193 protein-coding genes, 8 tRNA genes, 3 rRNA genes and 6 pseudogenes (1 of these 210 running past the window's edge) are annotated in these 230,686 nt (G+C 57.4%); 100 read left to right on the plus strand and 110 right to left on the minus strand.

Going from position 1 to position 230,686, the window contains the following annotated elements:
* Both ychF and PXT33_RS00270 read left to right on the plus strand, forming a co-directional pair.
* On the plus strand, positions 1-110 hold the end of the coding sequence (ychF, locus tag PXT33_RS00265) for a redox-regulated ATPase YchF (protein WP_097774170.1). 1,024 nt of this gene lie to the left of the window's left edge; 110 of the gene's 1,134 nt are visible here — the last part of the coding sequence; its start codon lies beyond the left edge, outside the window; the stop codon is at positions 108-110.
* 280 nt (positions 111-390) lie between these two features.
* The gene (locus PXT33_RS00270) at positions 391-1,074 is read left to right on the plus strand and encodes a 5'-methylthioadenosine/adenosylhomocysteine nucleosidase (RefSeq protein ID WP_154260938.1); all 684 of its coding nucleotides are present in this window, start codon (positions 391-393) and stop codon (positions 1,072-1,074) included.
* A gap of 143 nt (positions 1,075-1,217) precedes the next feature.
* Here PXT33_RS00270 and PXT33_RS00275 read toward each other — a convergent pair whose 3' ends face one another.
* From PXT33_RS00275 to PXT33_RS00290, 4 genes are all read right to left on the minus strand, one after another.
* Entirely contained in the window at positions 1,218-1,658 is a 441-nt protein-coding gene (locus PXT33_RS00275; protein WP_120081327.1) for a hypothetical protein, read from the minus strand.
* Between the two features lie 59 nt (positions 1,659-1,717).
* Positions 1,718-2,506: a diguanylate cyclase domain-containing protein gene (locus tag PXT33_RS00280; RefSeq protein ID WP_120081326.1), complete on the minus strand. Its 789-nt coding sequence runs from the start codon at positions 2,504-2,506 to the stop codon at positions 1,718-1,720.
* A gap of 279 nt (positions 2,507-2,785) precedes the next feature.
* Positions 2,786-4,327 carry a 4-alpha-glucanotransferase gene (gene malQ / locus PXT33_RS00285; protein WP_332375725.1) on the minus strand — a complete coding sequence of 514 codons (1,542 nt, stop codon included), beginning with the start codon at positions 4,325-4,327 and terminating at the stop codon, positions 2,786-2,788.
* A gap of 186 nt (positions 4,328-4,513) precedes the next feature.
* Entirely contained in the window at positions 4,514-4,834 is a 321-nt protein-coding gene (locus PXT33_RS00290; protein ID WP_101956509.1) for a hypothetical protein, read from the minus strand.
* Positions 4,835-4,857: 23 nt separating this feature from the next.
* Here PXT33_RS00290 and PXT33_RS00295 point away from each other — a divergent pair, with 23 nt between their 5' ends.
* The 5 genes from PXT33_RS00295 to PXT33_RS00315 all read left to right on the plus strand — a co-directional run bounded on the left by PXT33_RS00295 (position 4,858) and on the right by PXT33_RS00315 (position 10,817).
* A complete protein-coding gene (locus PXT33_RS00295) occupies positions 4,858-6,174 on the plus strand; it encodes an alanyl-tRNA editing protein (protein WP_347070419.1) in 1,317 nt (438 codons plus the stop codon).
* 39 nt (positions 6,175-6,213) lie between these two features.
* The gene (gene trmB, locus PXT33_RS00300; RefSeq protein WP_097774175.1) at positions 6,214-6,990 is read left to right on the plus strand and encodes a tRNA (guanosine(46)-N7)-methyltransferase TrmB; all 777 of its coding nucleotides are present in this window, start codon (positions 6,214-6,216) and stop codon (positions 6,988-6,990) included.
* On the plus strand, positions 6,983-7,162 hold the full coding sequence (locus PXT33_RS00305) for a DUF6472 family protein (protein ID WP_097777082.1): 180 nt from the start codon (positions 6,983-6,985) through the stop codon (positions 7,160-7,162). The genes trmB and PXT33_RS00305 overlap by 8 nt, the downstream gene beginning before the upstream one ends.
* A gap of 36 nt (positions 7,163-7,198) precedes the next feature.
* On the plus strand, positions 7,199-8,302 hold the full coding sequence (locus tag PXT33_RS00310; RefSeq protein ID WP_207699079.1) for a putative ABC transporter permease: 1,104 nt from the start codon (positions 7,199-7,201) through the stop codon (positions 8,300-8,302).
* Positions 8,303-8,501: 199 nt separating this feature from the next.
* Entirely contained in the window at positions 8,502-10,817 is a 2,316-nt protein-coding gene (locus PXT33_RS00315) for a GGDEF domain-containing protein (RefSeq protein ID WP_332375727.1), read from the plus strand.
* 54 nt (positions 10,818-10,871) lie between these two features.
* On the opposite strand, the gene PXT33_RS00320 is transcribed toward PXT33_RS00315, so the two are convergent.
* Positions 10,872-11,792, minus strand: a complete 921-nt coding sequence (locus PXT33_RS00320) for a sugar phosphate nucleotidyltransferase (RefSeq protein ID WP_097774179.1) — start codon at positions 11,790-11,792, stop codon at positions 10,872-10,874.
* Positions 11,793-12,088: 296 nt separating this feature from the next.
* Between PXT33_RS00320 and PXT33_RS00325 the strand changes: the two genes are divergently transcribed.
* Positions 12,089-12,610, plus strand: coding sequence for a hypothetical protein (locus tag PXT33_RS00325; RefSeq protein WP_120081319.1), 522 nt, complete (start codon positions 12,089-12,091; stop codon positions 12,608-12,610).
* 507 nt (positions 12,611-13,117) lie between these two features.
* Here PXT33_RS00325 and thrS read toward each other — a convergent pair.
* The 12 genes from thrS to PXT33_RS00385 all read right to left on the minus strand — a co-directional run bounded on the left by thrS (position 13,118) and on the right by PXT33_RS00385 (position 24,688).
* The gene (thrS, locus tag PXT33_RS00330; protein ID WP_005938348.1) at positions 13,118-14,902 is read right to left on the minus strand and encodes a threonine--tRNA ligase; all 1,785 of its coding nucleotides are present in this window, start codon (positions 14,900-14,902) and stop codon (positions 13,118-13,120) included.
* A 365-nt stretch (positions 14,903-15,267) separates the two neighbouring features.
* Entirely contained in the window at positions 15,268-16,536 is a 1,269-nt protein-coding gene (locus PXT33_RS00335) for a chloride channel protein (RefSeq protein ID WP_207699081.1), read from the minus strand.
* Between the two features lie 207 nt (positions 16,537-16,743).
* Positions 16,744-18,489 carry an ammonium transporter gene (locus PXT33_RS00340; RefSeq protein ID WP_097774182.1) on the minus strand — a complete coding sequence of 582 codons (1,746 nt, stop codon included), beginning with the start codon at positions 18,487-18,489 and terminating at the stop codon, positions 16,744-16,746.
* 321 nt (positions 18,490-18,810) lie between these two features.
* Positions 18,811-19,218, minus strand: coding sequence for a DUF1622 domain-containing protein (locus tag PXT33_RS00345; protein ID WP_332375728.1), 408 nt, complete (start codon positions 19,216-19,218; stop codon positions 18,811-18,813).
* A gap of 12 nt (positions 19,219-19,230) precedes the next feature.
* Positions 19,231-19,866, minus strand: a complete 636-nt coding sequence (locus PXT33_RS00350) for an RpiB/LacA/LacB family sugar-phosphate isomerase (RefSeq protein ID WP_097781014.1) — start codon at positions 19,864-19,866, stop codon at positions 19,231-19,233.
* Positions 19,867-19,911: 45 nt separating this feature from the next.
* The gene (locus tag PXT33_RS00355; RefSeq protein WP_097781015.1) at positions 19,912-20,256 is read right to left on the minus strand and encodes a cupin domain-containing protein; all 345 of its coding nucleotides are present in this window, start codon (positions 20,254-20,256) and stop codon (positions 19,912-19,914) included.
* A 103-nt stretch (positions 20,257-20,359) separates the two neighbouring features.
* Complete coding sequence (locus tag PXT33_RS00360; RefSeq protein WP_097777087.1) at positions 20,360-21,169, minus strand: gluconate 5-dehydrogenase; 810 nt, start codon at positions 21,167-21,169, stop codon at positions 20,360-20,362.
* A 319-nt stretch (positions 21,170-21,488) separates the two neighbouring features.
* Positions 21,489-22,250, minus strand: a complete 762-nt coding sequence (locus PXT33_RS00365; protein WP_097774184.1) for an SDR family oxidoreductase — start codon at positions 22,248-22,250, stop codon at positions 21,489-21,491.
* A 156-nt stretch (positions 22,251-22,406) separates the two neighbouring features.
* Entirely contained in the window at positions 22,407-23,468 is a 1,062-nt protein-coding gene (gene trpS / locus PXT33_RS00370) for a tryptophan--tRNA ligase (protein WP_120121009.1), read from the minus strand.
* Between the two features lie 306 nt (positions 23,469-23,774).
* A tRNA-Asn gene (locus tag PXT33_RS00375) sits at positions 23,775-23,851 on the minus strand.
* A gap of 41 nt (positions 23,852-23,892) precedes the next feature.
* A tRNA-Glu gene (locus PXT33_RS00380) sits at positions 23,893-23,967 on the minus strand.
* An 88-nt stretch (positions 23,968-24,055) separates the two neighbouring features.
* Entirely contained in the window at positions 24,056-24,688 is a 633-nt protein-coding gene (locus PXT33_RS00385; protein WP_097781018.1) for a hypothetical protein, read from the minus strand.
* Here PXT33_RS00385 and PXT33_RS00390 point away from each other — a divergent pair.
* The 3 genes from PXT33_RS00390 (at position 24,678) to PXT33_RS00400 (ending at position 27,617) form a co-directional block, all read left to right on the plus strand.
* The gene (locus tag PXT33_RS00390) at positions 24,678-24,983 is read left to right on the plus strand and encodes a hypothetical protein (protein WP_332375730.1); all 306 of its coding nucleotides are present in this window, start codon (positions 24,678-24,680) and stop codon (positions 24,981-24,983) included. The genes PXT33_RS00385 and PXT33_RS00390 overlap by 11 nt on opposite strands.
* A 216-nt stretch (positions 24,984-25,199) precedes the next feature.
* Positions 25,200-26,804 carry a phosphoenolpyruvate carboxykinase (ATP) gene (pckA, locus tag PXT33_RS00395; RefSeq protein ID WP_332375731.1) on the plus strand — a complete coding sequence of 535 codons (1,605 nt, stop codon included), beginning with the start codon at positions 25,200-25,202 and terminating at the stop codon, positions 26,802-26,804.
* A gap of 150 nt (positions 26,805-26,954) precedes the next feature.
* A complete protein-coding gene (locus PXT33_RS00400) occupies positions 26,955-27,617 on the plus strand; it encodes a helix-turn-helix transcriptional regulator (protein WP_332375732.1) in 663 nt (220 codons plus the stop codon).
* 135 nt (positions 27,618-27,752) lie between these two features.
* Here PXT33_RS00400 and PXT33_RS00405 read toward each other — a convergent pair whose 3' ends face one another.
* Both PXT33_RS00405 and PXT33_RS00410 read right to left on the minus strand, forming a co-directional pair.
* A complete protein-coding gene (locus PXT33_RS00405) occupies positions 27,753-29,270 on the minus strand; it encodes a sodium/proline symporter (protein ID WP_332375733.1) in 1,518 nt (505 codons plus the stop codon).
* A 279-nt stretch (positions 29,271-29,549) separates the two neighbouring features.
* A complete protein-coding gene (locus PXT33_RS00410) occupies positions 29,550-30,281 on the minus strand; it encodes a GntR family transcriptional regulator (protein ID WP_049935159.1) in 732 nt (243 codons plus the stop codon).
* A 95-nt stretch (positions 30,282-30,376) separates the two neighbouring features.
* On the opposite strand from PXT33_RS00410, the gene PXT33_RS00415 reads away from it, so the two are divergent.
* The gene (locus PXT33_RS00415; protein ID WP_347070562.1) at positions 30,377-30,673 is read left to right on the plus strand and encodes a hypothetical protein; all 297 of its coding nucleotides are present in this window, start codon (positions 30,377-30,379) and stop codon (positions 30,671-30,673) included.
* A gap of 62 nt (positions 30,674-30,735) precedes the next feature.
* Here PXT33_RS00415 and PXT33_RS00420 read toward each other — a convergent pair whose 3' ends face one another.
* Both PXT33_RS00420 and PXT33_RS00425 read right to left on the minus strand, forming a co-directional pair.
* The gene (locus PXT33_RS00420; protein ID WP_345786142.1) at positions 30,736-31,287 is read right to left on the minus strand and encodes a 4-alpha-glucanotransferase; all 552 of its coding nucleotides are present in this window, start codon (positions 31,285-31,287) and stop codon (positions 30,736-30,738) included.
* Between the two features lie 148 nt (positions 31,288-31,435).
* A complete protein-coding gene (locus tag PXT33_RS00425; protein WP_118528562.1) occupies positions 31,436-32,293 on the minus strand; it encodes an AraC family transcriptional regulator in 858 nt (285 codons plus the stop codon).
* A gap of 258 nt (positions 32,294-32,551) precedes the next feature.
* On the opposite strand from PXT33_RS00425, the gene PXT33_RS00430 reads away from it, so the two are divergent.
* The gene (locus PXT33_RS00430; RefSeq protein ID WP_332375734.1) at positions 32,552-34,813 is read left to right on the plus strand and encodes a glycogen/starch/alpha-glucan phosphorylase; all 2,262 of its coding nucleotides are present in this window, start codon (positions 32,552-32,554) and stop codon (positions 34,811-34,813) included.
* 285 nt (positions 34,814-35,098) lie between these two features.
* Here the strand turns inward: PXT33_RS00430 and PXT33_RS00435 are convergent.
* The 5 genes and pseudogenes from PXT33_RS00435 to PXT33_RS00455 all read right to left on the minus strand — a co-directional run.
* Positions 35,099-35,320, minus strand: a pseudogene (locus PXT33_RS00435) (winged helix-turn-helix transcriptional regulator); the annotation flags it as partial.
* A gap of 242 nt (positions 35,321-35,562) precedes the next feature.
* Positions 35,563-35,638: transfer RNA gene (locus PXT33_RS00440), tRNA-Lys, on the minus strand.
* A 38-nt stretch (positions 35,639-35,676) separates the two neighbouring features.
* A 5S ribosomal RNA gene (rrf, locus tag PXT33_RS00445) occupies positions 35,677-35,793 on the minus strand.
* A 127-nt stretch (positions 35,794-35,920) separates the two neighbouring features.
* Positions 35,921-38,755 (minus strand): 23S ribosomal RNA (locus tag PXT33_RS00450).
* A 268-nt stretch (positions 38,756-39,023) separates the two neighbouring features.
* Positions 39,024-40,534, minus strand: a 16S ribosomal RNA gene (locus tag PXT33_RS00455).
* The 16S, 23S and 5S rRNA genes sit together here with 1 tRNA gene alongside, the layout of an rRNA operon.
* 756 nt (positions 40,535-41,290) lie before the next feature.
* Here PXT33_RS00455 and PXT33_RS00460 point away from each other — a divergent pair.
* Positions 41,291-42,067: a type III pantothenate kinase gene (locus PXT33_RS00460; RefSeq protein WP_044953371.1), complete on the plus strand. Its 777-nt coding sequence runs from the start codon at positions 41,291-41,293 to the stop codon at positions 42,065-42,067.
* Positions 42,068-42,430: 363 nt separating this feature from the next.
* On the opposite strand, the gene PXT33_RS00465 is transcribed toward PXT33_RS00460, so the two are convergent.
* Positions 42,431-42,507: transfer RNA gene (locus PXT33_RS00465), tRNA-Arg, on the minus strand.
* A gap of 160 nt (positions 42,508-42,667) precedes the next feature.
* Here PXT33_RS00465 and PXT33_RS00470 point away from each other — a divergent pair.
* Positions 42,668-44,032: an MATE family efflux transporter gene (locus tag PXT33_RS00470; protein WP_005936940.1), complete on the plus strand. Its 1,365-nt coding sequence runs from the start codon at positions 42,668-42,670 to the stop codon at positions 44,030-44,032.
* A gap of 40 nt (positions 44,033-44,072) precedes the next feature.
* On the opposite strand, the gene PXT33_RS00475 is transcribed toward PXT33_RS00470, so the two are convergent.
* The 5 genes from PXT33_RS00475 to PXT33_RS00495 all read right to left on the minus strand — a co-directional run bounded on the left by PXT33_RS00475 (position 44,073) and on the right by PXT33_RS00495 (position 51,143).
* Positions 44,073-45,101, minus strand: coding sequence for an aldo/keto reductase (locus PXT33_RS00475; RefSeq protein WP_332375735.1), 1,029 nt, complete (start codon positions 45,099-45,101; stop codon positions 44,073-44,075).
* Positions 45,102-45,229: 128 nt separating this feature from the next.
* Positions 45,230-46,078, minus strand: coding sequence for an ATPase P (locus tag PXT33_RS00480; RefSeq protein ID WP_347070420.1), 849 nt, complete (start codon positions 46,076-46,078; stop codon positions 45,230-45,232).
* Between the two features lie 400 nt (positions 46,079-46,478).
* Positions 46,479-47,984: a carbon starvation protein A gene (locus PXT33_RS00485; RefSeq protein ID WP_097774059.1), complete on the minus strand. Its 1,506-nt coding sequence runs from the start codon at positions 47,982-47,984 to the stop codon at positions 46,479-46,481.
* A gap of 429 nt (positions 47,985-48,413) precedes the next feature.
* Positions 48,414-49,913 (minus strand): carbon starvation protein A, encoded by a 1,500-nt coding sequence (locus PXT33_RS00490; RefSeq protein WP_097781033.1) that lies wholly within the window; start codon positions 49,911-49,913, stop codon positions 48,414-48,416.
* Positions 49,914-50,225: 312 nt separating this feature from the next.
* Positions 50,226-51,143: a LysR family transcriptional regulator gene (locus tag PXT33_RS00495; RefSeq protein ID WP_179860434.1), complete on the minus strand. Its 918-nt coding sequence runs from the start codon at positions 51,141-51,143 to the stop codon at positions 50,226-50,228.
* A gap of 137 nt (positions 51,144-51,280) precedes the next feature.
* Here PXT33_RS00495 and PXT33_RS00500 point away from each other — a divergent pair, with 137 nt between their 5' ends.
* The 4 genes from PXT33_RS00500 to PXT33_RS00515 are packed head-to-tail and all read left to right on the plus strand — an operon-like array spanning position 51,281 to position 53,312.
* Positions 51,281-51,496, plus strand: coding sequence for a hypothetical protein (locus tag PXT33_RS00500; RefSeq protein WP_332375736.1), 216 nt, complete (start codon positions 51,281-51,283; stop codon positions 51,494-51,496).
* Between the two features lie 16 nt (positions 51,497-51,512).
* Positions 51,513-52,415 (plus strand): 2-dehydropantoate 2-reductase, encoded by a 903-nt coding sequence (locus PXT33_RS00505; protein ID WP_332375737.1) that lies wholly within the window; start codon positions 51,513-51,515, stop codon positions 52,413-52,415.
* A 10-nt stretch (positions 52,416-52,425) separates the two neighbouring features.
* Positions 52,426-52,965, plus strand: coding sequence for a histidine phosphatase family protein (locus tag PXT33_RS00510; protein WP_332375738.1), 540 nt, complete (start codon positions 52,426-52,428; stop codon positions 52,963-52,965).
* 26 nt (positions 52,966-52,991) lie between these two features.
* Positions 52,992-53,312: a hypothetical protein gene (locus tag PXT33_RS00515; protein WP_332375739.1), complete on the plus strand. Its 321-nt coding sequence runs from the start codon at positions 52,992-52,994 to the stop codon at positions 53,310-53,312.
* A 319-nt stretch (positions 53,313-53,631) separates the two neighbouring features.
* On the opposite strand, the gene PXT33_RS00520 is transcribed toward PXT33_RS00515, so the two are convergent.
* Positions 53,632-55,338: a hypothetical protein gene (locus PXT33_RS00520; protein ID WP_332375740.1), complete on the minus strand. Its 1,707-nt coding sequence runs from the start codon at positions 55,336-55,338 to the stop codon at positions 53,632-53,634.
* A gap of 5 nt (positions 55,339-55,343) precedes the next feature.
* A complete protein-coding gene (locus tag PXT33_RS00525) occupies positions 55,344-57,401 on the minus strand; it encodes an MMPL family transporter (protein ID WP_332375741.1) in 2,058 nt (685 codons plus the stop codon).
* A gap of 338 nt (positions 57,402-57,739) precedes the next feature.
* Here PXT33_RS00525 and PXT33_RS00530 point away from each other — a divergent pair.
* The 3 genes and pseudogenes from PXT33_RS00530 to PXT33_RS00540 all read left to right on the plus strand — a co-directional run bounded on the left by PXT33_RS00530 (position 57,740) and on the right by PXT33_RS00540 (position 61,109).
* Positions 57,740-59,087, plus strand: a pseudogene (locus PXT33_RS00530) (MATE family efflux transporter).
* Positions 59,088-59,440: 353 nt separating this feature from the next.
* Positions 59,441-60,226 (plus strand): hypothetical protein, encoded by a 786-nt coding sequence (locus PXT33_RS00535; protein WP_332375743.1) that lies wholly within the window; start codon positions 59,441-59,443, stop codon positions 60,224-60,226.
* A gap of 145 nt (positions 60,227-60,371) precedes the next feature.
* The gene (locus tag PXT33_RS00540; RefSeq protein ID WP_097781039.1) at positions 60,372-61,109 is read left to right on the plus strand and encodes a Type 1 glutamine amidotransferase-like domain-containing protein; all 738 of its coding nucleotides are present in this window, start codon (positions 60,372-60,374) and stop codon (positions 61,107-61,109) included.
* 397 nt (positions 61,110-61,506) lie between these two features.
* Here the strand turns inward: PXT33_RS00540 and PXT33_RS00545 are convergent, their stop codons facing one another.
* The 6 genes and pseudogenes from PXT33_RS00545 to PXT33_RS00575 form a co-directional block, all read right to left on the minus strand.
* The gene (locus PXT33_RS00545; protein ID WP_332375744.1) at positions 61,507-64,800 is read right to left on the minus strand and encodes an SbcC/MukB-like Walker B domain-containing protein; all 3,294 of its coding nucleotides are present in this window, start codon (positions 64,798-64,800) and stop codon (positions 61,507-61,509) included.
* Complete coding sequence (locus tag PXT33_RS00550) at positions 64,797-65,393, minus strand: DUF4194 domain-containing protein (RefSeq protein WP_005937508.1); 597 nt, start codon at positions 65,391-65,393, stop codon at positions 64,797-64,799. Before PXT33_RS00550 ends, PXT33_RS00545 begins: the two co-directional genes overlap by 4 nt.
* Positions 65,380-66,806, minus strand: a pseudogene (locus PXT33_RS00555) (Wadjet anti-phage system protein JetA family protein). Before PXT33_RS00555 ends, PXT33_RS00550 begins: the two are co-directional and overlap by 14 nt.
* A gap of 325 nt (positions 66,807-67,131) precedes the next feature.
* Complete coding sequence (locus PXT33_RS00565; protein ID WP_347070422.1) at positions 67,132-67,341, minus strand: hypothetical protein; 210 nt, start codon at positions 67,339-67,341, stop codon at positions 67,132-67,134.
* Positions 67,342-67,382: 41 nt separating this feature from the next.
* Entirely contained in the window at positions 67,383-67,664 is a 282-nt protein-coding gene (locus PXT33_RS00570; RefSeq protein ID WP_347070423.1) for a hypothetical protein, read from the minus strand.
* Between the two features lie 422 nt (positions 67,665-68,086).
* The gene (locus tag PXT33_RS00575) at positions 68,087-68,566 is read right to left on the minus strand and encodes a hypothetical protein (protein WP_118529215.1); all 480 of its coding nucleotides are present in this window, start codon (positions 68,564-68,566) and stop codon (positions 68,087-68,089) included.
* 437 nt (positions 68,567-69,003) lie between these two features.
* Here PXT33_RS00575 and PXT33_RS00580 point away from each other — a divergent pair, with 437 nt between their 5' ends.
* On the plus strand, positions 69,004-69,675 hold the full coding sequence (locus tag PXT33_RS00580; RefSeq protein ID WP_332375746.1) for a hypothetical protein: 672 nt from the start codon (positions 69,004-69,006) through the stop codon (positions 69,673-69,675).
* 62 nt (positions 69,676-69,737) lie between these two features.
* Here the strand turns inward: PXT33_RS00580 and PXT33_RS00585 are convergent, their stop codons facing one another.
* On the minus strand, positions 69,738-70,070 hold the full coding sequence (locus PXT33_RS00585; protein WP_097774075.1) for an acylphosphatase: 333 nt from the start codon (positions 70,068-70,070) through the stop codon (positions 69,738-69,740).
* Position 70,071: 1 nt separating this feature from the next.
* The gene (locus PXT33_RS00590; protein ID WP_097774076.1) at positions 70,072-71,727 is read right to left on the minus strand and encodes a putative manganese-dependent inorganic diphosphatase; all 1,656 of its coding nucleotides are present in this window, start codon (positions 71,725-71,727) and stop codon (positions 70,072-70,074) included.
* A gap of 232 nt (positions 71,728-71,959) precedes the next feature.
* Between PXT33_RS00590 and PXT33_RS00595 the strand changes: the two genes are divergently transcribed.
* From PXT33_RS00595 to PXT33_RS00605, 3 genes are all read left to right on the plus strand, one after another.
* Positions 71,960-72,757, plus strand: coding sequence for a hypothetical protein (locus tag PXT33_RS00595; RefSeq protein WP_332375747.1), 798 nt, complete (start codon positions 71,960-71,962; stop codon positions 72,755-72,757).
* Positions 72,758-72,847: 90 nt separating this feature from the next.
* Complete coding sequence (locus PXT33_RS00600) at positions 72,848-74,215, plus strand: MATE family efflux transporter (protein WP_005937406.1); 1,368 nt, start codon at positions 72,848-72,850, stop codon at positions 74,213-74,215.
* A gap of 183 nt (positions 74,216-74,398) precedes the next feature.
* The gene (locus PXT33_RS00605; RefSeq protein WP_207698890.1) at positions 74,399-75,058 is read left to right on the plus strand and encodes a phosphatase PAP2 family protein; all 660 of its coding nucleotides are present in this window, start codon (positions 74,399-74,401) and stop codon (positions 75,056-75,058) included.
* Positions 75,059-75,112: 54 nt separating this feature from the next.
* Here the strand turns inward: PXT33_RS00605 and gluQRS are convergent, their stop codons facing one another.
* Together gluQRS and PXT33_RS00615 are read right to left on the minus strand one after the other, a co-directional pair.
* Entirely contained in the window at positions 75,113-76,090 is a 978-nt protein-coding gene (gene gluQRS, locus PXT33_RS00610) for a tRNA glutamyl-Q(34) synthetase GluQRS (protein ID WP_332375748.1), read from the minus strand.
* Between the two features lie 778 nt (positions 76,091-76,868).
* The gene (locus PXT33_RS00615; protein ID WP_332375749.1) at positions 76,869-78,416 is read right to left on the minus strand and encodes a PTS transporter subunit EIIC; all 1,548 of its coding nucleotides are present in this window, start codon (positions 78,414-78,416) and stop codon (positions 76,869-76,871) included.
* Positions 78,417-78,664: 248 nt separating this feature from the next.
* Here PXT33_RS00615 and PXT33_RS00620 point away from each other — a divergent pair, with 248 nt between their 5' ends.
* Positions 78,665-79,276 (plus strand): hypothetical protein, encoded by a 612-nt coding sequence (locus PXT33_RS00620; protein ID WP_332375750.1) that lies wholly within the window; start codon positions 78,665-78,667, stop codon positions 79,274-79,276.
* Between the two features lie 78 nt (positions 79,277-79,354).
* On the opposite strand, the gene PXT33_RS00625 is transcribed toward PXT33_RS00620, so the two are convergent.
* Positions 79,355-80,479 (minus strand): DUF362 domain-containing protein, encoded by a 1,125-nt coding sequence (locus tag PXT33_RS00625; protein ID WP_097776767.1) that lies wholly within the window; start codon positions 80,477-80,479, stop codon positions 79,355-79,357.
* Between the two features lie 588 nt (positions 80,480-81,067).
* On the minus strand, positions 81,068-81,868 hold the full coding sequence (locus PXT33_RS00630) for an undecaprenyl-diphosphate phosphatase (RefSeq protein WP_005937089.1): 801 nt from the start codon (positions 81,866-81,868) through the stop codon (positions 81,068-81,070).
* Positions 81,869-82,151: 283 nt separating this feature from the next.
* Here PXT33_RS00630 and PXT33_RS00635 point away from each other — a divergent pair, with 283 nt between their 5' ends.
* From PXT33_RS00635 to PXT33_RS00655, 5 genes are read left to right on the plus strand one after another with little or no spacing between them, the layout of a single operon-like run.
* Entirely contained in the window at positions 82,152-82,565 is a 414-nt protein-coding gene (locus tag PXT33_RS00635; RefSeq protein WP_005937093.1) for a TrkA family potassium uptake protein, read from the plus strand.
* A gap of 16 nt (positions 82,566-82,581) precedes the next feature.
* Positions 82,582-83,247, plus strand: coding sequence for a TrkA family potassium uptake protein (locus tag PXT33_RS00640; RefSeq protein ID WP_118529207.1), 666 nt, complete (start codon positions 82,582-82,584; stop codon positions 83,245-83,247).
* Complete coding sequence (locus PXT33_RS00645) at positions 83,244-83,675, plus strand: hypothetical protein (RefSeq protein WP_005937098.1); 432 nt, start codon at positions 83,244-83,246, stop codon at positions 83,673-83,675. Before PXT33_RS00640 ends, PXT33_RS00645 begins: the two co-directional genes overlap by 4 nt.
* Complete coding sequence (locus tag PXT33_RS00650) at positions 83,672-85,024, plus strand: PH domain-containing protein (RefSeq protein WP_332375751.1); 1,353 nt, start codon at positions 83,672-83,674, stop codon at positions 85,022-85,024. Before PXT33_RS00645 ends, PXT33_RS00650 begins: the two co-directional genes overlap by 4 nt.
* A gap of 21 nt (positions 85,025-85,045) precedes the next feature.
* Positions 85,046-85,702: an HAD family hydrolase gene (locus PXT33_RS00655; protein WP_332375752.1), complete on the plus strand. Its 657-nt coding sequence runs from the start codon at positions 85,046-85,048 to the stop codon at positions 85,700-85,702.
* A 365-nt stretch (positions 85,703-86,067) separates the two neighbouring features.
* Here the strand turns inward: PXT33_RS00655 and PXT33_RS00660 are convergent, their stop codons facing one another.
* The 21 genes and pseudogenes from PXT33_RS00660 to rpmH all read right to left on the minus strand — a co-directional run bounded on the left by PXT33_RS00660 (position 86,068) and on the right by rpmH (position 108,022).
* The gene (locus PXT33_RS00660) at positions 86,068-87,390 is read right to left on the minus strand and encodes an ABC transporter substrate-binding protein (RefSeq protein WP_097774088.1); all 1,323 of its coding nucleotides are present in this window, start codon (positions 87,388-87,390) and stop codon (positions 86,068-86,070) included.
* A 99-nt stretch (positions 87,391-87,489) separates the two neighbouring features.
* Positions 87,490-88,197, minus strand: a complete 708-nt coding sequence (locus PXT33_RS00665) for an ABC transporter ATP-binding protein (protein WP_005937160.1) — start codon at positions 88,195-88,197, stop codon at positions 87,490-87,492.
* Complete coding sequence (locus PXT33_RS00670) at positions 88,190-88,939, minus strand: ABC transporter ATP-binding protein (protein ID WP_005937157.1); 750 nt, start codon at positions 88,937-88,939, stop codon at positions 88,190-88,192. The genes PXT33_RS00665 and PXT33_RS00670 overlap by 8 nt, the downstream gene beginning before the upstream one ends.
* A 2-nt stretch (positions 88,940-88,941) precedes the next feature.
* Entirely contained in the window at positions 88,942-89,997 is a 1,056-nt protein-coding gene (locus tag PXT33_RS00675) for a branched-chain amino acid ABC transporter permease (protein WP_005937154.1), read from the minus strand.
* Between the two features lies 1 nt (position 89,998).
* Positions 89,999-90,862 (minus strand): branched-chain amino acid ABC transporter permease, encoded by an 864-nt coding sequence (locus PXT33_RS00680; RefSeq protein ID WP_005937151.1) that lies wholly within the window; start codon positions 90,860-90,862, stop codon positions 89,999-90,001.
* 915 nt (positions 90,863-91,777) lie between these two features.
* Positions 91,778-91,849 (minus strand) — tRNA-Glu (locus PXT33_RS00685).
* A 92-nt stretch (positions 91,850-91,941) separates the two neighbouring features.
* A tRNA-Met gene (locus PXT33_RS00690) sits at positions 91,942-92,018 on the minus strand.
* 203 nt (positions 92,019-92,221) lie between these two features.
* Entirely contained in the window at positions 92,222-93,553 is a 1,332-nt protein-coding gene (gene serS, locus PXT33_RS00695) for a serine--tRNA ligase (RefSeq protein ID WP_005937144.1), read from the minus strand.
* An 86-nt stretch (positions 93,554-93,639) separates the two neighbouring features.
* Complete coding sequence (locus PXT33_RS00700; protein ID WP_332375753.1) at positions 93,640-94,509, minus strand: ParB/RepB/Spo0J family partition protein; 870 nt, start codon at positions 94,507-94,509, stop codon at positions 93,640-93,642.
* Between the two features lie 18 nt (positions 94,510-94,527).
* The gene (locus PXT33_RS00705; protein WP_291019079.1) at positions 94,528-95,361 is read right to left on the minus strand and encodes a ParA family protein; all 834 of its coding nucleotides are present in this window, start codon (positions 95,359-95,361) and stop codon (positions 94,528-94,530) included.
* Positions 95,362-96,009: 648 nt separating this feature from the next.
* Positions 96,010-96,807: a ParB/RepB/Spo0J family partition protein gene (locus PXT33_RS00710; RefSeq protein ID WP_097774092.1), complete on the minus strand. Its 798-nt coding sequence runs from the start codon at positions 96,805-96,807 to the stop codon at positions 96,010-96,012.
* Between the two features lie 159 nt (positions 96,808-96,966).
* Positions 96,967-97,674, minus strand: a complete 708-nt coding sequence (rsmG, locus tag PXT33_RS00715; protein WP_207698885.1) for a 16S rRNA (guanine(527)-N(7))-methyltransferase RsmG — start codon at positions 97,672-97,674, stop codon at positions 96,967-96,969.
* A gap of 19 nt (positions 97,675-97,693) precedes the next feature.
* Positions 97,694-98,251: a prolyl-tRNA synthetase associated domain-containing protein gene (locus PXT33_RS00720; RefSeq protein WP_337678554.1), complete on the minus strand. Its 558-nt coding sequence runs from the start codon at positions 98,249-98,251 to the stop codon at positions 97,694-97,696.
* 1 nt (position 98,252) lies between these two features.
* The gene (mnmG, locus tag PXT33_RS00725; RefSeq protein ID WP_332375754.1) at positions 98,253-100,124 is read right to left on the minus strand and encodes a tRNA uridine-5-carboxymethylaminomethyl(34) synthesis enzyme MnmG; all 1,872 of its coding nucleotides are present in this window, start codon (positions 100,122-100,124) and stop codon (positions 98,253-98,255) included.
* A 438-nt stretch (positions 100,125-100,562) separates the two neighbouring features.
* Positions 100,563-101,869: pseudogene (gene mnmE / locus PXT33_RS00730) on the minus strand (tRNA uridine-5-carboxymethylaminomethyl(34) synthesis GTPase MnmE); the annotation flags it as partial.
* 220 nt (positions 101,870-102,089) lie between these two features.
* Positions 102,090-103,901 carry a 5'-nucleotidase C-terminal domain-containing protein gene (locus tag PXT33_RS00735; protein ID WP_223388459.1) on the minus strand — a complete coding sequence of 604 codons (1,812 nt, stop codon included), beginning with the start codon at positions 103,899-103,901 and terminating at the stop codon, positions 102,090-102,092.
* 301 nt (positions 103,902-104,202) lie between these two features.
* A complete protein-coding gene (jag, locus tag PXT33_RS00740; RefSeq protein ID WP_223388458.1) occupies positions 104,203-105,366 on the minus strand; it encodes an RNA-binding cell elongation regulator Jag/EloR in 1,164 nt (387 codons plus the stop codon).
* Between the two features lie 17 nt (positions 105,367-105,383).
* Entirely contained in the window at positions 105,384-106,445 is a 1,062-nt protein-coding gene (locus tag PXT33_RS00745) for a YidC/Oxa1 family membrane protein insertase (RefSeq protein WP_223388457.1), read from the minus strand.
* 195 nt (positions 106,446-106,640) lie between these two features.
* Entirely contained in the window at positions 106,641-107,267 is a 627-nt protein-coding gene (gene yidD, locus PXT33_RS00750; protein ID WP_347070424.1) for a membrane protein insertion efficiency factor YidD, read from the minus strand.
* Positions 107,264-107,674 (minus strand): ribonuclease P protein component, encoded by a 411-nt coding sequence (gene rnpA, locus PXT33_RS00755; protein ID WP_332375757.1) that lies wholly within the window; start codon positions 107,672-107,674, stop codon positions 107,264-107,266. The genes yidD and rnpA overlap by 4 nt, the downstream gene beginning before the upstream one ends.
* Before the next feature lie 213 nt (positions 107,675-107,887).
* Positions 107,888-108,022: a 50S ribosomal protein L34 gene (rpmH, locus tag PXT33_RS00760; protein ID WP_005924258.1), complete on the minus strand. Its 135-nt coding sequence runs from the start codon at positions 108,020-108,022 to the stop codon at positions 107,888-107,890.
* A 356-nt stretch (positions 108,023-108,378) separates the two neighbouring features.
* Between rpmH and dnaA the strand changes: the two genes are divergently transcribed.
* From dnaA to PXT33_RS00815, 11 genes are all read left to right on the plus strand, one after another.
* Positions 108,379-109,701, plus strand: a complete 1,323-nt coding sequence (dnaA, locus tag PXT33_RS00765) for a chromosomal replication initiator protein DnaA (RefSeq protein WP_005937115.1) — start codon at positions 108,379-108,381, stop codon at positions 109,699-109,701.
* Positions 109,702-110,097: 396 nt separating this feature from the next.
* Entirely contained in the window at positions 110,098-111,204 is a 1,107-nt protein-coding gene (dnaN, locus tag PXT33_RS00770; protein WP_097776786.1) for a DNA polymerase III subunit beta, read from the plus strand.
* A gap of 12 nt (positions 111,205-111,216) precedes the next feature.
* On the plus strand, positions 111,217-111,432 hold the full coding sequence (locus PXT33_RS00775) for an RNA-binding S4 domain-containing protein (protein ID WP_005937022.1): 216 nt from the start codon (positions 111,217-111,219) through the stop codon (positions 111,430-111,432).
* Complete coding sequence (gene recF, locus PXT33_RS00780; protein WP_332375760.1) at positions 111,432-112,553, plus strand: DNA replication/repair protein RecF; 1,122 nt, start codon at positions 111,432-111,434, stop codon at positions 112,551-112,553. Before PXT33_RS00775 ends, recF begins: the two co-directional genes overlap by 1 nt.
* An 83-nt stretch (positions 112,554-112,636) precedes the next feature.
* Positions 112,637-112,894 carry an extracellular matrix regulator RemB gene (remB, locus tag PXT33_RS00785; RefSeq protein WP_005937016.1) on the plus strand — a complete coding sequence of 86 codons (258 nt, stop codon included), beginning with the start codon at positions 112,637-112,639 and terminating at the stop codon, positions 112,892-112,894.
* A gap of 83 nt (positions 112,895-112,977) precedes the next feature.
* Complete coding sequence (gene gyrB / locus PXT33_RS00790; protein ID WP_332375761.1) at positions 112,978-114,972, plus strand: DNA topoisomerase (ATP-hydrolyzing) subunit B; 1,995 nt, start codon at positions 112,978-112,980, stop codon at positions 114,970-114,972.
* 262 nt (positions 114,973-115,234) lie between these two features.
* Positions 115,235-117,817, plus strand: a complete 2,583-nt coding sequence (gyrA, locus tag PXT33_RS00795) for a DNA gyrase subunit A (protein ID WP_120020807.1) — start codon at positions 115,235-115,237, stop codon at positions 117,815-117,817.
* A 197-nt stretch (positions 117,818-118,014) separates the two neighbouring features.
* Positions 118,015-118,812, plus strand: a complete 798-nt coding sequence (locus PXT33_RS00800; protein WP_347070425.1) for a glycosyltransferase — start codon at positions 118,015-118,017, stop codon at positions 118,810-118,812.
* Between the two features lie 143 nt (positions 118,813-118,955).
* On the plus strand, positions 118,956-119,954 hold the full coding sequence (locus tag PXT33_RS00805) for a glycosyltransferase family 2 protein (protein WP_332375763.1): 999 nt from the start codon (positions 118,956-118,958) through the stop codon (positions 119,952-119,954).
* Between the two features lie 18 nt (positions 119,955-119,972).
* Positions 119,973-120,950 (plus strand): glycosyltransferase family 2 protein, encoded by a 978-nt coding sequence (locus tag PXT33_RS00810; RefSeq protein ID WP_165852623.1) that lies wholly within the window; start codon positions 119,973-119,975, stop codon positions 120,948-120,950.
* Between the two features lie 295 nt (positions 120,951-121,245).
* Positions 121,246-121,827: a manganese efflux pump gene (locus tag PXT33_RS00815; protein WP_097781063.1), complete on the plus strand. Its 582-nt coding sequence runs from the start codon at positions 121,246-121,248 to the stop codon at positions 121,825-121,827.
* Positions 121,828-121,910: 83 nt separating this feature from the next.
* On the opposite strand, the gene PXT33_RS00820 is transcribed toward PXT33_RS00815, so the two are convergent.
* The 3 genes from PXT33_RS00820 to PXT33_RS00830 are packed head-to-tail and all read right to left on the minus strand — an operon-like array spanning position 121,911 to position 123,852.
* Positions 121,911-122,588: a GntR family transcriptional regulator gene (locus tag PXT33_RS00820; RefSeq protein ID WP_097774107.1), complete on the minus strand. Its 678-nt coding sequence runs from the start codon at positions 122,586-122,588 to the stop codon at positions 121,911-121,913.
* 23 nt (positions 122,589-122,611) lie between these two features.
* Positions 122,612-123,301: an RluA family pseudouridine synthase gene (locus tag PXT33_RS00825; protein ID WP_332375764.1), complete on the minus strand. Its 690-nt coding sequence runs from the start codon at positions 123,299-123,301 to the stop codon at positions 122,612-122,614.
* Positions 123,298-123,852: an NUDIX domain-containing protein gene (locus PXT33_RS00830; protein WP_005940449.1), complete on the minus strand. Its 555-nt coding sequence runs from the start codon at positions 123,850-123,852 to the stop codon at positions 123,298-123,300. Before PXT33_RS00830 ends, PXT33_RS00825 begins: the two co-directional genes overlap by 4 nt.
* Positions 123,853-124,524: 672 nt before the next feature.
* On the opposite strand from PXT33_RS00830, the gene nifJ reads away from it, so the two are divergent.
* The 4 genes from nifJ (at position 124,525) to PXT33_RS00850 (ending at position 133,272) form a co-directional block, all read left to right on the plus strand.
* Entirely contained in the window at positions 124,525-128,070 is a 3,546-nt protein-coding gene (gene nifJ, locus PXT33_RS00835) for a pyruvate:ferredoxin (flavodoxin) oxidoreductase (protein ID WP_332375765.1), read from the plus strand.
* 1,168 nt (positions 128,071-129,238) lie between these two features.
* On the plus strand, positions 129,239-130,762 hold the full coding sequence (gene mgtE / locus PXT33_RS00840; RefSeq protein ID WP_347070426.1) for a magnesium transporter: 1,524 nt from the start codon (positions 129,239-129,241) through the stop codon (positions 130,760-130,762).
* An 888-nt stretch (positions 130,763-131,650) separates the two neighbouring features.
* On the plus strand, positions 131,651-132,295 hold the full coding sequence (locus PXT33_RS00845) for a rhomboid family intramembrane serine protease (RefSeq protein WP_044953336.1): 645 nt from the start codon (positions 131,651-131,653) through the stop codon (positions 132,293-132,295).
* Positions 132,296-132,306: 11 nt separating this feature from the next.
* A complete protein-coding gene (locus PXT33_RS00850; RefSeq protein ID WP_207698868.1) occupies positions 132,307-133,272 on the plus strand; it encodes a hypothetical protein in 966 nt (321 codons plus the stop codon).
* A 51-nt stretch (positions 133,273-133,323) separates the two neighbouring features.
* Here the strand turns inward: PXT33_RS00850 and PXT33_RS00855 are convergent, their stop codons facing one another.
* Both PXT33_RS00855 and PXT33_RS00860 read right to left on the minus strand, forming a co-directional pair.
* Positions 133,324-133,923, minus strand: coding sequence for a twin-arginine translocation signal domain-containing protein (locus PXT33_RS00855; protein ID WP_154260208.1), 600 nt, complete (start codon positions 133,921-133,923; stop codon positions 133,324-133,326).
* A gap of 419 nt (positions 133,924-134,342) precedes the next feature.
* Positions 134,343-134,861 (minus strand): gamma carbonic anhydrase family protein, encoded by a 519-nt coding sequence (locus PXT33_RS00860; protein ID WP_332375768.1) that lies wholly within the window; start codon positions 134,859-134,861, stop codon positions 134,343-134,345.
* 153 nt (positions 134,862-135,014) lie between these two features.
* Here PXT33_RS00860 and PXT33_RS00865 point away from each other — a divergent pair, with 153 nt between their 5' ends.
* Entirely contained in the window at positions 135,015-136,298 is a 1,284-nt protein-coding gene (locus PXT33_RS00865) for a serine hydrolase (RefSeq protein WP_332375769.1), read from the plus strand.
* A gap of 101 nt (positions 136,299-136,399) precedes the next feature.
* On the opposite strand, the gene PXT33_RS00870 is transcribed toward PXT33_RS00865, so the two are convergent.
* From PXT33_RS00870 to PXT33_RS00905, 8 genes are all read right to left on the minus strand, one after another.
* Entirely contained in the window at positions 136,400-136,753 is a 354-nt protein-coding gene (locus PXT33_RS00870; protein ID WP_097774114.1) for a PqqD family protein, read from the minus strand.
* A complete protein-coding gene (locus tag PXT33_RS00875; protein ID WP_097774115.1) occupies positions 136,753-138,642 on the minus strand; it encodes an OPT family oligopeptide transporter in 1,890 nt (629 codons plus the stop codon). Before PXT33_RS00875 ends, PXT33_RS00870 begins: the two co-directional genes overlap by 1 nt.
* 452 nt (positions 138,643-139,094) lie before the next feature.
* The gene (locus PXT33_RS00880; protein WP_332375770.1) at positions 139,095-139,862 is read right to left on the minus strand and encodes a biotin--[acetyl-CoA-carboxylase] ligase; all 768 of its coding nucleotides are present in this window, start codon (positions 139,860-139,862) and stop codon (positions 139,095-139,097) included.
* On the minus strand, positions 139,859-140,350 hold the full coding sequence (locus PXT33_RS00885) for a metallophosphoesterase (RefSeq protein WP_173012929.1): 492 nt from the start codon (positions 140,348-140,350) through the stop codon (positions 139,859-139,861). The genes PXT33_RS00880 and PXT33_RS00885 overlap by 4 nt, the downstream gene beginning before the upstream one ends.
* 40 nt (positions 140,351-140,390) lie before the next feature.
* The gene (rsmI, locus tag PXT33_RS00890) at positions 140,391-141,248 is read right to left on the minus strand and encodes a 16S rRNA (cytidine(1402)-2'-O)-methyltransferase (RefSeq protein WP_120081296.1); all 858 of its coding nucleotides are present in this window, start codon (positions 141,246-141,248) and stop codon (positions 140,391-140,393) included.
* Positions 141,249-141,251: 3 nt separating this feature from the next.
* Complete coding sequence (locus tag PXT33_RS00895; RefSeq protein WP_097774118.1) at positions 141,252-141,890, minus strand: tRNA1(Val) (adenine(37)-N6)-methyltransferase; 639 nt, start codon at positions 141,888-141,890, stop codon at positions 141,252-141,254.
* Positions 141,891-142,067: 177 nt separating this feature from the next.
* Positions 142,068-142,235 carry a DUF362 domain-containing protein gene (locus PXT33_RS00900; RefSeq protein ID WP_005937576.1) on the minus strand — a complete coding sequence of 56 codons (168 nt, stop codon included), beginning with the start codon at positions 142,233-142,235 and terminating at the stop codon, positions 142,068-142,070.
* A gap of 286 nt (positions 142,236-142,521) precedes the next feature.
* Complete coding sequence (locus PXT33_RS00905) at positions 142,522-143,475, minus strand: stage 0 sporulation family protein (protein ID WP_154255968.1); 954 nt, start codon at positions 143,473-143,475, stop codon at positions 142,522-142,524.
* 413 nt (positions 143,476-143,888) lie between these two features.
* Here PXT33_RS00905 and PXT33_RS00910 point away from each other — a divergent pair, with 413 nt between their 5' ends.
* From PXT33_RS00910 to PXT33_RS00935, 6 genes are all read left to right on the plus strand, one after another.
* Entirely contained in the window at positions 143,889-147,833 is a 3,945-nt protein-coding gene (locus tag PXT33_RS00910) for an efflux RND transporter permease subunit (protein ID WP_332375771.1), read from the plus strand.
* Between the two features lie 608 nt (positions 147,834-148,441).
* Positions 148,442-149,515 (plus strand): aldose epimerase family protein, encoded by a 1,074-nt coding sequence (locus PXT33_RS00915; RefSeq protein WP_005938695.1) that lies wholly within the window; start codon positions 148,442-148,444, stop codon positions 149,513-149,515.
* 442 nt (positions 149,516-149,957) lie between these two features.
* Complete coding sequence (gene galE, locus PXT33_RS00920; protein WP_005937424.1) at positions 149,958-150,983, plus strand: UDP-glucose 4-epimerase GalE; 1,026 nt, start codon at positions 149,958-149,960, stop codon at positions 150,981-150,983.
* 420 nt (positions 150,984-151,403) lie between these two features.
* Positions 151,404-153,749, plus strand: a complete 2,346-nt coding sequence (feoB, locus tag PXT33_RS00925; RefSeq protein ID WP_332375773.1) for a ferrous iron transport protein B — start codon at positions 151,404-151,406, stop codon at positions 153,747-153,749.
* 435 nt (positions 153,750-154,184) lie between these two features.
* On the plus strand, positions 154,185-154,619 hold the full coding sequence (locus PXT33_RS00930; protein ID WP_005939340.1) for a MarR family winged helix-turn-helix transcriptional regulator: 435 nt from the start codon (positions 154,185-154,187) through the stop codon (positions 154,617-154,619).
* Between the two features lies 1 nt (position 154,620).
* Complete coding sequence (locus PXT33_RS00935) at positions 154,621-155,397, plus strand: sulfite exporter TauE/SafE family protein (RefSeq protein ID WP_005939337.1); 777 nt, start codon at positions 154,621-154,623, stop codon at positions 155,395-155,397.
* Positions 155,398-155,471: 74 nt separating this feature from the next.
* On the opposite strand, the gene tig is transcribed toward PXT33_RS00935, so the two are convergent.
* The gene (gene tig, locus PXT33_RS00940; RefSeq protein ID WP_332375774.1) at positions 155,472-156,767 is read right to left on the minus strand and encodes a trigger factor; all 1,296 of its coding nucleotides are present in this window, start codon (positions 156,765-156,767) and stop codon (positions 155,472-155,474) included.
* 265 nt (positions 156,768-157,032) lie between these two features.
* On the opposite strand from tig, the gene PXT33_RS00945 reads away from it, so the two are divergent.
* Both PXT33_RS00945 and PXT33_RS00950 read left to right on the plus strand, forming a co-directional pair.
* Positions 157,033-157,109: transfer RNA gene (locus PXT33_RS00945), tRNA-Arg, on the plus strand.
* A gap of 459 nt (positions 157,110-157,568) precedes the next feature.
* Positions 157,569-158,105 carry a DUF2179 domain-containing protein gene (locus tag PXT33_RS00950; protein WP_154255789.1) on the plus strand — a complete coding sequence of 179 codons (537 nt, stop codon included), beginning with the start codon at positions 157,569-157,571 and terminating at the stop codon, positions 158,103-158,105.
* A gap of 56 nt (positions 158,106-158,161) precedes the next feature.
* On the opposite strand, the gene PXT33_RS00955 is transcribed toward PXT33_RS00950, so the two are convergent.
* The 6 genes from PXT33_RS00955 to dcuC form a co-directional block, all read right to left on the minus strand.
* Positions 158,162-158,545, minus strand: coding sequence for a RidA family protein (locus PXT33_RS00955; protein ID WP_332375775.1), 384 nt, complete (start codon positions 158,543-158,545; stop codon positions 158,162-158,164).
* 16 nt (positions 158,546-158,561) lie between these two features.
* Complete coding sequence (locus PXT33_RS00960) at positions 158,562-160,052, minus strand: tripartite tricarboxylate transporter permease (RefSeq protein WP_173015225.1); 1,491 nt, start codon at positions 160,050-160,052, stop codon at positions 158,562-158,564.
* A gap of 15 nt (positions 160,053-160,067) precedes the next feature.
* A complete protein-coding gene (locus tag PXT33_RS00965; RefSeq protein WP_173015224.1) occupies positions 160,068-160,526 on the minus strand; it encodes a tripartite tricarboxylate transporter TctB family protein in 459 nt (152 codons plus the stop codon).
* A gap of 11 nt (positions 160,527-160,537) precedes the next feature.
* On the minus strand, positions 160,538-161,611 hold the full coding sequence (locus tag PXT33_RS00970) for a tripartite tricarboxylate transporter substrate binding protein (RefSeq protein WP_173015223.1): 1,074 nt from the start codon (positions 161,609-161,611) through the stop codon (positions 160,538-160,540).
* A 124-nt stretch (positions 161,612-161,735) separates the two neighbouring features.
* Positions 161,736-162,905: a MalY/PatB family protein gene (locus PXT33_RS00975; protein ID WP_154255784.1), complete on the minus strand. Its 1,170-nt coding sequence runs from the start codon at positions 162,903-162,905 to the stop codon at positions 161,736-161,738.
* 30 nt (positions 162,906-162,935) lie between these two features.
* Positions 162,936-164,309, minus strand: coding sequence for a C4-dicarboxylate transporter DcuC (gene dcuC / locus PXT33_RS00980; protein ID WP_332375776.1), 1,374 nt, complete (start codon positions 164,307-164,309; stop codon positions 162,936-162,938).
* Between the two features lie 287 nt (positions 164,310-164,596).
* On the opposite strand from dcuC, the gene PXT33_RS00985 reads away from it, so the two are divergent.
* Positions 164,597-165,352, plus strand: a complete 756-nt coding sequence (locus PXT33_RS00985; RefSeq protein ID WP_291016971.1) for a FadR/GntR family transcriptional regulator — start codon at positions 164,597-164,599, stop codon at positions 165,350-165,352.
* Between the two features lie 330 nt (positions 165,353-165,682).
* Positions 165,683-165,952 carry a hypothetical protein gene (locus PXT33_RS00990; RefSeq protein WP_338427794.1) on the plus strand — a complete coding sequence of 90 codons (270 nt, stop codon included), beginning with the start codon at positions 165,683-165,685 and terminating at the stop codon, positions 165,950-165,952.
* Between the two features lie 311 nt (positions 165,953-166,263).
* Here PXT33_RS00990 and PXT33_RS00995 read toward each other — a convergent pair.
* From PXT33_RS00995 to PXT33_RS01010, 4 genes and pseudogenes are all read right to left on the minus strand, one after another.
* A pseudogene (locus PXT33_RS00995) lies at positions 166,264-166,482 on the minus strand (DUF6061 family protein); the annotation flags it as partial.
* 694 nt (positions 166,483-167,176) lie between these two features.
* Entirely contained in the window at positions 167,177-167,350 is a 174-nt protein-coding gene (locus PXT33_RS01000; RefSeq protein WP_332376688.1) for a hypothetical protein, read from the minus strand.
* Between the two features lie 92 nt (positions 167,351-167,442).
* A complete protein-coding gene (locus PXT33_RS01005) occupies positions 167,443-167,799 on the minus strand; it encodes an HAD-IA family hydrolase (RefSeq protein ID WP_347070427.1) in 357 nt (118 codons plus the stop codon).
* Entirely contained in the window at positions 167,736-168,107 is a 372-nt protein-coding gene (locus PXT33_RS01010; RefSeq protein ID WP_347070428.1) for a hypothetical protein, read from the minus strand. Before PXT33_RS01010 ends, PXT33_RS01005 begins: the two co-directional genes overlap by 64 nt.
* A gap of 240 nt (positions 168,108-168,347) precedes the next feature.
* Here PXT33_RS01010 and PXT33_RS01015 point away from each other — a divergent pair, with 240 nt between their 5' ends.
* The 13 genes from PXT33_RS01015 (at position 168,348) to argF (ending at position 183,014) form a co-directional block, all read left to right on the plus strand.
* Positions 168,348-169,424, plus strand: a complete 1,077-nt coding sequence (locus PXT33_RS01015; protein WP_005939052.1) for a branched-chain amino acid aminotransferase — start codon at positions 168,348-168,350, stop codon at positions 169,422-169,424.
* Positions 169,425-169,650: 226 nt separating this feature from the next.
* Complete coding sequence (locus PXT33_RS01020) at positions 169,651-170,421, plus strand: alpha/beta hydrolase-fold protein (RefSeq protein ID WP_332375778.1); 771 nt, start codon at positions 169,651-169,653, stop codon at positions 170,419-170,421.
* 21 nt (positions 170,422-170,442) lie between these two features.
* Positions 170,443-171,201, plus strand: a complete 759-nt coding sequence (locus PXT33_RS01025; protein ID WP_005939061.1) for an esterase family protein — start codon at positions 170,443-170,445, stop codon at positions 171,199-171,201.
* A gap of 217 nt (positions 171,202-171,418) precedes the next feature.
* Positions 171,419-172,747, plus strand: coding sequence for a carbamoylphosphate synthase large subunit (locus tag PXT33_RS01030; RefSeq protein ID WP_332375779.1), 1,329 nt, complete (start codon positions 171,419-171,421; stop codon positions 172,745-172,747).
* 114 nt (positions 172,748-172,861) lie between these two features.
* Positions 172,862-173,689 (plus strand): MYG1 family protein, encoded by an 828-nt coding sequence (locus PXT33_RS01035; protein ID WP_332375780.1) that lies wholly within the window; start codon positions 172,862-172,864, stop codon positions 173,687-173,689.
* Positions 173,676-173,981: a GIY-YIG nuclease family protein gene (locus PXT33_RS01040; protein ID WP_332375781.1), complete on the plus strand. Its 306-nt coding sequence runs from the start codon at positions 173,676-173,678 to the stop codon at positions 173,979-173,981. Before PXT33_RS01035 ends, PXT33_RS01040 begins: the two co-directional genes overlap by 14 nt.
* A 372-nt stretch (positions 173,982-174,353) precedes the next feature.
* Positions 174,354-175,586, plus strand: a complete 1,233-nt coding sequence (locus PXT33_RS01045; protein WP_154260153.1) for an argininosuccinate synthase — start codon at positions 174,354-174,356, stop codon at positions 175,584-175,586.
* A 333-nt stretch (positions 175,587-175,919) separates the two neighbouring features.
* Entirely contained in the window at positions 175,920-177,320 is a 1,401-nt protein-coding gene (argH, locus tag PXT33_RS01050) for an argininosuccinate lyase (protein WP_332375782.1), read from the plus strand.
* On the plus strand, positions 177,317-178,258 hold the full coding sequence (gene argC, locus PXT33_RS01055) for an N-acetyl-gamma-glutamyl-phosphate reductase (RefSeq protein ID WP_332375783.1): 942 nt from the start codon (positions 177,317-177,319) through the stop codon (positions 178,256-178,258). The genes argH and argC overlap by 4 nt, the downstream gene beginning before the upstream one ends.
* Before the next feature lie 209 nt (positions 178,259-178,467).
* The gene (argJ, locus tag PXT33_RS01060) at positions 178,468-179,697 is read left to right on the plus strand and encodes a bifunctional glutamate N-acetyltransferase/amino-acid acetyltransferase ArgJ (protein ID WP_005938553.1); all 1,230 of its coding nucleotides are present in this window, start codon (positions 178,468-178,470) and stop codon (positions 179,695-179,697) included.
* Between the two features lie 216 nt (positions 179,698-179,913).
* Positions 179,914-180,768 carry an acetylglutamate kinase gene (gene argB, locus PXT33_RS01065; RefSeq protein WP_005938551.1) on the plus strand — a complete coding sequence of 285 codons (855 nt, stop codon included), beginning with the start codon at positions 179,914-179,916 and terminating at the stop codon, positions 180,766-180,768.
* A 132-nt stretch (positions 180,769-180,900) separates the two neighbouring features.
* The gene (locus PXT33_RS01070) at positions 180,901-182,103 is read left to right on the plus strand and encodes an aspartate aminotransferase family protein (RefSeq protein WP_005938549.1); all 1,203 of its coding nucleotides are present in this window, start codon (positions 180,901-180,903) and stop codon (positions 182,101-182,103) included.
* Positions 182,100-183,014 carry an ornithine carbamoyltransferase gene (gene argF, locus PXT33_RS01075; protein ID WP_097776839.1) on the plus strand — a complete coding sequence of 305 codons (915 nt, stop codon included), beginning with the start codon at positions 182,100-182,102 and terminating at the stop codon, positions 183,012-183,014. The genes PXT33_RS01070 and argF overlap by 4 nt, the downstream gene beginning before the upstream one ends.
* A 113-nt stretch (positions 183,015-183,127) precedes the next feature.
* On the opposite strand, the gene PXT33_RS01080 is transcribed toward argF, so the two are convergent.
* The gene (locus PXT33_RS01080) at positions 183,128-183,895 is read right to left on the minus strand and encodes a MurR/RpiR family transcriptional regulator (protein ID WP_097774515.1); all 768 of its coding nucleotides are present in this window, start codon (positions 183,893-183,895) and stop codon (positions 183,128-183,130) included.
* A 211-nt stretch (positions 183,896-184,106) separates the two neighbouring features.
* Here PXT33_RS01080 and PXT33_RS01085 point away from each other — a divergent pair, with 211 nt between their 5' ends.
* Both PXT33_RS01085 and PXT33_RS01090 read left to right on the plus strand, forming a co-directional pair.
* Entirely contained in the window at positions 184,107-185,432 is a 1,326-nt protein-coding gene (locus tag PXT33_RS01085; RefSeq protein ID WP_097774516.1) for a 6-phospho-alpha-glucosidase, read from the plus strand.
* A 19-nt stretch (positions 185,433-185,451) separates the two neighbouring features.
* The gene (locus PXT33_RS01090; RefSeq protein ID WP_097774517.1) at positions 185,452-187,020 is read left to right on the plus strand and encodes a PTS transporter subunit EIIC; all 1,569 of its coding nucleotides are present in this window, start codon (positions 185,452-185,454) and stop codon (positions 187,018-187,020) included.
* Positions 187,021-187,102: 82 nt separating this feature from the next.
* On the opposite strand, the gene PXT33_RS01095 is transcribed toward PXT33_RS01090, so the two are convergent.
* The gene (locus PXT33_RS01095; protein ID WP_332375784.1) at positions 187,103-188,470 is read right to left on the minus strand and encodes an MATE family efflux transporter; all 1,368 of its coding nucleotides are present in this window, start codon (positions 188,468-188,470) and stop codon (positions 187,103-187,105) included.
* 442 nt (positions 188,471-188,912) lie between these two features.
* Here PXT33_RS01095 and PXT33_RS01100 point away from each other — a divergent pair.
* Positions 188,913-189,003 (plus strand) — tRNA-Ser (locus PXT33_RS01100).
* 331 nt (positions 189,004-189,334) lie between these two features.
* Positions 189,335-190,678, plus strand: coding sequence for an MATE family efflux transporter (locus PXT33_RS01105; RefSeq protein ID WP_097774519.1), 1,344 nt, complete (start codon positions 189,335-189,337; stop codon positions 190,676-190,678).
* 91 nt (positions 190,679-190,769) lie between these two features.
* Here PXT33_RS01105 and PXT33_RS01110 read toward each other — a convergent pair whose 3' ends face one another.
* From PXT33_RS01110 to PXT33_RS01120, 3 genes are all read right to left on the minus strand, one after another.
* On the minus strand, positions 190,770-191,204 hold the full coding sequence (locus PXT33_RS01110; protein WP_332375785.1) for a DUF188 domain-containing protein: 435 nt from the start codon (positions 191,202-191,204) through the stop codon (positions 190,770-190,772).
* Complete coding sequence (locus tag PXT33_RS01115; protein WP_332376661.1) at positions 191,201-191,869, minus strand: alpha/beta hydrolase-fold protein; 669 nt, start codon at positions 191,867-191,869, stop codon at positions 191,201-191,203. Before PXT33_RS01115 ends, PXT33_RS01110 begins: the two co-directional genes overlap by 4 nt.
* A gap of 242 nt (positions 191,870-192,111) precedes the next feature.
* Complete coding sequence (locus PXT33_RS01120; RefSeq protein ID WP_332375786.1) at positions 192,112-193,557, minus strand: deoxyguanosinetriphosphate triphosphohydrolase; 1,446 nt, start codon at positions 193,555-193,557, stop codon at positions 192,112-192,114.
* A 494-nt stretch (positions 193,558-194,051) separates the two neighbouring features.
* Between PXT33_RS01120 and PXT33_RS01125 the strand changes: the two genes are divergently transcribed.
* On the plus strand, positions 194,052-194,405 hold the full coding sequence (locus tag PXT33_RS01125; protein ID WP_097774654.1) for a cupin domain-containing protein: 354 nt from the start codon (positions 194,052-194,054) through the stop codon (positions 194,403-194,405).
* 14 nt (positions 194,406-194,419) lie between these two features.
* Positions 194,420-195,847: a four-carbon acid sugar kinase family protein gene (locus PXT33_RS01130; protein WP_345786143.1), complete on the plus strand. Its 1,428-nt coding sequence runs from the start codon at positions 194,420-194,422 to the stop codon at positions 195,845-195,847.
* A 468-nt stretch (positions 195,848-196,315) separates the two neighbouring features.
* On the opposite strand, the gene PXT33_RS01135 is transcribed toward PXT33_RS01130, so the two are convergent.
* Positions 196,316-196,636: a hypothetical protein gene (locus tag PXT33_RS01135; protein ID WP_332375787.1), complete on the minus strand. Its 321-nt coding sequence runs from the start codon at positions 196,634-196,636 to the stop codon at positions 196,316-196,318.
* 303 nt (positions 196,637-196,939) lie between these two features.
* On the opposite strand from PXT33_RS01135, the gene PXT33_RS01140 reads away from it, so the two are divergent.
* The 14 genes and pseudogenes from PXT33_RS01140 (at position 196,940) to PXT33_RS01210 (ending at position 210,031) form a co-directional block, all read left to right on the plus strand.
* Entirely contained in the window at positions 196,940-197,611 is a 672-nt protein-coding gene (locus PXT33_RS01140; protein ID WP_097774524.1) for an aspartate/glutamate racemase family protein, read from the plus strand.
* 66 nt (positions 197,612-197,677) lie between these two features.
* The gene (locus PXT33_RS01145) at positions 197,678-198,751 is read left to right on the plus strand and encodes a TRAP transporter substrate-binding protein (protein WP_097774525.1); all 1,074 of its coding nucleotides are present in this window, start codon (positions 197,678-197,680) and stop codon (positions 198,749-198,751) included.
* Positions 198,752-198,859: 108 nt separating this feature from the next.
* Positions 198,860-199,354 carry a TRAP transporter small permease gene (locus PXT33_RS01150; RefSeq protein WP_097774526.1) on the plus strand — a complete coding sequence of 165 codons (495 nt, stop codon included), beginning with the start codon at positions 198,860-198,862 and terminating at the stop codon, positions 199,352-199,354.
* Positions 199,351-200,628: a TRAP transporter large permease gene (locus PXT33_RS01155; RefSeq protein WP_097781114.1), complete on the plus strand. Its 1,278-nt coding sequence runs from the start codon at positions 199,351-199,353 to the stop codon at positions 200,626-200,628. Before PXT33_RS01150 ends, PXT33_RS01155 begins: the two co-directional genes overlap by 4 nt.
* A gap of 135 nt (positions 200,629-200,763) precedes the next feature.
* Complete coding sequence (locus PXT33_RS01160) at positions 200,764-201,483, plus strand: FadR/GntR family transcriptional regulator (RefSeq protein WP_097774528.1); 720 nt, start codon at positions 200,764-200,766, stop codon at positions 201,481-201,483.
* A gap of 134 nt (positions 201,484-201,617) precedes the next feature.
* On the plus strand, positions 201,618-202,442 hold the full coding sequence (locus PXT33_RS01165) for a 3-keto-5-aminohexanoate cleavage protein (protein ID WP_097774529.1): 825 nt from the start codon (positions 201,618-201,620) through the stop codon (positions 202,440-202,442).
* An 18-nt stretch (positions 202,443-202,460) separates the two neighbouring features.
* On the plus strand, positions 202,461-203,405 hold the full coding sequence (locus tag PXT33_RS01170; RefSeq protein ID WP_154260112.1) for a class II aldolase/adducin family protein: 945 nt from the start codon (positions 202,461-202,463) through the stop codon (positions 203,403-203,405).
* 55 nt (positions 203,406-203,460) lie between these two features.
* Positions 203,461-204,906, plus strand: a complete 1,446-nt coding sequence (locus PXT33_RS01175) for an aldehyde dehydrogenase family protein (protein ID WP_332375788.1) — start codon at positions 203,461-203,463, stop codon at positions 204,904-204,906.
* A gap of 62 nt (positions 204,907-204,968) precedes the next feature.
* On the plus strand, positions 204,969-205,559 hold the full coding sequence (locus PXT33_RS14785; RefSeq protein WP_005939592.1) for a BMC domain-containing protein: 591 nt from the start codon (positions 204,969-204,971) through the stop codon (positions 205,557-205,559).
* A gap of 39 nt (positions 205,560-205,598) precedes the next feature.
* On the plus strand, positions 205,599-206,255 hold the full coding sequence (locus tag PXT33_RS01190; RefSeq protein WP_207665833.1) for a phosphate propanoyltransferase: 657 nt from the start codon (positions 205,599-205,601) through the stop codon (positions 206,253-206,255).
* A 3-nt stretch (positions 206,256-206,258) separates the two neighbouring features.
* The gene (locus PXT33_RS01195) at positions 206,259-206,519 is read left to right on the plus strand and encodes a EutN/CcmL family microcompartment protein (protein ID WP_005939597.1); all 261 of its coding nucleotides are present in this window, start codon (positions 206,259-206,261) and stop codon (positions 206,517-206,519) included.
* A 61-nt stretch (positions 206,520-206,580) separates the two neighbouring features.
* Positions 206,581-207,810: an FAD-dependent oxidoreductase gene (locus PXT33_RS01200; protein ID WP_005939599.1), complete on the plus strand. Its 1,230-nt coding sequence runs from the start codon at positions 206,581-206,583 to the stop codon at positions 207,808-207,810.
* A 96-nt stretch (positions 207,811-207,906) separates the two neighbouring features.
* Positions 207,907-208,985 (plus strand): annotated as a pseudogene (locus PXT33_RS01205) (iron-containing alcohol dehydrogenase).
* A gap of 167 nt (positions 208,986-209,152) precedes the next feature.
* Positions 209,153-210,031 carry a beta-1,6-N-acetylglucosaminyltransferase gene (locus tag PXT33_RS01210; protein WP_207698752.1) on the plus strand — a complete coding sequence of 293 codons (879 nt, stop codon included), beginning with the start codon at positions 209,153-209,155 and terminating at the stop codon, positions 210,029-210,031.
* A 41-nt stretch (positions 210,032-210,072) separates the two neighbouring features.
* On the opposite strand, the gene PXT33_RS01215 is transcribed toward PXT33_RS01210, so the two are convergent.
* From PXT33_RS01215 to PXT33_RS01235, 5 genes are all read right to left on the minus strand, one after another.
* Complete coding sequence (locus PXT33_RS01215; RefSeq protein ID WP_097776879.1) at positions 210,073-211,965, minus strand: heavy metal translocating P-type ATPase; 1,893 nt, start codon at positions 211,963-211,965, stop codon at positions 210,073-210,075.
* Between the two features lie 554 nt (positions 211,966-212,519).
* The gene (locus PXT33_RS01220) at positions 212,520-212,741 is read right to left on the minus strand and encodes a cation transporter (protein ID WP_005940491.1); all 222 of its coding nucleotides are present in this window, start codon (positions 212,739-212,741) and stop codon (positions 212,520-212,522) included.
* Between the two features lie 19 nt (positions 212,742-212,760).
* A complete protein-coding gene (locus PXT33_RS01225) occupies positions 212,761-213,096 on the minus strand; it encodes a metalloregulator ArsR/SmtB family transcription factor (protein ID WP_044953513.1) in 336 nt (111 codons plus the stop codon).
* Positions 213,097-213,338: 242 nt separating this feature from the next.
* Positions 213,339-213,935, minus strand: a complete 597-nt coding sequence (locus PXT33_RS01230) for a DUF4230 domain-containing protein (protein ID WP_332375790.1) — start codon at positions 213,933-213,935, stop codon at positions 213,339-213,341.
* The gene (locus PXT33_RS01235) at positions 213,925-214,566 is read right to left on the minus strand and encodes a DUF4230 domain-containing protein (protein WP_332375791.1); all 642 of its coding nucleotides are present in this window, start codon (positions 214,564-214,566) and stop codon (positions 213,925-213,927) included. The genes PXT33_RS01230 and PXT33_RS01235 overlap by 11 nt, the downstream gene beginning before the upstream one ends.
* A 563-nt stretch (positions 214,567-215,129) precedes the next feature.
* Between PXT33_RS01235 and PXT33_RS01240 the strand changes: the two genes are divergently transcribed.
* Complete coding sequence (locus tag PXT33_RS01240; RefSeq protein ID WP_120080450.1) at positions 215,130-215,519, plus strand: thioesterase family protein; 390 nt, start codon at positions 215,130-215,132, stop codon at positions 215,517-215,519.
* Between the two features lie 201 nt (positions 215,520-215,720).
* Here PXT33_RS01240 and PXT33_RS01245 read toward each other — a convergent pair whose 3' ends face one another.
* Positions 215,721-215,861: a hypothetical protein gene (locus PXT33_RS01245; RefSeq protein WP_332375792.1), complete on the minus strand. Its 141-nt coding sequence runs from the start codon at positions 215,859-215,861 to the stop codon at positions 215,721-215,723.
* A 109-nt stretch (positions 215,862-215,970) separates the two neighbouring features.
* On the opposite strand from PXT33_RS01245, the gene PXT33_RS01250 reads away from it, so the two are divergent.
* Entirely contained in the window at positions 215,971-217,635 is a 1,665-nt protein-coding gene (locus PXT33_RS01250; RefSeq protein ID WP_332375793.1) for a Na+/H+ antiporter NhaC family protein, read from the plus strand.
* Between the two features lie 90 nt (positions 217,636-217,725).
* On the plus strand, positions 217,726-218,187 hold the full coding sequence (locus PXT33_RS01255; RefSeq protein ID WP_097781123.1) for a MarR family winged helix-turn-helix transcriptional regulator: 462 nt from the start codon (positions 217,726-217,728) through the stop codon (positions 218,185-218,187).
* Between the two features lie 48 nt (positions 218,188-218,235).
* On the opposite strand, the gene PXT33_RS01260 is transcribed toward PXT33_RS01255, so the two are convergent.
* Positions 218,236-218,484 carry a hypothetical protein gene (locus tag PXT33_RS01260; protein WP_347070429.1) on the minus strand — a complete coding sequence of 83 codons (249 nt, stop codon included), beginning with the start codon at positions 218,482-218,484 and terminating at the stop codon, positions 218,236-218,238.
* A 456-nt stretch (positions 218,485-218,940) separates the two neighbouring features.
* Here PXT33_RS01260 and PXT33_RS01265 point away from each other — a divergent pair, with 456 nt between their 5' ends.
* The 4 genes from PXT33_RS01265 (at position 218,941) to PXT33_RS01280 (ending at position 221,775) form a co-directional block, all read left to right on the plus strand.
* Positions 218,941-219,708: an AzlC family ABC transporter permease gene (locus PXT33_RS01265; RefSeq protein ID WP_005943789.1), complete on the plus strand. Its 768-nt coding sequence runs from the start codon at positions 218,941-218,943 to the stop codon at positions 219,706-219,708.
* Positions 219,705-220,034: a branched-chain amino acid transporter permease gene (locus PXT33_RS01270; protein ID WP_332375795.1), complete on the plus strand. Its 330-nt coding sequence runs from the start codon at positions 219,705-219,707 to the stop codon at positions 220,032-220,034. The genes PXT33_RS01265 and PXT33_RS01270 overlap by 4 nt, the downstream gene beginning before the upstream one ends.
* Positions 220,035-220,221: 187 nt before the next feature.
* On the plus strand, positions 220,222-221,079 hold the full coding sequence (locus PXT33_RS01275; RefSeq protein ID WP_332375796.1) for an NAD(P)/FAD-dependent oxidoreductase: 858 nt from the start codon (positions 220,222-220,224) through the stop codon (positions 221,077-221,079).
* A 6-nt stretch (positions 221,080-221,085) separates the two neighbouring features.
* Entirely contained in the window at positions 221,086-221,775 is a 690-nt protein-coding gene (locus PXT33_RS01280; RefSeq protein WP_097781127.1) for a Crp/Fnr family transcriptional regulator, read from the plus strand.
* Between the two features lie 49 nt (positions 221,776-221,824).
* On the opposite strand, the gene PXT33_RS01285 is transcribed toward PXT33_RS01280, so the two are convergent.
* From PXT33_RS01285 to PXT33_RS01295, 3 genes are read right to left on the minus strand one after another with little or no spacing between them, the layout of a single operon-like run.
* Positions 221,825-222,301, minus strand: a complete 477-nt coding sequence (locus PXT33_RS01285; protein WP_154260092.1) for a hypothetical protein — start codon at positions 222,299-222,301, stop codon at positions 221,825-221,827.
* A 25-nt stretch (positions 222,302-222,326) separates the two neighbouring features.
* The gene (locus tag PXT33_RS01290) at positions 222,327-223,289 is read right to left on the minus strand and encodes an outer membrane insertion C- signal (protein ID WP_154260090.1); all 963 of its coding nucleotides are present in this window, start codon (positions 223,287-223,289) and stop codon (positions 222,327-222,329) included.
* Positions 223,290-223,318: 29 nt separating this feature from the next.
* Entirely contained in the window at positions 223,319-224,548 is a 1,230-nt protein-coding gene (locus PXT33_RS01295; protein WP_332375798.1) for a CobW family GTP-binding protein, read from the minus strand.
* Between the two features lie 529 nt (positions 224,549-225,077).
* Between PXT33_RS01295 and PXT33_RS01300 the strand changes: the two genes are divergently transcribed.
* Complete coding sequence (locus PXT33_RS01300) at positions 225,078-226,877, plus strand: aminopeptidase P family protein (RefSeq protein ID WP_332375799.1); 1,800 nt, start codon at positions 225,078-225,080, stop codon at positions 226,875-226,877.
* A 75-nt stretch (positions 226,878-226,952) separates the two neighbouring features.
* On the opposite strand, the gene PXT33_RS01305 is transcribed toward PXT33_RS01300, so the two are convergent.
* A complete protein-coding gene (locus PXT33_RS01305; RefSeq protein ID WP_291012500.1) occupies positions 226,953-227,858 on the minus strand; it encodes a glycosyltransferase family 2 protein in 906 nt (301 codons plus the stop codon).
* Positions 227,859-227,872: 14 nt separating this feature from the next.
* On the minus strand, positions 227,873-228,745 hold the full coding sequence (locus PXT33_RS01310) for a glycosyltransferase (protein WP_097774548.1): 873 nt from the start codon (positions 228,743-228,745) through the stop codon (positions 227,873-227,875).
* Between the two features lie 108 nt (positions 228,746-228,853).
* On the opposite strand from PXT33_RS01310, the gene PXT33_RS01315 reads away from it, so the two are divergent.
* Positions 228,854-229,576: a LytTR family DNA-binding domain-containing protein gene (locus PXT33_RS01315; RefSeq protein ID WP_154255750.1), complete on the plus strand. Its 723-nt coding sequence runs from the start codon at positions 228,854-228,856 to the stop codon at positions 229,574-229,576.
* Positions 229,577-229,628: 52 nt separating this feature from the next.
* On the opposite strand, the gene PXT33_RS01320 is transcribed toward PXT33_RS01315, so the two are convergent.
* Entirely contained in the window at positions 229,629-230,615 is a 987-nt protein-coding gene (locus PXT33_RS01320) for a glycosyltransferase (RefSeq protein ID WP_097774550.1), read from the minus strand.
* Positions 230,616-230,686 lie beyond the last annotated feature (71 nt).

A 230,686-nucleotide genomic window follows, 5' to 3' on the forward strand; every position in this document is an offset into this window, starting at 1 on the left:
CCAACAACTTCGATTACGCCGCCGTCAAGGCCAAGGGTCTGCAGCGCACCGAGGGCAAGGAGTACGTTGTCAACGACGGCGATGTGATCGAGTTCCTGTTCAATGTTTAAAGGGAAACCCTCTCAGTCAAAACCCGACGGTTTTGACAGATTCCCCCTTTTGTCGCTGCGTGACATCTTCCCCCGGCCGGGGGAAGTCTTTCCTCTCAGGGGGAGCTCGATTGCAGCGAACCGGAAGAGCCATAAAAGCTCTCCCTTTGGGAGAGCTGGCATCGCGCAGCGATGACTGAGAGGGTTCGTTCCCCAGCCTTCCTGAATTAAAAAGAGTCATTCCCCTGAATATGGCCAGAGCGCACGCGTCGGCCATTTAAAATCGTAAAAGAGGTTTCCTATGATTTTCGGTATTATGGGCGCAATGCCCGATGAAGTCGATCAGCTGTGTGCAAAGCTGGAAAACGTCACCGTGGAGCCCTACGGCGGCGTGGATTACCACAAGGGCACGCTGGCCGACAGACAGGTGGTGGTGTGCTGTGCCGGCATGGGCAAGGCCAATGCCGCCGCCACCACGCAGGTGCTCATCACAAAATTCGGCGCGGAGAAGATCATCTTTTCCGGCATCGCAGGCAATATGACCTCGAAGATCGGCATTGGTGATGTGGTCATCGGCAAGACCGTGCTGTACCACGACGCACAGCTGGACATGATCTGCCAGAACCCGCCGTTCCTCAAGGAATACACCGGCGACCCGGAGCTGATCGCTGCCGCCGAAAAAGCCTGCGCCGAAGCGGGTGTGAAGGCTCTGGTGGGCAAGATCGCCACCGGCGACCTGTTTGTGGGCGACAGTGAAACCAAGGCTGCCATTGAAGCCAAATGCGCCCCCGACTGCGTGGAGATGGAGGGTGCCGCTGTGAGCCAGATCGCCGCCAAGAACGGTGTGCCCTGCGTCATCCTGCGCGCCATGAGCGACAACGCTGACGAGGACGGCCACGAGGTGCTGGTGGTGAAAAAGTTCAGCATTGCTGAATATGTAGCCACCGCCACCAAGATCGTGGCAGCAATGGTGGAAGCACTGTAAAAAGAACCCTCTCAGTCAATGCTTCGCATTGCCAGCTCCCCCGAAAGGGGGAGCTTTTGACATTCCGGAAACGTTTTCCGTTTTGCCAATGGCTCGCCCTTCGGGAGAGCTGGCGAACAAAGTGAGCCTGAGAGGGTTTTCTTTTACAAGAACTGTTCCAGCCTTACCCGGCTATCCTCCTGAAACTCCTGCAGTCTTTGGGCAAGGCGCTTTGCGCCGGGCGCGGCATTGGGGTAATCCTTCTGGGCCTTTACGCAGTCCACCACCCCCATGCCGCTGCCCTGTGTGAGCATCTCGGCCAGATTGCGGGTGGACTTGTCCGTGAGGGTCTTCATACTGATGCCCATTTTCGTGTTCAGCTTTGCCATGGCGCTCTGCCCCTGCGCGGTGCCGCCGCAGGCCTCGATGGCGGTGTGCGCTTCCTGATTGAGCTGGTGGTACACATTGCGCTGGCGCAGCAGCTCGGCCTTGAACTGCACATCGTCGGTCATCGGCACGATCTGTTCCAAGGTGTTCTTGCCCATCTCGGTATTCTGCACCACGGCTTCCAGCAGGTTCAGGTTGTCGTTTTTCTGGTTTTCCATACAAAAAATCCCCCTTCTGGCCTTAGTCTGCGCCAAAAGGGGGATTTTATACACTGGTTTTATTCTGCACGCATCTGATCGCCGCCGGCGTTCTGTGCCTCCCGCAGGCGTGCATCGCACAGCTCGTACAGCGCCTGCCAGTTCTTTGCAGAGACATTCTCCAGCCCGGCTGCGCCGCAGCTCAGGGTAAAGGGTACCCGGCGCATCATGCCGGTGGTGGTGATGCATTCCCGGGGCATCTGCCGATACAGGTTCTGCATTTCCTCTGCCAGCTGCTTGCCGTCGGCATCCAGACAGCCCACCGCAAAGATGCTGCCGGTCAGGCGGCAGACCACGCGGGTCGCAGGGGTATCAAAGTTCTTTTTCCACTGGTTGCCCACAAAGCAGTGCAGTTGGTCCATCACAGGCTGGCCGTAGGTATCCCGCAGCTTCTGGCCGTTGTCGATGCTCACCAGTGCCACGGCCGCTTTGCGGCCCTGCGCTGCACACTGTTCCAGCTTTTGGGCAAACACCGTTTCCAGATAGCGGCGGTTGTACACGCCGGTAAGGAAATCGTGGCTCATATCCTCGCGGCACAGTTCCCGCTCCCGGGGTGTCATGCGCTCTTCCGGCAGCACATTGCCTGCCAGCGGTGCACTCATTTCCAGCTCCCAGCATTTGCCGTCCGCTTCCACTCTGCGGTGCAGCACACAGTCCACACGGCCATTGCGCAGCTCGTAGTCCACCCGCAGGCCATCGTCCTGCCAGCCGTCACAAAGCGGTGCTTCGGTCAGGGTCACTGCCTCAAATACGGCCTGCGCTGAGCGCGCAAGTTCCCGCAGATCCTGCTCGGTACATTCTTTCTTCATGTAATTTTCCCCATCATCTGCGCACGCGGCGCTCCCGTATCCCGCGTGCAGTCACCTGTTCCCCATACGTTCAGGAACCATCTGCCGCATTATGCATCCCGCGCCCGCCCTGTTTCCGGAAATGCCGGGAACGCATCAGGCAAAGAAAAATGGCATAATGCCGCTTTAGCAACATTATACCATTCAGCTTCCGATTTTACCAGCAAAACGCACAATTTTCTGCCGGAGTTTTTACATTTTCGTCAAATTGCCAAGCTCCCGCCGCTCTGTGCCTTCTGTTTATACGCGGCAGTACACACTGCACTCGTCGTGGATGGTCTTGGCCAGTGCCTTGGCGGCAAAGCCGTCAGCGGCGCGCCATGCCCAGTTTCCACCCAGCTTGCCGGGGGTATTCAGGTGTGCTTCCGCGCCCAGACCCAGCCAGTCGTACATGGGGATGATGGCCCGGTCAGCCACCGACCCCAGCGCTGCGCGCAGCAGAGCGATGCGGACATCATCGGTCCGGATGGCCGCCAGCTCCTTTGCGGTGGGCTTTACGCCGGTCAGGTGCAGGTAAGCGGCAGCGGCAGCCTTTTCCTTTTCGGAAGCGCCGTTCTCCCACCAGTCGGTCAGGGTGGTGTTATCGTGGGTGCCGGGATACACTACGCTGTTCTTGATGTAGTTGTGGGGCAGATACTCGTTGTCCCCGCCGCTGAAGGCGAACTGCAGCACCTTCATGCCCGGGAAGGTGCTGTCGGCCAGCAGCTTTCGCACGCTGGGGAACAGTTCACCCAGATCCTCGGCAATGATGGGCAGCTTGCCAAGGGCAGCTTCCAGCGCATCGAACAGCTCCATGCCGGGGCCGTTCTCCCACTTGCCGGTGCGGGCGGTGGTGCTGTCCGCCGGGATGGCCCAATAGGTATCGAAGCCGCGGAAGTGGTCGATGCGCAGCAGGTCGTAGATGCCCAGTGCGTGGCGCACCCGGCGCACCCACCACGCGTAGCCGGTCTTTTTGTGGTAGGCCCAGTTGTACAGCGGGTTGCCCCACAGCTGACCGTCAGCAGAGAAGTAATCCGGCGGGCAGCCCGCCACACGGGCAAAGCCGCCGTCGGCATCCAGCTCAAACAGCGCGCCGCCCACCCATGCATCCACCGAGTCGGCAGAGACGTAGATGGGGATGTCGCCCAAAATCTGCACGTCCTTTTTGTTGGCATAGGCCTTCACCGCCTGCCACTGGGCCGCAAACTTGTACTGCACGAACTTCCAGAACCCGATCTCTTCCTCGTTTTCGGCGGCAAAGGCAGCAAGGGCCTTCTTGTCGCGCAGGCGGTAGGGCTTGTCCCACTCCACCCAGTTCTTCATGCCGTTGGCCACTTTCAGGGCCATGTACAGGGCGTAGTCGTCCAGCCATTCCTCATTGGCGAGAGTAAAGGCATAATAATCATCCGGGAAGTAATAGCTGCAGCCGTGCAGCCCTGCGCACTGCTTGCGCCATGCGGCGTAGGCGGTGCGCAGGACTTTAAAGCGGCTCACATACAAAGTGCCGTAGTCCACCTCTTTGGGGTCTGTGCCCCATTTTTCGGCCTTGAGCTGGGCGGCGGTGAGCAGGCCTTCTTCCTTCAAAGCGTCGAGGTCGATAAAATAGGGGTTGCCCGCAAAGGCCGAGCAGCTCTGATAGGGGCTGTCACCGTAGCCGGTGGGACTGAGCGGCAGGATCTGCCAGATCTTCTGGCCCGCTTGTGCCAGAAAATCCACAAACTTGAATGCTTCCTTGCCAAAACAGCCAATACCGTAAGGGCCGGGCAGGCTGGACACCGGCATCAGGATTCCACTTTCACGCATGCTATTACCTTCCTCATTTTTAACATTTTATGGGAATATCGTTGTTTCTTATCATAACATATCCGCAGACTATTTTCCACAGGCAAAAAACGTGGTATACTTATTTTTAAACTGGGTGTGTATCCCTTTTCGATTTTAAATAGCCTCCGCTTTCGCTCTGGCTATGTTCAGCGGAATCCAGATTTTTTATTTCGCGTTTGTCGCGGCCTGCGGAACTTGTCGGGGCAAGGCCCCGCCATCTGCTGACGCAGACCGCTCGCCGCTTAAAAGCCCCACCGGGGCTTTCATTGCTGCGCAAACGCGGGCCGCTCCAAACGCATTTTCACCAGAAGGGCCGAAACCGGCAGATGCAGTAAAATCTCTTTTGTTGTTGGCCTTTACGGCCCCTTGCGTGAAAAAGCAGAATTGGAACGACCGCAGTCGTTCCAATTCTGCAAAAATAAAAATAAATTTTCCGCTGAATATGGCCAGAGCCTGCGGCGGCCATTTTAAATCGTCAAACTGCACCCTGAACAGGAGGTACCCGCGCCATGCAGCGCACAGAAAAATACTTTGAACAGGACGCTTTCCGCACCCAGTGCGAGAGCATCATCCTTGCCGCAGAGCCGGACGAAAAGACCGGCGGCGGGCGCATTGCGCTGGACGGCACGGTGTTCTACCCGGAGGGCGGCGGTCAGCCTGCCGACCGGGGCACCCTGACCCTGCCGGACGGCACCACGCTGAATGTGACCGATGTGCACGAGCATGACGGCATCCTCTGGCACAGCGTGGACGCCCTGCCGGAAAGTGCCGTTCCCGGCACTGCCGTTTCCGGCTGCATCGACTGGGAATGGCGGTTTGACAAAATGCAGCAGCACACCGGTGAGCACATCCTTTCCGGCATCCTGCACCAGATGTTCGGGGCCGAGAACGTGGGCTTCCACATCGGTTCCGAGGCTGTGCGCATGGACACCAGCGTGCCCATTTCTGCCGAGGGCCTGCAGGCAGCCGAGCTTGCCGCCAACCGCATCGTGTGGCAGGATGTGCCGGTGCTGGTCAGCTACCCCACCCGGGAGGAGCTTGCCGCCCTTGTCTACCGCTCCAAAAAGGAGATCGAAGGGCAGGTGCGCATCGTGACCATTCCCGGTGCGGATGTCTGCGCCTGCTGCGGCACTCACACCCGCACCACCGGACAGGTGGGACAGATCAAAATTCTGGCCAGCGAGAACTACAAGGGCGGCGTGCGGCTGAGCGTGGTGTGCGGCCAGCGGGCATTGCTTGCTGCACAGGCTATGCGCCAGCGGCAGGCAGAGATCGGGGCGCTGCTCTCGGCCAAGGCCGACCAGACCGCTGTGGCGGTGCATCGCGTCTACGATGAGTATACTGCGCTCAAGTTTACACACTTTGGTGTATGTTCTCAGCTGTTCGATGCACTTGCCCAGCTGGCAAACCCCGGTGAGGATGCCATCCGCACAGTGCCCGGCCTTGACCCGGACGGCCTGCACCGGCTGGCGGTGCGCCTGACCGAAGCCACCACCGGTCTCTGCGCCGCCCTGACCCCCACCGAAAAGGGCACCGGCTACTGCATTGCGCAGGCAGACGGCGATGTGCGCGCCCTGACCAAAGCCCTGAACGCCGCCCTGAACGGACGCGGCGGCGGCAAGCCCGGCATCTGTCAGGGCAGCTGCGCCGCTGCACCGGAACAGGTGGAGGAATTTTGCGGGAGCAAAACCGGTAAGCATCCTCGCCCTCTCCGTCTTTGCTTCGCAAAGCCACCTCTCCCAAAGGGAGAGGCTTTGGCAGTACGGAAAACCTTCCGGCTTTGCCAAGGGCTCCCCCTTTGGGGGAGCTGGCGCGTCAGCGCCTGAGAGGGCGAGCCACGTTAATTTTAAGGAGAACAACAAACTATGAGAATGCGTTTCAAACCCTATGCCCACGACGAGCTGATGGCAGCCGATTTCCATGTCCACGAGCCGCTGATCTGGGGCGGCAGGTGGCACGCCCAGTACGCCCGCCCGGAGCAGCCCTTTGTGCTGGAACTGGGCTGCGGCAAGGGCGGCTTCATCTCCCAGTTGGCCTGCGCCCACCCGGAAAACAACTATCTGGGCATTGATATCACCGATAAGGTGCTCATCCTCGCCAAGCGCAAGATCGAAGCCGCCTATCAGGCTGCAGGCCGCCCCATCGACAACGTGAAGATCATGAGCACCGACATCGAGCGCATCAAGGGGGTCATTACCGCCGAGGATACGGTCAGCCGCATCTACATCAACTTCTGCAATCCGTGGAGCAAGAACGGCTCTTCCCACAAGCACCGCCTCACCTACCCGCGCCAGCTCATCAACTACCGTGAGTTCCTCAAGGACGGCGGCGAGATCTACTTCAAGACCGACGACGATGATCTGTTCCGCGACAGTCTGGAATACTTCCCCGCTTCCGGCTACGACATCGAGTGGATGACCTTTGACCTCCATGAGAACGAGCCGGAGTGGAACATCCGCACCGAACACGAGGGCATGTTCACCGAAATGGGCATCAAGATCAAGGCCCTGATCGCCCGCAAGGACCCGGACCCCGCCAGCGTGACCTGGATCGAGCCGAAGATCCTCAAGCGTCAGGCCCGCGAAGCGGCCGAGGCCGAGGCTGCTGCCAAGGCTGCACAGGAAGGCGAAGGCAATGAATGACCCCTGCGAGATCTGCCTGAACAATGTGCAGGACGAGTACGGCAGCTGGTACTGTGCTCAGGGCGGCTGTCTGGACGAGGACGAGATGGCCCGCTATCTTTCCCGCAGCACAGCTGCCTGCCCGTTCTTTGAGCCGGGCGATGAATACAAGATCGTACAAAAACAGAACTGACCTGCACAGCAGCATGATTCTCACAGGAGGTGTTTTATGCTCAACTTTCTCACGACCACCACAGTATGCGGCTTTTCGCTGTATCATGTGCTGGCCTTCTTCCTCATTTATTCCTGCACCGGCTGGTGTCTGGAGGTCATCTTTGCCGCCGCCACCACCGGTCAGCTGGTGAACCGCGGCTTTCTCAACGGCCCGGTGTGCCCCATTTACGGCTTCGGCATGATCATTGTGCTGTTCACCCTGACCCCTTTGCAGGACAGCGTCCTGCTGCTGTACATCGGCGGTGTCATCCTGCCCAGTGCGCTGGAACTGGTAGGCGGCTGGGCACTGTATAAGCTCTATCACACCCGCTGGTGGGACTACAGTGACTTTCCCTTCAACATCGGCGGCTACATCTGTCTGGAATTCAGCCTGCTGTGGGGCGTGGGCACGCTGGTGGTCATGCGCATCGTCCACCCGGTCGTCGCCGGTCTTGTGGATATGGTCCCGCCCTTTGTGGGCTTTGTCGTTATGTGTGTGCTCTATGCAGTCTACGCGGCAGACGTAGTCGTTACGGCCTTTGCCGCCTCCGGTCTGGCCAAGACGCTGGATGCCATGGAGCAGCTGGCCGACAGTATCCATGCCGTCAGCGATGCCATGACCCAGCTGCTGGGCACCACCACCCTGAACGCCGACCAGAAGCTGGACGAGCAGCGCCTGCAGCTCAAGCTTGCTGCCGCTGAGGCCCGCGAAGCCGCACCGAAAAAGCGCGCCCTGCGTGAAACGCTGGCCGCCGTCCGTGCCAAGACCGAAGAGGCCCGCGAGGCCGCAAAGCGTGCTTCCGAGATCGCCAAGCTCAACACGGCCGAAGCCGCCAAGGCTGCACAGCTGGCCGCCAAGGGCACGATGGAGCGCGCTGCCGAGCTGCTGCGTCTGGAACAGCTGGCCGAGGAGCTGCAGGCCCGCAGCGATGAAATGCAGGCCCAGCTGCTGCGCACCCCCCGCATCGTTGGCCCGCGCCGCATGCTGCGCGCCTTCCCCGGCCTGAAGCATGGCGTAAAAAAGACCACCCTCAAGGCCCTGCGCCTTGGTCTTGCCCGCCGGGAAAGCCCCGAAGAAGAACCGAAGAAAAACGGCTCCGACACTCGCAAGGATGCCTGAGACCGCTGCCCAAAAGACCGCTGCACAGGAATGCAGCGGTCTTTTTATGCCCCGCCTTTCGGACCCGTCCGGCGTTCCGTTCTTTTTGCCGCAATGTCGCAATGTTTTAAATATCTATTTTCAAAGGTTTAAAATCGTGCTATACTGTTTTCTAAAATGCCATATTTTGTCGAAAACATCCAACAGCGAGGGATTTATCATGTCCGAAGAACTGAAGTCGAATGAAAATGTCGGCGCACTGCAACCCGATGCACTTGCACAGATCGCATCGGTAGACCCCAGCCCGGCCGTGGGCGGTGTGCACCGCTTTACTCCGGCCATGCTCGGCCGTCTCAAGAAGCAGCGTCAGCTGCTGAGCGAGCTGGAGCACGCCCTGAAAAATCACGAGTTCTGCTTCTTTCTGCAGCCCAAGTGCAACAGCATGACCCGCGCCATCGTGGGCATGGAAGCACTGGTGCGCTGGAACCACCCCACCCGCGGCTGCGTGCCCCCGTCTGAGTTCATGCCCCTGCTGGAAAGCACCGGCCTTGTGACCCAGCTGGATCAGTACATCTGGGAGTCTGTCTGCAAGACCCTGCACAAGTGGCAGGAGAGCGGCAGCAATCTTGTGCCTGTATCTGTGAATGTTTCCGTGGTGGATATCGTCAATCTGGACGTGCCGCAGATCTTCTCCAACCTTGTGGAAAAGTATCAGCTGGAGCCCAAGCTCCTGCTGGCCGAGATCACCGAGACCATGCTGGCCGAAAACGCTTCTCTGGTGGAAAACACCATCCAGGGCCTGCACCGCAAAGGTTTCTCTGTGATGATGGACGACTTTGGCAGCGGCTATTCTTCGCTGAATATGCTCAAGGACACCAACGTGGATGCCATCAAGCTGGACATGAAGCTCATCGACATGAACCAGCAGAACCGCAGCAAGGGCGTGCAGATCGTGGAATCGGTGGTGGATATGGCCCACCGCCTGAATCTGCCCATCATCGCCGAGGGCGTGGAAACGCCGGAGCAGGTCTCCATGCTACAGGCCGCCGACTGCCTGTATACGCAGGGCTATTATTTCTACAAGCCCATGCCGGTGGAGAACGCCGAGGCCCTGCTGGCCCAGCCCAACAGCGAGGATTACTGGGATATGCGCCGCGACCTGATGCGCCGCGACCTGATGCGCCATGACCGCCGGGTCCCCGTCTCCGACAGTGAGCAGACCGCACTGGCACTGCAGGCCTACCAGATCTTTGCGGATAATGTGCTGGAGCTTTCCCTGCTGAATCTTTCCACCGGCGAATACCGGGTCATCAAGCGGGATTCACGCCTGCCCGGTGCCGGTTCGGACACCGAGGAGGACTTTGCCGCTTACTGTGAGCGCATGGTGACGAACAAGGTGATCCACCCGGACGACGCGGAGATGTTCACCGACCAGACCGATCTGGAGACCCTGCGCTCCGCTGTTTTCAGCACCCAGCAGCCGGAGGCCTACCGCTTCCGCAAAAACGTGTCCGGCCAGTTCGTGTGGATCACCATGGAATTTCTGCCCTGCCGCAACTGCTGCGCCCAGAACCCATGGGCCACCGTGGTGGTGCGTGAGGATGCACAGGCCGACCATCTCAGCGAGGAGCTGGACTTCTCCTACAGCCACGACACCCTGACTGGCCTGCTGAACCGCAGCCTCTTCGAGACCGATCTGCGGACGCTGCAGTCCAGCGAATACGACTCCATGGTGTGCACCTACATCGATGTGGTGGGCCTGCACGAGATCAACAACCATCTGGGCCACCGCAGCGGCGATGCCATGCTCTGCTTCATTGCCAATGCGGCCCGCAAGTTCTTTGTTTCCAGCCGCATCTACCGCATCGGCGGTGACGAATTCGTGATCTTCACCCCGAACCAGCCGCCCTACAGCGTGTGGGTGGCTGTGGACAAGATGCGTGCTTTCCTGCGCGAGAAGGAATATGAGATCTCGGTGGGCATCCAGAGCACCAACAACCTGCACCGGCTGGACGATGCCATGAATCAGGCCGAAGCTGCCATGCGGCAGGACAAGCAGGCCTATTATGCCCGCAACGGCCAGGAGCGCCAGCTGCGGGGCCTGAACGAGAAGCTGGAGCAGACCCTGACCGAAAAGCGGGATGCCGAGCATTTCCTGCGGGTCCTTGCCCCCAAGTACAAGAGCGTGTTCGTTGTGGATCTGAAGACCGACCGTATGCGCGGCGTGATCGTCCCGGACTATTTCCAGAAAATTCTGGACACCTCCGGCGGCTCTTTCCTCGCCGTTCTGCAGCAGTACCGTGATACGCAGGTGCAGCCCGCCTACCGCGAGAGTCTGGCGGACCTGCTGGACTACAACTATATCCGCAGCAAGGTCCTGACCGGCGACATCGTGGAGCACACCTATAAAAAGACCGACGACACCACCTTCCGCGTCAAGGTGACACCCTACTCCAGGAGTGGCTCTCATATCGATGAAACGCTCTGGATCTTCTCGGATGAAGGGGCATCCCTTACCCCTCCCCAGACAAAATAAGTGACTAAAGAAAAAGAGACGGCTGATTTGAACGATCAGCCGTCTCTTTTTAGTTTATGCCCACAGATTTTCCGGGTACTGGCCCTCTGCCGTTTTGCGGGCGATGGCTTCCACCACCAGCGGCTTGTCCTCACGGTAGGTGACGCCGTACCATTTATCCGTGCTGCGCAGCACCTGAATTTTTGCCTTGCCCTCTTCGATCAGCTCCGTGACCACCAGCGGCAGGAAATACTCACACTTGAGCGGGTTTTTAGGCAGATTTTCGGTCAGCCAGCCCGCAAAGCGCTGCTCGGCTTCGTCCAGAAAGCTTTTGCCGAAGCCCCACAGGTTCATGCTCACCGGGGTATCGCCGGGCAGATCGGTCCAGCTTGCGCCGCCGTCCTCGGTGAAGTGTACGCCGTTTTCGTACGTTTCAATGCGGGTGCGTTCGGTCACACTGTGCAGGGTGCCGTCGGGTTCGGTCACGCATACGCCGCGGGCCACGCTGCCGTTCTCGGAGACAGTGTTCCGGAGCAGATAGCTTACCATGCAGTAGTCGTAATAGCTGCCGTCCTCGTGGGTGGACAGGTAATCATACATCACCCGGAAGGCCTCCGGGCCGTAATAATCATCGGCATTGATGACTGCAAACGGGCCGTCGATGAGGTCCTTTGCAGCCAGAACGGCGTGGCAGGTGCCCCAGGGCTTGACACGGCCCTCCGGCACGGCAAAGCCTGCGGGCAGCTCATCCAGCTGCTGGAAGGCGTATTTCACGTTCATGGCCTTGGATACACGCTCGCCGATGGCTGCCTTGAAAGCATCCTCGATCTCATGCTTGATAACAAAGATCACCGTCTCAAAGCCTGCGCGGCGGGCATCGTAAAGGGAATAATCCACGATCACCTGACCGTTCGGCCCCACCGGGTCGATCTGCTTCATGCCGCCGTAGCGGCTGCCCATGCCAGCCGCCATGACTACCAGTACCGGTTTGTTCATATAAGGTTCCTCCCGTATCTGAGCCGCAGCCGCGGCAGAATATTTATTGTCTCATTATACTCCATTTTGGACAGAAAAACAATTTGAAATGGCTCCGCCTCGCTCTGCCATTTTTCAATCGTCCCTTCGTTCAGCAAGTTAAAATTTCCAAAATATGCAATTTATTCTTGCAAAAGTATTGTTTTTGCCATGTAAATATTGTATAATGGCGGCATCAATGCAGGTTTTACCTGTCAAAAAGTGTCCTTTAGTGAAAGCGAAGCTTTCCAACACGATCAAGAAAGAGGTATTTTATCATGAATGAAGCCGTTACCAAGCGCTTTCTGCTGTATTTCCGCCTGATGCTGCTGGTGTGGATCCTGATCGCCAATGCCATCATCCATGTGACCGGCCTGGAGTACAGCTGGCTGATCTTTCTGAGCAATATCATGATGTTCACGCTGGAAGGCGATGTGAAGGATCGCTTCGTCACCGTTGAGCTGGGTGGTCTTGTGGGCCTGATCCTCACTGTGATCGCTCTGCTTTCCATCACGGCCCTGACCCCGGTGCTGGGCGGCTTCTTCGGCTTCCTCATCCCGCTGGCCGTGGTGCTGTTCATCCTCATCATCCTGCACCCCTACGCACCCAAGGTGCTGAACAACGTGGGCTTTGCCTACCTGACTGTGGCCTGCATCGACACCACCGCTCTGGCCACCCACCTGCCCCAGTTCTTCATCACCTTCATCGTGGGTTCCATTCTCTTCAACGGCGTGTGCGTGCTGCTGATGAAGCCTGCCAAGGCTCTGGCCGTCAAGAGCGTCCAGAAGGAAAACGTGTAACTCTCTTTACGGAGTATATAACATAAGCGAAGGCCCCGTTCCGATCGGAACAGGGCCTTCCCGTTTATGTGTTGTTATTTGCCGAAAATTGCACACTGTCGATTTTTGTGCTATACTGGTCGCGCTGCCCTTCCCATTCTGGCATCAGAAGGGGGTGAGGACCGATGAACTCAATTTTAGGCAACTTTCTCGTGGCTGTCGCAGCGCAGGTAACGGCAAACTATCTGTGCAAGTGGCTTGATAGTCACCGCAAGGGCAAGTAAGCACAAGAACCCCCTTGGAGCGGCAACTCCGAGGGGGTTCACTTTTGTGTGAGACCGATGCAATACTCAATCTCTATCAACTTTCTCTACCCTTATTATATGCATCCTTGCAAAAAAGTCAAGGCGGCGGTATTTTTTTCAGTTTGCGGCATCCATACGGATCCTTACATTCGTTGTTGCCATGCAAAAAAAGCGCCGCTCTCCCCTGCCGGAAAAGCGGCGCTTTGTGTTTTGCAGTGTCTGCTTACAGGCTGCGGTTGCGGATCTCGGCAGTCACCTTTGCGATGAACGCATCCAGCTCCATCGTGGTGGTCTCGCCCTTGCGGTCACGCACCGAGATGTTGCCTGCCTCGGCTTCCTTGGCACCCAGAACCAGCATATAAGGCACACGGTCCACCTGCTGTGCCTCGCGGATCTTGTAGCCGATCTTCTGGTTGTCGTCGTCCAGCACAACACGGACACCGGCTTCCACCAGCTTTTCGGTCACGCCCTCGGCGTAGTCCAGCGTCTTTTCGGAAACGGGCAGCACCTTGACCTGCGTGGGAGCCAGCCAGGTGGGGAACTTGCCCTTGGTCTCTTCGATCAGGTAAGCCATGAAGCGGTCCAGAGAGCCCAGGATGGCGCGGTGCAGCACCACGGGGGTCTTTTCGGTGCCGTCCTTGTCCACGTAGGTCAGGTGGAACTTTGCGGGCAGGCAGAAGTCCAGCTGGCAGGTGGACAGGGTGTACTCGGCACCCACGGCGGGCTTGACGTTCACGTCCAGCTTGGGGCCGTAGAAGGCAGCCTCGCCGATCTCCTCGGTGAAGTGGATGCCCAGCTCGGTCAGCACTTCGCGCAGGGCCTGCTCTGCATGGTTCCACATGGCATCATCGTCGTGGTACTTCTTCTTATCGGCAGGATCACGCAGGCTCAGCACGCAGCGGTAATCGGTAATGTTGAAGTCCTTGTACACCTCAAAGATCAGGTCGCACACGTTTGCGACCTCGCTCTTGATCTGCTCCGGGGTGCAGAACAGGTGAGCATCGTTCTGGCAGAAGTGACGGCCGCGCTCGATGCCCTTCAGGGTGCCGGAGGACTCGTAACGGAAATCGTGGGCGATCTCACCGATGCGCATAGGCAGGTCACGGTAAGAATGGGGACGATTTGCGTAGATCATCATGTGGTGGGGGCAGTTCATCGGGCGCAGAACATAGCTCTCGCCCTCCATCTCCATGGCGGGGAACATGTTCTCACGGTAGTGATCCCAGTGACCGGAGGTCTTATACAGGTTCACAGTGCCGATGCAGGGAGTCATAACGTGCAGATAGCCGCGTGCACGCTCCTTCTCCTTGATATAGTTCTCCAGCTCCTGCCAGACGGTGTAGCCTGCGGGCAGGAACATGGGCAGGCCGCGGCCAACCAGATCGTCGGTCATGAACAGGCCCATTTCCTTGCCGATCTTGCGGTGATCGCGCTCACGGGCCTCCTGCTGCTCCTTCTCCCATGCATCCAGCTCTTCCTGATTGCGGAAGGCCACGCCATTGATGCGGGTGAGCATCTTGTTTTCTTTGTCGTTCTTCCAGTATGCGCCGGACTGCTGGGTGATCTTGAAGGCCTTCAGCGCCTTGGTGTAGGTCAGGTGGGGTCCGATGCACATATCCACGTACTCGCCCTGCTGGAAGAAGCTGAACTCGGTCTCATCGGCCAGATCAGCCATGTGCTCGATCTTGTAGTTCTCCTTGCGCTCTTCCATCAGCTTCACGGCCTCGGCGCGGGGCAGGATGAAAGGCTTGATGGGCAGGTTCTCCTTGACGATCTTGCGCATCTCTTTTTCGATGTTTGCCAGATCCTCGTCGCTGAGCTTCTGGTCGCCCAGATCGACGTCGTAGTAGAAGCCGTTCTCGGTAGCGGGGCCGAAGGCGAAATCAGCCTGCGGATACAGGCGCTTGATGGCCTGCGCCATGATGTGGGCTGCGGTGTGACGGATAACGTGCAGTTCCTGATCCTGCGGGCACTCGTCCACATGACCGTCCTTATAGATGATCTTCATAATGTTTGCTCCTTTGACAGATAAAGTAAAACAAAAAAGCGCTTCATCCCGCACACTTACTCACGGGATGAAGCGCCTGAAAAAATCAGAAACGTTCCACGGTTCCACCCGAATTGCGTGCTTTTCTGCACGCCACTCGCTGTGCTGTAACGGGCGCACCCGGCAGAGGTTCTCCTCTGCGCTCTGCGGTGGTAGAGCTCCGGCACATGACAGGCTGCTTGCAGCGCCCTTGCGGGGCAGCCCTCTCTGCATCATGGAGACGGGAACTCAGTTTGTCCGCATCATCGCTTTTACAGGATGAAACTACGCTGATTGTAGCACGTCCCGCCGAAAAAATCAAGAGACGCAGCCATGAAATTTTTTCTTCATTTTTCTTCCTTCGGCTGCAGGAATTCCGAAAAAAGCTTGCTGGTGCGGAACCCCTGACTGGAGTACAGGCTGTGATAGCCAGAGAACATATAGCTCAGGCCGCAGGCCAGCGCCATCAGCTCAAACCCGGCCCCGCTGAACAGCTCAGCCGCCAGTACAATGGAAGCCACCAGCGTATTGGTCGCCCCGCAGAACACGCACACCAGACCCACTGCAGCAGAAAAGCCCGCCGGGAGCCCCAGCAGCGGCCCCACCACGCAGCCAAACGTTGCGCCGATGTAAAAACTCGGCACCACTTCGCCGCCCTTGAAGCCCACGCTCAGGGTCAGCACTGTAAGCACCATTTTGCACACAAAGTCCCACGGCAGAGCCTGCTCCAGCTCAACGGCATCCATAATGACATCCATGCCGGCACCGTTATAGCGGCCCACCCCCATCAGGTAGGACAGCGCTACCACAGCCGCACCGCCTGCAGCAGCCCGCACCCACGGATTCGGCAGCAGTTTGGGGATCTTATGCTCAAAAAAGTGCAGCATCTGGCAGAAAATCACCGCCACCACCGCGCAGCACATGGCCAGCACGGCGGTGCGCACCACCGTCCGGGCATCCAGCGGCGGCGCTTCCATCACAAACCGTGTGGGCGCAATGCCGGCCTTCAGCGAGATGCTGTATGCAATGAGCGCCGCCAGAAAGCCCGGCACGAAGGCCACGGTCAGCATCAGGCCCACATCCACCACCATCATCGCAAACAGGGTCGCGGTCAGCGGTGTACCGAACAGCGCCGAAAAAAATGCCGCCATGCCGCACACGGTAGCCGTGCGGCAGTCATGATTGTTGAAGTGCAGCACCCGGCCGATATTCCAGCCGATGCTGCCGCCCATCTGCAGCGCTGCGCCCTCGCGGCCGGCCGAGCCGCCGCACAGATGGGTGAGCACAGTGCCCAGAAAGATGGCCGGGACCAGCCACGGCGTCACCGAGCTGCCGTCCTGCACGGCCCGCAGCACATCGTTGGTGCCCTTGCCGACACAGCCTGTCGCCTTATACAGAGCCGTAATGGCAATGCCTGCCGCAGGCAGAAGCCATAGCAGCCAGACCTGCTCTGCGCGCTGCTCGGTCACCCATTCCACTGCCAGATGGAACAGCGTTCCGATACCGCCGCACAGCACGCCGGTGCACACAGCCAGAAGCGTCCACCGGAACAGTGCCAGAAGCGAGACCCGGATCGCTTCCTTATAATGCAGGAACCATTCCTTTATTTTCCACATGTTTCTTCCCCGCACCTCTCTTATTTTCGATCTGATTTTGTCTATATGCGCCAAAACATAACATGTTTTTCTATCAATGTCAACCAAAGAACGGCAAAGGATATTATACAATTTTTACATACCCGGTAAAACAAATGCCAAAAGCCCCGCTTCTTTGTGCGCAGAAGCGGGGCTTTTGATTTGGTTGCCATTAGAGATTTTGGAGCTTTACTCCACATCCTGCAGGGCGGCAAAGTCCTCTTCGCCGGTGCGGATCTTGACCACGCGGGTCACGTTGTACACAAAGATCTTGCCGTCGCCGATATGGCCGGTGTACAGTGCCTTCTTGGCAGCCTCCACCACAGCGTCCACGCTGATCTTGGAGACGATCACCTCCACCTTGATCTTGGGCAGCAGGGTGGTATCCACAGGCACGCCGCGGTACTTTTCGGAAGTGCCCTTCTGGATGCCGCAGCCCATCACCTGAGTGACGGTCATGCCGGTAACGCCCAGATCGTTGAGGGCAGTCTTGAGCTGATCGAACTTGGAAAGCTTTGCAATGATGGACACCTTGTGCATACCGGTGTCGTACACGCCATCGTGGATCACGGGCGAAGGCTCGCGCACCACAGGAACGGCAGCGCTGATCTGCTTGTCGGTGGCCTTGGTCACATCGTCCTCGCCGAGGTCGGTGTTCTCGTTGGGCACCATGGCAGCAGAGTTTGCATCGGAGATGGAGAAACCAGCGTAAGCGGATGCCAGACCATGCTCGTGGATATCCAGACCGTCGATCTCCACCTCTGCGGGAACGCGCAGGCCGATGAACTTATCGATGAGCTTGAAGATAATGAACATCACAACGACAACGTAGATGTCAACGGTCACGAGGCCCAGCAGCTGGGTGCCCAGCTGTGCCAGACCGCCGCCGTAGAAGAGACCTGCGTGCTCAGTGTTGGCACCGGTGGAGAACAGGCCCACCGCAATGGTGCCCCACACGCCGTTTGCAAAGTGGACGGAAACTGCACCAACAGGGTCATCCACCTTGGCGATGTTATCGAAGAACTCAACGCTCAGAACAACGAGCAAGCCGGCCACAAAGCCGATGAAGAATGCGCCGAACGGAGAAACGGTATCGCAGCCTGCAGTGATCGCCACCAGACCGGCCAGAGAACCGTTCAGGGTCATGGAGACATCGGGCTTTCCGTAGCGCAGCCAGGTGAAGATCATAGTCACACAGGTGGCAACGGCTGCGGCAAGGTTGGTGTTGAAGCAGACCAGACCGGTCATGGTCATGGCCTCGTCGGTGGCAAGGCTCAGAGAAGAACCGCCGTTGAAGCCGAACCAGCAGAACCACAGGATGAACACGCCCAGAGCACCGGCGGTCAGGTTGTGGCCGGGAATGGCGTGAGGCTTGCCGTTCTTGTCGTACTTGCCGATGCGGGGACCCAGCATCCATGCGCCCAGCAGAGCGATGACACCGCCCACATTGTGGACTGCTGCAGAGCCTGCAAAATCATGGAAGCCCATGCTCTGCAGCCAGCCGCCGCCCCACATCCAGTGGCCGCAGATGGGGTAGACCACCAGCGAGATCGCAGCAGAATAAACGCAGTAAGCCTTGAAGTTGGTGCGCTCGGCCATGGAGCCGGAAACGATGGTGGCGGCCGTTGCGCAGAACACGGTCTGGAACACGATGTAGACCCACAGCGGGATATCCAGACCCAGATGGCTGTAATCGCCCTGAATGAACGGGTCGAAGCCGCCGATCAGTGCGCCGGTGCCGCCGAACATCAGGCCAAAGCCGATAATCCAGTAGCACGGAGTGCCGATGCAGAAGTCCATCATATTCTTCATCAGAATATTACCGGTGTTCTTGGCACGGGTGAAACCGGCTTCGCACAAGGCGAAGCCCGCCTGCATGAAGTAGACAAGGAACGCTCCCACGAGCGTCCAACAGGTGTTGACGGAGCTGAACATAACTTTTCATACCTCCCACGAATGTGATGCCGCAAGGCCACCAGAACCTTTTGGCGTGTGCGGTGTTCCCCGTGCCGATCGCACGCAGGAACGCTTCATTTGCACTCAGGAGACCCTCTATCTTCCCCCGAGCGGCAATATCCCCGAAAACACAAAAGGCGCTGGCGGAATCAATTCCGTCAGCGCCTTTGCTTTCGATGGCAAGAGTATAGTCCCTTTGTGCAAAAGTGTCAAGGGCTCATGTTAAGGTTTTACGTTTTTCACAACGCAAAGAAAGTTATCACGGCAAAAGTTTGGCAAAACTTTGTTTTCAGCTGCGCACTAGTCATTCTTTTCCGTTTCTGTGTCGTTTTCTGCTTTTTTGCGGCCGGAGCGGTGTCCGCCCTGCATTTCCCAGTGCAGCATCAGGCTCATCATGGCGCGCAGCGCAAAGGTGGCAGCCAGCGGCACCACCGACTCCAGATTCTGCAAAAGGAAGGTCTTTGCGATCTCCGCCGACATCAGGAATTCCAGCGCCGTGGTCAGGCCGCTGCTCATCTCGTGGTGGAAATCATGGTGGTCATGGAAGAAGGTCGCCCGCACATAGTGGTAGGTGGCCTTGATAAGACTGGTGACGATGATGAACAGACCGATCACTTCGGCAAGGCCCGCGATCATGGGCACTGCGGTCTCCAGAAAGCCTTCCAGTCCATGGGTAACGCCTGCGTTCAGATGATAAAGCCAGCCCATAGCAGCATCCTCTTACAGCAGCGTCTTGACGTATGCTGCCAGCTCCTCGTCCTTGCAGGAGGCGAAGAACAGCTCGCTGAACTTTGCACCGGCCACAGCGCCCTTCAGCAGGTCCTGATCGATGCTCTTCAGGCACTCGATCAGCGGCTTGAAGGTAGCGGCACGCACGCCGTCCAGGATCTTCTTGTTGCGCTGCTCAGGCTCCACGCGCTCCTTGGGGTAGCCCTGACCGTGGCCGAAGCCGAACAGTTTCTCGAAGCAGTACTCAAGGTTCAGCTCACCGCCCCAGCCGAAGCCCTTGGCAAACGGCATGGCAACGGCGTTGCCGTCGTTCACGTGGGCAAAGGTGTAGGCATCCACAGGGTCCTCCACATGGCCGCAGATCACGCCGGGGAAGCTGTTCAGTGCCAGCATGGCACCCTCGCCGGTGCCGCAGCCGGTGATGACATAATCGGCTGCGCCGCTGTTCAGCAGGATGGCAGCCAGAATGCCGCACTGCACATAGGTCAGCTGGGCAGCATCGTCGGCAGCGTACATGCCGTAGTTGACCACCTCGTGGCCCATGGGCTCCACCACCTTTTTCAGGGCAGCTTCAATGATGCCATTCTTGGCGGCCTGACTGTTCTCGTTGATGAGTGCAATCTTCATAGTAGTTTCTTCTCCTTTTATGATCTTCTCCTGCAGGTGCAGGTGTTATACAAAGTCCTCGCGCATGGGGGTAAAGAAGTCCATCATCACGCCGCCTTCCAGACACACACAGCCGTGCATCACGCCGTCCTGCTTGAGCAGGGTGTCGCCGGGGCCCACCTCGCGGGTCTCGTCGCCGATGGTAAAGCGGTAGCGGCCGGAGACGATGTAGGTGACCTGCGTGTGCGGGTGGCAGTGCATGGCACCCACACCGCCGGTCTCAAAGGTATTTTCCACGCACATGGCATCCTTGCTGTAGGCCAGAATGCGGCGCTTTACGCCCTTGCCGCACACCTCCGGCTCGATCTCGGCATGGGGCACCCATACTGCGTCTTTATGCTGTTTTTCCATTATAACACAACATCCTTTCCCATACAAACACAAAAAGCGGCAGCCAGCAGGCAAAGCCTGCCCGGCTGCCGCCGTGCTCAGTCCTTTGGGATATCCTCAGCCATTACTGGGGCTGCTTGCCGATGTAAGCCAGAATGCCGCCATCGACGTACAGGATCAGGCCATTGACAAAGTCAGAAGCCTCGGATGCCAGGAAGACAGCAGGTCCGCCCAGATCCTCTGCCTCGCCCCAGCGGCCTGCGGGGGTCTTGGCAACGATGAACTGGTCGAAGGGATGACGGCTGCCGTCGGGCTGGATCTCGCGCAGAGGTGCGGTCTGCGGAGTAGCGATGTAGCCGGGTCCAATGCCGTTGCACTGGATGTTGTATGCGCCGTACTCAGAAGCGATGTTCTTGGTGAGCATCTTCAGGCCGCCCTTGGCTGCAGCGTAGGCGGAGACGGTCTCACGGCCCAGCTCACTCATCATGGAGCAGATGTTGATGATCTTGCCGCCGCCCTGTGCGATCATGTCGGGGATGATGGCCTTTGCCACGATGAAGGGAGCGTTCAGGTCAACATCGATGACCTGACGGAACTGAGCAGCGCTCATCTCGGTCATGGGGATGCGCTTGATGATACCGGCGTTGTTGACCAGAATGTTGATGTGGCCCACTTCCTCGGTGATCTTTGCCACCATGGCGTTGACGGCATCCTCATCGGTAACGTCGCAGACATAGCCGTGAGCCTTGATGCCTGCTTCTTCGTAAGCAGCGATGCCCTTATCCACCAGCTCCTGCTTGATGTCGTTGAACACGATGGTAGCGCCATTGGCTGCCATTGCCTTTGCAATTGCCATGCCAATGCCGTAGGATGCGCCGGTGATCAGCGCGACCTTGCCGGTCAGATCAAAAGATTTGGGAGTGCACTGTGCCATAATAGAGTCCTCCAATCAAATTGTTCCTTTGCGGGGAAGCCCCGTTTTTGCTCTGCAGGACGCTCAAAAAGCCGAACTCTCGATTTCAGCATCCTTCTTGTATACAGGGTAACATTCTTTTTGGGCTCTGTCAAGGCATTTTCTTCTGCATTTTTGCTGTATTTTTAATTTTCCGGGAAATTTTTTCGTGAAAAGTCGTGCAAAGCTGCAAAAACCCGGGTTTTTCTTGTATACACGGTTTCAGCCATTAGCGGTGCGCACAATTTCGGCGGAAAAATTTGGGCTTGTTGACAAGAGCCATCTTAAGCCATCCAGAATATCATCCCAGCTTCTTTTTCTGCTGCCGTGCCACAATGGGCATCAGCAGGGAGGCAGGCAGCAGCTTCTGCGCCGTGGTGCATGCCCGCATAAAGGCCGAGGGCACGATGATGGTCCTGCGGTGCATCATGCCGTGCATGGCTTCCTGTACGCAGAACTCCGGCGTGATGCCCTTGAGGGCAAACACCACCCCTGCCCGGTCGTTGAACTCGGTATCCACCGGCCCCGGGCAGAGCGCACACACGTAGACCGGGCTGTGCAGCTCCTGCAGCTCCCGGGCAACGCCCCGGGTCAGGCTGACCACATAGGCCTTGCTGGCATAGTAGCCCGCCATATAGGGCCCGCCGGGCAGCAGCCCCGCCGAGGACGCCACGTTCAGGATGGTGCCGCCGCCTGCCGCGTGCATCCTGCGCACCGCAAAGCGGAACAGCCGCGCCATGGCTTCCACATTCACCCGGATCATTTCCTCTTCCCGGGCGTCGTCGGTCTCCAGATAGCTGCCGCACACGCCAAAGCCCGCGTTGTTGATAAAGATATCAATGGTCTCCCCCTCCAGCTCCTTGAAAAGGCGCTGGCAGTCCTCTTCCTTTGCAAGATCGGCAGGCAGGATGCGGCAGGGCGTGCCCAGCTTTGCGGCCAGCGCTTCCAGCCGGTCGGTGCGGCGGGCGGTCAGGATAAGCCGGCAGCCCAGCTTTGCATAGCGGCGTGCAAACTCCTGCCCGATGCCGGAGCTTGCACCAGTGATCCAAATGGTCTTTTGCATGGTGATTTTCCTTTTTCCTCTCGCCCCCAGAGCGGGGGCTTTCTGTACTTATTGCCCCTATTTTAACACAGTTTGGCCGCATTTTCTATGCAATTTTCGTAAACTATAAAAAGAGTGTCCGGAACACCTGCGGCATCCCGGACACTCTCATAGATTTTATTTCAACAGGTTGTCGTTCTCGAAGTAATCGATCCGCATGGACTTGCGCACCTCGGCCAGCGTAGCAGCGGCAGTCTTTTCGGCATAAGCGCTACCCTCCTTCAGGATCTCCACCACCTCGGGCAGGCGCTGTTCCCACTCCTTGCGGCGGGTGCGGATGGGCTCCAGTTCGGCCTGCATGACGCTGTTCAGGAACTTTTTCACCTTCACGTCGCCCAGACCGCCGCGCTGGTAGTGTGCCTTTACCTCGTCGAGGTTCTGGTATTCCGGCCAGAACTCGGCAAAGTGCTCCGGGCGGCAGAAGGCATCCAGATAGATGAACACCGGGTTGCCCTCCACCTTGCCGGGGTCCTGCACCCGCAGGTGGTTGGGGTCGGTGTACATGGACATGACCTTCTTTTTGATGTCCTCCGGTTCCTCGGAGAGGTAGATGCAGTTGCCAAGGCTCTTGCTCATCTTGGCCTTGCCGTCGGTGCCGGGCAGGCGCAGGCAGGCGGCGTTCTGGGGCAGCACGATCTCCGGCTCGGTCAGGGTATCGCCGTAAACAGCGTTGAATTTGCGCACGATCTCGCAGCACTGCTCGATCATGGGCTTCTGGTCCTCACCGGCAGGCACGGTGGTGGCGTGGAAGGCGGTGATGTCCGCAGCCTGACTGATGGGGTAGCAGAAGAAGCCCACCGGGATGCTGGTCTCAAAGTTGCGCATATGGATCTCGCTCTTGACGGTGGGGTTGCGCTGCAGGCGGCTCACGGTGACGAGGTTCATATAGTAGAAGCTCAGCTCAGTCAATTCCGGCACCATGGACTGGATAAAAATATGGGTCTTGGCGGGGTCGATGCCGCAGGCCAGATAATCCAGCGCCACCTGCAGGATGTTCTGGCGCACCTTTTCCGGGTTGTCGGCGTTATCGGTCAGGGCCTGTGCATCGGCGATCATAACGTAGATCTCATCGTACTCGCCGGAGTTCTGCAGGCGCACCCGCTCCTTCAGGGAACCGACATAGTGGCCCACATGCAGGCGGCCGGTGGGACGGTCGCCGGTCAGAATAATCTTTTTCATGATGTTCTCCTTTATTTTGCCGGAAGGCGGCTTGCCCTCTCCGTCTTTGCTCCGCAAATCCACCTCTCCCAAAGGGAGAGGCCTTGGCATAACGGTATACTTCGTGTAGACTGCCAAAGGCTCCCACTTTGGGGGAGCTGGCGCGAATGCGCCTGAGAGGGCGAGGATGCTGCCCTTAAAAGCATCCGCCCACCAACAAATTTTCAATTCTAAAACATGCTTTAAGTATATCCCGCCTCGCATTTTCTGTCAACAAAAGCGGCCGGAGAAAAAGAAAAAAGCGATGGAAAACTTCCATCGCTTTGCTGGCGCCTCTTGCCTGACTCGAACAGGCGACACCCTGATTAACAGTCAGGTGCTCTAACCGACTGAGCTAAAGAGGCATCTATATAAAACGGCACATGACCGTTTTACTACTATAAAATGGTGACCCGTACCGGAATCGAACCGATGTTAAAGGCGTGAGAGGCCTCTGTCTTAACCGCTTGACCAACGGGCCATACGTCCATTTTGCATCGGGTGTTCGCTCCCGACTTGGCTATTTTAGCATAGCACGCCTACTTTGTCAACACAAAAATTCAATTTTTTCAAAAAATCTTCCGCACCCGGGCTGCGCCGGTGTGGAACAGGCCCAGCGCCAGCCCCAGATATACGCTGATCACCGTATCGTTCTGGTCAAATTCCATCTGCTGGCGCTGCGGCAGGCCGGCCAGTGTACCCTTGTATACGCACCGCAGCTCTTCCAGCCGGGTGTAGTCGTTCGGGTGCATCAGGGTGCTGTGCTTGGGCAGCTCCATGGCACCGCTCTTTTCCAGCACCTCGCTGACGAACTGGGAGCAGAAATAGTGCCGGCGGCGCTTCCAGCGGATATGCATCCCGCAGAGCGCAAGACCGATAACGTTGAACTGGTAAAGGCTGCCGTGGGCCATCATGTGCTCGGCACGGCGGCGGGCACGGGTGTAGGCTTCATCGCTCACATCCAGCGCATACAGTGCGCAGGGCACGTTCTCCCGCAGACGGAACACGCCCCGGTTCAGGTATTCCCTGCTGGGCCCTGCCGGGAACATGGTATAGCCGTTTTTGCGGGTAGAGCTGTACAGGCAGCTCAGGTCTTCGTCAAAAGCCAGCGAAGCGTGGGTATAATTTGCACCGGTAACAGCGTAAACAAGGTTTGAAAGCAGGGTACCCGACCGGGTGAGCAGGATGTAGATGGTCTTCATGATCTTTTTCCTTTTTATATGTAGCACACAGAAAAAGCGAGGCTGTCCTTTTGTCAGATACAGTATACCACAGGCAAAGCTTCTTTGTCATAAAAATCGTCAAAATCTCGTAAATTTTGCACAAATCGGGCTGTGGTTCCTGTTCCGCTCTTCCCTGCCGCGCCGTTTTGCGGGAAGGGCCGTTTTTGTGCTCGGTTTTTCATGGATACCAGCTCGTCAAAATTTTATCAAAAAATTGTTTTTCTGCCTTTCCACCTTATTTTTTCAGGTTTCGCCCCCTGCTTTTGTTTCCTGAATTTGTTTCAGGCAGTTAAATTTCTTAATGAAATTTGTTTCTTTTCTGCAAATAGCACGATTCGTTTATTGATTTCGGGATACTTTTATGTATAATGATATGCAGGAGAATTTGCATTTACAAACTGCAAGCCTTCTGCGCAGCGCCCGGCCCGCCGGGAAACGCTGTGCCCTATACAGGACGTATGGATCAAACGAAAGTAGAGGTATAGCGAATATGGCAAAGTTGGATCTTACCAAGTATGGCATTACCGGCACGACTGAGATCGTGTACAACCCCTCCTACGAGCAGCTGTTCGAGGAAGAGACCAAGCCCGGTCTGGAAGGCTACGAAAAGGGCCAGGTCAGCGAGCTGGGTGCTGTGAACGTTATGACCGGCATCTACACCGGCCGTTCTCCCAAGGACAAGTTCATCGTTATGGACGAGAACTCCAAGGACACCGTGTGGTGGACTTCCGACGAGTACAAGAACGACAACCACCCCGCTTCTCAGGAAGCATGGGCTGCTGTGAAGGCCATCGCTCAGAAGGAGCTGTCCAACAAGCGCCTGTACGTGGTGGATGCATTCTGCGGTGCCAACAAGGATACTCGCATGGCCATCCGCTTTGTCATGGAAGTTGCATGGCAGGCACACTTCGTCACCAACATGTTCATCAAGCCCACCGCTGAGGAGCTGGAGAACTTTGAGCCCGATTTCGTTGTCTACAACGCATCTAAGGCCAAGGTTGAGAACTACAAGGAGCTGGGCCTGAACTCTGAGACTGCTGTTGTGTTCAACATCACCAGCAAGGAGCAGGTCATCGTGAACACCTGGTACGGCGGCGAGATGAAGAAGGGCATGTTCTCCATGATGAACTACTTCCTGCCGCTGAAGGGCATGGCTTCCATGCACTGCTCTGCCAACACCGACCTGAACGGTAAGAACACCGCTATCTTCTTCGGTCTGTCCGGCACCGGCAAGACCACCCTGTCCACCGATCCCAAGCGTCTGCTGATCGGCGATGACGAGCACGGCTGGGACGACAACGGCGTGTTCAACTTCGAGGGCGGCTGCTACGCAAAGGTCATCAACCTGGATAAGGACTCCGAGCCCGATATCTACAACGCCATCAAGCGCAACGCTCTGCTGGAGAACGTCACTCTGGATGCTGAGGGCCACATCGATTTCGCTGATAAGAGCGTTACCGAGAACACCCGTGTGTCCTACCCCATCAACCACATCAAGAACATCGTCCGCCCCATTTCTTCTGCACCCGCTGCAAAGAACGTCATCTTCCTGTCTGCTGACGCATTCGGCGTTCTGCCCCCGGTCTCCATCCTGAGCCCCGAGCAGACCCAGTACTACTTCCTGTCCGGCTTCACTGCAAAGCTGGCAGGCACCGAGCGCGGCATCACCGAGCCCACCCCCACCTTCTCTGCATGCTTCGGCCAGGCCTTCCTGGAGCTGCACCCCACCAAGTATGCTGAGGAGCTGGTCAAGAAGATGCAGAAGAGCGGCGCCAAGGCTTATCTGGTCAACACCGGCTGGAACGGCACCGGCAAGCGCATCTCCATCAAGGATACCCGCGGCATCATCGACGCCATCCTGAACGGCGACATCAACAATGTGCCCACCAAGAAGATCCCCTACTTCGACTTCGAGGTTCCCACCGTGCTGAACGGCGTGGACACCGGCATTCTGGATCCTCGCGACACCTATGCTGACGCTTCCCAGTGGGAAGAGAAGGCCAAGGATCTGGCAAGCCGCTTCATCAAGAACTTCAAGAAGTACGAGGGCAACGAGCACGGCAAGGCTCTGGTCTCTGCCGGCCCCCAGCTGTAAGCTGATCTCCGCCTGATACTGAAGCGATAAAAAAGGACGTGTTCCCGCAAGGGAGCACGTCCTTTTTGTTTTGTAAACCGGAAGGTAAACGTTCCGTCGGTTGTGTTTTCCACATTTCTGTGTTATCCTGTGGAAAAGGATGTGAGCAGAATGGATGCAAAAGAATTTGGTGCATTCCTTGCACAAGTGCGCCGGGAGCGGAACATGACGCAGGCCGAACTGGCTCAGCAGCTTCACGTTACGGATAAAGCTGTCAGCCGCTGGGAACGCGGCATCGGGCTGCCAGACATCAACACGCTGGAGCCGCTGGCCGATGTGCTGGGCCTGACCCTCGCTGACCTGATGCACTGTCATGACTCCCGTCAAAAAGATGCCACTCCTCCCGTTCCTCTGGAAGATTTTTTCACCATGCTGCGCCGCCAGCACACTGTAGACTGGCATTCTGTGCGTACTGCTCTTCTTGCATTAAGCATTGCACTTGCCCTGTGGGGAATTTTTGCCTGTCCAGGCAGATTAGCTGTGCACTGGCGGACTCTCAGCGATGGTTCGCTTCAGGCCGACGGCTGGATGTCCTCCCTGGTCATTTTTCCATTGTTTGCCGGATTTGAATTTCTATCTCTTGAGCTCTGGAACAATTTTGAGCAAACCGGTTACTACCGGCGCTGGGGTGAGGTGAATCTTTTTATCATTCATGCCATGTCTTTCGGCACGCCGCTTACCCGTCTGATGCGGCTCGTGCTGGATCTTCTGTTCTTTTTCTGTTTTGGATTTCTGCTTCCATGCTGCGAAGCATGGCTGATCCTTTTGAATTAAATGCCGCTTTCCTCTGCGTCCCCACCCGTGAAAAAGCAAAAGAGCAAAGCCCGCCGGCTTTGCTCTTTTGCATAAGGATCAATCATTTTTCCACTGCTATGCCCAGAGCACAGCGGAGGGCATTTTAAATCGTTTTTACTTGGCAGCGTCGAACTCTGCCTCGATCTCTGCCGAGGGTGCCGGGGTGACAAGGCTCACCACAACACAGACCACCAGAGACATCAGGAAGGCAGGCAGCAGCTCGTAGATGCCAAACACGCCGCCCAGCGGGCTGATGATGTACTTCCATACAAAGACCATCAGGCCGCCGGAGAGCATACCGGCCAGTGCGCCCTGCCAGTTGCAGCGCTTCCAGAACAGGGAGCACAGCACCACTGCGCCAAAGGAGCCGCCAAAACCGGCCCATGCAAAGCTGACGATGCCGAACACGCTGGAGTTGGGGTCGCGGGCTAGCACCACGCCCACCACACTGATGCAGATGATGGTCAGGCGGGCAGCGAACAGGCTCTGCTTCTCGGTCAGCTTCATGTGGCCGAACTCCTGCAGGATGTTCTGGGATACGCTGGAGGCCGCTGCCAGCATCTGGCTGTCGGCGGTGGACATGGTAGCGGCAAGGATGCCGGCAAGGATCAGACCTGCCAGAATGGCTGCCAGCACGCCGTGCTGAGCGATCAGGCTGGCCACGCGCACGATCAGGGTCTCGCTGGAAGAGCCGCTCAGGAACTCCAGCGCGCCCGCCTTGGTCATGCCCAGACCCACCATGCCGATGACGATGGAAGCGGTCATGGCAATGACCACCCACACGCTTGCAATGCGGCGGCTGAGCACCAGCTTCTTTTCGTCCTCAATGGCCATGAAGCGCAGCAGGATGTGGGGCATGCCGAAGTAGCCCAGACCCCATGCCAGCGTGGACGCGATGTCCAGCAGACTGTAGGAGGTAGCGGTGTTGTCTGCCGCATTGTGGCTTGCAGCCATGGTCAGGTAGCCGGGCAGGCTGCGGGCGTTGTCCAGAACCACGTCCCAGCCGCCTGCCACGCTGACACCATACACCAGCACTGCGATCAGCGCCATGCTCATGACAACGGACTGGATCAGGTCGGTGGTAGACACCGCGCGGAAGCCGCCCATGATGGTGTAGCCCACAATGACCACAGCGGACAGGATCATAGCCGCCATGTAATCCACGCCAAACAGGCTGTTGAACAGCTTGCCGCAGGCGGCAAAGCCGGAAGCGGTGTACGGGATGAAGAACACGATGATGATGACCGCGCCCAGCGCGTTGAGCAGGTTGCGCTGGTCATGGAACCGCAGGGAAAGGAACTGCGGCACCGTGATGGCATCCAGATTGGCCGAGTAGCGGCGCAGGCGGCGGGCCACGATGAGCCAGTTGAGCCATGTGCCCACAGCAAGGCCGATGGCCGTCCAGCCCGGCGACGCGATGCCGGTGAGATATGCAAGGCCCGGCATACCCATCAGCAGCCAGCTGGACATATCGCTGGCTTCGGCGCTCATAGCCGTGACCAGCGGGCCCATCGTGCGGCCGCCGAGGTAGAAATCGCTGCTGTCCTCGTTGGATTTGCTGTAGACAAAGCCAACCAGCAGCATTCCCACCAGATAGATCACAATGGTGGCAATGATGCAGATATTGATCATTTGATTACCCCTCTCTTTCTTCCCCTCAACGGGAACATATCTTAAATATTACCACAAAAACCTGCATTCCTGCAAGCTTTTCGGGCAATTCAAGAGCACAAACTGCTGTTTTTCCGGGTTTTGAACAGAAAAAGCAGCATTTCTGGTGCAAAATCCATCAGAAACACTGCCGTCGTAAATTGATATCCGCAGCCCGGCGTAAAGCCGTATCCGTATTGAACCAAAAAAGCACCCCCTGCCATGGCCTTGTAAGGGTCAGCAGCGGGTGCTCTTTTTGGTTTATGTCTGTACAAAGAAATCCGGGAACCGTTCCAATATCTTCTGGAAATTCTCGCGGTACATGCCAAGGTGATGCTCAAACAGGGCTTCTACGTCCACGTCCAGCGGCAGGCCGTCCCGCAGATAGCCAAAGATCTGCTCGTGCTCTTTCTGCACCGAGGCAATATTTCCCCGGCAAAGGGCCGAGTCCAGATACCGCACACGGTCCATATGGGAAGTAACGTTGTGCATGGCCTCCCAGATGCGGTCGTAGCCGGAATCGTGGTACAAAAGCCTGTGGAAGTCGTTATCCAGCGAGATGAAGAAGTCATCTGCTGCATCCTGATCCAGATAAAGGTCTTCGTTCTGCCGGTTCAGCAGTTCCTGAAATTCGTTCAGCTGTTCCCTTGTCAGCTTTCCGGCCAGCCCGCGCAGCAGCGCCGGTTCCAGAATGCGGCGCATGGCAAAGCCTTCGTTCAGGTATGGAACGCTGATCTTGGACACAATGCTGCCGCGCTGCGGCAGAACATCCACAAGCCACTCGCTTTTCAGCATCATCAGCGCTTCGTGTACCGGTGTGCGGCTCATGGCCAGCTGTTCGCACAGTTCGGCCTCGCTCAGCTGACAGCCCGGCTGCAGCTGCAAGGTCATAATATTTTTGCGCAGCATACGGTAGGCGTAAGCCCGGTTATTTTCGTCCATTCTGCGCACGTCCAGCAGCAGCGGCAATGCGCTGGCCTTTTCTTCTCTCATAGCAGTTCCCTTTTTTGCTTGCCGTAATTTTACCGCAGGGCGCACCGCCCCGCAGACATCTGAAATCATTCTTATTATAAAGCATCCCGCGGCACATGTCAAAAGAAAAAGCACCAAGCATTGCTGCTTCGTGCTTTTTTGTGGTGCGCCTCGCGCACTCCTATCCGGACGGTGCGCCGCTGGTGGCCATCACCGGCCAAGTGGGCACCGACCGGATGCACATCCCGGTGGTGAATACCATGATGGCAAAGGGCATCATCCCCATGGATGACAAGTACAGCCTGTGGACCATCGGCATCCCCCAGAAGGACTATGTGAACCAGCTGTTCGACCGGGCCGATCCATATTCTGTACTTTTTTATTTGTTCTTTGTCATTTTTATTTTTGAATAAGTATTACTTCTGCCATTATTCTGCAATAAACTTTCCAAAATCAAGTCCAGAACACTACACTGTCACGCCCAGTTCATCCGGCCGTAGCGGGTGGTCAGCTGGCAGATCTCCTTTTGGAGCTTTTTGCTCAGCTGGGTCTTTTTCAGCCGCCAGCGCCAGTTCTGGCCCACGGTGGAGGGCTTGTTGATGCGGGCAGAGTTGTCCAGCCCCAGCCAGTCCTGCATGGGAACGATGCAGGTCGCCGCTGCGCTGCGCAGGATCAGTGCGATCATGCTTTTATAGAGCTGCTCCTCCGGGGTGGCATAGTCGTACAGGTAGTCCCGCACCATGGCGCGCTCGGCATCGGTGACAGTCTGATACCACGATACCAGCGTCTCGTTGTCGTGGGTGCCGGTATAGGCCACGCTGTTCACCGGGTAGTTGTGGGGCAGATAGTCGCTGGCACTGCCGGTGTCGCGGGAGTCAAAGGCAAATTCCAGCACCTTCATGCCGGGGAAGCCGCTGTCCCGCACCAGCTGACGGACCGTCTCGCTCATATAACCAAGATCCTCCGCAATGATCTCCCGCTTGCCCAATGCCTGCTCCACGGCGCGGAACAGCTCGATCAACCACATCGAAAACCCGAATCTTCTGGCAACCAAGATCATCGTGCCGCATAAGCTCATCCAACGGGAGAGCTGCTGCCCGCCGCCGGAGATCTGATGTGCAAAAAACGAGGCCGTTCCCTCTCTTTTCCAGAGAGGCAGAACGGCCTCGTTTTGCTTATTTTTTCCGGTACTCCCGGGGTGTCATGCCGAAGTGCGCCTTGAACGCCCGGTTAAAATAGGAGAGGTTCTCAAACCCGCACCGGGAAGCGATGGTCAGAACCGTCTCATCCGTGGCCTGCAGCGCTTCGGCGGCGGCGTTGAGCCGGTACTCGTTCAGAAAGGCCACAAAGCTCTGCCCGGTCATCTGCCGGAACCACCGCATGAAGTGGCTGGCACTGAAGGAGCAGACCCCGGCGGCATCGGCGACCCGGAGTTCCTCGGTATAATGGGCCGAGAGCCATTGCAGGAGCGTTTTCAGCCGCTGGGTGTCGGCTGTCTCGGCGGCAAGCCGCTGCCGGCCCTGTGCAAGGAGCAGAGCAAGAAACCGCAGCAATGCCCCCTTGACCTGCAGCTCGTAGCCGGGGAGCTTGGCGCGGTTGGCATCCTCCACCTCCCGCAGGCAGGCAGCGGCCTGCAGATAGCACAAATCGTTCGGGGTCAGCCGCGCAGGCAGCGACAAGCGCCCGCTTTGCAGCGGAAGCAGATATTTCTCGGCACAAAGGTCCTCTGCGCCGCCCAGAAGCTCCAGCTCAAAAATGATATTTTCGTATTCCATGCACTGCCCTTCGGCCTGCCGCAGGGCATGGAGGGTGCCGGGCGTAAAAATAAAGATGTCTCCCATGCGGGCCGGGCAGCTCTCAGCGCCCACCTGCACCAGTCCTGTGCCCCGCTTGACAAAGACCAGCTCCATGCTCTCCTGCCAGTGGAGCGCCACCTGCGGAAAGTCCCCCGGAATGGTGCAGGGATACAGATTGAAGGGAAACCGCACGGCACCATGCTGCTTGGTCTCCTGCAAAGATGCCTGATTTTGCATTGTTTCACCTCCCGATGATAGGATTGTACCACAGTCTGCGCTTTTTAGGCAAGATTTTGATTGTTTTATGTGGTATATCTGGAAGTACAGATGTCAAACCTGTTTTCCGCAAGGTGTATTTGAAAACAAAGAAAATGACGAATATTTCGCAAGCACAAGCGAGATCCAAGGCTGTTTCACGCAAGATCCGGCTGTGCTTGCAGAAATAGACTAAATTTTCAACTTTTCAGATACACCCTAACAAAGGAGGATGCATTTATGAGCTTTACCGAAACGTTACAGGGTCTCACGGGCAAGCCGCTGGCAGACTGCACGAATCAGGAGCTGTATCTCGCGCTGCTGGAACTCGTCCGGCAGAAGAGCGCCGACCGTGTGCAGCCGGTCACCGGCCGCAAGCTGTACTATATCAGCGCCGAATTTCTCATCGGCAAGCTGCTGTCCAACAACCTCATCAATCTGGGACTGTACGATGAAGCCCGCGATGCACTGGCTGCCGTCGGCAAGAGCCTTTCCGATATCGAAGAGGTGGAGCCGGAACCTTCTCTGGGCAACGGCGGTCTGGGCCGTCTGGCTGCCTGCTTCCTCGACTCTCTGGCAACGCTGAACCTGCCCGGCGACGGCGTGGGCCTGCGGTATCACTTCGGCCTGTTCCACCAGTCCTTTGAGGACGGCGTGCAGAACGAAAAGCCCGACCCGTGGCTCACCGCCCACAGCTGGGCAGAAAAGACCGACATCACCTACCCGGTGGAGCTGGCGGGCAAGGAGTACACTGCCCGGCTGTACAAGCTGGCGGTCACCGGCTACGAGGGCCGCACCAACACCCTGAACCTGTTTGACCTTGACACCATCGATGAGAGCATCGTCCATGACGGCATTGCCTTCGATAAAACTGCCATCGACAAGAACCTGACCCTCTTCCTCTACCCGGACGATTCCGATGAGGCAGGCCGCCGCCTGCGGGTGTACCAGCAGTACCTGATGGTCTCTGCCGGTGCCCAGCTCATTCTGGCCGAGTGTGCCGCCCGGGGCTGCGATTACCATGATCTGGCCGACTACGCCGCCATCCAGATCAACGACACCCACCCCAGCATGGTCATCCCGGAGCTGATCCGGCTGCTGGGCGAAAAGGGCATCGAATTTGAGGAAGCCGTAAAGATCGTCACAAAGACCTGCGCCTACACCAACCACACCATTCTGGCCGAAGCGCTGGAAAAGTGGCCCCGCGCCTATCTGGATACCGTGGTGCCCCAGCTGATGCCCATTATCGAAAAGCTGGACGCACTGGCCCGCACCCGCACCAAGGACGAGAGCCTTGCCATCATCGACAAGGACGACCGGGTGCACATGGCCCACATGGACATCCACTTTACCCACTCCACCAACGGCGTGGCAGCGCTGCACACCGAGATTTTGAAAAATTCCGAGCTGCACGGCTTTTACGAGCTGTATCCGGAAAAGTTCAACAATAAGACCAACGGCATCACCTTCCGCCGCTGGCTGCTGGAATGCGACCCCCGCCTGACCGCCGCGCTGGAACAGCACATCGGCTCCGGCTTCCGTAAGGATGCCACCGAGCTGGAAAAGCTGCTGGCTTTTGCTGACGACGAAGCTGTGCTGGAGCAGCTGACCGCTGTGAAAAAGGCCAACAAGGAAGCACTGGCAGACTGGCTGCTGCGCACCCAGAAGGTGAGCGTGAACACCGATGCTGTGTTCGATATCCAGTCCAAGCGCCTGCACGAGTACAAGCGCCAGCAGCTGAACCTGCTGTACCTCATCCATCAGTACTACGAGATCAAGGCCGGGCACCTGCCCGCTGCTCCGCTGGTGAGCATCTTCGGTGCCAAGGCGGCACCTGCCTACACCATTGCAAAGGACATCATCCATGCGCTGCTGACCCTGTCCAAGGTCATTGCCGCAGACCCGGAAGTGTCCAAGTGGCTGCAGGTGGTGTTCGTGGAGAACTACAACGTTACCGCCGCCGAAAAGCTGATCCCTGCCTGCGACCTGTCCGAGCAGATCAGCCTTGCCTCCAAGGAAGCTTCCGGCACCGGCAACATGAAGTTCATGCTGAACGGCGCGCTGACGCTGGGCACCATGGACGGTGCCAATGTGGAGATCAGCCAGCAGGTGGGCGAGGAGAACATCTATATCTTCGGCCAGACCTCCGATCAGGTCATCCACCGCTACGCCGTGGGCGACTACGACCCCGCCCAGTGGGTGGAGGGCGATGTCAACATCCGCCGCGCCATCAACTTCCTCACCGGCCCGGAGATGCTGGCCGCCGGTCACGCCGAAAACCTGACCCGCCTGCACAACGAGCTGATCCATAAAGACTGGTTCCAGACCCTGCCGGACTTCAACGCCTACGTTGTGCGCAAGGGGCAGGCCCTCAGCGATTACGCCTGCGACCCGAAGGGCTGGCGGCGCAAGTGTCTGGTGAACATTGCCAAAGCGGGCATGTTCTCCTCCGACCGCACCATTGCCGAGTACGACCGCGACATCTGGCATCTGGGCAAATAGTTTATTATCGCAATTTTATTGATCTTCTGCCGCAGGACGAGATCTATCTAACCATGGGCACCGCCTACGATTTGCGGCATCAAAGAAGATTTCCAAAATCTACTGTACGCAAAATTTCTATCGGCACAAACTCTATGCTGCCAGAATTTCTGCGCGACCCGCCTGGATGAGGTGGTTGCCGCCATCCGGAAGCACCCCTATTTGGAGCTGCTCTATGAGCCGGGCGCAGATGAACACAAATAAAAGACGGGGTGCTGCACAAATGCACAGCACCCCGTCTTTTACTTATTCTGCTTTCCCTTCCAGTCTGCTTTTATACCCTTCGCCCCATGCCCACATGGCATCCAGAACCGGCTTCAGGCTATACCCCAGTTCCGTCAGCGTATATTCCACCCGGGGCGGCACTTCAGCGTAGACCTTCCGGGTCAGCAGCCCGCTTTCCTCCATCTGCCGCAGCTGAGCGGTCAGAACCTTCTGAGTTACATGACCGATGGACTTTTTCAGCTTCTATGACCGCTCTGCTGGAACTGCTGAAGAATGCAGACCCCGAAGTAAAGGCGCAGCTCCGTCTGGCTCTGCTGACCTAATGCAAAATTTACCACGCATTTCAAAGTAATTCCAGCCCATGCAGAGGATTCCTATGAAAACTCCAACCGTGCAAAAACCGTGCATTGACCGTGCAAGCCCCGATTTTTCGGGGTTACATAACAAAAAAGAACGCCAAATCTTACGATTTGACGTTCAATATCTGGTGCACCTCCAGGGACTCGAACCCTGGGCCCACTGATTAAGAGTCAGTTGCTCTACCAACTGAGCTAGAGGTGCATATTATCAGAATGCGGTTTCTTCATTCTGATAACTCAAGTCGGCGACTACCTATTTTCACGCGCCGTTTCCAGCGAACTATCTTCGGCACAAGTGAGCTTAACTTCTGTGTTCGGAATGGGAACAGGTGGAACCTCACCGTCATCGACACCGACCGATCTGACTGAACCAGTATAACATGTTTGTTGTACTTTGTCCAGTGTTTCTTAGAAGGACGTGCCTTCAAAACTGAATAATCACTGCTTACATTTTTTCGTTGACTCTCAGAGTCTCAAGCGAATTGTGGTCAAGCCCTCGACCTATTAGTACACACTTGCTGAATGGATCGCTCCACTTACACATCGTGCCTATCAACCTTGTAGTCTTCAAGGGGTCTTACTTGTTTGAAACAATGGGATATCTTATCTTTGGGTCGGCTTCACGCTTAGATGCTTTCAGCGTTTATCCGATCCGTACATAGTTGCCCAGCTATGCTCTTGGCAGAACAACTGGTGCGCCAGAGGTACGTCCGCTCCGGTCCTCTCGTACTAGGAACAGCTCCCATCAAATATCCTGCGCCCACGACAGATAGGGACCGAACTGTCTCACGACGTTCTGAACCCAGCTCGCGTACCGCTTTAATTGGCGAACAGCCAAACCCTTGGGACCGAATACAGCCCCAGGATGCGATGAGCCGACATCGAGGTGCCAAACCTCCCCGTCGATGTGGACTCTTGGGGGAGATCAGCCTGTTATCCCCAGGGTAACTTTTATCCGTTGAGCGATGGCATTTCCACTCACATACCACCGGATCACTAACTCCAACTTTCGTTACTGCTCGACCCGTCAGTCTCGCAGTTAGGCTCGCTTCTGCGTTTGCACTCTTTTGCTTGATTTCCGTTCAAGCTGAGCGAACCTTTGAACGCCTCCGTTACTCTTTAGGAGGCGACCGCCCCAGTCAAACTGCCCACCTAACAATGTCCCCCGCCTTGATTCAAAGGCGCAGGTTAGAATTCCAATATCGCAAGGATGGTATCCCAACGGCCACTCCACAAGCGCCAAAGCACCTGCTTCCCAGTGTCCCATCTATCCTGTGCATGCAACATCGAAACCCAATATTAGGCTACAGTAAAGCTCCATGGGGTCTTTCCGTCTTGTCGCGGGTAACCGGCATCTTCACCGGTACTACAATTTCGCCGGGCGGGCTGTTGAGACAGTGCCCAAATCATTACGCCTTTCATGCGGGTCAGAACTTACCTGACAAGGAATTTCGCTACCTTAGGACCGTTATAGTTACGGCCGCCGTTCACTGGGGCTTCGATTCAATGCTTGCACATCTCCTCTTAACCTTCCAGCACCGGGCAGGCGTCAGCTCGTATACGTCATCTTTCGATTTAGCACAAACCTGTGTTTTTGGTAAACAGTTGCTTGGGCCGATTCTCTGCGGCTGCATTGCTGCAGCACCCCTTCTCCCGAAGTTACGGGGTCAATTTGCCGAGTTCCTTAACAACCCTTCTCCCGTTGGCCTTAGAATCTTCTTCCTACCTACCTGTGTCGGTTTGCGGTACGGGCACCGCAGAAATACACACAGCTTTTCTCGCCATCTTCCATCCCGGACTTCGGTACTAACTTCCCTCGATCGCTACCGGAACCAACACCCGGCTCCGAGACTTCATATGTGTCCCTGTGTTTAACTCTTTTGGTGGTGACGGAATCTCTACCGTCTGTGCATCGGCTACGCCGTTAGGCCTCACCTTAGCTCCCGACTAACCTGGAGCGGACGAACCTTCCTCCAGAAACCTGAGGCTTTCGGCCATGCAGATTCTCACTGCATTCGCGCTACTCATTCCGGCATTCTCACTTCTATACACTCCACAGCCGCTTGCGCTACTGTTTCACCGCGTATACAACGCTCCCCTACCCAGCATGTAATCATGCTGCCTAAGCTTCGGTGTCAGGTTTAGCCCCGTTAAATTCTCCGCGCAAAGACGCTCGACCAGTGAGCTATTACGCACTCTTTGAATGAGTGGCTGCTTCTGAGCCAACATCCTGGTTGTCTACGTATCTTCACATCGTTTTCCACTTAACCTGACTTTGGGACCTTAGCTGTAGATCTGGGCTGTTTCCCTTTTGACAATGACATTTATCTGACACTGTCTGACTCCCAAGCATCAATACTCTGGCATTCTGAGTTTGATAAGCTTCGCTAACCTCTCGGCCGCTAGGCTATTCAGTGCTTTACCTCCAGGTATCTAACTTGAGGCTAGTCCTAAAACTATTTCGGGGAGAACCAGCTATCTCCGGGTTCGATTGGAATTTCTCCGCTACCCACAGTTCATCCGCCGCCTTTTCAACGGAGGTCGGTTCGGTCCTCCATGGAATTTTACTTCCACTTCAACCTGACCATGGGTAGGTCACCCGGTTTCGGGCCCATTATATGCAACTTAACGCCCTTTTCAAACTCGCTTTCGCTTCGGCTCCAGACCTTAAGTCCTTAACCTTGCTGCATACAATCGCTCGCCGGACCGTTCTACAAAAAGTACCCTATCACGCATTGACGCGCTCTAGGTGCTTGTAGGCACAGGGTTTCAGGTTCTTTTTCACTCCCCTCCCGGGGTGCTTTTCACCTTTCCTTCACAGTACTATACGCTATCGGTCACTGGGTAGTATTTAGGGTTGGAGGGTGGTCCCCCCATATTCCGACCAGGTTTCACGTGTCTGGCCGTACTCTGGATCCTGCGCAGCTCTCTCCGTTTTCACCTACGTGGTTCTCACACTCTCTGACCGGCCTTCCCATGCCGTTCGGTTAACAGATTAAGTCCTAAAAGCAGTCCGTACCCCGAAAGTATTTCTACTCTCGGTTTGCCCTCTTCCGCGTTCGCTCGCCACTACTTACGGAATCTCGTTTGATGTCTCTTCCTCGCCCTACTTAGATGTTTCAGTTCAGGCGGTTCCCTCGATATACCTATTTTGAAGTTCAGTATAACGTACCTGAGTATGAACCCAGGTGAGTTTCCTCATTCAGAAATCTCCGGATCAATGCTTATTTGCAGCTCCCCGAAGCTTATCGCAGCTTATCACGTCTTTCATCGGCTCCCAGTGCCAAGGCATTCGCCCTGCGCCCTTGTTCGCTTGACCTTTCAAACGTTCTCTTAGGAACATTTGATATCCTCTTGATTCTCTCTTGCCAACGAAGATTATTGTTACCCTTCCTTTTGAAATTGTAATATTTCTTAAAAAAGAACTTACTATAATCTTTGTTTCGCAGTTATTATTCAGTTTTCAAGGTACGTCTTTGAGTTCCCTTTTCAGGGCCCTCAAAATCGAACAATATCTACTCTGCTTGTTTGTTGCCTGTCCAAGGACTGTCCATCTTTTGATGTCCTGTCCTTGCCTGACTCCTTAGAAAGGAGGTGATCCAGCCGCAGGTTCTCCTACGGCTACCTTGTTACGACTTCACCCCAATCACCAGTTTTACCTTCGGCGGCGTCCTCCTTGCGGTTAGACTACCGACTTCGGGTCCCCCCGGCTCTCATGGTGTGACGGGCGGTGTGTACAAGGCCCGGGAACGTATTCACCGTGGCATGCTGATCCACGATTACTAGCAATTCCGACTTCGTGCAGGCGAGTTGCAGCCTGCAGTCCGAACTGGGACGTTGTTTCTGAGTTTTGCTCCACCTCGCGGTCTCGCTTCTCTTTGTTTAACGCCATTGTAGTACGTGTGTAGCCCAAGTCATAAAGGGCATGATGATTTGACGTCATCCCCACCTTCCTCCGTTTTGTCAACGGCAGTCTGGCCAGAGTCCTCTTGCGTAGTAACTGACCATAAGGGTTGCGCTCGTTGCGGGACTTAACCCAACATCTCACGACACGAGCTGACGACAACCATGCACCACCTGTCTCCTTGCTCCGAAGAGAAAACATATTTCTATGCCTGTCAAGGGATGTCAAGACTTGGTAAGGTTCTTCGCGTTGCGTCGAATTAAACCACATACTCCACTGCTTGTGCGGGCCCCCGTCAATTCCTTTGAGTTTCAACCTTGCGGTCGTACTCCCCAGGTGGATTACTTATTGTGTTAACTGCGGCACTGAAGGGGTCAATCCTCCAACACCTAGTAATCATCGTTTACGGTGTGGACTACCAGGGTATCTAATCCTGTTTGCTACCCACACTTTCGAGCCTCAGCGTCAGTTGGTGCCCAGTAGGCCGCCTTCGCCACTGGTGTTCCTCCCGATATCTACGCATTCCACCGCTACACCGGGAATTCCGCCTACCTCTGCACTACTCAAGAAAAACAGTTTTGAAAGCAGTTTATGGGTTGAGCCCATAGATTTCACTTCCAACTTGTCTTCCCGCCTGCGCTCCCTTTACACCCAGTAATTCCGGACAACGCTTGTGACCTACGTTTTACCGCGGCTGCTGGCACGTAGTTAGCCGTCACTTCCTTGTTGGGTACCGTCATTATCTTCCCCAACAACAGGAGTTTACAATCCGAAGACCTTCTTCCTCCACGCGGCGTCGCTGCATCAGGGTTTCCCCCATTGTGCAATATTCCCCACTGCTGCCTCCCGTAGGAGTCTGGGCCGTGTCTCAGTCCCAATGTGGCCGTTCAACCTCTCAGTCCGGCTACCGATCGTCGCCTTGGTGGGCCATTACCTCACCAACTAGCTAATCGGACGCGAGGCCATCTCAAAGCGGATTGCTCCTTTTCCCTCTGTGCCATGCGGCACCGTGGGCTTATGCGGTATTAGCAGTCGTTTCCAACTGTTGTCCCCCTCTTTGAGGCAGGTTCCTCACGCGTTACTCACCCGTTCGCCACTCGCTCGAGAAAGCAAGCTCTCTCTCGCTCGTTCGACTTGCATGTGTTAGGCGCGCCGCCAGCGTTCGTCCTGAGCCAGGATCAAACTCTTTATAAATGATATTTATCACTTAAAAGTGTTAAATCTTGTTCGCTCAGCACGCAATCGCTTGCGTCCTGTGTGAATTACTTTTGGAATTGTTTTTAGTGTTTTTCCAAACACTTAAAAGGTTCCTTACAAGTTTTTCGATATTGTTCAATTTTCAAGGTCCTGTAGCGCCTCAGCCTTGTGGCTGACGACCTGTTTATTGTACCACCGAAGTGGTTTTTTGTCAAGCCTTATTTTTTAGAAGCTTTTGAACTTTCTGAACTTGGACATCCAAAAAGTTTCTCAGAACAAACCGTGAGCTTGTCGGGGTGAGTCCCCTCCATCTTGCTTTCGCAAGACCGCTCTGTTTGCTTGAACGCCCCATTGGGGCGATTCATTGCTTTCGCAACCGCAAAACTTTTCAGCGTCTATTGGTTCTTTTCAAGGGCTTCCTGCTGTGGCTTCGGAAGTCATTCTTTTGCCTCAGCGCTTGGCGCTCAAGTATAATACCACACCCCCGCCTCCTTGTCAACACTTTTTGACAGATTTTCTCCAATTTCTTTGCAGAATAAAGGATCTCCCTGTTTTTCACCCGTTACAGGACGTGCCTTTTTCTTGACAAGGCGGCGGGCAGAACGTATTATGGAGTCATCCCCCAGCATCCTGTGTAAGGTAGCTATACTTATTCTATAAGGGAGAAGCGCCATGTCCTGTGTCAGTATCCGCGGCGGGCGCGCTATTATATTATATATACATTATATTGCGCTGCAGAGGAGGGCTTTGTTTATGATACTCACCGTCAACATTGGCAACACCCACATCACCGTGGGCGGCTACGAGCAGGATACTCTGCGTTTTTGTGGACGGCTGCACTCTGATACCGCCGCAACGGTGGACGAATACGCCATCCGTCTGGTGAATCTACTCTCTCTGCACGGTGCATCGCCGGCACAAATTGAAGGCGGTATTCTGGGCAGTGTAGTGCCCGTGCTGAGCGGCCGGGTTCTTTCCGCTTTGCGTATCCTCTGCAATGCGCGCATCCTGACGGTCGGCCCCGGCCTGAAAAGTGGCATCAAGCTTCGGCTGGACAACCCCGCCCAGCTGGGCGCCGAGCTTTTATGCGGTGCTGTTGCTGCACTGGCAGAGTGTTCCGGGCCGCTGGTGGTGATCTCAGCCGACACCGCTATCTCCATGATGGCAGTCAATGCCAAGCAGGAGCTTGTGGGCGGAGTGATCCTGCCCGGGCCGCAGCTCTCGCTGAGCGCACTGGTAAAGAACACCGCTCAGCTGCCGCAGATCGACCTTGCTGCAAAGGCTCCTGCATCCATTCTGGGCAAGAGCACCTCTTCCTGCCTGCAGAACGGCTTTGTACTGGGCACTGCCAGCCTGCTGGACGGTCTGGCGGAACGTTTCTGCGCAGAGCTTGGCCCGCAGACAGCATTCTACGCCACCGGCAATCTGCCCATTCCCATCCGGGAAGCATGCTGCACCCCTATTCTATACCGGGAGACCCTCATCACAGACGGGCTGTACCGCATCTGGATGAAAAACAAAAAAGGATAACTCGAATCCTCCCGGCGCACCGAAAAAGAAAAACCAGAACACGAATGTGTTCTACGGGTTTCAGGACAGTTCGATTTTTCCCCGGATGAACAGTAGTCCTCTTGTTAGACATTCCTACAGGTTGGCAACCGCAGGCTAAGCAAAGCCGCGCTGTGGCTGATTGCTTGCCCTGCTGTGCAGGGCCTGACGGGTTGCGTTTGCTGATTTTTCTGCAGCCCCTTGGCAGGGCTTTGAAAAATCAGAACGCGGCCCCAACAACTCCTCCCTGTTTCAGCCGCAGGCTGCGGTCGTCGTCGTTGCTGTTCGAATCCTCCCGGTCGCACAAAAAGAATCCCCGGCACACGAAAGTGTGTCGGGGATTCTTGGTGCGACCGGGAGGATTCGAACCTCTGGCCTTCCGGGTCGGAGCCGAACGCTCTATCCAGCTGAGCTACGATCGCACATATTTATTTCATCGGTGTAAAGTAGTATAGCACAGCCACACAAAAAAATCAAATATGAAATGTCGATGCTATCTTGCAAAAGCCGCAGCGGCCCATATAATAGAGGTGTGCCCCGGTGTGCGCGGGCACGGTTTAGGTTAAAGGATAAAAAGAGAACATGAAATCAAATACCAAAACACTGACCGAAGGCCCTCTGGCCAAACAGATCTTTCTGGTCAGTCTGCCGCTGGCGCTTTCCAACCTGCTGCAGGTGCTGTTCAACATGTCGGACGTGGCCGTGGTAGGCCGGTTTGCAGGCTCTACAGCGCTGGGCGCGGTGGGTTCCACCAGCATCCTCGTCAGCCTGTTCACCGGCTTCCTGATCGGCCTGAGCGGCGGCATCAACGTGCTGGTGGCCCGCTTCTACGGTGCACGGCACGAGCACGATGTGGAAAAGACTGTCCACTCCGCCGCCATCGTCAGCCTGATCGCGGGTGTGGTGCTGCTGTTCGTCGGCCTGCTGGGTTCCCCCTTCATGCTGCGGCTGCTGAACACCAAGGACGACCTGCTGCCCGGTGCCATCCTGTACCTGCGGGTGTACTTCCTTGGTATGCCCGCTCTGGCCTTGTACAACTTCGGCAACGCTGTGTTCAGCGCCATCGGCGACACCAAAAAGCCGCTGATGTACCTGTCCATTGCGGGCGCACTGAACATTGCACTGAACCTGTTCTTTGTCATCGTGTGCCAGTTAAGCGTCATGGGCGTGGCGCTGGCCAGTGCCATTTCGCAGTGCGCCTCTGCCGGGCTGATCCTGCACGCTTTGACCAAAGTGCAGGACTGCTATGTACTGGACACCAAAAAGCTGCATCTGGACCCCGCCACAACAAAGAGCATTCTGGGCCTTGGTCTTCCGTCCGGTTTCCAGAATGCCATTTTCGCCATTGCAAACCTGTTCATTCAGGCAGGGGTCAACTCCTTCGACTCTCTCATGGTCAAGGGCAACAGCGCCGCCGCCAATGCCGATGCCATGATCTACGACTGCATGGCCGCATTCTATATGGCCTGTGCAAGCTTTATGAGCCAGAACTACGGCGCTGGCAAGCCGGACCGCGTAAAGAAGAGTTATTTCATCAGTCTGGCCTACTCCTTTGGTGTGGGCCTGATCCTGGGCGGAAGCCTGTTCCTCTTTGGCCGCACCTTCCTTGCCCTGTTCACCACCGAGAGCGCCGTCATTGATGCCGGCATGAAGCGCGTGGGCGTGATGGGCTTTGCCTACTGCATCTCCGCCTTTATGGATTGCACCATCGCCGCTTCCCGCGGACTTGGCAAGACTGTGGTGCCCACCATTATTGTGGTAATGGGTTCCTGCGTGTTCCGGGTGATCTGGGTATACACCATCTTCGCGCACTTTCACACCATTCCCTCGCTGTACGCACTGTACCCCTGCAGCTGGGCGCTGACCGCCCTTGCCGAGATCGTGTACTTCGCACACTGCTATAAGGAATCGATGAGGATTTTTGAGCAGCCAAAAGCTGCCGCATAAAGCACAAAAGCTCCTGTCTGAATGGGCAGGAGCTTTTGTGTTACTGAACTTTTACTTCACCGGCCAGAACGCGCTTGTAATCCTCATAGTTGCGGGCCAGCAGGGCGGGGGTATCCAGACCATATGGGCACTTGGCCTTGCACCGGTTGCAGTGCAGGCAGCCCTCGATCTTTTTCATCTTGGCCTGACCTGCGGGGCTGAGATGCTCTGCCGAGGGCGAACGACGCAGCAGCAGGCTCATGCGGGCGCAGTTGTTGATCTCGATGCCTGCCGGGCAGGGCATACAATAGCCGCAGCCGCGGCAGAACTCGCCGCACAGCTCGGCACGATCCCCCTCAATGACGGCACGGATGTCGTCGGTCATGCGCGGCGGGTTGTCGATATAGGAGAGGAACTCGTCCAGTTCCCTTTCACGCTGCACGCCCCAGATGGGCAGAACTCCATCGAACTGCGCCTCAAAGGCATAGGCTGCGGCGCTGTTGGTGATCAGTCCACCGGACAGGCCCTTCATGGCGATAAAGCCCATATTTGCCGCCTTGCACTTGTTCACCAATTCCAGCTCCTGCTCACCGGAGATATAGCTGAACGGGAACTGCAGCGTCTCGTACAAACCGCTGTCAATGGCCTCATGGGCCACCTTCAGGCGGTGGTTGGTGATGCCGATATGCCGGATCATGCCCTTGGTTTTGGCCTCCTGCATAGCCTCGTAGAGGCCGGAGCCGTCGCCTGGCTTCGGGCAGAATGCGGGATTGTGGAACTGGTACAGGTCAATGTAATCGGTGCGCAGATTGGTGAGTGAGGTGTGCAGATCCTTCCAGAAGTCCTCTGCGTTCTGCGCTGCCGTTTTGGTGGCGATATACACTTCCGTGCGGATGCCGTCAAAGGCTTCGCCCAGCTTCACCTCGCTGTCGGTGTAGGCGCGGGCGGTATCAAAAAAGCGGATGCCTGCCTTGTAAGCCTTGCGGGCCAGATAGACGGCATCTTCCTGCGAGATGCGCTGGATGGGCAGTGCGCCGAAGCCATTTTTGTTCACCGTGATGCCGGTGCTGCCAAGGGTGACCATATCCATAGCTGTTTCCTCCACTCGTGGGTGTAAAGACTCTCCTTTTTCATTATAAAACGAACGATTCTGCTGTGCAAGAAGTTAGGCAAAGCAAAAGGGCCTTTCCCGAAGGAAAAGCCCTCTTTGCTTACTTTTTACTGATAATCGTGGTTCAGGAACATCGCCTTGATGACCACCACCTCGTCGTATTCCTCCTGTTCCACCTGCACATCTGCGTTCAGGGACTTCAGGCGGTTTTCCACGGCAGTCAAAGCCTCCGGCACGGTGACGGCGCGGCCCTCTTCAATGGCATCGGCCATCTGCTTGAGCACGATGGGATGTGCGTAATGGCTGGGCACCGGGAAGGCACCGTTCGGGTAGTGCTTCACGTATTCTGCCATAGCAGCTTCGGCCTTCTCGGCCCGCTTCATGATGGCGCTGTGGTTGTTGTGGGCAGTGGGCAGCATGTTGTAGCTGGAGAACAGGAAGATGGCTGCAAAGCCAAACAGTGCAAAGTAGATGCCATAGCCGCCGGTGTGGGTGGTAACGGCATACAGGCCGTAGGCCGCGGAGACGATGCCCATAACAAAGATGGCAAGTGCCACATAGCGGTACACCGGCTTGCTTTGCAGCTGGGCGCGCTTGCGGCGCTCGGCTGCACTCAGCTCATCGGCGATTTCCGGCTTTGCTTCCAGATATTCCTTTGCCCTGCGCAGCACGGTGATGCTGTGACGGGCATCGTCGGTCAGCTCGCTTTCCGGCAGCTTGCGGGAGGCCTTTTCGGCTTCCTTCTTCTGCAGCATCTGTTCACCGGCTGCGCTGAGCAGATGGATCTGCGGCTGCTCTTTGGCCAGCACCTCCAGCAGCTTGTCCACATCCCGCTCGTCCTTGAAGTTGCACTGCTTCTGCTTGCCGCCATCGTACTCCACCACAAGGTAGGCCATGGAGGCAAACATGCCCTTGCCGGTAAAGCCGCCGGAGCTCATAGCCACCCGCTTGAACACGCGGCTGATGCTGCCATAGGGCAGATAATAGCGGCGATCGATGTAAAAGCTGTTGAGGTACAGCGCCTTTTTGCCAACGCCGCAGGGGCCGATCTTTTGCAGGACTTTCTGTCCTCCACCAGCTCCTGATTATCAAGCTTTGCCATACCCAGCTGTGCAGGTTTGAAGATCATGGAAGTTCCCTTCTTTACTGTTAGTTTCCGGTCCAGCCGCAGATGCTGCAGCCATTCCAAATAAAATCACCGGTTCTATTTTCGCACTGCAGCCCTCAAAATGCAACCCCTTCTGCTGCTAAGATTTGCACAAAAGGTTTGTCTGTTATGTCAAAACACCCCCGTCACTGCGGGGTGCAGCGGCGGGGGTGTCAGAGTTTAAGGCTTATGCGGTGCGGCAGACATCCTTATGCCTTCTGAGAAGCGGTGTGCTTCTTGGTGGCATGGATGAAGAGTGCCAGCATTGCGATTGCAAAGATGATGCCGATGGGGTATGCAACGGCAGTGTTGTAAGCGACCAGCTTGCCGTCTGCGTAAGTATTGATCATCTTGCCCAGGCACTCAGGTGCCAGCACGAAGTAGGTGCAGGACACAGCGCTCATGAAGGTAGCGGGCACAGCGGTGATCCAGTAGTTCTTCTTCTCCTTGAACAGGTACATGGATGCAGCCCACAGAACGATCATGGCCAGCGTCTGGTTGGTCCAGCTGAAGTAGCGCCAGATCACGGTGTAGTTGATGAAGCCCAGTGCGTTGCCGATGCCAAGGAAAGCGCCAACGCCCAGAACCGGAATGCAGAGCTTCAGGCGGTTTGCGTAGCTGTCCTGATCGATCTTGAGCCAGTCGGCCAGGGTCAGACGAGCGGAACGGAACGCGGTATCGCCGGAGGTGACGGGGCAGATGACAACGCCGATCATTGCCAGAGCAATGCCAACGCCGCCCATGGTCTTTGCACACACGTCGTAGATGGCAGCAGACTGACCAGCAGCCAGAGCCTCGGCCAGACCAGCCATCTTGCCGTCGGTGATGGTGTACAGTGCGCAGCCGGCAGCGGCCCAGATCAGAGCGATGACGCCCTCGCAGACCATTGCGCCGTAGAACACGAAGTGGCCCTGCTTCTCACTCTTCATGCAGCGAGCCATCAGAGGCGACTGGGTGGAGTGGAAGCCGGAGATAGCGCCGCAGGCAACGGTGATGAACATGAAGCTCCAAATGGGAGTGCCCGACGGATGCATGTTGCCGAAGTTTGCCCAGATCTCGGGGATGGTGTAGGCGGGGTTGGTAAAGATGCCGAAGATAACGCCCACAGCCATGATGATCAGGCAGATGCCGAACACGGGGTAGATCTTACCGATGATGGCATCAATGGAAATAAAGGTTGCGATGAAGTAGTACACCAGAATGATGATCAGCCAGAACAGGGTGGTGGTCAGCAGACCGGACATGCCGCTGTTCTTGCACAGGGTAACGATCAGGCCTGCGGGGCCCACTGCGAACACGGTACCAACCATGATCAGCAGCACAACAGAGAACACACGCATGATGTTCTGCATGACAGGTCCGAGGTATCTGCCGGTGACCTCAGCGATGGATGCGCCATCGTTGCGCTCGCTCATCATACCGGAGAAGTAGTCATGCACACCACCTGCAAAGATGGTGCCGAAGGTGATCCACAGGAACACCACGGGACCCCACAGAGCACCCTGCAGTGCACCAAAGATGGGGCCCAGACCTGCAATGTTCAGCAGCTGGACGAGGAACAGCTTCCACTGGGGCATCACAACGTAGTCAACGCCGTCGTTGATGCGCACAGCAGGAGTTTCGCGGTCGTCCGGTCCGAACGTGTTGTCAACGATCTTGCCATAGACAAAGTAGCCGATGATCAAGAGCGCCAGACAGAGTAAGAAACTAATCATACCAGAAACCTCCTTTTTGATTCAAACCACAGCCAGCATTTTGCGTGCCCAGCTGCGGCTCTGACCAATCTCTGGCTTCATGTTAACACTTTTTTCATAAAGCAGTTAATATTTTTCTGGTATGGTTCCCATATCAAAAAGTATATGGCAAGATGCTTCCGCGGAATACCCGCAAAGAATTTTTATCGCGTTCACGACAAATTTTCTTAATTCCCCGGCAAAGACCTTTCCCGGAACCGGTCAAAGCCGCTGCTGCCAAACTTTCTGGCCTGCTTTTGTGCAAGTTGCTCAATCGTTTTCAATTTTCTCCGCAAATCGTGATTTCTTTGCCTGAAACGCCGCAAAATACAAGGCACCCTCCGCCGAGCCATTTCAGCGGAGGGTGCCTTATTCAGCAGATCATTTGTATATATCTTTGTATATATCGTGTCATGCCTTCTGGGCTGCCTTCTTCGTTGCGTGGAGGAAGACTGCCAGCATTGCAATGGCAAAGATGATGCCGATGGGGTATGCAACGGCGGTGTTGTAGATGGTTGCGCCTTCTGCGGTCTTGGCGTTCAGCAGGCCGCCCAGGCATTCGGGAGCCAGAATGAAGTAGGTGGAAGAGACCGCGCTCATGAAGGTAGCGGGCACAGCGGTGATCCAGTAGTTCTTCTTCTCCTTGAACAGGTACATGGATGCAGCCCACAGAACGATCATGGCCAGCGTCTGGTTGGTCCAGCTGAAGTAGCGCCAGATCACGGTGTAGTTGATGAAGCCCAGTGCGTTGCCGATGCCCAGGAAAGCACCAACGCCCAGCACAGGAACACAGAGCTTCAGGCGGTTTGCGTAGCTGTCCTGATCGATCTTGAACCAGTCGGCCAGAGTCAGACGAGCGGAACGGAACGCGGTATCGCCGGAGGTGATGGGGCAGATGACAACGCCGATCATTGCCAGAGCAATGCCAACGCCGCCCATGGTCTTGGAGCAGACATCATAAATAGCCTTGGACTGGCCCATGGCCAGTGCTTCGGCCAGACCGGTGTTCAGGCCGCCGGTCACCTCGTACAGGCTGCAGCCAGCAGCGGCCCAGATCAGAGCGATGACGCCCTCGCAGACCATTGCGCCGTAGAACACGAAGTGGCCCTGCTTTTCACTCTTCATGCAGCGAGCCATCAGGGGCGACTGGGTGGAGTGGAAGCCGGAGATTGCACCGCAGGCCACCGTGATGAACATGAAGCTCCAGATGGGAGTGCCCGACGGATGCATGCTGCCAAAGTGATCCCAGATCTCCGGGATGGTGTAGGCGGGATTGGTGAAGATGCCGAAGATGACACCGATGGCCATGATGATCAGGCAGATGCCAAAGATGGGGTAGATCTTGCCAATGACGGCATCAATGGAGATAAAGGTTGCAATAAAGTAGTACACCAGAATAATGATGAGCCAGAACAGCAGCGAGGTGAGCACGCCGGAAGCGCCGCTCTGACTGCACAGCTCCACGATCAGGCCTGCGGGACCCACCGCGAACACAGTACCCACCATGATGAGCAGCACCACCGAGAACACACGCATGACGTTCTGCATCACAGGGCCTAAGTACTTGCCGGTGATCTCGGCGATGGAAGCGCCGTCGTTGCGCTCGCTCATCATGCCGGAGAAGTAGTCGTGCACACCGCCCGCAAAGATGGTGCCGAAGGTGATCCACAGGAACACCACAGGCCCCCACAATGCGCCCTGCATGGCACCAAAGATGGGGCCAAGGCCGGCGATGTTCAGCAGCTGAACGAGGAACAGCTTCCACTGGGGCATCACAACGTAGTCCACACCGTCATTGATGCGCACAGCAGGCGTTTCGCGGTCGTCCGGGCCGAAGGTGTTGTCCACGATCTTACCATAGACAAAGTAGCCCACGATCAGGATCGCCAGACAGAGTAAGAAACTGATCATACCAGAAACCTCCTTTTTCTTTGTGCCGGAATCATGGGAGCATTTTCCATATTTTCCATTCATCCCGGCCAGCTTTCTAGGTCTATGTTAACATATTTTTCATAAAAGTGATAATATGCTTCTGGTATGGGGGCATATCAAAGACCATATAGCCGCAAAGTTTTTTAGCCGATGTTTCGTCTCTTTTTCGCTCGATTTATCAGCAAAAAGACAGCCGCAGCGCATAAAGCGCTGCGGCTGTCGGCCAAATTCCTTTGCTTTCCGGTTTTTCCGCATTCCGATATTTTGCCAGTTCTTAACCGGTTTCGGCGGTCATTTCACGGTCAGCGCCGCCTGCTTGTGCAGCAGCTGCACAAAGGTCTGCTCTTCCGGGCGCAGGGTCCCCCTGTCCGGATAGACCAGAACATCCTTCATGCGCTGGCGCTGGGCCGGGCATTTCCTGAGCACCAGATGGTATTGTTCCAGCGCCCGCTTTGGCATGGGCGAAGCCCACATATAGGCATTGGGCAGGTTCTGCAGGATGGAAAACTGGCTGCACCGCTCATACACATGGATGCGGCGGTTCGGGTTCGTATGCCAGCGCAGGCCGCTGTCCTCACCGCCGGGCAGCTGGAAATCACCGTGCAGGACTTCCATATAGCTGTTCAGCTGGGTGATGTCGGTCACTTCGCACTTTGCCAGCGGGCCTTCACGGTTGGTCAGCAGCCGGTATTCAAACTCCATCACCGGCTCCCGGTGCAGGCCGTGACGGTCGCAGTAGCGGTGGTAGTAATCCTCGTCCTCCTCCGCGTAGCGCAGCAGGGCCAGATGATAGCCCCGCCGCAGCACATGGTCCAGCGCTTCCATGGAGCCGGATTCCCGGATATGCACCCGCAGCTGCTGGCTGTCTGCCATCTGCTGCAAAAAATCCACCGTCGCGTAGGAAGCGTAGGTGGCGTGGGGCAGCACCACCCGCAGCTCCGCACAGCTGCTCTGCCGGCTGCGGGCATCCAGATCCAGCCGGTCCACCTCGTCCAGCACCCGCTCTGCCTGCCGGATAAAATGCCGTCCCTGTTCGGTGGGGATCATGCCGGTGGACGAGCGCTCAAAGATGCGGATGCCATATTCCTCTTCCAGGTTCTTGAGCGCCTTGCTCACATTGGGCTGGGCCGCATACAGCTGCTTTGCCGCCGCACTCACGGAGCCCCACTTGCGGATGGCCACCAGATAACGCAGTTCCGTAATATTCATGTGACTGCCCCCTGTTCCAAAAATCATTCCTATTTTATCAAGCCGGGCGGCCGGCTGTCAAGCCAAATGCGGTTGACGCGCCCCGCGCAGAGCTTTATAATAAAAATGCTGTATTTACAAAAAGGAGTTTAGCTGCTATGGAGACTACCTACCGTGTTCTGCGCATTGAAGAGCAGATGTATGGCTGCGAGGAGCTGCCCGCCGGTCAGCCGGTGCTGTACGATGTCACGCTGGCCGATCCCGCCGGGGAGCGGCGCACCCTGCCCTACCCGGACAAAGAGCTCACCCGCCTAGGCATCGACGAGGGCAGCACGGTCGTCCTGACCGCAGACGGCACACTGAAAAAAGCATAAAATGCAGGAGGAACTTATGAAAAAGATCAAAACCTCTGCCCTGATCGGTCTGGGCGCACTGGGCATCCTGTTTGGCCGCAAAATGCCCGGCGTGCAGGTCATTGCCGATGAGGACCGCATTGCCCGCTACTCTGCCGAACCGGTCGTCTGCAACGGCGAAGCGTGCAGCTTCCGTTACGTCACCCCTGCCGAGGGCAAACCGGTAGACCTGCTTCTGGTGGCCGTCAAGGCTACGGTGCTGGAACAGGCCATTCAGGACATTGCAAAGTTCGTAGGGCCGGACACCGTGATCCTCAGCGTGCTGAACGGCATCACCAGCGAGGAGCACATTGACGCAGCCTATCCCGGCCACACCCTGTGGAGCGTTGCCATCGGCATGGACGCCACCCGCACCGGGCGCACGCTGGTGTTCAATCAGGCGGGCAAGATCCAGTTCGGTGAGTGCAGCGGCGAGATGACCGACCGTGTGCAGGCCGTGGCTGACTATCTGGACGAGTGCGGCATTGCCAACGAGCCCTGTGGGGATATCCTTTACAAGCAGTGGAACAAGCTGATGGTGAATGATGGCCTGAATCAGGCCGCAGCCGCCTTTGACCAGCCCTACGGCGGCCTGCGCCAGCCCGGCGAAGCACAGGACATGATGCGCGCGGCCATGCAGGAGGTCATCCGGCTGGCGAACCTTGAGGGCGTGCCCCTGCCGCCGGACAACGATGTGCAGTTCATCGATGCCATGATGCCCACCTTTAACCCCGAGGGCATGCCCAGCATGCGGCAGGATGTGCTGGCAAAGCGCCCCACCGAGGTGGAGGAGTTTGCCGGTGTGGTGCGCCAGCGGGCCAAGAAGTACGGGATGCCCACCCCTGCCAACGACTTTTTCTACACCCGCATCCGCGAGATCGAGGCGGGATACGACCAGTAAGGAGCCACCCATGCATACGCTTTATTTCACCCGCCACGGAGAGACCGTCTGGAACGTTGAAAACAAGATCTGCGGCATGACCGACAGCCCCCTCACCGAGCGGGGCCGCCAGCAGGCCCGGAAGCTGGGCGAAGCCGTCAAAGCCAGCGGGGTGCACATCGATGAGATTCTGTACTCTCCCCTGTCCCGCGCCGCCGACACCGCCATGGCCATTGCCAAGGCCACCGGCCTGCCCGCCCGGTGTGAGCCGCGCCTGCGGGAGCAGTGCTTTGGCAAATACGAGGGCACGCCCCGCAACGGCGGCGAGTTCCGCGTTTCCAAGACCCACTTCGCCGACCGCTACGACGGCGGCGAGAGCATGATGCAGCTGGCCCAGCGCATCTATAACCTGCTGGACGAGCTGAAGGCTGACACCGGCAAGACCTATCTTCTGGTAGCCCACAACGGCATCGCCCGGGTGGTGCAGACCTATTTCTACGATATGACCAACGAGGAATACGCAGCTGCGGGCATCAAAAACTGCGAACTGGTGGAATATCATTTTGAATGATGTCAGCGGGAAGCAGACGATTTAAAATGGCTCCGCGTGCGCTGCGCCATAAACAGCGGAAATATTATTTTTATAGAAAGAAAGCCGGAAAATCTGCGGATTTTCCGGCTTTCGCTTTTCACGGGAGGGAACTGGACGGCAAACGGCAGCGCGGGAGAAAGCAGGCGCAGACTCCTTCCGTCATTGCCTGCGGCAATGCCACCTCCCTCATGGAGGGAGGCTTTATCCGTGCGGCAAAGTTACTGGCTCGAGTACAAAGCTTACGAGCGCGCCTGCTCCCCTGCGGGGAGCTGCCGCAGCAGCGGCTGAGGGGCCTTGAAATCGGCGTAACACAAAAAATCCTTTAGCGAAGCGACTTGGATTTTTTGTATGGAGCCCATCTTCTTTGGGGTTACTAGGGGCGTGTAGCCCCTAGTTCGTGCCTCCCGCGCCTCGAAAGTAGCGGAGACCTTGCCGCGCTGAACGCGCGGTATTTGCTACGCAAACCGGTCTGCGGCTTAAAAGCCCCACTGGGGCTTTCATGCCCTGCGGGCACCGCCGTCCTTTCTGGTTCTCTTTTGGCACGCAAAAGAGAACATACCCGGCGGCGATGCATTTTGCAAAAAGCATGAAACTTTAAACACGCGACTACTCTCTGTGCGGGAAGCATCCCCCGTATCATAAAAATCAGCCTTTATACAGCCCAAACAGCTTGAGCAGCTTCTGCCAGAAGGTCAGGGTCACAGCCGCCGGTTCCGGCTGGGCAGCCGGGGCCGGGGCCGTGATGGCAGTGGTCTGCAACGCAAACTGCACCGCGCCCACCTCGGTGTTCTCTGCCGAGGTGAAGCTCTGCACCTCCCCGCCGCCGGAAAGACTGTTCAGCAGGCCGTCCAGCTGGGCACCCATGTCGATGTCGGAAACGCTGCTGCGCAGCTCGCCGGTGCCGCCGGTCAGCTGAGACGCTCCCTCCGCCAGCTGCGCAACGCCCGCCTTCAGCTGGGCCACGCCGTCGGTGTAGGCGTTCAGGCCGTTGTCCAGCTGGACGTACTGGGCGGCAAGCTGGTTCACGCCGTCGGTGAGCACCGAGAGATTGCCCAGCATCCCAGTAAGCACACCGGCCAGCTGACGCACACCGGCGTCAAACTCGCCGTAGCTGCCGTTCAGGGTGCTGCTGCCCTCGTGCAGCTGGGCGATGCCGCCGTTCACGGTGTCGAGATAGGTCTGCATGGCATCGATGTTGGCCGTAGACCCCTGCAAAAGCAGGATCACATCCTTGAGCTGCGGCATCATCCACACCATGCCCTGCAGCTGCTGGATGGCCTTGGCATTGCCATCCTTTACCACGTCAAGGTCAAGGCCGTTCTCTTTCAGGATGGCCTTGTAGGCTTCAAAGCTCACCTGCTGTTCCAGCTGTGCCGCGCCCTCATCCAGCCGGGCAATGCCGTCCCGGATCTGGGTAGAGGCATCCAGCAGGGTGTTCAGCTCGTCGGTGGAGGCCGAGATGCCGTTCAGCGCGGTCTGCATCTGGGTGAGGGCGGCACGCACCCGGGCTGAGCCGCCGGTCAAGGCACCGGAATTGCCGTTCAGGGTGTCGATGCCCGCCTGCACCTGCGCAATGCCGTCTGCCAGCGCGTTGGCACCATCGTCCAGCTGCACGGAACCGCTCTGCAGCTGTTCCAGCATCCCGGTCAGGTCCATATCCCCGAGGTCGAGGTTCAGGTTCAGCCGCACGCCGTTCAGGGAAACGGCATCCATGGCAAAGTCCGTCACATCGGCAGTGACGGTCACATCGCTGTCCGCGCCCGGCAGCAGGATGTAGGAAAGCTGCTTTTTGCTGCCCACATTCGCCACCGTAGCGCCCGGCGCGCTGATGTTCCGGGCAAGGCCGGTGTCCAGACTCATGGTCACCTGCAGCGCGTAGTCGTCAAAAAAGCTGCCGGTGCAGTCCGGGTTGCGGCTCACCTGCAGCCGGATGGAAAGGGCACCGCTTTTGCCGCCCAGCTCGTCGGGGCTGATTTCTGCCCCGTCCAGCGTATAGGTCAGCTTTACCACCCATGGCAGGGCCGTGGCGGCGTCCATGGTGCCCTCATAATAGAGCTTGCCGTCCTCGGTCACATGCACCGTGACCGTATCGCCGCTCTGCTCCACGGCATCGCTCGTGGTCATGTTGCGCACGGCAGTGTAGCTGCCGTGGTCCGCAACGGTGTCCCCCGCCTGCACGGAAAAGCTGTTCACGGCGTACACGCCGGTCACCGCACCGGAGGCCGTAAGATTTGCATAAATGACCTCTTCCTTGGCAGCGGAGGCTGCTGCAAAAGCTGGCAGACTGCTGCCCGCCAGCAGGCAGCCTGCCAGCGCCAGCGCCGACACCCGGCGCACAAATCGATGTTTCATCTCGGTCAAGCCTCCTTCGGCTGTCTTTTCTTTTTTATAATGAGCGGGTCGGCCAGATACAAAAAGCCCGGCAGTGCCGAAAGCACGATGGCCAGTGACACCAGACTGCCCACGCCCAGAAAATTGCCCAGCTGGCCCAGCAGCTGGTTTGTGGAAATGGCTCCCATCAGGAAGCCCACCACCGCCATGGCGCTGCCGGTGGTGCTGACCGAGGTGGTCACGGCGGACACCGTGGCCGCAACGGCTTCTTTGCGGCCCAGCGTCTCGCGGAACTCCTGATAGCGGTCGGAGAAGAGGATGGCGTAATCCACCGTAGCACCCAGCTGCACCGAGCTGATGATGAGATAGGCAATGTAGAACACGTACTGGCCCCGGAAGTACGGGATGGCCAGATTGATCCAGATGGCGGTCTCGATGCTGAGCACCAGAATGATGGGCAAAAGCAGCTGCCGCTTCATGAGGAGCAGGATCAGGAATACTGCGCCGATGGCCAGCAGGTTCACCTTGACCATGTCGGCCGTGATGGTGTCCATCAGGTCATAGGTGCTCACGCCCTGACCGGCCAGATAATAATTGTCCGGGTAATATTGCTGCACCGTAGCGCGCACCCGCTCCACCAGCGCAAAGGCCCCATCGCCCTCGGTGTCGGCGTCCACCGTAAGCACCATGCGGGTGTAGCCGCCGGAGACCAGCAGCCCCAGCGTATCCCCGGGCACGAACTCCGGCGGAATGGACGCGCCTGCGTTGTCCACATAGGAAAGGATGCCGGTCACCTCCGGGATGGCGTGCAATGCATCCGAAAGCTTTTGCTGCGTGGCAGTGTCGCCCTCCGGCACCAGTACAACGTAGGTGTCGCTGCGGCCAAAGGTCTCCTCGATGGCGGCGGTGTCCGCACCCAGACGGGTGTTCTCGCCAAACATGTGGGCGGCACCGTAGTAATACTGGTTCGAGTTGGAGGCCAGATAGCTGGGCACCATCAGAATGACCAGCACCAGCGCCATGGGCAGCATGATGCGGGCCACAAAGCGGCCAAACTTGTCAAAGCTGGGCAGCAGTGGCCTGTGGCAGGTCTTATCCATCCACTGATACGCTGCCAGCGTGAGCGCGGGCATAAAGGTGAACACGGTGACAAGGCTCAGCACCACGCCCTTTGCCAGCGCAAGGCCCAGATCCGGGCCGATCTGGAACTGCATGAGCACCAGTGCCAGAAAACCGATGACGGTGGTCAGGCCGCTGGACAGGATGGAGCCGGTGGATCTGCACAGGGCATCCACCATGCACTCCTCCGGGCTGGCATCCGGGTTTTCAGCCCGGCACTCCGCAAAGCGGTGGATCAGGAACACCGAGTAGTCCAGCGACACCGCCAGCTGCAGGATGCTGCCCGCCGCATTCGTCACAAACGAGATGGTGCCGAAGATGAGGTTCGTGCCGTTGTTGAGCAGGATGGCCGCGCCAAGGCCCGTCAGCACCAGCAGCGGCTCCGCCCAGGAATCGGTGGTCAGGATCAGGATGAACAGCACATACACCACCGCGATGGCGGCGATCTTTGCCACCTCGGTCACGGTGGAGTTGGTGGCAACGGCAGTGGAGACCGCCGCGCCCTCCAGCGCGTTGCCCTCCCCGATCAGATCCCGCACGGCAGCCACGGCTTCCAGACGCTTCTCGTCCTCCACCGTCACGGTGAACAGGGCGCAGCCATCCTTATAATAGCTCTCCACCGTGGCGGTGTCCTGCATCTGCAAAGGCACTGTCACATCCAAACTGTCGTCCAGCCATGCAACGGAGGACACTCCATCGATGGCGGCAAGCTTTTCCTTGTACTCCAGCGCCTGCGGCACCGTCACATCCCGCACCATGACCCGCATGTTGGGGATGCCGCCGGTGAAAGCACCGTTCATCACCTCGATGGCGGTGGTGGAGGGGGATTCCGGCGGCAGATAGTCGTTGATATCGTAATCCACCTTTACCTGACGCACAGCGAACACGCTCAGCACAGCCGTCAGTGCAAACACCGCCAGCACCAGCCTGCGGCGGCGCACGATGGCGGTATAAAAACGTTTCATCAAAACAGGAGTTCTCCTTTCCGGATCCATAAAAAACTTTTATCATTCTAACAGGTTTGATAAACGTTGGAAAGAGACAGTTTATGAATTTTGACCCTCGAATGCCGATTTTTTGATTTTTCTGCCTTGACAACAAAAATAAATTCTGATATGCTCTTTTTCGGTTCATCGGAGGACCGTTTTCAACGTAATTTGAAACGGGCCGGATAAGATGCCGTGCAGACAGCGCCCCGCCGGAGGTTTCGTTGCCGTAGTGACGAAGCAGATCGAGGCCGGGCGTGCACTCACGGACATTTATCCGGCCCGTTTTTTGCACCTTGTGCAGAAAGGAGGACGCCATGTCCAAGCATCGGATCCAGCTTTCCGATCATTTTACCTATTCCCGCCTTTTGCGGTTCGTGCTGCCCTGCATCGGCACCATGCTGTTCACCTCCATCTACGGCATCGTGGACGGCCTGTGTGTCTCCAACTTTGTGGGCAAGACGGCCTTTGCGGCGGTCAACCTCATCATGCCGCTGCCCATGCTGCTGGGCACCATCGGCTTTATGCTGGGCACCGGCGGCAGCGCCATCGTGGGCATCACGCTGGGCGAGGGCGACCAGAAAAAGGCCGACCGCTATTTTACCCTGTTCCTTCTGGCGGCTCTGATCTCGGTCAGTGTGCTGGCCGTGCTGGGCATTGTGTTCCTGCGGCCCATTGCCGTGCTGCTGGGCGCAAAGGGGAGCTTTTGGACTATGCGGTGCGCTATGGACGCATCCTGATGGTGTCCCTGCCCACCTTTGCGCTGCAGAATATGTTCCAGAGCTTTTTCGTCACCGCCGAAAAGCCGCACCTCGGCTTCTGGTTCACCGTGGGCGCGGGCTGCACCAACATGGTGCTGGATGTGCTGATGGTGGGGATCTGGGGCTGGGGCGTGGAGGGCGCGGCCATTGCCACCTTTATCAGCCAGCTGGTGGGCGGCGTACTGCCGGTGTTCTACTTCATCGACCGCAGCAACTCCAGCCGCCTGCACCTGTGCAAGACCAGTTTTTACAGCAAAGTCCTGCGGGATGCCTGCATCAACGGCTCTTCCGAGCTGATGACCAACCTTTCCATGTCGCTGGTCAATATCCTGTACAACTACCAGCTGCTGCGTCTGGCCGGTGAGAACGGCGTGGCCGCCTACGGTGTCATCATGTACGCAGCCTTCCTGTTCGTGGCGGTGTTCGTGGGCTATGCCGTGGGCAGTGCACCCATCGTCAGCTTCCACTACGGTGCCCGCAACCACGCCGAGGTGCACAATCTCTACCGCAAGAGCCTGCGGCTCATCGCCGTGGTGGCTGTGACCCTGACGCTGGCTTCCATGTTCATCATCCCCTGTGTAGCGCGCATTTTCGTGGGCTACGATGCGGAATTGCTGGCCCTGACCAGCCGGGCCTTCCGGCTGTATGCGCTGAGCTTCCTCATCATGGGCTTCAATGTGTATGCGTCCTCCTTCTTCACGGCGCTGGGCGACGGCGTGACCAGCGCGCTGATCTCCTTTTGCGCACGCTGGCGTTTCAGGTGATCGCCATTCTCCTGCTGCCGCTGCTGCTGGGCATCGACGGCATCTGGCTGGCCGTCACCGCCGCCGAGCTGGCGGCTCTGGCCGTGAGCGCAGCCATGCTCCTCACCAAGGACAAGGTGTTCCATTACCGCAAGGTGTAAGCCGTTTATCTATATTCTTTCTATTAAACGCATAAACGCAGAAATTCGACAAATAAACGAATTTCTGCGTTTATTTTTGTCTATCATCTCCATTGAAGCCCGCATATGACCATATTATACTTAATCAAAATAATGTTTTTGTTCGCAAGGAGGTTTTATATGAAACGCAGAAAATTTCTGGTCTCGTTACTGCTGGCACTGCTTATGCTTCCGTTACACGTATTCGCTGAAGAGCCCCCACCTATGCATTTACTGATGCGGAAGTTCTTGCACGTGGACAGCTGTATTATTCTTCTCTAAACCAGTTTTTCAGCAATGTTGCAAATGATAACGGCAATGCCGCCGAAGTCACCTTGACCGGTGCCATTGGTTTTTGTGACACAGATTACTGGGTTCAAAGCGAGTTTGATGCAAGAGTTGCTCAGGGTACTACATATGGTCCTTGTCTTTATATCGAGTATGTTGTGACCGACCAGAACGGCCACAGTAAAACTGGCTATTCCTATGATTTGCTACCCGTTGGCGGACATTTCAACGAAGGTCTTGCCAAACTCAACTATACAACTGCTGTTAAAAACTTTTCGGGTGGTTCCGGCATCAGCATTTTAGGAAACAACTTTGTCAAAGACTCTCTCAATTACAAAGTTCGCATTGACCTTTCTGATTATGCCGCCAAAGGGTACTCCACTACTAAAACACAGGTCGACGCTGCCCGTGCGGCAAAAGTGGCTTCTATTGTGGAAACACCTGAGCGCTACTACGCCAACCTTGAAAAACTTTTAATGACATTTGATTCCAATACTCAGACAAACGAAGTTATCGTTTGCGTAAAGGGCATCTATACAGATGATGAACTTGCTTCTATCAGCTATACCGATGACAGTAAGATTCAGTACTGGCTGGACTACACTACCGTAAATCTCAACTTGAAACAGGTTCGTGTTAAGAAAGCCTACTCTGTACTTGGCTCTATTACTGTTATCGGCAATGCAAGTGAATATAATAAAATGGCTTTGATTGCAAACGGCAGAAATCCTTCTTACACTGAGATTGCACCCGGTATGTATCGCAATGCGGATGGCTGGACAGTTTTCCGTGTCAATCTGAGCGATTATACCGCCAAAGGCTATGTTTACTGAACTTTAATTTCTTCTAAAGATCCCCTGCTTTCTGCGAAACGGCGAAAAGCGGGGGATTTTTTTGGTGATTCTGGCTCTGCCGCTGGCAGCAAAATCGTGTTAGAATGGACACAGCTTCTTATTCACTGTTTTACGAGGGATCATTATGACATTGTTTTTGACCAGCAGCCCCAGCGGCTGCCCCTTTGAGCCGGGGCCGGATATTCCGGTGCTGGACACGCGCAACCACTTTGTGGCGAACCTGCGGGCCGTCTGGCCGGATCACGCCGTGCTGGGCCTTGCCATTGCGGCAGACCCCTATGCCTACGAGCAGAACGACGAGATGTGCCGGGTGTTTGCCCAGAGCTTTGCGAACGCCCACCTGCCCCTGACGGCGCTCATCCCTTGCGATGCCCGCAATGCCGAGGAGATCGGTTCTCTTCTGCCCCAAAGCGGCTTTGTGATGCTGTGCGGCGGGCACGTACCCACCCAGAACCACTTTTTTGCTCAGCTGGGCCTGCCGGGGCTGTTCCACAACTACCACGGCATCGTGCTGGGCGTGAGTGCCGGCAGCATGAACGCCGCCCACATCGTGTACGCCGCGCCCGAGGAACCGGGCGAAGCCGCCGACCCGCACTACTCCCGCTGGATGAACGGCCTTGGCCTGACCGAGACCCGCATCCTGCCCCACTACCAGTTCATCCGGGATCATGTGCTGGACGGGCAGAAGATGGAGGACATCGCCCTTGCCGACAGCAAAAAGCGGCATTTTCTCGCTTTGCCGGACGGCTCGTATATCCTGTGCGCCGACGGCAGCGAGGCGCTGTACGGCAGAGGCTGGTACTTTGCGGATGGGATGATGGAAGAGATCAACGAGGATGAGGATGTGCTGCCTTTACGGTAAAGCGCGACAAAAGCGGGGCTTCTACGGCAGCCTTGACGATTAAAATGGCCTCCGCTGCGCTCTGGCCATCATCAGTGGAATTATTATTTTTATTTGCAGTTCCGAAACGCCTGCGGGCGTTTCGGAACTGCTTTTTCACGAAAGGGCTTGTAACGTCAAGCGGGCAGCCCATCCACAGTGCCGCTGTTTCCGTAGGAAACAGGCGCTGCAGATGCCGTTTTCCCTTGCGGCCTCTCTGGTGAAAATGCGACACCGGGCAGCCTGCAGGCTGCCCGGTGTCGCTCAATTTAAAATCATTTTTCCGCTGAATATGCCCAAAGCAACGCGGCGGGCATTTTTGATCGTTCCACGTTCATTTCCGGCGCAGGCAGACATCATTGCGCATATAATGCGCACATCATTCCGCCGCAAGGCGGATAAAGGGCGCTATTGCGTTGGTGTCGCCGTGGCGGACGATGGAGTAGGTGATGTCGCAGTAGGGCTGGATGGCGGTACTCTTTTCCACGGTGGAGATGAGCAGCACCTGCAGCTGCAGGCGGCGGAACAGTTCCATCATGGGGCGGATGCGGTCGCTGGTCATCTTGCTGAAAGCTTCGTCCAGCAGCACAAGGCGGATGCTGTTCTCGCTCTTTTCGTAGATCTGCAGCAGGCTGGCGCAGATGGCCACATAGAAGGGGGCCTGATTCTCGCCGCCGGAGGAGTCGCGGCTGACGCGGGACAGATATGCCTGCTGGCCGGTGACCCGGTTCGTCACCTTGATGTCGTAGTCCAGATAGGTGCGGTAGTCCACATAGTCCGACAGGGTCACGCCGCCGGTGCGGCCCTCCTGCCGGGCGCGGGTGTTCTCGTCCACGTCCGCCATGATTTTTTCCATCAGCTCGTCCACCTGACGCTCATAAGCAGGGTCGGCGGTGGCGGCAAGGTTGTCCAGCGAGTCGCCCTCGGTCATCTGCTGGTTGCCCTTGTCCACGATGACCTGATAGAAGGCCGCCAGCTGCGGGTCACGGCTGGGCTCCAGCTCAAAGCGGTAGACCTCCTCGCCGTAGGTCAGCTGCTCCATCACCTTGTTCAGCTCCCGGAACTGCCGCCGGGCGTTGAAGATATCGTCCTTCATGCGGAACAGGATATCTTTGCGGAAGCGGTCCTTGCAGTCCCGCTGGGCCTGCTCCAGACGGGCGGCGTAGCGTTCCAGATCGATGCGCACAAGGCTCTCGTGCTGAGCGCGGTACTGATCCAGCCCCGCAAGGCCCAGCGGATAATCGCACACATAGTGCTCGTTGTAGGCCTTCTGGGCCGGTTCCAGCGTGCCGGTCAGATAGACGGCCAGCGCATCGTCCAGCTTGGCCTGCGCCTTTTCCGCAGCCTGTGCGGCGGCGCGGGGCTTATCTGCCGGGGCCAGCGCCAGCATCCGGGTGCGGGCCAGCGGCTCCACCAGCGGGTGCGCCGCAAAGAAGCTCCGGGCAGCATCGGCGCTCTGCTGGGCCGTTTCCCCTGCCTTTTTCTGCTCTGCTTCGCAGGAGGCGATCTGCTTTTGGCACACGCGGATGTCGCCGCCCGTCTGCTCCACGGCGGCGCGGGCAGTCTCCCACGCGGCTTCGCGGGCTTCTTCCTCCTTGTAAAGCTGCTGCAGCAGCGGGTTCTCGCGGCACTCGGTGAGCTTTGCTTCCTGTTCGGTCACAGCATTCTGTGCGGCAGTCAGTGCGGCGCGGGCATCCCACAGTGCAGCCAGCTCGTCCAGTGCCGTGCCCCGCAGCAGGGTCTGGTACTGGTTATAGGCGGCTTTCAGGTTCTGTTCTGTCTGGGCGGCAGCACGGGCGCTTTCCCCCAGAGCTTCCAGCTCGGCCGCCAGCGCCCCGGTGCGGGCGCGGCGTGCGTCCAGACCGATATACCGCTGGGGAGTGCGCAGCCGTTCCAGCCGGAAGGGATGGTGGCGCAGAAGGTCGCGGGTGGCGCTGTCGGGATGCTGTTCCAGCGTATCGGGGGTGTCGCAGCAGACGATGCGGCCCAGAATGGTCTGGGCATACTGTGCAGCCAGCGGGTTTTCGCTGCTCACCTGCGCGGCAAGGCTGTCCGGGCCGTACTTGTCGGCGCGGCGGTTGGCCTTGCGGATGCCCGGGGTGTCCAGCAGGCTGATGGGGCCTACCTTGTCCTTCAGAGCCACAAAGGCGCTTTTGGCGGCTTCGTAGTGGGCGGGCGGCACAAGGATATCAAAGCGGCGGTCGCCAAGGCAGGCTTCCACGCAGTCCTGCCAGCTTTCGTCCTCCACGTTCAACAGTTCACAGAAAATTTTCGCATCCGGCTGCATGCCCCGGCTCTTGAGTTCCGCATTCACGGCATCCCGCACCCGGGTGGCGGCATCGCCGTGGGGGTAGACCCACTTGCCGCCGGACACCGCGTCCAGCTCGGCGCGCTTCACGGCCTGATCCCGGTGCAGGGCGGCGGTGTTCTGGCGGGCAGCAAAATAGGCTTCCTCCAGCGGTTTTTCCTGCGCGGAGAGCCATGCGGTGAGCTGCGGCAGAGTGTCCGCCGTCAGCTCTTCGGCCTTGATGCCGGCAGCAAAGCCGCTGCGGCGCAGCACAGCCAGCAGGCTCTGGGTGCAGGCAAGGGCACTTTCTGCCTTTTCGGCTTTGCGTGCGGCGGTATCCAGCGCCGTTTTGCGGCGGGAAAGCTCCTCGGTCAGGGCGTCCAGTGCCCGGCCCTCGCCGCTGGCGCTGGCGGCACCGTGGGCGGAAAGATAGGCCCGGCGGGCTTCCGCTTCGGCATTTTTGGCCTCGGCATAGCGGGCGTTCAGCCCGTCCAGCTGGCGGCGGCCCGCATCCAGATGCTCCTGCCAGACGGTCTGTTCGCTGCCGTCGGCAGCGGCGCGGGCCAGCAGCGCCGCGCCCCGGTTCACAAGGGTCTGGGTCTGCTTTTCGGCAGCTTCGCGGCCAAAATTCACGATCTCTTCCAGCGCGTTGGCGCGGGTCTGGGCCTCGGCCAGCACGGCGTGCAGATTTTCCAGTTCCAGCCGGTCGCCCTGCAAAGCGTCCAGATCCAGCTCCGGCTGGGGCAGGATGTACTGGTACAAAAACTCCCGGAAGTTGGGGATCTCGTCCATGCTGGTGCCCATCTGGAACACCTCGTTGAACTTTTTGCCCAAGGGGCTGGAGGCGCGCCCGATGCCCAGCGCACGGCAGATGCGGTCCCGCGCTTCGCTGGGGCTGCGGGTGTAGGAGAGACGGCCCGTTGCGGGCTTGAAGTCCTCCTTTGCGCTGGGTGCACCGGTCTTGGGGTCGATGAAGGGCAGCTGTTCCAGCGTGCAGCCGTCCTCCGAAAGATACCATGTCTGATCGCCGGGGTGCAGCTCCTGCATGGGGCCTTCGGACTCCACCCGCACCGCGATGACGAAGGGGGTGCGCTTGACGCTGTCCCAGAACTCCGCCCCGATGTAGGCCACGGTATGGCCCGGGCGGCGGTAGGCGTTCTCGCCGCGCTGCTTTGCGTGCACCGAACCCTGCAGGGTGCGGCCGCTCTTTTTATTGCCCAGCGCATTGAAATTGCGGTTGGTGGTCAGGCAGTAGCGGATGGCATCCAGAATGGTGGTCTTGCCCACGGCGTTCACGCCGATCATATAGGTGAGCCGTGCGCAGTCGAAGGTGACATTTTCAAAGTTGTGCCAGTTGATAAGCTTCAGCCGTTTGAGTTCGATCATTCTTCACCCTCCCCTGCTTCTTCCGGTCGTTCATAAAGGCCAAGCTCTGTGCGGGTGCGGGCAGATTCTGCCGCTGCATCCGCAAGGTCGGCATCCGGCAGGGCCAGCAGCACGGTGGGAAATACCTCAATGCGGCTGTCCAGCCCGGAAAGCCGCCCCACAGGCCGCGCCAGATTGTACCGGCGCAGGGTGCGCATGAGGTTTTCCAGCGTTTTCTGGTCCAGACGGCGGGGCAGATTCATCTTCTGCAGTTCGGTCTGCACCTCTTCCACCGTCACCAGCACCTCGTCGGCATTGGCCGCAAGGCTCTCGCGCTTTTGCAGGTACAAAAGCCGCAATACCAAAAGCAGGATGCTCTCGTATTTCAGCAGCCGGGCCTGACTGCCCTCGTGGCCGTTGACCAAAGCCGCCGCCTGCAGGGGTGCCGGGTACAGCAATACAGAATAGCCCAGCGGGGCGAACACAGCGCGCACCTCGTCCAGATGGTCCTGCACATAAAGATATTTTGCCCGCTGATCCTCCACGCCGCCCAGCACGAAGCAGTGGTTCAGCAGGTAATTCGCGGTTTCTTCCAGCATGTTAATGGTTGCCATTTTCTTCCTCCCTGCGGCGGGTGAGGACAAAGTCCTCAAAGCGGAAACCGCCGCGCTCCACCCAATTGCCGGTGAGCTGAATGTCATAATCCCGGTGCGGCGACTGCGAGTAGGTGTGCAGGCCGATGATGCGGGCAAAATCGTTCGGGTATTCGTCTGCCAGAAGTGCCGCGTTCACCTGCGGGCGGGCGGCAAGGGCCTGCCGGGCCAGCAGGGCCACGTTCTCCTCGGTAACGGCAAGGCGGGCGTAATCCAGCAGCAATTGCTGCTCTTTTTTGAGCTGTTCCGGATCGAATACTTCGGTGCGCACCGGGGCCAGCGGCTCGGCGGTGCGCTGGGCAGCGGGCGGGTAGAGGAATTTTTCCCCGAACACTGCCGCCGGGTACAGATGCAGCCGCTTTGCCACCGGGCCGTCGTCCGGCTCAAACAGCTGCTCCGGGGTGCGGATGTCCTCGGCGTAGCGGCGCAGCAGGGCGGTGACGCTGCCCTGCGAAGAACGGTCGCTCAGCAGCAGGAACTGTGCCCGCTGCACAGCCCGCTTGCGGTAGCGGATGTGGCTTGCATCGATCTCGCGCATGAGCAGGCTCATCTCTTCCAGCGCGTCCCGCTGCTTCTGGATGAGTGCACGCACGGCAGGTGTCGCTTCGTTCGGGGCGCAGCGCTCCACCCGGGCATAATCAAAGGCCAGCTGCGGCAGGTAGTTCTCCTCGCAGTCGTCCAGCTCCTCTTCCAGATAGGCGCGGTAGTTGAACAGGTTGTCGCTGGTCTTGAAGCGGTGGTAGGCCGCCGCCACCACCTTTTCCTCGTACTGGTCGAACAGTTCCAGCACCTCCTGCGGGGTGCGGTTGCGGGTGAGCCGGTCGATATAGTGGCCGATGGAGGCGTTGAGCGCCCGGAGAGAGCGGTTCAGCGCGTCAAGATCTGCGTCCACCTCCCGCAGAACGTTCTCATAGGGGCTTTTTTCCTGCCCGATGCTGCCCAGCAGCTGCCATGCCTTGTACAGCTTGCCGGTATAGGTAACTACGCGGGGTTCAATATTTCTTCCAGCGCTTCCAGCAGCGGCGTTACCTCCGGCACAAAGGCAAGGGACGCTTCCCCCTCGTAGCTGCCGGGCTGCTCTTCCAGCCAGCCGGTGCGGCGCAGCCGCAGCAGAAAGCCCACGGCCAGCGTGTGAGGGTCGCGGGTGGGCTGCTCGTCTTCATCGCCCGCACCGTCGGCATCCAGCGCAAGGGGCTTTGCCAGTGCGGCAAAGTAATCCTCGGCACGCCAGACGGCCTCCGCACGGGAAATGCTGTAATCCGCCGTGTGGCGGCACTCCTCCCAGAGCAGAAGCAGCAATTCCGCATAAAAAGCCCGGTTCGGCCCCGCCAGCGGGCGGAACAGCCGCGGGGACACCAGTTCAAACAGCTGCATGGAAACGTCCTTTCCTGTTCACATCAGAATACGTTTTTATTGTACCACAAAACGACACGGTTTGACAGAGAAACCATTCAGAATTGCCGCCGGGAGGGGCGGGGCAGACTCCTTCCGTCAAACCCTGCGGGTTTGCCACCTCCCTCAGTGAGGGAGGCTCTGGCGAAACCGGAAGCTTTGCACCTGAGCCGGAAGCTTTGCCGATGCGAAAGGCTCCCTCTTTGAGGGGGCTGTCGCCGCAGGCGACTGGGGGAGTTTGCCCTAAACGCAAAAAAGCCCCGGGGAGCGGGGTGCTCCTCGGGGCAATAGTTTAATTGTAATCCGCTTACTTGCTCAGTTTATAGCCAATTGCAACATAGGTCTTTCCGCCAACGGTCTTAGTGCCAACACCCAAACCAGTAACTTCGATTTTCGTGTTATTATTTTTACCAGCTTCGATTACGAAATCTGTTACAATCTTCATCAACTCAACCATATCAGAATTAACCGTAATCGTTCCTGCCGTTGTTTCTTCATAGTAAACAGCCGTATACACTTGAGCGTTCTGCTTCGCATTCTCAGCACAAACAACTGCACCTACGTAGTTTTTCTCGGTTTTTTCTCTGCAGTAATAGCAGTCAATGCAATCTTGCCGTCTGCAATTTTGTTCAGTGCTTCTGTTGCCAGTTCCTTGACTTCACTGTTATTGGACCATTCTGTGCCGTATTCCTTGTTCAGTGCAGCCATATATACATCCTGAACTTTCTTCTCGAACTCACTTTCACCAGGGCCACCAGCGCCACCGCCGCAGGCGGTGAGCATTGCCAGAACCATCACGCCGGCCAGAAGGGCGGCTGCGAAACGCTTGAACATTTTCATTGTAATGTTCCTCCTGTTTTCAAATTCTGACGGTTTGGGCGACCCCAAATCGCTTTACCCGTCTGAATTTATTTTATCCATACCCCCCCCCCGCATGTCAACAGGCATATCGCCCAAATTCCGCAGTTCTTTTTGGCAATTGTCCCTAAACGCAAAAAAGCCCCGGAGCAGGACGAACTCCTTCCGTCAAACCCTGCGGGTTTGCCACCTCCCTCAGCGAGGGAGGCAACCCTCTCAGTCATCGCTGCGCGATGCCAGCTCCCCGAGAGGGGGAGCTTATTTGCTGCAAACCGTCAGATGCCTAAAAGCTCCCCCCTTTTGGGGAGCTGGCACGCCGTAAGGCGTGACTGAGAGGGTTCAAACGCAAAAAAGCCCCGAAGGGCGGCCTTGCAGCCACGCTCCGGGGAAAGGGTGATAGATTTTTACTTGTAGTAGTTCTTAATGCGGATGGTGATGCCAATGTAGTTCTGCTCGTTATCGCTCTTGACCACCACGCCTATATTCGACCAGATGCCATCCTGACTCACGTTGCCGCTGACATCCGTTTTAACATACTGCGAGATATAAGTCAGAACCGTGCTCAGGAACGTATCCTCATAGTTGTGCCGGGCAGTAATGGTGACAGCCAGATCATTTCCTACTCGATTCTGATAGAACCTGTACGCTCCTGCATAGCCGAAAACTTTATACTGGAGCGACTCATCCAGTCTCTTTTCAGCCACTGCGCGGAGCTCTGCGTCACTGGCCACCGAAATGCCCTTCTCCTTACCGATCTGCTCCATCACTTTCTGCTCTTCGGCTTTGTTGGTGGAGCTGCCGCCACCACCGCCGCAGGCCGTCAGCAGGGCCAGAGCCATCACACCCACCAGAAGCAGGGCAGCAAATTTCTTCAGCTTTTTCATTGTAAAGCGCCTCCTGTCATTTCAAGATTTTGTTGATTTGTCTCATTTCAGTGCTGTTTTTTCGCACTACAGAACGGGTGTCGTTCTGGCCTGATTATATCCGACAGCAGTTGGTTTTGTCAATCGAGAAGATGCATAAAGTTTCCGAAACATTTTCGTTCAAAATCAATGAAACAGCGACTTTTTTGTTGCAGTATTGAGATACACTGTCCTTATTTCGCAAAGGTTCTTTACCGTGCTGGAAAATCTTCTTCCAGCCGGAAGCTCCATGCTGTTTTTTTCCGGGGCACAGTCCTTCCCGGTTTGAACAGATGTTGTGTTCCGATCCATCTTGATCCATCTTTCAGAATCCTTTCAAAAAATTACGATTTTACACAATTCTACCATTTTTGCATGGTAAAATAAGGTCGTAGAAAAAACAAAGGATGTGGCTCAATATGCAACACTGTCCCGCCCGCGCGGCACAGCGGCTGGCGGCGGCAGTTCTGGCGCTGTGCCTTGTGCTGGCTCTGGCCGTTCCCCACGCACACGCAGCTGCCCTGCAGGAAACGCACGGCATCCGGATGCTGGACTTCAGCACCAGCCAGATCCTTTCCATCGGCAACCAGACCTCCGGCAAATGCAGCTGGTACGCCTTGCGCTATGCACGCACCATTCTGGATGGAAAGGTTTCCTCCGGCAGCGGCATGTGGTCAAACGGTGCGGTCTGGTCGGCAGGCGGCTACTACGGTTATTCCGGCAGCCTGTCCGAGTGCCTGCAGAAGCTTTACACCGAGCTTTCCGCCGGGAAGCCGGTGATCGTGCATCTGAAAAACACTGCGGTGAGCGGTGTAAAACGGCACACGAACCGCACCTCCAGCTATGAATACCACCTGACCAGTTCCGGCTGGAACGAGGTGAACTACCCCCATATCGCCACCAGCGCCGCCTATGGCCACTGGGTCTGCGTGGTGGGCATCCGCCCGGATGCAGACCCCGCGAACCTGAAGGAGAGCGATTTCTACGCGCTGGACCCGGCCCGTGTTTCCGCAAACGGCACTCTGGCTGTGACCCGGCTGCTGGACGGCACCATCTGGACAGACAATTCCCCGCTGAAAACAGCAGGTTGATAAATTTAGAAAGAGCAAAAAAGCTGACGCTTTCGCGTCAGCTTTTTTGTTTGCAGTTCAGATCAATACCCTTTTACCGAGAAGCCCCGCTCCCATGGGTCGGGCGGCAGATCCTTCTGGCGGATGCCGGTGATCTGGATATAATCGCTTTTCTGGATCATGGCGAACAGCCGCAGGAACTTTTCCGGGTCGCCCTGCACTTCCAGCGTCACGCTGCCGTCGTCCTCGTTCTCCACCCAGCCGGTCAGTTCCAGCGTCTGGGCCGCATAGCGGGCGCGGTAGCGGAAGCCCACCCCCTGCACCTGCCCTTCGATGGAATAGCGGCGGCGCACCGTGCCTTCCGGCAGGGCGGGCGGCGTGGCATCCTGTGCTTTTTTATGCAGAAAATCAAACATCTTACAGCTCCTGATAGGCGGTCATCAGCGCCGGGATGAACTGCTTTTTGCGGCTCACCACACCGGGCAGGGTAAAGCTGCCGTCCTCGGCAGGCTGGGTCTCAAAGCCGTCCGAGAGCACCTCGGAAGCATAGCGGCCATCGCTGATGACCACGCTCTCTTCCTTGGGCACGTCGGTGAGCAGCATGTAGATATCCTCCACGTTCTGCTTGTTGCGGGCTTCTTCCAGATAGGGCTGCAGCAGCGCTTCGGCGGCAAGCAGGTTCTTGCGGGTCATGTAGCTGCCCTGTGCCACGCCAAAGCGGATATCGCCGCACATGAACACCTTGAAGTCCTGCAGGAACACCTCCTCGGCGGTCTTGCCGTCCAGCTTTTCGCCTGCTTCAAACATCTCGCTGGCAAACTCGTCAATGTCCACACCGGCAATTTTTGCCAGACGCTTTGCAAGGGCCTCATCCAGCGGGGTGCAGGTGGGGCTGCGGAACACCAGCGTATCCGAAAGGATGGCCGCCAGCAGAAGGCCTGCGATCTGCGGCGGGATCTCCATACCGTTCTCGTCGTACATCTGGGTGATGATGGTGGCAGTGCAGCCCACCGGCTGGTTGCGGAAGTACACCGGGCCGCTGGTCTCCAGACTGCCGATGCGGTGGTGATCGATGATCTCCAGAATTTCGGCCTGATCGAAGCCCTCCACGGCCTGGGTGGCCTCGTTGTGGTCCACCAGGATGATGCGGCGTTTTTGCAGATTGATGATGTTGCGGCGGCTGACCATGCCGCAGTATTTGCCGTCCTCGTCGAGGATGGGGAAATAGCGGTGGCGCACCTTGGCCATCACACGGGTGACATCTGCCACCGGGGTGACGAGGGTGAACTTCATGATGTCGCTGCGGGTCATATAGTAGGAGATGGGAGCGCACTGGCTGATCAGCTTACCGGCGGCATAGGTGTCCACCGGGGCCGACATGATGGCCACGCCCATTTCCTCGGCAATGCGCTGGATGGTGCGGCCCACCTTGGAGCCGTTGCAGATGATGAGCAGCGACGCTTCTTTTTCAATGGCGCACAGCTGGCTTTCGTAGCGGTTGGTCAGGATGACGATGTCGCCTTTTTCCACGGTATTTTCCAGCATTTCGGGCGTGGCGGTGCCGATGCGGATGTGGCCGGTGGTGCACACGTCGTCCTCGCGGCCCACCACCATGGTGCCGCCCAGCGTTTCCAAAATATTGCGGTAGGTGGTCTGGCTCTTGGCCAGGATGCCGGTGTCGAACACGTCCATGTTGGCGGTGGCGATATCCTTCACGGTGATCACGCCCTCCAGCTCGTTGTCCGGGCTGGTGACCGGCAGGGTGTCGATCTGCTTGTCACGCATGATCTCCCATGCCTTGCGCAGGCTGGTGGAGCCGGGGATGCCGGGCATCTCGCGGTAGTCCACATCGCGGATCTTCGGGTTCACGTCCGTGCACATGCGCGGGGGCTTTACCCCGAACTTTTTGAGCACGAACTCGGTCTCCTGATTCATTTTGCCTGCACGGCGGGGCTCACAGACCAGATCACTGGTCTTGTTTTTCAGCTCTGCATAGGCAATGGCCGAGCAGATGGAATCGGTATCCGGGTTGCGGTGGCCGATCACGACCACCTTATGGGCTGCTTTTGGCATATTGTTCCCCCTTTGGGTTCTGATTTACCTTTTATTTCTTATCTCATTTACCACAGTGCACTCCCCGCTCCTGCAAAGCACAGTGCACCTCAGGTTTATTTTATCACAATTGCCTGCACGGGTAAAGTGGAACAAACACGCTGCGGCGCGGCTTTTCCGCCTGCCGCATTCCTTGACAGACCCTGCAAAAAACGGTAAGCTTTACCTGAAAAAAACACAAATGGAGGCATCTATGAAAAAACAGTTTTTCCGCATCCTCTCCTGCTGCGTGCTGCTGGCCTGCCTGTGCGCCCTGCCCGCCTACGCACAGGAACCCAAGGCCGCACAGCCCGCCTCAAAAGAGGATAAGGTGGTAACAGACGTCACCGGTTCTGCCGACCTGATGCGCAATGTCGTTGGCTTTACCACCAACTTTGGCGGGCCGTACCACTTTGCGCAGGCAGACCACAAGTCCCCTGCGCAGGCCTACGGTGATGCCCCTGCCGAGGGAGCCGTTGCGGTGCTGCGGCTTTTTGCCCGCGCTGATGACCACGGCGATGTTCCCCTCAACACCAGCGGACACAGCTTCCTCACCATCACCAATGTCTCGGAGCAGGATATCAATGTGGGCGGACTGCTCATTGCGCCGGATACGTCCATCACCGTAAGCACCCGCGGCAACCGCTGCGAGCATTCCGGCATCTGGTACAATCTGGAGGGCTACTACAAATATTACCTGAACGCTTCTTACTATCAGAATCTTTACGGCATTCAGGTCTCACTGGACCAGAGCCAGCTAGACACTGTAAATCAGGCGTTGGCCAACGCAGACCACTGGTCGGCCATTTACAACTGCACCTCGTTCTCTGCGGGCCTCTGGAATGCCGTGTGCTCCGATACGCTCTGCGCCGGTGTGCCCGAGACCCCGGCCGACCTGAAAGCGGACATGCTGAGGAAGTACCCAGACAAGACGGTGTTCGGGCCGACCGTCCCGTATGATTATATCGTATATTACGGCACCAGCCTGACCCCCAGTCAGGAATTTTCCTGACAGAAGATTTTCTCTTGTAATTCTGCGCGTTCTGCTGTATGATATAGGTCATGTATCCAAGTGTATCTTGTCACCGTCACGGAGGAACCTATGACAGCAACCAAAACGCCCGCGTTCCATAAGCCGCCGCTGTTCACCCGGCAGCAGCTCATTGCCCTGCTGCTGCCGCTGATCGCAGAGCAGGCGCTCAGCGTGACCATCGGTCTGGCCGACACGCTGATGGTCTCCTCGGTGGGGGAAGCCGCTGTTTCCGGCGTGAGCCTTGTGGACAGCTTCAACACCCTGATGATCCAGATCATGAGCGCCCTTGCCACCGGCGGCGCGGTGGTCACCAGCCAGTACATCGGCCGGCAGGAGCCAAAGGATGCCAAGAATGCAGCGGCGCAGATCCTGTTCATCCTGTCCAGCTTCAGCCTGCTGGTGGCCGCCGTTGTGGTGGCGGGCCGCCATGCCATCCTGCGCGGCATCTTCGGCTCCATCGACGTGGACGTGATGCGCTATGCCGAGACCTACTTCCTGCTCTCGGCCCTGAGCTACCCGTTCATCGGCCTGTACAACGCCGGTGCGGCCCTGTTCCGGGCGCAGGGCAACAGCAAGATCAGCATGATGTCCAGCCTTGTAATGAATGTGGTGAACATTGGCGGCAACGCCGTGCTGATCTACGGCTTCAAAATGGGCGTGATGGGTGCCGCACTGGCCAGCCTTGTGTCCCGCGCCATTGCCTGCGTGGCTGTGCTGTACCTGCTGCAGCGGCCCGCCTGCCCGCTGCGGGTGGACGGCCTGCAGGCCCTTGCCCCGAAGGCACGGCTCATCCAGCAGATCCTGCGGGTGGGCATCCCTGCCGGTATTGAAAACGGCATGTTCCAGATCGGCAAGCTGTCCGTTTCCAGCCTGACCTCCACTCTGGGCACCGCCGCCATTGCGGCCAACGCCGTGGCAAACACCACCACCACCTTTTTGAACATCCCGGCCAACGCCGTGGGCATGGCTGCGCTGACCGTGGTGGGCCAGTGCCTTGGCGCAGGCGAAAAAGATCAGGCCGTGTATTACTCCCGCCGCCTGATGCTGTTTGCCTACTGCGGCGCATGGTTCATGAACCTTTCGGCCTTCCTGTTTGCCAACAAATTTGCACTGGGCCTGTTCAACCTCTCGCCGGAAGCCTACGCCATGGCGCTGGAAGTGATGGTGTGGTTCAACATCGTTTCGCTGTTCATCTGGCCTTCCAGCTTTACCATGCCCAACATCCTGCGTGCGGCAGGCGATGCCCGCTTTACCATGACCGTGAGCATCGTGTCCATGTGGGCCTTCCGGGTGGGCTTCTGCTACCTGTGTGTGCTGGCCTTCCACGGCGGCCTGCTGGCCATCTGGATGGGCATGTATCTGGACTGGGCGTTCCGCTCCCTGTGCTTCTTTGTACGCTTCGTGCGCGGCAAGTGGCTGGAACAGCAGGTCATCTGAATCTTTCCTCTGCATTTTATAAGAGCCTGCCGCGAAGGCAGGCTCTTTTTTACGCAATACGCACAAATAATTTATCTGTTTTTCAGCAATGTTGTCTGCTTTCATTCTTGTTTTTGTCACATTCCCGGCGTATAATTTCACAGTGCTAAGAGCTTTCACTTCTGCAAAAAGGAGGCTTTTTCAATGAAACGCAGTTGGTTTTCGCGCCATCCGCTTTGCTTCATGGCGCTGTATCTCATACTTTATCTTTCCGCATTCAATTTCCTGAACACCCAGATCCATATGCCGCACATCCTCGTGCACTGCCGGCTGGACGATCTGATTCCCTTCTGCAAATATGCGGTCATCCCCTATTTTGCATGGTTTCTATGGATCCCGTTCACCCTGTTCTTCCTTCTGTGGAAGGCACCCCGGGAGGACTTCTGGCGGCTGTGTATGCCGCTGTTCAGCGGTATGACCATTGCGCTGGCCTGCTACGTGATCCTGCCCACCGGGCTGAATCTGCGCCCCTGCTATGTGCCGGGCACAGACATCTTCGCCCGTGCGGTGCGGTTCCTGTACAGCACCGACACACCCATCAATGTCTGCCCGTCCATCCATGTGTTCAACTCGGTCACGCTGATGCTGGCCTATCACCGCTGCCGCATCTTTGAGCAGCCCCGGTTCCGCTGGATGCGCCCGGCCGCTGATGTGCTGTGCATCTCCATTGTATGCTCCACCATGCTGCTCAAGCAGCACAGCTGCATCGATGCAGCGCTGGGCGCTTTGCTGGCGCTGGCACTGGATACCGCGTTCAGCCGTATGATGGACACCAACGATCTGCCGCAGATGCGCCGCATCTGAATCTTTATAAAAAAGAAATGCGCTGTCATCAGGGGCAGCGCATTTCTTTTTTGTTCAGAACAGATCCTCCGGCAGGCAGACATCCTGCTTTGGCACCTTTGCCCAGGAAAAGTCCTTAATCAGGCTTTCCGGTGTGCGGGGCGCAGGCTCCGGCTGCAGGCCGTAGGCGTAGGCAAGCTTGCCCACGATCTCCTGCGCGATATACTTTTCCCGCAGGTTTTCCAGACTCTGGTCGCCGTCGCGCTTGGAGAGCCGCCGCCCATCCGGGGCCAGCAGCAGCGGGCAGTGGGCAAACCCCGGTGCCTGCAGGCCCAGCAGGCGGTACAAATACAGCTGCCGTGCCGTGGACGAAAGCAGGTCTGAACCGCGCACCACTTCGGTAACGCCCATGCGGGCATCGTCCACCACCACGGCCAACTGATAGGCGAACACGCCATCCGCCCGGCGCAGGTAGAAGTCACCGCAGTCATGCAAAAGATTTTCGGTGTGCGGGCCCATGCAGCCATCCACAAATGTGATGTCCTCGTCCGGCACTATCAGACGGTAGGCAGGGGCCTTCTTTTTGCGTTTTTCCTCAATTTCGGCAGCGGTCAGGCCGCGGCAGGTGCCCGGATAGACCACGTTGCCGTCCGAGGTATGGGGCGCGCTGGCCGCGTGCAGCTGGGCGCGGGAGCAAAAACACGGGTACACAAGGGCGCGCTCTTCCAGCTTTTTGTAGCTTGCGGTGTAGATCTCCGCGCACTCACTCTGGTAATAGGGGCTGTTCGGCCCGCCGGTGCTGCCGCCCTCGTCCCACGCAAGGCCCAGCCAGTCCAGATCCTGTTCCAGCAGGTCAGCATAGATGCGCGGGCAGCGCTCGGCATCCAGATCTTCGATGCGCAGCACGATGCGCCCGCCCTGACTTTTTGCGCTGAGCCACGCCAACAGGCTGCAGGCCAGATTGCCAAGATGCAGCCGCCCGCTGGGGCTGGGTGCAAAGCGGCCGGTTGGCGGTATTATCTCCGATTTATCACAATGTGCTTGGTTTTGCATTGGGGGTCCTTTCAACCGCTGGACGATTTAAAATTGCCGACGCGTTCGCTTTGGCAATATCAGCGGAAATATTATTTTATATATTCGCGTTTGTGAAGCGAAGCGGAACAATGAAAGCCCCAGTGGGGCTTTTAAGCGACCGAACGGTCTTGCGTCAGCAAGATGGAGGGGCCTCGCCCCGACAAGTTCGCGTTTGTCGCGCTCTGCGGAGCGCTCCAAACGCATTTTCACGGGAAGGGGTCGTAACGGGAAACGGCATGTTGCTGCTGTCGGCTTATCGCCGTCGCGCAGCGACTATAAATCGGCGGAACACAAAAAATCCTCTAGCGGAGCGACTTGGATTTTTTGTATGGAGCCCAACTGCTTTGGGGTTACTAGGGGCGAGCAGCCCCTAGTTTGCAACGGCAACGACCGCGGCCAGCGGCCGAAACAGGGAGGAGCTGTTGGGGCAGCGGCCTGCAGGATGCGAGTGCCGCGCAAGGCACAAAGCAGACGCAGGGAGCCGCAACCCGCCGCCTCCCGCGCCTCGAAAGTAGCGGAGACCTTGCCGCGCTGAACACGCGGCATTTGCTGCGCAAACCGGTCTGCGGCTTAAAAGCCCCACTGGGGCTTTCATGCCCTGCGGGCACCGCCGTCCTTTCTGGTTCTCTTTTGGCACGCAAAAGAGAACGTACCCGGCGGTAATGCTTTTTACAAAAGGCATGAAACTTGATCCACGCGAATACGCTCTGCACAGGAAGCCGCTTTTTCCCTATTATAGTTGCCCGTCCGCCAAAGGTCAACAGACCACCCGGCCAAGCCGCCGCTCCACCGCCTGCCGCACCTCCGGCGCGCGGATGCCGTACACGATCTGCACATCGCAGCCGCTTTGCACCACACCGCTGCAGGGCAGGGCTTTCAGGGCCTGCTCCTTGACGAAGGCCGGGTCGTTCACCGTGACACGCAGGCGGGTAAAGCAGTTGTCCACCGTGCGGATGTTCTCCCGCCCGCCAAAGGCCGCAATGAGCTTTTCTATTCCCTGCTCGTCCAGCGGCAGGGCCTTTTCCGGCCGGGACGGCTCTTCCGGGCGGCGGCCCGGTGTGGGCAGGTCCAGCGCCTTGATGAGCACAGTGAACACCACAAAATACACCGCGATCTGGGCAAGGCCCAGCAGATACAGCACCGGGTAGTTCGTGCGGGCCGCACCAGCGGAAAGGTTCATCACAAGCGACCCCAGAAGGTTCGAGGTAAACGCCGTGACTCCGCACAGGTGCAGCAGCACGATGAAGCTGCCGGAGATGGCTGCGTGCGCCAGCCACAAAACCGGTGCCGAGAAGCAGAACAGAAAATCCAGCGGCTCCGTAATGGAAGCCAGCGATGCCGTAAAGGCCAGCGGCAGCAGCTGAAGGGCAGTCTTTTTGCGGCTGCCCCGTCGGGCACAGAAGATGAATGCCGCCGCAATGCCAAAGTAGCCGAAGGTCTTTGTAAAGCCGGTGTACATCCACACGATGCCATCCGAAAACGGCAGGCCGAGGTTATATTCGGTCATCATGACCACATAGGCACCGGTATAGGTGACGCTGCCCACCATAAGCTGACCGCCCAGCTGCGAGAACTGGAACGGCATATACACCAGATGATGCAGCCCTGTAGGGATGAGCAGCCGTTCCAGAAAGCCGTACAAAAACAACCCGATATTGCCGGAAGCGGCAATGAAGCCAGTGACGGCCGCAATGGCCTTCTGGATAGGCGGCCAGACAAAGCAGGCCCCAAAGCCCAGCACCGCCGCCAGTGCCGCCATGCAGGCAAAGGACCACCGCACACCGGAGAACACACCGCCCAGAATGCCGCGGTGGGCTTTTTCGCAGGTGCGGTCATACACAAAGGCGGTGAGCAGGCCCAGCAGAATGCCGCCGAACACGCCGGTATCCACAGTCTGGATGCCCAGCACCATGGTCTGGCCTGCGCTGTACAGGCCGGTAAGCGCATCCGGCTGCGCCAGCAGGCCCAACTCGGTCAGCGTTACATTGCCCGCTGTCAGGTAGACAAGATAGCTCATCAGGGCGATGAACGCCGCCTGATGCTTTTCCCGCTTTGCCAGCGCCGCCGCAAGCCCGGTGCAGAACAGCACGCTCAGATTTGAAATGACCGCCGTGAGGCATTTGTAAATGATCCTGCCCGCCAGCTGCACCGGCTCCCACCGCAAAAAGGGCAGCACCCCGGCCAGCGGCGCGCTGGTAAGCAGTGCGCCCACCACCAGCAGCAGGCCCGCCGCCGAAAGATAGCTCAGCGGTGCCAGCATTGCGCGGGAGAACCGCTCCAATGCGGCTGTGATGCGGTGCTTCATGGGCGTTTCCCTCCTTTCCGGTTGACGTGGGCAGACACTATACTTGTAGTCAACCGATTTTTGCAAAAAATGTCAAGAATGCAAAGTTCCCAAAAATGCGTTTCTTCTTTGTGCAGAGTGCATATTTCCCGCTTGAAATTCGTCCTGCGCTGTCCGATTGACAACCGCCGCGGCAGAACGTATACTTAGGGTGTATCGTTTTGAAGTGCTGCGGCCCGGCTGCGGCACCGCTCAAGGAGGACACTACTATGAAATTGAGATATACCCGCATCCTCTCGCTGCTGCTCTGCGCAGCGCTGGCCTGCAGCATTCTGGCAGGCTGCGGCGGCTCAACCGCCAGCAGTTCCGAAGCGCCAAGCTCTGCAAGCAGTTCTGCAAGCTCCGCTGCTTCCGGCGAAGACCTGCCTGATTCCACCACCCGGGCCGACACCTCCGGCCTGAACCCCGGCGATTTTGACGAGAACTCCATCTTCTCCATCACCGGCACCGCTGCCGCCTTTGAGCCTTGTCTGGGCTGGGGGCCGGGTGTTTCCGGCTGCTCGCTCAAATCGGTGATCGCAGCGACATCCCTGCTGCAGTGGGCAGAAAACGCCCGCCTTGCCTCCCGCACCCCGGAAGCCGTGCAGGAAGCTTTCTACAGCTGGTACGACACGCTGGACGCTGATGAGCAGGAAAGCTTTGCCGAGGCCTGGACGATGATCGAGCCGGACGCGCTGAGCCTTTTGAGCGACAAGGACAGCATGGCTGGCCGCATTGAGGATGCCGGCCTTGACCCGGACACCCTGCCCGGCTGCACCCTGAAGAACTGGCAGGCCCTGCAGACCGTGCTGGACGACTGCGTGCCCGCAGCGGGCCAGTGAACCCAACATAAAAAGAAGCTGACCGGGCTGGTCAGCTTCTTTTTGTTTTTGCGGAAAAGGCTGGGGCCGCCTGCGGCATCAGACCTTCTTCAGCACATACTGGCGGGTGCCCATGCCGATCTTCTCGGCCTGCTCCAGCGTGGCCTTCCACTCGATATTGGGGTTGGAATCCTTGAAGTTGTCGTGGTGGCAGTTCCAGCCGGGCTTTGCAAGGTTCTGGCCCAGCTGGCTGTTCGGCAGCGGCTGTGCATTCAGGCAGGCGTCCGCGCAGGCCTGATCCAGCGCCACCGGGTCAAAGGACGCAAAGATGCCGATATCCGGCAGGATGGGAGCATCGTTCTCGCAGTGGCAGTCGCAGTTGGGGCTGATGTCCTGCACCAGAGAAACATGGAAGCAGGGACGGCCTGCGCATACGGCAGCCGCGTACTCGGCCATCTTGCGGTCCAGCATCTCATTGGCGCTGTCGCACTGGGAATAGATGGCGTCAAAGTTGCAGGCACCGATGCAGCGGCCGCAGCCCTTGCACTTGGTCTGGTCAATGACGGCCTTGTTGTTTGCATCGTAGGTAATGGCATCGGAGCCGCACTCCTTGGCACAGCGGTGGCAGCCGCGGCACAGGCTCTGCTGCACCTCCGGGTGTCCGGCGGCATGCTGTATCATCTTGCCTGCGCGGGAGCCACAGCCCATGCCGATGTTCTTGAGAGTACCGCCGAAGCCGGTGGATTCGTGGCCCTTGAAATGGGTCAGGCTGATAAAGATGTCCGCATCCATGATGGCGCGGCCGATCTTTGCCGTCTTGCAGTATTCGCCGTTCGGCACCGGCACCTCTGCCTCATCGGTGCCGCGCAGGCCGTCCGCAATGATGACCTGACAGCCGGTGGTCATGGGCCAGAAGCCGTTCAGCTGGGCGCAGGTGAGGTGCTCCAGTGCGTTCTTGCGGCTGCCCGGATACAGGGTGTTGCAGTCGGTCAGAAACGGCAGACCGCCCTGCTCCTTGCACAGGTCAGCCACCACCTTGGCGTAGTTGGGGCGCAGGAATGCCAGATTGCCCAGCTCACCGAAATGCATCTTGATGGCAACGAACTTGCCATCCATATCAATATCCTTGATCCCGGCGGCGATGCACACGCGGCGCAGCTTGTCCAGCAGGCTGGTGCCCACGGGACAGCGGAAATCTGTATAATAGACCTTGGATGCTTCCATAGCAGTTTCCTCCATTTTGTTTGCGCGGCACGCTGCCGCATACTCTCTTGTTTTGTAGTATAGCACATCTTTTTGCAAAGAAAAAGTGCTGTCGTAAAGGGCGGCGGGCACACCCTCCACGTCCCACGATCAAAATGGCCTCCGCTGATGCTCTGGCCATATTTAGCGGAACTATCATTTCCTAACGAAAGAAAGCCGGAAATCTGCGGATTTCCGGCTTTCAATTTTCACGGGAAAGAGTCGTAGCGGGCAGCGGCATCTTGCAGCGCCGGCTCCCTGCGGAAGCGTTCGCGCAGCAGACGGAGCACAAACTTGCCCGCACGGCGCGTCGCGCAAGCGACTCAAAATCGGCGGAACACAAAAAATCCTTTAGCGGAGCGGCTTGGATTTTTTGTATGGAGCCCAACAGCTTTGGGGTCACTAGGGGCGAGCAGCCCCTAGTTCGTGCCTCCCGCGCCTCGAAAGTAGCGGGTGCTTTTCTGGTTCTCTTTTGGCACGCAAAAGAGAACATTCCCGGCGGCGATGCATCTTGCAAAAGGCATGAAACCTTAAACACGCGACTACGCTCTGTGCGGAAAGCATTCCAAATCAGAAGATGGCCGTCGCAGCCGCCACTGCCAGCACGATGATGCCCAGCACGATGCGGTAGGCACCAAAGAACTTGAAATCGTGGCGCTTGACGTAATCCATCAGGAAGCGGATGGCGGCAAGGCTCATGCCGAAGGCCACCACACAGCCCACTGCCAGCACGGCCACCTCGGTGCCGGTCATCACAGAACCGCCGACAACGAACTTGACCACCTTGAGCAGGGATGCGCCCGCCATGACCGGGATGGCCAGATAGAAGGTGAACTCTGCCACACAGGCGCGGGACAGGCCCAGCAGCAGGCCGCCCACGATGGTGGCACCGGAGCGGGAGGTGCCCGGAATGATGGCCAGACACTGCCACAGGCCAATGATGATGGCATCACGGTAGGTGATCTGCTCCAGCCGGCTCACGTGCGGCGCGGCGCGGCGGTTCTCCACAACAAAGAACAGCGCGCCGTACAGAATGAGCATCGCGGCAACCGTGATGTAATTGTAGAAGTGAGCTTCCATCCAGTCGTCCAGCGGGCTGATGATGAGCACCGGGATCGTGGCCGCTACCACCTTGAACCACAGGTTCCACACGCTGGGCTTGGAAATGACCCTGCCCTGCTTCATGCCAAAGGGCCACAGCTTGCCCCAGAACAGCACCACCACGGCCATGATGGCACCCAGCTGGATGACCACACGGAACATGGACATGAACTCTTCGCTTGCGTTGAATTTGATGATCTGTTCCAGCAGGATCATATGACCGGTGGACGAAATGGGAAGCCACTCGGTAATGCCCTCCACAATGCCCATCAGGATGGCTTTGATGATCTCAAAAAACGTAAGTACCCCTCCTTGTGCACAAAGGCACAGCAGCTTATTTTCTTCCAGTATACCATACTATGTCTCTGCACGCACGCAGAATGCGAAAATTTTTACGCCCGCCGCCACTTTTGCCCTGCAGGCTGTTACTGCGCTGGGAAATGTGTTATACTGATGCAAAGACCCTTTTCCTTCTATTTTATCCGCAAATCAAAACAGAGTTTAAACACCCTTGGTATTTTTGTTGAACCATTCTACAACGAGGTGAATCCATATGAATATTCTGGTGATCGGCTGCGACCAGGTGGGGGCTTCCCTCATCCGCGATCTGGAACGCATCGGCCATGATATCTCGCTGATCGAAAAGGATCCCGAACAGCTCAAGCGTCTGGATGCCTTTGACGACTACAGCTTTGGCGGCACGGCTCTGGTGGGCGACCCCACCGACCCGGATACCCTGCGGCAGGGCGGCATTGACAGCTGCGATGCCGTGGCCGCTGTGAGCGAGGACGACTCGGTAAACCTGATGGCGGCACAGATCGCAAAAAGCATCTTCCGCCGTGAGAAGGTGATCTGCCGCGTGTCCGACCCGCACCTGCAGGTGCTGTACCACAAGGCTTACGAGATCGACACCATCTGCCCCACGGTGCTCACCGAGCAATCGGTGTTCCGCGCACTGGCAAAGTAAAAAGTGAGGGAAGCATATGAAAGTTTGTATCGCAGGCGGCGGCAAGGTGGGCATGTATCTGGCCCAGAGCCTGCTGGCCCACCGCCACAAAGTGACCATCATTGAACCGCAGGAAATGCTGTGCCGTTCGCTGGCCGATTCGCTGGATATCCCGGTGATCTGCGGCGATGCCATCAGCTTTGACACCATGCGCACGGCCGACGTTGCCAGCTGCGATGCCTTTGTGGCCGTGACCGGTGCGGACGAGAACAACCTTGTGGCCTGCCAGATCGCAAAGCGGGAGTTTGGCGTGAACCGCACTGTGGCCCGAGCCTCCAACCCCAAGAACCGCGAACTGCTGCACACCTTAGGCGTGGACACCGTAGTGTGCGGCACCGACAACCTGAGCCACATCCTTGAGCGCGAGATCGAGACGGATACCATCCGCCAGCTGCTCTCGCTGGGCGGCGGCACTGCCAGCCTGAACGAGATCCTGCTGCCGGAGAACTTCCAGTTTGCAGGGCAGGCGGTCAAGGACATCCCCATGCCGGGCGACGTCATTCTGGTGTGCATCACCCGCGATGCGGAGTTCATCATCCCCCACGGCAACACCACCTTACTGCCGTGGGACCGCATCCTCTGCCTGACGCAGGATGACACCCTGCACCTGCTGATGGATGCCTGGGGCCTTTCCGGAAAATGACCGAACGTGACCTGCTGCGCACGGCGCTGATCATCCCGCCCAAGGGCCGGGCCGTGCTGTGCGTCTGGGCCGCTGTTCCCGGCGTGTTCTGCGCGCCTTTTGTGTTCTGGCAGAGCCTGTTTGCCGGGTGTATTTTCTGTGCCCTGTGGGTGTGCCTTGTGTTCGCCGCGTGGGCAAGAGCCTGCAGCTTTACCGCAGTGCTCACCGCCCGGAACACTGCCGTGCGGGCCGGTATCGCCGTTCCCATCACACGGCAGCTTCCCCGCCGGGCCGTGACTGGCGTGTGGACCCTGCGCACGCCGCTTCTGTGGCTGGCCGGGTGCAGCGTGCTGGTGGTGCACGGCCCGGGCGTACAGCTGTTCCTGCCGGGCGTGGATGCCCTGCAGGCGCAGGCCCTTGCCGCAGTGCTGATGGAGGAAACGCCATGACCGAACGCGGCTTCCACCCGTTTGCGGTGCTGCATTTTCTGCGCAAGACCATCCTGCTGTATCTGCTGCCGCTTTTGCAGGTGCTGTTTGCCCGCAACTGGGCGGCGCTGCGTACGGCTCTGGTGCAGGGCGCGGCGCTGCTGACAGTGCTTGCCGCTGTGAGCGCCGCCGTGCTGCACGCAGGCCGCTGGCGGGTGGATGCACAGGGAACCCTGCGGGTGCGCTGGCGGCTGGGCGTGCGGCTGGACCGCTGCCTGAAAGCCAGCCAGCTGGCAGCGCTCACCATCGAGCGGCCCCTGCTCTACCGGCTGGCCGGTGCCAGCCGGGTGGTGCTGTACCCTGCCGGGCAGAAGCGCACCCTGACCCTGCTTTTGAGCGCGCAGAACGCGCAGTTTTTAGCTGACCGCATGATGCCGCGCCGGGATGCTGTGGCCCACACCCCGCGCGGCGGCGAAAAGCTGGCCTTTGCGGTGCTGGGTGCCAACGGCCTTTCCACTCTTGCTTTGCTGGCGCTGGCCATCAAACAGAGCAGGCCCTATGCGCCGGATGCCCAGACGGCGGCCTTTGCCCACCTGAACCGCATTGCGGCGTGGGCGGCGCGCTGGCTGCCCATGGGCACAGCATGGCTGCTGGTGCTGGGCGGTGTGCTGTTCTGCGCAAGCCTTGTGCGCAGTGCGGCCCATGCGGCCCATTACACCGTGTGGCGCACCGAGAGTCACCTTGGCAGCAGGGGCGGCTTTGTGCGCCGGTATGAGATGCGCCTTGCGCTGGAACATCTGAGCTATGCGGACCTGCGCCGCTCGCCTGCCACATGGGCGCTGGGCTGCTGCCCGGTGTTCGTCACGGCAGGCAGCTGCCGGCCGGAGATCCCGCTTCTGGTCTGGCGGGAGGACGGCCCTTTTCTACAGGAGCTTCTGCCCGGCTTTGTCCTGCCGCCAAAAGCGCCGGTGGACACCGCAGGCCGCAGCATCCCGGCGTTTTTTCTGCCTGCCGGCATCCCCTGCGGGCTGTGCCTGCTGCTGACAGCGGTATCCCGCTACACCCTGCCTGCGCTTACGGTGCCGCTGCTGGTGGTCACTGCTGTGTTTGCCGCCCTGCTGGTGGGTGCGTACAACGGCTGGCGCAAAGAGGGCATCTGGCTGCAAAACGGCCGTCTGACCCTGCGCTGGCAGCACGGCTTCCATCTGCACGACATCTGCGTGCTCTGCCCTGTTCCGGCCCTGACGGCCCTGCAGTCGCCATGGGCCGCGGCGGTGCGCCGCACGAACCTCACCCTCACCTTTCCGGGCGGGGTGAAGTGCAGGGTGCGCAGCGTAAAGTGCAGCGAACTGCCTTTTTTACTTTTCTGAAACTGTAAGGAGTCTTTTTCTGTGATAAAAACTGTATTATTCGATCTGGACGGCACCCTTCTGAACACCATCGACGACCTTGCCGATGCAGGCAACTGGGTGTGTGCACAGCACGGCTGGCCCACCTTTACGGCGGAACAGTTCAAGCACATGGTGGGCAACGGCATCCCGAAGCTGGTGGAGCGCTTTTCGCCGGAAAATGCCCGCACGCCGGAGCAGCTGGCGGCCACGCTGGCTGAATTCACTGCCCGGTACGACGCCCACAAGGAGGACAAGACGGCCCCCTATCCCGGCATCCCGGAGCTGCTGGACGAGCTGCGGGCACAGGGTGTTCAGTGCGCAGTGTTCTCCAACAAGGCCGACCCGCTCTGCGGCAAGATCATCGCCCACTATTTCGGCACAGGCCGCTTTGCCGCTGTGCGCGGCAGCAGGCCCGGCGTGCCCACCAAACCGGACCCCGCCGGGCTGTATGCGCTGATGGACGAGATCGGTGCAGACCGCTCTGCCACCCTATTTGTGGGCGACAGCGATGTGGACATCCTCACCGGACACAATGCCGGACTGCCCGCCATGGGCGCGCTGTGGGGCTTCCGGGGCCGCGCAGAACTGACCGCTGCCGGTGCGGATGCACTGGCAGCGGTGCCGGAGGATATTTTTACCTATATCCAGAAGGGTTGACGATTTAGAATGCCCTCCGTTTTACTCTGGGCATGTTTAGCGGAAAATTTATTTTTATTTGCAGCTCAGAAAAATCTGCGGATTTTTCTGAGCTGCTTTTTCACGGGGAGGGTCGTGGCGGGAAGCGGCATCTGCTGCTGTCGGCCTGCGGCCGTCGCGCAGCGACTTCTGATTGGCGGAACCCCAAAAAGCGGTTAAGAGATCTTCACGCCGAACAGGCGGGAATCTCCAGCTTTTTGGGGTGGAGCCTACTGCTTTGGGATTATCAGCCTCCCCACTCGAATACGCTCTGCACAGGAAACAATGCGCAAAAGGCGAGCCGCCCATTGGACGGCTCGCCTTTTGTGTTCTTTGGGGTAACTTTATCAGCCCAGAGTGACTTCCTGGATCTTGGAGGAAGCGAACTCGAAGGGCCAGACGGTCTTCCACTCCTGATCCTGCACCTGTGCGATAGCAACAGAAGCGTAGGTGTTGTCACGGTAGTGCTTTGCGCCGCCGATCTCGTACTCGGGAGCGAACTCGATCTTGGAGTAGGGCAGAACGATCTTGCGGCCGCCCTCGAATGCACCGTCGATGGACAGCTCTGCCAGAGCGTCGCGGACGGCAGCACCGTCGGTGGAGCCAGCCTTCTCGATGGCGGTCTTGAACAGCCACACAACGGTGTAGGACTCAGCAGAGTGACCGTTCATGTTGACATTGTAGACCTTCTTGAAGTCCTCGTTGATCTCCACGCCGTTGGTCAGGTCGGGGTTGAACTCGACAACAGAAGCCACGCCGTTTGCGGATGCGCCCAGGTTGGGGATGAAGGAAGGATCGGTGAAGCCGTTTGCCTTGGCAACGATCATCTTGGGCTTGTAGTTCTGCTCCTTCAGGGTCTGGACGAACAGAGTAGCGTCGCCGATGTAGGAGTCGCACAGGATGGCATCGGGATCAGCCTGCTTCAGAGCCAGGACCTGAGAGGACAGGTCGGTAGCGTTGGAGCTGTAGTCCACTTCGGCCACAACATCCAGACCGTAATCGGGTGCGAACAGGTTGACGCAGCGGATCAGCTCCTGACCGATGGCAGCCTTATCGGTGAAGATGGCGACCTTCTTGATCTCGTTGCCGGTCTGCTCCTTGGAGTCCTGCAGATACTTCAGCATATCTTCCACGTAGACGGAGTTCAGCGGGCACAGACGGAAGAAGTAATCGTAGTCCTTGTGGTCCTCGTCGGTCAGACGGTCCAGCGTGGAGATAGCGGTGATCATGGGGATGCCGTACTGCTGGCAGACCTGAGCCACGACCTCGGTAACAACGGACATATGGCAGCCCATAATGACGTTGACACCTTCCTGGGTGATCAGGCGCTCTGCCTCAGACTTACCGGTGGCTGCGTCGCCTGCGTGGTCACCGCGGACAACTTCCAGCATCTGACCGTTCACGCCGCCTGCCTTGTTGATCTCATCCACTGCGAAGTCGATGCCGCGCAGGATGTTCTCGCCGATGGCTGCGTTGCCGCCGGACATTGCGTAGATGGTGCCGATCTTGATGGTATCACCGCTGGCTGCTGCAGTGCTGCCGGATGCTGCGGTGCTGGTAGATGCTGCAGTGCTGGTGGAAGCGGAAGAGCCGCCGCAGGCGGTCAGAGCAGCTGCGCTGCCCAGAACAGCGGATGCCTTCAGGAAGCTTCTGCGAGAGATCTTTTTCATAATTGTCCTCCAATTCTGTTTGTAAAAAACAGCTTGTTGATCCGAGATGCCCCGCCGCACCGTGTGAAGTAGTGCCCGCCGGACATCCAGTTTCCAAAATCAGATGCCGAGGTACGCCTTCTTGACGTGCTCGTTTGCCGAGAGCTCGGCGGCGGTGCCTTCCAGTGCCACGCGGCCGTTCTCGATGACATAGCCGCGGTCAGCCGCTGCAAGGGCTTTGGTGATATCCTGCTCCACCAGCAGCACCGAGATGCCGTCATTCTTCACCATGGTCTTGGCCACTTCCAGAATGTCGTCCACGATGTTGGGGGCAAGGCCCAGACTGGGCTCGTCCAGGATCAGCAGCTTGGGCATACCGATCAGCGCACGGGCCACGGCCACCATTTGCTGCTCGCCGCCGGACAGAGTGCCGGCAGCCTGCTTTGCGCGCTCGCGCAGTTTGGGGAACCAGTTATAGCACTTTTCCAGATTTTCTGCAAAATGCGCCTTGGTCTCCTTATTGAATGCACCCAGTTCCAGATTTTCCAGCACGGTCATCTCGGTAAAGAGCTGACGGCCTTCCGGCACCTGCACGATGCCGCTGTCCAGAATAACGCGGGAGCTTTTGCCGGAGAGGTCCTCCCCGTTGAACTCCACCTTGCCGGAGCTGGCCTTGACCATGCCTGTGATGGTGCGCACCATGGTGGTCTTACCGGCACCGTTGGAGCCAAGGATGGCAACGATCTCGCCATCCTTCACCTCAAAGCCGATGTCCCACAGGATGTTCACAGAGCCGTAACCGGCGTTCAGACCTTCAACTTTAAGCACTTGCGCCCTCCTTTTTGGTGCCCAGATACACCTCCATGACGTAGGGATCGTTCATGACCTGCTCGGGCGTGCCCTCAGCGATCTTTTCGCCGTGGTGAAGGACGATGACCTTCTCGCACAGGCTCACGACCGCCTTCATGATGTGCTCGATGAGCAGGATGGTGACACCGGACTCGTTGATCTTGCGGATCAGCTGGATGGCCTCTTCGGTCTCAGCCGGGTTCAAGCCTGCCATGTTCTCGTCCAGAAACAGCACTTCGGGCTTGGTGGCCAGAGCGCGGGCCATCTCCAGACGCTTCTGGTCCGGCGTGCCCATGTCCTTGGAGATCACATGACGCTTTTCGTACAGGCCGGTGAAGTGCAGCACCTCCATGGCGCGCTCCTTGGCCTCTTTTTCGCTCTTTGCACCGGCGTGGCCGAAGTAGGCGGCGGCGGTGACGTTATCCAGAACGCTCAGGTTCTTCAGAGGTTTCATGATCTGGAAGGTGCGGGCGATTTTCATGTTGGTGTACTCATACGCCTTTTTGTTGGTGATGTCCTCACCATTGTAGAAGATCTTGCCTTCGGTGGGCGGGTAGTAGCCGCAGATCATGTTGAAGGTGGTGGATTTACCAGCACCGTTGGGGCCGATCATGCCGGTGATGGAGCCTTTCTCCACCGAGAAAGAAACATCATGCACGGCGGTCAGACCCTTGAACCGCTTGGTCAGGCCCTGGACTTCAATAATAGGCTTTTCTGCCATGATTACTTCCCTCCCTTGTCTGCCATCAGCTCATACTCTTCCAGCACGTCCAGAGACGGCTTTTTGAGGATCTTTTCATCGATGAAGGTCTTGACCTTCGAGTTCATGTACCAGCCCAGAATACCGGACGGACGGAAGCGGATGACCACGATCAGCACGATGGCATACATCAGCATGTTGATGCCGGGCAGGATGGCGGCAAAGTTTGCACGCAGCAGTTCGCTCAGCGGGATCATGATGAGGCCGCCGATCAGCGGGCCTTCGATGTAGGCGGCGCCGCCCACGACTGCCGGCAGCACGATCTCAGTGGACTTGGACTGGATCATAATATCGGGGTCGATGTAGCGGATGTAGCTGACGTAGAAGAAGCCGACCAGACCGGCAATGATAGCCGAAATGACAACGGCAATGACCTTGTACTTGGTGGGGTTGATGCCGATGGCGGCGGCTGCGTCCTCATCCTCGCGGATGGTGCGCAGCGCAAAGCCCAGCTTGGAGCGGCCGATCTTCTTCATGATGAGGTAAACGCCCACCATCATGATGAAGCCGATGTAGTAGTACGGCACCTTGCTGGTAAAGCGGAACTGCGCAAAAGAGTCCTTGCCGAAGGGCAGGCCCACACCGGATGCGCGGCCGAAGAACTCCGAGTTGATGATGAACTGACGGATGGACTCGGCAAACGCGATGGACACCAGCGTGAAGTAGGGGCCGCGCAGGATCAGGCTGGGGAAGAAGATGACACCGGCCACAACGCCCACAACGAGCATATCCAGCACAGCGGCCACCCAGGGGTTCATGCCCGTCTTTGTGACCACCAGACAGCACACATAAGCACCCAGACCCATGTAAGCGGCCAGACCCAGCGAGTTCTGGCCGGTGATGCCGCCCAGAATGTTCCACGCCATGGACAGGGTGGACATATAGAAGGTGAGAACGAAAATGTTGATGATGTAAGGTTTATCCACGACCAGCGGGATCGCTGCGAAGATGGCGACGATGATAGCCAGAACGATCGCCAGATTGCGGTGATAGGTTTTAACTGCTTTTCTGGTATCCATCTTATCGCCTCCTCAGAATCATGACCTGACGCACGACCAGAATGATGATGAAGGTGACGAACACGATCATATCACTGTAGGACGGGCTGATGAACAATGCACTCATCTGCTCCAGCAGGCCCAGGAAAATACCGGCGAAGAATGCGCCGGGGATGGAGCCCAGACCGCCCACGACCACGACGATCAGTGCGCGGAAGCCGAAGCTTGCGCCTGCGGTGGGATAGATGGTGTAGAACTGGGTCAGCAGAGAGCCGGCGATACCGGCCAGAGCAACGCCCAGACCATAGGTCAGGATGTAAATTTTCTTGACGTTGATGCCCACGACCTCAGCACCAATGGGGTTCTGGGATACGGCGCGGATCTGCTTGCCGGTGGTGGAATACTTGAGGAAGGCAAACAGTGCAATGGCAACCACGATCAAGATCAGGAAGCTGACCAGACGCGGCAGCGCAATGGTGACCGGGCCAAGCGGGATATAGGTCTGCGAATAAGGGGTAATGATCTTATAATAGGTGGAACCAAAGATGACCAGAGCGCCGTTGGTGAGCAGCAGGCCCAGACCGACGGTGAGGAACAGCAGGTTCGTAAAGCTCTTGGTCTTGAGCGAAGGGGTGATCAGAGTGGACTGGATCAGCGCACCCAGACCGAACATGAGCACTGCAACGATGGGAAGGGCTACATAGGGGTCCACCCCAAAGTAGGTATACAGAACATAGGTGATGTACATGCCCACCATCAACATTTCGCCGTGGCAGAAGTTGACGATGTTCATAACACCGAAAATGATGTTCTGGCCCATACCCATCAGGGAGTAGAAACCGCCCAGCAGGATCCCGTTTACCAGTGCTTGCAAAAAGACTTCCATTGACATCCTCCCGTTCTAAGCATCAGGCGATGGGAACAGATGATGCAAAAACTGCACGCTGCATCCGCCACCGGCCCGTACTCGTGATTGAAAACCGCCCTTGTGGACTCCATTTCCTCCCTTCTGCTCGTACAATTGGTATATCATCTGTATTGTAACGTAAGTGCAGCCTGTATACAAGATATTATTTCTACCAAACTTTGTCATGAATTTATATGGAAAGTGCTAGAATATTCCAGAGTTTTTGGTGTGCAAGCCAATTTACGCAGTTAAAAATGGAGGATTGATGTCTCATTGACATAATTTTGTTACTATTTCAGGCCGGAAATTTACGGAAAATGCAGAAAAACCCGGCAGAAGAGCACCTGAACGTGTTCCCCTGCCGGGCTTTTTATCCATAAAATGGCATGTGGTATTCAAGATGAAGGCGCGCCGCCGCCCTGTTTCCGCCGCTGGCGGCGGTCAGCTCAGCTGCAATTCCCGTGCGGGTCAAATTAAAAATCCCCCGAGCGAATGCAGCGGCCGCAACCACATTAGACATTCCTACAGGATGGGACTTGCAACAACGACGACCGCGGCCAGTGGCCGATGCAGGGAGGAGTTGTTGGGGCAGCGGCCAGCAAGACGCAAGTGCCGCCCAAGGCACGCGCGGATGCTGGGAGCCGCAACCCGGAGCACTAAAAAAGAGCCCACTGGGCTCTTTTTTGCCGCCTGCGGGCGGCCGTGTTCCTTCGATTCCTCGTACGGGTTGCATGAAACAGCCACCACATTAGACATTCCTACAGGATGGGACCCGAACACTAAAAAAGAGCCCACTGGGCTCTTTTTTGCCGCCTGCGGGCGGCCGTGTTCCTTCGATTCCTCGTACGGGTTGCATGAAAAAATCCCTGATCCTAAGATCAGGGATTTTATTCATGACCCGTACGGGAATCGAACCCATGTTACAGCCGTGAAAGGGCCGTGTCTTAACCGCTTGACCAACGGGCCTTAGAAATACAGAGCTTCGCTAAAACCTCCGACTTCCATCGTCCACTACTGCAGACGACCGTCCCCCTAACCTTAGCGAAACTCTGTAAAAGTGGTAGCGGTAACTGGATTTGAACCGGTGACACTTCGGGTATGAACCGAATGCTCTAGCCAACTGAGCTATACCGCCACATATTGTTTGTGCACTTGAACAGTGCTCTATTATTATACCCACAGATACCCCTTTTGTCAACACATATTTTTAAAAAAATCATATTTTTTCGTGTCGTCCAAAATACAAACGGAGATACGTAAAAATCCCGCTTTCCATTGAATAGAAAGCGGGATTTTTCAACCATTTATCCGAGCCTTGTGGAAAAGCCGGTCAATTCTTCAGCCCTTCTTGTGGGTGGGGACCATGACCTTCAGGCCGCCCATATACGGCTGCAGCACTTCGGGGATGGTCACGGTGCCGTCGGCCTGCAGATGGTTCTCCAGGAAGGCGATCAGCATACGCGGAGGTGCCACGCAGGTGTTGTTCAGGGTGTGGGCCAGATAGGTCTTGCCGTCCTTGCCCTTCACGCGGATGTGCAGGCGGCGTGCCTGTGCATCGCCCAGGTTGGAGCAGGAGCAGACCTCGAAGTACTTCTGCTGGCGGGGGCTCCATGCTTCGATATCGCAGCTCTTCACCTTCAGGTCGGCCAGGTCGCCGGAGCAGCAGTTCAGCTGACGCACCGGGATCTCCATGCTGCGGAACAGCTCCACAGAGTTCTTCCACAGCTTCTCGTACCAGTCAGCGCTCTCGTCGGGGCGGCAGACCACGATCATTTCCTGCTTCTCGAACTGATGGATGCGGTAAATGCCGCGCTCCTCGATGCCGTGAGCGCCCTTTTCCTTGCGGAAGCAGGGGCTGTAGGAGGTCAGGGTCAGGGGCAGAGTGGCCTCGTCCAGAGTCTGGTCGATGAAGCGGCCGATCATGGTGTGCTCGCTGGTACCGATCAGGTACAGGTCCTCACCCTCGATCTTATACATCATGGCATCCATTTCCGGGAAGGACATGACACCCTGCACCACGTTGCCGTGCATCATGAAGGGAGGGATCACATAGGTGAAGCCCTTGTTGATCATAAAGTCGCGGGCATAGGCCAGCACAGCCTCGTGCAGGCGGGCGATGTTGCCCAGCAGATAGTAGAAACCGTTGCCGGCCACGCGGCCTGCAGCGTCCATATCGATGCCGTCGAAGCTCTCCATGATCTCGGTGTGGTACGGAATGGGGAAATCGGGCACCACAGGCTCACCAAAGCGCTGTGCTTCCACGTTGTAGGTATCATCCGGGCCGATGGGCACGCTGGGATCGATCATCTGCGGAATGGTGTACATGATCTCCTGAATGCGTGCGGACAGGGTCTCTTCTTCCTTTTCCAGCTCAGCCATCTTGTCGGCGTCGGCCTTGACGGCGGCATTGTTGGCATCGATCTGAGCCTGCAGCTCAGCCTTCTGTGCCTCATCAGTGCACTTCTTCAGCTGGCCGAACAGGGGGCCGTTGGCCTTGCTCAGCTTGTTGCGGGCAGCCTTGAGGGCTTCCACTTCCTTCAGGCATGCGCGGTACTTGGCATCCTTCTCGATGACCTCGTCCACCAGCGGCAGCTTTGCGTCCTGGAACTTCTTCTTGATGTTTTCCTTGACAGCGTCCGGGTTTTCACGGACAAATTTGATATCAAGCATGATTGACTCTCCTTGCTCTATTTCGGTTCGCACAGAAGATCCCCTCCCCTGTGCCGTTCAAAGACGGTCGCCCGCCTTGGATCGCTTTATTCTTCGTTCTGGTACTGTCCCAGCAGGTTGGCAAAGGCCCGCAGCTGCTCGTCTGAATAGAAATGCACGGTCAGCTTGCCCTTGCCGTCGTGGTAGGCCACGTTCACCTCGCTGCCCAGCACCTGCTTGAGACTTTCTTCCACCTCCACCGGCAGAGTGCCCCGCGGCTTGGGTTCTCTGGGCTCCTTTGCGGGCTTTGCCAGCTTTTTGCACAGCGTCTCGGCCTGACGCACGTTCAGCTGGTTGTCCGCAATGATCTGCGCCGCCTGCTCCTGCAGCTCCGGTGTGGGCAGGCTCAGGATCACCTTTGCGTGGCCGATATTGATAAAGCCGCTTTTCAGCAGTTCCAGCACGTTTTCCGGCAGGTTCAGCAGGCGCAGGCTGTTGGCCAGTGCGCTGCGGCTCTTGCCCAGCTTCTGTGCCGCCTGCTCCTGCGTCAGGCCGCAGCGGGTCATCAGCTCCCGGATGCCGGTTGCTTCTTCCACCGGGTCCAGATCCTCGCGCTGCAGATTTTCCACCAGAGCCAGCTCCATGGCCTGCTCGTCGCTGACCTCCTTAATGACCACCGGCACATCGTTCAGCCCTGCCATGCGGCAGGCACGCCAGCGGCGCTCACCCGCCACGATGCTGTAGCCGCCGCGCGGGCGCGGACGCACCGCGATGGGCTGCAGCAGACCATGCTCTGCAATGCTGGCCGCCAGCTCGCCCAGCGCCTGTTCGTCAAAGGTCTTGCGCGGCTGTTCCGGGTCCGGTTCGATCTCACGCAGAGGCAAGGTGTCTACCTTTGCTCCGGACTCAAAAACCGGGGCGGCATCTTCAAACAGACTGTCCAGCCCGCGGCCAAGTCCTCCTTTTCCTCTTGCCATTCATGTTCCCCCTGAGGTTTAATCTTCCAGAGCATTTTTCGTCTGCTCTGCGACGGGTGCACTTTTTCTGTGGGCCTTTTTGGGCTCGTGCGGGCGGTTGTTCTTGACAAATTCGATTGCCAGATCCATGTATGCTTCGCTGCCCTTGCCCTTGGGCTCATAGAAATTGATGGGCTGGCCGTAGCTGGGTGCCTCCGAAATGCGGATGGAGCGCGGGATGGTGGTCTTGTACACCTTGGAGCCGAAATACTTCTGCACCTGCTCCACCACCTGCACGGTCAGGTTATACCGCAGCGAGAACATGGTGAACACCACGCCCTCGATATCCAGATACGGATTGTACTTTTTGCGAATGGTCTTTAAGGTGCTGATCAGCTCCGAAAGACCCTCCAGCGCGTAATACTCACACTGCACCGGAATGAGAACGCTGTCGCAGGCACTCAGGCCGTTCAGGGTGAGCAGGTCCAGACTGGGCGGACAATCGATAAAGATGAAGTCATAGTCCTTCTGCACCTCGGCCAGCGCCTTGCGCAGGCGGCTCTCACGAGCGGGCAGGTCGATCATTTCCAGACTGGCACCGGCCAGACGGGTGTTGGAGCCGATGACATCGGTGCGGTACTCGGTCTTACGGATGGCCTCGGATGCCCGCGCCTCACCGATCAGGATCTCGTAGGTTCCCTTTTCCACGCTGCGCTTCGGGATGCCGTAGCCGGTGGTGGTATTGCCCTGCGGATCAAGGTCTACGATGAGCACCCGCTTGCCCAGCGCCGCAACGCAGGACGACAGGTTGACGGCGGTGGTTGTTTTGCCAACGCCGCCCTTCTGGTTCGCAATTGCTACAATTTTTGCCACGCACAATTCTTCCTTCCGGGAAAATTTAATTGTTCCATGTGGAACATTCGCAGTCATGCCCGCCGGTTTCCCGTCCATACAGGCACCTTAACACCTAGTATAGCACATCCAAATCGGTTTTTGAACCATCTGAAGCGTTTTTCCGCTGGATTTTTAACTTTTAGAGGTGGGAAAATCAAAAACTGCACTGTTTCGGGAGACAAAACAAACGATTTTGAATGCGCGCCGGGAAGCTGGCTAGCCCTCTCAGTCAAGCCCTGTCGGGCTTGCCACCTCCCTCATAAGGGAGGCTTTGGCAGTACGGTAAAGTTTCTGGGCAGACCACAAAGCTTGCGGTTTCGCCAGAGGCTCCCTCTTTGAGGGAACTGTCGCGCAGCGACTGAGGGGCTTCCAATCGGCGGAACACAAAAAATCCTTTAGCGAAGCGACTTGGATTTTTTGTATGGAGCCCAACAGCTTTGGGGTTACTAGGGGCGAGCAGCCCCTAGTTCGTGCCTCCCGCGCCTCGAAAGTAGCGGGTGCTTTTCTGGTTCTCTTTTGGCACGCAAAAGAGAACGTACCCGGCGGCAATGCTTTAGCAAAAGGCATGAAACTTTAAACACGCGACTACGCTCTGCACGGGAGTTTCCTGTTCCACATGGAACAATTTTACCGTTCGGCGGCGGTGGTTGGGATGCGCACCGTATATTCGATATACCCGTCCTTCTCCTCCCGGTGGGCAGTGGCGGGCACACCATTATCGGTCATCAGACGGATGGCATGGTCGATGGTGTTCACAAAAATACGCACATCCTTGACCATCGAGATGCGGTGCCTGCCTTTTGCAGGGGTGTTGAGCAGCTGTTCAATGTAGAGGTCGGTCTGCCGGGCGTTCATGCGGCGCTTGGCAATGTTGATCAATGCTTCACTGCGGCGGTTCTCCGGCAGACGCAGCACCGCCCGGGCATGGCGCTCGGTGAGGCTGTTGTCCAGCACGAACTGCCGCTGGTCGGCGTTCAGCTGCAAAAGCCGCAGCTTGTTGGCAAGGGTGGGCTGCGCCATGCCCAGACGCTTGGCGGCTTCGGCCTGGGTGCAGTCCCACAGCACCATCACATCCTTTAAGCCCTGCGCCTGCTCAAAGGGGTTCAGGTCGGCCCGCTGGATGTTTTCCAGCAGACCCAGCGCGGCGGTGCGCTCATCGTCGTAATCACAGAGGATGGCAGGGATGGTGTTCATTTTAGCAAGGCGGCAGGCACGGAGCCGCCGCTCCCCGGCTACCAGCTCGTAGCCTCCATCCGACACTTTTCGCACCGAGATGGGCTGCAGCAGACCATTTTCACGGATGCTCTGGGCCAGCGCAGCCAGCTCCTGCTCGCTGAACTCCCGCCGTGCCTGAAACGGTGACGGCCTGATCTGATCGATGGGCAGGAAATAAATCTTGCCCGCCTGCTTTTTGCGTTCAAACATGGATACACGGCTCCTTTCGCGTGGTGGATGGGTTTTGTTTTTCACATTTTCCCGGGAAAGCGTGGAAAACTCAGGCTTCAGGCACAGTGTATCACACAAATAAAAACCCTGCCAGAAGTTTCGTTCGGCAGGGTTTTACAAAATTCTATCGATATTTCGTTATTTCAACGGGCTTTTCGCAATTTTTCCGCCGTTTCTGGGGTAGGCTGTCGGAGTCTGCGAAATCTTTTTGCACAGGATCAGGGTGCGGGTGTCGCCGCCCGGAAGGTGCAGAGTGCGGGTCTCTTTGTACTCGCCGCCCAGCTTTTTGATGGCACCGCGCGCTGCGGCCAGTTCTTCCTCACCGGAAGAGCCCTTCATGGCAAGGAAGTTTCCGCCTACCTTTACCAGCGGCAGGCAGTATTCGGCCAGCATGGGCAGCGCAGCCACAGCCCGGGCAGATGCCAGATCAAACTGTTCACGCCACGCCTTGCGGGCGGCTTCCTCGGCGCGCTCCTTTGCAAACTCCACGCCGGTCAAACCCAGCTGGGCACAGGCGTACTTCAAAAACTCCACCCGCTTGCCGGTGGGCTCCATCAGGGTCAGCTCCAGTTCCGGCTTGTAGATTTTGGTCACGATGCCCGGGAAGCCTGCGCCTGCGCCCACATCCACCATGCGGCCCGCCACTTCCGGCTGGCTGGCAAACAGCAGGCTGTCGAGGAAGTGCTTATCCTCGATCCCCTCGGGGTCGGTGATAGCGGTCAGGTTGACCTTCTGGTTGTAGTCCACCAGAATTTCGGCAAAGGCATCCAGCTGGTCCAGCTGGGTGCCGGTGAGAGTGATGTTCCATGTGGAACATTTTGCTTCAAGGCGCGGTTTATCGATCATACGCAGGTTTTCCTTTCTGTTATTCGCCGGTCAAGTGAACAAAGATCGGCTCGTGATGCACGGCAGGCAGGAAAGTTTCCAGCACATCTGCCGTTCGCAGCTTGAGCGAGGAGGTGTTGATGCAGGGGTGGCAGCCGAGGTACTCCCCTGCCTTTATGTCCTCATCCATCAGCAGCTGCACCTTATTTTCAGCATCATTGGCAAGGCCCATAATGGAGGAGGAGCCGGGCGTGCAGTCCAGATACTGCTCCATATCCTCGGGCGAGGCAAAGCTCAGGCGGGCAATGCCCAGCTGATGGGAAAGCTCTTTGGTTTTGAAGGGCTTGTCCCCGGGCATCATGAGCAGATAGAAGTTCGTCTTCTGCCGGTTGCACAGGAACAGGTTCTTGCAGACGGTGGCATTCAGGCAGGCATCGATCACATGGCAGTCCTCCATGGTGTCGGCCTTCATCCAGCCGTGGTCGGTGCGCCAGAATTGGATGCCCAGCTTGTCCAGCAGGTCATAGGTACGGATCTCTTTTTCCAGCCGCCCGGTGCAGTCGGCAGGACGGCCCTCGTAAAGCTTCAGTTCTTCCATTTTATTTTCCTCTCGCTGCCAGTGCAATGCTCAGCTGCGCCACATCGGAGGGCGATACGCCCGGGATGCGCCCCGCCTGACCGAGGTTCTTCGGCCGGATGCGGGCCAGCTTTTCGCGGGCTTCCAGCGTCAGGCCGGTCAGGTCGGAATATTCAAAATCATCCGGGATCAGGGTCTTTTCGTGCCGGGCCACGTCCCGGATCATCCGATCCTGCCGGGCAATGTAGCCCGCATACTTGATCTCGGTCTCCAGCCGTTCGGCCAGCATGGGGGTGATCTGCTCGCCCCAGCCGATGACACCGGCCAGCAGCGGATAGCTGATCTCCGGGCGGCGCAGCAGCTCTTCCGCAATGCCGCCCTCGGCAGCAGGGGCAAGACCGGCCGCTTCCATGGCGGTGCGCAGGTCTGCGGTGCGCAGATGCGTCTCGTGCAGGCGGCGGCGCTCCGCTTCCAGAATGCTCTGGGTGTGCTGGTACTTGGCCCAGCGGTCATCCTGCACAAGGCCGTATTCCCTGCCGATGGGGGTCAGCCGCTGGTCAGCGTTGTCCTGACGCAGGGTCAGGCGGTACTCGCTGCGGCTGGTCATCATGCGGTAGGGGTCCATGACCCCTTTGGTGACCAGATCGTCCACCAGCGTGCCCAGATAGCTGGTGTGGCGCGGCAGAATGAGCTGCTCTTTGCCCAGCGCATTGCGGGCGGCGTTCAGTCCGGCCAGCAGGCCCTGGGCGGCGGCTTCCTCGTAGCCGGAGGTGCCGTTGAACTGACCCGCACCGTACAGTCCCCGTACCACCTTGCTTTCCAGCGTGGCTTCCAGACTGGTGGGGTCCACGCAGTCGTACTCGATGGCGTAGGCCGGGCGCATGATCTCGATGTGTTCAAACCCTTTGATGCTGCGGTAGAAGGCGTTCTGCACATCCTCCGGCAGGCTGCTGGAGGCTCCCTGCAGATACATCTCTTCGGTGTTCTCGCCGCAGGGTTCCACAAAAATGGGGTGGCGGTCCTTGCCCGCAAAGCGCACCACCTTATCCTCAATGGAGGGGCAGTAGCGCGGGCCAACACCCTCGATCATGCCGCCATAGAGCGGGCTGCGCTGGATGTTATCCAGAATGATCCTGTGGGTCTCGGGGTTGGTGTAGGCGATCCAGCACTCCACCTTGTTGTGCATGGGTGCATCGGTCATAAAGCTGAAGGGCTGTAGCTCATTGTCCGGATCGCCGGGCTGGCATTCCAGCTTGGAAAAATCGATGCTGCGGCGGTGCACCCGGGCAGGGGTGCCGGTCTTGAACCGGCGCAGCGGCAGCCCGGCAGCCTTCAGGCTGTCGGTCAGGGCGTTAGCGGCGTGCATCCCGTCCGGGCCGGAGGCGTACCACGCATCGCCCACAAAAATTTTGCCGCCAAGGTTCGTGCCGGTGGCAATGACCACGCACTTGGCGCTGTATTCCCCGTTCAGCTGGGTCACAACGCCCTTCACACGGCCGTTCTCGGTCTCGATGCTCACAACCTCAGCCTGATGGATGGCAAGGCCGGGCGTGAGTTCCAATGCATGCTTCATATATTCATGGTAGCGCTTGCGGTCGGTCTGCACACGCAGGGCGTGCACCGCCGGGCCTTTGCCCTTGTTGAGCATCCGGCTCTGCAGATAGGTGGCATCTGCAGCAAGGCCCATCACGCCGCCAAGCGCATCCAATTCACGTACCAGCGTGCCTTTTGCCGTGCCGCCAATGCTGGGGTTGCAGGGCATGTTGCCAATGGCATCCAGACTCATGGTAAACACGGCCGTTCTCGCGCCCAGCGTTGCGGCGGCGTGAGCTGCCTCGATACCAGCGTGGCCGGCACCGATGACGATAACGTCATAATCTCCTAAGTGGTTCATATACTTTCGGGTTTCCTCTAACAAATGATTTAAAATGCCCTCCGTTTCACTCTGGGCATATTCAGCGGAAATACTATTTATATTTTGTAAATTGGAAAAATCTGCGGATTTTTCCAATTTACTTTTTCACAAAAAGGGGTCATAACGGGAAACGGCAGCTGCCGCGCTGGTTTCCTGCGGAAACGATTGCGTGGCGGGCAAGCATCCTAGCCCTCTCCGTCATGGCTTACGCCATGCCACCTCTCCCAAAGGGAGAGGCCTTGGCAAAGAGATGAAGTTTGCGTGGACTGCCAAAGGCTCTCCCTTTGAGCTGGCGCGTTAGCGCCTGAGAGGGCTAGGATGCTTGCCTGGGAGCAAACTCCCCCCTTCGCAGGATCACTTTCCCACGCAGAAACGTTCAAACACCTGTTCGATCACAGCTTCCGAGGCGTTCTCACCGGTCAGGTCGCACAGGGCGGCCAGTGCGTCGTCCACACAGACGGAAACGGCATCCAGCCCAAAGCCGCCTGCGGCAGCATCCAGTGCACCGGCCACAGCGTCCCGCGCACGCAGTGCGGCGGAAAGCTGACGCTGGCCGGACAGACTGGCGGCATGGGGGTCGATCTGGCTGGTACCCAGCAGGCGGGCCACCGCAGCGGAGATCACCTTGCGGCTCTCCTCTTCCTGACAGCACACCGGCAGCACCATGGCAAAGCAGGGTGCTATCCACTCTGCGTCAAATTGTGTCGGTTTATCCTCTTTGTTGATAAGTGCAATGGCTGGACGGCCTGTGCAACGCTGTGCAAGCTCCAGATCTTCCCGCGTGGGCGGCTCAGAGCCATCGAACACAGCCAGGATCAGGCCTGCCTCCTCCAGCTTTTTCCAGCTGCGGCGGATGCCCTCGGCTTCAATGGCATCTTCGGTCTCGCGCAGACCGGCGGTATCGAACAGATTCAGCTGGATATCCCCCAGCTGTACCGCCTGTTCCACCACGTCACGGGTGGTGCCAGCCACCGGCGTGACGATGGCCCTGTCGAACCCGGCCAGCAGGTTGAGCAGTGTGGATTTGCCCGCATTTGGTCTGCCCACAATGGCGCAGTCCACACCTTCGCGCAGGACGGTATCCGCCTGATAATTATGGATCAACTCGTCCAGCTCTGCCTTTACCCCACTCAGTACGCGGTGCAGATGGTCACCATCCAGCTCCGGCACATCTTCTTCGGGAAAATCCACCCATGCGGCAAGGTGAGCCTGAATGGCGGTAAGCGCTTCCTTCTGGGCACTGATCTTCTTTGCCAGCGCACCGCCCAGCGCGGCATTGGCCAGCGCGGCACCCTGACGGCCATCCGCCGAGATCAGGTCCATGACCGCTTCGGCCTGCGTCAGACCCAGCTTGCCGTTCAGGAACGCGCGGCGGGTGTACTCGCCGGGCGCGGCAGGCTGCGCACCGGCAGCAAGACAGGCTTCCACCAGACGGCGGGCCACGGCGCTGCCGCCATGGCAGGAAAGCTCCACCACGTCCTCGCCGGTATAGCTGTGGGGCGCGCGAAAAAACAGGGCCACCCCTCATCAAAGGCTTCGTCCCCTTCCCGGAATGTGCCGTACATGGCGGTGTAGCCTTTGGCATCCTCCACCTTTTTTGCGGCGTTGGCCGGGCGGAACACCCGGGCTGCTATGGGATAGCTCTCCGCACCGGAGAGCCGCACGACGGCAATGCCGCCTGCGCCCGGTGCTGTTGCAATGGCTGCAATGGTCGTTTCCTGCATGGTTTTTTCTGGCTTCCTTTCCGCGCCCGGTCTGGCCGCTTGCTCCCATCTGCCCACAGCAGCGAGACCAATACAGTTTCATTGTACCACGAAATGCTGCGGAATGGTACTGTTTTTTCAACCAATTCCCGGGAAACGGTTGAAAATCCGCCCGTTTCTCACACAAAAAAGGGGCTTTCCGTCCCAACACGGAAAGCCCCTTTTTACAAGAAACTGTTTTTTAGAACTTGGCGATATCCGCCGTGGTGATGGCCTTGCCAGGCAGCGTGCGTGCATCGGCATTCTCATTCAGGGCCAGCTTGCCCTCGCGCAGCAGCTGCACAGCCTTCTGGTGATCGGCAGCCTTCCAGTTGTTGCCCACGATCTTCCAGTTGTTGTTCACGTGCGGCTCAATGGTGCCGCCCTTCACGGTGCGGATGTACTCGCCCAGCAGCTCGCGGATGCCGCCCACGTCGCCACGCACATCGATCTCCAGCAGCTTGGGCAGCTCTTCGCCCGGCAGGAAGATGTCCGCAGCCGTCAGCAGCTGGGTGGTGGCGCGGTAGTTGTTCACTGCCACCACAAAGGTGTCGGTGTCCTTCACGGCCTTGCCGTTCGGCCACTTGAGGTTCTTGATGCGGTGGCCCGGCTCCTTGGAGACGTCCAGCTCGTAGTTGACACCCTCAAAAGCATCATACAGGTAGTAGCGCACCGAGGGGTCAAAGGCGATGGTCACTTCATCCGGCTTCCATGTCTTGAAGAAGGCAGCAGACCACTCCATGAAGCGGCGCAGCTGCTCGCCGGTCATCTGCAGCTTGTACAGGGTGTTCTGGTAGGTGTAGATGCTGGCCATATCGCACTTGCGGATGGTGCCCGCGCGCATCTGGGAGGTCATGGAGGTCAGGGCGGTAGCAGAGACCTGCGCACCGGTGTAGTACATCTGCACTTCGTTGATGAAGTCCAGCAGCGCGGTATCCTGCACCATGGCCTGCGGCAGGCAGTCGATCTCGTTTTCGGGGGCCAGATCGCCGCCCTTCAGCTCGCCAATGGGGGTAACAGCGTCTTCCTTGGCGCGGGTGTCGTAGGAGGCCAGCAGAGCGGTCAGCTCCGGATCGGGCTCGTACTCCTTGATCTGCAGGTTTTCAGAGGTGCGGTTCACGACCTTCCACTTACCGTCCAGCTGGCGCTCCAGATAGACGTGGATCTCGGACAGGGTGGCACCGGCGTTCTTGTTCTCCACCACCAGCACGTTGTTGATCATCATGTTGGGGATGCTCCTGTGGCCGTGGCCGCCCACGATCACATCAAACTCCGGGCAGGCATTTGCCAGATCGGTGACGCCGGAGCCATAGACACCGTACTCGTTCTCGGTATCCATGTGCATGACGCCGATCAGAACATCCACCTGATCCTTGATCTTATCAATGATCTTGCGGCTCTCGTCCACAGGGTTGGTGACCTTCCAGCCCTCCAGATTCTTGGCATCCCAGCGGATGATGTTGGGGGTGACCATGCCAATGACACCGATCTTGACAGTGCCCTTCTTGATGATGGTGTAGCCGTCGGCCAGCGGGGTGCCGTCCGGTGCGTAAACGTTGCCAGTGAGCACCTTGGCCTTCTGCTGTCCCATGACCTTTTTCAGCACATCCATGCCGTAGTTGTACTCATGGTTGCCAGTGGTCCAGATATCATAGCCGATGGCATTCATGGCAGCGATCATGGGATGCAGGTCATCGTTCAGGAACAGCTCTGCGGAGTTGGCCTGAATGGTATCGCCTGCATCCACCACCAGCGTGTTCCGGGTGCGGCACTGCTTGATGGCGGTCGCCTGCTGGGCCACACTGCCGGAAGCATCTGCCTTGTTGGCAGCGTAGTCCCATGGGTCGAATTTGCCGTGGGTATCGCTGGTGGCAAGGATCTGCAGATCCATGCTCCACAGGGACTTGATGTCACAGGCGGCTGCAGAGGGTGCCATGCAGCTGGCGGCTACGATGGTGGCAGATGCCCCTGCACCACGCAGGAAGCTGCGGCGGGAGATCTTGTTCTGAGCCATAGTTGAATACCTCTCTTTTCATCATTCTGTCTGTTCTTCACGAACAGAACGCTCTTGACTACAGTATAAATCCTTGACCAATTGTTTTACAATTGCTATTTAAGAGAAAGATTTCGGCAAAAAACAGGCAAATCCTCCAAATTTTGAGAAGAATGACTTTTTTATGCTCAGTATACCGCAACAGCTGCCCGACCCGAAACCACCTTGGCGTCAGTTTTGGGTAAAATCCTTTTTGCGTGAAAAAGGTCTCCGGAAAATCCGCAGATTTTCCGGAGACCCTGATTTCAAAAGTAGTTCCGTATTACAGCTCGATTTTGCCAAAGCTGAAATTGGCAAAATCATCCACCCGCTCGGTGCGCTTGGGTGCTACCGGTGCTGCATTCTCGGCATCACGGGGTGCATAGGTACGCTCCGGCACGCCGGAAGGCCGCGGGCCGCGGGGTGCACCATTGCGGCTGCCACGGTAACCGCCGCGGTTTCCATTGTGGTCGCCATGCTCAGAACGGTTCCCGCCGCGATAACCGCCATTGCGGCTGCCGCCGGGACGACGGCCATTGCCGCGTCCGCCGCGGGGACGGCGCTCGCCATAGGTGTTCTCGGTCTGTGCATCGGGTGCGGTGGAGTAGATGACCACACGGCGGTCACGGCCTTCGCCCTTGCTCTCGCTGCGCACGCCCTCCATCTTGCTGATGGCAGAGTGGATGATGCGGCGCTCGTAGGGGTTCATGGGTTCCATGGCAAAGCTGCGGCCGGTCTTGCGCACCTTGGCACCAATGCGCTGTGCCAGTGCGGTCAGGTCGCTCTCGCGCTTATCGCGGTAGCCGGCCACATCCAGACCCAGCTTGATGTAATCGCCCTCCAGACGGTTTGCCACAAGGCTTGCCAGATAGGAAAGGCTCTCCATGGTCTCGCCGCGGCGGCCGATGAGGGCACCCAGCTTTTCACCGTCCAGACGGATGATGGTAGCTTCGCCCTTCTGCACAGCGCTGAAGGTGACATTCTCCACGCCCATCAGGGCAATGACCTCACGCAGGTAGTCCACAGCAGCCTTGATCTTAGCGTTCTCTTCGATCACGATGGGGACTTCCGGCTCCTCTTCCTCGGCAGCGGGCTGCTCTGCAGCAGCTTCTGCAGCGGGGGCAGCAGGTTCTTCGGCCTTTGCTTCCGGCTGTGCTGCCGCAGCAGCAGGCTCCTCTGCCACGGGAGTGGCCTTGACAGCCTCCTGCACGGGAGTCTTTTTCTCAACAACAGGCTCAGCGGGTGCTGCAGCCGGAGCGTCCGGCTCCTCCACGCTCACGCACACCTTAGCGGGGGTGAGCTTCAGGCCCAGAAAACCAGTCTTCTGGGGCATTTCCAGCACTTCGCAGCTGACATTCAGATCATCGGCCTGCACGCCCAGCAGAGCGCAGGCTTTTGCGCGGGCTTCATCGACCGTTTTGCCGGTCGCTTCCTGCTTACGGATCATAACCGTTCATCCTCCTCTTATTCTTTATCCTGCTTGTTCAGCTCGCTCAGCGGCACGGTACGCTCGTCCTTGTAGCGCTCCTCGTCCAGCTGGCGGGCATACTCCAGACGGCGCTTGTTCATCTCGCTGGCGGAAAGGTTCTTTTCCGTGGTCTTGCCGGTCTTGGGATCGGTGACCTTGACGGTAGTGTTCTTCACACCGCGTTTTTCCTGCTTTTTCTTTTCTGCGATCTGCGCTTCGATCTCCTTGCGCATCTTATCGGGGTCGTACACCTTGCGCATGACCTGAGTCTGCACGGTCATCACGATGTTGGAAATGACGTAGTACAGAGAGAATGCCAGAGGATAGGTGAAGCAGAAGAACAGGTACATCAGCGGCATCATATACATGGTCAGCTTCATGCTGCCCTGCATCTGCTGGCCGCTGGCCTTCATGCTGATATGGGTGGACAGGAGCATGGTGATGACCGACAGCAGCGGCAGCACGATGTCCAGAGAAAGGCCCAGCTTGGGGATGCGGGTCAGGTCGATGCCGAGGAAGTTCATGTGCTGGCTGAACTCGGTAATGGTAGCGATCTGCTCGGCGCTGAAGCAGCCCAGCACACCGCCGTTGCCAGCAACCACCTGTGCGATGATGTTGGTATCGCGGGTGATGGCGGTAAAGGCGACGCCGGAGGCGGTCAGGGCCTCACCGGCGGCGGTCAGAGCCGCAGCACTGATGTGGAAGATGCGCTCCAGCGGATTGTACACGACACCGATAACGCCGAACATGACAAGGAAGTTCAACAGCATGGGCACGCAGCCTGCGGTGGGGTTATAGCCGTAGTCCTGCTGCAGCTTGAGCATTTCTTCCTGCTGCTTTTCGGGCTTGTCCTTGTACTTGGTCTGGATCTCCATCATCATGGGCTGGAAGGCCGACATTTTAGCCATGCTCTTCTGCTGGCTCAGCTGCAGAGGGATCTTGACGATGTTGATGAGCAGCGTGAAGATGATGATGTCCCAGCCGTAGCTCGGGAGCAGCTTGTAGATCCACTCCATGACATAGCCGAGAGGACCGCTCAGGATGTAAAAGAAGTTCATACCTTTGTCCATTCTGCCCCGTCTGTGGCACGGGACTTGTTATTTTTATCGTAGGACACGCTGCCCACAGTGCACCGCGTCACAAGAAGCTTTATTATCTAAAATGCCCTCCGCGTTGCTCTGGGCATAAATAGCGGAAATAAAATTTTAATTTCGTAAATCGAAAAAATCTGCGGATTTTTTCGATTTACATTTTCACCGGAGAGTGGCGTAACGGTAAACGGCATATGCTGTTGCCCTTACGTTTCGTCGCGCAGCGACTTTAAATCGGCGGAACACAAAAAATCCTCTAGCGCAGCGGCTTGGATTTTTTTGTATGGAGCCCAACAGCTTTGGGGTTACTAGGGGCGAGTAGCCCCTAGTTCGTGCCTCCCGCGCCTCGAAAGTAGCGGGTGCTTTTCTGGTTCTCTTTTGGCACGCAAAAGAGAACATACCCGGCGGTGCTGCATTTTGCAAAAACCATGAAACTTTAAACACGCGACTACGCTCTGCGCAGGAAACCTCTATATTTTTTTCCACCTTTTGCTTGTGCCGTGTGGAAAACAGCCTTGCGGGCTGCAGCCGGCGGGCAGGGTTCTGCCAGCGGCCCGGCTCCGGCACCGGGTCAAAGCCCCATTTGCCGAAGGGATTGCACCGGGCGATGCGCCATGCCCCCAGCAGGATGCCCTTTACGCACCCATGGGTCATGATGGCCTGCATGGTGTAGTTGCTGCAGCTGGGCGTAAAACGGCAGCTGCGGCCGATCCATGGGCTGAGAGTGTACTGGTAGGCCCGGATGGGCACGCACAGCGCGCGGCGGCAGATGTACTGCAGGCGGTTCATGCGTCCGGCTTTTCCACCTGTGCCCTGCGTGCCGGGGGCACGGTGGCAGGGGGCGGCGCATCCGGCCGTTTGGCCTTATCCGGCAGACCGGCCTGTGCAAACAGCTTTGCCACAACGCTGCTCAGCTGCCAGCTCTTCAGCCGCGGGGTCATACCGCGGGCTACAAAGATCAGATCATAGCCGCCGATGTTGTAGTCCAGATGCTCGTCGATGGCCGCCTTCATCACGCGGCGGGCACGGTTGCGCTGCACGGCGTGGCCGATCTTTTTGGTGGCGGTCAGACCCACGCGGGTCTTTTTGCTGCGGGTCTTGAGCACATACATCACAAGACCGGGGTTCACATAGGATTTGCCGCGGGCATACACTCTGCCAAACTCGCTGTTGCGGCGGATGGGACGATAGCGCATGATTCCGCGCCTCCTTTCTGTGGCTGAGAACACGCCCCGAAGGGTGCATTCTTCAGCCAGTATATCAAAAATTTTTCGACTTTGAAAGCCCATGCGGGCATTTTTACGAAAATTCTTTCAATTTTCAAAAAAAAATAAGACCGCTAATCCAATATCAGCGGTCTTTTGTGCGCATATTCATTTCTGCGCCGGATCCCGTCATAAAAGGCCGGATCAGACAGTCAGGCTCTTGCGGCCCTTTGCACGGCGAGCATTGATGACCTTACGGCCGTTCTTGGTGCTCATGCGGGTCAGAAAGCCATGAACTTCCTTGCGCTGACGCTTCTTGGGCTGAAAAGTTCTCTTCATGGTTGTATCCTCCGTAAAAACTTATCCCCGGTATGGGGTCTGATGTGGTCCCAGATTGGGGACAGGCTTGCAATTCAACAGTATATCGCATAGTATGGCGTTCTGTCAAGCATTTTTTTCGCTTTCCTTCAAACTTTTTTGTGAAAAGATTTTCAACTTTTTCACCATTCTGCCGTGGAAAACTCTTTTGCCACAAGATATTGTGGCCCTGTTTTGCCCATGCCACAACGGCCGTGCAGGGGCTTTTCTTATGTATTATAAATTACATTATAGAAATATGGACGCACAGCGTTTTTTGTGGTATACTAACCTAGTATCAGCAGCATTGTTGAAAACTTTAACGGAGTGGATGTTTTATGGATTCTTTTAAGGACGTTTTAGAGGCCGCCCAGGCGTACTGCAAAACGCAGATGGCCGAGCCGACCTATAATCTCTATATCGACGGACTGGAGCCGATCAGCTTTGAGGATTCCAGCCACATCACCCTTTCGGTGCGCAACGACTTCATCTGCAAGATCGTGACGGACCGCTACCTTGGCCTGCTCAAGGAAGCCTTCAAGACCGTGCTGGGCTTCGACGTGGACATCACGCTGGTGGTGCCCAGCACGCCGCCGCACGAGGTGGTGCTGGCCCAGCAGTACGAGGCGAACCCCGCCTCCCCGCAGGGCAACTACGAGTTCACATTTGAAAACTTCATCAAAGGCCCTTCCAACCAGTTTGCGTTTGCTGCTGCACAGGCGGTTGCGGCCAATCCCTCCGGCGCATACAACCCGCTGTTCATCTACGGCGGCTCCGGCCTTGGCAAGACCCATCTGCTCACGGCCATCCAGACCGAGATCAAGCGCACCCACCCCGATTTCGTCATCATGTACGTTACCTGCGAACAGTTCACCAATGAGCTGATCGCCGCCATCCGCGCCGGCAGCACCGAGGACTTCCGCATGAAGTACCGCGTGGCAGACCTGCTGCTGGTAGACGATATCCAGTTCATCGCCGGCAAGGAGTCCACGCAGGAGGAGTTCTTCCACACCTTCAACTCCCTGCACGATGCCCACAAGCAGATCGTCATTGCCTCCGACCGCCCGGCCAAGGAGATCAAAAGTCTGGAAGAGCGTCTGCGCACCCGCTTTGAGTGGGGCCTGACCGCCGATGTGCAGCCGCCGGATTTTGAGACCCGCGTGGCCATCGTCAAGCGCAAGGCAGAGCTTTTGCATCTGGACCTGCCCGAGGATGTGGCCGAGTTCATTGCCAACCACCTGAAGAACAACATCCGCCAGCTGGAAGGCGCTGTAAAAAAACTGAACGCCTACTACATGCTGGAGGGCATCCAGCCGGTCATCAGTGTGGCCCAGAATGCCATCAAGGACATCCTCAACGAGACCCAGCCGGTGCCCGTGACCATCGAGAAGATCATCGGCGAGGTGTCCCGCACCTTCAACGTCTCCCCTGCCGACATCCGCGGCACCAAGCGCAACGCCAACGTTGCCTCTGCCCGCCGCGTGGCCATCTACATCCTGCGCGAGGTCACCGGCATGAGCATGGAAGAGATCGGCCGTGAATTCTCCGGCCGTGACCACTCCACCATCGTCTACTCCCTCAAGACCATGGAGCGTGACATGAAGAACGACCAGCACCTGCGCGAGACCGTGAGCGACATCATCAAGAACGTGAAGGCCTGACCGCAGAAATCGTGCAAAAGTCGTACTCATTTATGGGTGAAACCCCAAAATATGGGGAGAAAACGGAACAAAACGGGGAAAAAGAACCTATATCTTGTGGTAAAAACGCAAACCTTTCCACACTTTCCACAGAGTTTTCAACATTCAACCTCCGTTCTCCACATGGTCTGTGGAAAGAAAGACCTATCCCAACCTTTCCACGATCCATTCACAACACATTCACAACCCCGTGGAAACCAAAACCCCCGCATTCCGACAAGGCTTTTCGGGGTTTTCCACAAGTTCCCCACCCCCTACTACGGTTACTACAACAAGTTCAATAAGATAGACCGGTTCTGAAACTGTTTTCAAACACAAAACAACATCAGAAACGAAAAACAAAGGAGAGAATTCAGTTTGAACATCGTATGTGATAAAGTTCTGCTGAGCGCAGCCATCGATGGTGTGTCCAAAGCCGTCACCATGCGTTCTGCCATCCCTGTGCTGGAAGGTATCCTGCTGAAAGCCGAAGGCTTCCAGCTCAACCTCACCGGCTACGATCTGGAAATGGGCATCGTGACCACCATCGAAGCCAATGTCAAGGAAGCCGGCGAGGTGGTGCTGAATGCAAAGCTGCTCAGCAGCATGATCAGCCGGATGCCCGCCGGTCAGGTCAGCATCCTCTCTGCCGAGAACGGCAAGACCACCATCCAGAGCGGCGTAGTCCAGTTCGAGATCCAGTCTATGCCGGCCAACGATTTCCCCGAGCTGCCCAATACCGGAGCGGAAGAGACCCTGACCATCAAGACCGGCGTACTGAAAGATATGATCGATCGTACGTTATATGCTGTCAGTCAGGACGAGAAAAAGCCCGCCCACACCGGTGAGCTGTTCGAGATCCTGCCCGACAAGCTGACTGTGGTGGCACTGGACGGCTACCGTCTGGCCATCGTGGAACGCCCGGTGACGGCGGTAAAGGATATCCGCATCATCGTGCCCAGCAAGACCATGACCGAGGTCGCCCACCTGCTGCCCAACGACGACGAAGAGCCGGTGCACATCAGCGCCAACCGCCGCTATGTGGTCTTTATGGCCGGCGGCTACACCATCATGAGCCGTCTGATCGAGGGCGAGTTCCTCAACTACCGCAACGTGATCCCCGCCGACAGCCGCACCCGCGTGACCATCGACACCAAGGAATTCATCGAGACCATCGAGCGTGCTTCGCTGATTATTACAGAGCGTTTAAAAAATCCTCTCCGCATCTCCTTTACAGAGGGTAGAGTCGTGGTGCGCTGCCAGACCAACCTTGGCCGCGTGGTGGACGAGTTCAACGCCGACTGCGAGGGCGATGAAGTGGAGATCGGCTTCAACAACCGCTATCTGCTGGATGCGCTGCGCAACGCCCGCACCGAGAAGGTCCGCATGGAGATCAGCGGCCCTCTGAGCCCGGTCAAGGTGCTGCCTGCCGAGGGCAACGACTTTTTGTATCTGGTGCTGCCGGTGCGCTTCAAGAACGATTAAGAGGGCGAAATTATGCAGAAAATTCTCATCCATACGGAATTTATCAAGCTGGATGCCCTGCTGAAATATGCAGGCCTGTGCGAGACCGGCGGCGAAGCCAAAGAGCTGGTGCAGGGCGGTGCCGTGAAGGTGAACGGCGAGGTGTGCACCATGCGCGGCAAGAAGTGCCGTGCCGGTGATGTGATCGAGCTGGACGGCCAGACCGTGGAAGTGGGTCAGGGCCAGTAATGCGTCTGCTTTCACTGGAAGTTGCGAATTACCGCAATATTGCGGCAGCGCAGCTGGAACCTGGCCGGGAGCTGACCGTGATCTGCGGCAACAACGGTCAGGGCAAAACGAACCTGCTGGAGGCCATCTGGCTTCTGACCGGCGGCAAAAGCTTCCGGGGCGGCAAGGATGCCGAGCTTGTGCGCCGCGGAGAAACATTCGCGGTACTGGAGGCCGTCACCCAGCGCACCCGGCAGGAGGATCAGGAACCGGACGAACCGGCAAATGTGCGCATTACGGTGGGCACGCCGGATGCACAGCGCCCCGGCCGGTATGCATCGGTCAACGGCTCTCCGCCCAAGCGGGCGGCGGGCCTTGCGGGCAGCTTTCCGGCTGTGGTGTTCGACCCCGGGCACCTGAGCCTTGTAAAAGGTGCACCGGAAGGACGGCGGCGGTTTCTGGACGCGGCGCTGTGCCAGCTGTACCCCGGATACCTTGCCACCTACCGTCGCTATGTGCGGGCATTGCAGCAGAAAAACGCGCTTCTGCGTCATTCCGCAGGCGGCACGGAGCGCCCGTGGGCAGAAAAATGCGCCCTGCTGGAAGTGCTGAACGTGGAGCTTGCCGCACAGGGCGAGGCCATCCAGAAGCGGCGGCGGGAGTATCTGGCCCTGCTCACACCGCTGGCCTGCGCCAACTATGCCGAGCTTTCCCACGGGGCAGAGCGCATGGCGGTGCGGTATGCCGCCCAGTTTGAGCCGGGCGGGCTTTCCGCACTTTTGAAGCAGCGCCAGAACGACGAGCTGCGCGCCGGGCAGAGCCTGTGCGGCATCCACCGCGAGGACGTTGAGCTGCTGCTGGACGACCAGCCCGCAAAGGTGTTTGCAAGTCAGGGACAGCAGCGCAGCGTGGTGCTGAGCCTGAAAATGGCCGAAGCGGCTGCCGCTGCCCGGATCACCGGAGAGCACCCGGTGCTCCTGCTGGACGATGTGCTCAGCGAACTGGACGAGGGCCGCAAACAGTATCTGCTCACCCGCATGAAGGAAAAGCAGACATTCGTGACCAGCTGCGATGATACCGCGTTCCTGAAAACGGACGGCGAAGTGTACCGCATGAACGGCGGTGTGCTGAGCAAAGCATGAAGAAATGATGCAAAAGTACATGCAGCTGCCGGTGAATAAACGGCGCTTTTATGCATGAACTGCCAGAATGAGGAAAATACTGTATGTATATTCATCTGGGCCGTGACTACGTGCTGAATGACCGGGACATTATCGGCATCTTCAATCTGGAAACCACCACCATCACCCCCCGGGGCCGGGAGTTTCTGAACTACGCCCAGAAGAACGGCGCGGTGGTGAGCCTTTCGGACGAGCTGCCCCAGAGCTATGTTCTGGCAGACGGGGCCGTGGTGGACACGGTGTATCTTTCGGAGCTGTCGCCTGCTGCCATGCGGCGCAGAGCCGAAAAAATGATCGAGTAAACCAGCCAACAGGCGGAGAATATGCTCTGCTTTTACGATAGATCGAACAAAAATGCAAACATTGAACAAAAGGGAGAAAGGAAATGGCAGAAGAAATCATTACCAGCACAAATGCCGAAACCGCTACCGACCATGAGTATAATGCCAGCGAGATCCAGGTCCTGAAGGGTCTGGAGGCGGTGCGCAAGCGCCCGGGCATGTATATCGGTTCCACCGGCGAGCGCGGTCTGCATCATCTGGTCTACGAGATCGTGGACAACGCCATCGATGAAGCACTGGCCGGCTACTGCGACCACATCGAGGTGAAGATCCTGAAGGACAACATCATTCAGGTCACGGATAACGGCCGCGGCATCCCTGTGGACATTCAGGCAGACACCGGCCTGCCCGCCGTCACCGTCGTCTACACCATCCTGCACGCCGGCGGCAAGTTCGGCGGCGAGAACTCCGGCTACAAGGTGGCCGGCGGCCTGCACGGCGTGGGCGCTTCGGTGGTCAACGCCTGCTCCGAGTGGCTCACCGTCAACGTGCGCCGCGACGGCCACGAGTACGAGCAGACCTTCCGCCGCGGCGACCCGGACGGCCCGCTCAAGTGCATCGGCACCGTAGCCGATGGCGTCACCGGCACCCGGGTCACCTTCAAGCCGGACCCGGAGATGTTCCGGGATACCACCGTGTACGACTTCGACACGCTGGAAAAGCGCCTGCGGGAGGAAAGCTTCCTGAACGCCGGTGTCAAGATTACTCTGACCGACGAGCGCGAGATGTACACCCCCGTACTGGAGGACGGCAAGGAGGGAGAACCCTGCTACCGCACCGAGGTCATGTGCTACGAGGGCGGCATCAAGAGCTTTGTCACCTATCTGGGCGAGAAGCGCAAGCTGGACGTGCTGCACCCCAATGTGATCTACCTCAAGAGCCAGACCGACCGCGGCATGGCAGAGATCGCACTGCAGTATAATTCCAGCTACAACGAGCTGCTGCTGAGCTTTGCCAACAACGTCAACACCCCGGACGGCGGCACCCACGAGGAGGGCTTCAAGAACAGCCTGACCCGTGTGTTCAACGATTACGGCCGCAGCCACGGCCTGCTGAAGGATAAGGACGAGAACCTGTCCGGTGCGGACGTGCGCGAGGGCCTGATCTGCGTGATCTCTGTCAAGCTGCAGGAGGCGGAGTTTGAGGGCCAGACCAAGGCAAAGCTGGGCAACACCGAGATCCGCACCCTTGTTTCCAACATGGTCTACTCCAAGCTGATGGAATTCTTTGAGGAGAACCCCGGCGTGGCAAAGGCCATCTTTGAAAAGGCCACCCAGGCCGCCCGCGCCCGCGCCGCTGCCAAAAAGGCCCGCGAACTGGTGCGCCGCAAGAGCGCATTGGAGACCAGCCGGATGCCCGGCAAGCTGGCAGACTGCCGCGAAAAAGACCCCAGCCGTACCGAAATCTTCATCGTCGAGGGTGATTCTGCAGGCGGTTCCGCCAAGATGGGCCGCGACTCTGCCATTCAGGCCATCCTGCCGCTGTGGGGCAAGATGCTGAACGTGGAAAAGGCCCGCGCCGATAAAATTTACGGCAACGACAAGCTGATGCCCGTTGTACTGGCACTGGGCTGCGGCATTGGTGACGAGTTCGATATCTCCAAGCTGCGCTACGATAAAGTGTTCATCATGGCCGATGCCGATGTGGATGGCTCCCACATCTGTACCCTGATGCTCACCTTCTTCTTCCGCTATATGCGCCCGCTCATCGAGCAGGGCCATGTGTATGTGGCCCAGCCGCCCCTGTTCAAGGTGCAGAAGGGCAACACCATCAAATATGCCTATAACGACGCCGAAATGGCCGTGCTTTCGCAGGAGATGCCGGGTGCCAAGGTGAACCGCTATAAGGGCCTTGGTGAGATGAACCCCGAACAGCTGTGGGAGACCACCATGAACCCGGACAACCGCGTGATCGTACAGATCACCATTGACGACGCCGAGAAGGCCGACGAAGCCTTTACCATCCTGATGGGCGATCAGGTGGAGCCGCGCCGCCGCTTTATCGAGACCAACGCCCAGTACGCAAAGCTGGACGTGTAAGAAAACCCTCTCAGGCGCTGACGCGCCAGATTCCCCCTTTTGTCACCTACGGTGACATCCGTTCCCCTCTTTGTCACCTGCGGTGACATTTCTCCCCGGCCGGGGAGAATCTGTCCCGGAGCGGGGGAAGTCTTCCCTCAAGGGGGAGCTTCAGGCAAAAAGATAAACTTTTCCTTCTCACGCAAAAAAGCTCCCCCTTTTCGGGGGAGCTGGCAATGCCGTAAGGCATTGACTGAGAGGGTATGATCCTACGGAGGAAACAATGGAAGAAGATTATGTGATGATACCGGGCAGCGGAACCAAAAAGATCATCCGCGATGTGAAAAAGGAGATCGAGACCGCATTCCTGGACTACTCCATGTCGGTCATCGTGTCCCGCGCCCTGCCCGATGTGCGCGACGGTTTGAAGCCTGTTCACCGCCGCATTCTGTACACCATGCACGAGCGCGGCAACGACCCCAGCCATCCCTACCGCAAATCCGCCGACACCGTTGGTGCGGTGCTGGGCTCCTACCATCCCCACGGCGACGCATCGGTCTACGATGCCATGGTCCGTCTGGCACAGGATTTCTCTCTGCGCTATCCGCTGGTGGATGGTCAGGGTAACTTTGGTTCTGTGGATGGCGACCCCCCGGCTGCCTACCGTTACACCGAGGCCCGCATGAGCCGCATGGCGGTGGAGATGTTGACCGATATCGAGAAGGACACCATCGACTGGGACCCCAACTTTGACGAGACCAAGAAGGAACCCAGCGTGCTGCCCTGCCGCTTCCCCAACCTGCTGGTCAACGGCAGTCAGGGCATTGCGGTCGGCATGGCCACCAACATCCCGCCCCACAACCTGAGCGAGGTCATTGACGGCTGCATCGCCTATATCGACGATCCGGACATCGACCTGCCCGGCCTGATGGAATACATCAAGGGCCCGGACTTCCCCACTGCCGGCATCATTATGGGCCGCAGCGGCATCCGCGCCGCCTACGCCACCGGCCGGGGCAAGATCACCCTGCGGGGCCGCGCCACCATCGAGGAGACCAAGAACGGCCGCACCCAGATCATCATTACGGAAATTCCGTATATGGTCAACAAGGCCCGTCTCATTGAGAACATGGCCGACCTTGTCAAGGAGAAACGTATCGAGGGCATCACCGGCCTGAACGATGAGACCAACCGCAAGGGCATGCGCATCGTGGTGGACATCCGCAAGGATGCCAATGCACAGGTCATCCTGAACCAGCTGTACCAGTACACCCAGCTGCAGGATACCGTGGGCGTTATCATGCTGGCCATCGACCACAAGGTGCCGAAAGTGCTCACCCTGAAGCAGATGCTGCAGAAGTACGTGGAATTTCAGGACGAGGTGGTGCGCCGCCGCACCCAGTACGACCTGAAAAAGGCCAAGGAGCGCGCCCACATTCTGGAAGGCCTGAAGAAGGCCACCGACATCGTGGACGAGCTGATCGCCACCATCCGCGCCTGCAAGGGCGGCATGGCAGAGGCCAAGGCTGCCATCATGGAGCAGTTCGGCTTTGACGACCCGCAGGCAGATGCCATCGTCAAGCTGCAGCTGGGCCGTCTGGCAGGCCTTGAGATCCTGAAGATCGAGGAAGAGCTTGCCAGCCTGCAGGCCAAGATCGAGAACTGGGAGGCCATTCTGGCCGACGATGCCCGTGTGCTTGCCATCGTCAAGGACGAGCTGCTGGAAATGAAGAAGCGCTTCGGCGACGAGCGCCGCACCGAGATCCAGTCCGTGACCGGTGAGGTGGATATCGAGGATCTGATCGCCGAGGAGCAGTGCGTCTACACCCTGACCGAGGCCGGCTATATCAAGCGCCAGCTCAAGGCCACCTATCAGGCACAGCGCCGCGGCGGACGCGGCATCTCCGGCATGACCCGCAAGGAAGAGGACATCGTGCAGGAGATGTTCGTAGGCTCCACCCACGACTATGTGCTCTTTGTCACCGACCGGGGCCGTCTGTTCCGCATCAAGGGCTACACCATTGCCGAGGGCAGCCGCACCAGCAAGGGCAGCAACATCGTCAACCTGCTGCAGCTGGCCGAGGGCGAAAAGGTCACCAACATGATCTGCCAGTCGAAGGAAGCCGACACCGAGGGCGGCTTTGTGACCATGGTCACGAAGCAGGGCCTCATCAAGCGCACCCCGCTGGAGCAGTATGCCAATATTCGCAAGTCCGGCCTGATCGGCATTGCCCTGAACGAGGGCGATGCACTGGCATGGACACGCCTGACCTCCGGCCACGATATGCTCATCGTTGCCACCCGCAACGGTCAGGCCATCCGCTTCAACGAAGCCGATGCACGTCCCATGGGCCGCAGCGGCCACGGCGTGCGCGCCATCCGTCTGGCCGAGGGCGATGAAGTTGTGGGCGTGTGCATCTGCCGCGAGGGCGGCACGGTGCTCACCGTCACCGAGAACGGCAAGGGCCGCCGGTCGGACATCGACACCTACCGCATCACCGCACGCGGCGGCAAGGGCATCCGCAACTACGACGCCGCCAAGGATAAGGTGGCTGCGGTCAAGATCGTGGACGATGTGGACGACGTGCTGCTGAGCAGCCAGGAGGGCATCATCATCCGTCTGCACGCCAATGAGATCCCGCTGCAGAGCCGCTACGGCTCCGGCGTGCGGGTAATGCGTCTGGGCGAGAACGACAAGGTGATGGTGCTGGCCCGCACCGACCACGACGACGAGGCACAGACCGAACAGATCGATACCTCCGATGCTGATGCAGAGCCGACTGCCGAGCAGCTTGCCGCCATGGAAGCCGCGGATGCTGCCGCCGCTGCAGAAGCCCCGGAAGCAGACGATAAGGGCGAAGAGTAAACCTTGAAAACACAATAAGATTTGAAAGAAGCCGCCGCGCAAGGATTTCTGCACGGCGGCTTCTTTTCAAATCCATCCAAACCATGTATAATAGAAATAGCGTGTGAGGAATAAAAATAAACACAGAAAGTGGTTTAAGGAACATGGCAGAGCAAAAAAAATCCCCGGAGATCAGCATCATCGTGCCGGTGTATAAGGTGGAAAAATACCTGAACGAATGCATTGATTCCATTCTGGCACAGACCTTTAAGGATTTTGAGCTGATCCTTGTGGACGATGGCTCCCCGGACAACTGCCCTGCCCTGTGTGATGCAGCGGCGGAAAAAGACAGCCGCGTGCGGGTGATCCATAAAATCAACGGCGGTGTAAGCACAGCTCGCAATACGGGTTTGGCAGCTGCACAGGGAAATTGGATCGGCTTTGTGGACCCGGATGACTTTGTAGACAAGACTTACTACGAAAAAATGCTGCGGGCAGCAAAGCAGGCAGGTGCTGAACTTGCAGTCTGCAACGAAGTTTTTATGGAAGAGGATGGAAGTCTTTGTGATTATCAGGAACAGCCTTTACGTACAGAAGTGCTTTCCCGTGAGGAAGCAATACACCGCATCCGTCTTACGCCGTTGATTCAGGCAGCAACAAGACTGCATCGGAGAGATGTGCTGGAAGGAATCGTTTTTCCTGTGGGCAAAAACTATGAAGATGCATTTACCACACCGGAAATCATTGAACATGCAACAGCTGTGGCTTGTATAAAGGAAAAACTGTACCATTACCGGCTGCATCCGGCAAGCATCATGCATGGAAAGGTCACCTTGAAAAATCTGGATGAGATCGATGCAAACTACGGCCTTCTTGCTTGTGCACTCAAGTATGGAAAAAAAGACACAGCATTCCTGCAGTATGTACTGATGAAACGCATGCTCCGAAACACAAAAAAAATCTGCCACCCAAACAGAGAAACAGTGAACGGGTTCAGCAGGCGGAAGCGTGCTTGAAAAAAGCAGGCAGAGAGGTTCGTCAACAGGGGGCCTGTACTCTGCGCAACGCAGCAGAAACCGCACTCTGCATTGCAAACCCGCAGTTCTACTTCAACTTCAAGTACCGGAAATAAAACTGAATTCCGAATGGGAGAAATACTGTGAGTGAAAGAACAGAAAGTGGAAGACCGGAGATCAGCATCATCGTGCCAGTGTATCAGGTGGAAAAATATCTGAATGAGTGTATTGATTCCATCCTCGCTCAGACCTTTACAGATTTTGAACTGATCCTTGTGGACGATGGCTCACCAGACAACTGCCCTGCCCTGTGCGATGCAGCAGCAAAAAGGGACAGCCGCGTGCGGGTGATCCATAAGCAAAACGGCGGTGTAAGCACAGCCCGCAATGCGGGTCTGGATGCAGCACAGGGAAATTGGATCGCATTTGTGGATTCGGATGATACGGTGGTACCGGAGTATCTGGAAAAAATGCATAAGGCAGTGCTGGAAACGGGTGCAGATTTTGCAATCTGCAGCAGTCAGTGCATTGATGAAACGGGCAAAACGCTTGCGGGCGGAGAACATCGCCTTTTGAACGAGTTTTTGCCGCAGGAGGAAGTTCTGCGCCGGATGGTGGTGTCGGATTTTCAGGTTCCGTGGAATAAGCTTTATCGCCGAAAACTGCTGGAAAATCTGCGCTATCCAGAAAACAAGGCGTTTGAAGATACCTGTCTCATGCCGGTCATTTACGCAAGAGCGGCTTCTGCCTGCGGTGTATGGGATTTTTTATACAATTACCGCATCGTTACCGGCAGTGCCATGCACCGCAAGACTACCTTGAAAACACTGGACTGGGTGGAAGCATGGTACCGCCTGTTTGATGTGCTGTACCAAAACGGCATCCGGGATGCTTTGTGTGCAGCTTATCGCCCGATTTTGACTGCCGTGTGGGACATCTGGCTGCACCTGACACCGGAAGAGCGCAAAAGCCCCCGGATGAAGGAAGCCTTTGCGTATGAGCGTACAGCCCGCCATCAGCTGATGCAAGCCCGCGGCGTAACACTAAAAAATTTGTGGGCGGCAGTGGTCTGCGCTGCATCGGCCTGCAGTTATCTGGATCTATGCCGCAAAAGGGCGGAAAGACGGCAGAAAACGACCTGAAGCAATGAGGAGTTTATTGTGCAGGAACAACATAAAAAACAGCCGGAGATCAGCATCATCGTGCCGGTATATAAGACAGAGCGTTTTCTGAGCGCCTGCATCTCTTCCATCCTTGCCCAGACCTTCACGGATTTTGAGCTGATCCTGGTGGACGATGGCTCTCCGGACAGCTGCCCTGCTTTGTGCGATGCCGCAGCGGCAAAGGACAGCCGCATCCGGGTCATCCACCAGAAGAATCGTGGCCTGAGCGTGGCACGCAATGCCGGGCTGGACGCGGCAGAGGGCGAATGGATCGCCTTTGTGGATTCAGACGACACCATCACGCCGGACTTCTGCGCAAAGCTTTACCATGCAGCGCAGGAGGCCGGTGCACAGATGGCCGTGTGCAATTACCGGCAGGTGGACGAAGCCCTGACCCCCATTCGGGAGCAGTATCTGCATGTGCGGCGGGAGGTGCTGACCCCGGAGCAGGCGTTGGAGCACAGCACCCTTCTGCCCTACATGGTGGTGTGGAACAAGCTGTACCACCGCAGCATTTTTGCGCAGCTGCGCTTTGCAGAGGGCAAGCTGAACGAGGACACCCTGCTGATCGCCTACGCCTACGAAAAAGCGGACAGAATCGCGAATATCCCGGATGCGCTGTACCTTTACCGCAAGGTGGCGGGCAGCATCGTCAACAGCAAAGTCACCCTGCGCAATCTCGACCGTGTGGAAGCAAACTATACCGTGTTCGAGTGCGTCCGCCGCCATGGCATCACGGGCTCGCTGTGTGAGCTGTACTGGGCACTGCTGCACTCCCTGATCGATGTGGGAATGCACCTGACCGCCGAAGAGCGCCGGAGTGCCCGGATGCAGCAGGCGCGGGAGTACGAGCGCTGCGCCCGCCGGGCCTTGCGTCAGGAACATGCTGTTACCCTGAGGGCACTGGGCAACACCCTGTGTTTTATTATTTCACAGGACTGGTATTTTGCCCGCCGATGGAAAAATACCGTGTAACCGCGCAGGTTTGTCTGGACTTCCCTGCAAAGATATGCTACAATGGCAAAACAATCACAAATACCCGTGGGGGAGTAGCAGGCGCTTTTGCAGGGCGCAGCAAGTCAACATGATGACCGTTGGTTCCGGTCTGGCTTGCTTTCATTTGCGAGACTCATGTGTTTTTGGCGCATAGAACAGCGCCCGTGCACATGGAGTTGGTTTCAAAAAATCACCCGGTCCCGGACGTACATGTGCGCCCGGGACCGGGTTTTGTATTGCCCGATATTCTGGTCAGATTCAGGAGGCAGACAATATGGAATGGAGTTTTGTATTTTTCCTCAACAGTGCCCTGCTGGGCGTGGGCCTTGCAATGGATGCGTTCTCGGTGTCCATGGCAAACGGCCTGCACGACCCCCGCATGAGCAGGGGAACCATGTGCAGGATCGCGGGCACCTTTGCCCTTTTTCAGGCCGTGATGCCCATGACAGGCTGGGTGTGCGTGCACACCATTGTGGAGCTGTTCTCTTCGTTTGAAAAATTCATCCCGTGGATCGCGCTGGCTCTGCTGGGCTATATTGGCGGCAAAATGCTGGTGGATGGCATCAAGGGCGAAGAGGCCGAAGAAGCAGCAGAGCTGAGTGCGGGTGCACTGCTCATGCAGGGCGTGGCCACCAGCATTGATGCACTTTCGGTGGGCTTCACCATTTCGGAATACGGCTGGCTGATGGCACTTGCGGCATCGCTCATCATTGCGGTGGTCACCTTCTTTATCTGCATGGCGGGCCTGCGCATCGGCAAAAAGTTTGGCACCAAGCTCTCCGGCAAGGCATCCATTCTGGGCGGCATCATCCTCATTGGCATAGGCCTGGAAATTTTTATTTCCGGGGTGTTCTGAAATTCAGACAGCATAAAACAAAAGGGCACGGCGCTGCAATGCGCTGTGCCCTTTCGCTTTATAAAATGTTCCACATAGAACAATTACTTTTCCGGCTCAAAATAATCGGCATATTCCTCGGTCAGCTTGGAGCCAAGCCGCCGGATGCCGCCGTACAGGTGCCGTTCCACCAACGGTTCAAAGGCGGAAAGGTCGCACCGCTCGATGGCGTTCATCAGGTTGCGGTGGTCTGCGATCACCTCGGCAAGGCCGCCGGTGGTCATGGTGTCCAGCATCCGGAAGCGGCTGTAGTCGGCGTGGGCGTTCTGCAGGGTGCTCCACAGGTACATTTTATCCATGGCCGCAAACCATGTCCCGTGCAGGGCACGGTCGGCTTCGTACAGCTTGTTGTAATCCGGGCTCTCCATGGCCGCAAGGGCCTCGTAGGCTTCCACCCGCCTGCGGATCAACGCCCGCTGCTCCGGGGTGCACCGGGGCGAAAAATCCCGCAATACGCGGGCTTCCACGGCGGTGCGCTCGTAGATCAGTTCGTCCACGATGCGGCGGTTCAGCCGGGTAACGGTGGTGCCCTTGTAAGGCACGATCTTTACCAGCCCGTTTTCCTGCAGCTTCTGCAGCACCACCCGGATCAGGGTGCGCGGTGCGCCAAAGCGGGCACAGAGCGGATTTTCGCTCAGCGAAGAGCCGGGGCGGATGGTCAGGTCAATGATCTCCCGCTCCAGCACAGCATAGATTTCAGCATCAGTTTTGTATTGTTCCATACCTCTCACCTAATGGAAATGCATTATTCTTCAAACGGTTTCCAGAACGCGCCCTCCGGCAGCGGCAGCGTAAATGCCATGGGCTTTCCGGTCTCCGGGTGCAAAAACTGCAGGCCGCAGCTCTGCAGGGCAATGCTGCCTTTTACGCGGCTTCCGTATTTGCCGTCTCCGGCCAGCGGATGCTTCCGGGATGCAAACTGCACCCGGATCTGATGGGTGCGGCCGGTGTGCAGCGTGATCTCAGCAAGGCTCATCTCTCCTGCCGTTTTCACGATGCGGTATTCCAGCACGGCTTCCCGCACGCCCTTGCGGGGGCGGCTGACCGGGAACACCCGGCCCCGGCGGCTGTCCTTGAACAGCCAGTCCCGCAGGGTGCCTTCGGCGGGCAGTACTTCGTCCGGCCCGCCTGCAATGACGGCACGGTACTGCTTGATGAACTGCGGCACTTCCGGCTTCCCTTCGGCCCTGCCATCCTGCACAGCGTAGGCGTTCTGGCTCTGGGTGATCTGACGGCTGAGTGCGGCCGCAGCCCCGGGCGTTCTGGCAAACACCATCAGGCCGGACACACCGGTGTCCAGCCGGTGCACCACCCCCACAAAGGCATCCGGCTGGCCCCACAGCTGCCGCAGGGCTGCGGGCACGCCCTCTTCGCTGGAAAGTCCGGCGGGCTTGTCCAGCACCACAAGGGCGGCATCTTCGTACAGGATGTTCACAGCCTGCCCTCGGCGATCAGGGCCTTGAGCTTCAGGATACCGGCAATGGTCTTGCCGTCCCGGATCTCGCCGCTCATGACCATCTCATAAGCTTTATCCAGCGGCACACGGTCAGGGGTCAGGAATTCATCGGCATCCAGATGCATCTGGGTCTTGTGCAGGCCGGTGGCGACCCATGTATAGATCACTTCGGTGTCATAGCCCACGGTGGGGAAAAACTGGCCCAGAGAGATATAATTGTCTGCGGTCAGGCCGCACTCCTCGCCCAGCTCCCGCTTGGCGGCTTCAAAGGGGTCCTCACCCTTTTCCAGCTTGCCGGCAGGCAGCTCCCACAGCTCCTGCTGCATGGCGTAGCGGAACTGACGCACCATGCAGATGGTGCCGTCCTCAAAATAGGGCAGGATGCACGCACCGCCGTGGTGATGCACCACTTCGCGTTCGGCGGTCTTGCCGTTTTCCAGCAGAGCAGTGTCTTTTGTCAGGGTGATCACCCGGCCCTCGAAGAGCACCTCGCTGGTGAGTGTTTTTTCGTAATGCACGGTCTTCTCCATTTTATTACCCTCTTTGCCCGGCGCTGCGCCGGTTTTCTATAGCTTCAGTTTACGGCAAAATGAGGTTTGTTGTCAATAAAGAGATGATAAATATAAGAGGATGGGACGATTTGAAATGCGCGCCGCGTTTGCTTTGCGCATAATCAGCGGAAAGAATATTTATAATTTCGCAATTCTGGAAAATCTGCGGAGCTTGTCGGGGCAAAGCCCCTCCATCTGCTAACGCAGACCGCTCTGCCGCTTGAAAGCCCCACTGGGGCTTTCATTGCTACACAAACGAGGATTTTCCAGAATTGCCTTTTCACGGGAGGGGTCGTAACGGAAAGCAGCATTTGCAGCGCCGCTTTCTGAGAAAGCGCGGCGCTGCGCAAGCCGTGACTGAGAGGGTTCCCTCCCCTTTTTGCGAAAAAAATTACAGGATCTGGCGAAGCAGGCAGGCCAAAACCGGAAAATCCGCGCCAGTGCTCACTTTAACGAACTAAAGACGTACAAAAGCGCTAAAAAATTTTCTTTATTTTTGGTGCGTTTGTTGAGCGGTTTGCGTTTACTTTATGGGCGGAATTTGCTATTATAGTATACAAGCAATAGTGCCTTTATGGGGTTCTCCGGTCCCATGTGGGGCATATTGCCCCGCGCAAAAGGTACCAAATTCTGAATAATGGAGGAAGAAAAATGCCTAGAGCAAAGCAAACTATGGATGGCAATACCGCTGCCGCCCATGTAGCGTATGCCTACACGGACGTGGCTGCCATCTACCCCATTACCCCGTCTTCTCCGATGGCTGACTCTGTGGACCAGTGGTCCGCAGCTGGCCAGAAGAACATCTTCGGCAATCAGGTCAAGGTCGTCGAGATGGAATCTGAGGCCGGCGCTGCTGGCGCTGTGCACGGCTCTCTGGGTGCAGGTGCTGTTACCACCACCTTCACCGCTTCTCAGGGCCTGCTGCTGATGATCCCCAACATGTACAAGATCGCTGCTGAGCAGCTGCCCTGCGTGTTCGATGTTTCTGCACGTACCGTTGCTACCCAGTCCCTGAACATCTTCGGTGATCACAGCGACGTTATGGCATGCCGTCAGACCGGCTTTGCAATGCTGGTCGAGAGCAGCGTGCAGGAAGTCATGGATCTGTCCCCTGTCGCACATCTGTGCGCCATCGAGGGCAAGGTTCCCTTCCTGAACTTCTTCGATGGCTTCCGTACTTCTCATGAGTACCAGAAGATCGAGAAGTGGGATTACGCCGATCTGAAGGAAATGTGCAACATGGAGGCTGTGGAGGAGTTCCGTAAGAAGGCTCTGAACCCCGAGCACCCCAAGATGCGCGGCTCCCACGAGAACGGCGACGTGTTCTTCCAGCATCGTGAGGCATGCAACAGCGTTTACAACGCTCTGCCTGCTGTTGTTGAGAAGTACATGGCCAAGATCAACGCAAAGCTGGGCACCAACTACGATCTGTTCAACTACTACGGCGCACCCGATGCTGACCGTGTGATCGTGGCTATGGGCTCCATCTGCGACGTTGCTGATGAGGTCATCGACTACCTGAACGCCAAGGGCGAGAAGGTCGGTATCGTCAAGGTCCGCCTGTACCGTCCCTGGGTCTCCGCTTCCCTGCTGAAGGTCCTGCCCAAGACCGCCAAGAAGGTGGCTGTGCTGGACCGCACCAAGGAGCCCGGCTCTCTGGGCGAGCCCCTGTACCTGGATGTTGCCGCTACCCTGCGTGAGGCTGGCCTGAACGATGTGGTTCTGACCGGCGGCCGTTACGGTCTGGGCAGCAAGGATACCCCGCCGTCCTCCATCTTCGCTCTGTACAAGGAGCTGGAGAAGGATCAGCCCAAGGAGCGCTTCACTCTGGGTATCACCGATGACGTCACCTTCCTGTCTCTGCCGGAAGTCAAGCCCGCTCCCATCACCGCAGCTGCTGGCACCAAGGAGTGCAAGTTCTGGGGTCTGGGCGGCGACGGTACTGTCGGTGCTAACAAGAACTCCGTCAAGATCATCGGCGACCATACCGACAAGTATGTTCAGGCATACTTCCAGTATGACTCCAAGAAGACCGGCGGCGTGACCATCAGCCATCTGCGTTTCGGCGACAAGCCCATCCGCAGCCCCTACTACATCAACCAGGCTGACTTCGTGGCCTGCCACAACCCCGCTTACATCCACATGGGCATGAAGATGGTCCAGGATGTCAAGCCCGGCGGCGTGTTCATGATCAACTGCCAGTGGTCCGATGAGGAGCTGGGCCAGCACCTGAACGCCGAGGCAAAGAAGTATATCGCTGACAACAACATCCAGCTGTATACCATCAATGCTATCGATAAGGCTATCGAGATCGGCATGGGCAAGCGCACCAACACCATCCTGCAGTCTGCATTCTTCAAGCTGGCTGACGTCATGCCCATCGAGGATGCCGTCAACTTCATGAAGCAGGCAGCTCAGAAGAGCTACGGCAAGAAGGGCCAGGACGTCGTTGAGATGAACTGGAAGGCTATCGATGCAGGCGTTGACGCCATCCACAAGGTGGACGTGCCCGCATCCTGGTCCAACCCCGAGGCTGATCCCGCACCCAAGGCTCTCACCGGCCGTCCGGAGCTGGTCAAGCAGATCCGCGATGTCATGGAGCCCATTGCCCGTATGGACGGCGACAGCCTGCCTGTCTCTTCCTTCGTGGCAAATGCAAACGGCGAGTGGGAGCAGGGCGCTTCTGCATACGAGAAGCGCGGCACCGCTGTCAACGTCCCCGAGTGGGATGCTGCAAAGTGCGTTGGCTGTAACCAGTGTGCATTCGTCTGCTCTCATGCTACCATCCGTCCCTTCCAGCTGACCGCCGACGAGCTGGCAGCTGCTCCTGCACAGACCAAGAGCCGCGACAACAAGCCCGCAAACGAGTACAAGTTTGTTATGGCTGTGTCTCCTCTGGACTGCATGGGCTGCGGCGAGTGCGTCACCGTCTGCCCCACCAAGGCTATCACCATGGTGCCGCAGGACAGCCAGGCCGATCAGCAGGCAGTGTTCGACTACTGCGTGGCCAACATCTCCAAGAAGCCTTCCAAGTTTGCTGACGATACCGTCATCGGTTCTCAGTTCAACCAGCCGCTGCTGGAGTTCTCTGGCTCCTGCGCAGGCTGTGCCGAGACTTCTTACGCTCGCCTGATCACTCAGCTGTTCGGCGAGAAGATGTACATCTCCAACGCTACCGGCTGCTCCTCCATCTGGGGCGGCACCGCTTCCATCTCTCCGTACACCGTCAACAAGGACAGCGGCCATGGTCCTGCATGGTGCAACTCCCTGTTCGAGGATAACGCAGAGCATGGTCTGGGCCTGTACATCGGCCAGAAGACCGTCCGCGAGAACCTGATCAAGGAGATCGCAGAGGTTGCTGGTTCCGACAAGGCTTCTGCTGAGCTGAAGGCTGCCTTTGAGAAGTTCCTGGAGACCAAGAACAACACCAAGGCCAACGACGAGCCCGCAAAGGCCCTGATCGCTGAGCTGGAGAAGGCTGCTGCTGCCGGCTGCGAGAAGTCTGCAGAGATCCTGAAGAGCAAGCAGTTCATCGCCAAGAAGTCCGTCTGGATCTTCGGCGGCGACGGCTGGGCATACGACATCGGCTTCGGTGGTCTGGACCACGTTCTGGCTTCCGGCGAGGATGTCAACGTGATGGTCTTCGATACTGAGATGTACTCCAACACCGGTGGACAGGCATCCAAGGCTTCCAACATTGGTGAAGTCTGCCAGTTCGCTGCTGCTGGTAAGGAAATCAGCAAGAAGAGCCTGTCCGAGATCGCTATGACCTACGGTTACATCTATGTTGCTCAGATCGCACTGGGTGCTAACCCGGCTCAGGCTGTCAAGGCCATCGCTGAGGCTGAGGCTTACCCCGGCCCGTCTCTGATCATCGGCTACGCTCCCTGCGAGCTGCACGGTGTCAAGGGCGGCATGACCAACTGCCAGAACGAGATGAAGAAGGCAGTTGAGGCCGGTTACTGGAACCTGTTCACCTTCAACCCGGCAAACAAGGCTCAGGGCAAGAATCCGTTCACCCTGACCTCCAAGGCTGTGGATAACGAGAAGTATCAGGCACTGCTGGCTAACGAGACCCGTTACAGCCGCCTGACTCGTGCATTCCCCGACCGTGCTAAGGAGCTGTTCGCACGCAACCAGGAAGTTGCAAACGACCGCTACGAGCACCTGACCCGTCTGGTCGACCTGTACAAGTAAGCATTCTTCTGCGCTTTGGATGCAGATATTTGCGGCACCTTAGCCCCACAATGCAAGAGGGCGGCTGCCCCGTACCGGCGGTTACTGCGCAATGCAGCGGTACGAAGCGGAGAAACGCATCCATCCATGCAGGTGATGTGCTGAAGTACAGCATTCGCCATACGAGTTCTATCTGATTTCACTTCCCGGGCGGTGCTTTGTTCCGTGCGGAGCACCGCAGCGGGATATGAGATACCAAAGCGCCCGCGAGGGTCCTTGAAAGCACACCCCGCGTGTGTCAGGAGCATAAGGTCTGCTTGCAGATACCTTGCTCCGCCTGCTGCATAAGACCTGCTTTGCAGGGATCTTGCCGCAGTAAAAAACGAATATCGTTTTAGCGCCCCGTTCACCGCAAGGTGACCGGGGCGTATTTTTTGTGTAAAGAGAAGCGGCTGCTGTGATCTGGCATCACAACAGCCGCTTTTACAGTTCCATTTTAGCATGTGAAAAAACGAAGGTCAATCAAAAAATGTTATCACAAAATCTTCCAAAATATACCATTCCCTTTTTACAGTTTCTTCATAGCTTCTTAACGAATTCAATTGTGAAAGCTGTTATACTTTTGCCATGGGAAGCGGGGCCGCAACCGCTTACCCAAGTAACATGATTCCTCCTCACACCAAGGCAATATCCAAGCAAAACACCCTTTTTCGTGTGCCGCAACACGGAAGAGGGTGTTTTGTTTTGCAAAATTCTGGTAAATCGGTGGTTTAGGGTTGACCCCGTTTTTTTGCGGCGCTATAATAAAAATGAATATGAAAACTTGGAGGTGAACGCAGGAAAATGGACCCGGATCATAGTCGAAGTAGAACCACCGGCGCGGTGGATCAGAAAACAAAAACAACTGCGTTTTCCCCAACCGTTCGCCTCCTTCGCTGAGTCCTGCGGAAAAGCACCGCTTCAACGGTGCATCCTTCCGCAAAACAGAGCAGAGGAAGGCGCGGCTTTGTGTGCGCAGAATGCGGCGTTTGCGGCATTCCGGCAGGCAAGGCGGCGCGTTTTTTGTTTCCCGATCTGCTGCGTCCTCCGGATACAGGAGCTGCTCCTGTTCCGTAAAAACTGAGGAGGTACGCCCAATGGATATGGAAGAAAAAAGCTGACGGCTGATGCTGCGGAGCAGGCCCTGCCGGTGCAGGAGCTGCCTGCTGATATCCCCGCCGAGGTCCGCCAGAAGCTGGCTGAAGATCTGAACGAGGAAGCTACTGAAGACCTCAAACAGGACATGCGCGAGGCCGAAAAAGAGGAAGCCAACGACGAAGAGGTCAAGGCCAATCCTGAGATGCTCACCAAGAGCCGCCTGCTCAAGCTGCTCATCAAGAAGCAGTACGTCAAGCTGCGCGAAGTCACCGAGGAAGAGCAGCCTGCCGACCTTGCTGAGCTGCTGGAAGAGCTGGACGAAAACAACCGCCTTGTGGTGTTCCGCCTGCTCAAAAAGGAAGTGGCCACCGAGGCCTTTGCCTATATGTCCGACGAAGCCCGCGACGATCTGGTGAACGCCTTCTCAGATGTGGAGCTTGTGGGCGCCATTGAAGAGATGAGTCTGGACGATGCCGCCGATCTGCTGGAGGATATGCCGGCAGGCGTGGTGAAGCGGGTGCTGGAGAAATCCTCCAAGCAGACCCGTGAGAGCCTAAACAAGCTGCTGAACTACCCCGAAAGCTCTGCCGGCAGCCTGATGACCCCCGAATATGTCCGTCTGCGCGAGGATATGACCGTGGCGCAGGCCTTTGAAGCCATCCGCAAGCAGGGCGAAAACGCAGAGACCGTGTACACCTGCTACGTGGTGGAGCGCAACCGCCTGAAGGGTGTTGTTTCTGCCCGAAGCCTGCTGCTGTCAGAGCCGCATACTTCCATCACCGAGATCATGGATGATAACGTGGTCACTGTGAAAGTGACCGACGATCAGGAGTACGTGGCCCGTGAGATGCAGCGCTACGACTTTACCGCCATGCCTGTTCTGGACAACGAGGGCATGTTCGTGGGTATCATCACCATCGACGATGCAATCGACGTTCTGACCGACGAGAGCACCGAGGATATGCAGAAGATGGCTGCTATTCTGCCGGACGACGATGCCACCACCTACTTCGGCACCAGCGTCTGGACCCACGCAAAGCAGCGCATTCCATGGCTGTTGATCCTGATGCTGTCCGCCACCTTTACCGGCATGGTCACCACCCACTATGAGGAGGCCTTTGTCAGCCTGCCGCTGCTGGTCTCCTTCATGCCCATGCTGATGGATACCGCCGGCAACTGCGGCAACCAGATCAGCACCCTGATGGTGCGTGGTCTGGCTCTGGGCGAGGTGGAGCCCGCCGACTTTGTGCGGGTGCTGGGCAAGGAGCTGCGGGTGTCTGCCATCGTGGGCGCGGTGCTGGGCATCGTGAACGGCCTGCGCATCTACCTGATGTACACCTTCCTGTTCCCCGGCCAGTACGCTAACGTGATGGGCTATGCCATCGTGGTCAGCGTTTCGCTGTTCTTCAGCGTCATTCTGGCAAAGCTGGTGGGCGGTATGCTGCCGCTGGCTGCCAAGAAGCTGGGTGCAGACCCGGCCATCATGGCTACCCCCTTCATCACCACCATCGTGGATGCCTGCAGCCTGATCCTGTATTTCCAGATCGCACAGCTGGTGTTCCACAATATGATGTAAATAATAGAGCAATGCCGGACGGTCTTGAAGTGACTGCCCGGCATTTTTATAGGACGAACCCTCTCAGTCATCGCTGCGCGATGCCAACTCCCTCAGTCAAAACCTGACGGTTTTGCCAGCTCCCTCAAAGAGGGAGCCTCTGGCGTGCCGCAAGCGTCCTAACCCTCTCAGCCTGCTCCCGTTGGTCGCAGACAGCTCCCCCGAAGGGGGAGCTTATAGCACTGCCGGAAGCTTTTAGCATTCATCCGATACGTTTCGGTTATCGCAAAAAAGCTCCCCCTTCGGGGGAGCTGTCGCCGCAGGCGACTGAGAGGGTTCAGCCGGGATAAAACAGTGTGGAAAACTGCATGTTTCCCCGCCTTTTCCACACAGAAAAACGGCAGCGGCCCGGTGTTGAAAACTTGCGGCCGGTTCATTCCAGATTGGAGAAAAATAAATCGCCGCTCAGGAACGGTTTGTAGAATGCAAAGAAAATCCTTCGACTTTCTTTTTTATAAAAGGCAGAATGCCCGCATTTTTGCCCAAAACTTACCAGAAAGCTGCGGCCTGAATTACGGTGTGTATAGGGATGATGCCCTTTTGTTGTGGAAAACCCGGTGGAAAAAGTGGAAAACTTCATGGAAAACTCGCCCTTTTCTTCACAAAAACGGTGGAAAACCCGGTGGAAAAAGTGAAAAGTTCATTCCAGACAGGAAACTCCATACACTTTCCGGTTGTGCTTTTGTGCCGCAAGATCCGCTTGACAGCTGTATTTTTGGGCGGAAGATGCGGCAGTTTTCCACACTGTGGCATTGCCTTGAATGCCCCGGCCAATCATGGTACAATAACAGCAGAAAAATGCGGCAAAACTCACCGATATCGGAATACAATGCGTTGGAGGCACCCTATATGAACAATTGGCTCAACCAGCTGGAGCGCAAATACGGCCGCTTCGGCATCCCGAATCTGACCAACATTCTGGTGGGCGGGCAGATCCTTGTGCTGGCCATCGAGCTGTTTGTCAACCAGACCGTCAGTGTCTGGCTGGCACTCAGCCGCTATTTTCTGCTGCGCGGCCAGATCTGGCGCATTATCACCTTTGCGTTCATCCCCTCTTACGGCGGCAGCATCCTCAGCGCGGTGCTGGGCATCTATTTCACATGGTTCATCGGCACGGCGCTGGAACAGGAGTGGGGCGATTTCCGCTATACGGTGTATCTGCTCTCCGGGATGCTGGGCACTGTGCTGGCCTGTCTGCTCACCGGCGTGACCGGCAGCACCTACTGCCTGTCCCTTTCGCTGCTGCTGGCCTTTGCCATGCTGTACCCGGAGGTGCAGGTGCTGCTGTTCTTTGTCATCCCCATCCGGGTAAAATACTTTGGCTTTTTTGCGGCAGCACTGTGGGTGCTCAGCTTTCTGGGCGCGCCGCTGCCGCAAAAGCTGAGCCTGCTGCTCAGCATGGCGAACGTCTGGCTGTTCTTTGGCCCGATGGCCTATCGTTCCGTCCGCGCATGGGTACGCCGTGAGCAGTGGAAGCGGAGAAACAGAAGGTAAGGAGAAACACCATGATGCTGGACCGCATGGAGGGCAATGCAGAACTGAAAAGCAGCGTGCAGCTGATGCTGGCAGCCCGCCGCCTGACCCACAGCGTGCTGCTGGTGGGTGAAGAGGGCCTTGGAGCCGGTTTTGCGGCCCGCTGCATTGCGGCAGATTATCTTTACCCTGCAGGCGGAGCGCCCGCTGAGGCCCTTCTGCGGGGCGAATGCTGCCGTGCTGTGGGTAAGCCTGGCGACCGCGACAGCGGCCATGTGGAGACCGGCATCGTGCGTGAAGCAATCAGCGTTTCCGGTATGGGCGCAGGCGGCAAATATCTGGTCAGTCAGGTCAAGGCTATGCGCAGCGAGATCTTCAACACCAGCCTTTCGGCCGAGGGCCGTGCCGTGCTGCTCTACCATGTGGAAAAGATGAACGAGGAATCTGCCAATGCCTTGCTGAAGGTGATGGAAGAGCCGCCGGAGGGGGTGCTGTTCCTGCTTACGGCGGATTCGCTGGCAGGCGTGCTGCCCACCATCCGCAGCCGCTGCGTCAGCTTTGCAGTGGCTCCTGTCTCGCCGGAGCAGTGCGCCCACTACTGCGCCGCACAGGGGGTGGACAAAAAGACGGCCGCGCTGTACAGCGAACTGTTCGATGGTCACATTGGCACGGTGCTTGCCGCCGCACAGGACGAAGCCCGCACCGCGCAGGTGGAAAAGGCCCTGCAGCTGGCAAAGGCCGCTGCCGACCGTGACAGCTATGCCGCAGCCTGCCTGCTGGCCGCCTACGAAAAGGACAAGGCCGGTGCCGCCGCCCTGCTGACGGACTTCCGCGCGGTGGCGGCAGCGGGCCTGCGGCAAAGCCCCCACGCACCGGTGCAGGGCATTGCCGCCCAGCGTGCCCTGCGTCTGGCCGAAGCCGCCATCCAGCGCCTTGGCGCGCAGGTGAACCCTAAAATCGTGCTCAGCGTGTTTGCGGCAAAGTTCCGCGCGCTGTAAACAAAAACTCCCCCGAAAGGCTTTTTACGGCATTTCAGGGGAGTTTTACTGTCAGGAAACGGTAGAGGAAGGGTCGCTGATCAGGCCGTTAAAAGTAAAGGTGGCCGTTTGATTATTAAGTTTACTCAGCGTGATGGTTATGGTTCCTCTATAGAATTTATCGAAAGAAGAGGTAGTGACGGGGCCGATGTCGATGAAAAGAATAACGGTTTTGGACCGGCCTGCAGGAACAGCAAGAGACTGGTTGAATACATAGGCGGTTTTGCTGCTGTTCAGACCTTTGTATCCAAGACCACATACCTTACCAGTGCCGCCATCGGTATGGCTGAAAGCAAAGTTGCTGGTGCTGACGGTGACATCACTGCTGCCGCTTTCATTATCCAGTTTGAAGCCGGTGTAGAAATAGTTGTGGCGGGTATCAAATTCATAGATGGAGCTGGAAGTCCACTGCCCGCTCAAAGGACCGATATCTGCGGTAAAAGAGCCAAAATTAGCGAAATCGCTATTATCGATGGGAGGAGCAACCAGATTTTCGGGAGTGGAAGCATACGCTCCATCTCCGCAGCCAACCAGCATACTGCCGGCGGCAGCGACCAGTGCGGCGGCACCAGTGGCCTTTAAAAAAGTACGGCGGGTGATCAGTTCAGACATAAAAATCTCTCCTTTGATTGCAGGAAATCATAAAATACAAAAGCTGATGCAAAAAGAAACTCCCTCCGGCGCTTGCGGTACACCGGAGGGAGTTTCTGTTTGGGGTATTGCTTTGGTGTGAGGAGGAATCATGTGCGGAAAGACGGTTGCGGCCCCGTCTCCCCGCAAGGTATAGTATACCCGATTTTAAGTGAAAAGTCATTACATTTCTGTGAAAAAACATCCCGCAATGAACTTTTTACAAAATTCCCCCAATGATAAAAACCAAACAGCGCGGTGTACAAAAATTCTGGTATTCCAGAATGACATAAACTGCCAATTTCGCTATAGCAGACAAGACCGCAGGTGTCAATTAAAATGTCGGCTTTTTGGCGGAAAGACGAAAAAATGTGGCAAAAAACTGTAAAATCGGCACAGGGTCAGCCCTTGGCAAGCTCGGCGGCGTGAAGCTTGCCGTGCTCCACGTAGTGGGCGGCGTTGTGCAGGTTGGCCTCGATCTGGGCCGCGCTTACCTGCTTGATGACCCTTGCGGGCACGCCCACGGCTACCGAGCCGTCCGGGATGACCATGCCCTCCGGCACCAGCGCACCCGCGCCGATGATGCAGTTTTTGCCCACGACACAGTGGTTGAGCAGGGTGGCGTGCATTCCGATGAGGCTGCCATCCCCTACCGTGCACCCGTGCACCAGCGCGCTGTGGCCCACAGTGACGTTCCTGCCCAGCGTCACGGCCCCGCCCACATCGCAGTGCAGCACGGCATTATCCTGCACGTTGGAGTTTTCGCCAATGGTCAAAGTGCCGTCGTCGCCGCGCAGCACGGCCCCGTACCACACCGTGGAACCGGCTTTCAGGATCACATCGCCTTGCACGGTGGCGTTGGGCGCAACGAACGCAGCCCCCTCGTTGCGGGGAACTTTTCCACAAAAGGACAGAAACATTGTTAAAAACCGCCTTTCTCTCTTTCTCTTTTGGCTGGTTTATGGTATTCTTTAAAGTAGTATAGCAAGCCAGAGCCTTTCCGGCAAGTAGGAGCTGTTTCAAAACAAAAATTTTTGCCGTGCGTCGGCAAGCAGATACAAGGGGGCACGCTCATGTTCAAAAACACCATCTTCCGCCGCATGACGGCGCTGGTGCTCACGCTGGCACTGGCCGCTGCCGCTGCACTGCCGGGCCTTGCGGTATATCCCATGCCCATCCAGACCGCCAGCGAGACCGAGGCGGTGTACCTGTTCAACGCCGACACCGGCAAGACCATCCTGAACCAGAATGCTGACCAGCAGCAGTATGTTGCCAGCCTGACCAAGCTTATGACGGCCCTGCTGCTGCTGGAAAGCGGCAAGGATCTGAACGGTGAAGTGACCGTGCCCACCGCGCTGACCCAGGAGTTCCGGGATATCCAGAACGCCAACGGCACCACTATGGGCCTGCGCATCGGCGAGACGGTGCACCGCATCGACCTGCTGAACGCCATGCTCATCGTCAGCGCCAACGACGCCGCCAGCGTCATTGCCTACGATGTGGGCGGCAGCGTGCTGGATTTCGTCAAGCAGATGAACGCCCGTGCCCAGGAGCTGGGCTGCACCGGCACGAACTTTACCTGTGCCCACGGCCTGTTTGACTACGGCAACGTGTCCACCGCGCAGGATCTGGCAAAGATCGCCGCCGCCTGTGCGGCAAACCAGACCTTTGCACAGGTGGCGGGCACCGCCAGCTATGTCCTGCCGGCCACGAACCTCCGCAAGGCTGAGCACACCATCAGCAGCTCCAACAGCCTGATGAACAGCGAGAGCGCCAACTACCGGGAGTATGTCCGGTGGGTCAAGGGCGGCTTTACCACGCTGGCAGGCCGCTGCATCGTTGCCTTTGCGGAAAAGGACGGCCACACCTACGGGCTGGTGATCCTTGGCTGCGATACGCCGGACCACCTCTTTGCCGAGTGCGATGATCTGTTCGACTGGGCCTTTGCCAGCTTTGCGGACCGTCCGCTGGTGGACACCCAGACCGAGATCACCACCGTGGCGCTGACCAAGTGCCGCACTGAACCGGCAGTGGAGCTGTATGCTGCCGCACCGGTGAGCGGCTACGGCCACGCAGACGATATCGTTACCTACTCCTTCGACCTGCCGGAGAGCATTGCGGCCACCGTCAAGAGCGGCAGTGTGGTGGGTACAGCCACCGTGTATCTGGACGGCGATGAAGTGGGCACGGTGGACCTTGTGACCCACCGGGAGTACGTCTCCGACTTCCGCACCGACACCAAAGCCACAGTGCTTCTGCTGTGCGCACTGCTGTTCATCCTCGCTGCATTAACGGCGGTCACTCTTGCCGCGGGCGGCGGCTCGCTGAACCTCAAAAAGAGAAGGCGCAGAAGATAAAATGCCGTGGCCGCAGATGCGGCAGGTTGGAGCGGCAGAAAAAATAAGAAAAGCGGCGCTCAGTGCCTTGCAACAGGCTCTGAGCGCCGCTTCTTTTGCGCTTATTGGTTGAGGAACTTGATAAAGTGGTAAGATTCCACAATCTGGAAATACTTGATGATGCGCGGGTACAGGGGTTCGGCCTTTTCGCCGAACTGCTGCTTCATGCAGTCAGCAAGCTGTGCAACGGTCTTCTGGCCGTCGATCAGCGGCCAGAGATAGCTGCCGGTCTCGTCCAGATGCACCTGTGTGGTGCGCGGTTTATGGAACACTTTTTGCGCGATCGTATTGAACACACCGGTGTTCTCCACCTCAAGGGTGATAAGGCCGGTGGCTTCGTCTGTGTGCCAGCGCAGGGTTTCCGCCCGCTGCGGAATGAGGTCCAGATAGTTGATGGACTGCTTTTTCTTACTCATCAGTTCTTCTTTTTCTTCATGGAGAAGGCCAGCAGGCATGCGATCATCACGATCATCAGGACCACGCCGCCAATGTTGCCCAGATCAATGCTCAGGGCAGTGCTGATGCCGAACACGGCAAACACAGCCAGCAGGATGCCCACAAGGCCCTCGCCTGCGATCATACCGGCACAGAACAGGGTGCCGCGGGTGGTCTGCTCTTCCTTGAGCTTCGCGTCAACATTCTTGCGGCTGTCCATGAACCAGCGCACAACACCGCCGATCATGATGGAGGTGTTCAGGTAGATGGGCAGGTACAGGCCGATGGCGAACGGCATCACGGGGATGCGCAGGACCTCCAGAGCAATGGCAAGGAACACACCGGTGAACACCAGGTTCCAGGGCAGGTTGCCGCCCATGATGCCCTCGACGATCATCTTCATCAGGGTAGCCTGCGGTGCGGGGACCTCGGCACCGCCGTAGCCCCATGCGCTGTCCAGCAGGTACAGCACACCACCGATGGCCAGACCGGCGGCAATAACGCCGATCAGCTCACCGATCTGCTGCTTGACCGGGGTCGCACCCAGCAGGTAGCCGGTCTTCAGGTCCTGAGAGGTATCCGCAGCAATGGCAGCGCAGATGCAGATGACAGAGGCGATGGCCATGGAGCCGATCATGCCCTCGATGCCAACGTTGCCGGTGGCCTTCAGGATCATGGTAGCGATCAGCAGGGTGGCAATGGTCATGCCGGAGACCGGGTTGTTGGAACTGCCGATCATGCCGACCATACGTGCAGAGACGGTGGAGAAGAAGAAGCCGAAGATGACGATCAGCAGAGCACCCAGCGGGCTGACGGGGATGGCCGGAGCCAGCCAGATGATGAGGATGATGAGCAGGATGCCGCCCAGAATAAAGGGCATGGGCAGGTCCTTCTCGGTACGGGAGGTGCCGGAAGCACTGCCGCCCTTCATGCTCTTCATGGCATCACGGAAGGTGGATGCGATCAGAGGCAGGCTCTTGATCAGCGAGATGATACCGCCGGTAGCAATGGCACCTGCGCCGATATACTTGACGTAGTTGGACCAGATAGCGTCTGCACCGCCTGCTGCATACAGATCAGCAATGGTGGTGCCGGCTGCTGCCGGGTACAGGGAGATGTTTGCGCCGAACAGGCAGATCAGCGGGATAATGACCATCCAGCCCACCAGAGAACCGGTGAACATGTAGGAAGCGGTCTTGGGGCCGACGATGTAGCCCACGCCCAGCAGAGCGGGGTACACTTCCATGCCCAGAGCACCCTTGAAGGAGCTGAAGGCCACGGCAATGTCGGCGGGGATCATCTTCAGGCCATCGACGATGAACTTGAAGATGGCTGCCAGACCCATGCCGGAGAACACGGTGGAGGCGTTTGCACCGCCCTCTTCACCGGCCAGCAGAACGTCTGCACAGGCGGTGCCTTCCGGGTACAGCAGGGTGGCGTGTTCCTTGACGATCAGGGCGTTGCGCAGGGGCACCATGAACAGAACGCCCAGAATGCCGCCGCACAGGGCGATCAGGGTGATCTCCAGGATGCTGGGCTTGTCGCACAGGCCCTCTTTTGCCCACAGGAACAGTGCGGGCATGGTGAAGATGGCACCGGCGGCCAGGCTCTCGCCTGCGGAACCGATGGTCTGCACCATGTTGCTCTCCAGAATGGAGTTCTTCTTGAGCAGGACGCGGATCACGCCCATAGAAATGACTGCTGCCGGGATGGAGGCAGAAACAGTCATGCCGACGCGCAGGCCCAGATAGGCATTTGCAGCGCCGAAGACCACAGACAGGATGATGCCCATGATCACAGAGGTCGCCGTCATTTCTGCGGTGATCTTTTCCGCAGGAATATACGGCTTGAAGGATTCTTGATCTTTCATGCTTGCACTCCTTGCGACAGCACAAGCGCCTTGCTTTTGGGGGCAGGGCGCTTGTGCTGTCCGTTTTCCGATTTCCTAAACACGCGCATCCCATCCAAAAGGACGCGCTGGCACATACTCTATTATACTAAAGTATGACTGAATTGGCAACTGGAAATGTACACAAGAAATTTACAAAAAATTCGTTTATTCAAGCATTTTGCGGGAAATTTGGGCAAAAGCGTGCGAAAAAATTCCATATGATCCAAAAACTGTACGCATATGGAGAACAGCTTTGCGGAAAAGAATGCCTTTTAACAGCGTGCGCGCCTGTCCAGAGGAAGGATGGAAAAGCTTTCCTTTTCCCTGCTTTCGGCGGGCCTTGGACAAAGCTGAAAAAAGCCCCGGGTCTTTCCTCGACTGAACCAGCCGAGGAAAATTCCCGGGACGCTCATATATTATAAAGAGTGCTTTTACACGGCCCCATAGATGCCGTGCACCGATACTTCGCCGGTAAAAACGTGCACTTCGCCGCTGTCGGTGCGCACCACCAGACGGCCCTCTTCGTCCACATCGACGGCTTCGCCTGCACCCTGCCCGCCGTCCGGCAGGTCGAAGGTGACCCGGCGGCCCAGATTGACGCAGGCGGCCTTGTATTCCTCCCGGAAGGGTGCAAAGCCATCGCGGGCAAACACATACATGTTGCGGTCAAAGCCAAAGTCGGTCAGGCCCTCGGCCAGCCATGCGGGGTCGGTGGAAAGATCCACCTTTGCGCCCTGCAGCGCCAGCGAGGTGCCGTTGGGCAGACCGGCGGCATCAAAGTAGCTCTGCGGCTGGGCCAGATTGATGCCGATGCCGCACAAAATGCCCCGGCCCTGCTGCTGGTAGCCGTAGCTCACGCCCTCGCACAGGATGCCCACGATCTTTTTGCCGTTGAGCAGAAGGTCGTTGGGCCACTTGATCTGGCAGTCCACGCCGTAGCGCAGCTTGAGCTGGGTGCGCACGGCAAGGCTTGCCAGCAGCGGCAGGGTGGCAGGCTGGGCCAGCGGTTCCCGGATGGCTACCGTATAATACAGGGCCTTGCCCTCGGCGTTCACCCAGCTGCGGCCCAGACGGCCGCGGCCTGCGGTCTGGTTCTCGGTATACACCGCACCCACCGGGCCGAACTCCTCAAAATGTTCCTTCACGTAAGCGTTGGTGCTGCCGCATTCCGGCAGATAGCGCACCTCATTGATGCTCATTGTTTGGGTACCTCTTTATGTTCATAGGCGGTCACTTTGCCTTCGTCCAGCGTCAGGATGCCGTAGGTGTCCGGCCCGGTGTAACACCGGCCGCAGGAGCCGGGGTTGAACAAAAACACCTTGCTGCGGGTCTCTGCATGAGGGATGTGGGTGTGACCGAACAGCGCCACCTCGGCACCCCGGGCAGATGCGGCATCTGCCAGCGTATCCAGATCGTATTTCACACCGTACATATGACCGTGAGTGTAAAAGATCACCACGCCGTCAAAGGCGGCAAGGCCGTCGGTGGGTTCCAGTGCACCGTAATCGCAGTTGCCCGCCACCGAGTAGGCCCGCAGCTTGGGGTACAGCGTCAGAGCCAGTTCCAGATCCCGCAGGCCGTCGCCCAGAAAGATCAGGGCATCGATGCTTTTGCTCTCTTTCATCAGCACACGCTCAATGGCGGTGCGTCCGCCGTGGCTGTCGCTCAAAACCAGAAGCTTTGTCACAAAAGGGGTCCTCCTCTATTACCGTTTACCTGAGATGCTGTCATTCACCAGCCTGCTGGCCCTGTTGCAATACCAGCAGCTGCTTGTACACTTCGCTTTTAGAATAAGGTGTGCCCTGTGCCGCCGCCTTGGCTGCGGCGGTGGGGCCAAAGCCCTGCCCGGTCAGCTCCAGCGCCCGATGCGCTGCCTGCTCCAGCGTCAGCTCCTGCTCCGGGTCGGCGGTCTCCGGCGCACCGGCCATCACCAGCACATACTCGCCGCGCGGCTCGTTGGTCTTGTAGTGCTCCACCGCCTCGCCGAGGGTAGTCTTCCAGATATCCTCGTGCAGCTTTGTCAGCTCCCGGCACAGGGTGATGCTGCGGTCTGCGCCAAAGGCATTGGCCAGATCGTCCAGCGTGGTGCGCAGCTTGTGGGGCGCTTCGTAAAAGATGGTGGTGCGCTTTTCCTGCAAAAGCGCAGCCAGCCGCTCTTTTTTCTGCTTGCGGTTCACGGGCAGAAAGCCCTCGAACACCCAGCGGGAGGTGTCCTGCCCGGACACGGCCAGCGCTGTGACGCAGGCGGAAGCCGCCGGTACCGGCACCACCTTGATGCCCCGGGCCAGTGCGTCCCGCACGATCACCTCGCCCGGGTCGGAGACGCAGGGCATGCCCGCATCACTGCACAGGGCACAGCTCTCGCCTGCTTCAATGCGGCGCAGGATGCCCTCACCCTTCTGCAGGGCGTGCTCATAGTAGCTGACCATGGGCTTTTTCAGGCCCAGAAAGTTCAGCAGCTTCATGGTCACACGGGTGTCCTCGGCGGCAATAAAGTCTGCCGCGCCAAAGGTGGCCGCTACGCGCGGCGGCATATCGTCCAGATTGCCGATGGGCGTTGCCACGATATAAAGAGTTCCTGCCATAGTTTACCTCCCATATAACGCCGCACCGGCGCTGATCAACACATCCGGCTCCACCCGCAGGCCGGTCTTGCGGTTCTTCTGCGCTTCCACAAGGAAGAGCCATGGCGCGCCGTCCGCCTTGTTCTTTACAAAGGCCAGCCGCTTCGGCTCCAGCCGGTTGGCCCGCAGCACCGCCAGCACCTCCGCCAGCCGTTCCGGCCGGTGGCACAGCGCAAAGCGCCCGCCGTCCTTCAAAAGGCGGAACGCACACTGGCACACATCGTCCAGTGTGCAGGTGTTCTCGTGCCGGGCAAGGGCGTGGGCTGCGTTTTGGCTCTGGGGCCCATCCGTGAAATAGGGCGGATTGCACGCACACACGTCAAAACTGCCCTCGCCCTGCCGGAAAGCGCGCAGGTCGGCACAGACAGGCTCAATGTGCCCGATGTCCTGCTCCTGCACCGCAGCGGAAAGCAGAGCGCTGCCCTCGGGCTGCAGCTCCAGCCCCATGCAGGGGCCACGGTGGCCGCGGTCGTGCCATTCCAGCGCCACGATGCCGCAGCCGGAGCACAGGTCTGCGGCCTTCTGGGCGCGCTTTGGCTCACAGAAACGGGCCAGCAGCAGCGCGTCGGAGCCAAAACGGTGCTCCGGCGAGCAATAAACCATAGTTCTATTATACAAGACTTCGGTAGAATGTTCCATAGATAAGTGTGCCGTACCCTCTCAAAAAAATGCGTGGAATTGCTCGGGGAATTTGTGCGAATTACTGCAAAACAAAAAAGCAGCAGACCTGCTTTGGACAGGCCTGCTGCTTTTGATGCGTTTTTTGTGCAGCTGCTAAAATTATTCAGCAGTGATAGCACCGGTGGGGCAAGCACCCTCGCAAGCGCCGCAGTCGATGCAAGCGTCTGCGTTCACAGAAGCAACACCATCAACGGTGATAGCGCCAACCGGGCAAGCGCCCTCGCAAGCGCCGCAGCCAACACATGCGTCAGAAACCTTGTGTGCCATAATAAACTCTCCTTTTTATCTCCGTGCCCGAAGTATTGTATGAAGAGTCATGTATGGCACGGCTGTGCATGTCTCTCCGGAAATCATATCCTTGCCTGCATTTTAACAAAGCAGGTGAGAAAAGGCAAGACTAACCGTGACCCGAAAAACACAAAAGTCTGTTTTTTGTTGGGTTGCACAAAAGCACAGGCTAACTTATGGCCAAATTTGCAGGAGTTTTTTGGCAAAAATCACGAAGAACAGTTAGTTTTAGCAGACTAACCCCTCAGAACCTCCGGCGCGTCCCTCACTCCTTTTCGGCAGCGCGCTTCCGGGCGCAGCCGCCGCCCGCGCAGCGCTTTTCGCCATCGTCGGAGGAAGCCACCACCGGGGCCGGGTTGCGCACGCCGGAGTAATCGTCGTCCGGGTCCGGGCGGCGGGGCGCACGCTTGCCGCCGCTGATATATTCGCACACACCCACCTTATAGTAACGGGGCGAAAGGCTCTCGGTGCCGCAGCGCACCCGCAGATAGCCGGAAACCGGGTTCACCTCCAGCACGGTGCCAAGACCGTCCGGCGTGCGCACGGTGCTGCCCACCATGGGCATGATGCTGTTCAGGTACTCGTAGGCGCTTTCCTCGTAGGCAAGGCAGCACATCAGCCGGCCGCAGGCACCGCTGATCTTGGTGGGGTTCAGCGAAAGGCCCTGCTCCTTGGCCATCTTGATGGAGACGGGCTGGAAGTCCTTTAAAAAGCGGCTGCAGCAGAAGGGCTGGCCGCAGATGCCAAGGCCGCCGATCATCTTGCTCTCGTCCCGCACGCCGATCTGGCGCAGCTCGATGCGGGTGTGGAAGATACCGGCCAGATCCTTGACCAGCTCGCGGAAGTCCACGCGGCCATCGGCGGTAAAGTAGAACATGATCTTGGAGCGGTCTAGGGTATACTCGGCCTCCACAAGCTTCATTTCCAGGCCGTGGCGGGAAATGCATTCCTGACAGGTGCGGTAGGCGCGCTTTTCGTCCTCACGGTTCTGGCGCATCCGGCGGATATCCACGCTGTCGGCCATGCGGGTAATGGGCTTGAGGGCCTTGGGCACTGCCGCATCGGCAATCTCCCTCACGCCCTGCACCACCTCGCCGCACTCAATGCCGCGGGCGGTCTCCACGATCACGTATTCGCCGGTTTTGATGTCGGCCCCGGCGGGATCAAAATAATAGCTTTTGCCGTTCTCTTTGAAACGGACGGAGATGACTTTTTTCATAATGTTCCTCGTTTTTATCGGTCGAATCTATAGGATAAGGCCCGAAAAAGAGCCTGCTGATCCATTCTGTACTCTAGTATAACATATTCAAATGCACATTTCCACGCAAAAAACAAAAAGCGGCTCTGGCGCTTTGGCAGAAAAATTTTAAAAAGGTGCAACAATCTGCCCTGCTGCCGCGTATCCATAAAGGAAGACTGACCGAATTTGGTCGCACCCGCAGCCGGAAAATGGAAAAACGGAACGGCAAATGTTAAAATCTTGCGAAAGTATCCAAAGAATCGCAAAAGAATCCCACCCCGCTCTTGCAAGGCGGGGGCTTGCGTGTATAATAAAAATGTTGAAGTGTAGCCTTTCCCGCAGGGAAAGCAGCTGTCCTGCTTTGCGGCAAGGCAGAGAAACGGTAGGAGAAAATGGAAAAATTCAGTGTCAAAAAGCCGTTTACGGTGCTGGTTGCAGTGGTCATGATCCTGATCCTGGGCTTTGTGGCGGTCACAAAGATGGATACGAACCTGCTGCCCAACGTGAACACACCGTATCTGATGGTGGTCACCGTGTATCCTGGTGCAAGCCCGGAGCGCGTGGAGAGCGAGGTCTCGGATGTGCTGCAGAACTCGCTCACAGTGCCGGGCGTGTCCAAGATCACCGCAACATCGGCAGAAAACTACAGCCTGCTGCTGATGGAGTTTACCGAGGATACGGATATGAACAGCGCGCTGGTCAAGGTGTCCAACAAGCTGGATCAGGCCAAAAGCGACCTGCCCAGCACCTGCCTGACCCCCTCCATCATTGAGTACAGCCTGAACATGAACGCTTTCATGACGGTGGCTGTCAGCCGCGAAGGTGCCGACCAGTACGAGCTTTCTGAGTTTATCCAGAACACCCTTGTGCCGGAAGTGCAGCGCAAGGGCGGTGTGTCCAGCGTTTCGTCCAGCGGTCTGGTGGAAAAGCTGGTGCAGGTGCAGCTCAATCAGGATAAGATCGACGAGATCAACGCAAAGCTGCTGGAACTGATCGATACCCAGCTGGCTGAAGCCCGCTCCCAGCTGGAAAGCGCCGAGGCACAGATCACCGCCGGACGCAGGGAATACGAAAAGCAGCTGAAAAACTTTGGCAGTACGGTGTCCAACTCGGTCATGAGCCAGATGAGCACCGAGGTGGGCGCCGCAGTGGAAACGGTGCGTGCGCAGGCGCAGGCTCTTCTGGAAAGTGTGAACAGCCTGATCGCCGTGGTCAAGGAGCCTGAGATCCAGCAGGCCCTGATCGAGGTGCGCGACGGTCTGCAGAAGGTCATGGACAAGTTCAACGAGACCGGTATGCGGGATATCGACTCTCTGATCGATATTGTGGCTGAGCTGCGCACCATTACCGATAAGCTCACTACTGCCCTGCAGAAGCTGCAGGAGCGCGTGAACACCGAGACCGGCTCCGAAGGCAGCACCGCAGAGGATCTTGCCAATGAGATGCAGCTGCAGGAAAGCCTGAATGTGGTCTATAACACGCTGGAAAGCACCATCAAGGCCATGGACAATGTGCCCCAGCTGATGACCGAGTTCTCCGGCGCACTGGGCAGCTTCTCCCAGCAGCAGCTCAACGCCTATATGCAGTTCACCGAAGCGCGTGAAATGCTGAACGAGTACGAAAAGCAGCTGGAGGCTGCCAAGGCAGAGTACGAGACGGCCAAGACCAACGCTCTGGCACAGGCCGATGTGACAAAGCAGCTGGACATTGAAACGCTGGCGCAGCTCATCTATGCCCAGAACTTCTCCATGCCGGCCGGTTACGTGCAGGATAAGGACGGCGAGTCCTGGCTGCTGAAAGTCGGCGAAGAGTACGACAGTGTGAAGGATATCAGCGGTGCCCTGCTGCTGCATGTGGAGGGCTACGGCGACGTGCGCCTTTCTGATGTGGCGGATGTGGAGGTCATTGATAACTCCGCCGACAGCTACACCCGCCTGAACGGCGAAAAGGCATCCATCCTCAAAATCTATAAGAATGCGACTTCCAGTGCAGGCGAGGTCTCCGACAACTGCCTGACCGCATTTAAAGAGCTGGAAAAACAATACGACGGCCTGCACATGGTGGTGCTGTCCAATCAGGGCAACTACATCACCATCGTCATCCAGAGCATCCTCACCAGCATGGTGGTGGGCGCTGCACTGGCCATCATCGTGCTGGCCATCTTCCTGAAGGATATCAAGCCCACCCTCGTGGTCGGCATCAGCATCCCGCTGTCCGTTCTGTTCGCGGTGGTGCTCATGTACTTTACCGGGCTGGACCTGAACGTGATGACCCTGGCCGGCCTTTCCCTCGGCATTGGTATGCTGGTGGATAACTCGGTGGTCGTCATTGAGAACGTCTACCGTCTGCGCAGCCGCGGCGTGCCTGCGGCCCGCGCTGCCGTGCAGGGCACAAAACAGGTGGGCATGTCGGTGGTGGCCTCCACCCTTACCTCGGTGTGCGTGTTCCTGCCGGTGGTGTTCTCGGCCAGCATTGTGCGCAGCCTGATGATGCCCATGTCCCTGTGCATCGGTTACTGCCTGATGGCCTCCCTCATCGTGGCGCTCACGGTGGTCCCGGCGGCATCCTCTACTGTGCTGAAAAAAGCTGAACCCAAGCGCCTTGCCTGGTTTGAAAAGGTGCAGGAAAAGTATGCCCATAGTCTGGAATGGTGCCTGCAGCACCGTGCCCTGCCCCTGATCGCGGCGGTGGTACTGCTGGTGTTCAGCGGCTGGCAGGTGCTGAACATGGGTGTGGAGCTACTGCCCAGCATCACCAGCAACGAGGCGCAGATCACCCTGTCCACCGCCGACGGCCTGACCAAGGAGGAATCCTATGCCATTGCGGGTCAGGTGGCAGAGGCGGCCCTGAATGTAGAAAACGTGGAAGAGGTGGGCATCACCCTCGACACCAGCATGGCCGGTCTGGATATCAGCCAGCTGGGCCTGCCCACCGCCATTACCGATATCCTGAACTCCGCCAATGCCTACGGCAGATACAAGATCAACGTTATGATGAGCAAGAGCCTTTCCTCCCGTGAGGTGGAAAAGACCCGGCAGGCCATGGAGGATGCAGTGTCCCAGATCGAGAATTGCACCGCTGAGGTCAAGCTGTACGGCATGACCGATGATCTGACCAGCCAGCTGGCCACCGGCCTGTCGGTCAAGGTCTACGGCAAGGATCCGGAAACGCTGACCACCGTTTCCGAGAAGGTAATGGAGATCGTCAACGATACCGAGGGCTTTGCCAATGCGGACAACGGCCTTGGCAGCGGCGATGCCACCATCATCCTGAAGGTGGACCGCGACAAGGTGCGCGCCTACGGACTGACCGTTGCGCAGGTGTACCAGCAGATCGCGGCAAAGCTCACCACCACCGCCACGGCCCAGACCCCCGTCACGGTGAACGGCACCACCATGGATGTCCAGATCACGGACAATCTGGACCCTGTCACCAAGGAAAACATGATGGAGCTTACCTTTGAGACCACCGAAATGTCGGCAGACGGCACAGTGACCAATGGTACCTGCACCCTGAACGATATCGCCAGCTGGACCACCGGCACCGCACCGGATGCCATTACCAGCGAGAACCAGACCGAGTTTGTCACTGTGACGGCAGATACGCTGAAGGGCTACAACACCATGGTGCAGTCCCGCGTGCTGCAGAAGAAGCTGGATGAGTACGCAGCCAGCGGTGAGATGCCGGAGGGCTGCAGCACCACGCTGGGCGGCGAGACCGAGGGCACCGACTACATGGTGAACGAAATGGTGCAGTGGATGGCTCTGGCCCTGCCCTTTGTATATCTGGTCATGGTGGCACAGTTCCAGAGCCTGCTGTCCCCCTTCATCGTGCTGTTCACGGTGCCGCTGGCCTTTACCGGCGGCCTGCTGGGTCTGCTGGTCACCGGCCAGCAGCTCACCATGATTTCCCTGATGGGCTTCATCGTGCTGATGGGCACTGTTGTCAACAACGGCATCGTGTTCGTGGACTATGCAAACCAGCTGCGCATTGGCGGCATGGAGCGCCGCGCTGCGCTGGTGGCTACCGGCAAGACCCGTATGCGCCCCATCCTCATGACCACCCTGACCACCGTGCTGGCCATGCTGCAGCTGGTGTTCAGCGGCGATATGGCAAGCCAGCTGATGAGCGGCATGGCCATCGTCATCATCTGCGGCCTGAGCTACGCCACCCTGATGACCCTGTATATCGTTCCGGTGCTGTACGATATCCTGTTCAAGAAGCCGCCGCTCAACGTGGATGTTGGCAGCGACGATGATCTGGACGACATTCCGGACGATGCAGCCGAGTTCATTGCGGCGCAGAAGTCTGCGGGCACGGCACAGCCGGAAGCCTGACGACAGCATGACGATCTAGAATGCGCGCCGCTTTGCTTTGCGTATCATCAGCGGAAGAATTATTTATAATAGAGCAATGCCGGGCGGTCTGCGGACCGCCCGGCATTGCGTTTTCACGGGAAAGGTCGTAACGGGAAGCGGCATCTGCTGCTGTCGGCGTACCGCCGTCGCGCAGCGACTCAAAATCGGCGCAACACAAAAAATCCTCTAGCGGAGCGACTTGGATTTTTTGTATGGAGCCTTTCTGCTTTGGGGTTACTAGGGGCGAGCAGCCCCTAGTTCGTGCCTCCCGCGCCTCGAAAGTAGCGGGTGCTTTTCTGGTTCTCTTTTGGCACGCAAAAGAGAACGTACCCGGCGGTAATGCTTTTTACAAAAGGCATGAAACTTGATCCACGCGAAAACGCTCTGCGCGGGAAGCTCCTCTTTCCGGTTACATGCCCCGCCAACTGAATAATTTCAATAAAAAATAGCTGGAAAAATTGGATGCAAATTCTAAAATCCGTTCCCCACAAAGATATAAAACTGTGATATAATCATAAATAAGATAGAATACAGTGGAAGTCTGCCTGACTGTATGTCCGAGTAAAATCTGAGGAGGCGAATGCCCAATGGCACAGATCCGCTCCAAGCCCTTCGGTGTGACCAAACAGGGCGCAAATGTTACAGAGTACATCCTTTCCAACCCCGGCGGCCTGACGGTGAGCGTTCTGGACTACGGATGCATCATTAAAAACATCATCGTTCCGGCCAAGAACGGCCCGGTGGATGTCGTGCTGGGCCACGACACCATGGCAGATTATGAGGATGACTTCACGTCCTCCGGCAGCACCTGCTGCGGCGCGTTCGTGGGCCGCTATGCAAACCGCATCGAGAATGCCACCTTCAGCGTGGGCGGCAAGACCTATCAGCTGGAAGCCAACAACGGCCCCAACCATCTGCACGGCTGCTTTTCGCGCAAACTGTACCGGGTGAAGGCCTTTGGCGACACCCTGCTGATGGAGGCCGAAAGCCCGGACGGTGAGGACGGCTTCCCCGGCAACCTGAAGCTGGCGGTGCGCTATACCCTCACCGAGGACAATACCTTCCGCATGGATTACCGCGTCTCTTCGGATGCGGATACCATCGTGAACCTCACGAATCACAGCTACTTCAACCTGAACGGTGAGGGCGATATTCTGGGCCAGAAGCTGCGCATCTATGCCTCCAACTATCTGGAAGGCAACAATCAGACCTGCCCCACCGGTGCCATTCTGCCGGTGGCAAACACCCCCATGGATTTTACCGAGGGAAAGCTCATTGGCCGGGATATCGACACCGGCTTTGCCCAGACCACCATGGTGGGCGGTGGCTACGACCACTGCTTTGTGATCGACCGCGCCCGCGGCTCCAGCCAGAGCATCTGCGCATGGGTCACCAGTGAAAAGACCGGCATCAGCATGAAGCTGTACACCACCCAGCCGGGCATCCAGTTGTACACCGGAAACTTTTTGCAGGACTGCCCCACCCCCGGCAAGGGCGGCGTGCCCATGCAGAAGTACGGCGGCTTTGCGCTGGAGACCCAGCACTACCCCTGCAGCCCTTCCCACCCGGAGTTCCCCACCACGGTGCTGCGGGCAGGCAAGGTGTTCCGCGCCACCACCACCCTGCGCTTTTTCACCGGCAAGCAGTGCGGAAAATTGTAAAAAATGATGCACCACACAAAAACGTCTGCTCCGGCAGACGTTTTTTGCGTGGCAGGAGGAGAACTCCCCAGTCATCTCGCTGCGCTCGATGCCAGCCCCTCTGAGAGGGGGCCTTTGACAGGACAGTACAGTTTTCGGCTGAAACGCAAAGCTTGCAGGCACGCCAGAGGCTCCTCTCCGAGGGAGCTGGCAAAGCAGTCAGGCTTTGACGGAGGGAGTTTTCGCGCCATTTCTATGTTTTGCACAAACCGTGCCTTTTATCCATGACAAAATGCCAAAAAATGTTTTTAAATCAAAACCTCAAAAACAAAGATGCAACAAAAATTCATCTAAATAGAAGACGCATCCCTTGATTCTGAGCCATAAAAGCGGTATTCTTTAGGCAAGGCCGGGGAATGCCGGCATCAGCTGTAATGTAAATGAGTGAGAGAGGTACTAGGCTATGGCAATTTTGGTTTCCGGCGGCGCCGGTTATATCGGCAGCCACACCTGCATCGAACTGTTGAACGCTGGCTACGACGTTGTTGTGGCAGATAACTATTATAATGCATCTCCGGTGGTGCTGGACCGCATCAAGCAGATCACCGGCAAGGACTTCCGCTTTTACAAGGCAGATATGACCAAGCACGAGGATGTGGAGCACATCTTCTCTGAGTGCCCGGACATTACTGCTGTGATCCAGTTTGCAGCCTACAAGGCCGTGGGCGAGAGTGTTTCCAAGCCCATTGAATACTATTACAACAACCTCAACTGCACGCTGGTCATTCTGGACGTGATGCGCCATCACAACTGCCACAACTTCGTGTTCAGCTCTTCCGCAACCGTCTATGGCGACCCCGCCAGCGTGCCCATCACCGAGGACTTCCCCACCGGTGCCACCACCAACCCCTACGGCACGACCAAGGTGTTCACCGAGCGCATCCTGCAGGATGTGTGCAAGGCAGACCCCAGCCTGAACGTGGCCCTGCTGCGCTACTTCAACCCCATTGGTGCGCACAAGTCCGGCCTCATCGGCGAGGACCCCAACGGCATCCCCAATAACCTCATGCCCTATATCGCCAAGGTGGCCGTTGGCAAGCTGGAAAAGGTGCATGTCTTTGGCAACGACTATCCCACCCCGGACGGCACCGGCGTGCGCGACTACATCCACGTGGTGGATCTGGCCCGCGGCCATGTGTGCGCCATCAAGAAGCTGGAAACGAACTGCGGCCTGTTCATCTGCAATCTGGGCACTGGCAAGGGCTACAGCGTGCTGGATGTGATCCACGCTTTCTCCAAGGCCTGCGGTAAGGAAATCCCCTATGTAATCGACCCGCGCCGCCCCGGCGACATTGCCGAGTGCTATGCAGACCCCACCAAGGCAAAGAACGAGCTTGGCTGGGTGGCGGAATACGGCATCGAGGAAATGTGTGCCGACAGCTGGAACTGGCAGAAGAACAACCCCGATGGCTACCACACTGTGAAGTAAACGCATAAGCTTTCAAAGCCGTGCATTCTCTGAAAAAGAGGGTGCACGGCTTTTTTGTGTGAGCTCCCTCAGCCAAAACCTGACGACTTTGCCGGCTCTCTCGGGGAGGGAGCCTCTGGTGAAACCGTGCACTTCGCAATTCAACCGGAAACTGTGCCGCCATGCCAAAAGCCGAACCCTCTCAGTCATCGCTGCGCGATGCCAGCTCCCCCGAGGGGGGAGCTTCTTGGCTTCTTCCGGTCAGCACAAATAAAGCTCCCCCTTCGGGGGAGCTGGCGAACAAAGTGCGTCTGAGAGGGTTCGATTTGCAGGCATCTCCCCCATATTATCTATTGACAACCGCGCAAAGTTAGCCTATATTACTATTGTTAACACAAACTAACACACGTTGACAGTGGATAAAATGAGAAGGTCGATCTTATGACATTAAAAGAATTGCAGATCGGAAAAAGCGCTGTTGTGGATACCGTCGGCGGCAGCGGCGCACTGCGCCAGCATTTTCTGGATATGGGCTTGATCCCGGGGGTGGAGGTCACGCTGGTCAAGCTGGCACCCATGGGCGACCCCATGGAGCTGCGCATCCATGGCTATGAGCTGACCCTCCGGCTGGACGATGCCGCGCAGATCGGCATCACCCCCACCGAAAAGGCCCCGGCAATGTCGGCGGCTCCGGCAGATGATAAAATGGTGGATCACCCCGGCCTTGGCGAGGGCGGCAAATACCACATCAAAAAGGGGGAGAATCCCCTGCCCGAGGACAGGACCCTCACCTTTGCGCTGGCTGGCAACCAGAACTGCGGTAAGACCACCCTGTTCAACCAGCTCACCGGTTCCAACCAGCATGTGGGCAATTTCCCGGGCGTGACGGTGGACCGCAAGAGCGGTGCCATCAAGGGCCACCCGGAGACCGAGGTCACCGACCTGCCGGGCATCTACTCCATGTCCCCCTATTCCAGCGAGGAGATCGTCACCCGCCAATTCATCATCGGCGAAAAGCCCACCGGCATCATCAACATCGTGGATGCTACCAACATCGAGCGCAACCTCTACCTGACCATGCAGCTCATGGAGCTGGACACCCCCATGGTGCTGGCGCTGAACATGATGGACGAGGTGCGCGGCAACGGCGGCACGGTGCGCATCAACAAGATGGAGGCCATGCTTGGCATCCCGGTCATCCCCATCTCCGCCGCCAAGAATGAGGGCGTGGATGAGCTGGTAGACCACGCACTTCATGTGGCAAAGTATCAGGAGCGGCCCGGCCGCATGGATTTCTGCAGTGAGGACGACCACGGCGGCGCGGTGCACCGCTGCATCCACGGCATCATCCATCTGATCGAGGACCACGCCAGGGCGGCGGGCATTCCGGTGCGGTTTGCCGCCACCAAGCTGGTGGAGGGCGACCGGCGCATCGAGGAAGCCCTGCAGCTGGATCAGAACGAAAAAGAGATGATCGAACATATCATCGTGCAGATGGAGCGGGAGCGCGGGCTGGACCGCGCCGCCGCCATTGCGGATATGCGGTTCTCCTTTATTCAGGAGCTGGTAGCCAAGACGGTGGTCAAGCCCCACGAAAGCAAAGAGCAGCTGCGCTCCAACCGCATCGACAAATTCCTCACCGGCAAGTACACCGCCATCCCGGCCTTTATCGCCATCATGGGTCTGGTGTTCTTCCTCACCTTCAACGTCATCGGCCTGTTCTTCCAGAACCTGATGGAAACGGGCATCGACGCGTTGACCGGCATCGTGGACACGGCGCTTACCAACTGGAACGTCAATGCGGCGGTGCACTCCTTGCTCATCGACGGCATCTTTACCGGCGTGGGCAGCGTGCTGAGCTTTCTGCCCATCATCGTGGTGCTGTTCTTCTTCCTCTCCATGCTGGAGGATACCGGTTACATGGCCCGCGTGGCCTTTGTGATGGATAAGCTGCTGCGCCGCATCGGCCTTTCGGGCCGCAGCATCGTGCCCATGCTCATCGGCTTTGGCTGCACCGTGCCCGGTGTCATGGCAAGCCGCACCCTGCCCTCGGAGCGCGACCGCAAAATGACCATCCTGCTCACCCCGTTCATGAGCTGCTCGGCAAAGCTGCCCATCTACAGCCTGTTTGCGGCGGCGTTCTTCCCGCAGTATGCGGGCCTTGTGATGGTGCTGCTGTACTTTACCGGTATCGCGGTGGGCGTGCTGGCGGCACTGCTGCTCAAGAGCACGGTGTTCAAGGGCGAGGCGGTGCCCTTTGTCATGGAGCTGCCCAACTACCGCCTGCCCGGCCTGAAAAACGTGGCACAGCTGCTGTGGGAAAAGGCCCGGGACTTTTTGCAGAAGGCCTTCACGGTGATCTTTGCGGCCACCATCGTCATCTGGTTTTTGCAGAACTTTGACCTGCAGCTGCGGTTGACCGCCGACCCGCAGGCCAGCATCCTTGCCCGCATTGCGGGCGACATCGCCCCGCTGTTCGGGCCTTTGGGCTTTGCGGACTGGCGCATCTCCACCGCCCTCATCACCGGCTTCATGGCAAAGGAGAGCGTGGTGTCCTCGCTGCTCATCCTCTTTGGCTCCGAAGCTGCGCTGTCGGCGGCCCTCACCCCGGCGCAGGCGGCTCCCCTGCTGGTGTTCTGCCTGCTGTACACCCCCTGCATCGCGGCAGTGGCATCGGTCAAGCGGGAGCTGGGCAATAAGTGGGCGGTCATCATGGTGGTGAACCAGTGCGCCGTGGCATGGCTGTGCGCTTTGCTGGTGCGTCTGGCGGCTGTGGTGCTGTTCTGAGAAAAACGATTGGAATGCGCTCCGCGCTGCTCTGCGCATATTCAGCGGAAGAATTATTTATAATAGAGCAATGCCGGGCGGTCTGCGGACCGCCCGGCATTGCGTTTTCACGGGTGGGGTCGTGGAGGAAAACAGCATCTGCCGCGCTGATTTCCTGCGGAAACAGCCGCGCGGCGGGAAGAACCCTCTCAGGCTCACTGCGTTCGCCAGCTCCCCCGAAGGGGGAGCTTTATTTGTGCTAACCGGAAGATGACAAAAAGCTCCCCCTTCGGGGGAGCTGGCGCGGGAGCGCCTGAGAGGGTTTGCTCTCTCCCTCCTTGAGGGAGCTGGTGCGGCGTAAGCCGCGACTGAGGGAGTTCCCACTTGACAACTCTCCTCATCTGCACTATAATACTTCAAAAATGAATCATTCAAAGATGAAAGGACAGACCTGCTGTGAACCCGAATATCGAATTTTCCATCAAGACCGCGCAGGCGTACAATGCCGTCTGTAAGCCGCTGTGTCAGGAGCTTGGCCTGTCGCAGACGGCGCTGGATATCCTGTTGTTTCTCGCCAACAACCCGGACTATAAAACGGCCCGGGACATCGTGGAGGTGCGGCATATCAAGGCGAACCTCGTCTCCATGAATGTGGACAAGCTGGTGCAGGAGGGCTATCTGGAACGCTATGCCGTGGCCAGCGACCGCCGCAAAACAAAGCTTCTCTGCACCGGCAAGGCAGACCCGATCATCCGCAAGGGGCGTGTGGTGCAGAATGCCTTTTTCAAGCGCCTGCTGGATCATGTGGAGCCAGCCGATCAGGAGGTCTTTTTCCGGACCATGGAGCTGATCGGGAAAAATCTGGACGAAATTATAAAGGAGAACGCATAAAATGAACGTGTTGTTTACGGTTCTTGTCACCTTTTTTGCCGGCATGGGGGCCGGCCTTGGCACCGGCTTTGCCGGTATGAGCGCGGCGGCGGTCATCAGCCCCATGCTCATCACCTTCCTGCACATGGACCCCTATATGGCGGTGGGCATCGCCCTTTCTTCGGATGTGCTGGCCAGCGCCGTTTCGGCCTATACCTACCACAAAAACAAGAACCTGGATATCAAAAACGGCCTGATCATGATGGTAAGTGTGCTGCTGTTCACGGTGGTGGGCAGCTGGGTGGCCAGCAGAGTGCCCTCGGCCACCATGGGCGGCTTCTCGGTGTTCATGACCTTCCTGCTGGGCGTCAAGTTCATTGTGCGCCCGGTCATGACGACCAAGGAAGCTATGCAGGGTGTCAGCGCCAAAAAGCGTGCCATCCAGTCCATCGTGTGCGGTGTGCTCATCGGTTTCATCTGCGGCTTCATCGGCGCAGGCGGCGGCATGATGATGCTGCTCATCCTCACCAGTGTGCTGGGCTACGAGCTGAAGACCGCCGTGGGCACCAGCGTGTTCATTATGACCTTCACCGCCCTGACCGGTGCTGTCTCCCACTTCATGATCGGCGGTGCGCCCAATTGGTTCGTCTGGGCGCTGTGCGTGGTGTTCACCCTGCTGTGGGCGCGCATTGCCGCTGTGTTTGCCAATAAGGCAGACCCCAAGACCCTGAACCGTGCCACCGGTATTGTGCTGGTGGTGCTGGGCGTGGTCATTATGGGCTTCAACCTTCTGAGCTGATATCCCCTGCCCTTCAAATGAAAAAAGAAAGCCCGTGCAGCCGGAAACTGCACGGGCTTTCTCTGTATCAGAACTTACTTTTCTTCAATGGTGGAGTGCTCGATCACCCAGTCGGCAGCCTTGCGGATGCCCTCGTTGCGGCGCATGGCGGGAATATCGGATTTTTCCTTGATCTCTTCCAGCGTCTTTTTGGCGCGCTCTGCACGAGCGGCCAGAGCCTTATCGATATCTTCCTCGGTGGGTACCAGATTTTCCTGCTGTGCGATCTGCAGCAGAGCCATGTGCACACGGGCGGTCTTCTCGGCAGAAGAGCGCACCTTGGCGGTAAAGCTCTCGCGGGTCTCGTGGATCTGGCTCAGGTAGCGATCCAGGCTCAGGCGCTGCATCTGCAGCTGCTGCTGGATCTGCTCCATCTGCTGCTGGTAGGTGGTCTCCACCAGCACACTGGGCAGTTCGCCCTCAGAAGCATCGGCCAGCTGGGTCAGGATCTGATCCTTGGCACGGTTCAGCGCACCGGCATGCTTGCCGTCGTGCAGCTGCTGCTTGACCTGTGCACGCAGCTCGTCCATGGTGTCCACATTGGCAACCTTCTTGGCAAAGTCGCTGTTCAGAGCAGGGATCTGGCGCACACATACGTCGATCAGCTTGATCTTGAACACGACGGGTTTACCGGCCAGATCCTTTGCGTGGTAACGGTTCGGGAAGGTGACGAAGACCTCGAATTCCTCGCCTGCCTTGTGGCCCAGAATGCCCTCTTCAAAGCCGGGGATCATGCGGCCGCTGCCCAGCTGGACGGCCTGGTTCTTTGCGGTGCCGCCCTGGAAGGGCTTGCCCTCCAGCAGACCTTCGTAATCGATATGTACGATGTTGCCCTTTACGGCCGGACCCTTGTGCGGCACCAGCTCAGCGGCAGCAGCGCGGCGGCGCTCCAGCACATTGTCGATCTCCTTGTCGGTCACTTCCGGGGTGACGCACTCGGCGGTAAAGCCGGTGGTCTTGGTCAGGTTCAGCTCAGGCTGCAGGGCAACAGTGGCAGTGGCCACAAAGCCCTCGTCCTTTTTCACGCTCACAAGATCGTACACAGGATTGTCAACAGCCACAAAGCTGTGCTCTGCCATGGCGGCATCATACAGCGCGGGCACGTCCTTGTCCATCAGATCGTTGATGGCATCGTACCAGAAGGTGTGCTCGCCGCGGTCAGCCTCGATCTGTGCGCGGTCCGCTTCGCCCTTCTTGAAGCCGCGGATCGTATAGGAGGCGCGGGTGCGTTCGTAAACGGCGTTGGATGCAGCTTCCAGCTCTTCGGGGCTGGCGCTGAAGGTCATTTTGCAGACACTCTTTTCGGGAGTTTCCACGCTTACCAGTTTCATAGGATCTACCCTCCGTGGTGTCTCGCTGCAGAGAAAAACCGGCGGCGCAGCCTCCACGCGGTGCTGCCCGCAAAGCTCCTGTACCCCTGCACGGACACAGATTAAAAACATATAGTAAGGTTATTATAGCACAAGAACGACAAAAACGATACAAGAAAAATCATAAAAAATGCTGCTTTTTGAAAAAGATAAAAATATTTGCAAAAAACGGTTGACAAAACCCAGTCTGAGTGATAAAATACATCATGTTCCGAGCGGAACGTATGCGTTGGTAGCTCAGCTGGATAGAGTGACTGACTACGAATCAGTAGGCCGGGGGTTCGAGTCCCTTCCATCGCACCAAGTAAAATCCCACGATTGACCGTTGAAAATACGGTGTAAATCGTGGGATTTCTTGCTTTATATAGCTGTCAAAATGGCTGGAAAGTGTGACAAAAACGCGACAAATTCAAGAAAAACCTGTTTGTGCGACAGTGTGCGCCCCTGTTCTGTATGCTTTGCCCTATATCATACGGCTGTATAATGGGCAATCCTCACCCCTGCTATGGGCTGGGTGTGTAGTGTTTCACGACCCACCTACCTACAATCTGAACTGTTGATATGTCAGAGCAGCTTTCTCCACCTGTGGGGAAAAGGGCATGAACCAGATTCACACCCCGACACAAGCGGCGATGGGGTCAATCTGACGGACTGCCATAGATCGGCGTAAAATTGCGCTGGTGTTGGATGCGCTCAAAATTGAGCGTAACCCAATTACGACCCTTTGCCCGGTCTGCCTGATAGCACTATCACAGAATTGTGGTGCCCGGCGGCTTCCTGGCAGAAGGTGCACCCACCTGTGAAGATGTCCCCACTTTTGGGGATACGGTCATCACCTCAAGGCCGGAGCCCATCCGGCATTTCGTTACGGAAACACTGGGACGCACAGCGACCCAGCAGGACGCTACCGGCGTGTACACCGGCGAGCCCCGCACCATGATCATGGTGGCGCTGACCCGGCGGCAGGCAGGGCTGCTGCGGGATTTCCTGCGCCGGGAGGACTCTGACCATTGTCAACTCCAGCAAGATCATCGGCAAAGGATTCCAGTCCATCTGAAAACGCAAAATGCCCGCCCACCGTGGGTCTCCACAGGTGGGCGGCATCATCATTATATATGGTATCAGAGCATGGGCGCACGGTTTCTGCACGGTCGGCGCACGGTTCATGTGATTTGTGTCAGAACATGCTGCGGCTGCTTCAAAACAGCGGAGCGGAAGAAGCAAATTCTAAACAAATACTGGGGTCGGGAAAAATCCCGACCCCAAAACTATTATAAACCTATTATTCTGTCTGTTTGACAGAACACACCTTGGATGCAGTGCGCCGTTCGGCTGTCTTTCATCAAAGCGATCCGTCAGCGTTTGACGGCGACGGCTTCGATCTCTACCCTTGCATTCTTTGGAAGTGCTGCTACCTGAAAGGCTGCGCGGGCCGGATAAGGCTCTGCAAAAAAATCGCCGTACACTTCGTTCATGGCACCGAACTCGTTGATGTCTGCCAGTAGCACGGTGGTCTTTACTACGTCTGCCATTGTCATACCGTTGGCCTCGATGATTGCCTTCAGGTTCAGGAGCGACTGCCTAGTCTGCGCTGCAATGTCCTCACTGGGGAAGGCGCCGGTAGCGGGATCAATGGGCAGCTGACCGGAAATGAATGCATATTCCCTGGCGGAGATCCCTTGAGAGTAGGGACCGATGGCCGAAGGAGCAGCGGCTGTATAAATTGCTTTGTTGGACATGACACTTCTTTCCTTTCTATTGTTGCTTGCGGACTGCACGTTCACTTTTCAGGCTCAGCACAAACAGCAGTGCAAGCACTGCCATCAGGCCCAACCCAAAAGGACGGCAGATTAGTCCGAAAATGTTGTCGGAGTACTGCATCAGCGCCCGTCGCAGGGAGGTGTCTGCAGTGGGTCCAACCAAAAGGCCCAGCACAAACGGTGCGATCGGGTAGCGATACAGTTTCATCAGATATCCCAGCAGACCAAAAAGCGATAGCTGGATCAGGGCAAACGGTGTTCCTATGGCACTGTAAGCGCCTATTGCGCACAGCACCGCCACCAGCGGCATCAGAAGACTTTGGGGAATGGTCAGGATGCGGATCGTCAGCTTGGAACACAGGAAGGAGACGACACCCATTGCCGCTGCGGCCATCAGCAATAACAGGCACAGCCCACAGAGGATGCCCGGTGACTCGATCAGAAGCGTGGGGCCGGGACGCAGATTCATGATGAACATAGCCGACAGAAAGATCGCCGCTGTGGAACTGCCGGGGATCCCGAGCGACAGAGCCGGGATCAGCGCACCGGCCGAGCAGGCATTGTTGGCGACTTCCGCCGCAATGATCCCTTCCTCGGAGCCGTGGCCGAACTTCTCTTTTTGCTTGGAGGAGCGCTTGGCAAGATCGTAGGAAAACCAGCAAGCGGCAGACTCGCCGATGCCCGGGATGAAGCCAATCCACAATCCCGCCAGAGCGGAACGGAGCATGTTGCCAAGATTGGCTTTCAAGACCGTCCAGTTGATGAGTGGAAAGCCGGTCTTTTCCACGGTCCGCTCCGGTTCGGGAGCGCACAGCGTGTAGAGAACCTCTCCAAGGCCAAACAGCCCTAGCATGGCGATAACGCTGTTGAAGCCCGACAACAATTCTCCGCGCCCAAAGGTGAAGCGCAGCACGGACTGTACCCCATCCGCTCCGGTCAGAGACAGCAGGCACCCCGCCAAGGCGGCAATCCACCCCCGCCGCCGGCTGCCGCCAGAAATAGAGCCGCAGATGAGCAGACCGAAAACGCAGAACAGAAAGGTCTCCCAATCGCCAAACTTCAGGGCGATGCCAGTCACGAAGGGCTGGATCAGGAAGATAAGGATCGTGCCCACAAGCGTTCCCACAACAGACGCTGCAATGGAATAACCTACGGCCTCCCGGCCTCTGCCCTGCTTTGTCAGGGCGTTGCCATCCAGACAGGTCGCCGCTGCTGCGGGTGTGCCGGGGATGTTGATCAGGCTGGCGGTAATGCCGCCAGAACCGCACGAGGCCACAAAAATGCCCACGAGCAGTGCCATACCGTGGGTGTACTCCAAGTGGAATACCAGCCCAAGGCAAAGCGCCATGCCCATCGTCGGCCCAAGTCCTGGCACGACGCCGACAACAAAGCCCAGAAACACGCCGCCGATCAGGAACAGCCAGACGCCCGGATCGCACAGAAACGCAGCTGCCGCCTCGGGCAGATAGAGCCATTCAGAAAACATGTGCATTCTCCCATTTTACAAAAGCTGCAATCCCAGCACGCCGGGGATCAACAAGAGAGCCGCCAGACAGTACACTCCGCTGAGCAATAGCAGCTCCAGTGGACGCCTGCCTCGGTTCAATAGAAACAGGATGGCCGTTAAATACGCCGCGGTCGGCAGGGTAAAACCTACTTTGGAAATCAACAGCAAATAGGCAAGTGTCAGCAGGACCACAGAAACGGATCTTTTTGTTATGCTATGGCCGCCTGCCGAAACCTCCTGCCCCTTCCAAAGCGCTGCTGTCAGACGCACGCCTTGCAGGGTGAGCATGGCAGACAGCAACAGCGGCAGGAATTTAGCTTCCGTCAGCAAGCCCCAAAAACCGTCGGTTTTTACGGGATTTCTGCGGATGCCGAGAGAGAGGAGGACGTATCCCAGTCCCGCTGCCGTCACGATCAAGCCTTCTGCACACTGGCGCAGTTTTTTCTTATCCATAATGCGCTCTCCTATTCCGGCCATGCCTGCGCCGCAGCCGTGCGGTCATTGGCTGGGAACGAGAAATCCTCGATCCTTGGGATCTGGTAATCGGCCGGGTTGATTGTAGAGATCCCGGCGTCATACAGACCCCATGCATAGATGGATTCCAGCTTTGCACATATTTCGTCGCTCTCTGTGCCGATTATTGCCGCAGGCTCCAGCCCTTTGGTCTGGCAAAACTGCGCCCACTCTTTGCTGTCCACAGTACTCTGGAATGCGTCGCGGATCTTTGCCACGGCGTCTGCCGGTGTATCTCGGGAAACCCGGAAGCCCCAATACAGCAATCCCTGAAGATCGCTCAACTCGGGGTAGTCGTCCAGAAGGCTGGGTACGGTATAATTCCCCTTTGCACAGTCGATCTCCCGGGGGCTGCTGTCGCAGATGCCCAGAATGCGGATATCGCCGCTCTGTGCCAGATCCAGAATATCGGACAAACCGCACCAAGACCAGGTCACTTCCCCGGCTACCACTTTGATGGCGGCGGAACGGCCGCCGTCGTAGGGAACGGAATTGCCCTTCAGGCCCAGCTTTTCCAGCATCAGCGAGCCGGTCAGTTGGTTAATGCTTCCCAGACCGGCGTTGCCCCACTTCATGGAGGGGTCCCCCCGCATGGCGTCAAACAGCTGCTGTGCGGTCTGGTAGGGAGAATTGCCGGAAACAAACAGTACATAAGGGGAAGAGGCTGCATAGAAGCCGTAGAAATCCTCCCAGCCCAGATCGGCATACCCAAGGGTGCGCCAGCCAGATACCGTGTGCGCCACATCTCCCAGCCAGGTATAGCCGTCATGAGCGGCAGCGTACACCTGTTGGCCGGCAATAGAACCGGAACCGCCGGTAACGTTTACCAGATTGAAGGTGGTAGACAGCTGCTGGGACATGAGCGCTGACAGCTGCCGGGCAACGGTATCCGCCGTGCCGCCCGCGGTGTAACAGACGTCGATCTCGATCTTTTGAGACGGCCACTGTCCGGTCGTTTCCTTCCTGCTGCATCCGGTCAATAATGCAACGAAAACAAGCAACGCTGCAAGGATTCGTTTTTTCATGGGTCGTCTCCTTTCGATTTTCGATGCAAGAGAAAACGTTTTTATCATACCAGATTGACGCAAAAAGTACAAGTGACACAGACCGAACCCTCTAAAGCGAACCCGGCCTGTGCATTTCAGGATATTACAGCGCGTTTACAGCCTTTTCCAGCTGCTCCAGCGCCTGTTCCACGGTGGACCGCGGACAAGCGATGTTCATGCGCATGAAGCCGGTGCCGCCTGTACCGAAGGTGGCGCCGTCGTTCAGGCCCAGCTTTGCTTTGTTGAACATGAATGCCTTCAGTTCGTCCTGGGTCATATTCAGATCCCGGCAGTCCAGCCACATCAGATAGGTCGCTTCCGGTTCTGCTAGCTTGATGCGGGGGATGCGCTCCTTCATATAAGCCATCATCATATCCCGACTCTGCTGCAGATACTGCATCATCTCATCCGCGTAATAGTCGCACTTGGTGTAGGCCGTGACAAAGGTAAGCATGCCAAAGATCGTGCGGCCATAGTTTTTGTTGTTTACGATCGTGATTTCGATGTTGTCCCGGATGCGTTTGTTGGGGATGATGGCCGCTCCGGTACGGAACCCGGCAATGTTAAAGGTTTTACTGGGGTTAATCAGGACGATGCAGTTGTTTGCAAACTCCTCGCTGATGGAACCAAAGGGAATGTGCTTGTAACCTTGATAAGTCAGATCGCAGTGGATCTCGTCAGAGATTACCAGTACGTTGTACTTCAGGCACAGCTCACCGATCCGCTTCAGCTCTTCAAGGGTGAAGCAGCGCATAGCGGGGTTGTGGGGGTTGGACATAAAGAACAGCTTGGTGCGGGGATCCTTCAGCTTCTTCTCCAGATCGTCAAAATCGATTTGATATTTGCCGTTTTCGTCCTGCACAAGGCGGTTCTCCAGCAGCTGGCGGCCGTTGTTGCGTACAATAGCGGAGAAGGGCGGGTAAACCGGGGGCTGAATGACCACCTTGTCGCCGGGATAAGAATAGGCTCGGATGGCGTACATCAAGAACGGAAGAACACCGTTGGCGTACTTGACCCAGTGAGGGTCCACGTTCCAGCCAAAGCGGACGCGCTCCCAGCGCGCTGCCGCCTCTTCAAACTCAAAGGACTCGATGGGATAGCCGAAGCAGGGGTGCTTTGCCCGCTGCTGGATGGCCTCGGAAATTTCTGCCGGTACGGCAAAGTCCGTATCCGCGATCCACATCGGGAGCACGTCCTCTGGATAGCAGGCAGCCTCGTACTTCTTGCACTCGGAGACTCGCCGGTTGATGATCTCGTCAAAATTGTGTCTCATAGCATTTCACCTCAAAAAACAGAGTAAAAATCAAAGTCCGAATACAACAAAGGTTGCGATAAAGCAGACCAGCACGCCGAACAGCATGGGGACGGCGTTGCGCTTGCACAGGGCCATCGGCTCTGCCTCCACCATGCCGGACACGGCAATCATCGCGCCGCAGAAGGGAGAGAAGCAGCGGGACAGGCCGCCGGTCAGATGCATGGGCACCAGCAGCAGACCGTTGTGTACGCCAAGCGTTGCGGCCATATCCGCACCCATCGAACCGAAAGCGTACCAGGGAGCGTTGGAAGAGCCGGTGAGCAGCGCGGTGCCGATCTGGATGGCGGCCATCGCAATGGCCACGATGATCACGGCGCCGCCGATGTGGGACAGCATGCCGCACAGAACGTCGATGCCCTTCAGTTTCTTGATGGCTTCGGCAAAAACAGAGGCGACAGAAATCAGAACGATGATGTTGTTGAAGTAGTTGCCCATCCAGACCCACAGCTTTTTCAGGTTATCCTGCAGGCGGTTCATGTCCTTTTTTACGATTAGGTCCACGATGAAGAACAGGAAGAAGCAGATGATGTGGGCGGTGATAACGTCCATCTTTATGCCGTCCACAAAGCTGAACACGACTACCAGCGTCAGGGGGATCAGGGGGAAGACGCCGTAGAAGGCGGGCACGCCGAGGTCAGAGATCTTCATGTCCTCCTTGGCTTCTTCAGGGATCACCAGACCGCCGAACTCCTTCTTATCCATATACTGGAACCAGATGCCCATGAAAATGCCGACGCAGACGATGATCACCGGTCCAATGATCAGCTCGTAGTTGGTAAACCAATCCATAGGGGTGCAGTTTAGGATCTCGGTGGCGGCAAAGATGCCGGTGGAGTCGTTGGGGCCAAGGTCCATGCCGCCGATGGCCACGCAGGCAGCCGCCGCGCTGAGTTTGCTGACGCCCATCCGGGTCAGGATGGGGAACATGGTAGCCATAAACAGCAGGCCAAGGGCGATCTGGCTGGTGATAAAAATCTTTAGCACAGCGCCGATCATGTAAACCAGAGCCAGCACGATGTAGGGGTTCTTAATGGGTTTCAGCAGTTTGCTGGCGCCAAGGGCCAGCACATCAGCCGCTTTGGTGTGGTTCATCAGCATGACGTAGCCGCCGATCATCATCAGACGGATACCGGTGCCGGAAATGGTGCTGACAAATTTGGCGCGGATCACATCAAAAATGTCCAGCCATACATTGCCGGTGGTGGAGTCACCCAGCACAGATTGGCCGGTGACGATGGTAGCGGCAGCCAGACCGATGACGCCCAAAAACAGGAAGGTCAACCGAGTATCGACCTTTTTCAGGATCATGGTTACGGCAGCGACAACCAAGAGCGCTGTGAGAATCACGTACAGAATGTCCATAGTCTCTCCTCCAAAATATAATTCATCATATGACACTCGTCATATGTCTTATGTGTAAAGCTTAACAGATTGTTTACGATTTTACAAGATGGAACCTTTCATAAACTGAAGCGGCCTTTTTTGTCGAAAAGTCACAATCAATATCATACGTATGATGTTCTATGTTCAGCGTTGACATTTGCCTGCGAACCATTTATACTATATTTAAAGACTTTTTATAGGGATCTCACATAAATTCCCGCACCAAATTCAATCCTGGAAAGGATCAGAGAACGGAGCCATTACCCATGTCTTCTAATAAAACGCTCTCTGCCATCGTGGCAAACAAAATTGAAAATCAGATTATCTGCGGCAACTGGCAGGTCGGCAGTCAGATCCCCCCAGAGCAGGAGCTGATGCAGACCTTTGACGTCAGCCGCATCACCATCCGGGAAGCAATCAAAACGCTGGTGTCTCGGGACGTTCTGGAAATCCGCCGTGGCTGCGGCACTTTTGTCAGCGCCGTGCCGGGCCTGTCTGACGATCCTTTGGGGCTACGCTTTATCGCCAGTGATGATTTGAACACCTATCTGTTTGAGGCTCGACAGATCCTGGAGCCTTCTGTTTGTCGTCTTGCCGCCCAGCGTGGCGATGCGGAAGAGCTGGTGCTCCTGAAGCAGTTAGCCGAGGATATCGACGAGCTGGATGCGCAGCTGCAGGGAAAGAAAACCACCCCGGAGGTGATCCAGGCCATCACCGCCAAGGACATTGCCTTCCACACCTTCCTGTGCCGCATGAGCAAAAACCCCGTCTTTGAGCGGATGCTTCCGGTGATTATCAAATCGGTGCGGGCTTCTTACAGCCTGCTGGTTCCCCGTCTGTCTAACGGTCCCCGGGTGTCCATTCACGGAGAGATCTACAAAGCGGTGGCAGCCCACGACGGGGACGAAGCCTACCGACTGATGGTCGCTCACTTGAGCAACAGTCGTCAGGGCTTTGACCAGAAGGTGAAAAAAGAGCGCAATGCCAAAGGTGGAAAAACGGAACTGCCTCAAAAGCAATAAATAATAGAAATAGAAGGCATTTCGTGCAGTATGAAAAATCACAACGAGCAAAGCGGGCAGAACGGGCCAGACTGCGCTGCAGCGACTCATAACACGCAGGCCAAAGATTCAGAGATAAAAAGCAGGGCGTACCCCTTCGTTGAGGGATATGCCCTGTTTTTTGCTACAGCCTTAAAAATGCAACATACAGAACATCAATATCGCAGCAATTTGGTTGACCACCTAAATTACGGGTGGTCAATTATGCTATACTGGCATAGAAATCAATCAAAATATATCGTTGTTTAGCTAAATAATATAGTTTTGACGAAAGAAGTCTGACCGTTTTACTTGAAGATCAAAAAGAAAGAGGAGGCTGTTTGCAGGTCAGCGACAAAAGAAACCACCAAAATCACATGGCTGATCCTTGCGTTTATGACATTCTCAATCGTATGGGGATTCGGCAGTGTCACAAATGACTTTGTGTACTTCAATGGTCCGCAGATCATCTTCAGCTGGATCCAGATGTTTGCGCGTTACTTTGTTCCTTATGCCCTGATGGTCGGCGAGCTGGATTTTACGGTCAAGAGTGAGGGCAGCGTTAGCTCATGGCTGCACTAGACCACCAATGTAAAGCTGGCCTATTATGCAGGCTGGACCTACTGGGCCTGCCACATCACCTATATTGCCAGCAAAGGCAGCGGCTTTTTGAAAGCCTTGAGCTGGGCGATCTTCCGCAATGCGGAAAGTTACGATTCTGTCCCCACCCTGTACATCCAACTGGCGACCTTCTGCATCCTGCTGCTGGGCTGCTACATTGCTAGCCTTGGTCTGAATCCGCTGAAAAAGCTGCTGACCGCTGCCGGTACCTGCACCTTTGTCGTGTCACTGCTGTACATTGTTATGATGTTTGCAGTGCCTGTCATTAACTCCAAGGCAGAGTAATGATCCACCTCTCCACCCAGCACAAGCTGTGCGTACTCCAACGGCTTATTGTAGAGCAGCCAGTCCAGTTCCGCCCGTTGTACCGGGGTGTTTCCGTATTCGTCCTCCACAGCGGTGCAGTCGATGGCAACGGTGGTGCTACCCTCGAACCGGGCTTCCATCCGGTTGGTATCCATATTGAAGTGGCAGGAAAGCAGCTTGTTCATGGTGAACCTCATTTCTATGTAAAACGGTGTCTGTTCGGATGTCCTAAACCCTGCCAAAGAACCGGTGTATCATGTAAGATTGTTGTCTGGATGAAATAGGGAATTTTTGTGCTGCTGATGCCTCAAAAATCCAGCAGGAAAGTCGCTCATTTTGAGACCGTCTTGTCTGGCTGATTTTAGCTCTGCACACTTTTGCACATTTTCTGCACATCGCAAGAATGGATAACAGGTGCAAAGGCGTGCAAGCAATGCAAAGGATGCAACAGAATAACAACGGCAAAATAACGGCAATTCGATAAAAATGACGATTTACCGTCAAATGATGAAATGGACAAAATGTGCCATTCGGTTCCTACGAATCAGTAGGCCGGGGGTTCGAGTCCCTTCCATCGCACCAAGAAAACCAGAACACATTCGTGTTCTGGTTTTTCTTTTGTCTGCATAGTAGAAGGGACTCGAACAGGGCGGCGGCGCATAGCGCCGCAAGCAAAGCCACAGTGCGGCTTTGCTTAGCCCGCGGGTCCCAACGCGTAGGAATGTCTACCGTGGAAGCTGTGGATCGAAAGATTTCATGGCTTTTTTGTTTTGTAAGCCATGGCTGCACGGTTTCTGCACGGTTTTTGCACGGTCGGTGTTTTCCATGTCCGATGATGTAGGGCGCTGTATTGCATTGCAATCAGTGCCCTTTTTTGCATCAGGTGAGCAGGGCCAGGCGGAGCTTTGCCTTCATTTCCGGGTCGGCATCCTTCAGCAACTCCAAAAGAGCCATCATAGAGATGGTGGGTTCGCCTGCGGCGGGTACAGCCTGCGGGCTGGGGGTGTCGGGCTTGGCATAGAAGCCGCTTTCAAACTTCTTGCCCAGCTCCACACGGGAGGACTGCTGGATAAGGCGGGCAAAGACTTCCTTGAGGATGTTCTCCGCTTTTTTAGCGTGAAAATGTAAAAGACCAACTGTATATTTCAGGCTTCGGAAAGAAGCTTCCCCTCCTCCAGCATCTTTTTCACCTCGTGCAGGTCTTTGCACTCGGCGGTGTACAGACGGCGCATCTCGTCGTCGGCGGGGGCAAGGTCCGGCACCATCACGGTGACAAAGCCGCCCCGCGCACCGGCCCGCACGCCGTTGTAGCTGTCCTCCAGCACCAGCGTTTCAGCCGGGGTGGTGCCCAGCGCCTTGGCCGCGGTGAGAAAGATCTCCGGGTCGGGCTTTGACGAGGTGAACTGCTCGCCGGAAATAAGGGCCTGAAAGTGATCGGTCATGTGCCAGTTGTTGAGGTGCCGCAGGATGGATGCCATCCGGCTGGAGGAAGCCACCACCATGGGAATGTGCTGCGCTTCCAGATAGGCGATGAGTTCATCCAGACCCGGCTTTTGGGCGGCGGCGCCTGAAAGGCCGTCTCTGCCTGCGCGTGCAGGGCATCCATGATGGCATCGGCGTCGCAGTCCGGGCCGTAGAAGCGGCGCAGCACGGCCCGCATGGAATCGCCTGCCGAGCCGCGCGCGGCAGCGTCCAGCCCTTCCTTATAAGGAAGACCCAGTGTGGCCAGTGCGGGCTTCCACAGGGTGGCCCAGATGCGCTCGGTGTCGAACATCAGCCCGTCCATATCAAAAATAACACCTTTTATCATTGTGCAAAAGCTCCTTTCTGAGCCTGTAAGATCCGGCTTATGCCCTCATTGTATCATATTTTGGGCAGTTTGCACATGGAAAAGCAGGCAATTTAGCGCAACTTAACCTGTCCAAAGATGAAAGATTTTTCGTTTCCTTGTAAATCACATTCATATTATTATAATAGAAAACAACATTCGGTGTTTGCGGGCGCATTTTCACTCGCTGCGCCCGAGATCAGGAAAGAGGGAAAATAAATCATGTTGGATATCAAGATCACCCGTACCACTGCTCCGAAGGCAAAGCCTGACGAGAGCAATCTGGGTTTTGGCAAGAAGTTCACCGACCATATGTTCGTGATGGATTACACCGAGGGCGAAGGCTGGCACGATGCCCGCATTGTCCCCTACGGCCCCTTTGAACTGGACCCGGCTACTGTCGTGTTCCACTACGCTCAGGAGATCTTTGAGGGCATGAAGGCATACCGCACGGCCGATGATACCGTCCAGCTGTTCCGCCCGGACTGCAACGCAAAGCGTTTCCAGGACTCCGCCGACCGTCTGTGCATCCCCAAGATCCCTGTGGAGGACTACATTCAGGCGGTTGAAACTCTGGTGGACGTGGACCGTGACTGGGTGCCCCATTCCGACGGTGCTTCCCTGTATATCCGTCCCTTCGTGTTTGCAAACGATGTGGGTCTGGGCGTGCACGCTTCCAAGCACTACATTTTCTGCATCATCTGCGCTCCCTCGGGCGCTTACTATGCCGAGGGCATCAACCCCGTCCGCATCTACGTGGAAGACGAGTACATCCGTGCCGCTCCCGGCCTGACCGGCTTCACCAAGTGCGGCGGCAACTACGCTGCTTCCATCAAGGCCGGTGAGCTGGCCGAGGAGCAGGGCTACGCACAGGTGCTGTGGCTGGACGGTGTGGAGAAGAAGTACGTCGAGGAAGTTGGCAGCATGAACATCATGTTCAAGATCGACGGCAAGGTGTACACCGCTGCTACCGTCGGCACCGTTCTGCCCGGCGTTACCCGCCGCAGCTGCATCGAGCTGCTGAAGGACTGGGGCTATGAGGTCGTCGAGGGCAAGATCGCCATTGCCGACATCATGGCTGCTGCCCGCGAAGGCAAGCTGGAAGAGGTGTTCGGCACCGGTACCGCCGCTGTCGTCTCCCCCGTCAAGGAGCTGGTCTGGAAGGGCGAGCACGCCTACATCGGCGACGGCAAGATCGGCCCTGTCACCCAGAAGCTGTACGACACCATGACCGGTATGCAGTGGGGCAAGATCCCCGATACCAAGGGCTGGATCGTGCCTGTTGAGAAAAAGAACTGATCCCGATTCTCCGGAGAGAACCTTTTTATTCAGAATAGCAGCAAACGCCGCCAGGCCTCCGCTCGGCGGCGTTTGCCGTATATTAGGATAACGTCCTCGCCCTCTCCGTCAAACCTCCAAAATTTCCCGGCGCAATTGCTTTCTGTGCCCTGCAGTGCTAAACTGAAAACAGAACAGCGGCCTGCATTGCGGCAGGCGTGCAGGAAAGATTGAGAGGAATGGACCCATGGTCAAAAAATGGAGCGTGAGCTACCCTGCCGTCAACGGCACCGAGCAGCGCAGAGTATATGTTTATCTGCCCACGATGTATGAAGCTGACCCCGACCGCCGGTATCCGGTGCTGTATATGTTCGACGGCCAGAACGTCTTTTTTGACGAGGATGCCACCTTTGGCAAAAGCTGGGGCATGGCCGATTATCTGGACTACACCGACACCCCGCTGATCGTGGCGGCGGTGGAGTGCAACGCCGGAGCCAACAACGAACGGCTGGTGGAGTATTCGCCCTACCGGTTCGACGACCCGCAGTTCGGCCACTTCGACGGCACGGGTCAGGCCACCATGAGCTGGTATATCCACCGGTTCAAACCCTTCATCGACCGCAACTTCCGCACCCTGCCCGACCGGGAGCACACCTTTATCGGCGGCAGCAGCATGGGCGGCCTGATGAGCCTGTACGCCCTTTTGCAGTACAACGACACTTTCAGCCGTGCGGCGGCGCTGTCGCCGTCCATCTGGGTGTCGCCGGAAAAGCTTTCCGGCCTTGTGGGCCGCGCAAAGCTGGAGCCGGGCACCGTGCTGTACATGGACTACGGCTCCCGCGAGATGGGCAACCACGACGGGATGCGCTGCGGCTTTGCAGAGATGTGCGCAAAGGTCATGACCCGGGGCATCCACCTTACCAGCCGCATCGTGCCCGGCGGCACCCACAGCGAAGCCAGTTGGGAAAAACAGCTGCCCTTTATGTTCCACACCCTGATGTATGAGGTGGAGGAGTAAACCCTAAAAGGAGGAAACACCATGGAAATGCAGTATTTTAAGGACTACAGCCCGGCGCTGGGCCGCGACATGGAGTGCAAAATTTACGGCCACGCAGGCCGCCCGATGCTGTACATCCCCTGTCAGGATGGCCGCTTCTTCGATTTTGAGAACTTCCACATGGCCGACACCCTTGCCCCATGGATCGATGCTGGTAAGATTATGGTGATCTCCATTGATACCATGGACAAGGAGACCTGGTCCGACACGCAGGGCGACCCCTATTGGCGCATTCGCCGCTATGAGCAGTGGCTGCGCTACATCGTGGAGGAGGCTGTGCCCAAGATCCAGTATCTGGCCAAGGAGCGCAACGGCTGGGACGACCTGCCCGGTGTCATTGCCTTTGGCTGCAGTCTGGGTGCCACCCATGCGGTCAACCTGTACCTGCGCCACCCGGATGTGTTCTGCGGCTGTCTGGCCCTCAGCGGCATCTACACGGCCCACTATGGCTTCGGCAATTATATGGACGAGCTGGTGTACATGAACTCGCCCGTGGACTACATGAAGAACTTCCCGGAGGATCACCCCTACATGCAGCTGTTCCGCAGCCAGAAGGCGGTCATCTGCTGCGGTCAGGGCGACTGGGAGCAGCCGGATACCACATGGTTCCTCAAGCGCATCTTCGAGGCCAAGAACATCCCCATCTGGGTAGATCTGTGGGGCCACGATGTGAACCACGACTGGAACTGGTGGTATAAGCAGACTGCATATTACATGCCGTATATTCTGGGCGAGCAGTAAAACAAACCCTCTCAGGCGCTGACGCGCCAGCTCTCCCGAAGGGCGAGCTTTGATGCATCTGACGGTTTGCAGCAAATAAGCTCCCCCTTCGGGGGAGCTGGCATCGCGCAGCGATGACTGAGAGGGACGCCTCCCTCCCGGAGGGAGCTGGCACGGCGGAGCCGTGACGGAGGGAGTTTTTATAGAGGTTTATAGAGGAAAGAGGAATCGTAAAACCATGCAGAATTTCATTTTTATTTCGCCCAACTTCCCCACCAACTACTGGCAGTTCTGCCATGAGCTGAAAAACAACGGCATGAATGTGCTGGGCATCGGCGACCAGCCCTACGATGAGCTGAAGCCGGAGCTGAAGGACAGCCTGAACGAGTACTACAAGGTGGGCAGTCTGGAAAACTACGACGAGGTCTACCGCGCCGTGGCCTTCTTTGCATTCAAGTATGGCCGCATCGACTGGCTGGAGTCCAACAATGAATACTGGCTGGAGCGGGACGCAGCCCTGCGCACCGATTTCCACATCACCTCCGGCTTCCAGACCTCCGATATGCCCCGCATCAAGTACAAGAGCAAGATGAAGGAGTATTACCAGAAGGCCGGCATCGCCACCGCACGCTACCACATGGTGGACGATTACGAGGGCTGCCGGAAGTTCATCGACGAGGTGGGCTACCCGGTGGTGGTAAAGCCGGATAACGGCGTGGGCGCATCCGATACCCACAAGCTGTCCAGCGACGAGGACCTGAAAAAGTTCCTCGTGCAGAAGACGGCCCATCACCCGGATGTGGAGTACATCATGGAGGAGTTCGTCCGGGCCGAGGTGAACAGCTACGATGCCATCATCGATGCCAACGGCAACCCCATCTTTGAGGCCGGCAACGTCAGCCCCATGTCCATCATGGATATCGTCAACGACAACGACAACTCCATCTACTACATCATCAAGGACCTGCCCGAGGACACCCGCGCTGCAGGCCGTGCCGCCGTCAAGAGCTTTGGCGTGAAGAGCCGCTTCATCCACTTTGAGTTCTTCCGCATGACCGAGAATCAGGCCAGCATGGGCAAAAAGGGCCAGATCGTGGCGCTGGAGGTCAACATGCGCCCCTGCGGCGGCTTCACCCCGGACATGATCAACTTTGCCCGCTCCACCAACGTGTATAAGATCTGGGCGGACATGATCGCCTTTGGCGGCACCGATATGCCGGTGGGCGAGCACTTCTACTGCCCGTTTGCAGGCCGCCGCGACGGCAAGCACTTTGTGTACAGCCACGAGCAGATCATGCAGAAGTACCAGCAGAACATACGCATGGTGGACCGCATGCCGGACGCGCTGAGCGGCGCCATGGGCAACCAGATGTACGTTGCCACCTTCTCCACCCGCGAGGGCATGGAGCAGTTCTACTCCGATGTGCTGGCCGTCACCGACGACAACAACGCCGCCGTGCAGAAGGAGCTGACCAACATTCTGGCTTTGGGCGAGCCGGAGACCACCCCGGCGGAAAAGCCCGCCGCTCCTGCCGCTAAAAAGGCACGCACCACAAAGAAAAAGTAAGAATACGCTCAAACAGCCCCGGAATGGCGTGCCCGTTCCGGGGCTTTTCGTTGTCCCTTTCTGCAAAGTGTGCTATACTGTTGCCAGACATTTTATTGGGAACGAGGTACATCTATGAAAATTCCTGCAAACGGCTTCACCCACGCCGGCAAGTTCCACGCCGACGATGTGTTTGCCACTGCCCTGCTGCAAATTTTGCGCCCGGATATCAAGATCACCCGCGGCTTTGTGGTGCCGGACGGCTTTGACGGCATCGTGTACGATGTGGGCTATGGCATGTTCGACCATCATCAGGAGCCCCGGGAGTACCGCGCAAACGGTGTGCCCTACGCGGCCTTTGGCCTGCTGTGGCGGGTGCTGGGCCCCGGCCTTGTGGGCGAGCGGCAGGCCCGGCTCATTGACGAGAACTTCATCCAGCCGCTGGACCTCAACGATAACACCGGCGAGCAGAACAGCCTGTGCGATGCCATTGGCTTTTTTAACCCGGTGTGGGACTCCAAAGAGGATCAGGACACCTGCTTTTTCAAGGCGGTGGCCGTGGCAAAGCAGATCTTGGAAAATCAGATCGCCAGCGCCAACGCCGTGAACCGCGCCGACGAAAAGGTGCAGCAGGCTTACAAAAACTCCCGGGACGGCATCGTGGTGCTGCCCTGCTATCTGCCGTGGAAGAACGGCCTGTACAAGACGGACGCGTTGTTCGTGATCTACCCCAGCCAGCGCGGCGGCTGGAGCGCCCAGTGCGTCACCGACCACAAGACCAAGCGCCCCAAGCTGCCCTTCCCCCAGAGCTGGGCCGGCCAGCCGCAGGAGGTCATTGAGCAGAAGAGCGGCATCCCGGGCATCAGCTTCTGCCACGCCAGCCGCTTCCTCATCACCGCCAAGGATAAGGAAACTGCCCTTGCCGCCTGCCGTCAGGTGTTAAAGAACAATGGCCGCATCTGAGCCGTGCGCCCGGCCAAAGCCCGCCTTTGTGTATATGGTGCGGTGTACAGGCGGTACGCTGTACACCGGCTGGACCACCGACCCTGCCGTCCGCCTGCGCGCACACCAGAGCGGACGCGGCGCAAAGTACACCCGTGCCAGAGGGGCCGGGGGTTTTGCCTATCTGGAACTGTGCGCGGATAAACGCGCCGCCCTGCGGCGGGAGTATGCCCTCAAGCAGCTGCCCAAGGCCCAGAAGGAACTGCTGTGCCGCGCATGGAGCGCGGCGGGCGGGCCATTTTCCGGCGTATAAAGCGAAAACGAAACCCGGGACTCTTTCAGGGCCAGACGGCTCACGAAAGGGTCCCGGGCTTTTTGTTTTTGCGGTGTGAATTCTTTCCGTGTGCTGTAGTCCGCACATGCCTCCGGACAGGCTGCATGTGCCCCGAATATATACTGTGCAAATGCATAAAATATGAATATATTCTTCAAATAACGCATAAAGATGCAACATGAACGAAAAACGGGTGCCGGAAGCAAAAAAGGTTTGTATGGTTTTGTTATTGACGAAAAAACAGCGCGGCGTATAATAAAAGCATCAACCGAAACGCAACGGAAGAGGATGCGAAGGGAAAGTGCGCATCAGAAAACAAAAGTGTATTTTTATGAAAAAGGAGCGTCACCTATGAAAAAGGAAAACATCAAAAAAGTCGTGCTGGCTTACTCCGGCGGTCTGGATACCTCCATCATCATTCCCTGGCTGAAGGAAAACTACAACAACTGCGAGGTCGTCGCTGTTTCCGGTGACGTGGGTCAGGGCACGGAACTGGATGGTCTGGAAGAAAAGGCCAAGGCTACCGGCGCTTCCAAGCTGTACGTGCTGGACCTGAAGAAGGACTTTGTGGAGAACTACATCTTCCCCACCCTGAAGTTCGGCGCGAAGTACGAGGATTACCTGCTGGGCACCAGCTTTGCACGTCCGTGCATCGCAAAGGCTCTGGCTGATATCGCCATCAAGGAAGGTGCAGATGCCATCTGCCACGGCTGCACCGGTAAGGGCAACGATCAGGTGCGTTTTGAGCTGACCCTCAAGGCCCTGTGCCCGGATATGGCCATCATTGCTCCGTGGCGTGAGTGGGATATCAAGAGCCGTGACGAGGAGATCGACTACGCCGAGGCTCACCACATCCCCCTGAAGATCAACCGCGAGACCAACTACTCCAAGGACAAGAACCTGTGGCACCTGAGCCACGAGGGCCTCGATCTGGAAAGCCCCGCCAACGAGCCCCAGTACAACAAGCCCGGTTTCCTGGAGCTGGGCATCAGCCCCGAGCAGGCTCCCGATAAGCCCACCTATGTGACCATCCACTTTGAAAAGGGCATCCCCACCGCCGTGGACGGCAAGGAGATGGGCGCTGTGGAGCTGGTGGAGCACCTGAACAAGCTGGGCGGCGAGAACGGCATCGGCCTGCTGGATATCGTGGAGAACCGTCTGGTGGGCATGAAGAGCCGCGGTGTGTATGAGACCCCCGGCGGTGCCATCCTGTACAAGGCCATCAATGTTCTGGAGACCATCACTCTGGATAAGGAGAGCTCTCACTTCAAGGCTCAGCTGGCCCAGAAGTATGCCGATATCGTTTACAACGGCCAGTGGTTCACCCCGCTGCGCGAGGCTCTGGACGCCTTTGCCGACAGTCTGGAAAAGACCGTGACCGGCGATGTGAAGCTGAAGCTCTACAAGGGCAACATGATCAACGCAGGTGTCACCTCTCCGTACACCCTGTACGACGAGCAGACCGCTTCCTTCGGCGAGGACGAGGACTACAATCAGGCTGATGCAACAGGCTTCATCAACCTGTTCGGCCTGTCCATCAAGGAGCACGCAAAGCTGTCCAAGAACTGGCCGGAGGTCAAGTAAGCAGTTGTAATATCTTCCCTTTCGTGTGTTTTCACACTTTCACACGGAAGTTCCATCCAACCGGCATCGTTGCCGGCGGCACCGCCGCAGGAGCGTTTTCCCCTGCGGCGGCTTTGCCGTTTTTAGAAGAAATTGACGAACCCTCTCAGTCAAACCCTGACGGGTTTGCCAGCTCTCCCGAAGGGCGAGCTTTATGCGCAGTTCGGCAAAGCCGTTCTTCAAGTGGGGAAGCTCTTGCTTTTCGCAGGCAGAAGAAAAGCTCCCCCCTTGGGGGAGCTGGCACGGCGCAAGCCGTGACTGAGAGGGTTTGGACATAAAGTAAAGGATAAAACTATGGCAGAACAACTCTGGAAGGGCCGTTTTTCCAAGGCCGTGGATTCCCGCGTGAACGACTTCAACTCCTCCATCCGCTTCGATCAGCGCATGATCGCGCAGGATATGCGCGGCAGCGGCGTGCACGCCGCCATGCTGGCAAAGCAGGGCATCATCTCGGAAAAGGACTGTGAGGACATCCTCAACGGTCTGGCTTCCATCGCCGATGATCTGGCAGCCGGCAGGCTGGAGATCGACCCGGGCGCCGAGGATGTGCACACCTTTGTGGAGCAGACCCTCACCGCCCGCATCGGCGATGCGGGCAAGCGGCTGCACACCGGCCGCAGCCGCAACGATCAGGTGGCGCTGGATATCCGCCTGACCCTGCGGGACTACAGCCACACCCTGCAGGCCTACATTGTGGAGCTCATCAAGGTCATCTGCAAAAAGGCCGGTGAGAACACCACCGCCGTCATGCCCGGCTACACCCATCTGCAGCGTGCCCAGCCCATCACCTTTGGCCATGCCCTGATGGCATACGCCTCCATGCTGCTGCGGGATCTGCAGCGCTTTGAGGATGCCACCGCCCGCATGGACGCACAGTGCCCGCTGGGCAGCGGCGCGCTGGCTGGCACCACCTACCCGCTGGACCGCCAGTTCACCGCCGAAAAGCTGGGCTTTGCGGCTCCCTGCGCCAACAGTCTGGACGGCGTGTCCGACCGCGATTTCTGCATCGAACTGGCCAATGCCATCTCCATCTGCATGATGCACCTGTCCCGTCTTTCCGAGGAGATCATCCTCTGGTGCAGCTGGGAGTTCAAGTTCATTGAGCTGGACGATGCCTTTACCACCGGCTCTTCCATCATGCCGCAGAAGAAGAACCCGGATGTTACCGAGCTGATCCGCGGCAAGACCGGCCGCGTCTACGGCGACCTGAACACCCTGCTGGTGATGATGAAGGGCATTCCCCTCGCCTACAACAAGGACATGCAGGAGGATAAGGAAGCCATCTTCGATGCAGTGGATACGCTGGAGCTGTGCTTGAAGACGGTCACTCCCATGCTGGACACCATGAAGACCATTCCGGCCAACATGCGCCGCGCCGCCGCCAAGGGCTTTATCAACGCCACCGACTGCGCCGACTACCTCACCAAGAAGGGGATGCCCTTCCGCGATGCCTACAAGCTGACCGGCTGCATGGTGTCGGACTGCATCGCAAAGGACAAGACCCTTGAAGAGCTGACCCTCGATGAGTTCAAGGGCTACAGCGCTCTGTTCGAGAACGATATCTACGATGCCATTGATCTGGTCAAGTGCTGCGAGGGCCGCACCAGCTACGGCGGCCCCAGCGAAGCCAGCGTGAACAACCAGATCGAGCTGGCCGCTGCACAGCTGGATGCGTGGGAGGAAAAGAACGCATGAGCGTGAAAGTTTTTATTGATGGCTCTTCCGGCACCACCGGTCTGCGCATTGCCGACCGTCTGGCACAACGCCCGGAGATCGAGCTGCTGTCCATCTCGGCCGAGGGCCGCAAGGATGTGAACGAGCGCGCGAAGGTGATCAACTCTGCCGACCTCGCCTTCCTCTGCCTGCCGGATGCCGCTTCCAAAGAGGTCATGCCCCTGCTGCGCCCGGACGTGAAGGTGCTGGACACCTCCACCGCCTTCCGCACCGATGCCGCATGGGACTATGGCTTCCCGGAGCTGGCGGGCCAGAAGGAAAAAATCAAAAATTCCTGCCGCGTGGCAGTGCCCGGCTGCTATGCCAGCGGCTTTATCAGCATTGCCCGCCCGCTGGTGGAGCTGGGCCTTGCACCGGCAGATTATCCCTTCAGCTGTACCGGCATCTCCGGCTACTCCGGCGGCGGCAAAAAGATGATCGCCGAGTACGAGAGCGCTGATCGCCCGGCGCACAGCAAGCTGGATGCACCCAAGAGCTACGGTCTGGGCCTTGCCCATAAGCACCTGCCGGAAATGCAGAAGATCAGCGGCCTTGCCCACACCCCCATGTTCGTGCCCGTGGTGTGCGATTACTACTGCGGCATGCAGGTGCTGGTGCCGCTGGATCTGACGCTGGCGGGCAGCACCGCCGAACAGGTGGCTGCAGGCATTGCCGGGTACTATAAGGACGCTGCCACCGTCAAGGTGCACGCTCTGAACGAAGCCCTGCCGGAGAACGGCCTGTACTCCAATGCCATGGCCGGTACCGACCGCATGGAGCTGTACATGACCGTGAACGCTGCAGGCGACCAGATGATGCTGGTCTCCCTGTTCGATAATCTGGGCAAAGGCTCTTCCGGCGCGGCCGTCCAGTGCATGAACCTGATGCTGGGGCTGGAAGAAACCGAAGGATTGGAATAAAGATGGCTCGTACACGGGCAGCGTCCTCGCCCTCTCCGTCTTTGCTTCGCAAATCCACCTCTCCCAAAGGGAGAGGCCTTGGCAAAAAGATGAAGTTTGCGTGGACTGCCAAGGGCTCCCACTTTGGGGGAGCTGGCGAGCGTATGTGAGCCTGAGAGGGCTAGCCCGTTCGAGTGAGAAGTATTTCTTTGTGGGAAAGGAAGATCATTATGCAGTATCAAGAAGTTGCGGGCGGCATCTGCGCGCCCAAGGGTTTTGCAGCGGCTGGCGTGCACTGCGGCATCCGCGCAAACCATGCAGAAAAATACGATCTGGCACTCATCAAGGCGGACGTGCGCTGTGCCGCCGCCGGTGTGTACACCACCAACAAGGTCTGCGGCGCACCCATCAAGGTGGACCGCGCCCACCTGAAGGACGGCTACGCACAGGCGATCATCGTGAACAGCGGCAACGCCAACACCTGCGCCGCCAACGGCGTGGCTCTGGCCGAAGAATGCTGTGAGCTGGTGGGCAAGGAGCTGGGCATCGACCCGCAGGACGTTCTGCCCGCTTCCACCGGTGTCATCGGTCAGCCCATGGTCATCGACCCCTTTGCCCGGGGCATCCCTGCCGCCGCCGCAAAGCTGGCTGCGGACGAGCAGGGCAGCACCGATGCCGCCACCGCCATCATGACCACCGACACCCACAAAAAGGAATACGCCATCCAGTTCGAGCTGGGCGGCAAGACCTGCACGGTGGGTGCCATTGGCAAGGGCAGCGGAATGATCGCCCCCAATATGGCAACCATGCTGGCCTTCTACACCACCGATGCGGCGGTCTCGCCCATCCTGCTGGAAAAGGCCCTCAAGACCGTGGTGCCCGGCACCTACAACCAGATGAGCGTGGATCTGGACACCTCCACCAACGATACCTTGATCATCATGGCTTCCGGCCTTGCAGGCAACCCGGAGATCTGCGAGGAGAACGCGGACTACGAAGCCTTTGTTGCCGCGCTCACCGCCATTGCAGAGCACATGTGTGCCGAGCACGCCGGTGACGGCGAGGGTGCCACCCACCTCATCACCTGCGAAGTGACCCACGCCCCCGACCTGAAGACCGCCCGTGCCGTCAGCCGCAGCGTGGTGTGCTCCAACCTGTTCAAGGCCGCAGTGTTCGGCCGCGATGCCAACTGGGGCCGCATCCTGTGCGCCATCGGCTATACCCCCGGCGATTTCTCCATTGATAAGGTCTGCGTGTGGCTTTCCAGCAAGGCCGGTGAGGTGTATGTGTGCGAAAATGCCGCCTACCACCCCTACAGCGAGGACGAAGCCGCCAAGGTGCTGGCTGAGCACGATGTGCTGGTCAAGGTGGACATGGGCACCGGCGATGCATCCGCAAAGGCATGGGGCTGCGATCTGACCTACGATTACGTCAAGATCAACGGCGACTACCGCACCTGATAACCCTCTCAGGCGCTGCGCGCCAGCTCCCCCGAAGGGGGAGCTTAAAACGAACGACAAGCAGCTGATTTTATGAAATAAAGTGACCCGTCCAGCAAAGGCTCCCCCTTGAGAGGACAGACTTCCCCGCGCCTGGGGAAGATGTCGCGTGAGCGACAAAAAGGGGAATCTGGCAATGCCGCAAGGCATTGACTGAGAGGGTTCAGAGGAAATCTTATGAAAAACGAAGAAATGGCGCGCCTTTTCTCTGAGGCGACACCCTACATCCAGAAGTATCACGGAAAGACCATGGTGGTAAAGTACGGCGGCAATGCCATGATCAACGAAGAACTGAAAAATGCCGTCATGAACGATCTGGTCACCCTTACCCTGCTGGGTGTGCGCGTGGTGCTGGTGCACGGCGGCGGCCCGGCCATCAACGAGATGCTGAAGAAAGTGGGCGTGGAGAGCCATTTCGCAAACGGTCTGCGCGTGACTGACGATGCCACCATGGAGATCGTGCAGCAGGTGCTGGCCGGTAAGGTGAACAAAGATCTGGTGGCAAAGCTGCGCGGCCGCGGCGTGGGCCTGTGCGGCATGGACGGCCAGATGCTGCGCTGCACCGAGCTGGACCCCCAGCTGGGCCATGTGGGCGAGATCGTGCATGTGGACGCTACCCTGATCGCAAGCCTGCTGGACGGCGGCTTCATTCCCGTGATCGCCACGGTGGGCATGGACGATCTGGGTCAGGCCTACAACGTGAACGCCGACACCGCCGCTGCGCAGATCGCGATTGCGCTGAAAGCGGAGAAGCTGGTATCCATGACCGATATCGCGGGCCTGCTGCGGGATAAGGACGACGAGAGCACCCTCATCCCCGAGGTGGAGGTGTCCGAGATCGAGGGCTATAAGTCCGCCGGCATCATTGCGGGCGGCATGATCCCCAAGATCGGCGGCATGGCCGATGCCATCTATCAGGGCGTGCACGAGGCGGTCATCATCGATGGACGCGTGCCCCACTCCATCCTGCTGGAGCTGTTCTCCAACCGCGGCTCCGGCACCCGCTTTTACCGCCGCAGCCACCGCGAATAAGCATTGCGCAGGTGCCGTGCAGGCGGTATAATAAGAAAAATGACCCTCTCAAGCCTTTGCCAGCATTTTCTGGCGCGAAAGCGCCTGAGAGGGTTTTCTGTTCACAGTTTCTGTTCACAGGAGGGTACACCTATGGATTCTGAAAAAGTCATCAAGCGGGACAACGAATACGTCCTGCACACCTATAACCGCAACCCTATTGTGCTGGAAAAAGGCCACGGCCTGCGCGCCGCAGGCCCCGAGGGCCAGCAGTATCTGGATTTTACCAGCGGCATTGGCGTGAACAGCCTTGGCTACTGTGATCTGGACTGGGCCGAGGCCGTTTCCGAGCAGGCCCACAAGCTGCAGCATACCTCTAACCTTTACTACACCGCGCCCTGCGGCAAGCTGGCCAAAAAGCTGTGCAAGCGCACCGGCATGAGCAAGGTGTTCTTCGGCAACTCCGGTGCCGAGGCCAACGAGGGTGCCATTAAGGCCGCGCGCAAGTACAGCGTGGACCACTACCGCAAGGACCGCACCACGGTCATCACGCTGGTGAACAGCTTCCACGGCCGCACCATCGCCACCCTGACCGCCACCGGTCAGGAGGTGTTCCACAACTACTTCGGCCCCTTCAACGAAGGCTTCCTGTATGCTCCGGCAGGCGATATCGAAGCGCTGGAGGAGCTGGTGGACCGCACCACCTGCGCCGTGATGCTGGAACTCATTCAGGGCGAGGGCGGTGTGATGGCGCTGGACCCGGACTACGTGCAGGCCGTGCGCAAGCTCTGCGACGAAAAAGACCTTGTGCTCATCGTGGACGAGGTGCAGACCGGCGTGGGCCGCACCGGCACCTTCCTGTGCTGCGAGCACTACAACCTCAAGCCGGACGTGGTCACGCTGGCCAAGGGTCTGGGCGGCGGCCTGCCCATCGGCGCAGTGCTGATGAACGAAAAGGTAGCCGAGGGCATGGGCCCCGGCACCCATGGCTCCACCTTCGGCGGCAACCCGGTGGTCTGCGCCGGTGCCAACGTGGTGGTGGACCGCATGGACCAGAGCTTCCTTGCCAATGTCAACGAGCGCGCCGTCCAGCTGCGCGCAGGCATCGCAAAGCTGCCCCATGTCAAGAGCATTTCCGGCATCGGCCTGATGGTGGGCATCGAGTTCTACGACCTCAAGGCCGCAGATGTGCTGGCCGCCTGCCGCGAAGCGGGCCTGCTGGTGCTGACAGCCAAGACCCGCCTGCGCCTGCTGCCGCCGCTGACCCTCAGCGAGCACGATGTGGACATGGCGCTGGAGATCCTGAGCGATGTGCTGGGCAAGATGGAGCCGACGGCTCCGAAGGAGCAGGCATGAAAAATCTGCTGAAAATGAGCGACCTCTCCCCTGCCGAGCTGACCCACATTCTGGATGTGGCCGATCAACTCAAGGCACAGCAGAAGCTGGGCGGCACGGCCCCGCTGCTGGCAGGAAAGACGGTTGCCCTGATGTTCTCCAAGGCATCCACCCGTACCCGCACCAGCTTTGAGGTGGGTGTGTACCAGCTGGGTGGTCTGGGCAACTACATGAACACCGCCGAGCTGCAGGCCGGGCGCGGCGAGCCCCTCAAGGACACCGCCCGGGTGCTGGGCCGCTACTACGACTGCGTGGTGTGGCGCACCTACCGCCAGAGCGATCTGGAAGAGTTTGCCGAGCTGGCCGGTGTGCCGGTGATCAACGGCCTGACGGATTACGCCCATCCCTGCCAGGTTCTGGCCGACCTGATGACCATTCGGGAGCGCAGGGGCAGCCTTGCGGGCCGGAAGCTCTGCTTTGTCGGCGACGGCAGCAGCATGGCAAACAGCCTCATCGTGGGCGGACTGCTGGCCGGGATGCAGGTCACCTGCGTCTGCCCGCAGAGCTACCGCCCGGCGGCGGATGTGCTGATGTTCGCCCACAAGTACGGCAGCGCCTTCCACCTGACCGCAGACCCTGCCGAGGGGATTCAGGATGCCGACGTGGTGGCAACGGCTGTGTGGAACACCGCCAAGCCCGGCACGCCGGAAAGTGAGCAGCGCCTGCGGGATTTTGTGGGCTTCCAGCTCACCGGCAAGCTGCTGGAAAGCGCAAAGCCCGACGTCATGGTGCTGCACTGCCTGCCCGCCCACCGGGGTGAGGAGATCTCCTCGGCAGTGTTCGAGCAGCACGCACCAGAGATCTTCGATGAAGCCGAGAACCGCCTGCATGTGCAGAAAGCCGTGCTGGCCATTCTTCTGGCGGGGAAATAAAAACAAAACGCCAACAGGGCCGCCGCACATCGTTTGTGCGGCGGCCCTGTTTTTTATCGTGGGAGATTTGTTGGTGGAATAGAGCGTTGGCTGTGCGCTGCGGTGAAATGGCATCAACCGATACTTTGCTGGTGCTCGTCCCCATAGGTCTCTATGTAGCGGAAGAACAGGTATTCGCACAGCATCAGCAGCTGTACGCGGGACTGCACCTGAATGCCGGAGCACACAAAGTTTGTGGCGTTGACATACAGGTTTTCATCTGCCATGCCGCTGAGGGTATTGCTGCCGAGATTTGTAAAGGAAACCAATGCGGCACCACGGCTTTTGGCAACCGTTGCAGCGGCAATGATCAGACTTGTTTCGCCGGAAATGGAAAGGGCCAGAACCAGATCATCGGAAGTCAGCTGCCGGGCGCTGATATTCATCAGGGTGCTGTCATCGTAACAGAAGGCGGCCTTGCCGATGGTCTGCAGCCGCTTTGCAAGTTCGGAGCCGGGCATTCTGCTGCTGCCTACGGCATACAGCTCAATGCGGCGGCTGCAGTGGATCAGCTCTACGATACGCTCTACGGTCTCCTCCGGAACCATCTCGATGGTTTTGTGGATATCCCGGAAAAAGTCGGTCGGGTGAGATTTTCGCGGCGTTTCCTCCGGCTCAAACAGATCCATGCGCAAAGATGCCTTAAAATCGGAATAACCACTGAAACCGAGCTTCTTGCAAAAGCGGACGACAGAAGCCGGTGAGATGAACAACCGGTCCGCAAGTTCCGTCACCTTGAGATTGGCGATCTCGGTGTGGTTGCGAATGCAGTAAGAAAGAAGCTCATTATCGTTTTTGTTCAGCTGGGGCGTGTGTTCTGCAATGCGGGTGAAAAAGTCCATGATGTCCTCCGGCGGGAAGGCTTTGAAGAAAGTTAGCAGGTGTGAAAATATTTTCAGACTCTGGAATTGTTTCAACTTGGGCAAACTGGTTCAAAACTTTCAAAACGCCTTTAAAAAAATGTTCATATCGATTATATTATAGTCACTCTCCAAAGCGCGCGCAAGGGTAAAATCAGAAACATGATCGCAAAACGAATGTGAGGTTTCAAAAATGGAAGGATTTAAAGTTGTTATTGTCGGCGGCGGCTCCAGCCATACCCCCGGCATTATCCAGAGCCTGATTGCAAATCTTGACCGCTTCCCGCTGAAAAAGCTGGTGCTGTACGATATTGACCCGGATCGTCTGGAGCTGGTCGATACCCTGTGCGGCTCGCTGATCGCAAAGCTGGATCCGGAGTGCGTCTACTTCACCACCACGGACCCGGAAAAGGCCTACACCGATATTGACTTTGCCTTTGCTCAGATCCGTCAGGGCGGCATGGAAATGCGGGAGAAGGACGAGAAGATCTCGCTGGAGTTTGGCGTTGTGGGTCAGGAGACCTGCGGCCCCGGCGGCATGGCATACGGCCTGCGTTCCATCCCCGGCGTGTTCCAGGTGATCGACGATGTGCGCAAGTACGCACCCGAGGCATGGATTATCAATTACTCCAACCCTGCTGCGATCGTGGCTGAGGCCACCCGCCGCAAGTACAACAACTATAAGATCCTGAACATCTGCGATATGCCGGTAGCCATCATGCTGTCCTTCGCAAAGATGCTGGGTCTGGAAAAATACAACGATGTGGACCCGGTCTACTTTGGTTTGAACCACTTTGGCTGGTGGACCCACCTGTACGACAAGAGCGGTGTGGACCGTATGCCGGAACTGAAGGAAAAGATCATGAAGTTCGGTCTGGCTGCTTCTCATGATAAGCACCACTCCGATCCTTCCTGGCGCCACACATGGGAAAACTTTAAGGAAATCCTCACCGACTTCCCGGAGTATCTGCCCAATACCTACCTGCAGTACTATCTGTATGCCAAGGAAAGCGCCGAGGATATGGATCCCAACTACACGCGTGCCAACATGGTCATGGATGGCCGTGAGAAGGACATGATCGAGCAGGCAAAGCTGATCCGCGAGAGCGGCGGCAAGAAGGAAGCAAACCTGAATCTGTTCAATGCTTTTGGCGATTTTATTGTGGATGTGGCATGCTCCATTGCCTATAACAATGCGGACCGCTATCTGGTCATTGTGGAAAACAAGGGCTGCATCCCGCAGATGCCGTATGATGCCATGGTGGAAGTTCCCTGCTACCTGCGCAAGTGGGGCCCGGAGCCTGTTACCATCGGCAATATCCCCCAGTTCCAGCTGGGCATGATGATGCAGCAGGTCTCTTCGGAAAAGCTGATCGTGGATGCTTATTTTGAACACTCCTACCAGAAGGCACTGGAAGCATTCACGATGAACAAGACAGTTCCCTCTGCCAAGGTGGCACGCAAGATCCTGGATAAGATGATCGAAGCCAATAAGGGCTACTGGCCCGAACTGCACTGAGATCCTCAGGAGGTAAATCATGGAGAAGAGAGAGAAGAAAGTTACCTTTTCACAGTTCCAGAAACTGGGAAAAGTTCTAATGACGCCTGTCATGATCCTGCCCATCGCAGGTATTCTGGTGGGCATTGGCTCTGCGTTCACGACAAAGAACATTGTGGCACTGTGGCCGGTTCTGGGCAATACCTATGTCAAGCTGTTCTTTAATCTGCTCAAGGCCATGGGCAATACCATTAACTCCTATCTTCCAATCATTTTTGCTGTTTCCGTTGCCATCGGCTATGCAGAAAAGGAAAAGGGCATCGCGGCATTGTCCAGCGTGATCGGTTTCCTCGCCATGAACAATGTGATGAATATCCTGCTGACCAGTCTGGGCATTCTGGACCCTGCGGCGATGAAGACCGGCCAGTCCATGGTCATGGGCATCGCTTCGCTTGACACCGGTGTATTCGGCGGTATTCTGGTGGGTCTGCTGGTTGCAAAGCTGCATAACAAATACTATAATATTCAGCTGCCGCCGGTTCTGGGCATCTTCTCAGGCACAAAATTCGTGCCGATGATCTCGCTGCTGGCCTGCTCTGCGCTGGGTCTGGTAATGTCTGTGGTGTGGCCCTTCGTTCAGACCGGTCTGGGCTTCATGGGCGAGATCATTTATGACACTGGCATGGCAGGCAGTGTGATCTATGGTCTGGCAGAGCGTGCGCTGCTGCCTTTTGGCCTGCATCACTTTATTTACACTCCGTTCTTCTTCACAAACCTTGGCGGTTCCATGGTCATTGATGGCACGCTGTATGAAGGCGCAGTGAACATTTACAACGCCATGCTGGCTTCTCCGGATGCCATGTTTGACGTGAACATTACCCGCTTTATCATGAACGGCAAGGTTATTTTTGCTATGTTTGGTCTGCCCGGTGCGGCTCTGGCCATGTACCATTGCGCAAAGCCGGAGCGTAAGCCTCAGGTCAAGGCGCTGCTGATCGCAGCCATCATCCCCTCCATCTTCACTGGCATCACCGAGCCCATTGAGTACAGTTTCCTGTTTGCGGCTCCGCTGCTGTTCGTGGTGCACGCTGGCTATGCAGGTCTGGCCTACCTGCTGACTTACATCTGCAAGGTGAATATCCCGGGGCCCAGTTCCTTCGGCGGCCCTTTCCTGAGCACGATCTTCAATGGCATCATGCAGGCGGATAAAGGCTCTAACTGGATCTGGGTGTTCATCATTGGCATTCCCTGCTTCTTCCTGTACTATTTCACCTTCCGCTTCATGATCACCAAGTTCAACTACAAGACTCCCGGCCGCGAAGATGATGGCCAGGAGGTCAAGAAGCTGGACAAGAAAATGAGCGACGAGATGATGGCGACCATCATTGAAGGTCTGGGTGGTGCAGACAATATCCAGCATGTGGATGCCTGCTTTACTCGACTGCGCGTCAAAGTCAAAGACAAGGCTCTCGTTATGCCGGATACTGACTGGAAGCAGAAGACGGGTGCAAACGGCGTCGTTCAGGTCGCAGATGGTGTGCAAATCATCTACGGTGCCAAGGCCGATATCTACAAAAACAACCTCAAGAGCGCTCTGAACATGGACTGATTTTTCAGTGCCGGTCAGGGTTTCCCGAATAAACAGCGAGGGCATCTGCCAACGGCAGATGCCCTTTCTGCATACAAAAAAATCAAACCTTTGCCGCACCGCGGTCGAGGATCTTATCGAACCGGGCAAAGAAGGTGATGGTGGTGATGGTGGCGGCCAGAATGTCGCTGACCGGCTCGGCCAGAAACACGCCGAACACTGCATCCGGCAGAACATGCGGCAGAATGAAGATGAGGGGAATCAACAGAATGATCTTGCGCAGGCAGGCCAGCAGCAGGCTGACCTTAGCCTGTCCAAGCGCCATAAAGCTTTGCTGGCAGGCGATCTGGAAGCCCATGGCAAAAATGCCCGCCATGTAAATGCGCATGGCCCACGTGGTGTACTGGATCAGTGCGGTGTCCGAGGTGAAAATGCCTGCCACCGCGCCGGGAAACAGCATCATCAACAGCCAGAACAAGCAGGTGTAGGCCCCGCACAGCGTCAGCTGAAAACGGAAGGCTTCCTTGACGCGGGCCTTCTTGCCTGCGCCGAAGTTGAAGCTCATCACCGGCTGTCCGCCCTGACAGATGCCCTGAATGGGCAGCGTGCACAGCTGGGATGCGCTGGTGATGACGGTCATGGCACCCACAGCCACATCGCCGCCGTACCGCGCCAGACTGGAGCTGAAGCTGATGGAAAGCAGGCTTTCGGTGGAGAGCATCACAAACGAGGAGATGCCCAGCGCCAGCACCGGCAGAATGATCTGCTTTTCCGGGCGCAGGTAGTCTCTGCGCAGGCGCAGGATGGTCTTTTTGCCGGTGAGAAAGCGGATGATCCATGCAGCGCCCACGGCCTGACTGAGCACCGTGGCAATGGCCGCGCCCCGCACGCCCAGCCCGAACCCGAAGATCAGGATGGGGTCGAGGATAATGTTGATCACCGCGCCGATCACGGTGGTAAGCATACTGGTCTTGGCAAAGCCCTGCGTGGTGATAAAAGGGTTCATGCCCAGCACCACCAGCACGAACACCGAGCCTGCAATGTAGATGCGGCTGTAGCTCAGGGCGTACGGCAGGGTGGCATCGCTGGCACCGAACAGCCGCAGCAGCACCGGTGCCCCGGCATAGAAGCCAATGGTCAGCACCACGGCAAAGAACATCAGTACGGTAAAGCTGTTGGAGACGATCTTTTCGGCCTGCTGCCTGTCCCCCTGCCCCAGAGCAATGGCGGTGCGCGGCGCGCCGCCCGCGCCCACCAGCATGGCAAAAGCGTTCAGCAGCATCAGAATGGGTGTGAACAGCCCCACGCCGGTCAGCGCTGCCGCGCCAATGCCCGCAATGTGGCCGATGTAAATGCGGTCCACGATGTTATACAGCAGGTTCACCACCTGCGCCACCACGGCGGGGATCATGAGCTGCAGCATCAGCTTTTTGATGCTGCCGGTGCCCATATCTTGTTTTGCCTGTGCCATTGGAATGCTCTCCTCTATACTTCAAATTTGAAAAATATCGTTCCTATTATACTCGGCTCCCGCCCAAAAGAACAGCCTTTTTTGCAAAGAAACCGCGCTTTCTGCCCCAAAAACGCAAAACGGCACGGCTGCGTATGGCTTGCAGCCGTGCCGTGCCGTAACGGGAGAAAAGTGTTGACGGAAAACCGCTTTTTTGCTATACTGTAAAGGCTAATATATGGAGATGTATCGAAGCGGTCGTAACGAGAACGACTCGAAATCCGAGTGGATGCTTCGCCGGGTGTCTCCATATCACACGAGGGAACGTCAATTTTGATGTCCTGACAGGCTTCAAAGCCTGTCTGAACGATGCGTTTTCTAACAATATTCTAACAGCAACTATTCCAAGTTTCAAGGCCGATTTGCGATATACAAATCGTAAATTTGCTATGAAAATATACTTGGAGATGTATCGAAGTGGTCGTAACGAGAACGACTCGAAATCGTTTTGTCCTTAATCGGGCACGTGGGTTCGAATCCCACCATCTCCGCCAACAAAAGGCATCAGCTCAGGCTGGTGCCTTTTTTGCGGCTAGATGGTGCGGATGAGAACAGGGCGGCGGCCCGCAGACCGCAAGCAACCAGCCCTGCGGGCTGTTGCTTAGCCTGCGGGAGAATATCCACCATCTCCGCCAGAAGTCGCAGATTGCATTTTGAGACAGAGGGGAATATACTTATATTGGATAGATTCCAATACTATAGCAATTTAACTTTTTAATGCAAAAGCGGTGAATTGCATATCGCAAAGATGCCGTTTGAATGTTGCACGAATTTCTTAACTTGCGATAAAATTTGCGATAAACGATTTTTGGAAGGAATATAATCATGTCGAAAGATGAATATTTGATCACAGATCCACCCCTTAAAGCGCTGACTGTTTTTGCGATGCCGATGATCCTTGGCAGCTTTTTTCAACAAGTATACAATATGGCCGATTCCATAATAGTTGGTCAATTTGTTGGCTCCTCGGCACTTGCGGCTGTTGGTGCTTGTGCTGCACTGACCAATGTTTTTATTTGTGTGGCGCTTGGTGCTGGTGTGGGCGCAGGTGTGCTTGTAAGCCGCTATTTTGGTGCAAAAAATTATGGTAAAATGAAAACCATTGTGTCAACGTCCCTGATCAGCTTTTTGATCTTAAGCGTTGTCCTTGGTGTCTTTGGCTTTTGCTTTTCCCATTTCATGATGAGCGGATTACAGACCCCTGCCGATATATTGGAAGAAGCAGTATTGTATCTGCGTGTCTACTTTGTGGGTTTCCCGTTTCTATTCATGTACAACATTCTTTCCACCATGTTCACTTCCATCGGTGAATCCAAAATTCCGTTGGGACTGCTGATATTCTCATCTATCCTGAATATTTTTATGGATCTCTGGATGGTGGCCGGTCTTGGTCTGGGGGTGTTTGGTGCAGCCCTTGCGACCTTGATCGCACAAGGAATTTCTGCCGTGTTTTCGTTTTTGATCTTTCTGTCTCGGATGCGGCAATACAAGAGCTCCTTTAGCAGGTTCGACCGGCAGGAGCTGTATTCCATGCTTCGCATTGCGGTACCATCGGTTTTGCAGCAGTCCACAGTGTCTATCGGTATGATGATCGTGCAGGCAGTGGTAAATCCCTTCGGCACACAGGCACTTGCCGGGTATGCGGCAACGATGCGGGTAGAAAATGTTTTTTCGCTGATCTTCGTATCCATCGGCAATGCAGTTTCGCCGTTTGTATCCCAGAATTTTGGCGCAAAGAAAATTGAGCGTATCAAAAAAGGGTATCATGCTGCACTGGTGTTGGATCTATGCTTTGCAGTTCTTGCTTTCGTGGTCATTGAAACACTGCACACACAGATTTCCTCGTTGTTCTTGGGAAAAGACGGAACCGCGTTGGCCTATCAGGTGTCCGGTGATTATATGAGATGGCTTGGTTACTTTTTCATCTTCATGGGCATCAAGATGGCAACGGATGGCGTTCTTCGCGGACTTGGAATCATGCGGCCGTTTCTTATTGCAAATATGGTAAACCTTGCAATCCGCTTGTCTGTTGCTTTGATTTGTGCACCGCGTTTTGGCATTGCTTTTGTTTGGCTTGCAGTCCCGGCAGGTTGGCTTGCAAACTTCCTTATTTCCTATGCGGCGCTCAGAAGATCGTGGCCAGAGGATAAAGCGGCGGTATCTCAATGATTTCATGCAGTGGAGAGGTGCTTTGTTCTGACGGGTTTCACTTACAGAGAATGTGACGCGAAAAAAATTCGCCGGTGTTCCGTTCAGAAAATCAGATGCTCGCTAAAATATCTGTCAGTGTGGCGACAAATGCTTCATCCTGCTCCTTCGTCCGCTTTGCACTCCCCTTGGGGTGCTTTCCGGCACGGAGGAGCTTTTTGTTTTCATACCTCCGCAGCATGAGAGCTTCCATGTTGTCGGCGGTGTATTCCAGACCGTTCTGGTTCAGCACCCGGGCGCACTTGGCAAGGCACATACTCGCAAGGCCGTAGTCCTGTGTTACGACAATATCCCCCGGCTTTACCCGGTTAACGAGGGCAAAATCTACGCTGTCTGCCCCTTTATCGAACACCAATGTCTGCGCACCTTCCCGCTCGATTTGGTGGGCGGTGTCGCACAGGATGGTAACAGGAACGCCAAACCGCTTTGCAATCTGCAATGTCAGGTCCACCACCGGGCAGCCGTCTGCATCAATCAAAATGGTCATGTGTGTTCCTCCATCGCCCACCGAAATGCCTTTGCCGTGCGCAGGTCAGCGTCCTTAAAGTGCCCGCCGCTGTTCCACTCAAGGGTGCAGTCTGCGCCACGCTCTGCAAGTCGGCTGTGCAGGGTGCGGATGTTATCACCTACCGCAGCCATGACAGCGTTTTTCGTATGCTCTTCCTTGTTGCCAAGGCTCAGATAAATGTGCTGTGCCTGTATCGGGTGCCGCTGTTCAAACTCCATCCAGCCCGGAAACCACACCGAGGGCGAGGCGGCAGCGATACCATAGAACAGATCAGTCTGGGTGGATGCCCACAATGCAAACAACCCGGCCAGCGAGTAGCCGCCCAGAATGATTTTGACATTTTCCGGGAGAGGATACTGCTGCTTCAGTGTTGGAATGACCTGTTCTGTCAGAAAGCACAGGGTGTCCGCGGCCTTACCGCCGAAGCCTTGTTTTCCCCACACGGCAGGGGCTTCCCACGGGGAAAGTGCATCGTTCCAGCTTTCCACCGGGATGGCCGCAAACAAAAAGTGGTGCGCACTCTGTGCAATAGCGGCAATCTCGCTTTCCATGCTTTGCAGCTCATGCTCGCCTGTCATTTGGAGCAGTAGGTATTCTGCATGGGCTTCGCCGTAAATGCGGCAAGGTCTGTTCCCGATTTGCATTGTCTGTGCGGTCACTGCGACATCCTCCCGAAAAATTTGATAAGCCCAGTATAGCAACTGAAAAATCATTTTGCAATTCAAAAGGCGTTCGCATTCGCAAGCAGTGTCTTCGTAAAAAAGCTGGCACCTGATTTGAAGTTGTGCGAGGCTTCCAGAGTGATGTATCAGCAGTTTTTGAACGATCATGCCGTAGCCCATAAGCGGCAGACGAACCGGGCACGTGGGATCTGAACAGGGCAGCGTTATTCAATACCGCTAAGCTCGCGGTACAGCGTGCGGGCATAGGAATCTGTCATGCCGCTGATATAGTCGGTGACCATCAGCAGCCGGAGGTACAAGTCAAAAGATTCCGTGCCGGTTCGGGCGTTTTGGTAATCCTGCTTGTAATTGTCGGAGAAGATGGCGAGAAGCTTTTTGTCGGCCTTGGAAGGTGCCTGCCCGTCGGTGCAGTATGCAGAGTCATAGTACAGCACGGCGGGAACAAAATGATCCAGCAGAAAATCGAGAATGACCTGTCCGGACAGCTCCAGTTTCAGGATGCCGGGCGTATCGAAGGCGAATTTCCGCATGGCCCCTTTCAGAATGTCAATGGTGATGGCGTGATTGGTTCCTTCAAACAGATCACCGCAGTAGGTTCCGGCCATGATCTCTTTATATTTGCAGGAAAAACGGTAGATGGCTACATACATCAGCCACTGACGCGTTTGGGTGAGCCATTTTTTAAATGCAGCGCTGTCGTTTTCTGGGGTGTGGTCTGCACCGCGCAGCGCGGAAAGTTCTTGGATCCGCTCATCGGAGAAGTACTCAGGGCTTCTGTGGGGAACGATCTTTGAATGGTCATAAGAATTTGTGTAATATTCAATGAACTGGTCAAGGGTGAACAGGCCCTTTTTAAAGGCATCTTCCAGATCGGCAGTAGAATATGCAATGTCGTCGGCTGCTTCCAGCAGGTAGGTCAGCGGATGGCGCACGATGCCTTTGTCGGGAGTGGTGGTCCCAACCGCTTCCGAGATCTGCTCAAAAGTCTTCTGTTCTGCAGCGAAGAAGCCGAGTTTGTGCTTTCGGATATCCGCACTGCCTTTATCAACGGAGCAGGAGTCGGTGGGATATTTTACCAGCGTGCTGATGATCGCTTTGGACAGATTGAGGCTGGAACCGTGTTTTGCTTTCAGCAGGATCCGCAGTGCCTGTGCATTGCCCTCAAAATTTTCCAGATCAGCGATCATCTGCTTGGATAACCAGCTGCGAAGGGGCTGTCCTTTGTATTTTACATGGTCGAGGTTCTCTTTGAACCAGTCACCGATCACGGTCTCGCCGAAATGCCCGAAGGGCGGATTGCCGAGGTCGTGCAAAAGGCCGGCGCAGAGCAGGACTGATGCGATGGCTTCGGCATCCTCCGGCACAGCAATATCCGTTGGCTTGTACTGTGTTGTGTTTTTGGAGATCATGATGCCAAGCTGCCGGGCGATCGTGGAGACTTCGATCGAGTGCGTCAGGCGGGTTCGGATGAAATCACTCTTGTCCAGAGGAAACACCTGCGTTTTATCCTGCAGCCTGCGGAATGCAGCGCTGGAAACGATCCGGCTGTAGTCCTTTTCAAATGCATTGATGGGATACTCCTTGAACGAATCGGGCTCAGGAGGTTCAGAAGAAAGCTTTTCAGTTGACAGCAATTTTGCCCATTCCATAATCAGTACACCTCGCTTTTGAAACGTCGTGATTAAAAACCTGCAAAAGGCATCGGCCTTCCATCACTGCCATTATACAAAAGAAACGCTGCTCCGGCAACAAAAAACGGATTCTCTGAAAAAAACATAAAAACTGCAGCTTGAACATGTGCAGAGTTCCAATTTATTTCGGGATCCGAAAAAAGGAAAGCGGAGTGTTATGCTGCGGTGTACTACTTCCGTCAGATGCACCCGAAATTGAATCAGACAAAAGCTTCCCTTTCCGTGGGCTGCGTGCCTGCGGCGGGGAAGCTTTTTTGTATGCCTGCGGGGCAGGAACGGCGGGATATCAGCCAGATTGCACAAAACGCATTGCACAAAATTGAACAGCTTTTCAAGAAAAAATCTTGCTATTCCGCTTGCGCTCATGTATAATGGACTTGGCTTGAAAGGTAGGATGTTTAAAAACGCTCTGCCGTATGCTGCTGCAGATGACTTGAAAGGTGGAACATGGGATGTTGTATAAGAAAGCTTCTGAGATGAAACCCACTCCGATCCCCCATTGCATGGGCGGCGAGGGCACCGTGATGATGGAACGCTTGCTGGATGCGCCTGCCGAAATGCTGGGCAAGGGCCGCGCCTATGTGCGCCACACGCTGGCACCGGGCGTGACCATTGGCAGGCACACGCATGAGCACGAGATGGAAAGCATGGTCATCGTCTCCGGCCGCGCTGTCCACATTATCAACGGCGAGGAGCAGATCTTGGAGAAGGGCGACATCATTGCCGCCATGCCCGGCGACACCCACCAGATCGCCTGCCTGGGCGACGAGCCGCTGGTGCTGATCGCACAGGTGCTGTACGAATAAAGGAGGAGCTTCAGATGGAACAGATCCGCAGTGCCGATGTTCTGGCCAATTTTCCGCAGGTGGATGAGGAAAAACTGAACGCCGCCCTTGCCGCCGAAGCTGCCGCCAGCAACCGCAAGATCATTGTGCTGGACGACGATCCTACCGGCGTACAGACGGTACATGATATCTATGTTTATACAAATTGGACGGTAGAAAGCCTGCGCAAGGGCTTTGCTGCGCCGGAAAAGCTCTTCTTTATTCTGACCAACAGCCGCGGCTTTACCGTGGCCGAGACCACCAAGGCCCACCGCGAGATCGCGGAGAACACCGCCAAGGTGGCCCGCGAGTTCGGCATGGACTACCTTATCATCAGCCGCGGCGACTCCACCCTGCGCGGCCACTACCCGCTGGAGACCGACCTGCTGCGCGAGGTGACGGAGGCTGAGAACGGTTACAAAATGGATGGCGACATCCTGTGCCCCTACTTCCGCGAGGGCGGACGCTTTACACTGGACAACGTGCATTATGTGCGCTACGGCGCAGAGCTTGTGCCCTGCGGCCAGACCGAATTTGCCAAGGACGAGACCTTTGGCTACCACGCCAGCAACCTGTGCGAATACATTGAGGAAAAAACCGGCGGCAAAGTCCGTGCAGGAGACGTGACCTGCATCTCGCTGGAAAGCCTGCGCGCCATGGACTTTGACGGCATCGAGGCCCAGCTGCTGGCGGTGCACGATTACGGCCATGTGATCGTGAACGCAGTGGCGGACTGCGATGTGAAGGTGTTTGCAGTGGCACTGTACCGCGCCATGGCAAAGGGCCGTCACTTCACCATCCGCAGTGCGGCCGCACTGGTCAAGGCCATCGGCAATATTTCCGACCAGCCGCTGCTCACCCGGGAAAAGATGGTCACGCAGGAAAGCAAGGCAGGCGGCATCATTGTGGTGGGCAGCCACACCAAAAAGACCACTGCCCAGCTGGAAGAACTGAAAAAAGTACAGGGTATCGAGTTTATTGAGATGGACAGCGACAAGGTGCTGGTGCCGGGCGAGCTGGAAAAGGAAGCAGCCGCCATCGTGGCCCACTGCTCACAGCAGATCGCAAAGGGCATCACCTGCTGCGTGTCCACAAAGCGCGTGGTGCTCACCCTGCCGGACGACACCCCGGAAGCAGCCCTCGTGCGCAGCGTTGCCATCAGCGATGCACTGCAGAGCTGCGTGGGCAGGCTGACCGCTTCCCCGGCTTTTGTGGTGGCAAAGGGCGGCATCACCAGCAGCGACGTGGGCGTGAAGGCCCTGCGCGTGAAATGCGCCAAGGTGCTGGGCCAGATCCGGCCGGGCATCCCGGTATGGCAGACCGGTGCCGAAAGCCTGTTCCCCGGCACGCCGTACATCATCTTCCCGGGCAATGTGGGCGAAGTGCCCACCCTGCGGGAAGCGGTGGAAATTTTACTGGGTTGACAGCCTGACGATTTAGAATTGTCTCCGCTCTGCTCTGACAATATCAGAGGAAAAATTATTTTAAATATTGCAAACAAGCCAGCCCTGCGGGGCTGGCTTGTTTGCTTTTTCACGGGAAGGAGTCGTGGCGGTAAACGGCATCTGCTCTTGCTCGTTTCCTGCGGAAACAGTCGCAAAGCAATAAAACTATGCTATTGCCCTTACGTTTCGTCGCATAAGCGACTTCAAATCGGCGCAACACAAAAAATCCTTTAGCGAAGCGACTTGGATTTTTTGTATGGAGCCCATCTTCTTTGGGATTATTAAGGGCGAGTAGCCCTTAATTCGTGCCTCCCGCGCTTCGAAAGTAGCGGGTGCTTTTCTGGTTCTCTTTTGGCACGCAAAAGAGAACGTACCCGGCGGAGAAAAATTTATAAAAGCTATATAAATCTGCCCTACGCGAAAACGCTCTGCGCGGGAAGAAAAAAATCACTCTTTTTGGGCTTTCTTTTTCTTCTTTGCTGCCTTTTCCTCCGGCTTGTTCTTCATCAGCCTGCCGAGGGATGCGGCAGTGTATACGCAGAAGCAGCCCACCACCACGATCAGCACGACGGCGCTTGCGTCCAGCGCCACGGTGCCGGCGCGGACAGCGGCCAGATACAGTGCCAGCAGCACCACGCCGCCGCCCAGCCACAGGCTGCTGCTGTTCACCTGCTTTTGCCACTCCTGCTGCGGCGTGAGCGGATGCTGCTGCGCCTTGCCCTGCCGGGCCTTCTTTTTCCAGATGTTATCACTTTGAAACGGATTCATGTTCCGGTGGCTCCTTCCCTGTCTTTTTCTTTAAGGGTATTATACGCCGTAAGATGGGATGATGTCCAGAAAGAAGTGGATTTTTCACCACTTGCATCCCACATTTGTGCAGAACGACCAAAACCGGCCCGAAATATCGGCTATTCGCCAATTTACTTTTTGCGGACCGAAGAGTAATCTAATGGTAGGATGTAAAGACGGACAAGCTGTTGAGATTGAACTAAAGGTAGGATGTAGCAAAGAGCCTTTGCTGCGGGCTTGTCCGGCACGAGAACACGAAAAACAAAAGGAGGCTTTTCCGTTATGAAGGTAGGTCTGATCTATACCAGCACCACCCCGGAACTGATCGAACTGGTGGAGCAGGAGGTCAAAAAGCAGCTGGGCGATGATGTGGAGCTGTACAGCCTGCAGGACCCCAGCATTCTGGCAGATGTCCGCGCGGCAGGCTATGTGACCACTGCACCGGCAGCACGCCTGATCGGCATGTACATGAAAGCCGCTGAGGAAGGCGTGGATGCCATGCTGAACCTGTGCAGCAGCGTGGGCGAAGTTGCCGACAGCGCACAGGACGTGGCAAAGTACATTGGTGTGCCTATCGTCCGCGTGGACGAGGAGATGTGCCGCGAGGCTGTCCGCAAGGGCCAGCGCATCGGCGTGATGGCTACCCTGCCCACCACGCTGGAACCCACCAAGGGCACCATCCTGCGCATGGCCCGCGAGTGCAACAGGCACGTGGAACTGGTGGACTGTCTGGTGGACGGTGCATTCGGTCTGGATCAGGACCAGTTCAAGGCCCGCATGACCGAGATGGCCGGTACCATTGCCGACAAGGTGGACGTGATCGTATTTGCACAGGGCAGCATGGCCTACTGCGAACAGTATATCGCCGATAAGTTTGGCAAGGTGGTTCTCAGCAGCCCCCGCTTTGGTGCAGCCGAGCTGAAAAAGGCGCTGGAAAAGAAAGGCACCATTTAAAAAAGGAACAAGAGCCGGAGCACGAGACCGGCTCAGGAGAAGATATTTTTTTGAAGGAGAATTCTTATGAAAAAGATGATTTCCCGTCGTGACTTCCTGAAGGTGGCTGGCATTTCCGCTGCTGCTCTGGGTCTGGCTGCCTGCGGCGGCTCCGGCACCAGCACTGCTGCTTCCACTGCCTCTACTGCAGCTTCCACCGGTTCTTCCGCTGCCGCTTCCGGCTCGGCTGTCACCCTGAAGCTGGGCTTCTCCACCAACGAAGAAGACCCCCGTGCAAAGGGCGCAAAGCAGTTTGCAGAAGAAGTTGCCGAAAAGACCGGCGGCGCTGTGGAAGTTCAGCTGTACCCCTCCGGCCAGCTGGGCGGCGATGCTGACCTGATCAACTCTATCGCTCTGGATTCCGGCACGGTGGATATCATCATCACCGACGCTTCCAACTTTGCCACCTACGATGCAAAGATGGGCATTTCCGCACTGCCGTTCCAGTTCGAGACCTTCGACGATGCATGGGCATTCATGGACAGCGACATCGAGGCTGCCGCTGAGGAAGGCCTGCTGAGCCAGAATATGCGTGTGCTGGCCCACTACTGCAACGGCTTCCGCTGCGTGACCAACTCCAAGGGCCCCATCAACAGCCCTGCCGACATGAACGGTCTGCTGATCCGCACCCCCGAGAACCCCGTCATCATGGCTACCATGACCGCTCTGGGTGCCAACCCCCAGCCGCTGAGCTTCTCTGAGCTGTATCAGGCTCTGCAGCAGAAGACCTACGATGCACAGGAGAACCCCATCCCCGTTATCTACAACAACAACCTGTTCGAGGTTCAGGAGTACCTGAGCATCACCAACCACATCTACTCCGGCATGTGCTTTACCATTGCCGAGAGCAGCTGGAACAAGCTGAGCGCTGACCAGCAGCAGATCGTTTCCGACGCTGCAAAGGCATCTGCCGATTACGACCGTGAGCTGAACGAGCAGCAGACCAACGATTTGGTCTCCGCTCTGGAAGAGAAGGGCATGAAGATCAACAGCCCGGAACTGGCTCCGTTTGCAGCTGCGACCGAAAAGGTCCTGACCGACAACGCTGATACCTACGGCGACCTGCTGGATCAGCTGAAGGCATGGAAAGAAGCCCGCTGAGATCACTGACCAGAAAACCTTGAAATAAAACCGAAGCAAAGGGACGAGGGGCGTGCCCTTCGTCCCTTTGCATTTTATCTGAATCGCACTTGGAAAGGAGTTTGTACTGTGAAAAAACTGCAAACCACTCTGGACAAGATCACCACCCTCATTTCCGCCATTCTGTGCGCGGCTATGATGGTAATTCTGTTCGCAAACGTTGTGCTGCGCCTGATCCCCGGCATCGGCGGCTTCAAGTGGTACATGGAGAGCAGCCAGTATCTGAACGTCTGGTCCATGCTCATTGCCTGCATTGGCATCAACGCCATGGGCACCAACCTCCGCGTGGAGGTGGTGGATTCCATCCTCGGTAAGACTCCGCTGGGCAAAAAGATCGTTGTCATCATCCGTGATGTGTTCATCATCCTGTTCTACGTCATGGTCACCTACGGCGGCTACCAGCTGTGCACCCGCGCAAAGCAGGCCGTTTCCACCATGCCGCAGTTCACCATGGGTCAGGTGTACACCATCTTCCCCATTGCCGGTGTGCTGTGCATCCTGTCCGCCGTTCTCAACCTGATCGTTGAACTGACCGCAAAACCGGAAGGGGGCAAATCCAAATGATCGCATGGCTGCTGATCTCATTCTTCGTTCTGCTGTTTCTGGGCGTGCCCATCGCCATGAGTCTGGGCCTGTCCGCCATGGGCGGCATCCTGTTCCTGGGCGGCGGCAGCACCGTCACCATTGCTCAGCGCATGTTTGAGGGCATGAACAGCTTTGCACTGCTGGCCATCCCTCTGTACACCTTTGCCGGTTTCACCATGTCCAAGGGCGGTATTTCCAAGCGCCTGATGGACTTCTGTTACTCCATCGTCGGCCACATCTACGGCGGTCTGGCTCACGTGAACGTGCTTTCCAGCATGATCTTTGCGGGCATCTCCGGTTCCGCTGTTGCCGATACCGCAGGCGTTTCCGGTATGTTCATGCCGGAAATGGTGCGCAAGGGCTACTCCAAGAACTTTACCGTTGCCGTTACCGCCATTTCCTCCACCATCGGCATCATCATTCCTCCGTCTATCCCCATGGTGGTCATTGCCGGTATCTGCGGCATTTCCACCGGTAAGCTGTTCCTCGGCGGCATTATCCCCGGTGTCCTGTGCGGTCTGGCACAGATGATCGTCAGCTATTTCATGGCCAAGAAGGAAGGCGTGCCCAAGGAGCCGGGCCACTTCACCATCGGCCCCGTGCTGCATGGCCTGTGGGAGAGCTGGCCCGCCCTGCTCATGCCCATCATCATCGTGGGCACGATCACCATGGGTATCGTCAGCCCCACCGAGGCAGGCGTGATCGCTGTTGTTTACGGTCTGTTTGCCGGCGGCATCATCTACCGCGAACTCAAGTGGGAGGACATCAAGTTTGCCTTTGCAGAGACCGTCCGCACCAGCGGCCGTATCTTCATCGTTATCGGCGCTGCAAAGCTGTACACCGTCATGCTGACCACCGCAGGCTTTGACAAGTGGGTGGCCAAGACCATGCTGGGCTTCTCCACCAACCCCACTGTCATTCTTATCGTGATCCTGCTGATTTTCTTCATCGTCACCATGTTCATGGAGTCCATCGCAACGCTGACCCTGTTCATGCCCATCCTGTATCCCATTGCTCTGGGCGTGGGCATCAACCCCATCGTGCTCAGCGTCCTGATCACCGTGGTCATCGGTGTTGGTCTGGTCACTCCTCCGGTGGGCATGTGCATTTACGTTGCCTGCGATCTGATGGATGTTACAGTCGGCGAGGTGTTCCCCACATTGGTGCCGTTTATTGCGGCTACCTTCGTCTGCATTGCCCTGATGGTCGCCTTCCCTCAGCTGATCCTGCTGCCCACCTATTTGATGGCGTAACCGTTGCGTCCGCTTTTCAGATATGGTAAAATAGTGGTGGAAGTTCAACGTGTGATGTTTGGAGGCTTTCTGCCCCAGAACGTTCCACGTTGAACGACCCCGAATATCCACCAAACCGGATTTGGAGGCGGAACTATGTCAATGGAACATCCTGAAAAACAGAAGAATGCGGTAAAGTCTGTAGTCGATCAGGTCATGGATGGGATCATCTCCCAGATCATCGACGGCACCCTGCATCCGGGCGACAAGCTGCCTACCGAAATGGAACTGTGCAAGCAGTTCGGCGCGGGCCGCAACTCGGTGCGGGAAGCTGTGAAAAAGCTGCAGGCCTACGGCATCCTGTACATCAAGCGTGCCGACGGCACCTTTGTGAGCGAAAACTACAACCAGAAAATGCTGGACCCGATGCTGTACAGCATCATCCTGCAGAAGAACAGCTGGCAGGAATTTGTGGAACTGCGCTCCGTCATCGATATCGGTACGCTGAATATTATCATTCAGCGCAATGATATCACATCCTTTCTGCCGGACCTGTACCGCACCTTCGGCGAGCTTTCTGCCGAAATGCACTCGCCGGAGCCTTCGGTGGACAAGGTGCTGGAGCTGGACAGCCGGTTCCACACCCAGATCGCCAATGCGGCCCAGAACCCCATGCTGGCCACCATCACCGAGTATATCACCCGGCTGACGCTGCCCAGCCGTCTGGAGACCACCCGCAAGGTGCTGGCCAAGGGCGAAGAGGAGATCGAGCGGTTCGTAGAGCTGCACCGCCAGCTGCTCAGCGTGATCGAGCGCAGGCAGGTGGACGAGATCGCCGCTACAGTGCAGGATCACTACATCTTCTGGAAGAAGTAAGCATACAGGCCTCCTGCCTGCCGTAAAAGGCGGGCAGGGGACTGTGAGTTTACAAGATGGGATGTTTGTGCTAAAATGACGTTAGCATCCTTTGTTAAGCTTCTCCAATGCGACATGCAAGGAGTGTTCATCCAATGAAAAAAATCATGATCTCCGTGGCCCCCGTTGCGGCCACAGACATTCTCATCAATCCGCGGGCCATTGCCCGGGATGTGTATGAGTGCTACAAAAACGGCGCGTCCATGGTGCACCTGCACTGCCGCGACCTGAACGGCAACCTCACCCCGGATCTGAGCCTGCTGGAAGAAACGGTGGCCTACATCCGCGAGATGTGCGACATCGTGGTGGAGATCTCCACCGGCGGCGTGTCCAACCTGACCATTGAGGAGCGTGTGCAGCCCTGCTACCCCTCCTGGGTGGAAGCCAACAGCCTGAATGTCGGCTCGGTGAATCTGGGTACCTCGGTGTACCAGAACCCCATCAAGGATGTGGAGTACTGCGTCAAGACCATCATGGACAACAAGAAGATCCCGGAGACCGAGGTCTTTGAGCTGGGCATGATCAACACCGTGCGGGAACTGAACGACAAGTTCCACTTTGTAAAACCCATCCTGTTTGCACTGGTGTTCGGCCATGGCGGCGAGATGCCTGCCACGGTGCCGGCCCTGCGCCACATGATCCAGGCGCTGGAAGAGAACTTTCCCAATGGCGACTACCTATGGGGCTACACGCAGGCCCACCGCGAGGACTGGGAAATGGTCAAGACTGCGCTGGATATGGGCGCTTCCACCGTGCGCATCGGCTTTGAGGATTCGGACATGATCGCGCCGGGTGTCCATGTGGACAACAACGCAGCGCTGATCGCAAAGGTGTCGGACATCGTAAAGTCCAAGGGCATGATGCCCATGACTCCCGACGAGGTGCGCGCCATGCTCAAGATCCCGCCGCTGCGCCGTTAAAAAGGAGGAAAGAAACGTATGGTGATTCAAGGCGTTACTTACCTCTCAGACTTTGAGGCAAAAAAAGCCATCATGGAAATGGCCCGTCGGCTGGAAGCCAAGGGCTGGCTGGTGGCCGGTGACGGCAGCATGAGCGTCCGCGTCGGCCCGCAGGCCGTGTGGGTGACCGTTGCCGGTGCCGACAAGGCTGCGCTCACGCAGGATATGCTGGTGCGCGTGGATATGAATGGCAAGGCGATGCTCAGCGCAAAGCCCAAGCCCCTGCCCGAAGACCTGCCCATCCATCTGAAAATCTATCAGGAAAACGAGAACGCCCAGTGCGTGATGCACACCTATCCGGCCTGCGCGGCTGTGATGGGGATGCAGGGCCAGACCGTGCAGCCTGCAGCATTCAGCCCCGCAGTGCGGGCGCTGGGACGGGTGCAGCTGCTGCCCGCCCAGAACGTGGACGCACAGGCACAGGCTGTCAGCCTGTTGTGCCGCACCGATAAGGCTGTCCTGCTGGAAAATGACGGCTGCCTGACCTGGGGCAAGACCCCGGCAGATGCGGCCCATCTGGTGGAAGCACTGGATTACTACGCAGCCGTCACCGCAAAGCTGGGCTGCGCAGGCTGCTCCAAATGCGGCAGCTGCGGCGGTCACTGCACCGGCTGCAGCAAGTGCGGCGCACCTGCCGTGCAGCCCATGGCTCAGCCCGCTGCACAGCCTGTGGCAATGGCAGTACCCTCCGCACAGCCTGCCCAGCCGGTGAGCCTGCCGGGCGTTACCGGGCTGATCCAGCCGGGCATGGCGCTGCCCACCCTGCCCAAACAGCAGGCGGCTCCTGCCCCTGCCCCGGTGCCCGCCGCACAGCCTGCGGCAGTCCCTGCAATGGAAGCGGCCCCGGCCGCACCAAAGTCCGCAAATGCCCGCGATGCCGCAATGGCCGAGGTCATCCGCCGGACGCTGAAGAGCTTTCAATAACAAAAAGTTTCGTTTGATCCAACGGATATGACCTTTACGGAAAGGAACGAAAACCATGGATATCAGTTCGCAGGAAATTGAAGCGATCGTCAAGCAGGTGCTTGCCGGTATGGGCGGTGCACAGACAAGCGCCGCCCCTGCAGCCTATACCGCTGCACCCGGCGGTGCAGCAGGCGACCGCGGCGTGTTCGAGAACGTAGACGACGCAGTGGAGGCTGCATGGAAAGCCCAGCGCGACTGGGCGGCCAACTACAAGATCGAGGACCGCCAGCGCATCATTGAAGCCATCCGCCGCTGTGCCCGGGCACATGTGGAGGAGTGGTGCCACAAGATCGTGGAAGAGACCGGCATGGGCCGCTATGAGGACAAGGTGGAAAAACATCTGGCTGTCATCAACAAGACCCCCGGCCCCGAATGCCTGACCACCGAAGCCAAGAGCGGTGACGCGGGCCTGATGCTGGAAGAGTATGCACCCTTTGGTGTGATCTGCTCCATCACCCCCACCACCAACCCTACCGAGACCATCATCAACAACACCATCAGCATGATCGCAGGCGGCAACACCGTGGTGTTCAACGTGCACCCCCGCGCAAAGCGGGTGTCTGCCGACTGCCTGCAGGCACTGAATACCGCCATCATCGAGGCGGGCGGCCCTGCAAACCTCATTACCATGACCCGTGAGCCGACCATGGAGAATGTGGACAAGATGGCCGCAAACCCCAAGATCCGCCTGATGGCAGGCACCGGTGGCATGGGCATGGTGAACGCCCTGCTGCGCAGCGGCAAAAAGTGCATCGGTGCCGGTGCAGGCAACCCGCCCGTCATCGTGGACGAGACCGCAGACATCGAGCTGGCAGGCCGCAAGATCTACGAAGGCGCTTCGTTCGATAACAACATCCTCTGCTTTGCAGAGAAGGAAGTGTTCGCCGTGAACACCGCCTACGACGGCCTGCTGCACGAGCTGCAGAAGCAGGGTGCCTACCTGCTGAACAAGGCCCAGACCGAACAGCTGGTGAACATCGTGCTGCAGCCCAAGAAGGGCGGCGGCCACGAGGTGAACAAAAAGTGGGTGGGCAAGGATGCCGCCCGCATTCTGGAGACCATCGGCGTGCATGTGCCGGATACTTGCCGCCTTGCCATCTGCGAGGTGCCTGCCGACCATCCGTTCGTTCTGGTGGAGCAGATGATGCCGGTGCTGCCCATCGTGCGCTGCCAGAGCTTTGAACAGGCGGTGGAAAATGCCGTGGTGGCCGAGCACGGCAACCGCCACACCGCTTCCATCTTCTCCAAGGATGTGGACCACATGACCCGCTTTGCCCGGGTCATTGAGACCACTATCTACGTAAAGAACAGCGCCACCAAGGCCGGTGTTGGCATTGGCGGCGAGGGCCACTGCACCATGACCATTGCCGGCCCCACCGGCGAGGGCATCACCTGCGCAAAGAGTTTCTGCCGCCGCCGCCGCTGCATGCTGGCCGAGGGCGGGCTGCGCATCATCTGAGTTTTTGAAGGACGAAACCATCACATACAATTTTTTCAGTGTTCTGACAGGAGGAACAACTTATGAAAGCTCTGGGTTTTATCGAGACGAAGGGTCTGGTTGGCAACATCGACGCTACCGATGCAATGCTGAAGGCTGCTGACGTTGAGTTCATTGGTTCCGACACCATCGGTGCCGGTCTGACCACCGTGATCGTTACCGGCGAGGTGGGCGCTGTCAAGGCTGCTACCGAGGCTGGCGAAGAGGCTGCTTCCCGCGTGGGTGAGCTGTTCTGCGTCAACGTCATTGCACGTCCCCACGCAGATCTGGCCCGCATCATGCCTGCCAAGGGCCCCGCTACCGGCAAGTCCGGCCTGCCCGCAGGCGAGCAGGTGCCGCTGGATGCCGCTCTGGGCATGATCGAGACCAACGGCCTGACCGCTTCCATCGAGGCAGCCGATGCCATGCTGAAGAGCGCAGATGTCTCTCTGGTGGGTCAGGAGAAGATCGGCGCAGGCCTTGTTACCGTGTTCGTGCAGGGCGACGTTGGCGCTGTGAAGGCTGCTGTTGAGGCAGGCCAGACCGCTGCTTCCCGCATTGGCGAAGTGGTCAGCGCACTGGTCATTCCCCGCCCGCACGCAAGCGTGTCCGAGTGCATGCCTGAGCTGCGCTGAGCCCTGCGCTGACGCTGCATAAGAAAGGAGCGCTGTGCCTTGGTTTACCATGACATCAGTCAGGAACAGCTGCTGCTCCTGATCACGCAGGCCGTGCAGGCAGAGCTGCAAAAGCGCAGCCGTCAGGTGCCGGTAGGCATCTCGGTGCGGCACATCCACCTTACCCGCGATGATGTGGACAAGCTGTTCGGCTATGGCTACCAGCTCACCCCCAAAAAGGCGCTGAGCCAGCCCGGCCAGTTTGCCTGCGAGGAATGTCTGGACATCATCGGCCCCAAGGGCGAACTGAAGCATGTCCGCATCCTTGGCCCGGAGCGCAGTGCCACTCAGATCGAGCTGGCGCAGACCGACTGCCGCAACATCGGCATCAAAGCGCCGGTGCGTTCCAGCGGGGATACAAAGGGTACGCCAGGCGTGACCCTGCGCGGCCCGCGCGGTACTTTGACCGTGCCGGAGGGCGTGATGATCGCCGACCGCCACATCCACATGACTCCCGCACAGGCAGCGGCCTTCGGCCTTGCCGACGGCGACCGCGTGCAGGTAAAGATCGACGGCCCCAAGCCGGGCGTGATGGGCGGGGTGCTGATCCGCGCAAACGACAAATGTGCACTGGATTTTCACATCGACACGGACGATGGCAATGCCTTCCTGCTCAAGCAGGGGCAGCTGGTCACCGTGCTGGGCAAAGAGGAGTAAGCTATGATTTTAGGGATCGTCAAGGGGACCGTTGTCGCCACCCGCAAAATGCCGGAGCTTGTAGGCTATAAGTTCCTGCTGGTGGAGCCGGTGTTCGGCTCCAAAAAGGATACCATCGTGGCGGGCGACAACATCGGCGCGGGTGTAGGCGAGATGGTTCTGGTCACCACCGACGAGACCACCCAGCATGGTCTGGACCATCCGTCGCCCATTGATGCTTTCATCGTGGGCATCGTGGACAATCCTCCCACCCTGAGTAAGTAACACCCTGCAAGTTTTGCCGCAGAGAGGGGCTTCCTCCCGGCGGGATCGTGAGGCTTAAACAATGAAAATTATTATCATCGGCAGCATTGCCGCCGGGGTTTCGGCCGCCGCCAGACTTGCCGCCGCCCAGCGCGGAGCGCAGATCACCGTCTACGAAAAAGGCGGCTTCTACTCCTGCGGCACCGGCGGCCTGCCCCATTATCTGTGCGAGGATCTGGACAGCCTGAACAAGGCCATTCAGGCCAAGGAGACTGAGCTGAACGCGCAGGGCATCACCGCACATCTGCGCCATGAGGTGCGCGGCATCGACGCAGCCGCCCGCAAGGTGACGGTATGTGATCTTGCCACCGGACGCGTGTTTGAAGACCACTACGACAAGCTGGTGCTGGCCACCGGTTCTTCCAACCGTGTGCCGCAGGTGCCCGGCAGTGACCGCGTGGGCGTGCAGACCCTCAAGACCGTGGAAGATCTGATCTTCCTCAAGGAGTTCGTCCGCACCCCCTATGTGCGGGACATCGTGATCCTGGGCGGCAGCTGGGCCGGTTTGGAGATCGCAAAGTCCTTCCTCAAGCTGGGCCGCAATGTGCGTATCATTGAAAAAGAGCAGCAGCTTTTGCCCCAGTTTGACCCTGAGGTGAGCAAGCTGATCCAGAAGGAGCTGGAAGCGCAGGGCGTGCAGTTCAATCTGGGCGAGCAGGTGCGCTCCTTCCCGGGCCGTACCTTCGTGGAGCAGGTGCAGACCAACCGCGGCACCTACCCCTGTGACCTTTGCGTGGTAGCCATCGGCGTTACCCCCAACACCGGCCTGCTGGCCGGTACCGGGGCGCAGCTGGCACCCAATGGCGCTGTGCTCATTGGTGCCGACCTTGCCACCAGTGTGCCCAATATCTATGCCGTGGGCGACTGCGCGGCCTGCCGCGACGGCTCTCTGCGCACCAGCAGCCTGAAGGTGGCGGATCTGGAGATCGCCCGCACCGGCCTGACCGAGACCGAGGCCCGCAAGGCCGGTCTGCGGGTCAAGAGTGCAATGGCCACCGGCACCGACCGTCCGGGCATCTGCCCGAACCCCCACCGCATCACCATCAAGCTGGTGTATGAGGCCAATACCCGTCAGGTGCTGGGTGCGCAGGCATGGGGAGAAAAGAATGTTTCGGCCCGCATCAACGCCATTGCCGTTGCCATCCGCGCTGGCATGACCGTGGAAGCACTGGGTCAGGTGGATTTCGTCTATTCCTCCTCGTCCTGTTCCATTTGGGACCCGGTGCAGATCGTCTGCGGTCAGGCACAGTAAGCGGAGGGTGAACACATGGCAGAACGCATCAACGCCGTCAAGACCAGCTTTTTTGGCAAGGGTGCCATCCGTCTTCTGGGACCGGAGCTTCAGAAGATGGGCATCCGCCGTGCTTTGCTGGTGACGGACCGCTTTCTCTATGATTCCGGTGCCGCTGCCCGGGTCGGTCAGGTACTGTCCGATGCCGGTGTGGAGTACGCCGTGTACTACAATGTGCAGCCCAACCCCACCGTACAGGTGGTGAACGACTGCATTGCCGCAGCCCGCACCCTGCAGGTGCAGCTGCTGGTGGCCCTGGGCGGCGGCAGCGCCATCGATACCGCTAAGGCAGCCAGCATCGTGGTGGCCTGCGGCGGTACCGTGGAACAGTACGAGGGCGAGAACAAGTCCTCCAAGCCCGGCCTGCCCATCGTGGCGGTGAACACCACCGCCGGTACCGGCAGCGAGTGCACCTCCTTCTACATCGTCACCGACCCTGTCCGCCACAGCAAAATGGCCATGGTGGACCCCAACTGCATGGTCAGCATTGCGGTGAACGACACCGACTTCATGTCCTCCATGCCGCCCAAGCTCACCGCAGCCACCGGCATGGACGCGCTGACCCACGCCATCGAGGCGGCGCTTTCCAAAACGCCAACCCGCTCACGGACAAGGATGCCTACTGGGCCATGCAGGCGATCGTGCAGAACCTGCCCCGGGCCGTTGCCAACGGTCAGGATGAAGCCGCCCGCACCATGATGGCCTATGCCGAAAATGTGGCAGGCATGGCTTTCTCCAACGCGGGCCTTGGCATGGTGCATGCGATGGCACACGCGCTGGGCGGACACTACAACCTGCCCCACGGTGTGTGCAATGCGGTGCTGCTGCCCTACGTGCTGGCCTTCAACAGCCGCAGCCCGGTGTGCCGGGAGCGGTTCATGACCATTGCCGCTGCCATGGGCCTGCAGGGCACTTTTACCCCGGACACTGCCGCACCGGCAGTGATCCAGTTTGTCCGTCAGCTCAGTGCAGGCGTGGGCATCCCCGCAAACCTTGCGCAGCTGAACAAGGTGGACCCTGCAGATTTTGCCGCGCTGGCAGAGCTTGCCCTGCACGACACCTGCATGTCCACCAACCAGATCACCCCCACCCGCGACGAGGTGGTGGCGGTGTATACCGCCGCATTCCGCGGGTGAACTTTGAGACCTCCTCCATTTTCTCCATACCCAAACAAAGCCGCCGCTCTCCCTCTGCAAGGGAATGCGGCGGCTTTGTGCTGTAAAAAGGGGTGGTGGGATTGTTTTTAAAGAGGATTCTGTTATAATAAAATGAAAATGCGGCGCAGAAGTAAGAGGAGAAAGCGATGGAAACAAGAGAAAAACAGGCGTACCTGATAGAAGCACATAAATGTGATGAGATGCTTCTGACCCTGTTGCGGATGCTGGATGTACCGTGGAATGATATATTCATCCACATGGACAGCAAAAATACGGACTACCAGCCGGAAACGGTGGAGTGCCGCATGAAATATGCGAAAGTGTTTCACGCAAAACGGCACAGTGTTGTGTGGGGCGGTGTCAGTCAGGTAAAAGCGGAGCTTGTGCTATTGAAAACAGCAGTGGCCCATGGCCCGTATCAGCATTACCACCTGATCTCCGGTGTGGATCTGCCCATTCAAACACAAGAAGATATCCGTGCATTTTTTGAGGCAAACCCGGACGTGGAATTTGTCCATTTCGACCCGCACCCGTTCAGCCCATTCAACGATGAGCGCGTTTATTACCGGCACTTTTTTCAGAATATCGATCTGCGCCGCCATCCGGTGCTCGGCGTGATCAATGGAATCCTGCTGTCGGGCCAGAAACTGCTGAAAATAAAGCGCAATCAGGACGTTCACTTCACAAAGGGCAGCAACTGGTTCAGCTGCACGGACGGCTTTGCACGGTATCTGTTGACAAAAGAAGAGTGGATCCTGCAGGTGCTGGACAAGACCTTTTGCTCGGACGAGTTCTTTGTGCAGACACTGATCGCGCAGTCGCCGTATCAGGATAAGATCTATCAGGGGCCGGGTGATACCAGTGCCCGTGCCATCGATTGGGACAGAGGCAATCCGTGGGTCTGGAAATACGCTGATCTGGAACAGCTGAAAGCATCGCCCTGCATGTTTGCCAGAAAATTTGATATCGAAAAAGAACCGGAGCTTGTGCATGAAATAGAACGCCTGTATGCACCTCATATATAAAAACAGTGCCGGACAGTTTTCAGGCTGTCCGGCACTGTTTTTTACTGTTCATTCTTTTTCGCCAGATCCTTGGTGTACAGGGCACGGGTGGCGTTGAGCACAGCCAGCACCATCACGCCCACATCGGCAAAGATGGCGGTCCACATGCTGGCCATGCCGATCGCGCCCAGCACAAGGCAGGCAAACTTGATGGCCAGTGCAAACACGATGTTCTGGTACACGATGCGTAATGTGCGGCGGGCAATGCGCATGGCCAGTGCGATCTTGGCGGGGTCGTCGTCCATCAGCACCACGTCAGCGGCCTCAATGGCAGCGTCAGAGCCAAGAGCGCCCATTGCAATGCCCACATCGGCACGGGACAGCACCGGGGCATCGTTGATGCCGTCGCCCACAAAGGCAAGGTTCTCTTTGGGCCGCTTTGCGGCGAGCAGCGTTTCGATCTGGTCTACCTTGTCGCCCGGCAGCAGGCCCGCATGGTATTCATCCAGCCCAAGCTCTGCGGAAACGGCCTTTGCAACCGGCTCGGCATCGCCGGTCAGCATCACGGTCTTGCGCACACCGGCATCCTTCAGCCCCCGGATGGCCTGTGCACTGTGGGGCTTTACCACATCGGCGATCAGCAGATAACCGGCGTACATGCCCTCGATGGCCACATGCACGATGGTGCCGGTCTCGCTGACGGCGGGAGCCTTCAGGCCCAGCTTTTCCATCAGGCGGGCGTTGCCGGCAGCAACGGTCCTGCCGTCCACCTTGGCGGTCACGCCGTGGCCGCCCAGCTCCTGCACATCGGTGACACGGTTCGGATCGATCTCCCTGCCGTAAGCGGCCTTGATGCTGAGGGAGATGGGGTGCTTGGACCAGCTCTCGGCCAGCGCGGCAGCTTCCACCAGCTGTTCCTCGCTGGTGCCCTCTGCGGGGTGGATGCCGGTCACTTTAAAGGTGCCCTGGGTCAGGGTGCCGGTCTTGTCGAACACAACGATGCCGGTGCGGGCCAGCTCTTCCAGATAGGTGGAACCCTTGACCAGAATGCCGCAGGCAGATGCACCGCCGATACCGCCGAAGAAGCTCAGGGGAATGCTGATGACCAGTGCGCAGGGGCAGCTGATAACAAGGAAGGTCAGGGCACGGTAGACCCAGTCGCCAAAGCGGGCGGGCTGGCCCATGAGCAGCAGCACGATGGGCGGGATAAAGGCCAGAGCCAATGCGCCATAGCACACGGCGGGGGTGTACACGCGGGCAAAACGGGTGATGAAGTTCTCGGCGCGGGCCTTCTTCATGCTGGAATTTTCCACCAGATCGAGAATTTTGGAAACGGTGGATTCGCCGAATTCCTTGGTGGTCTTTACCTTCAGCAGGCCGGTCATGTTCACGCAGCCGCTGATGACCTCATCGCCGGTCTGCACATCGCGGGGCAGGCTCTCGCCGGTCAGGGCGGCGGTGTTCAGGGCAGAAGCGCCCTCCACGATCACGCCGTCGATGGGCACGCGCTCACCGGGCTGGACCACGATCACGGTGCCGATCTCCACGTCGTCCGGGTCCACCTGCTCCAGCCTGCCGTCCTCGCCCTCAATGTTGGCGTAGTCCGGACGGATGTCCATCAGGCTGGAAATGCTCTGCCGGCTCTTGCCCACGGCCACGCTCTGGAACAGCTCGCCGATCTGGTAGAAGATGATAACGGCACAGCCCTCCACGTAGTCGCCCAGTGCAAATGCACCCACAGTGGCAACGGCCATCAGGAAGCACTCGTCAAAGGGCTGACGGTTCTTGATGCCAAGCAGTGCCTTGCGCAGCACATCCCAGCCGACCACCAGATACGGGATGCAGTACAGTACCAGCTCCACCGGCGTGGGGAACTGGGGCAAAAGCTTGAGGATGAGCACCAAAATCAGCGCAATGATGATGCGCTGCAGGTTCTTTTTCTGCTTTTTGTTCATACAAAACTCTCCTTTTGCGGGATCCATGGGCCGCATCACGCTGCGGCGGGCGGGAATTTCAACAACTTTTCCCCATAAAAATGGATATTCCACGGTTTTACCCGTGTTTTCCACACAGTTTTTCAGGCGTAAAAGCGCTTTTCCACGTTTATTTTACGTTTTTTCCGCAAACGGTGTTGAAAACTGAGTGGAAACTGTTGAAAACTGTCTGATTTTTCAACAGAAAAAGTTATTGCACAACACAATCGCACACAAAGTAAAAAGCATCTGCACATTCGTTTGAGCTCTCAGAAAATCTACGAATTCTTGCTGCAGATGCTTTTTTCTTTAGCGGGCTCGCCCTCTCAGTCAAATCCTTTGGATTTGCCAGCTCTCCCAAAGGGAGAGCCCTTGGCAGTCCACGCAAACTTCATCTCTTTGCCAAGGCCTCTCCCTTTGAGGAAAGACTTCCCCCGGCCGGGGGAAGATGTCGCGTAGCGACAAAAGGGGGAGTGTGTCACCGCAGGTGACGGAGAGGGCGAGGCTGTTGATCGTGTGCAGCAACCTGCCGCGCATCAGATGTCAAAGATCTCGCAGTCGTCCTCCACCTTCTTGCAGGCGGCCAGAACGTTCACCATGGTGTCGTGGGGGTCTGCACCTTCAGAGAACTCCACCTTCATCTTCTGGGTCATAAAGCTGACGGTAGCATTTGCCACGCCTGCAACGGTGTTGGCAGCGTCTTCCATCTTCTGAGCGCAGTTTGCGCAGTCCACTTCGATCTTGTAGCTCTTCTTCATAAGTAATACCAGCCTTTCGTTATTCTTCGATATGATCCATCCCCATGGAGAGGATGCTGCGCACATGGTCATCGTCTAGTGCGTAGTAAACGGTTTTGCCCTCGCGCCGGAACCGCACGAGCTTGGAATCCTTGAGCACCCGCAGCTGATGGCTCACCGCCGACTGGCTCAGCTGCACGGCGTTTGCAATGTCCTGCACGCACAGCTCGTTGTCGTGCAGTGCATACAGGATCTTGATGCGGGTGGAGTCGCCGAACACCCGGAACAGGTCGGCCAACTCGTACAGCACCTCGTCGTCCGGCATATCCAAGGCTTCCGGCTGCGGCGCGGGCATTGCTTCCTTTATTTCCGCCATGTTGACATCTCCCTTCGTTGTGGATTCACATGAACGATTGTTCATGTGTTCATAGTAGCACGCAGAATGCTCCTTGTCAAGGCTTTTTTAAAGATTTTCGGCGTCTGCTCTAAATTGATGAAATTTGCCTTAAAACGCAGAAAATTTGCGTTTTTGAATCGCAATAAGGATGCGGATCGGAGGGAAGGCGAAAACAAAAAAGGAACCGTAGATTTCTGCGGTTCCATGAGTCAAGAGGACATTTACTTGTCCAGATAGATCCATTCAATTGTGTATTGCTCTGCATCAGAGCCGGTTGCGGAGACAATGTTTTTTACGTAGTCTTCCATCAGCTGCTGCGCCTGCTGCTGGGCCAGTGTCAGAAGCGGTTTGTAGTCTGTGGCTTCGGCCTGCAGATCTTGCTGTGCCTGAGTCAGGATGGCTTTGCTGTCCTCGGCGGTGATGGTGGCAGAATCCTTATCCACGATGTAAGCATTTTCATCTAGAGAGGTGGAATCTACCTTGCAGTACAACAGTTCAGCCTTTGGAATGGAGATTGTGACGTGTTTACCGGAAAGTTCCATTTTTACCTTGGAAGCATCTAGACCGTATTTTGCAACGCCAACATATTCGACCCAGGCTTTTTTATCTTTGGCCATCCACAGAAATTTTTCGGCATCTTTTTGTTCGAACTTGACAACATTGTGGAAATAACCTTCTAGAACTGAAAGTTGGCAGATGGATTTCAGCTGACCCTCATCCGGGGCGGGAACCTCGACGGGTTCGGTCTTTCCGCAGGCAGTGAACAGAAAGAGCGTAAGAGCAACAGACAAAAGGCAGATGTACTTTTTAAGATTCACTTTCAGCACTTCCTTCCTGAATTTCTGCGGGTTCTGTGTTCTTCTCCTGGATAACCAGAGAGTAATCACTACAGATGGCCTGCATGACGGGTTCGGCCAATGCGCGTACAGTGTTTTCTGCGTTCATTTGTGCGATGCTGAGCAAAGCACTTTCGCTGGTGCATTCCTGCCGGATATCGGTTTCACACGCCGTAAATGCGGCGTCCAGCACAGAGATATTGTCGGCTTTTTTATTCTGGAAAATGAAATCAAGCGAATCCGGATCAACAACGGTGTCCTGAATTTTTACTTCCGGGAGAGTTGCGGTGATCGTTTTGGTTTCTTTATTTTCGGAAAACGTTACCTCCGAAAAATCAATGCCAGCATAGACGGAAGCGGTATAGCAGATATAGTAATCGATTTTTTTCAGATTTTTCTGGTTTGGAATCTCTACAATGCCCTGATATTGGAATACGGCAGTGGAAAGATCACTGGTCTTGACGATTTTTTCAAGGGTGGTCGTGACATCAATTTGAGGTTCGGGTTTCTTTTTGGGAATCTGAGCAACTAGGGCAACGATGCAGACCAGAATGACCGAAGCCGTAAGAAGCAGTAGTTTTGGATGCAAGTTCTTTTTTGTGGATTCTTCCATTTTGATTTCTCCTTGTTTTGCTTGGGCGTAGTTCGCCTTCTTAACAGAAGCTGAAATTTTCGCGTCGAGCTGCAAAGCTGTTAAGGTAAATAGTAACCCCCTCCGCATAATCTTGTCAAGAAAAATAGTGAATTGAAAAAGAAAATGTCACTTTCCGCCACAGCTTTTCTCCGTGAAAAAGTAGATCCGAAACGACAGCAGTTGTTTCGGATCTACAAATTATAAAAATAATTTTTCCGCTGAATATGGCCAGAGCAAAGCGGAGGCCGTTTTAAATCATCAGCGCTTCTGCTTTCCCGCGCACTATGGCAGACACATTCCAAATAGCGGGCAGCACTGAAAGCCGGGGCCGTATGCGGCTGCAGTCGATCCGCTGCGCAAACGCGAATTTGTTCATGGAATGCCGCTCTTTCCGCTCCTTGGCAGCCCGTTTGCGCAAAAAGAAAAAGAGAAATTCACAAAAAAGTGCAAAATAGGGTGCGTTCTGGTGCAAAATGTGGTATCTTATAAAGGTGTTCAAAAATAAAATGCGCCATACGGCGCGCAAAAGGAGAGGAAAGTATATGACATTGGAAACCGGTATCCGCGGGGAACAGAGCGTGCTCGTCACCGCAGCCAATACAGCAAAGACCATGGGCAGCGGCACGCTGGAGGTGTTTGCCACCCCGGCCCTTGTGGCTCTGGCGGAAAAGACCTGCTGGATGAGCGTGGCCGACGCGCTGGGCGAGGGCAATGGCTCGGTGGGCACCAAGCTCGAGCTGGAGCACACCGCCCCCACCCCCGTGGGCATGACCGTGACCTGCGAGAGCGAGCTGGTGGCGGTGGAAGGCCGCAAGCTTACCTTCAAGGTGGCCCTGCACGACGAAAAAGGCCCTGTAGGCGGCGGCACCCACGAACGTTTTGTCATCAACAACGCCAAGTTCGCAGCCAAGGCGGAGGCAAAGAAGGGGTAAAACTCCTTCCGTCATCGCTGCGCGATGCCACCGTTCCCCTTTTTGTCGCTTACACGACATCTTCCCCCGGCCGGGGGAAGTCTTTCTCAATGAGGGAGGCTTTGGCAGTACGGTAAAGTTCCCGGTTTTGCCAAAGGCTCTCCCCTTGGGAGAGCTGGCACCGAAGGTGACTGAGAGGGCGAGGACGCTGACCGAAGAAAACTATTCTTCATCCGTCTGCTCTGTTTGCTCCAGCCTGATCGGCGGCGGGTCAGCTTCCAGCAAGTGCTGCGCGGCACGCTTCTGCGCGTCCTGCAAGAGCTGGGCGGCCTGCACGCTGGCCCGGAACAGCTCAAAATACATCGCTTTATAGTCCGGCGCGGTGCACACCTCCCTTGCATTCAGTGGGGATAGTTTTTCCTGCGGGCAAAGGGTATGCATCCCCGGAAATTTGAAAAAAGAGGAATCCGTTATGAAAAACAAGAACCTTTCATGGTTCGCAGCTCTGCTGGTGTTTGCCCTGCTGCTGTGGTGCACAGCGGCAACGCCCGGCAAGATCGCGGACCCGTCCACCTATACCTGTGCGGTGTACAGCACCATCTTTTCGCTGCTGCCGCCGGTGATCGCCATTGTGCTGGCGCTGAACACCAAGGAGGTGTACACCTCCCTGCTGGTGGGCATCGCATCCGGTGCACTGCTATATGCCAACGGCAATCTGGAGCTGGCCATCAACACCCTGTTCTTCAATGAGGACGGCGGCATGGTGGCCAAGCTTTCGGACAGCAGCAACGTGGGCATTTTGGTGTTCCTTGTTATGCTGGGCATCCTTGTGGCCCTGATGAACAAGGCCGGCGGCTCTGCCGCCTTTGGCCGCTGGGCCTCCACCCACATTCACTCCCGGGCCGGTGCGCAGTTTGCCACCCTGCTGCTGGGCGTGATGATCTTTGTGGACGACTACTTCAACTGCCTGACCGTGGGCTCTGTCATGCGCCCGGTCACCGACCGGCAGAAGGTGTCCCGCGCAAAGCTGGCCTACCTGATCGATGCCACCGCAGCACCCGTATGCATCATTGCGCCGGTGTCCAGCTGGGCAGCTGCGGTCACTTCCAGCGTGCCGGAAGGCTCCGGCATCAACGGCTTTACCATGTTCCTGCGCACCATTCCTTATAACTACTATGCCCTGCTCACCCTCGTGATGAGCCTGTTCCTCATCTTCACCGGCACGGACTTTGGCTCCATGAAGCTCAACGAGGACAACGCCAAAAACGGCGACCTGTTTACCACCGCCGACCGTCCCTACGGCAACGATGTGGACGACGGCACCGACACCCGCGGCCATGTGGCGGACCTGATCGCCCCGGTGCTGGTGCTGATCGCAGCCTGCATCTTCGGCATGATCTACACCGGCGGCTTCTTTGAGGGCGTGGACTTCGTTACCGCCTTTGCGGACTGCAACGCTTCTGCAGGTCTGGTGCTGGGCAGCAGCATTGCCCTGCTGTTCACCTTTGTGTTCTACCGCGTGCGCAATGTGATGACCTTTCAGGACTTTGCCGCCTGCATTCCCGAGGGCTTCAAGGCCATGGTCAGCCCCATGCTGATCCTCTCCCTCGCATGGACCCTGTCCGGCATGACTGGCCTGCTGGGCGCAAAATATTACGTTGCCAACCTGCTGAGTGGCTCTGCTGCAGCGCTGCAGTACATGCTGCCGGTCATCATCTTCCTTGTGGCAGTGTTCCTTGCCTTTGCCACCGGCACGAGCTGGGGCACCTTCTCCATCCTCATCCCCATCGTGTGCCATGCCTTCCCGGAGGGCGAGATGCTGGTCATTTCCATTGCGGCCTGCCTGTCCGGTGCCGTCTGCGGCGACCACTGCTCCCCCATCTCGGACACCACCATCATGGCATCCGCCGGTGCCCACTGCAGCCATGTGAACCATGTGTCCACCCAGCTGCCCTACGCCATTACGGCGGCTTCCTGCGCGGCAGTGTGCTATGTCATCACGGGCATTGCACAGGCTTTCCTTGGTGCCAACGGCAGCCTGTTCACCTCGCTGATCCTGCTGGCCGTTGCCATTGCCGTAGAGCTGGTGGTGCTCAGCGTGATCCGTGTGCGCACGAACAAAAAGGCGGCAGAATAAATTCCTGCCCAAAATTCAGCTGTTTCGCTTTGCGCCGCGGCCAAAACGTGGTATTTTTAAATAAAATGAACTATCGGAGGCACACGACCTATGCTGGAACAGGCATTTCAGGACGTATACACCAAATTCAAGCTGCATTTCTACCAGAACGTTTTTCAGCGTTTTGCCACCCGGGAAGCCACGCTGACCACGGTGGAGTCCTTCTGCATGGAGGGCATCATGGCTATGGGCGAACCCACCATTGCGGAGTTTTCCCGCATGATGCAGATCTCCACCCCCAACGCGGCGTATAAGATCGGCAGTCTGGTGAAGAAGGGCTATGTGGAAAAGATCCAGTCCACCACCGACCGGCGCGAGTATCACCTGCGCCCCACCCAGAAGTATATCGATTACTACAACATCAGCTATTCCTATCTGCACACTGTGGTGGAGCGCGCAAGAGAGCGCTTCTCACCCGAGGACTGTGCAAAGCTGGAGGAGATGCTCACCATTGTGAGCACCGAGCTGATGCCCGAGTTGGATATGCTCAAGAAGGACGAAAAGGCAGAATAAGCAACAAAGAACTCCCGGACATCCGTCCGGGAGTTCTTTTGTTTCCCCTTACTTCTGCTCTTTATCTACTACCTGGATCCTGCCCTTCTTCCACAGCACATAGGAGGTAAGGATGCCGATGGGCAGCATCACGATGATGAAGATGCCCACAAGGCCGCCCAGCACGGAGCCGTAGCCTGCAAGGCGTGCGGCGAGGGAGAGCACCGTCATGATGATGAGCACCGGCAGCACGCCCTTGATGCCGCCCTTGACCACCTTGCTGCCGCTGGCAGAGCTGGCGAACAGACCCAGCGCCATGGAGCCGAACAGGGCGCAGCAGCGGGCTCTGGATGATGTCCTTCATGGTTGCCATAAAATGTCCTCCCAATAAATACAGAATGAACGAAAAAAGGCGGGTGTTTTCGGCCCGCCGTCCTTGCGATACGGACAGGATACCGGAAAAGATGGCATCTGTCAAATGAGTATGACTAAAGCACAACCGGCATTTTAGGGATAGTTCAGGAACAGGATCCTGCAAAGAACCTTTACTGCATTAAAATAATAAAGCACTGACTGCGAGTCACTTTGTATCCGTTAAAAATTGCATAAAATTTAAAGAAAAAATCTGTCGTTCTGCCAAAAGCAGTGGGGATACACCTTTGCAAAAGCCGTGAGACCTGTTATAATACAGACATATTCATATCGAGAGAATGGGTTTATCGGCGGCAATGAGGCCAAAGAGGAAACCGGCATCGTATTTTGAGGAAAAGGCCAATGGAACACGTAACCGAACAACAATTGACAAGGCGGCAGAGCACCGTATGGCGGGCACTGCGTGCCGCCGCACCGCAGACCATTCCGGTGCTGGCGGGCTATTTTGTGCTGGGGATGGGCTATGGCATTTATGTGCAGTCGCTGGGCCTGCCGGTGTGGATGCCCATGCTCATGGGCACCGTGGTGTACGGCGGTTCGCTGGAGTTTGTGCTGGCAAGCCTGCTGCTGAGCGCGTTCTCACCCCTTTCGGCGTTTCTGATGGCGCTGATGATCCAGGCGCGGCATTTGTTCTACGGCCTTGCCATGCTGGAGCGCTACAAGGGCTACGGCCTGCGCAGCTTTTATATGATCTTTGCCATGAGCGATGAGACCTTTTCCATCACCTGTTCGGCCGAGCCGCCGGAAGGGGTGGACAGGGGCTGGTTCATGTTCTTCATCACCCTGCTGGATCAGTGCTACTGGGTGGCCAGTGCCGGTCTTGGCGCGGTGGTGGGCTCGGTGCTGCCCTTCAGCACCGAGGGTGTGGACTTTGTGATGACCGCCATGTTCACGGTGATCTTCCTCAACCAGTGGGAAAAGGACCGGCAGCACTACAGCGCCCTGATCGGCCTTGCCGCCCCATTGGCGTGTCTGGTGTTTTTTGGCTCCGGCAGCTTTTTGCTGCCCTCCATGGGATGCATCCTGATCCTGCTGCTGGCTCTGCGTAAACCGATCGAAAAGGCCGAAGGCACCGAAGCAGAAAAAAGCGGCGAGGAGGTGGGCGCATGACCACAGTCCAGATGGGCCTGACCATTGCAGTGTGCACCGCCGCCACCATGCTCACCCGTTTTCTGCCCTTTGTGGTGTTCTCTTCCAAGGATCAGCAGCCGCCGGAGGTGGTGCGGTATCTGGGCAGGGTGCTGCCCGCCGCCATCTTTGGTATGCTGATCGTCTACTGCCTGAAAAGCGTCACCCCCTTTGCGGGCAGCCGCGGCATTCCGGAGGCCATCGCCCTGCTGGTGACGGTGGGCCTGCACAAGTGGAAGCATGAGACCCTGCTCAGTGTCGCAGGCGGTACGCTGTGCTATGTGCTGCTGGTGCAGCTGGTGTTCTGAAGAAAGAAAAAGCGCGCTGCCGAGCAGGAAGATTCCTGTACGACAGCGCGTTTGTGCATGGGACGATCCGCTGACAGCGAACCGGAGCAGGACCGTCCGAAAAACCGATGCTTTGCGACCCGGTCACGGAAATTTTTCAAAAAAAGGTGTATACTGTAGAAAAATGCATCCGAAGGAGGGTTTTCCCATGCCCAGCATCATCATTATAGGTTCCGGCCCGGCGGGCGTATCCGCCGCTCTGTACGCTGTCCGCGCCGGTGTGGATACCACGGTGCTCACCAAAGGCCCCGGTGCGCTGCACCGCGCCGAAAAAATTGAAAACTATTACGGCTTTGCCGAGCCGGTCTCCGGTGCGGAACTGGAACGCCGCAGCATCGAGAATGCAAAGCGCCTTGGTGTGAGATTCGTCACAGCCGAAGCCGTGGGCCTGACCTATACGGATAAACTCACCGTAGAAACAGTGGATAAAAATTACCCGGCGGACGCTGTGATCCTTGCCACGGGTGCATCCCGGGCGGTGCCGCGCATCCCGGGCCTTGCCGGGCTGGAGGGGCACGGCGTGAGCTATTGTGCCGCCTGCGATGCCTTTTTCTACCGTGGAAAGGACGTGGCGGTGCTGGGCAGCGGCGAGTACGCCCTGCACGAGGTGCAGGCTCTGCTGCCGGTGGTGCGCAGCGTCACCCTGCTGACCAACGGCGCACCGCTGACGGCGGACTTCCCGCCGGAGGTCACAGTCTATCCGCAGACCGTGGAGGCTGTTCTGGGCGAAACCGTTATCACCGGCGTGCAGCTGTCCGGCGGCGTGCAGCTGCCTGTCAGCGGTGTATTTGTGGCGCTGGGCGTGGCGGGCAGCACCGCACTGGCTAGGAAGATCGGCGCAGAGGTGGACGGGAACCGCATCGTGGTGGACGAAAAAATGCAGACCACCGTGCCCGGCCTGTATGCGGCGGGCGACTGCACCGGGGGCCTTCTGCAGGTGGCAAAGGCCGTGTATGAGGGCGCGCAGGCGGGCACTGAAGCCGCCAAGGCCCTGCGGAAAGGATGAAAAGCAATGTCGGAAACAACAAAGGAACACCGCGATTGTCTGGCCAAAGGTTTTCCCTTCTGGAACGACCTGACACCCGACGAACAGGACATGCTCTGCCGCTACACCCGGCCGGTGCACTACGCAAAGGGGGCAAGGGTGCACAGCCCGCTGGAAAGCTGCGTGGGCATCCTGCTGCTGCGCTCGGGCCAGCTGCGGGCCTATCTGCTCTCGGAGGACGGGCGGGACGTGACGCTCTACCGCCTGTTCGGCGGGGAGGTGTGCATCCTGTCGGCATCCTGCGTGATGGACTCGGTGAACATCGACCTGTATATTGATGCCGAAGAGGACACCGAGGCCTACTGCATCAGCGCGGGCGTTTTCCGCAGGCTGATGCAGCAGAACGTGCATGTGCGCTGCTACGCCTATCAGATGACGGCGGAGCGCTTTTCCGACAGCATGTGGACCATGCAGCAGGTGCTGTTCATGAGCGCAGACCGCAGGCTTGCCATTTTTCTTACCGATGAGCTGGCCAAGACCGGCGGTGATGAGGTACGCATGACCCACGACCAGATGGCAAAATACATGGGGTCTGCCCGCGAGGTGGTGAGCCGGATGCTGAAATACTTTGCGCAGGAGGGCTGGGTGCGGCTGTTCCGGGGCGGCGTGCAGGTGCTGGACAGGAAAAAGCTGCAGCAGCTGGCAAGAGGACAATAACAAAAAAGGGACGATGTAAACATCACATCGTCCCTTTTTGAGTCATAGGTTATCCTTTGCAGCCCTGTTCTTCCCAGTCGCCAAAGTCGCTGGCTTCGGCGATCTTGGTGGGGTCGAATTTTCCGCTCTCGTCTTTGGGGGCAACAGCGGGGCCTGCTTCCACAGGGTTCTGGTTGGGAGCTTCCGGGTCGAACACCGGCTTCTCACCGCCCTCCGCGGGTGCCGCCGGGGCAGAGGCTTCTTCGGCGGGCTGGGCAGCAGCTGCCGCTTCTTCGGCAGGAGCTTCCGGCGCAGCTTCTTCTGCAGCCTTTTCGTTGGCAGCATCGGAGGCTTTGGTTTCCGCTTCGGCGTAGGCTTCGGCAGTCTTGGCGGCTTCCTCAGCGTTCTGCTCGGCGTCCTCCGGGAACTCTACTTCCTCCACATGGAGCGGGTCTTTCTGGTTCAGGATCTTGTCCAGTGCCACAATGGCAGCACCGGTAACGGCCACAGCAGCGGCCGTGCCAAGGATACGAAACAGTGTTTTCATGCCGGGACCTCCTTGAAAGATCAGATCAAGAGAATGTTACCACATCGTTCAGCGGCTTTTCGGCAGGCTCCACCGAAATGGCGGTGAGCACCGGGCCTTTGCCGCGGTAGATGTTATGGAACTTGTAGCCTACCTTTGCGGTCACCCGCACCCATGCGCGCTGCTCCAGCGCCTTGTAGCCATCGTAGCTGCAGGGGAAGCCAACGAACTGGATGTCCTGCACGCAGCAGGTCATGGCGAAACGGCCCGGCACGAAGCTGTTCTTGCCGGCACGGTTGGTCTGACACACCTGTGCAAGGAATTTGACCGTTTTGCCGGTATACTTCTGGGGCTCGTCCTGACAGTCCATGTACCAGATGCCGAAATCGTCATCCGGAACGTCGATGATGTCCGCGTTGATGTCAAAGGGCAGCGGATCAGGGATATCGTCGTAGGCCACGCTGCCGTCGGCAAACTCGTAGGCGATATCGCACTTGCGGGAAGCCTGACGCACCAGCTTGTGCAGCTCCTGACGGGCGGCATCGTTGTTCACGGCCTCAGCGCGGTTGAACACGATCAGCTCACTGCGGGCGATCTTGTCCAGCAGCAGGCTGCGCATGGAGTTGTCGCGGGCGTAGGTCAGGGCGGTGGTGCCGTCGGCGGTGGCGATGCACTGGTACACGATCCAGCTCTCGGGCAGAGCCTCGGCCAGATCCTGCAGCAGCCACATGCCGTTGTACTCAATGACCACACGGCCTGCACCGGATTCCTTTTCCAGCTTGAGCAGATTCTGCGGGTTCAGCTCGGCCTTGTCCTCCAGCACCTTGACGGTCACACCGGGAAAGGCGAACTTTTTGGGATTATACTCTTCTTCGCCCTCCTCGCAGATCAGCAGCAGGGTCTTGTCGCCGGAGTCGAAGTTGGGGTCTTCAAAGGTCTCCTGAATGAATTTGGTCTTGCCGCTTTCCAGAAAGCCCACAAACAGGTAGACCGGAATTTCTTTTGCCATAGGAATGGTTTCTCCTTTTTACTTTAAGCTCAGCAGCCGAACAGCTCTGCAATGGCCTTTTCGTTCAGCTTGGAGCCGATCACGACCAGCTTGCCGCCCACATCTGCACCGCGGGCACGCACTTCCCATTCGCCGGGCACATAGTCGAACTCCAGCCAGCCGTCTGCGCCGCCGTTCACGATGCCCTTGCTGCGCAGGATCATGCCGTAATTGCCGGTATCCAGCTCGGTGAGGGCGTGCTCCACTTCTGCCTTGGTGAATTTGCGGGCCGTCTCGACGCCCCAGCTGGTGAATACCTCGTCGGCATCGTGGTCATGATGATGGTGGTGATGGCCGCAGCAGCAGTGGCCGTCATGGTCGTGATGATGCTCGTGCTCGTCGTCATCATCGTCATCATCGTGGTCGTGATGGTGGCCGCAGCAGCAATGGTCATGGTCATCATGATCGTGATGATGGTGCTCATGCTCATCGTGATCATCATCTTCATCGTGATCGTGGTGATGCTCGTGCTCGTCCTCGTCGTCATCATCGTGGTCGTGATGGTGGCCGCAGCAGCAATGGTCGTGGTCGTCATGATCGTGGTGATGCTCTTCTTCCTCGTCCTCGTGGGCGTGCTCCTCATTGGCCTTTGCAGCCATGGCGATCAGCTCTGCCTTGAAGTCGTCCTTGGTGGACATGGCCTTCAGGATCTGCTCACCGGTCAGTTCGTCCCATGCGGTGGTCACGATGGTAGCGGTGGGGTTCTTCTCGCGCAGCATGGCGACCGCAGCGGCGATCTTCTCTTCGCTGGCGGTCTGGGTGCGGCTGAGCAGGATGCAGCTTGCGTGGCTGATCTGGTCGTCGTAGAACTCGCCGAAGTTCTTCATATACATCTTCACCTTGTTCACATCGGCCACGGTGACAAAGCTGTTCAGCTGCACATCCAGATGCTCGGCCACGCCTTCCACAGCGCGGGTCACATCGGAGAGCTTGCCCACGCCGGAGGGCTCGATGACGATGCGGTCGGGGTGGTACTGCTCCACCACCTGCTGCAGGGCGGTGCGGAAGTCGCCCACCAGAGAGCAGCAGATGCAGCCGGCGTTCAGCTCGTTGATCTGGATGCCGCTTTCCTTCAGAAAGCCGCCGTCAATGCCGATCTCGCCGAACTCGTTCTCGATCAGCACCACCTGCTGGCCGGCAAAGGCCTCTTTGATGAGCTTTTTGATCAGGGTAGTTTTACCGGCACCAAGGAAGCCGGAGAAAATATCGATTTTGGTCATGATTCAATTGCCTCTTTCTTTGAATAGCACACAGAGCCGCAGAGTGCTGGCTCAAAAAACTTACACTCCTATTATAACAAGGCTGTCAATGGGAAAACCGCCTTTTTCAAGAAAAAATTGTAACTTTTTTTGCAAATTGGCGGCATTTTGAGGGAGAACGAACTCCCTCAGTCAAAACCTGACGGTTTTGCTGAGAGGACGCCAACCCTCTCAGGCTCACTGCGTTCGCCAGCCGTTCCCCTTTCTGGCTTCGCCATCTTCCCCCGGCCGGGGGAAGTCGTTCCACTCAGGGGGAGCTTTTTGTTTTCTGAAGGTCGGCACGAATAAAGCTCCCCCTTTCGGGGGAGCTGGCAAAGCCGCAAGGCTTTGACTGAGAGGGTCCAGCCAGCGAGGATGCTCTCCGGCAGCGGAGGTCATTCCAAACCGTCCCGCCCCTGCATTGCAATCTTTTTCCCGGAATGATACAATAAGGCCAAACAGAAATGCACCGCTGCCGGGCTTTCCGGTGAGAGAAAAGGAAGCAAATCATATGAGCATGAATACCGTTCCAGAGCGCCTTGCCGCGCTGCGTGCCGCCATGGCTGCAAACGGCGTGGCCGTTTATCTGATCCCTGTGGGTGATCCCCACGCCAGCGAATACCTGCCCTGCCATTACACCAGCCTGACCTGGTTCTCCGGGTTCCACGGCGAGAACTCCAACTTCGTGGTCACCCGCACCGAGAGCGCCCTGTGGGCCGACGGCCGTTATTTTGTGCAGGCCGAGAAGGAAATTGCGGGTACCGAGATCAAGCTGCAGCGCATGGGGGAACCCGGCGTGCCCACCGTGGAGGAATACTGCGCAAATGCCCTGAATGTGGGCGAAGCACTGGGCCTGTGCGGCCTGACCGCCAGCACGGCCCTCGTGAACGACCTGAAAAAGGCACTGGAAAAGAAGGGCGCTTTCATCAAGACCCTGAACCTTGAGGACGAGCTGTGGACAGAGGGCCGCCCTGCCCTGCCGGATACCCCAGCGTGGATCCTGCCGAAGGAATATGCGGGCTTCTCCCCGGCGGAAAAGCTGGATCAGCTGCGCAGCAAGCTCAAGGAGCGGGGCTGCACCGCTCAGTTTGTGGGCAAGCTGGATAATCTGGCATGGCTTTTGAACCTGCGCGCCATGGACATTGAGTGCACTCCCTATGCCATGGCCTACTGCTATGTGACCCCCAGCCGCGCGGTGCTCTTCATCAACACAGCCCGCGTGGCCCCGGAAGCCCGGGCAGAGCTGGAGGCCAACGGCATCACGCTGGCGGAGTACGACGATGTGCTGAAGTTCCTCGCTGCTGAGACGGAACCCCAGACCGTGCTGGCCGAGTGCGCTACGGTGAACTACGCCGTGTATCAGGTGCTGGAGCAGAACCCTGCCCTCACCGTGAAGGACGGCACCGACCCGCTGCTGATGATGAAGGGCGTGAAGAACGAAACGGAGCTTGCCCACACAAAGCAGGCCCATATCCGGGACGCTGTGGCCATGGTGCGGTTCCAGATCGAGCTGGAAAGCCGTCTTGCTGCCGGTGAGACCCTGACCGAGCTGACGGTGGATGAAATTCTGCACAAGTACCGCAGTGCGGACGATAAATTCCTTGTGGAAAGCTTTGGCACCATTGCGGCCTACGGCGGCAACGCAGCCATGATGCACTACCACGCCACCCCGGAAGATCACGCTGTGCTGGAAAAGAAGGGCTTTCTGCTGGTGGACAGCGGTGCCACCTACATGGACGGCACCACCGACATCACCCGCACCTACCCGCTTGGCCCGCTGACCGAGGACGAAAAGCGCTTCTACACATGGACTCTGCAGAGCCACATCGACCTTGCCAAGGCCGTCTGGCTGGATTACTGCGAGTGTAAGATGATCGACACCATTGCCCGGGAACCGCTGTGGCGGCACCTCATCAACTACCGCTGCGGCACCGGTCACAGCGTCAGCTTTGTGGGCAACGTGCACGAAGGCCCCCATGCCCTGAACAGCCGCAACACCACCCGGATGCGTCCCGGCATGGTGGTCACCGACGAGCCGGGCGTTTACGAGACTGACCTCGTGGGCATCCGCATCGAGAACGAGCTGGTGTGCGTGCACAAGGCGGATAACCAGTACGGCACTTTTCTGGGCTTTGAGCCGCTGACCTTTGTGCCTATTGCCACCTCGCCCATCCTGCCCGGTGTGCTGGATAAGGACGAGATCGCATGGCTGAACGATTACCACCGTCAGGTGTTTGCAAAGCTGGCACCGCACCTGAACGACGAAGAACGCAGCTGGCTGGCGGAGAAGTGTGCCGCCATCGGCTGCTGAGAAAGCGCAAAAAACACCCGGAGCCGTGCAGGAGCCAGAGCGGCTCTCGGCGGCAGCCGGGTGCTTTTTATAGGGTCACAGCTTGCAGCAGTGCGTCTGTGGGGTGTCCAGCGGCGGAAGAGTGAACTCGTTTTCGCCAAAGGGCGAACGCAGGATGGCGGCCCGCGTTTCCGGGTAGATGCCAAGTTCGGTGTAGATGTCCCGGTACAGGAGCATCACCCGCCGCCGCAGCGAAAGGATGTCGGCGGTGGTCACTCTGGAGTGGGAGACGCTCTGGCCGTTCTGCAGGTAGTAATAGCCGATGTCCGGGATGGATACGGCAGTGTGCACGAAACGCAGATATTCGGTGTTGAACAGCTGATCCTCCGCAAACAATTCTTTGCGGAAATGGAGGCTGTGCTTCCGCAGGAGGTCACGGCGGTAGAGCTTGTTGCAGGGACTGCCATAGTAGAAGGTGTTCGGCTTCTGGATCAGATGCTTTGCGTACTCCTGTCCGGTGTACACCCCGGCAGGCAGATAGCCATAGGCCCGGGTGCGGGGCGGATTGCGCTGGAGCACATGCTGCAGCGCCTTTTCCCATGGGCGGATGTGCTCCACATAGTTTTCCGGGTACACCATCCAGAAGGGCGCAATCACAAGATCGGCGGTGTGGGCCTCGGCGGCGGAGACCAGCTTTTCCGTAAAATCGGGGGCCAGCCAGTCGTCGCTGTCCACAAACTGGATGTATTTGCCGTGGGCCAGCGCAATGCCCTGATTGCGGGTATCCGCTGCGCCGGTGTTGGTTTTATCCACCAGTGCAATGCGGTGGTCGCTGGCGGCAAGGGCGCGGCAGACGGCAAGGGTGTCGTCGGTGGAGCCATCGTTCAGCAGCAGGATCTCAATGCTTTTATAAGTCTGGGCGCAAATGCTTTTGACACAGCGGGCAATGCACCCGGCAGTGTTGTACATGGGCACGATGATGCTTACAAGGGGAAATTCCATAGGTTCTCCTTTTCTCAGATGCGGCTGTGGGTGCGGGCAAATGCGTCGGAAAGCTTCTGCACCGGGCCGTTGGGCAGAGGGCTTTCAAACAGGCTCAGATAGATGCCGTGCAGCCGCAGGCGGAATTTATCGTACACGCCCAGCTGGATGCACAGTTCCTTGTAGGTGTGGTACATCCGGCTGCGGTGGCGCAGCATGTCCGCCGCGCTCACCTGCGTATGGCATACGCTCTGCGGGTTCTGGATGTAGCAGTAGGCGGCTTCGTCGATGGCGGCAAACCGCTGTGCCACCTGCAGATACCGGGTGTTGAACAGCTGGTCCTCGGCGTATACCACATGCTCGAACCGGATGTGCGCCATCTGGATGAGATCCCGGCGGTAGAGCTTGTTCCAGAGCACGCCGTAGTAAAAGGCAGCGGCATTGCCGGTGAGCTGCCACAGGTAATCCACCTTGTTGTACACCCCGGCGGGCAGCAGGCTGTACTCCCGGGTGTCGTAGCCGCCATCCTTGCGGGGCACCATCATCCGGTAGGGAGCCAGCACAAGGTCGGCATGGCTGCGCTGCATAGCAGCCACCAGGTTTGCGGTGCAGCCCGGCAGCAGGTGATCGTCGCTGTCCGCAAACTGGATGTATTCGCCGTGGGCAAGGGCAAGGCCGCAGCTGCGGGTGTCTGCTGCGCCGGTGTTGGGCTTGTCCACCACACGGATGCGGCTGTCGGCGGCAGCAAGCTTCCGGCAGACAGCAAGGGTGTCGTCGGTGGAGCCGTCGTTCAGCAGAAGGATCTCAAGCTCCGGGTAGCTCTGGGATGTGATGCTCTCCACACAGCGGGAGATGAAGCCCGCCGCGTTATAGGCGGGCACAATAACGCTGACAAGCGGCTGCGGCATGGCGGGTCCCTCCGTTTTTTCTTTTTTCGATGCAGCAAAGTTTTATTTATCATACTCCAGCCCTGCGCAAAAATCAAGGCGGGCGGCTGGCGGAAAGGAGAATGTGAGATGGTATTTCACATTGCGGTATGCAGCCCGGACGCGGCCTTGCGCAGTGGGCTGGAACGCCAGTGCATGGAATATTTTGCCCGGCGGCAGGATGCGTGCATCGTGCAGCAGCTGCCGGATGCAGATGCGCTGCTGCGCCGGGACACCGAGGGAGAACGGTTTGACCTGTATCTCATCGAGCTGGGCGCTGTAGCGGCCCCGGCAGGGCTTTCGGCGGCTGCGGAGCTGCGCCGCCGGGGCCGCAGGGCTCCGCTGGCCTTTGCGGCCCGCACACCGGCCCACGCCTACAGTGCTTTCCGGGTGGATGCCATGCAGTATCTGCTTCTGCCGGTGCACCAGCAGGAGCTTTCGGCCCTGCTTGCCCGCGCCACCGAGCCGGAGTACGGCCCGGCAATGACCGTTGTCACCGCCGAAGGCCTGCGGGCGCTGGCCTATGCGCAGATCGAATATCTGGAGTGCACCCACCATGTGGTGCACTTCCATCTGCTCAGCGGCGAGGATGTGGTGTCCCTTTCGCTGCGGGTGTCCTTTGCCGAGGTAGCAAAGCCGCTGCTGGAAGACGGGCGTTTTTTGCAGCCGCACCGCTCCTATGTGGTCAATCTGGCGGCGGCACAGCTGCTGACGGCGGGCGAGCTGCAGATGTGCAGCGGTGCGCGCATCCCCATCCCGCGCGGACGGGAGGGTGCAGTGCGCGAAGCCTTCCGCAGCTGGATCGACCGGTAAAATGGCAAACAAAAAAGAGCCGCTTTCACGGCTCTTTTTTCGTGCCCGGAGATCAGGCATCGGGTTCGGTTTTGTGTTTCTTTTCCTTGTCGGAAGCATCCAGAACACCAAAGCCCCAGCGGTTGGCCATGTCCATGATGATCTTCTGGGGAGAACCGGAGGGATAGGCGTTCTCGGAGAACGCGGTCAGGAATTTATACAGCTGCGGCTGCACCTGATCGTACAGGCCCAGCTTTGTGTACAGCTCCTTGTAATAGCGGAACACCTGCAGTTTGTTCTGCACGATGGAAGCCAGATTGATCTGGGTGTGGCAGATGCTCTGGGGGTTCTGCACATAGTGGTAGCCCGCTTTGGAAATGGATACGAAAACATTGGCGTACAAAATGTATTCCAGATTGAAAACCAGGTCTTCGGCCCAGCGCACCTCGCTGGTGAACTGAAGATGATGGTCTGCCAGAATATCCCGGCGGTAGAGCTTGTTCCACAGCACGCTGTAGAAGAAGGATGCGGGCTTCTCCATCAGGCGCAGGGCAAAGGTATCGCGGTCGTAGATGCCCTCGGGCAGGAAGCCGTATTCACGGATATCATCGGGCTTTTTCTCGGCATCGATGCCAAGGTTCTCCTGCAGGTTTTCCAGTGCCTGCGTGGCCTTGGAAGAGTTGGCGGGAATCACCATCCAGTAAGGTGCAATGACCAGATCGGCGTTGTTCGCTTCGGCAGCAGTCACCAGCCGCTCGGTAAAATCAGGGTCGAGATAATCGTCGCTGTCCACAAACTGCACATACTTGCCCCTTGCAAGGGACATGCCGCAGTTGCGGGTCTCCGACACGCCGGAATTGGATTTGTCCACCAGAACGATGCGGGGGTCCTTTTCACGGAATTGCTCACAGATGGAAAAGCTTTCGTCCCGGGACCCGTCGTTGACCAGAATGACCTCGATATCCTTCCATGTCTGGGCACAAATGCTCTCCAGACAGCGGGCAACACTATTCTGCACGTTGTACACAGGCACGATAATGCTGACGAGTGGGTTGTTCATGACGGAAGGTCTCCTCTTTACGGATATTATACCTTTATATTAAAAATCACAGAGTGTATTCTCACAAATGA

The organism is Faecalibacterium taiwanense (genome assembly GCF_036632915.2).
Lineage (GTDB): Bacteria > Bacillota > Clostridia > Oscillospirales > Ruminococcaceae > Faecalibacterium > Faecalibacterium taiwanense.

Excerpts from the sequence above, each read along its gene's own strand:
- PXT33_RS00270 (WP_154260938.1), top strand. The coding sequence starts at position 391 with ATGATTTTCGGTATTATGGGCGCAATGCCCGATGAAGTCGATCAGCTG.
- PXT33_RS00275 (WP_120081327.1), bottom strand. The coding sequence starts at position 1,658 with ATGGAAAACCAGAAAAACGACAACCTGAACCTGCTGGAAGCCGTGGTG.
- PXT33_RS00280 (WP_120081326.1), bottom strand. The coding sequence starts at position 2,506 with ATGAAGAAAGAATGTACCGAGCAGGATCTGCGGGAACTTGCGCGCTCA.
- malQ (WP_332375725.1), bottom strand. The coding sequence starts at position 4,327 with ATGCGTGAAAGTGGAATCCTGATGCCGGTGTCCAGCCTGCCCGGCCCT.
- PXT33_RS00295 (WP_347070419.1), top strand. The coding sequence starts at position 4,858 with ATGCAGCGCACAGAAAAATACTTTGAACAGGACGCTTTCCGCACCCAG.
- trmB (WP_097774175.1), top strand. The coding sequence starts at position 6,214 with ATGAGAATGCGTTTCAAACCCTATGCCCACGACGAGCTGATGGCAGCC.
- PXT33_RS00305 (WP_097777082.1), top strand. The coding sequence starts at position 6,983 with ATGAATGACCCCTGCGAGATCTGCCTGAACAATGTGCAGGACGAGTAC.
- PXT33_RS00310 (WP_207699079.1), top strand. The coding sequence starts at position 7,199 with ATGCTCAACTTTCTCACGACCACCACAGTATGCGGCTTTTCGCTGTAT.
- PXT33_RS00315 (WP_332375727.1), top strand. The coding sequence starts at position 8,502 with ATGTCCGAAGAACTGAAGTCGAATGAAAATGTCGGCGCACTGCAACCC.
- PXT33_RS00320 (WP_097774179.1), bottom strand. The coding sequence starts at position 11,792 with ATGAACAAACCGGTACTGGTAGTCATGGCGGCTGGCATGGGCAGCCGC.
- PXT33_RS00325 (WP_120081319.1), top strand. The coding sequence starts at position 12,089 with ATGAATGAAGCCGTTACCAAGCGCTTTCTGCTGTATTTCCGCCTGATG.
- thrS (WP_005938348.1), bottom strand. The coding sequence starts at position 14,902 with ATGAAGATCATCTATAAGGACGGTCATGTGGACGAGTGCCCGCAGGAT.
- PXT33_RS00335 (WP_207699081.1), bottom strand. The coding sequence starts at position 16,536 with ATGTGGAAAATAAAGGAATGGTTCCTGCATTATAAGGAAGCGATCCGG.
- PXT33_RS00340 (WP_097774182.1), bottom strand. The coding sequence starts at position 18,489 with ATGTTCAGCTCCGTCAACACCTGTTGGACGCTCGTGGGAGCGTTCCTT.
- PXT33_RS00345 (WP_332375728.1), bottom strand. The coding sequence starts at position 19,218 with ATGGGCTGGCTTTATCATCTGAACGCAGGCGTTACCCATGGACTGGAA.
- PXT33_RS00350 (WP_097781014.1), bottom strand. The coding sequence starts at position 19,866 with ATGAAGATTGCACTCATCAACGAGAACAGTCAGGCCGCCAAGAATGGC.
- PXT33_RS00355 (WP_097781015.1), bottom strand. The coding sequence starts at position 20,256 with ATGGAAAAACAGCATAAAGACGCAGTATGGGTGCCCCATGCCGAGATC.
- PXT33_RS00360 (WP_097777087.1), bottom strand. The coding sequence starts at position 21,169 with ATGGCACAGTGCACTCCCAAATCTTTTGATCTGACCGGCAAGGTCGCG.
- PXT33_RS00365 (WP_097774184.1), bottom strand. The coding sequence starts at position 22,250 with ATGCAAAAGACCATTTGGATCACTGGTGCAAGCTCCGGCATCGGGCAG.
- trpS (WP_120121009.1), bottom strand. The coding sequence starts at position 23,468 with ATGAAAAAGATTATTCTGACCGGCGACCGTCCCACCGGCCGCCTGCAT.
- PXT33_RS00390 (WP_332375730.1), top strand. The coding sequence starts at position 24,678 with ATGGTCTTCATGATCTTTTTCCTTTTTATATGTAGCACACAGAAAAAG.
- PXT33_RS00385 (WP_097781018.1), bottom strand. The coding sequence starts at position 24,688 with ATGAAGACCATCTACATCCTGCTCACCCGGTCGGGTACCCTGCTTTCA.
- pckA (WP_332375731.1), top strand. The coding sequence starts at position 25,200 with ATGGCAAAGTTGGATCTTACCAAGTATGGCATTACCGGCACGACTGAG.
- PXT33_RS00400 (WP_332375732.1), top strand. The coding sequence starts at position 26,955 with ATGGATGCAAAAGAATTTGGTGCATTCCTTGCACAAGTGCGCCGGGAG.
- PXT33_RS00405 (WP_332375733.1), bottom strand. The coding sequence starts at position 29,270 with ATGATCAATATCTGCATCATTGCCACCATTGTGATCTATCTGGTGGGA.
- PXT33_RS00410 (WP_049935159.1), bottom strand. The coding sequence starts at position 30,281 with ATGAGAGAAGAAAAGGCCAGCGCATTGCCGCTGCTGCTGGACGTGCGC.
- PXT33_RS00415 (WP_347070562.1), top strand. The coding sequence starts at position 30,377 with ATGTCAAAAGAAAAAGCACCAAGCATTGCTGCTTCGTGCTTTTTTGTG.
- PXT33_RS00420 (WP_345786142.1), bottom strand. The coding sequence starts at position 31,287 with ATGTGGTTGATCGAGCTGTTCCGCGCCGTGGAGCAGGCATTGGGCAAG.
- PXT33_RS00425 (WP_118528562.1), bottom strand. The coding sequence starts at position 32,293 with ATGCAAAATCAGGCATCTTTGCAGGAGACCAAGCAGCATGGTGCCGTG.
- PXT33_RS00430 (WP_332375734.1), top strand. The coding sequence starts at position 32,552 with ATGAGCTTTACCGAAACGTTACAGGGTCTCACGGGCAAGCCGCTGGCA.
- PXT33_RS00460 (WP_044953371.1), top strand. The coding sequence starts at position 41,291 with ATGATACTCACCGTCAACATTGGCAACACCCACATCACCGTGGGCGGC.
- PXT33_RS00470 (WP_005936940.1), top strand. The coding sequence starts at position 42,668 with ATGAAATCAAATACCAAAACACTGACCGAAGGCCCTCTGGCCAAACAG.
- PXT33_RS00475 (WP_332375735.1), bottom strand. The coding sequence starts at position 45,101 with ATGGATATGGTCACCCTTGGCAGCACCGGCATCACGGTGAACAAAAAT.
- PXT33_RS00485 (WP_097774059.1), bottom strand. The coding sequence starts at position 47,984 with ATGATTAGTTTCTTACTCTGTCTGGCGCTCTTGATCATCGGCTACTTT.
- PXT33_RS00490 (WP_097781033.1), bottom strand. The coding sequence starts at position 49,913 with ATGATCAGTTTCTTACTCTGTCTGGCGATCCTGATCGTGGGCTACTTT.
- PXT33_RS00495 (WP_179860434.1), bottom strand. The coding sequence starts at position 51,143 with ATGAATATTACGGAACTGCGTTATCTGGTGGCCATCCGCAAGTGGGGC.
- PXT33_RS00500 (WP_332375736.1), top strand. The coding sequence starts at position 51,281 with ATGGAGACTACCTACCGTGTTCTGCGCATTGAAGAGCAGATGTATGGC.
- PXT33_RS00505 (WP_332375737.1), top strand. The coding sequence starts at position 51,513 with ATGAAAAAGATCAAAACCTCTGCCCTGATCGGTCTGGGCGCACTGGGC.
- PXT33_RS00510 (WP_332375738.1), top strand. The coding sequence starts at position 52,426 with ATGCATACGCTTTATTTCACCCGCCACGGAGAGACCGTCTGGAACGTT.
- PXT33_RS00515 (WP_332375739.1), top strand. The coding sequence starts at position 52,992 with ATGGCTCCGCGTGCGCTGCGCCATAAACAGCGGAAATATTATTTTTAT.
- PXT33_RS00520 (WP_332375740.1), bottom strand. The coding sequence starts at position 55,338 with ATGAAACATCGATTTGTGCGCCGGGTGTCGGCGCTGGCGCTGGCAGGC.
- PXT33_RS00525 (WP_332375741.1), bottom strand. The coding sequence starts at position 57,401 with ATGAAACGTTTTTATACCGCCATCGTGCGCCGCCGCAGGCTGGTGCTG.
- PXT33_RS00540 (WP_097781039.1), top strand. The coding sequence starts at position 60,372 with ATGACATTGTTTTTGACCAGCAGCCCCAGCGGCTGCCCCTTTGAGCCG.
- PXT33_RS00545 (WP_332375744.1), bottom strand. The coding sequence starts at position 64,800 with ATGATCGAACTCAAACGGCTGAAGCTTATCAACTGGCACAACTTTGAA.
- PXT33_RS00550 (WP_005937508.1), bottom strand. The coding sequence starts at position 65,393 with ATGGCAACCATTAACATGCTGGAAGAAACCGCGAATTACCTGCTGAAC.
- PXT33_RS00570 (WP_347070423.1), bottom strand. The coding sequence starts at position 67,664 with ATGAAAATGTTCAAGCGTTTCGCAGCCGCCCTTCTGGCCGGCGTGATG.
- PXT33_RS00575 (WP_118529215.1), bottom strand. The coding sequence starts at position 68,566 with ATGAAAAAGCTGAAGAAATTTGCTGCCCTGCTTCTGGTGGGTGTGATG.
- PXT33_RS00580 (WP_332375746.1), top strand. The coding sequence starts at position 69,004 with ATGCAACACTGTCCCGCCCGCGCGGCACAGCGGCTGGCGGCGGCAGTT.
- PXT33_RS00585 (WP_097774075.1), bottom strand. The coding sequence starts at position 70,070 with ATGTTTGATTTTCTGCATAAAAAAGCACAGGATGCCACGCCGCCCGCC.
- PXT33_RS00590 (WP_097774076.1), bottom strand. The coding sequence starts at position 71,727 with ATGCCAAAAGCAGCCCATAAGGTGGTCGTGATCGGCCACCGCAACCCG.
- PXT33_RS00595 (WP_332375747.1), top strand. The coding sequence starts at position 71,960 with ATGAAAAAACAGTTTTTCCGCATCCTCTCCTGCTGCGTGCTGCTGGCC.
- PXT33_RS00600 (WP_005937406.1), top strand. The coding sequence starts at position 72,848 with ATGACAGCAACCAAAACGCCCGCGTTCCATAAGCCGCCGCTGTTCACC.
- PXT33_RS00605 (WP_207698890.1), top strand. The coding sequence starts at position 74,399 with ATGAAACGCAGTTGGTTTTCGCGCCATCCGCTTTGCTTCATGGCGCTG.
- gluQRS (WP_332375748.1), bottom strand. The coding sequence starts at position 76,090 with ATGCAAAACCAAGCACATTGTGATAAATCGGAGATAATACCGCCAACC.
- PXT33_RS00615 (WP_332375749.1), bottom strand. The coding sequence starts at position 78,416 with ATGAAGCACCGCATCACAGCCGCATTGGAGCGGTTCTCCCGCGCAATG.
- PXT33_RS00620 (WP_332375750.1), top strand. The coding sequence starts at position 78,665 with ATGAAATTGAGATATACCCGCATCCTCTCGCTGCTGCTCTGCGCAGCG.
- PXT33_RS00625 (WP_097776767.1), bottom strand. The coding sequence starts at position 80,479 with ATGGAAGCATCCAAGGTCTATTATACAGATTTCCGCTGTCCCGTGGGC.
- PXT33_RS00630 (WP_005937089.1), bottom strand. The coding sequence starts at position 81,868 with ATGGGCATTGTGGAGGGCATTACCGAGTGGCTTCCCATTTCGTCCACC.
- PXT33_RS00635 (WP_005937093.1), top strand. The coding sequence starts at position 82,152 with ATGAATATTCTGGTGATCGGCTGCGACCAGGTGGGGGCTTCCCTCATC.
- PXT33_RS00640 (WP_118529207.1), top strand. The coding sequence starts at position 82,582 with ATGAAAGTTTGTATCGCAGGCGGCGGCAAGGTGGGCATGTATCTGGCC.
- PXT33_RS00645 (WP_005937098.1), top strand. The coding sequence starts at position 83,244 with ATGACCGAACGTGACCTGCTGCGCACGGCGCTGATCATCCCGCCCAAG.
- PXT33_RS00650 (WP_332375751.1), top strand. The coding sequence starts at position 83,672 with ATGACCGAACGCGGCTTCCACCCGTTTGCGGTGCTGCATTTTCTGCGC.
- PXT33_RS00660 (WP_097774088.1), bottom strand. The coding sequence starts at position 87,390 with ATGAAAAAGATCTCTCGCAGAAGCTTCCTGAAGGCATCCGCTGTTCTG.
- PXT33_RS00670 (WP_005937157.1), bottom strand. The coding sequence starts at position 88,939 with ATGGCAGAAAAGCCTATTATTGAAGTCCAGGGCCTGACCAAGCGGTTC.
- PXT33_RS00675 (WP_005937154.1), bottom strand. The coding sequence starts at position 89,997 with ATGGATACCAGAAAAGCAGTTAAAACCTATCACCGCAATCTGGCGATC.
- PXT33_RS00680 (WP_005937151.1), bottom strand. The coding sequence starts at position 90,862 with ATGGAAGTCTTTTTGCAAGCACTGGTAAACGGGATCCTGCTGGGCGGT.
- serS (WP_005937144.1), bottom strand. The coding sequence starts at position 93,553 with ATGCTTGATATCAAATTTGTCCGTGAAAACCCGGACGCTGTCAAGGAA.
- PXT33_RS00700 (WP_332375753.1), bottom strand. The coding sequence starts at position 94,509 with ATGGCAAGAGGAAAAGGAGGACTTGGCCGCGGGCTGGACAGTCTGTTT.
- PXT33_RS00710 (WP_097774092.1), bottom strand. The coding sequence starts at position 96,807 with ATGTTTGAACGCAAAAAGCAGGCGGGCAAGATTTATTTCCTGCCCATC.
- rsmG (WP_207698885.1), bottom strand. The coding sequence starts at position 97,674 with ATGATCGATAAACCGCGCCTTGAAGCAAAATGTTCCACATGGAACATC.
- PXT33_RS00720 (WP_337678554.1), bottom strand. The coding sequence starts at position 98,251 with ATGGAAGAACTGAAGCTTTACGAGGGCCGTCCTGCCGACTGCACCGGG.
- mnmG (WP_332375754.1), bottom strand. The coding sequence starts at position 100,124 with ATGAACCACTTAGGAGATTATGACGTTATCGTCATCGGTGCCGGCCAC.
- PXT33_RS00735 (WP_223388459.1), bottom strand. The coding sequence starts at position 103,901 with ATGGCTCAGAACAAGATCTCCCGCCGCAGCTTCCTGCGTGGTGCAGGG.
- jag (WP_223388458.1), bottom strand. The coding sequence starts at position 105,366 with ATGATCCGTAAGCAGGAAGCGACCGGCAAAACGGTCGATGAAGCCCGC.
- PXT33_RS00745 (WP_223388457.1), bottom strand. The coding sequence starts at position 106,445 with ATGAACTTCTTTTACATCCTGAGCGGTCCTCTCGGCTATGTCATGGAG.
- yidD (WP_347070424.1), bottom strand. The coding sequence starts at position 107,267 with ATGAACCGCCTGCAGTACATCTGCCGCCGCGCGCTGTGCGTGCCCATC.
- rnpA (WP_332375757.1), bottom strand. The coding sequence starts at position 107,674 with ATGCGCTATCGTCCCATCCGCCGCAACAGCGAGTTTGGCAGAGTGTAT.
- rpmH (WP_005924258.1), bottom strand. The coding sequence starts at position 108,022 with ATGAAGAGAACTTTTCAGCCCAAGAAGCGTCAGCGCAAGGAAGTTCAT.
- dnaA (WP_005937115.1), top strand. The coding sequence starts at position 108,379 with ATGGATTCTTTTAAGGACGTTTTAGAGGCCGCCCAGGCGTACTGCAAA.
- PXT33_RS00775 (WP_005937022.1), top strand. The coding sequence starts at position 111,217 with ATGCAGAAAATTCTCATCCATACGGAATTTATCAAGCTGGATGCCCTG.
- recF (WP_332375760.1), top strand. The coding sequence starts at position 111,432 with ATGCGTCTGCTTTCACTGGAAGTTGCGAATTACCGCAATATTGCGGCA.
- remB (WP_005937016.1), top strand. The coding sequence starts at position 112,637 with ATGTATATTCATCTGGGCCGTGACTACGTGCTGAATGACCGGGACATT.
- gyrB (WP_332375761.1), top strand. The coding sequence starts at position 112,978 with ATGGCAGAAGAAATCATTACCAGCACAAATGCCGAAACCGCTACCGAC.
- gyrA (WP_120020807.1), top strand. The coding sequence starts at position 115,235 with ATGGAAGAAGATTATGTGATGATACCGGGCAGCGGAACCAAAAAGATC.
- PXT33_RS00815 (WP_097781063.1), top strand. The coding sequence starts at position 121,246 with ATGGAATGGAGTTTTGTATTTTTCCTCAACAGTGCCCTGCTGGGCGTG.
- PXT33_RS00820 (WP_097774107.1), bottom strand. The coding sequence starts at position 122,588 with ATGGAACAATACAAAACTGATGCTGAAATCTATGCTGTGCTGGAGCGG.
- PXT33_RS00830 (WP_005940449.1), bottom strand. The coding sequence starts at position 123,852 with ATGGAGAAGACCGTGCATTACGAAAAAACACTCACCAGCGAGGTGCTC.
- nifJ (WP_332375765.1), top strand. The coding sequence starts at position 124,525 with ATGCCTAGAGCAAAGCAAACTATGGATGGCAATACCGCTGCCGCCCAT.
- PXT33_RS00845 (WP_044953336.1), top strand. The coding sequence starts at position 131,651 with ATGAACAATTGGCTCAACCAGCTGGAGCGCAAATACGGCCGCTTCGGC.
- PXT33_RS00850 (WP_207698868.1), top strand. The coding sequence starts at position 132,307 with ATGATGCTGGACCGCATGGAGGGCAATGCAGAACTGAAAAGCAGCGTG.
- PXT33_RS00855 (WP_154260208.1), bottom strand. The coding sequence starts at position 133,923 with ATGTCTGAACTGATCACCCGCCGTACTTTTTTAAAGGCCACTGGTGCC.
- PXT33_RS00860 (WP_332375768.1), bottom strand. The coding sequence starts at position 134,861 with ATGTTTCTGTCCTTTTGTGGAAAAGTTCCCCGCAACGAGGGGGCTGCG.
- PXT33_RS00865 (WP_332375769.1), top strand. The coding sequence starts at position 135,015 with ATGTTCAAAAACACCATCTTCCGCCGCATGACGGCGCTGGTGCTCACG.
- PXT33_RS00870 (WP_097774114.1), bottom strand. The coding sequence starts at position 136,753 with ATGAGTAAGAAAAAGCAGTCCATCAACTATCTGGACCTCATTCCGCAG.
- PXT33_RS00875 (WP_097774115.1), bottom strand. The coding sequence starts at position 138,642 with ATGAAAGATCAAGAATCCTTCAAGCCGTATATTCCTGCGGAAAAGATC.
- PXT33_RS00880 (WP_332375770.1), bottom strand. The coding sequence starts at position 139,862 with ATGAGCATCAATGAGGTGCGCTATCTGCCGGAATGCGGCAGCACCAAC.
- rsmI (WP_120081296.1), bottom strand. The coding sequence starts at position 141,248 with ATGGCAGGAACTCTTTATATCGTGGCAACGCCCATCGGCAATCTGGAC.
- PXT33_RS00895 (WP_097774118.1), bottom strand. The coding sequence starts at position 141,890 with ATGGTTTATTGCTCGCCGGAGCACCGTTTTGGCTCCGACGCGCTGCTG.
- PXT33_RS00900 (WP_005937576.1), bottom strand. The coding sequence starts at position 142,235 with ATGGCACACAAGGTTTCTGACGCATGTGTTGGCTGCGGCGCTTGCGAG.
- PXT33_RS00905 (WP_154255968.1), bottom strand. The coding sequence starts at position 143,475 with ATGAAAAAAGTCATCTCCGTCCGTTTCAAAGAGAACGGCAAAAGCTAT.
- PXT33_RS00910 (WP_332375771.1), top strand. The coding sequence starts at position 143,889 with ATGGAAAAATTCAGTGTCAAAAAGCCGTTTACGGTGCTGGTTGCAGTG.
- PXT33_RS00915 (WP_005938695.1), top strand. The coding sequence starts at position 148,442 with ATGGCACAGATCCGCTCCAAGCCCTTCGGTGTGACCAAACAGGGCGCA.
- galE (WP_005937424.1), top strand. The coding sequence starts at position 149,958 with ATGGCAATTTTGGTTTCCGGCGGCGCCGGTTATATCGGCAGCCACACC.
- feoB (WP_332375773.1), top strand. The coding sequence starts at position 151,404 with ATGACATTAAAAGAATTGCAGATCGGAAAAAGCGCTGTTGTGGATACC.
- PXT33_RS00935 (WP_005939337.1), top strand. The coding sequence starts at position 154,621 with ATGAACGTGTTGTTTACGGTTCTTGTCACCTTTTTTGCCGGCATGGGG.
- tig (WP_332375774.1), bottom strand. The coding sequence starts at position 156,767 with ATGAAACTGGTAAGCGTGGAAACTCCCGAAAAGAGTGTCTGCAAAATG.
- PXT33_RS00955 (WP_332375775.1), bottom strand. The coding sequence starts at position 158,545 with ATGTCCAACAAAGCAATTTATACAGCCGCTGCTCCTTCGGCCATCGGT.
- PXT33_RS00960 (WP_173015225.1), bottom strand. The coding sequence starts at position 160,052 with ATGTTTTCTGAATGGCTCTATCTGCCCGAGGCGGCAGCTGCGTTTCTG.
- PXT33_RS00965 (WP_173015224.1), bottom strand. The coding sequence starts at position 160,526 with ATGGATAAGAAAAAACTGCGCCAGTGTGCAGAAGGCTTGATCGTGACG.
- PXT33_RS00970 (WP_173015223.1), bottom strand. The coding sequence starts at position 161,611 with ATGAAAAAACGAATCCTTGCAGCGTTGCTTGTTTTCGTTGCATTATTG.
- PXT33_RS00975 (WP_154255784.1), bottom strand. The coding sequence starts at position 162,905 with ATGAGACACAATTTTGACGAGATCATCAACCGGCGAGTCTCCGAGTGC.
- dcuC (WP_332375776.1), bottom strand. The coding sequence starts at position 164,309 with ATGGACATTCTGTACGTGATTCTCACAGCGCTCTTGGTTGTCGCTGCC.
- PXT33_RS00985 (WP_291016971.1), top strand. The coding sequence starts at position 164,597 with ATGTCTTCTAATAAAACGCTCTCTGCCATCGTGGCAAACAAAATTGAA.
- PXT33_RS01005 (WP_347070427.1), bottom strand. The coding sequence starts at position 167,799 with ATGGTGGTGGCTTCCTCCAGCCGGATGGCATCCATCCTGCGGCACCTC.
- PXT33_RS01010 (WP_347070428.1), bottom strand. The coding sequence starts at position 168,107 with ATGATAAAAGGTGTTATTTTTGATATGGACGGGCTGATGTTCGACACC.
- PXT33_RS01015 (WP_005939052.1), top strand. The coding sequence starts at position 168,348 with ATGTTGGATATCAAGATCACCCGTACCACTGCTCCGAAGGCAAAGCCT.
- PXT33_RS01020 (WP_332375778.1), top strand. The coding sequence starts at position 169,651 with ATGGTCAAAAAATGGAGCGTGAGCTACCCTGCCGTCAACGGCACCGAG.
- PXT33_RS01025 (WP_005939061.1), top strand. The coding sequence starts at position 170,443 with ATGGAAATGCAGTATTTTAAGGACTACAGCCCGGCGCTGGGCCGCGAC.
- PXT33_RS01030 (WP_332375779.1), top strand. The coding sequence starts at position 171,419 with ATGCAGAATTTCATTTTTATTTCGCCCAACTTCCCCACCAACTACTGG.
- PXT33_RS01035 (WP_332375780.1), top strand. The coding sequence starts at position 172,862 with ATGAAAATTCCTGCAAACGGCTTCACCCACGCCGGCAAGTTCCACGCC.
- PXT33_RS01040 (WP_332375781.1), top strand. The coding sequence starts at position 173,676 with ATGGCCGCATCTGAGCCGTGCGCCCGGCCAAAGCCCGCCTTTGTGTAT.
- PXT33_RS01045 (WP_154260153.1), top strand. The coding sequence starts at position 174,354 with ATGAAAAAGGAAAACATCAAAAAAGTCGTGCTGGCTTACTCCGGCGGT.
- argH (WP_332375782.1), top strand. The coding sequence starts at position 175,920 with ATGGCAGAACAACTCTGGAAGGGCCGTTTTTCCAAGGCCGTGGATTCC.
- argC (WP_332375783.1), top strand. The coding sequence starts at position 177,317 with ATGAGCGTGAAAGTTTTTATTGATGGCTCTTCCGGCACCACCGGTCTG.
- argJ (WP_005938553.1), top strand. The coding sequence starts at position 178,468 with ATGCAGTATCAAGAAGTTGCGGGCGGCATCTGCGCGCCCAAGGGTTTT.
- argB (WP_005938551.1), top strand. The coding sequence starts at position 179,914 with ATGAAAAACGAAGAAATGGCGCGCCTTTTCTCTGAGGCGACACCCTAC.
- PXT33_RS01070 (WP_005938549.1), top strand. The coding sequence starts at position 180,901 with ATGGATTCTGAAAAAGTCATCAAGCGGGACAACGAATACGTCCTGCAC.
- argF (WP_097776839.1), top strand. The coding sequence starts at position 182,100 with ATGAAAAATCTGCTGAAAATGAGCGACCTCTCCCCTGCCGAGCTGACC.
- PXT33_RS01080 (WP_097774515.1), bottom strand. The coding sequence starts at position 183,895 with ATGGACTTTTTCACCCGCATTGCAGAACACACGCCCCAGCTGAACAAA.
- PXT33_RS01085 (WP_097774516.1), top strand. The coding sequence starts at position 184,107 with ATGGAAGGATTTAAAGTTGTTATTGTCGGCGGCGGCTCCAGCCATACC.
- PXT33_RS01090 (WP_097774517.1), top strand. The coding sequence starts at position 185,452 with ATGGAGAAGAGAGAGAAGAAAGTTACCTTTTCACAGTTCCAGAAACTG.
- PXT33_RS01095 (WP_332375784.1), bottom strand. The coding sequence starts at position 188,470 with ATGGCACAGGCAAAACAAGATATGGGCACCGGCAGCATCAAAAAGCTG.
- PXT33_RS01105 (WP_097774519.1), top strand. The coding sequence starts at position 189,335 with ATGTCGAAAGATGAATATTTGATCACAGATCCACCCCTTAAAGCGCTG.
- PXT33_RS01110 (WP_332375785.1), bottom strand. The coding sequence starts at position 191,204 with ATGACCATTTTGATTGATGCAGACGGCTGCCCGGTGGTGGACCTGACA.
- PXT33_RS01115 (WP_332376661.1), bottom strand. The coding sequence starts at position 191,869 with ATGCAAATCGGGAACAGACCTTGCCGCATTTACGGCGAAGCCCATGCA.
- PXT33_RS01120 (WP_332375786.1), bottom strand. The coding sequence starts at position 193,557 with ATGGAATGGGCAAAATTGCTGTCAACTGAAAAGCTTTCTTCTGAACCT.
- PXT33_RS01125 (WP_097774654.1), top strand. The coding sequence starts at position 194,052 with ATGTTGTATAAGAAAGCTTCTGAGATGAAACCCACTCCGATCCCCCAT.
- PXT33_RS01130 (WP_345786143.1), top strand. The coding sequence starts at position 194,420 with ATGGAACAGATCCGCAGTGCCGATGTTCTGGCCAATTTTCCGCAGGTG.
- PXT33_RS01135 (WP_332375787.1), bottom strand. The coding sequence starts at position 196,636 with ATGAATCCGTTTCAAAGTGATAACATCTGGAAAAAGAAGGCCCGGCAG.
- PXT33_RS01140 (WP_097774524.1), top strand. The coding sequence starts at position 196,940 with ATGAAGGTAGGTCTGATCTATACCAGCACCACCCCGGAACTGATCGAA.
- PXT33_RS01145 (WP_097774525.1), top strand. The coding sequence starts at position 197,678 with ATGAAAAAGATGATTTCCCGTCGTGACTTCCTGAAGGTGGCTGGCATT.
- PXT33_RS01155 (WP_097781114.1), top strand. The coding sequence starts at position 199,351 with ATGATCGCATGGCTGCTGATCTCATTCTTCGTTCTGCTGTTTCTGGGC.
- PXT33_RS01160 (WP_097774528.1), top strand. The coding sequence starts at position 200,764 with ATGTCAATGGAACATCCTGAAAAACAGAAGAATGCGGTAAAGTCTGTA.
- PXT33_RS01165 (WP_097774529.1), top strand. The coding sequence starts at position 201,618 with ATGAAAAAAATCATGATCTCCGTGGCCCCCGTTGCGGCCACAGACATT.
- PXT33_RS01170 (WP_154260112.1), top strand. The coding sequence starts at position 202,461 with ATGGTGATTCAAGGCGTTACTTACCTCTCAGACTTTGAGGCAAAAAAA.
- PXT33_RS01175 (WP_332375788.1), top strand. The coding sequence starts at position 203,461 with ATGGATATCAGTTCGCAGGAAATTGAAGCGATCGTCAAGCAGGTGCTT.
- PXT33_RS14785 (WP_005939592.1), top strand. The coding sequence starts at position 204,969 with ATGAAAGCTCTGGGTTTTATCGAGACGAAGGGTCTGGTTGGCAACATC.
- PXT33_RS01195 (WP_005939597.1), top strand. The coding sequence starts at position 206,259 with ATGATTTTAGGGATCGTCAAGGGGACCGTTGTCGCCACCCGCAAAATG.
- PXT33_RS01200 (WP_005939599.1), top strand. The coding sequence starts at position 206,581 with ATGAAAATTATTATCATCGGCAGCATTGCCGCCGGGGTTTCGGCCGCC.
- PXT33_RS01210 (WP_207698752.1), top strand. The coding sequence starts at position 209,153 with ATGGAAACAAGAGAAAAACAGGCGTACCTGATAGAAGCACATAAATGT.
- PXT33_RS01215 (WP_097776879.1), bottom strand. The coding sequence starts at position 211,965 with ATGAACAAAAAGCAGAAAAAGAACCTGCAGCGCATCATCATTGCGCTG.
- PXT33_RS01220 (WP_005940491.1), bottom strand. The coding sequence starts at position 212,741 with ATGAAGAAGAGCTACAAGATCGAAGTGGACTGCGCAAACTGCGCTCAG.
- PXT33_RS01225 (WP_044953513.1), bottom strand. The coding sequence starts at position 213,096 with ATGGCGGAAATAAAGGAAGCAATGCCCGCGCCGCAGCCGGAAGCCTTG.
- PXT33_RS01235 (WP_332375791.1), bottom strand. The coding sequence starts at position 214,566 with ATGGAAGAATCCACAAAAAAGAACTTGCATCCAAAACTACTGCTTCTT.
- PXT33_RS01240 (WP_120080450.1), top strand. The coding sequence starts at position 215,130 with ATGACATTGGAAACCGGTATCCGCGGGGAACAGAGCGTGCTCGTCACC.
- PXT33_RS01245 (WP_332375792.1), bottom strand. The coding sequence starts at position 215,861 with ATGTATTTTGAGCTGTTCCGGGCCAGCGTGCAGGCCGCCCAGCTCTTG.
- PXT33_RS01250 (WP_332375793.1), top strand. The coding sequence starts at position 215,971 with ATGAAAAACAAGAACCTTTCATGGTTCGCAGCTCTGCTGGTGTTTGCC.
- PXT33_RS01255 (WP_097781123.1), top strand. The coding sequence starts at position 217,726 with ATGCTGGAACAGGCATTTCAGGACGTATACACCAAATTCAAGCTGCAT.
- PXT33_RS01260 (WP_347070429.1), bottom strand. The coding sequence starts at position 218,484 with ATGGCGCTGGGTCTGTTCGCCAGCTCTGCCAGCGGCAGCAAGGTGGTC.
- PXT33_RS01265 (WP_005943789.1), top strand. The coding sequence starts at position 218,941 with ATGGAACACGTAACCGAACAACAATTGACAAGGCGGCAGAGCACCGTA.
- PXT33_RS01270 (WP_332375795.1), top strand. The coding sequence starts at position 219,705 with ATGACCACAGTCCAGATGGGCCTGACCATTGCAGTGTGCACCGCCGCC.
- PXT33_RS01275 (WP_332375796.1), top strand. The coding sequence starts at position 220,222 with ATGCCCAGCATCATCATTATAGGTTCCGGCCCGGCGGGCGTATCCGCC.
- PXT33_RS01280 (WP_097781127.1), top strand. The coding sequence starts at position 221,086 with ATGTCGGAAACAACAAAGGAACACCGCGATTGTCTGGCCAAAGGTTTT.
- PXT33_RS01285 (WP_154260092.1), bottom strand. The coding sequence starts at position 222,301 with ATGAAAACACTGTTTCGTATCCTTGGCACGGCCGCTGCTGTGGCCGTT.
- PXT33_RS01290 (WP_154260090.1), bottom strand. The coding sequence starts at position 223,289 with ATGGCAAAAGAAATTCCGGTCTACCTGTTTGTGGGCTTTCTGGAAAGC.
- PXT33_RS01295 (WP_332375798.1), bottom strand. The coding sequence starts at position 224,548 with ATGACCAAAATCGATATTTTCTCCGGCTTCCTTGGTGCCGGTAAAACT.
- PXT33_RS01300 (WP_332375799.1), top strand. The coding sequence starts at position 225,078 with ATGAGCATGAATACCGTTCCAGAGCGCCTTGCCGCGCTGCGTGCCGCC.
- PXT33_RS01305 (WP_291012500.1), bottom strand. The coding sequence starts at position 227,858 with ATGGAATTTCCCCTTGTAAGCATCATCGTGCCCATGTACAACACTGCC.
- PXT33_RS01310 (WP_097774548.1), bottom strand. The coding sequence starts at position 228,745 with ATGCCGCAGCCGCTTGTCAGCGTTATTGTGCCCGCCTATAACGCGGCG.
- PXT33_RS01315 (WP_154255750.1), top strand. The coding sequence starts at position 228,854 with ATGGTATTTCACATTGCGGTATGCAGCCCGGACGCGGCCTTGCGCAGT.
- PXT33_RS01320 (WP_097774550.1), bottom strand. The coding sequence starts at position 230,615 with ATGAACAACCCACTCGTCAGCATTATCGTGCCTGTGTACAACGTGCAG.